220 protein-coding genes, 1 tRNA gene, 1 pseudogene and 3 riboswitches (2 of these 225 running past the window's edge) are annotated in these 225907 nt (G+C 68.6%); of the genes and pseudogenes, 126 read left to right on the top strand and 96 right to left on the bottom strand.

Features of this window, described 5'->3' with window-relative positions:
- From ACX80I_RS08305 to ACX80I_RS08290, 4 genes are all read right to left on the bottom strand, one after another.
- On the bottom strand, positions 1–188 hold the start of the coding sequence (locus ACX80I_RS08305) for an MFS transporter (RefSeq protein WP_459344642.1). The gene continues 1291 nt to the left of window position 1, outside the view; the window shows 188 of its 1479 coding nt (coding positions 1–188); the start codon lies at positions 186–188; its stop codon lies off the left edge, out of view.
- A 68-nt stretch (positions 189–256) separates the two neighbouring features.
- Positions 257–1108, bottom strand: a complete 852-nt coding sequence (locus ACX80I_RS08300) for an HNH endonuclease (protein ID WP_459344641.1) — start codon at positions 1106–1108, stop codon at positions 257–259.
- Between the two features lie 105 nt (positions 1109–1213).
- Positions 1214–2875, bottom strand: a complete 1662-nt coding sequence (locus ACX80I_RS08295) for an LGFP repeat-containing protein (RefSeq protein ID WP_459344640.1) — start codon at positions 2873–2875, stop codon at positions 1214–1216.
- A 431-nt stretch (positions 2876–3306) separates the two neighbouring features.
- Positions 3307–3660: a hypothetical protein gene (locus tag ACX80I_RS08290; RefSeq protein WP_459344639.1), complete on the bottom strand. Its 354-nt coding sequence runs from the start codon at positions 3658–3660 to the stop codon at positions 3307–3309.
- A 176-nt stretch (positions 3661–3836) separates the two neighbouring features.
- Between ACX80I_RS08290 and ACX80I_RS08285 the strand changes: the two genes are divergently transcribed.
- Together ACX80I_RS08285 and ACX80I_RS08280 are read left to right on the top strand one after the other, a co-directional pair.
- A complete protein-coding gene (locus tag ACX80I_RS08285; protein WP_459344638.1) occupies positions 3837–4976 on the top strand; it encodes an App1 family protein phosphatidate phosphatase in 1140 nt (379 codons plus the stop codon).
- A gap of 32 nt (positions 4977–5008) precedes the next feature.
- Complete coding sequence (locus tag ACX80I_RS08280) at positions 5009–5911, top strand: methylenetetrahydrofolate reductase (RefSeq protein ID WP_459344637.1); 903 nt, start codon at positions 5009–5011, stop codon at positions 5909–5911.
- Positions 5912–5968: 57 nt separating this feature from the next.
- Here ACX80I_RS08280 and ACX80I_RS08275 read toward each other — a convergent pair whose 3' ends face one another.
- Both ACX80I_RS08275 and ACX80I_RS08270 read right to left on the bottom strand, forming a co-directional pair.
- Positions 5969–7015 carry an SDR family oxidoreductase gene (locus ACX80I_RS08275; RefSeq protein WP_459344636.1) on the bottom strand — a complete coding sequence of 349 codons (1047 nt, stop codon included), beginning with the start codon at positions 7013–7015 and terminating at the stop codon, positions 5969–5971.
- 95 nt (positions 7016–7110) lie between these two features.
- Positions 7111–8064, bottom strand: coding sequence for a LysR family transcriptional regulator (locus ACX80I_RS08270; protein WP_459344635.1), 954 nt, complete (start codon positions 8062–8064; stop codon positions 7111–7113).
- A 408-nt stretch (positions 8065–8472) separates the two neighbouring features.
- Here ACX80I_RS08270 and nrdH point away from each other — a divergent pair, with 408 nt between their 5' ends.
- The 4 genes from nrdH to nrdF all read left to right on the top strand — a co-directional run bounded on the left by nrdH (position 8473) and on the right by nrdF (position 12458).
- Complete coding sequence (gene nrdH, locus ACX80I_RS08265) at positions 8473–8718, top strand: glutaredoxin-like protein NrdH (RefSeq protein ID WP_087073531.1); 246 nt, start codon at positions 8473–8475, stop codon at positions 8716–8718.
- Between the two features lie 38 nt (positions 8719–8756).
- The gene (nrdI, locus tag ACX80I_RS08260; protein WP_459344634.1) at positions 8757–9230 is read left to right on the top strand and encodes a class Ib ribonucleoside-diphosphate reductase assembly flavoprotein NrdI; all 474 of its coding nucleotides are present in this window, start codon (positions 8757–8759) and stop codon (positions 9228–9230) included.
- The gene (gene nrdE, locus ACX80I_RS08255; protein WP_459344633.1) at positions 9227–11386 is read left to right on the top strand and encodes a class 1b ribonucleoside-diphosphate reductase subunit alpha; all 2160 of its coding nucleotides are present in this window, start codon (positions 9227–9229) and stop codon (positions 11384–11386) included. Before nrdI ends, nrdE begins: the two co-directional genes overlap by 4 nt.
- Before the next feature lie 97 nt (positions 11387–11483).
- Entirely contained in the window at positions 11484–12458 is a 975-nt protein-coding gene (nrdF, locus tag ACX80I_RS08250) for a class 1b ribonucleoside-diphosphate reductase subunit beta (RefSeq protein WP_459344632.1), read from the top strand.
- A gap of 558 nt (positions 12459–13016) precedes the next feature.
- Here nrdF and ACX80I_RS08245 read toward each other — a convergent pair.
- The 4 genes from ACX80I_RS08245 to ACX80I_RS08230 form a co-directional block, all read right to left on the bottom strand.
- Positions 13017–13214, bottom strand: coding sequence for a helix-turn-helix domain-containing protein (locus tag ACX80I_RS08245; protein ID WP_459344631.1), 198 nt, complete (start codon positions 13212–13214; stop codon positions 13017–13019).
- 334 nt (positions 13215–13548) lie between these two features.
- Complete coding sequence (locus ACX80I_RS08240; RefSeq protein WP_459344630.1) at positions 13549–13791, bottom strand: YegP family protein; 243 nt, start codon at positions 13789–13791, stop codon at positions 13549–13551.
- A 472-nt stretch (positions 13792–14263) separates the two neighbouring features.
- The gene (locus ACX80I_RS08235) at positions 14264–15679 is read right to left on the bottom strand and encodes an HNH endonuclease (RefSeq protein WP_459344629.1); all 1416 of its coding nucleotides are present in this window, start codon (positions 15677–15679) and stop codon (positions 14264–14266) included.
- Positions 15680–16074: 395 nt separating this feature from the next.
- A complete protein-coding gene (locus ACX80I_RS08230) occupies positions 16075–16515 on the bottom strand; it encodes a hypothetical protein (RefSeq protein ID WP_459344628.1) in 441 nt (146 codons plus the stop codon).
- A gap of 186 nt (positions 16516–16701) precedes the next feature.
- On the opposite strand from ACX80I_RS08230, the gene ACX80I_RS08225 reads away from it, so the two are divergent.
- Complete coding sequence (locus ACX80I_RS08225; RefSeq protein ID WP_459344627.1) at positions 16702–16938, top strand: hypothetical protein; 237 nt, start codon at positions 16702–16704, stop codon at positions 16936–16938.
- Here ACX80I_RS08225 and ACX80I_RS08220 read toward each other — a convergent pair.
- The 9 genes from ACX80I_RS08220 to ACX80I_RS08180 all read right to left on the bottom strand — a co-directional run bounded on the left by ACX80I_RS08220 (position 16920) and on the right by ACX80I_RS08180 (position 27014).
- Positions 16920–17774: a sigma-70 family RNA polymerase sigma factor gene (locus ACX80I_RS08220; RefSeq protein WP_459344626.1), complete on the bottom strand. Its 855-nt coding sequence runs from the start codon at positions 17772–17774 to the stop codon at positions 16920–16922. The two genes, ACX80I_RS08225 and ACX80I_RS08220, sit on opposite strands and share 19 nt — an antisense overlap.
- A 171-nt stretch (positions 17775–17945) precedes the next feature.
- Positions 17946–19493 (bottom strand): amino acid permease, encoded by a 1548-nt coding sequence (locus tag ACX80I_RS08215; protein WP_459344625.1) that lies wholly within the window; start codon positions 19491–19493, stop codon positions 17946–17948.
- Between the two features lie 9 nt (positions 19494–19502).
- The gene (locus tag ACX80I_RS08210; RefSeq protein ID WP_459344624.1) at positions 19503–20918 is read right to left on the bottom strand and encodes an aspartate ammonia-lyase; all 1416 of its coding nucleotides are present in this window, start codon (positions 20916–20918) and stop codon (positions 19503–19505) included.
- Positions 20919–20926: 8 nt separating this feature from the next.
- Complete coding sequence (locus ACX80I_RS08205) at positions 20927–21985, bottom strand: asparaginase (RefSeq protein ID WP_459344623.1); 1059 nt, start codon at positions 21983–21985, stop codon at positions 20927–20929.
- A 60-nt stretch (positions 21986–22045) separates the two neighbouring features.
- Positions 22046–22774 carry a FadR/GntR family transcriptional regulator gene (locus tag ACX80I_RS08200; RefSeq protein ID WP_459344622.1) on the bottom strand — a complete coding sequence of 243 codons (729 nt, stop codon included), beginning with the start codon at positions 22772–22774 and terminating at the stop codon, positions 22046–22048.
- A gap of 145 nt (positions 22775–22919) precedes the next feature.
- Positions 22920–23774, bottom strand: coding sequence for an ABC transporter permease (locus ACX80I_RS08195; protein ID WP_459344621.1), 855 nt, complete (start codon positions 23772–23774; stop codon positions 22920–22922).
- 9 nt (positions 23775–23783) lie between these two features.
- On the bottom strand, positions 23784–24680 hold the full coding sequence (locus tag ACX80I_RS08190; protein WP_459344620.1) for an ABC transporter permease: 897 nt from the start codon (positions 24678–24680) through the stop codon (positions 23784–23786).
- A 34-nt stretch (positions 24681–24714) separates the two neighbouring features.
- Positions 24715–25911, bottom strand: coding sequence for an ABC transporter substrate-binding protein (locus ACX80I_RS08185; protein WP_459344619.1), 1197 nt, complete (start codon positions 25909–25911; stop codon positions 24715–24717).
- Positions 25912–25946: 35 nt separating this feature from the next.
- The gene (locus ACX80I_RS08180; protein ID WP_459344618.1) at positions 25947–27014 is read right to left on the bottom strand and encodes an ABC transporter ATP-binding protein; all 1068 of its coding nucleotides are present in this window, start codon (positions 27012–27014) and stop codon (positions 25947–25949) included.
- A 134-nt stretch (positions 27015–27148) separates the two neighbouring features.
- Between ACX80I_RS08180 and ACX80I_RS08175 the strand changes: the two genes are divergently transcribed.
- The 3 genes from ACX80I_RS08175 (at position 27149) to ACX80I_RS08165 (ending at position 29057) form a co-directional block, all read left to right on the top strand.
- A complete protein-coding gene (locus tag ACX80I_RS08175) occupies positions 27149–27901 on the top strand; it encodes a FadR/GntR family transcriptional regulator (RefSeq protein WP_459344617.1) in 753 nt (250 codons plus the stop codon).
- Between the two features lie 4 nt (positions 27902–27905).
- Positions 27906–28595 carry a cache domain-containing protein gene (locus ACX80I_RS08170; protein ID WP_459344616.1) on the top strand — a complete coding sequence of 230 codons (690 nt, stop codon included), beginning with the start codon at positions 27906–27908 and terminating at the stop codon, positions 28593–28595.
- 123 nt (positions 28596–28718) lie between these two features.
- Positions 28719–29057, top strand: a complete 339-nt coding sequence (locus tag ACX80I_RS08165; protein ID WP_459344615.1) for a DUF4440 domain-containing protein — start codon at positions 28719–28721, stop codon at positions 29055–29057.
- Here the strand turns inward: ACX80I_RS08165 and ACX80I_RS08160 are convergent.
- A complete protein-coding gene (locus tag ACX80I_RS08160; protein WP_459344614.1) occupies positions 29050–29433 on the bottom strand; it encodes a glutamate-cysteine ligase family protein in 384 nt (127 codons plus the stop codon). The two genes, ACX80I_RS08165 and ACX80I_RS08160, sit on opposite strands and share 8 nt — an antisense overlap.
- A gap of 35 nt (positions 29434–29468) precedes the next feature.
- On the opposite strand from ACX80I_RS08160, the gene ACX80I_RS08155 reads away from it, so the two are divergent.
- The 3 genes from ACX80I_RS08155 to ACX80I_RS08145 all read left to right on the top strand — a co-directional run bounded on the left by ACX80I_RS08155 (position 29469) and on the right by ACX80I_RS08145 (position 32136).
- Positions 29469–30095 (top strand): TetR/AcrR family transcriptional regulator, encoded by a 627-nt coding sequence (locus ACX80I_RS08155; protein ID WP_459344613.1) that lies wholly within the window; start codon positions 29469–29471, stop codon positions 30093–30095.
- Positions 30092–31708, top strand: coding sequence for an MDR family MFS transporter (locus ACX80I_RS08150; RefSeq protein WP_459344612.1), 1617 nt, complete (start codon positions 30092–30094; stop codon positions 31706–31708). Before ACX80I_RS08155 ends, ACX80I_RS08150 begins: the two co-directional genes overlap by 4 nt.
- A gap of 233 nt (positions 31709–31941) precedes the next feature.
- Positions 31942–32136 carry a YegP family protein gene (locus ACX80I_RS08145; protein WP_459344611.1) on the top strand — a complete coding sequence of 65 codons (195 nt, stop codon included), beginning with the start codon at positions 31942–31944 and terminating at the stop codon, positions 32134–32136.
- Between the two features lie 138 nt (positions 32137–32274).
- Here ACX80I_RS08145 and ACX80I_RS08140 read toward each other — a convergent pair whose 3' ends face one another.
- The 4 genes from ACX80I_RS08140 to ACX80I_RS08125 all read right to left on the bottom strand — a co-directional run bounded on the left by ACX80I_RS08140 (position 32275) and on the right by ACX80I_RS08125 (position 34929).
- Complete coding sequence (locus ACX80I_RS08140) at positions 32275–33057, bottom strand: SRPBCC family protein (protein ID WP_459344610.1); 783 nt, start codon at positions 33055–33057, stop codon at positions 32275–32277.
- 126 nt (positions 33058–33183) lie between these two features.
- Positions 33184–33999 (bottom strand): alpha/beta fold hydrolase, encoded by an 816-nt coding sequence (locus tag ACX80I_RS08135; protein WP_459344609.1) that lies wholly within the window; start codon positions 33997–33999, stop codon positions 33184–33186.
- A 46-nt stretch (positions 34000–34045) separates the two neighbouring features.
- A complete protein-coding gene (locus ACX80I_RS08130; RefSeq protein WP_459344608.1) occupies positions 34046–34447 on the bottom strand; it encodes a VOC family protein in 402 nt (133 codons plus the stop codon).
- A gap of 122 nt (positions 34448–34569) precedes the next feature.
- The gene (locus ACX80I_RS08125; protein ID WP_459344607.1) at positions 34570–34929 is read right to left on the bottom strand and encodes a hypothetical protein; all 360 of its coding nucleotides are present in this window, start codon (positions 34927–34929) and stop codon (positions 34570–34572) included.
- Between the two features lie 91 nt (positions 34930–35020).
- Between ACX80I_RS08125 and ACX80I_RS08120 the strand changes: the two genes are divergently transcribed.
- A complete protein-coding gene (locus ACX80I_RS08120; protein ID WP_459344606.1) occupies positions 35021–35611 on the top strand; it encodes a hypothetical protein in 591 nt (196 codons plus the stop codon).
- Between the two features lie 73 nt (positions 35612–35684).
- Here the strand turns inward: ACX80I_RS08120 and ACX80I_RS08115 are convergent, their stop codons facing one another.
- Positions 35685–36578, bottom strand: a complete 894-nt coding sequence (locus ACX80I_RS08115) for a ribonuclease Z (protein ID WP_459344605.1) — start codon at positions 36576–36578, stop codon at positions 35685–35687.
- Positions 36579–36848: 270 nt separating this feature from the next.
- Here ACX80I_RS08115 and ACX80I_RS08110 point away from each other — a divergent pair, with 270 nt between their 5' ends.
- Both ACX80I_RS08110 and ACX80I_RS08105 read left to right on the top strand, forming a co-directional pair.
- A complete protein-coding gene (locus ACX80I_RS08110; protein WP_459344749.1) occupies positions 36849–37619 on the top strand; it encodes a CPBP family glutamic-type intramembrane protease in 771 nt (256 codons plus the stop codon).
- 21 nt (positions 37620–37640) lie between these two features.
- Entirely contained in the window at positions 37641–38252 is a 612-nt protein-coding gene (locus ACX80I_RS08105; protein ID WP_459344604.1) for a DNA alkylation repair protein, read from the top strand.
- Positions 38253–38270: 18 nt separating this feature from the next.
- Here ACX80I_RS08105 and ACX80I_RS08100 read toward each other — a convergent pair whose 3' ends face one another.
- From ACX80I_RS08100 to ACX80I_RS08090, 3 genes are all read right to left on the bottom strand, one after another.
- Positions 38271–39032, bottom strand: coding sequence for a glycosyltransferase family 2 protein (locus tag ACX80I_RS08100; protein WP_459344603.1), 762 nt, complete (start codon positions 39030–39032; stop codon positions 38271–38273).
- Positions 39033–39075: 43 nt separating this feature from the next.
- Entirely contained in the window at positions 39076–39981 is a 906-nt protein-coding gene (ypfJ, locus tag ACX80I_RS08095) for a KPN_02809 family neutral zinc metallopeptidase (protein WP_459344602.1), read from the bottom strand.
- Positions 39982–40053: 72 nt separating this feature from the next.
- Positions 40054–40971 (bottom strand): SGNH/GDSL hydrolase family protein, encoded by a 918-nt coding sequence (locus tag ACX80I_RS08090; RefSeq protein WP_459344601.1) that lies wholly within the window; start codon positions 40969–40971, stop codon positions 40054–40056.
- Between the two features lie 311 nt (positions 40972–41282).
- On the opposite strand from ACX80I_RS08090, the gene ACX80I_RS08085 reads away from it, so the two are divergent.
- Positions 41283–42140 carry a Rieske (2Fe-2S) protein gene (locus ACX80I_RS08085; protein ID WP_459344600.1) on the top strand — a complete coding sequence of 286 codons (858 nt, stop codon included), beginning with the start codon at positions 41283–41285 and terminating at the stop codon, positions 42138–42140.
- Between the two features lie 95 nt (positions 42141–42235).
- Here ACX80I_RS08085 and ACX80I_RS08080 read toward each other — a convergent pair whose 3' ends face one another.
- The gene (locus tag ACX80I_RS08080; protein ID WP_459344599.1) at positions 42236–43789 is read right to left on the bottom strand and encodes an MDR family MFS transporter; all 1554 of its coding nucleotides are present in this window, start codon (positions 43787–43789) and stop codon (positions 42236–42238) included.
- Positions 43790–44038: 249 nt separating this feature from the next.
- Between ACX80I_RS08080 and ACX80I_RS08075 the strand changes: the two genes are divergently transcribed.
- From ACX80I_RS08075 to ACX80I_RS08045, 7 genes are all read left to right on the top strand, one after another.
- The gene (locus tag ACX80I_RS08075) at positions 44039–44815 is read left to right on the top strand and encodes a thioesterase family protein (protein WP_459344598.1); all 777 of its coding nucleotides are present in this window, start codon (positions 44039–44041) and stop codon (positions 44813–44815) included.
- A 122-nt stretch (positions 44816–44937) separates the two neighbouring features.
- Complete coding sequence (locus ACX80I_RS08070) at positions 44938–45222, top strand: DUF427 domain-containing protein (RefSeq protein ID WP_459344597.1); 285 nt, start codon at positions 44938–44940, stop codon at positions 45220–45222.
- Positions 45223–45344: 122 nt separating this feature from the next.
- Complete coding sequence (locus tag ACX80I_RS08065) at positions 45345–46373, top strand: aldo/keto reductase (RefSeq protein WP_459344596.1); 1029 nt, start codon at positions 45345–45347, stop codon at positions 46371–46373.
- A 104-nt stretch (positions 46374–46477) separates the two neighbouring features.
- Positions 46478–46576, top strand: a riboswitch (TPP riboswitch).
- Positions 46577–46614: 38 nt separating this feature from the next.
- On the top strand, positions 46615–47460 hold the full coding sequence (thiM, locus tag ACX80I_RS08060) for a hydroxyethylthiazole kinase (RefSeq protein WP_459344595.1): 846 nt from the start codon (positions 46615–46617) through the stop codon (positions 47458–47460).
- On the top strand, positions 47460–48119 hold the full coding sequence (gene thiE / locus ACX80I_RS08055; RefSeq protein ID WP_459344594.1) for a thiamine phosphate synthase: 660 nt from the start codon (positions 47460–47462) through the stop codon (positions 48117–48119). The genes thiM and thiE overlap by 1 nt, the downstream gene beginning before the upstream one ends.
- Positions 48120–48286: 167 nt before the next feature.
- The gene (locus ACX80I_RS08050; protein WP_459344593.1) at positions 48287–48640 is read left to right on the top strand and encodes a hypothetical protein; all 354 of its coding nucleotides are present in this window, start codon (positions 48287–48289) and stop codon (positions 48638–48640) included.
- On the top strand, positions 48579–49313 hold the full coding sequence (locus ACX80I_RS08045) for a lipoate--protein ligase family protein (RefSeq protein ID WP_459344592.1): 735 nt from the start codon (positions 48579–48581) through the stop codon (positions 49311–49313). Before ACX80I_RS08050 ends, ACX80I_RS08045 begins: the two co-directional genes overlap by 62 nt.
- A 30-nt stretch (positions 49314–49343) precedes the next feature.
- On the opposite strand, the gene ACX80I_RS08040 is transcribed toward ACX80I_RS08045, so the two are convergent.
- From ACX80I_RS08040 to ACX80I_RS08030, 3 genes are all read right to left on the bottom strand, one after another.
- Positions 49344–49973 (bottom strand): MBL fold metallo-hydrolase, encoded by a 630-nt coding sequence (locus tag ACX80I_RS08040; RefSeq protein WP_459344591.1) that lies wholly within the window; start codon positions 49971–49973, stop codon positions 49344–49346.
- Positions 49973–51058: an S-(hydroxymethyl)mycothiol dehydrogenase gene (locus ACX80I_RS08035; protein ID WP_459344590.1), complete on the bottom strand. Its 1086-nt coding sequence runs from the start codon at positions 51056–51058 to the stop codon at positions 49973–49975. Before ACX80I_RS08035 ends, ACX80I_RS08040 begins: the two co-directional genes overlap by 1 nt.
- A 93-nt stretch (positions 51059–51151) precedes the next feature.
- Positions 51152–51409 carry a mycoredoxin gene (locus tag ACX80I_RS08030; protein ID WP_301228099.1) on the bottom strand — a complete coding sequence of 86 codons (258 nt, stop codon included), beginning with the start codon at positions 51407–51409 and terminating at the stop codon, positions 51152–51154.
- 148 nt (positions 51410–51557) lie between these two features.
- Here ACX80I_RS08030 and ACX80I_RS08025 point away from each other — a divergent pair, with 148 nt between their 5' ends.
- The 4 genes from ACX80I_RS08025 (at position 51558) to pgsA (ending at position 55326) form a co-directional block, all read left to right on the top strand.
- Positions 51558–51860: a chorismate mutase gene (locus tag ACX80I_RS08025; protein ID WP_459344589.1), complete on the top strand. Its 303-nt coding sequence runs from the start codon at positions 51558–51560 to the stop codon at positions 51858–51860.
- A 240-nt stretch (positions 51861–52100) separates the two neighbouring features.
- The gene (gene thrS, locus ACX80I_RS08020; RefSeq protein WP_459344748.1) at positions 52101–54095 is read left to right on the top strand and encodes a threonine--tRNA ligase; all 1995 of its coding nucleotides are present in this window, start codon (positions 52101–52103) and stop codon (positions 54093–54095) included.
- The gene (locus tag ACX80I_RS08015; RefSeq protein ID WP_459344588.1) at positions 54095–54706 is read left to right on the top strand and encodes an HIT family protein; all 612 of its coding nucleotides are present in this window, start codon (positions 54095–54097) and stop codon (positions 54704–54706) included. Before thrS ends, ACX80I_RS08015 begins: the two co-directional genes overlap by 1 nt.
- Positions 54706–55326 carry a phosphatidylinositol phosphate synthase gene (pgsA, locus tag ACX80I_RS08010; RefSeq protein WP_459344587.1) on the top strand — a complete coding sequence of 207 codons (621 nt, stop codon included), beginning with the start codon at positions 54706–54708 and terminating at the stop codon, positions 55324–55326. Before ACX80I_RS08015 ends, pgsA begins: the two co-directional genes overlap by 1 nt.
- Positions 55327–55360: 34 nt before the next feature.
- Here the strand turns inward: pgsA and ACX80I_RS08005 are convergent, their stop codons facing one another.
- On the bottom strand, positions 55361–55816 hold the full coding sequence (locus ACX80I_RS08005; RefSeq protein WP_459344586.1) for a DUF7793 family protein: 456 nt from the start codon (positions 55814–55816) through the stop codon (positions 55361–55363).
- Between the two features lie 230 nt (positions 55817–56046).
- On the opposite strand from ACX80I_RS08005, the gene ACX80I_RS08000 reads away from it, so the two are divergent.
- Positions 56047–56265 carry a hypothetical protein gene (locus tag ACX80I_RS08000; protein ID WP_459344585.1) on the top strand — a complete coding sequence of 73 codons (219 nt, stop codon included), beginning with the start codon at positions 56047–56049 and terminating at the stop codon, positions 56263–56265.
- 48 nt (positions 56266–56313) lie between these two features.
- Here the strand turns inward: ACX80I_RS08000 and ACX80I_RS07995 are convergent, their stop codons facing one another.
- Positions 56314–57567 carry an acyl-CoA dehydrogenase family protein gene (locus tag ACX80I_RS07995; protein ID WP_459344584.1) on the bottom strand — a complete coding sequence of 418 codons (1254 nt, stop codon included), beginning with the start codon at positions 57565–57567 and terminating at the stop codon, positions 56314–56316.
- 72 nt (positions 57568–57639) lie between these two features.
- Positions 57640–58260 (bottom strand): AmiS/UreI family transporter, encoded by a 621-nt coding sequence (locus tag ACX80I_RS07990; protein ID WP_459344583.1) that lies wholly within the window; start codon positions 58258–58260, stop codon positions 57640–57642.
- 37 nt (positions 58261–58297) lie between these two features.
- Positions 58298–58410: riboswitch (SAM riboswitch) on the bottom strand.
- 293 nt (positions 58411–58703) lie between these two features.
- On the opposite strand from ACX80I_RS07990, the gene ACX80I_RS07985 reads away from it, so the two are divergent.
- From ACX80I_RS07985 to ACX80I_RS07970, 4 genes and pseudogenes are all read left to right on the top strand, one after another.
- Positions 58704–59207, top strand: a complete 504-nt coding sequence (locus ACX80I_RS07985) for a universal stress protein (protein ID WP_459344582.1) — start codon at positions 58704–58706, stop codon at positions 59205–59207.
- Positions 59204–59359: pseudogene (locus ACX80I_RS07980) on the top strand (universal stress protein); the annotation flags it as partial. The gene ACX80I_RS07985 and the pseudogene ACX80I_RS07980, both read left to right, overlap by 4 nt.
- 40 nt (positions 59360–59399) lie before the next feature.
- Positions 59400–59870, top strand: a complete 471-nt coding sequence (locus tag ACX80I_RS07975) for a universal stress protein (RefSeq protein ID WP_459344581.1) — start codon at positions 59400–59402, stop codon at positions 59868–59870.
- A gap of 280 nt (positions 59871–60150) precedes the next feature.
- Positions 60151–60858: a hypothetical protein gene (locus ACX80I_RS07970; RefSeq protein WP_459344580.1), complete on the top strand. Its 708-nt coding sequence runs from the start codon at positions 60151–60153 to the stop codon at positions 60856–60858.
- Between the two features lie 118 nt (positions 60859–60976).
- On the opposite strand, the gene ACX80I_RS07965 is transcribed toward ACX80I_RS07970, so the two are convergent.
- From ACX80I_RS07965 to ACX80I_RS07925, 9 genes are all read right to left on the bottom strand, one after another.
- Positions 60977–62479 carry a DHA2 family efflux MFS transporter permease subunit gene (locus tag ACX80I_RS07965; RefSeq protein WP_459344579.1) on the bottom strand — a complete coding sequence of 501 codons (1503 nt, stop codon included), beginning with the start codon at positions 62477–62479 and terminating at the stop codon, positions 60977–60979.
- Between the two features lie 27 nt (positions 62480–62506).
- The gene (locus ACX80I_RS07960) at positions 62507–63730 is read right to left on the bottom strand and encodes an MFS transporter (RefSeq protein WP_459344578.1); all 1224 of its coding nucleotides are present in this window, start codon (positions 63728–63730) and stop codon (positions 62507–62509) included.
- An 84-nt stretch (positions 63731–63814) separates the two neighbouring features.
- The gene (locus tag ACX80I_RS07955; RefSeq protein ID WP_459344577.1) at positions 63815–64633 is read right to left on the bottom strand and encodes an NADPH-dependent F420 reductase; all 819 of its coding nucleotides are present in this window, start codon (positions 64631–64633) and stop codon (positions 63815–63817) included.
- A 56-nt stretch (positions 64634–64689) separates the two neighbouring features.
- Positions 64690–65229, bottom strand: a complete 540-nt coding sequence (locus ACX80I_RS07950; RefSeq protein ID WP_459344576.1) for a flavin reductase family protein — start codon at positions 65227–65229, stop codon at positions 64690–64692.
- On the bottom strand, positions 65226–66569 hold the full coding sequence (locus ACX80I_RS07945; RefSeq protein WP_459344575.1) for an NtaA/DmoA family FMN-dependent monooxygenase: 1344 nt from the start codon (positions 66567–66569) through the stop codon (positions 65226–65228). The genes ACX80I_RS07950 and ACX80I_RS07945 overlap by 4 nt, the downstream gene beginning before the upstream one ends.
- A gap of 54 nt (positions 66570–66623) precedes the next feature.
- On the bottom strand, positions 66624–67019 hold the full coding sequence (locus tag ACX80I_RS07940; protein ID WP_459344574.1) for a MerR family transcriptional regulator: 396 nt from the start codon (positions 67017–67019) through the stop codon (positions 66624–66626).
- 407 nt (positions 67020–67426) lie between these two features.
- Positions 67427–67627 (bottom strand): hypothetical protein, encoded by a 201-nt coding sequence (locus ACX80I_RS07935; protein ID WP_459344573.1) that lies wholly within the window; start codon positions 67625–67627, stop codon positions 67427–67429.
- A gap of 69 nt (positions 67628–67696) precedes the next feature.
- Positions 67697–68152 carry a hypothetical protein gene (locus ACX80I_RS07930; protein WP_459344572.1) on the bottom strand — a complete coding sequence of 152 codons (456 nt, stop codon included), beginning with the start codon at positions 68150–68152 and terminating at the stop codon, positions 67697–67699.
- A 589-nt stretch (positions 68153–68741) separates the two neighbouring features.
- The gene (locus ACX80I_RS07925; RefSeq protein ID WP_459344571.1) at positions 68742–69095 is read right to left on the bottom strand and encodes a hypothetical protein; all 354 of its coding nucleotides are present in this window, start codon (positions 69093–69095) and stop codon (positions 68742–68744) included.
- Positions 69096–69379: 284 nt separating this feature from the next.
- Here ACX80I_RS07925 and ACX80I_RS07920 point away from each other — a divergent pair, with 284 nt between their 5' ends.
- Positions 69380–69613, top strand: coding sequence for a hypothetical protein (locus ACX80I_RS07920; protein ID WP_459344570.1), 234 nt, complete (start codon positions 69380–69382; stop codon positions 69611–69613).
- 142 nt (positions 69614–69755) lie between these two features.
- Here ACX80I_RS07920 and ACX80I_RS07915 read toward each other — a convergent pair whose 3' ends face one another.
- Entirely contained in the window at positions 69756–70658 is a 903-nt protein-coding gene (locus ACX80I_RS07915) for a LysR family transcriptional regulator (RefSeq protein WP_459344569.1), read from the bottom strand.
- Here ACX80I_RS07915 and ACX80I_RS07910 point away from each other — a divergent pair.
- Positions 70647–71729, top strand: coding sequence for a DMT family transporter (locus tag ACX80I_RS07910; RefSeq protein ID WP_459344568.1), 1083 nt, complete (start codon positions 70647–70649; stop codon positions 71727–71729). The genes ACX80I_RS07915 and ACX80I_RS07910 overlap by 12 nt on opposite strands.
- Before the next feature lie 45 nt (positions 71730–71774).
- On the opposite strand, the gene ACX80I_RS07905 is transcribed toward ACX80I_RS07910, so the two are convergent.
- On the bottom strand, positions 71775–72383 hold the full coding sequence (locus tag ACX80I_RS07905; RefSeq protein ID WP_459344567.1) for a DUF1349 domain-containing protein: 609 nt from the start codon (positions 72381–72383) through the stop codon (positions 71775–71777).
- A 152-nt stretch (positions 72384–72535) separates the two neighbouring features.
- Here ACX80I_RS07905 and ACX80I_RS07900 point away from each other — a divergent pair, with 152 nt between their 5' ends.
- Positions 72536–72958, top strand: coding sequence for a GNAT family N-acetyltransferase (locus ACX80I_RS07900; protein WP_459344566.1), 423 nt, complete (start codon positions 72536–72538; stop codon positions 72956–72958).
- Between the two features lie 125 nt (positions 72959–73083).
- Here ACX80I_RS07900 and ppk2 read toward each other — a convergent pair whose 3' ends face one another.
- Positions 73084–73938 (bottom strand): polyphosphate kinase 2, encoded by an 855-nt coding sequence (gene ppk2, locus ACX80I_RS07895; protein WP_459344565.1) that lies wholly within the window; start codon positions 73936–73938, stop codon positions 73084–73086.
- 238 nt (positions 73939–74176) lie between these two features.
- Between ppk2 and ACX80I_RS17280 the strand changes: the two genes are divergently transcribed.
- The 6 genes from ACX80I_RS17280 (at position 74177) to pdxS (ending at position 78750) form a co-directional block, all read left to right on the top strand.
- The gene (locus ACX80I_RS17280; protein ID WP_525929866.1) at positions 74177–74800 is read left to right on the top strand and encodes an immunity protein CdiI family protein; all 624 of its coding nucleotides are present in this window, start codon (positions 74177–74179) and stop codon (positions 74798–74800) included.
- A 286-nt stretch (positions 74801–75086) separates the two neighbouring features.
- Positions 75087–75257, top strand: coding sequence for a hypothetical protein (locus tag ACX80I_RS07890; RefSeq protein ID WP_459344564.1), 171 nt, complete (start codon positions 75087–75089; stop codon positions 75255–75257).
- A gap of 384 nt (positions 75258–75641) precedes the next feature.
- A complete protein-coding gene (locus ACX80I_RS07885) occupies positions 75642–75833 on the top strand; it encodes a hypothetical protein (RefSeq protein ID WP_459344563.1) in 192 nt (63 codons plus the stop codon).
- 386 nt (positions 75834–76219) lie between these two features.
- Positions 76220–76918 (top strand): DNA/RNA non-specific endonuclease, encoded by a 699-nt coding sequence (locus ACX80I_RS07880; RefSeq protein ID WP_459344562.1) that lies wholly within the window; start codon positions 76220–76222, stop codon positions 76916–76918.
- Positions 76915–77691, top strand: coding sequence for an SDR family oxidoreductase (locus tag ACX80I_RS07875; protein ID WP_459344561.1), 777 nt, complete (start codon positions 76915–76917; stop codon positions 77689–77691). The genes ACX80I_RS07880 and ACX80I_RS07875 overlap by 4 nt, the downstream gene beginning before the upstream one ends.
- Before the next feature lie 144 nt (positions 77692–77835).
- Complete coding sequence (pdxS, locus tag ACX80I_RS07870; RefSeq protein ID WP_087073377.1) at positions 77836–78750, top strand: pyridoxal 5'-phosphate synthase lyase subunit PdxS; 915 nt, start codon at positions 77836–77838, stop codon at positions 78748–78750.
- Positions 78751–78820: 70 nt separating this feature from the next.
- Here pdxS and ACX80I_RS07865 read toward each other — a convergent pair whose 3' ends face one another.
- The 3 genes from ACX80I_RS07865 to ACX80I_RS07855 form a co-directional block, all read right to left on the bottom strand.
- The gene (locus ACX80I_RS07865) at positions 78821–79630 is read right to left on the bottom strand and encodes a MerR family transcriptional regulator (RefSeq protein WP_459344560.1); all 810 of its coding nucleotides are present in this window, start codon (positions 79628–79630) and stop codon (positions 78821–78823) included.
- Between the two features lie 130 nt (positions 79631–79760).
- Positions 79761–80477, bottom strand: coding sequence for a GNAT family N-acetyltransferase (locus ACX80I_RS07860; protein WP_459344559.1), 717 nt, complete (start codon positions 80475–80477; stop codon positions 79761–79763).
- A 25-nt stretch (positions 80478–80502) separates the two neighbouring features.
- Entirely contained in the window at positions 80503–82512 is a 2010-nt protein-coding gene (locus tag ACX80I_RS07855) for a M3 family metallopeptidase (protein ID WP_459344558.1), read from the bottom strand.
- A 145-nt stretch (positions 82513–82657) separates the two neighbouring features.
- Between ACX80I_RS07855 and ACX80I_RS07850 the strand changes: the two genes are divergently transcribed.
- Positions 82658–83038 carry a VOC family protein gene (locus ACX80I_RS07850; RefSeq protein WP_459344557.1) on the top strand — a complete coding sequence of 127 codons (381 nt, stop codon included), beginning with the start codon at positions 82658–82660 and terminating at the stop codon, positions 83036–83038.
- Between the two features lie 253 nt (positions 83039–83291).
- On the opposite strand, the gene ACX80I_RS07845 is transcribed toward ACX80I_RS07850, so the two are convergent.
- The 3 genes from ACX80I_RS07845 to ACX80I_RS07835 all read right to left on the bottom strand — a co-directional run bounded on the left by ACX80I_RS07845 (position 83292) and on the right by ACX80I_RS07835 (position 85798).
- Positions 83292–83690 carry a RidA family protein gene (locus tag ACX80I_RS07845; protein ID WP_459344556.1) on the bottom strand — a complete coding sequence of 133 codons (399 nt, stop codon included), beginning with the start codon at positions 83688–83690 and terminating at the stop codon, positions 83292–83294.
- 66 nt (positions 83691–83756) lie between these two features.
- Positions 83757–84527, bottom strand: coding sequence for a type 1 glutamine amidotransferase (locus tag ACX80I_RS07840; protein ID WP_459344555.1), 771 nt, complete (start codon positions 84525–84527; stop codon positions 83757–83759).
- Entirely contained in the window at positions 84527–85798 is a 1272-nt protein-coding gene (locus tag ACX80I_RS07835; protein WP_459344554.1) for a Mur ligase family protein, read from the bottom strand. Before ACX80I_RS07835 ends, ACX80I_RS07840 begins: the two co-directional genes overlap by 1 nt.
- 112 nt (positions 85799–85910) lie before the next feature.
- On the opposite strand from ACX80I_RS07835, the gene pdxT reads away from it, so the two are divergent.
- The 9 genes from pdxT to ACX80I_RS07790 all read left to right on the top strand — a co-directional run bounded on the left by pdxT (position 85911) and on the right by ACX80I_RS07790 (position 96003).
- Positions 85911–86744, top strand: a complete 834-nt coding sequence (gene pdxT / locus ACX80I_RS07830; protein WP_459344553.1) for a pyridoxal 5'-phosphate synthase glutaminase subunit PdxT — start codon at positions 85911–85913, stop codon at positions 86742–86744.
- A gap of 2 nt (positions 86745–86746) precedes the next feature.
- Positions 86747–87505, top strand: a complete 759-nt coding sequence (locus tag ACX80I_RS07825) for a YebC/PmpR family DNA-binding transcriptional regulator (RefSeq protein ID WP_459344552.1) — start codon at positions 86747–86749, stop codon at positions 87503–87505.
- 36 nt (positions 87506–87541) lie between these two features.
- A complete protein-coding gene (gene ruvC / locus ACX80I_RS07820; RefSeq protein ID WP_459344551.1) occupies positions 87542–88111 on the top strand; it encodes a crossover junction endodeoxyribonuclease RuvC in 570 nt (189 codons plus the stop codon).
- A gap of 123 nt (positions 88112–88234) precedes the next feature.
- On the top strand, positions 88235–88864 hold the full coding sequence (ruvA, locus tag ACX80I_RS07815) for a Holliday junction branch migration protein RuvA (RefSeq protein ID WP_087073363.1): 630 nt from the start codon (positions 88235–88237) through the stop codon (positions 88862–88864).
- Positions 88861–89976: a Holliday junction branch migration DNA helicase RuvB gene (ruvB, locus tag ACX80I_RS07810; RefSeq protein WP_459344550.1), complete on the top strand. Its 1116-nt coding sequence runs from the start codon at positions 88861–88863 to the stop codon at positions 89974–89976. Before ruvA ends, ruvB begins: the two co-directional genes overlap by 4 nt.
- Positions 89977–90076: 100 nt before the next feature.
- A complete protein-coding gene (yajC, locus tag ACX80I_RS07805) occupies positions 90077–90637 on the top strand; it encodes a preprotein translocase subunit YajC (protein ID WP_459344549.1) in 561 nt (186 codons plus the stop codon).
- A gap of 84 nt (positions 90638–90721) precedes the next feature.
- Entirely contained in the window at positions 90722–92461 is a 1740-nt protein-coding gene (secD, locus tag ACX80I_RS07800) for a protein translocase subunit SecD (RefSeq protein ID WP_459344548.1), read from the top strand.
- On the top strand, positions 92458–93474 hold the full coding sequence (gene secF, locus ACX80I_RS07795) for a protein translocase subunit SecF (RefSeq protein WP_459344547.1): 1017 nt from the start codon (positions 92458–92460) through the stop codon (positions 93472–93474). The genes secD and secF overlap by 4 nt, the downstream gene beginning before the upstream one ends.
- A gap of 102 nt (positions 93475–93576) precedes the next feature.
- On the top strand, positions 93577–96003 hold the full coding sequence (locus ACX80I_RS07790) for a RelA/SpoT family protein (protein WP_459344546.1): 2427 nt from the start codon (positions 93577–93579) through the stop codon (positions 96001–96003).
- On the opposite strand, the gene ACX80I_RS07785 is transcribed toward ACX80I_RS07790, so the two are convergent.
- Positions 95970–96659, bottom strand: a complete 690-nt coding sequence (locus ACX80I_RS07785; protein WP_459344545.1) for a hypothetical protein — start codon at positions 96657–96659, stop codon at positions 95970–95972. The genes ACX80I_RS07790 and ACX80I_RS07785 overlap by 34 nt on opposite strands.
- Positions 96660–96755: 96 nt before the next feature.
- The gene (locus ACX80I_RS07780) at positions 96756–98399 is read right to left on the bottom strand and encodes a DUF349 domain-containing protein (protein ID WP_459344747.1); all 1644 of its coding nucleotides are present in this window, start codon (positions 98397–98399) and stop codon (positions 96756–96758) included.
- Between the two features lie 486 nt (positions 98400–98885).
- On the opposite strand from ACX80I_RS07780, the gene hisS reads away from it, so the two are divergent.
- On the top strand, positions 98886–100214 hold the full coding sequence (gene hisS, locus ACX80I_RS07775; RefSeq protein WP_459344544.1) for a histidine--tRNA ligase: 1329 nt from the start codon (positions 98886–98888) through the stop codon (positions 100212–100214).
- 18 nt (positions 100215–100232) lie between these two features.
- Here the strand turns inward: hisS and ACX80I_RS07770 are convergent, their stop codons facing one another.
- Complete coding sequence (locus tag ACX80I_RS07770) at positions 100233–101483, bottom strand: APC family permease (protein ID WP_459344543.1); 1251 nt, start codon at positions 101481–101483, stop codon at positions 100233–100235.
- Between the two features lie 211 nt (positions 101484–101694).
- Here ACX80I_RS07770 and aspS point away from each other — a divergent pair, with 211 nt between their 5' ends.
- The 9 genes from aspS to hisF all read left to right on the top strand — a co-directional run bounded on the left by aspS (position 101695) and on the right by hisF (position 109694).
- Positions 101695–103461: an aspartate--tRNA ligase gene (gene aspS / locus ACX80I_RS07765; protein ID WP_459344542.1), complete on the top strand. Its 1767-nt coding sequence runs from the start codon at positions 101695–101697 to the stop codon at positions 103459–103461.
- A 160-nt stretch (positions 103462–103621) separates the two neighbouring features.
- Positions 103622–103763: riboswitch (FMN riboswitch) on the top strand.
- A 110-nt stretch (positions 103764–103873) separates the two neighbouring features.
- Entirely contained in the window at positions 103874–104557 is a 684-nt protein-coding gene (gene pnuC / locus ACX80I_RS07760) for a nicotinamide riboside transporter PnuC (protein ID WP_459344541.1), read from the top strand.
- A complete protein-coding gene (gene ribD, locus ACX80I_RS07755) occupies positions 104554–105636 on the top strand; it encodes a bifunctional diaminohydroxyphosphoribosylaminopyrimidine deaminase/5-amino-6-(5-phosphoribosylamino)uracil reductase RibD (protein ID WP_459344540.1) in 1083 nt (360 codons plus the stop codon). The genes pnuC and ribD overlap by 4 nt, the downstream gene beginning before the upstream one ends.
- Positions 105637–105674: 38 nt before the next feature.
- Positions 105675–106328, top strand: a complete 654-nt coding sequence (locus tag ACX80I_RS07750) for a riboflavin synthase (protein ID WP_459344539.1) — start codon at positions 105675–105677, stop codon at positions 106326–106328.
- Between the two features lie 17 nt (positions 106329–106345).
- Positions 106346–107092 (top strand): 3,4-dihydroxy-2-butanone-4-phosphate synthase, encoded by a 747-nt coding sequence (gene ribB, locus ACX80I_RS07745; protein WP_459344538.1) that lies wholly within the window; start codon positions 106346–106348, stop codon positions 107090–107092.
- A gap of 98 nt (positions 107093–107190) precedes the next feature.
- Positions 107191–107673 (top strand): 6,7-dimethyl-8-ribityllumazine synthase, encoded by a 483-nt coding sequence (ribH, locus tag ACX80I_RS07740; protein WP_459344537.1) that lies wholly within the window; start codon positions 107191–107193, stop codon positions 107671–107673.
- A 71-nt stretch (positions 107674–107744) separates the two neighbouring features.
- A complete protein-coding gene (locus ACX80I_RS07735) occupies positions 107745–108008 on the top strand; it encodes a phosphoribosyl-ATP diphosphatase (RefSeq protein ID WP_459344536.1) in 264 nt (87 codons plus the stop codon).
- 57 nt (positions 108009–108065) lie between these two features.
- On the top strand, positions 108066–108911 hold the full coding sequence (gene hisG, locus ACX80I_RS07730) for an ATP phosphoribosyltransferase (protein ID WP_459344535.1): 846 nt from the start codon (positions 108066–108068) through the stop codon (positions 108909–108911).
- 12 nt (positions 108912–108923) lie between these two features.
- On the top strand, positions 108924–109694 hold the full coding sequence (hisF, locus tag ACX80I_RS07725; protein ID WP_087073328.1) for an imidazole glycerol phosphate synthase subunit HisF: 771 nt from the start codon (positions 108924–108926) through the stop codon (positions 109692–109694).
- 101 nt (positions 109695–109795) lie between these two features.
- Here the strand turns inward: hisF and ACX80I_RS07720 are convergent, their stop codons facing one another.
- Positions 109796–110437: a TIGR03085 family metal-binding protein gene (locus ACX80I_RS07720; RefSeq protein WP_459344534.1), complete on the bottom strand. Its 642-nt coding sequence runs from the start codon at positions 110435–110437 to the stop codon at positions 109796–109798.
- An 81-nt stretch (positions 110438–110518) separates the two neighbouring features.
- Here ACX80I_RS07720 and hisI point away from each other — a divergent pair, with 81 nt between their 5' ends.
- The 11 genes from hisI (at position 110519) to pyk (ending at position 126114) form a co-directional block, all read left to right on the top strand.
- Complete coding sequence (gene hisI / locus ACX80I_RS07715) at positions 110519–110959, top strand: phosphoribosyl-AMP cyclohydrolase (RefSeq protein ID WP_459344533.1); 441 nt, start codon at positions 110519–110521, stop codon at positions 110957–110959.
- Between the two features lie 4 nt (positions 110960–110963).
- The gene (locus ACX80I_RS07710; protein WP_459344532.1) at positions 110964–112517 is read left to right on the top strand and encodes an anthranilate synthase component I; all 1554 of its coding nucleotides are present in this window, start codon (positions 110964–110966) and stop codon (positions 112515–112517) included.
- Positions 112514–113335 carry a Trp biosynthesis-associated membrane protein gene (locus ACX80I_RS07705; RefSeq protein WP_459344531.1) on the top strand — a complete coding sequence of 274 codons (822 nt, stop codon included), beginning with the start codon at positions 112514–112516 and terminating at the stop codon, positions 113333–113335. The genes ACX80I_RS07710 and ACX80I_RS07705 overlap by 4 nt, the downstream gene beginning before the upstream one ends.
- Positions 113336–113450: 115 nt before the next feature.
- Positions 113451–113756, top strand: coding sequence for an HGxxPAAW family protein (locus ACX80I_RS07700; RefSeq protein WP_459344530.1), 306 nt, complete (start codon positions 113451–113453; stop codon positions 113754–113756).
- The gene (trpC, locus tag ACX80I_RS07695) at positions 113757–114584 is read left to right on the top strand and encodes an indole-3-glycerol phosphate synthase TrpC (protein WP_459344529.1); all 828 of its coding nucleotides are present in this window, start codon (positions 113757–113759) and stop codon (positions 114582–114584) included. It abuts the gene before it with no gap.
- Between the two features lie 128 nt (positions 114585–114712).
- Positions 114713–116077, top strand: a complete 1365-nt coding sequence (gene trpB, locus ACX80I_RS07690) for a tryptophan synthase subunit beta (RefSeq protein WP_459344528.1) — start codon at positions 114713–114715, stop codon at positions 116075–116077.
- 80 nt (positions 116078–116157) lie between these two features.
- The gene (gene trpA, locus ACX80I_RS07685) at positions 116158–116958 is read left to right on the top strand and encodes a tryptophan synthase subunit alpha (protein WP_459344746.1); all 801 of its coding nucleotides are present in this window, start codon (positions 116158–116160) and stop codon (positions 116956–116958) included.
- On the top strand, positions 116955–118178 hold the full coding sequence (gene lgt, locus ACX80I_RS07680) for a prolipoprotein diacylglyceryl transferase (RefSeq protein WP_459344527.1): 1224 nt from the start codon (positions 116955–116957) through the stop codon (positions 118176–118178). The genes trpA and lgt overlap by 4 nt, the downstream gene beginning before the upstream one ends.
- Before the next feature lie 324 nt (positions 118179–118502).
- Complete coding sequence (gene gltB / locus ACX80I_RS07675; protein WP_459344526.1) at positions 118503–123125, top strand: glutamate synthase large subunit; 4623 nt, start codon at positions 118503–118505, stop codon at positions 123123–123125.
- Positions 123118–124575, top strand: a complete 1458-nt coding sequence (gltD, locus tag ACX80I_RS07670; protein WP_459344525.1) for a glutamate synthase subunit beta — start codon at positions 123118–123120, stop codon at positions 124573–124575. The genes gltB and gltD overlap by 8 nt, the downstream gene beginning before the upstream one ends.
- A 48-nt stretch (positions 124576–124623) precedes the next feature.
- The gene (gene pyk / locus ACX80I_RS07665) at positions 124624–126114 is read left to right on the top strand and encodes a pyruvate kinase (RefSeq protein ID WP_459344524.1); all 1491 of its coding nucleotides are present in this window, start codon (positions 124624–124626) and stop codon (positions 126112–126114) included.
- 109 nt (positions 126115–126223) lie between these two features.
- Here pyk and ACX80I_RS07660 read toward each other — a convergent pair whose 3' ends face one another.
- Entirely contained in the window at positions 126224–126826 is a 603-nt protein-coding gene (locus ACX80I_RS07660; RefSeq protein WP_087073309.1) for an ANTAR domain-containing response regulator, read from the bottom strand.
- Positions 126827–126963: 137 nt separating this feature from the next.
- On the opposite strand from ACX80I_RS07660, the gene ACX80I_RS07655 reads away from it, so the two are divergent.
- Positions 126964–127045, top strand: a tRNA-Leu gene (locus ACX80I_RS07655).
- A 34-nt stretch (positions 127046–127079) separates the two neighbouring features.
- Here the strand turns inward: ACX80I_RS07655 and arfB are convergent.
- Positions 127080–127502, bottom strand: a complete 423-nt coding sequence (arfB, locus tag ACX80I_RS07650) for an alternative ribosome rescue aminoacyl-tRNA hydrolase ArfB (RefSeq protein WP_459344523.1) — start codon at positions 127500–127502, stop codon at positions 127080–127082.
- A 67-nt stretch (positions 127503–127569) separates the two neighbouring features.
- Between arfB and ligD the strand changes: the two genes are divergently transcribed.
- The 3 genes from ligD to ACX80I_RS07635 all read left to right on the top strand — a co-directional run bounded on the left by ligD (position 127570) and on the right by ACX80I_RS07635 (position 129812).
- The gene (ligD, locus tag ACX80I_RS07645) at positions 127570–128592 is read left to right on the top strand and encodes a non-homologous end-joining DNA ligase (protein WP_459344522.1); all 1023 of its coding nucleotides are present in this window, start codon (positions 127570–127572) and stop codon (positions 128590–128592) included.
- A 143-nt stretch (positions 128593–128735) separates the two neighbouring features.
- Complete coding sequence (locus tag ACX80I_RS07640) at positions 128736–129350, top strand: hypothetical protein (protein ID WP_459344521.1); 615 nt, start codon at positions 128736–128738, stop codon at positions 129348–129350.
- Between the two features lie 78 nt (positions 129351–129428).
- On the top strand, positions 129429–129812 hold the full coding sequence (locus ACX80I_RS07635) for a response regulator transcription factor (protein WP_459344520.1): 384 nt from the start codon (positions 129429–129431) through the stop codon (positions 129810–129812).
- A gap of 80 nt (positions 129813–129892) precedes the next feature.
- Here the strand turns inward: ACX80I_RS07635 and ACX80I_RS07630 are convergent, their stop codons facing one another.
- The 5 genes from ACX80I_RS07630 to ACX80I_RS07610 form a co-directional block, all read right to left on the bottom strand.
- A complete protein-coding gene (locus ACX80I_RS07630; RefSeq protein WP_459344519.1) occupies positions 129893–130384 on the bottom strand; it encodes a hypothetical protein in 492 nt (163 codons plus the stop codon).
- The gene (locus tag ACX80I_RS07625) at positions 130384–130587 is read right to left on the bottom strand and encodes a hypothetical protein (RefSeq protein WP_459344518.1); all 204 of its coding nucleotides are present in this window, start codon (positions 130585–130587) and stop codon (positions 130384–130386) included. Before ACX80I_RS07625 ends, ACX80I_RS07630 begins: the two co-directional genes overlap by 1 nt.
- A 104-nt stretch (positions 130588–130691) precedes the next feature.
- A complete protein-coding gene (locus ACX80I_RS07620) occupies positions 130692–131993 on the bottom strand; it encodes an alpha/beta hydrolase (protein ID WP_459344517.1) in 1302 nt (433 codons plus the stop codon).
- Complete coding sequence (locus tag ACX80I_RS07615; RefSeq protein WP_459344516.1) at positions 131990–134716, bottom strand: MprF family protein; 2727 nt, start codon at positions 134714–134716, stop codon at positions 131990–131992. Before ACX80I_RS07615 ends, ACX80I_RS07620 begins: the two co-directional genes overlap by 4 nt.
- Before the next feature lie 165 nt (positions 134717–134881).
- Positions 134882–135370, bottom strand: coding sequence for a hotdog fold thioesterase (locus ACX80I_RS07610; RefSeq protein ID WP_459344515.1), 489 nt, complete (start codon positions 135368–135370; stop codon positions 134882–134884).
- 172 nt (positions 135371–135542) lie between these two features.
- Between ACX80I_RS07610 and polA the strand changes: the two genes are divergently transcribed.
- From polA to rpsA, 3 genes are all read left to right on the top strand, one after another.
- The gene (gene polA / locus ACX80I_RS07605; protein WP_459344745.1) at positions 135543–138191 is read left to right on the top strand and encodes a DNA polymerase I; all 2649 of its coding nucleotides are present in this window, start codon (positions 135543–135545) and stop codon (positions 138189–138191) included.
- A 72-nt stretch (positions 138192–138263) separates the two neighbouring features.
- Entirely contained in the window at positions 138264–139565 is a 1302-nt protein-coding gene (locus ACX80I_RS07600) for a GNAT family N-acetyltransferase (RefSeq protein ID WP_459344514.1), read from the top strand.
- Positions 139566–139859: 294 nt separating this feature from the next.
- Entirely contained in the window at positions 139860–141332 is a 1473-nt protein-coding gene (rpsA, locus tag ACX80I_RS07595; protein ID WP_104117334.1) for a 30S ribosomal protein S1, read from the top strand.
- A 128-nt stretch (positions 141333–141460) separates the two neighbouring features.
- Here the strand turns inward: rpsA and ACX80I_RS07590 are convergent, their stop codons facing one another.
- From ACX80I_RS07590 to ACX80I_RS07580, 3 genes are read right to left on the bottom strand one after another with little or no spacing between them, the layout of a single operon-like run.
- Positions 141461–142600, bottom strand: coding sequence for a class I SAM-dependent methyltransferase (locus tag ACX80I_RS07590; protein ID WP_459344513.1), 1140 nt, complete (start codon positions 142598–142600; stop codon positions 141461–141463).
- 27 nt (positions 142601–142627) lie between these two features.
- Complete coding sequence (locus ACX80I_RS07585; protein WP_459344512.1) at positions 142628–143029, bottom strand: hypothetical protein; 402 nt, start codon at positions 143027–143029, stop codon at positions 142628–142630.
- 10 nt (positions 143030–143039) lie between these two features.
- On the bottom strand, positions 143040–143285 hold the full coding sequence (locus ACX80I_RS07580; RefSeq protein ID WP_459344511.1) for a hypothetical protein: 246 nt from the start codon (positions 143283–143285) through the stop codon (positions 143040–143042).
- Between the two features lie 202 nt (positions 143286–143487).
- Between ACX80I_RS07580 and ACX80I_RS07575 the strand changes: the two genes are divergently transcribed.
- The gene (locus ACX80I_RS07575) at positions 143488–143688 is read left to right on the top strand and encodes a DUF8129 domain-containing protein (protein ID WP_459344510.1); all 201 of its coding nucleotides are present in this window, start codon (positions 143488–143490) and stop codon (positions 143686–143688) included.
- A 114-nt stretch (positions 143689–143802) separates the two neighbouring features.
- Here the strand turns inward: ACX80I_RS07575 and ACX80I_RS07570 are convergent, their stop codons facing one another.
- A complete protein-coding gene (locus ACX80I_RS07570) occupies positions 143803–145470 on the bottom strand; it encodes a RecQ family ATP-dependent DNA helicase (RefSeq protein ID WP_459344509.1) in 1668 nt (555 codons plus the stop codon).
- Between the two features lie 119 nt (positions 145471–145589).
- Between ACX80I_RS07570 and coaE the strand changes: the two genes are divergently transcribed.
- From coaE to ACX80I_RS07555, 3 genes are all read left to right on the top strand, one after another.
- Complete coding sequence (gene coaE, locus ACX80I_RS07565; protein ID WP_459344508.1) at positions 145590–146624, top strand: dephospho-CoA kinase; 1035 nt, start codon at positions 145590–145592, stop codon at positions 146622–146624.
- Between the two features lie 82 nt (positions 146625–146706).
- Positions 146707–148782 carry an excinuclease ABC subunit UvrB gene (gene uvrB, locus ACX80I_RS07560; protein WP_459344507.1) on the top strand — a complete coding sequence of 692 codons (2076 nt, stop codon included), beginning with the start codon at positions 146707–146709 and terminating at the stop codon, positions 148780–148782.
- Positions 148783–149034: 252 nt separating this feature from the next.
- Positions 149035–150141, top strand: coding sequence for a TerC family protein (locus ACX80I_RS07555; RefSeq protein ID WP_459344506.1), 1107 nt, complete (start codon positions 149035–149037; stop codon positions 150139–150141).
- Positions 150142–150310: 169 nt separating this feature from the next.
- Here the strand turns inward: ACX80I_RS07555 and ACX80I_RS07550 are convergent, their stop codons facing one another.
- The 4 genes from ACX80I_RS07550 to ACX80I_RS07535 all read right to left on the bottom strand — a co-directional run bounded on the left by ACX80I_RS07550 (position 150311) and on the right by ACX80I_RS07535 (position 155387).
- Positions 150311–151627, bottom strand: a complete 1317-nt coding sequence (locus ACX80I_RS07550; protein ID WP_459344505.1) for an alpha/beta fold hydrolase — start codon at positions 151625–151627, stop codon at positions 150311–150313.
- Positions 151624–152100, bottom strand: coding sequence for a GNAT family N-acetyltransferase (locus ACX80I_RS07545; RefSeq protein WP_459344504.1), 477 nt, complete (start codon positions 152098–152100; stop codon positions 151624–151626). The genes ACX80I_RS07550 and ACX80I_RS07545 overlap by 4 nt, the downstream gene beginning before the upstream one ends.
- A 65-nt stretch (positions 152101–152165) precedes the next feature.
- Positions 152166–154709 carry a DEAD/DEAH box helicase gene (locus ACX80I_RS07540; RefSeq protein WP_459344503.1) on the bottom strand — a complete coding sequence of 848 codons (2544 nt, stop codon included), beginning with the start codon at positions 154707–154709 and terminating at the stop codon, positions 152166–152168.
- Between the two features lie 39 nt (positions 154710–154748).
- Positions 154749–155387, bottom strand: a complete 639-nt coding sequence (locus ACX80I_RS07535) for an MBL fold metallo-hydrolase (protein ID WP_459344502.1) — start codon at positions 155385–155387, stop codon at positions 154749–154751.
- Between the two features lie 27 nt (positions 155388–155414).
- Between ACX80I_RS07535 and ACX80I_RS07530 the strand changes: the two genes are divergently transcribed.
- From ACX80I_RS07530 to secG, 13 genes are all read left to right on the top strand, one after another.
- The gene (locus tag ACX80I_RS07530) at positions 155415–155879 is read left to right on the top strand and encodes a GntR family transcriptional regulator (protein ID WP_459344501.1); all 465 of its coding nucleotides are present in this window, start codon (positions 155415–155417) and stop codon (positions 155877–155879) included.
- Between the two features lie 85 nt (positions 155880–155964).
- Positions 155965–158874, top strand: a complete 2910-nt coding sequence (uvrA, locus tag ACX80I_RS07525) for an excinuclease ABC subunit UvrA (RefSeq protein WP_459344500.1) — start codon at positions 155965–155967, stop codon at positions 158872–158874.
- Between the two features lie 97 nt (positions 158875–158971).
- Positions 158972–159673 (top strand): HAD hydrolase-like protein, encoded by a 702-nt coding sequence (locus tag ACX80I_RS07520; RefSeq protein ID WP_459344499.1) that lies wholly within the window; start codon positions 158972–158974, stop codon positions 159671–159673.
- Complete coding sequence (locus ACX80I_RS07515) at positions 159660–160328, top strand: lysophospholipid acyltransferase family protein (protein WP_459344498.1); 669 nt, start codon at positions 159660–159662, stop codon at positions 160326–160328. The genes ACX80I_RS07520 and ACX80I_RS07515 overlap by 14 nt, the downstream gene beginning before the upstream one ends.
- Before the next feature lie 101 nt (positions 160329–160429).
- Positions 160430–162460: an excinuclease ABC subunit UvrC gene (uvrC, locus tag ACX80I_RS07510; RefSeq protein WP_459344497.1), complete on the top strand. Its 2031-nt coding sequence runs from the start codon at positions 160430–160432 to the stop codon at positions 162458–162460.
- A 100-nt stretch (positions 162461–162560) separates the two neighbouring features.
- The gene (gene rapZ / locus ACX80I_RS07505) at positions 162561–163460 is read left to right on the top strand and encodes an RNase adapter RapZ (protein WP_459344496.1); all 900 of its coding nucleotides are present in this window, start codon (positions 162561–162563) and stop codon (positions 163458–163460) included.
- A complete protein-coding gene (locus ACX80I_RS07500; RefSeq protein ID WP_459344495.1) occupies positions 163460–164482 on the top strand; it encodes a gluconeogenesis factor YvcK family protein in 1023 nt (340 codons plus the stop codon). The genes rapZ and ACX80I_RS07500 overlap by 1 nt, the downstream gene beginning before the upstream one ends.
- A gap of 10 nt (positions 164483–164492) precedes the next feature.
- On the top strand, positions 164493–165473 hold the full coding sequence (gene whiA, locus ACX80I_RS07495) for a DNA-binding protein WhiA (RefSeq protein WP_459310582.1): 981 nt from the start codon (positions 164493–164495) through the stop codon (positions 165471–165473).
- Positions 165474–165591: 118 nt separating this feature from the next.
- Positions 165592–166221 (top strand): superoxide dismutase, encoded by a 630-nt coding sequence (locus ACX80I_RS07490; protein ID WP_087073821.1) that lies wholly within the window; start codon positions 165592–165594, stop codon positions 166219–166221.
- A 280-nt stretch (positions 166222–166501) separates the two neighbouring features.
- Positions 166502–167512 (top strand): type I glyceraldehyde-3-phosphate dehydrogenase, encoded by a 1011-nt coding sequence (gap, locus tag ACX80I_RS07485; protein ID WP_459344494.1) that lies wholly within the window; start codon positions 166502–166504, stop codon positions 167510–167512.
- A 12-nt stretch (positions 167513–167524) separates the two neighbouring features.
- The gene (locus ACX80I_RS07480; RefSeq protein WP_459344493.1) at positions 167525–168775 is read left to right on the top strand and encodes a phosphoglycerate kinase; all 1251 of its coding nucleotides are present in this window, start codon (positions 167525–167527) and stop codon (positions 168773–168775) included.
- 133 nt (positions 168776–168908) lie between these two features.
- A complete protein-coding gene (gene tpiA, locus ACX80I_RS07475) occupies positions 168909–169724 on the top strand; it encodes a triose-phosphate isomerase (RefSeq protein ID WP_459344492.1) in 816 nt (271 codons plus the stop codon).
- 52 nt (positions 169725–169776) lie between these two features.
- Positions 169777–170028: a preprotein translocase subunit SecG gene (secG, locus tag ACX80I_RS07470; protein ID WP_459344491.1), complete on the top strand. Its 252-nt coding sequence runs from the start codon at positions 169777–169779 to the stop codon at positions 170026–170028.
- 71 nt (positions 170029–170099) lie between these two features.
- On the opposite strand, the gene pgl is transcribed toward secG, so the two are convergent.
- Genes pgl through tkt form a run of 6 tightly spaced genes read right to left on the bottom strand, consistent with a single transcriptional unit; the run spans position 170100 to position 178400 of the window.
- A complete protein-coding gene (gene pgl, locus ACX80I_RS07465) occupies positions 170100–170912 on the bottom strand; it encodes a 6-phosphogluconolactonase (protein WP_459344490.1) in 813 nt (270 codons plus the stop codon).
- Positions 170902–171846: a glucose-6-phosphate dehydrogenase assembly protein OpcA gene (locus ACX80I_RS07460; protein WP_459344489.1), complete on the bottom strand. Its 945-nt coding sequence runs from the start codon at positions 171844–171846 to the stop codon at positions 170902–170904. Before ACX80I_RS07460 ends, pgl begins: the two co-directional genes overlap by 11 nt.
- On the bottom strand, positions 171843–173387 hold the full coding sequence (zwf, locus tag ACX80I_RS07455; RefSeq protein WP_459344488.1) for a glucose-6-phosphate dehydrogenase: 1545 nt from the start codon (positions 173385–173387) through the stop codon (positions 171843–171845). Before zwf ends, ACX80I_RS07460 begins: the two co-directional genes overlap by 4 nt.
- A 2-nt stretch (positions 173388–173389) precedes the next feature.
- Positions 173390–175039, bottom strand: coding sequence for a phosphoglucose isomerase-related protein (locus ACX80I_RS07450; RefSeq protein ID WP_459344487.1), 1650 nt, complete (start codon positions 175037–175039; stop codon positions 173390–173392).
- A gap of 5 nt (positions 175040–175044) precedes the next feature.
- Complete coding sequence (gene tal, locus ACX80I_RS07445; protein WP_459344486.1) at positions 175045–176154, bottom strand: transaldolase; 1110 nt, start codon at positions 176152–176154, stop codon at positions 175045–175047.
- 59 nt (positions 176155–176213) lie between these two features.
- Positions 176214–178400 carry a transketolase gene (gene tkt, locus ACX80I_RS07440; protein WP_459344485.1) on the bottom strand — a complete coding sequence of 729 codons (2187 nt, stop codon included), beginning with the start codon at positions 178398–178400 and terminating at the stop codon, positions 176214–176216.
- A gap of 437 nt (positions 178401–178837) precedes the next feature.
- On the opposite strand from tkt, the gene ACX80I_RS07435 reads away from it, so the two are divergent.
- Together ACX80I_RS07435 and ACX80I_RS07430 are read left to right on the top strand one after the other, a co-directional pair.
- Positions 178838–179782: a heme o synthase gene (locus ACX80I_RS07435; protein ID WP_459344484.1), complete on the top strand. Its 945-nt coding sequence runs from the start codon at positions 178838–178840 to the stop codon at positions 179780–179782.
- A 66-nt stretch (positions 179783–179848) separates the two neighbouring features.
- Positions 179849–180751: a dihydrodipicolinate synthase family protein gene (locus ACX80I_RS07430; RefSeq protein WP_459344483.1), complete on the top strand. Its 903-nt coding sequence runs from the start codon at positions 179849–179851 to the stop codon at positions 180749–180751.
- Positions 180752–180802: 51 nt separating this feature from the next.
- On the opposite strand, the gene ACX80I_RS07425 is transcribed toward ACX80I_RS07430, so the two are convergent.
- Complete coding sequence (locus tag ACX80I_RS07425) at positions 180803–181489, bottom strand: LmeA family phospholipid-binding protein (protein WP_459344482.1); 687 nt, start codon at positions 181487–181489, stop codon at positions 180803–180805.
- A gap of 113 nt (positions 181490–181602) precedes the next feature.
- Positions 181603–182667 (bottom strand): hypothetical protein, encoded by a 1065-nt coding sequence (locus ACX80I_RS07420; RefSeq protein ID WP_459344481.1) that lies wholly within the window; start codon positions 182665–182667, stop codon positions 181603–181605.
- A 97-nt stretch (positions 182668–182764) separates the two neighbouring features.
- On the opposite strand from ACX80I_RS07420, the gene ACX80I_RS07415 reads away from it, so the two are divergent.
- Together ACX80I_RS07415 and ACX80I_RS07410 are read left to right on the top strand one after the other, a co-directional pair.
- Complete coding sequence (locus tag ACX80I_RS07415; RefSeq protein WP_459344480.1) at positions 182765–182941, top strand: hypothetical protein; 177 nt, start codon at positions 182765–182767, stop codon at positions 182939–182941.
- Positions 182942–183755: 814 nt separating this feature from the next.
- Entirely contained in the window at positions 183756–184601 is an 846-nt protein-coding gene (locus ACX80I_RS07410; RefSeq protein ID WP_459344479.1) for a metallophosphoesterase family protein, read from the top strand.
- Between the two features lie 37 nt (positions 184602–184638).
- Here ACX80I_RS07410 and ACX80I_RS07405 read toward each other — a convergent pair whose 3' ends face one another.
- Positions 184639–185079 carry a VOC family protein gene (locus ACX80I_RS07405; RefSeq protein WP_459344478.1) on the bottom strand — a complete coding sequence of 147 codons (441 nt, stop codon included), beginning with the start codon at positions 185077–185079 and terminating at the stop codon, positions 184639–184641.
- A gap of 84 nt (positions 185080–185163) precedes the next feature.
- Between ACX80I_RS07405 and ACX80I_RS07400 the strand changes: the two genes are divergently transcribed.
- Entirely contained in the window at positions 185164–185601 is a 438-nt protein-coding gene (locus ACX80I_RS07400) for a VOC family protein (protein WP_459344477.1), read from the top strand.
- A 109-nt stretch (positions 185602–185710) separates the two neighbouring features.
- Entirely contained in the window at positions 185711–186730 is a 1020-nt protein-coding gene (locus tag ACX80I_RS07395; protein ID WP_459344476.1) for a DUF808 domain-containing protein, read from the top strand.
- Between the two features lie 36 nt (positions 186731–186766).
- Here ACX80I_RS07395 and ACX80I_RS07390 read toward each other — a convergent pair whose 3' ends face one another.
- The 3 genes from ACX80I_RS07390 to ACX80I_RS07380 are packed head-to-tail and all read right to left on the bottom strand — an operon-like array spanning position 186767 to position 189487.
- On the bottom strand, positions 186767–187738 hold the full coding sequence (locus ACX80I_RS07390) for a COX15/CtaA family protein (protein WP_459344475.1): 972 nt from the start codon (positions 187736–187738) through the stop codon (positions 186767–186769).
- A gap of 4 nt (positions 187739–187742) precedes the next feature.
- Complete coding sequence (locus ACX80I_RS07385; RefSeq protein WP_459344474.1) at positions 187743–188540, bottom strand: ABC transporter permease; 798 nt, start codon at positions 188538–188540, stop codon at positions 187743–187745.
- Positions 188537–189487, bottom strand: coding sequence for an ABC transporter ATP-binding protein (locus ACX80I_RS07380; RefSeq protein ID WP_459344473.1), 951 nt, complete (start codon positions 189485–189487; stop codon positions 188537–188539). The genes ACX80I_RS07385 and ACX80I_RS07380 overlap by 4 nt, the downstream gene beginning before the upstream one ends.
- 207 nt (positions 189488–189694) lie before the next feature.
- Here ACX80I_RS07380 and ACX80I_RS07375 point away from each other — a divergent pair, with 207 nt between their 5' ends.
- The 6 genes from ACX80I_RS07375 to ACX80I_RS07350 all read left to right on the top strand — a co-directional run bounded on the left by ACX80I_RS07375 (position 189695) and on the right by ACX80I_RS07350 (position 194903).
- Positions 189695–190516 (top strand): helix-turn-helix transcriptional regulator, encoded by an 822-nt coding sequence (locus ACX80I_RS07375; protein WP_459344744.1) that lies wholly within the window; start codon positions 189695–189697, stop codon positions 190514–190516.
- On the top strand, positions 190516–191988 hold the full coding sequence (gene sufB, locus ACX80I_RS07370) for a Fe-S cluster assembly protein SufB (RefSeq protein ID WP_087073216.1): 1473 nt from the start codon (positions 190516–190518) through the stop codon (positions 191986–191988). Before ACX80I_RS07375 ends, sufB begins: the two co-directional genes overlap by 1 nt.
- 2 nt (positions 191989–191990) lie before the next feature.
- On the top strand, positions 191991–193325 hold the full coding sequence (gene sufD / locus ACX80I_RS07365; protein WP_459344472.1) for a Fe-S cluster assembly protein SufD: 1335 nt from the start codon (positions 191991–191993) through the stop codon (positions 193323–193325).
- The gene (locus ACX80I_RS07360) at positions 193325–193684 is read left to right on the top strand and encodes a non-heme iron oxygenase ferredoxin subunit (RefSeq protein ID WP_459344471.1); all 360 of its coding nucleotides are present in this window, start codon (positions 193325–193327) and stop codon (positions 193682–193684) included. The genes sufD and ACX80I_RS07360 overlap by 1 nt, the downstream gene beginning before the upstream one ends.
- A 54-nt stretch (positions 193685–193738) precedes the next feature.
- The gene (gene sufC / locus ACX80I_RS07355) at positions 193739–194506 is read left to right on the top strand and encodes a Fe-S cluster assembly ATPase SufC (RefSeq protein ID WP_459344470.1); all 768 of its coding nucleotides are present in this window, start codon (positions 193739–193741) and stop codon (positions 194504–194506) included.
- A gap of 67 nt (positions 194507–194573) precedes the next feature.
- On the top strand, positions 194574–194903 hold the full coding sequence (locus ACX80I_RS07350) for a metal-sulfur cluster assembly factor (RefSeq protein ID WP_087073208.1): 330 nt from the start codon (positions 194574–194576) through the stop codon (positions 194901–194903).
- 73 nt (positions 194904–194976) lie between these two features.
- Here ACX80I_RS07350 and ACX80I_RS07345 read toward each other — a convergent pair whose 3' ends face one another.
- The 3 genes from ACX80I_RS07345 to ACX80I_RS07335 are packed head-to-tail and all read right to left on the bottom strand — an operon-like array spanning position 194977 to position 196998.
- Complete coding sequence (locus ACX80I_RS07345) at positions 194977–195663, bottom strand: energy-coupling factor transporter transmembrane component T family protein (RefSeq protein WP_459344469.1); 687 nt, start codon at positions 195661–195663, stop codon at positions 194977–194979.
- A complete protein-coding gene (locus tag ACX80I_RS07340; RefSeq protein ID WP_459344468.1) occupies positions 195660–196364 on the bottom strand; it encodes an energy-coupling factor ABC transporter ATP-binding protein in 705 nt (234 codons plus the stop codon). The genes ACX80I_RS07345 and ACX80I_RS07340 overlap by 4 nt, the downstream gene beginning before the upstream one ends.
- Complete coding sequence (locus ACX80I_RS07335; RefSeq protein WP_459344467.1) at positions 196357–196998, bottom strand: biotin transporter BioY; 642 nt, start codon at positions 196996–196998, stop codon at positions 196357–196359. The genes ACX80I_RS07340 and ACX80I_RS07335 overlap by 8 nt, the downstream gene beginning before the upstream one ends.
- Before the next feature lie 168 nt (positions 196999–197166).
- Between ACX80I_RS07335 and ACX80I_RS07330 the strand changes: the two genes are divergently transcribed.
- Positions 197167–198765, top strand: a complete 1599-nt coding sequence (locus ACX80I_RS07330) for an ABC-F family ATP-binding cassette domain-containing protein (protein WP_459344466.1) — start codon at positions 197167–197169, stop codon at positions 198763–198765.
- A gap of 431 nt (positions 198766–199196) precedes the next feature.
- Positions 199197–199646 (top strand): DoxX family protein, encoded by a 450-nt coding sequence (locus ACX80I_RS07325; protein ID WP_459344465.1) that lies wholly within the window; start codon positions 199197–199199, stop codon positions 199644–199646.
- A 143-nt stretch (positions 199647–199789) separates the two neighbouring features.
- On the opposite strand, the gene ACX80I_RS07320 is transcribed toward ACX80I_RS07325, so the two are convergent.
- Positions 199790–201376 carry an amino acid adenylation domain-containing protein gene (locus ACX80I_RS07320; RefSeq protein WP_459344464.1) on the bottom strand — a complete coding sequence of 529 codons (1587 nt, stop codon included), beginning with the start codon at positions 201374–201376 and terminating at the stop codon, positions 199790–199792.
- Positions 201377–201744: 368 nt separating this feature from the next.
- Here ACX80I_RS07320 and ACX80I_RS07315 point away from each other — a divergent pair, with 368 nt between their 5' ends.
- Together ACX80I_RS07315 and ACX80I_RS07310 are read left to right on the top strand one after the other, a co-directional pair.
- The gene (locus ACX80I_RS07315; protein WP_459344463.1) at positions 201745–202107 is read left to right on the top strand and encodes a hypothetical protein; all 363 of its coding nucleotides are present in this window, start codon (positions 201745–201747) and stop codon (positions 202105–202107) included.
- Positions 202108–202358: 251 nt separating this feature from the next.
- Positions 202359–202931 carry a hypothetical protein gene (locus ACX80I_RS07310; protein ID WP_459344462.1) on the top strand — a complete coding sequence of 191 codons (573 nt, stop codon included), beginning with the start codon at positions 202359–202361 and terminating at the stop codon, positions 202929–202931.
- 72 nt (positions 202932–203003) lie between these two features.
- Here ACX80I_RS07310 and ACX80I_RS07305 read toward each other — a convergent pair whose 3' ends face one another.
- From ACX80I_RS07305 to ACX80I_RS07295, 3 genes are read right to left on the bottom strand one after another with little or no spacing between them, the layout of a single operon-like run.
- Complete coding sequence (locus ACX80I_RS07305) at positions 203004–203828, bottom strand: SURF1 family cytochrome oxidase biogenesis protein (protein ID WP_459344461.1); 825 nt, start codon at positions 203826–203828, stop codon at positions 203004–203006.
- A complete protein-coding gene (locus tag ACX80I_RS07300) occupies positions 203829–204122 on the bottom strand; it encodes a hypothetical protein (RefSeq protein WP_459344460.1) in 294 nt (97 codons plus the stop codon).
- Positions 204115–204537 (bottom strand): DUF3099 domain-containing protein, encoded by a 423-nt coding sequence (locus ACX80I_RS07295; protein WP_459344459.1) that lies wholly within the window; start codon positions 204535–204537, stop codon positions 204115–204117. Before ACX80I_RS07295 ends, ACX80I_RS07300 begins: the two co-directional genes overlap by 8 nt.
- A gap of 223 nt (positions 204538–204760) precedes the next feature.
- Here ACX80I_RS07295 and ACX80I_RS07290 point away from each other — a divergent pair, with 223 nt between their 5' ends.
- Both ACX80I_RS07290 and ACX80I_RS07285 read left to right on the top strand, forming a co-directional pair.
- On the top strand, positions 204761–205498 hold the full coding sequence (locus ACX80I_RS07290) for a beta-ketoacyl-ACP reductase (RefSeq protein WP_459344458.1): 738 nt from the start codon (positions 204761–204763) through the stop codon (positions 205496–205498).
- Positions 205499–205568: 70 nt separating this feature from the next.
- Positions 205569–206318: an SDR family oxidoreductase gene (locus ACX80I_RS07285; RefSeq protein ID WP_459344457.1), complete on the top strand. Its 750-nt coding sequence runs from the start codon at positions 205569–205571 to the stop codon at positions 206316–206318.
- Between the two features lie 93 nt (positions 206319–206411).
- Here ACX80I_RS07285 and serB read toward each other — a convergent pair whose 3' ends face one another.
- On the bottom strand, positions 206412–207308 hold the full coding sequence (gene serB / locus ACX80I_RS07280; RefSeq protein WP_459344743.1) for a phosphoserine phosphatase SerB: 897 nt from the start codon (positions 207306–207308) through the stop codon (positions 206412–206414).
- A 240-nt stretch (positions 207309–207548) separates the two neighbouring features.
- On the opposite strand from serB, the gene ACX80I_RS07275 reads away from it, so the two are divergent.
- From ACX80I_RS07275 to lplAB, 4 genes are all read left to right on the top strand, one after another.
- Positions 207549–208334, top strand: a complete 786-nt coding sequence (locus ACX80I_RS07275) for an ABC transporter ATP-binding protein (protein WP_301227793.1) — start codon at positions 207549–207551, stop codon at positions 208332–208334.
- A gap of 37 nt (positions 208335–208371) precedes the next feature.
- Positions 208372–209199 carry a TrmH family RNA methyltransferase gene (locus ACX80I_RS07270; protein WP_459344742.1) on the top strand — a complete coding sequence of 276 codons (828 nt, stop codon included), beginning with the start codon at positions 208372–208374 and terminating at the stop codon, positions 209197–209199.
- 101 nt (positions 209200–209300) lie between these two features.
- A complete protein-coding gene (locus ACX80I_RS07265; protein ID WP_087073176.1) occupies positions 209301–209558 on the top strand; it encodes a type B 50S ribosomal protein L31 in 258 nt (85 codons plus the stop codon).
- Between the two features lie 166 nt (positions 209559–209724).
- Positions 209725–210801 (top strand): lipoate-protein ligase LplAB, encoded by a 1077-nt coding sequence (gene lplAB / locus ACX80I_RS07260; protein ID WP_459344456.1) that lies wholly within the window; start codon positions 209725–209727, stop codon positions 210799–210801.
- Here lplAB and pepN read toward each other — a convergent pair.
- A complete protein-coding gene (pepN, locus tag ACX80I_RS07255; RefSeq protein ID WP_459344455.1) occupies positions 210786–213395 on the bottom strand; it encodes an aminopeptidase N in 2610 nt (869 codons plus the stop codon). The two genes, lplAB and pepN, sit on opposite strands and share 16 nt — an antisense overlap.
- A gap of 99 nt (positions 213396–213494) precedes the next feature.
- Between pepN and ACX80I_RS07250 the strand changes: the two genes are divergently transcribed.
- Genes ACX80I_RS07250 through ACX80I_RS07240 form a run of 3 tightly spaced genes read left to right on the top strand, consistent with a single transcriptional unit; the run spans position 213495 to position 216880 of the window.
- Positions 213495–215057: a circularly permuted type 2 ATP-grasp protein gene (locus ACX80I_RS07250; RefSeq protein ID WP_459344454.1), complete on the top strand. Its 1563-nt coding sequence runs from the start codon at positions 213495–213497 to the stop codon at positions 215055–215057.
- 48 nt (positions 215058–215105) lie between these two features.
- The gene (locus ACX80I_RS07245; RefSeq protein ID WP_459344453.1) at positions 215106–216032 is read left to right on the top strand and encodes an alpha-E domain-containing protein; all 927 of its coding nucleotides are present in this window, start codon (positions 215106–215108) and stop codon (positions 216030–216032) included.
- Positions 216029–216880 carry a transglutaminase family protein gene (locus tag ACX80I_RS07240; protein WP_459344452.1) on the top strand — a complete coding sequence of 284 codons (852 nt, stop codon included), beginning with the start codon at positions 216029–216031 and terminating at the stop codon, positions 216878–216880. The genes ACX80I_RS07245 and ACX80I_RS07240 overlap by 4 nt, the downstream gene beginning before the upstream one ends.
- A gap of 63 nt (positions 216881–216943) precedes the next feature.
- Here ACX80I_RS07240 and glgC read toward each other — a convergent pair whose 3' ends face one another.
- The gene (gene glgC, locus ACX80I_RS07235) at positions 216944–218203 is read right to left on the bottom strand and encodes a glucose-1-phosphate adenylyltransferase (protein WP_459344741.1); all 1260 of its coding nucleotides are present in this window, start codon (positions 218201–218203) and stop codon (positions 216944–216946) included.
- A 129-nt stretch (positions 218204–218332) separates the two neighbouring features.
- Here glgC and glgA point away from each other — a divergent pair, with 129 nt between their 5' ends.
- The gene (gene glgA, locus ACX80I_RS07230) at positions 218333–219526 is read left to right on the top strand and encodes a glycogen synthase (RefSeq protein WP_459344451.1); all 1194 of its coding nucleotides are present in this window, start codon (positions 218333–218335) and stop codon (positions 219524–219526) included.
- A gap of 136 nt (positions 219527–219662) precedes the next feature.
- On the opposite strand, the gene ACX80I_RS07225 is transcribed toward glgA, so the two are convergent.
- Both ACX80I_RS07225 and ACX80I_RS07220 read right to left on the bottom strand, forming a co-directional pair.
- Complete coding sequence (locus ACX80I_RS07225) at positions 219663–221783, bottom strand: acyl-CoA dehydrogenase family protein (protein WP_459344450.1); 2121 nt, start codon at positions 221781–221783, stop codon at positions 219663–219665.
- Positions 221780–222598, bottom strand: a complete 819-nt coding sequence (locus tag ACX80I_RS07220) for a TetR/AcrR family transcriptional regulator (protein ID WP_459344449.1) — start codon at positions 222596–222598, stop codon at positions 221780–221782. Before ACX80I_RS07220 ends, ACX80I_RS07225 begins: the two co-directional genes overlap by 4 nt.
- A 62-nt stretch (positions 222599–222660) precedes the next feature.
- Between ACX80I_RS07220 and ACX80I_RS07215 the strand changes: the two genes are divergently transcribed.
- The 3 genes in view from ACX80I_RS07215 to ACX80I_RS07205 are tightly spaced (at most 5 nt apart) and all read left to right on the top strand, a layout consistent with a single transcriptional unit that may run on beyond the window.
- Positions 222661–223977 (top strand): acetyl-CoA C-acetyltransferase, encoded by a 1317-nt coding sequence (locus ACX80I_RS07215; RefSeq protein WP_459344448.1) that lies wholly within the window; start codon positions 222661–222663, stop codon positions 223975–223977.
- Positions 223977–225353 (top strand): 3-oxoacyl-ACP reductase, encoded by a 1377-nt coding sequence (locus ACX80I_RS07210; protein ID WP_459344447.1) that lies wholly within the window; start codon positions 223977–223979, stop codon positions 225351–225353. Before ACX80I_RS07215 ends, ACX80I_RS07210 begins: the two co-directional genes overlap by 1 nt.
- A gap of 5 nt (positions 225354–225358) precedes the next feature.
- Positions 225359–225907, top strand: partial view of a MaoC/PaaZ C-terminal domain-containing protein gene (locus ACX80I_RS07205; RefSeq protein WP_459344446.1) — the 5' portion only. The gene runs 345 nt beyond the window's last position; 549 of the gene's 894 nt are visible here — the first part of the coding sequence; its start codon is at positions 225359–225361; its stop codon lies off the right edge, out of view.

The raw sequence follows: 225907 nt of genomic DNA, 5'->3' as shown, positions 1-225907 counted from the left end.
AGGATGCCCAGGAAGGCGCGGGACCGCTCCGCCGGACTCCGCAGGGACGTGTCGATGGCGCCAGCATCGTCCGGGTGCCGGACGGTATCGTCCGCGTCCTGCAAGAAGGGGACGGGCAGATCCTCGGGGAGGCCCGCGCCGCCTGGAACCGCAGCGGCCCTGGGCAGGGCCGGATCCTGCCCGGTCATGCGCCCCAGTGTACTGACAATCCGCGGGTACGGAAACGGCCGCGCCCGGCAGGATCAGGGGCCCAGGATCAGGGGCCCAGGATCCGGGTGGCGGACGCCTCTGCCTCGAGCTGCTCGTCGGTCAGCACGGATCCGCGCAGGAATCCGCTGGTCCGCAGCCGGGTCCTGATCTCCTCCACGGTGAGCGGTTCGGGCCAGCGGCTGTGGGCCACGACGTGGCAGTTCGGGCAGAGGGGGATCAGATCGACGAGCGGATCGACCTCGTACCTGGAGTCCACGAGCTCCAGCGGTGTGATGTGGTGGACCTGGATCAGATCCGCGGCCACGCCGTAACCCTGTTCGAAGTCCATGCCGCACGCATGGCATGCGGAGCCTCGGTGGGCCACCGCCACCCGGCGCAGCTCGGGGTCGCGCTCGAAGCGGTTGACCACCACACGCGTGACCGCCGTCGACGGCAACGCTCCTGGGACGGGATCGAGTGAGCCGGGCTCAGGGGAACCGGCGGCCGCCCAGAGCGAGCGCGCCGCCACCTCGGTCCCGCCGTCGACGGCGAGCACACCGAAGCCCCCGGTCAGGGCGGGGAGCCGCTCGACGAGCGTATCCAGCGGTACCTGGTCGCCGTGGGGGAGCAGGCCGTCGAAGTCGACCTCGATGCAGGATGCCGGCTCGTCGGGAACCGGTGCAGCCGCCGCGTCGGATGGAAGGCCCGCAAGGGTCCCATGCCCGATCAGCCCCCGCATGGCAGGACGCCGGCCGGTGACGGTCAGCCAGACATCCATGCCGGGGTCCAGCGGCGTCCCTGCCGGAACCATCCAGCGCTGCCGGACGACGCCGGTGCTCCGGACGGTACCGACGTCCGAGGCGTACGTGCCGCTCCATTCCGGCCGCTCGGGGTCCCACTCGATGATCAGTGCCGTCATGGCATCGAGTGTCCCACGGCCGGTGCGGGAGGCCGGGTGAAGGACAGCGAACAGCCCCGGCCGCAGCGGCCGGGGCTGTTCGGACCGGCGTTTGCCGGCGAGGGCTCAGTGCGCCCAGAGCCAGGGGGCGGGGTTCCCGTCGTCGAGCAGGACCCTCGGCGCGGTGACGATCCGGTTCGTGTTGGGACCTGTGTAGTTCGTCGGTGTCAGGACGAGTATTTTCTTGCCCTTCCCGATCGGACCGGACGTCGTCGTGTTGATCCATTCATCGTTGATCGCGCCGGTGACCGTCAACGTACCGTCTGCACGAGCGGACATGAAGTTGATGTGGCGGCGGGTCTTCGATCCCCACATGACGGGTTCGTGGTGCACGGTGCCGAAGCTCTCCTCATGGTTGATGCCGATGACGTTGCGGATGGACTGGAGGTTCCAGGTTTCTGCGTTGTTGGACTGCCAGAAGGTCGGCATGCCGTACAGGGAGTCATGCGTGAAGGCGTTCCACAGCTTGCCGCGGTCGTGGCTGTTGTAGCCGATGGGGGAGGACCCGACCTGCGCGCCCTTGACCCTCGACGCGTAGGTGTCGCCGCTCCACCGGAAGCCGTCCACTTCGACGTTCCGCGTGATCGAGTCGCTGCCACGCCACCAGTTCAACCCGAAGGTCTCGCCCGGAGGCGAACCGGCGTTACCGTCGATGCCCGTGATCAGCAGGTCTTCGACGATGGTGCCCGGCCTGGACATGCCGACCATGATGCCGTTGAACAGGTGCCCCTGTGGCGTCCCCTGGAGCCAGAAGTCGGAGAGGATCTGCGGCACCAGTCCCTCGTTCATGCGGAGGACATACAACTGGTTGGTCTGATGGGTCTCCTGCGCGGGGACCGTCGAACCGAAGGTGGAGGTATTCGGCCGGATGCGGAGGATCGTGTCCCGTCCTTCGCCGATGATGCCCTTGACCGTCTTGGGAACACGGATGGCGACGGAGGCGTCGCGGAAGTTCCTGACCTCGAACACTCCGGCAGGCAGCTTGAGGATCTTGCCCGCCAGTGCCGGCTTGGCGAGAACGGTATTGATGTCCTCACCCGGTCCGGCGACGGTGTTCCACAGTACCCAGTCCGCAGGGATGTTCGGTGCCGGTGGTGTCGGGGCGGGTGTCGGGACGGGTGTCGGCGTGGGTGCCGGTGCCGTCGGGACGGGTATCGGGGTGGGTGCCGGGGCGGGTGTCGGGGCGGGTGTCGGGACGGGTGTCGGCGGGGGTGCCGGAGGGGTTGGGACAGGCGTCGGGACGGGCGTGGGCGTGGGTGCCGGAGGGGTCGGGACGGGTGTCGGGGCTGGCGACCAGCTGAGCTGGCCTCTCTGGAAATTCTGCGTGCAGGTTCCGTCCGGAGTGCAGGTTTCATCGGTCGTCGGGTAGCCGAGGCTGCCCGTTTCCCAGCCGGACGCCCGCCAGGCGGCTCCGATGGCGCCGCTGGTGGGGTGGGCTCCGGTGGTGGGGGACCAGTGGATCTGGCCGCCCTGGAAGTTCTGGTAGCAGCCGCCGTTGACGAGCCCGCACGTGAGGTCGCCGACGGGGTAGCCGAGGAGACCTTTCTCCCATCCGGACCTGCCCCACGCGCTGTTGACGGCTCCCTGTGTGGCATGTGCGCCGGTGACCTTCATCCAGTGCACCTGGCCGTACTGGTAGTTCTGGTAGCAACCACCCTCGCTGATCCCACAGACCAGGGTCGAGACCGGGCTGCCGATCGCAGGCGTCCGCGCAGCAGCGGCCTGCATCAACGGCCTCGCGACGGAAGCCACTGTCAGATCGGTCGTCGGCCTGATGGTCGTCGAAGCGAGACCGATGGCACCAGCCCCTGGACTCTGTGCCGCCGGAGCCACCCCGGCCGCCATCGCCGGGAGGGTTCCGCACGCGAGTGCGAGGAGAAGGGCCACGGTGTGCACCAGAAGGGCCGCGGATGGGAGCCCTGCGATCGTCGTCCTCGTTCCGGACGGGCGGCATGGGGCGAGGCCCTGCGGTTCGGGTGCTTGGACGGACTCGGGCGCCCTGGAGAAGGGACTCGTGAGAAAAGGCATGGACGACCTCATGAACGGGATGTGCCCCCAGCGGGCACAGCCAGATCATGGCATTTACCAGGCCGAGGTTCACCAACCTGCGTCTAACCTGCAGGAACGCCACAGGCGAAACTGCGTTTGCGGACCTCTGCTCAGAGGGTCCAGGCCGGCTGGCCGTCCCACAGCCCGTATTCGTCGAAGGTGCCGATGATCTGCCGGATGCCGGGCGCCAGGACGGGGACGTTGTCCTCCACCGTGATCAGGGGGCCGTAGTGCCGCAACTCGGCCATCTCATTGGCGAAATGGAGCGCCCTGGCGTGGTCGGCGGTGAGCGTGGCTCCGCCGGCCGCCACCGCCTCGAGGGCCGATTGGGCCTTGCCGAAGCGGATGGCATGCGCCAGATCGGCCGCGGTGGTGCGGGGGTCGTGTTCCGCGCAGGTATCCCAGTCGTGCAGGACCCTTTCCTCGACGAGGCGCACACCCTTGTATTCCCACCCTAATGCCATGACATCCCCACTGATCGTTCGCCTGATAGAACGTCCAGCGTCCCAGCCGCTCCTGGCCGCTACAAGATCGTCCCCGGCTGAAGTCGGAGTTGTTAGACGCCTGTGACCTGTTCCCCCGTCCTGCGCGACCAGCGGGAGGGCTCGTCCCCGGGGTGCCGCCATGCCAGACTGGGGGCATGTGTCCACGATCTGCGAAGTCGCACACCCCGTCCGCCGGCCCCGGAAGCAGTAATCCCGCGAAGCCCGGGCTCGAAGACCGCCACCTCGCGGTGCGCCTCGACGACGCCTGGCTCAAGTTCCAGACGCGCCTGGCGGTGCGGCGCGGCAGGGTCGTCACCGTCATCCCGTACACCGGGTACGGCACGACGTCGTGGGTGCGGGTCCTGGCACGCGTCGTGCTCGGTGATCCGAGGGATGCGGGGCGGGCTGCACAGGCCGGCCCGCTCAAGCCCCTGAAAGAAGGCATGCGCGGCTGGCGCAACTTCACGAGCGCCCCCGTGGCCCACGCCGTCGTCCATGTCACCATCGGCGACACGGTGCACGACGTCGAGGCCGACCGCGGCGGTGTGGTCGATGCGCGCATCCCCGTGACGCTCGACGCCGGCTGGCACACCATCACCGTGCAGTCGGGCAATTCCCGCGTGGTGGAGGCCCCGGTGCGGATCGTCGCGGACACGACGGATTTCGGCGTCGTCTCCGACATCGACGACACGGTGATGGTGACGGCCCTGCCACGCCCCTTCCTCGCCGCATGGAACACCTTCGTGCTCGACGAGCACGCGCGGACACCGACCCCCGGAATGGCCGTGCTGTACGAACGTATCGTGCGGACGCTTCCGTCGGCGCCGGTGCTCTACCTGTCCACGGGCGCCTGGAATGTCGCGCCGACACTCTCCCGCTTCCTTTCCCGCAACCTGTATCCGGCAGGGCCCAAGCTGCTGACCGACTGGGGGCCGACGCGCGACCGGTGGTTCCGCAGCGGCCAGGAACACAAGCGGACGTCGCTCGAGCGGCTGGCCGAGGAGTTCCCCGGCGTCAAATGGCTTCTGGTGGGTGACGACGGCCAGCACGACGAGGCGATCTACTCCGAGTTCGCGCAGCGCCACCCGCAGAACGTCCGCGCCATCGCGATCCGCCAGCTGTCCGTCGGCGAAGCGGTGCTCGCGGGCGGACGCTCCAAGACCGGCGTCCAGCCCACACCGGGCATCCCGTGGATCTACGCGCCTGACGGCGCCGGGATGTCCGAGAAGCTCGAGGAGCTCGGCATCATCCACAGCAAGGTACGCTCGGCCGATGTACCGGAGGAAACGGACTGACCGATCCTGCGGCACCTACGAAGAGGACCCAGATGTCGCCACCCACCTATCCCGCCCTGTCCTACGAGTTGTACCCGCCCCGGAACGCCGAGGCAGAGGACTCTCTGTGGACGACCATCCGCCGCCTCGAGGGGACGCGCCCCGATTTCGTGTCGGTCACTTATGGTGCTGCCGGCAGCAACCAGGAGACCGCGATCGACCTCCTGCGGCGCCTGTTGACGGAGACGACGCTCAAGCCGCTGGCGCACCTGACGTGCGTCGGGACCAGCCGCGCCGACCTGATGGAGATCGTCGACCGTCTCATCGGCGGCGGGGTCCGCGGCATCCTCGCCCTGCGCGGTGACGCGCCCGAAGGACGGGAGAGCCGGCCAGGCGACGTCGAGCACGCGGACGAGCTCGTGCGGCTGATCCGTGAGGTCGAGGCGCAGCGGGTCGCCCAGCTGGCAGCCGGCAAGGTATCGGTCGGGGTGGCGGCCTACGCGACCCGGCACCCGGACTCGCCGAGCTTCGATCAGGACATCGAAGTGCTGCTCGCCAAGGAAGTGGCAGGGGCCGACTTCGCGATCACCCAGGTGTTCTTCCAGGCCTCCGACTATTCGCGGCTTGTCACGCGCGCACGGCGAGCCGGCGTCACCATCCCGATCATCCCCGGCGTCATGCCGATGACGAGTACCCGGCGCCTGAAGAAGCTGAGCGGGCTCGCGGGGATCGACGTCGACGAGGCCCTGTGGGGACGCCTGGAGGGCGCCCGCACCGACGAGGAACGCCGCCGGGTCGGCGTCGAGGCGACCGTGGACCTCGCACGGGCAGCGCTCGACGACGGCGCGCCGGGGCTCCACCTTTACACCTTCAACGAGCACTCCGCCGCGCTCGACGTCCTGGATGCCCTCGAGCTGGAGCGCCCACCGGAGGCCGGACTCGCAGCCTCGATGTAGCCACCGGATGTGGCCGACCAGCAGTCGACCAGCGCTCGCGGACCTGCGCTCGCGGGTCTAGGAACCCTTGCCCGCGGCCTTGACGGCCTGTCCCACCGTCCCCGCGGCCCCTGCGACCAAGGGGAGGGCGCCCTTGAGCTTGTCGCCGAATACGACTGCGCCCGCACCCACCAGGGCGGTGCCGAGGACCATCCGCTGCGCGGTGCGCCGTTTACCGCTCCAGCCACCCGTCACAGCGGCATTCGCCGGGTCCAGGGAGGGCCCGTACAGGTTGCCGGTCGAGTCCTCGGCCGGTTCCTTCTTGGACAGATGGCTGTTCTCCACCTGCACGGCCATCAGCTTCTCGAGCCGGGCCGGCATGAGGCGGTGCTGCCGGACCATGGAGCGGCCGATCCGGCCGACCGCCACCTCCCGGGTCGGTACCTCGACGACGTCGAGGATGGCCTTCGCGACGCGGTCCGCGCTGTAGACGGGCGGCATCGCCACCGCCCGGCGGCCGGTGTAGTTCGCGGCGTGGTTGAAGAACGGCGTGTCGATGGTGGGCGGGAGGACCGTGCACACGTGGATGTGCTTCTTCCGGTCCAGTTTCAGCTCGGACCGGAGGCTGACGCCGAGGGCGCGGACGGCCGCCTTCGACATGGAGTAGGCGGAAGTGTAGGGCTGGGGGATCTCCCCGACGATGGACGCGACATTGACGAGGACGCCGGAGCCCTGGTCCTGCATGCGCTCCAGTGCGGCACGGGCCCCGTAGACGTAGCCCATCACGTTGACGTCGATCACCCGCTCGAAGTCGCGTAGGGGCACCTCGAGGAACGGCGAGAAGAACGAGACGGCCGCGTTGTTCACCCAGACGTCGATGCGCCCGAACTCCTCGACGGCCCTGCTTGCGAGCTCCTGGACGGCCGCGTGCTCGGATGTGTCGGTGGGAACGGCGATGGCTCGCGAGCCCAGCGCAGCGCACTCGGCGACGAGTGTCTCGAGCGCTTCCACCCGCCTGCTGGCGAGGACGAGGTTCGCGTGGCGACGGGCGAACCGAAGGGCTGTGGCCCGGCCGATGCCGCTCGCCGCCCCGGTGATGACGACCACGCTGTTCTTGATCCGCATTGGGTTCCTCCTCGGAAGATCACGGGAAAACCAGCGGACCGGTGCCCGCTCCTGACCCGAAGGTACGGACAGCGCCGGACGGGCGCAACGGGAATTCAGGAGCCGGAGGGGCGTGCGTAGCCGGGAGCGGTGTGCTTGGGACCGATGCTCTGCCCCCGCAGGATATCTGCGAGCTGGTCCATGAAGAGCCGCACGCGTGCGTCGTCCGCGTCGCCCGTGCGCAGGGCGAAGATGCTGCGGGCCAGCCGGATCTCCGGGACGTCGAGCGCCACGATGCCCTCGGGCCGGTTGACCATGGCGAGTTCGGGCACCAGTGCTGCTCCGAGGCCCGCCGCGGTGAGCTCGAGGCTGGCATTGAAGTCGTCGCAGTAGGCCGCGATACGGGGATGGAGGTTGCAGCTCGCGAAGAGGCGTTCGATGACCGTCGCGTCCGCGGTGCCGGGGTGGTGCATGATCCACGGCATGTCCGCGAGCTGGTCGGCGGTGACGCGCGACCCGCTGCGGATGCCCCAGCTCGTGGGCAGGATGACCCGGAAGTCGTCGTCGCCGATCCACTGGCGGCTCAGGGTCGACGGCCAGGCGAGTCCGGCCTGCCCGACCTGGTACACGAGCGCGAGGTCGAGATCGCCCCCGGTGCGCAGCCCCTGGATCGTGTGCGCCGGTTCCCCGACGAAGACGCGCAAGGACACGCCGAGCCGCTGCCATTCCGGCATGCGCAGCAGCCGAGGGAGTGCGAACGTCGCGAGGCTGGGGAAGATGCCGAGCCGGAGCTCATGGGCGGGACCGGTGCCGGCACGGGCGGTCGAGGCGAGCAGCGCATCGATGTCGGTCAGGACCTTCGAGGCATGCCGGGACATCGCGAGGGCGGCGTCCGTAGGAATCGCACTGCGGGCGGCCCGCGTGAAGAGCGTGGCGCCCGTGTCCCGTTCCAGTGCCGACATCTGCTGGGATACCGCGGACGCCGTGTAGCCGAGGCTCGTGGCGGCGCCGCTGAAGGACCCGTGGCGGATGACCTCGAGCAGTGTCCGCAGGTGGACCGGGTTGACCACGTCGTACTCTCCTCGTCGGCTGATTCCTTCGCCCCAGTCTTCTACACGCGGCTGCCGCGACACGCCAGGGAAACGCGACACGGAAGTTTTTCAGCCTGTGCGGAAGTACTCCACAGCGTGTGGACCAGGTGCCTTTTCCGGCCTCGGATCGGCTCGTTTCCGTGCTTTCCGGAGCCCTGGATCTGTGGACATCGTGTGGACTACTCGCTCCCGTAATGACATACTTGTAATACATCATCTAGGGGTACGCACGAGTTGGTCGCACTAGATGTAGTATCGAGGGACAGAACAACCGCTGGACGGGCATGGGCCCGGAGGCGCGGAAATCCCCGGATTTCCTTCCCCTTTCCGGGGCCGCGCACCACCCATGACACAGCATGACAGCAGTAGAGAAAAGGGGACCAAGACATGACCGTCACGGTTTACACGAAGCCGGCGTGCGTACAGTGCAACGCCACCTACCGGGCTCTGGACAAGAAGGGCATCGCCTACCAGAGCGTCGACATCTCGCAGGATCCCGCGGCACTCGAGCGCGTCCGCTCGATGGGTTACATGCAGGCTCCGGTCGTCATCACGGACAACGACCACTGGTCCGGATTCCGTCCCGACAAGATCAACTCGCTCGCCGACTCCGTCGTGAGTTCGGTAGCCTGACCGGTTCCCCTCGGGGATCCGCTGGTGTGGCATCGGACATGGCCACGATCACCGTGGAGGACCGAGCCGACCACCCCGATCCGGCAGAAGCCGGAGGCGGGGAGGGTCCGGTCACCGATGCCCCGCTGATCTACTTCTCGTCGGTCTCCGACAATACCCACCGCTTCGTCGAGAAGCTGGGGGTCCGGGCTGCCCGCATGCCACTGCTCACCAGGGAGCCGACGCTGCGGGCGCTTCGGCCCTACGTGCTGGTCCTTCCCACCTACGGGGGGATCACCGGCAAGGGTGCCGTACCCCGCCAGGTGGTGAAATTCCTGAACAACGAGCAGAACCGCAGCCTCCTCCGGGGGGTCATCGGGGCCGGTAACACCAATTTCGGTGAGACCTACTGCCTTGCCGCCGACATCGTCGCCGCCAAATGCAACGTCCCCGTCCTATACAGATTTGAAGTCATGGGCACGTCCGAGGACGTAGACCGAGTTACCAGAGGATTGGAAGAGTTTTGGACATGAGTGTTGCAGAGACGGAGACGGGCACACCCGCAGCCGCGGTCAGCCGATTCAAGGACATGGGCTACCACGAGCTCAACGCAATGCTGAACCTGTACGGGCCGGACGGGGAGATCCAGTTCGACGCCGACCGCGAGGCCGCGCACCAGTACTTCCTGCAGCACGTCAACAACAACACGGTTTTCTTCCACGACCTCGAGGAGAAGCTCGACTACCTGGTGAAGAACGAGTACTACGAGCGCGAGACCCTCCACCAGTACTCCATGAACTTCATGCGCGACCTCTACAAGCGCGCGTACGCCAAGAAGTTCCGCTTCGAGACCTTCCTCGGCGCCTTCAAGTTCTACACCTCGTACACGCTGAAGACGTTCGACGGCAAGCGCTACCTCGAGCGCTACGAGGACCGCGTGTGCATGGTCGCGCTGCACCTGGCCCGCGGCAATGAGGAACTCGCCATCCAGATGGTCGACGAGATCATCGACGGCCGCTTCCAGCCCGCCACCCCGACCTTCCTCAACGCCGGCAAGCGCCAGCGCGGCGAGCTGGTCTCCTGCTTCCTGCTCCGCATCGAAGACAACATGGAGTCCATCGGCCGCTCCATCAACTCGGCCCTGCAGCTCTCCAAGCGCGGTGGCGGCGTCGCGTTCGCCCTGACGAACATCCGTGAGGTCGGCGCTCCGATCAAGCAGATCGAGAACCAGTCCTCCGGCGTCATCCCCGTGATGAAGCTCCTCGAGGACAGCTTCTCCTACGCCAACCAGCTCGGTGCCCGCCAGGGTGCCGGCGCCGTGTACCTGCACGCCCACCACCCGGACATCAACCGCTTCCTCGACACCAAGCGCGAGAACGCCGATGAGAAGATCCGCATCAAGACGCTGTCTCTCGGCGTCGTCGTGCCCGACATCACCTTCGAGCTCGCCAAGCGCGACGAGGACATGTACCTGTTCTCGCCCTACGACGTCGAGCGCGTGTACGGCATGCCGTTCTCCGACATCTCGGTCACCGAGAAGTACTACGAGATGGTGGACGACGCCCGCATCAAGAAGACCAAGATCAAGGCGCGCGAGTTCTTCCAGACCCTCGCGGAGATCCAGTTCGAGTCCGGCTACCCGTACATCATGTTCGAGGACACCGTGAACCGGGCCAACCCGATCGACGGCAAGATCATCATGTCCAACCTGTGCTCCGAGATCCTCCAGGTCTCCGAGCCCACGACGTATCACGAGGACCTGTCCTACGACCAGGTAGGCAAGGACATCTCCTGCAACCTCGGCTCGCTGAACATCGCGAAGACCATGGATTCGCCCGACTTCGGCCGGACCATCGAGACCGCGATCCGTACCCTCTCGGCAGTTTCGGACATGAGCCACATCAGCTCGGTGCCCTCGATCGCCAAGGGCAACGACGCCTCGCACGCCATCGGCCTGGGCCAGATGAACCTGCACGGCTACCTCGCCCGGGAGCGGGTCCACTACGGCTCCGAAGAGGGCCTGGACTTCACCAACATCTACTTCTACTCCGTGGTGTATCACTGCATCCGGGCGTCGAATCTGATGTCGATCGAGACCGGTCGCCGCTTCGCCGGCTTCGAGAAGTCCAAGTACGCCAGCGGCGAGTTCTTCGACAAGTACACCGATCAGGTATGGGAGCCGGCGACGCCGCGCGTGCGTGAGCTGTTCGCCGACGTGCACATCCCCACGCAGGAGGACTGGCGTGCCCTGAAGGCCTCGGTCATGGAGCACGGCATCTACAACCAGAACCTGCAGGCCGTCCCGCCGACCGGTTCCATCTCGTACATCAACAACTCGACGTCCTCCATTCACCCGGTGGCGTCGAAGATCGAGATCCGCAAGGAAGGCAAGCTGGGCCGCGTGTACTACCCGGCGCCGTACCTGACCAACGACAACCTGGAGTACTACCAGGACGCGTACGAGATCGGCTATGAGAAGATCATCGACACCTACGCGGCTGCGACCCAGCACGTGGACCAGGGCCTGTCCCTGACGCTGTTCTTCAAGGACACCGCCACCACACGTGAGATCAACAAGTCGCAGATCTACGCCTGGCGCAAGGGCATCAAGACCGTCTACTACATCCGCCTCCGCCAGCTCGCGCTGGAAGGGACCGAGGTCGAGGGCTGCGTCAGTTGCATGCTTTAGGCAAGTAACGTCGCCAGGCCGGGCAGTTCGCCCGGCCTGGCACTCCAAGCACCACCGGTATCGCCGGCATTACTTACACCCAGACAAGGAACACACCATGAGCGAGAAGCTGAAGCTCGTCGACCAGGTCCAGGCCATCAACTGGAACCGCATCCAGGACGACAAGGACGTCGACGTCTGGAACCGCCTGGTGAACAACTTCTGGCTGCCCGAGAAGGTGCCGCTGTCCAACGACATCCAGTCGTGGGCGACGCTCACGCCGGAGGAGCAGCAGCTCACCATGCGCGTCTTCACGGGCCTCACCCTGCTCGACACCGTGCAGGCCACCGTCGGAGCCGTCAGCCTCATCCCCGACGCCGTTACCCCGCACGAGGAGGCCGTCCTCACGAACATCGCGTTCATGGAGTCGGTACATGCCAAGAGCTACTCGTCGATCTTCTCTACGCTGGCCTCCACCAAGGAGATCGACGAGGCGTTCCGCTGGTCCACGGAGAACGTGAACCTGCAGAAGAAGGCGAACATCGTCACGGACTACTACCGCGGCGATGATCCTCTGAAGCGCAAGGTCGCCTCGACCCTTCTCGAGTCCTTCCTGTTCTACTCCGGCTTCTACCTGCCCATGTACTGGTCGTCGCGCGCCAAGCTGACGAACACGGCCGACCTGGTGCGCCTGATCATCCGGGATGAGGCCGTGCACGGGTACTACATCGGGTACAAGTTCCAGCGCGGTCTGGAGGGCGCCACGCCAGAGCGCCGCCAGGAGATCAAGGACTACACGTTCGAGCTGCTCTTCGAGCTGTACGAGAACGAGGTCCAGTACACGCACGACCTCTACGACTCCGTGGGCCTGGCCGAGGACGTCAAGAAGTTCCTGCACTACAACGCCAACAAGGCGCTGATGAACCTGGGCTACGAGGCGATGTTCCCGTCGTCGGTCACCGACGTGAACCCGGCGATCCTCTCCGCACTGTCCCCGAACGCCGACGAGAACCACGACTTCTTCTCCGGCTCGGGCTCCTCGTACGTAATCGGCAAGGCCGTGAACACCGAGGACGAGGACTGGGACTTCTGACAGTTCAGTGACAAGTCGGTTGGCTGGGCGCGCTGCGAGACGCGGGCTTAGTTGAAGGAAAGCGGAGAGCCGAGTTGGACGTCGTCCAGCTAGGCTCTCCGCTTTCTGCCCCACAAGGCATGCGCAATCGCTCCATCCGCTGTGTGGATGGACTACCATCTCGCCGTGGACAGCGAGGAGACCCGGAACGGCGGAGTCCGGGGTGCGGCCACGAGGGCCTCGGTTCAGGCCGCCGGCTGGAGGTTCAGAGCGCCGGCTGGACACTGCCGGAAGCCATGACAGGCCGGGGGTGAGCCCGACGAAAGCGGCGGTCGGGGACAAGCCGGTCTTCGCCTACATCGCCAGCCTGCCGCAACCTCAGCGCGGCATCGCCGAAGCGGTCGATTCCCTGGCGGCCAAGACGCTCCCGCACCTGCAGCGGTGCGTGAGGTGGGGCAGCGGCCCTCCGTCGAGGCGGACCCGTGAACGTCGTGTCCGGACACTCCACCCCCGCTACCGACGATGGCGACTCCCGATGCGCGGGTATCGCGCGCCCCGAGTTCGGCGACGAGCGGTGGATCAGTGCCCGGAGTTGACGTCCTCGAGGTACTGCTGCACGGCCGATTCGGTCACCCGATAGGAGCGGCCGAATCGGATTCCAGGCATTGCCCCGGACTGCACCAGACGGTACACCGTCATCTTCGAGACCCGCATCCGGGCCGCGATCTCCGCAACTGTCAGCAGGTTTTCCGTTGAATTGTTCTGCACCATCATCATGTCTGCTCCTTGCGCCTCGCTAAACACTTCCGTGTCTCTATCAACAGTGACCGCCGCCAGCGTGTCCTGCCTGAGTAGGTATTACTTGTTCCCTGGTCCACGCTGCAAGTAATTGCCAAAAGTGGTGAACGTGTACGTTCAGCCATTCTCGGCGGCCGCGCGTCTGGGCGGGACATTCCTCCCCGCAAAGAGGCAGAAATCAGATCTCGAAGCGGTTTGTCGTTCCGCAGCTCCGGCATATCTTGGCCGGGCGCTGCGAGCGCTTCAAGGATCAGACAATCTGGCCCCTATTGGGCATCGCCCTTCGCAGGCGGCCACACTTGGACTGAAGAATTTATGACGCGTCCGAGTACGCCGGTGAGGGGGCCCGCCTCGTTACTGCCTGACGGGACATCGGTGGGCAAAGGTCCGTGATCAGCCCCGTCCCGGCGCACTCACGGACCACGCGAATACCCTCGACCGCTGACGCTTTGTCCGGGAACTGCCCGGACACGGCTACGACCGTCCCATCGGACCCTTTCAGCCTGAATCTGAAGGAAACGCCTCCGTCCTGGAAAAGCTCGAACGTTCCAGCCATAACTACCCCCTAATCACCAGGCAGAGGAACTGCCCGGGTCGTTCATTGAATCCGGAACTCAACGCTGCGTTCCGGCTGGCCCGGAAACGGGATAGGGCTTGCCCTATGTGACCCCAGCCACACCCAATGCACACATAGTAGGGGCCTTATTTCGTACTGGCGAGTAATAGCGGTTGGGATTGATCGGCGCAAGCGCTTTCTCGGAGTTGATTACTAAGTAGCCTAGGGTTATTGCGCCGTTATTTGCTAAGCAGCCTAATCTTTCCAGTCGTTTTCGCTAAGCAACCTAGCATTTTGCTTTCTTGATTCTGTGCGTTTTCTCTACTTGCGTTCGACGGGTAGTGTCACGAGGAAGGAGGTATTCACTACTGTTGTTTGTATACTCTTCCGTTCCTTTACGGACGCAGGAGCAGTACTTGTCAGGAGGGGCTACCGGTACCACGGCCCGAGCAGTCGTATGCCGGCGCGTGCGTCAGGCGGCGAGCGTGTCCAGCCGATGGGCGCGGAGCGCCTTGATGTGTCGGCGCATCAGCCGTCGGTACCGCCGCAACGACACATCACCCGCTTTGCCGCTGCTCCCAGGCGGAGGAGGAGCTGTCGATCTGTACAGGTGGCCGGTGGGAGTGCGGACGTCGATCGCGTGCCGGACAGCGGGGACGGCCTTCACCATCCAGCCTCGGAGCTCCTTTGTGTGGTCACAGGCTTCGCAGAGGCCGGCGCCGTTGGAAAGACTCGTGGGTCCGCCGTCGTGCCAGGGGACGATGTGATCGTAGTGGCGGATAGGCGCGTCACAATAGGGCGTTCTGCAAGAGGAGTCCCGAGCCTCGATGAACCGGCGCTGGCCTGCCGAGAAGAGCCGGGCCCGGGAGTCGACGGCGAGGAGCTCGCCGCTTCCGGGGGCGGTGTACAGGCGCCGGAGCCAGGTTCGGAAGTCCTCCCTGGAATCGGACAGGTGCGGAGTCACCAGCGTCCGAGCCCAACCGCTTGGAACGACGCCGTACCCGGCGAGCCGAGCCGGTTCGCTGCCTCCCTGGAAGAGCGTGCGGTCAGTCATGACGAGCTGGATCTCCACCCCGGATATGCCGCCCGGCGTACCGGTGGTCCATTCGACCAGCGCATCCGCCATGACCTGACCTCGGCTACGGGCATCCCCGTCGGAACGTAGGGAATCTGCGTGCCGGGAGAGCTCCGCGTACACCGCCACGCCTTCGGTGACGGGCAGCAGTGCTGTCAGGTAGGCCATCGTGTCGGGCGCGGGGCGCAGACTGACGTGCCGCTCACCGGCTGCGCGGCGCGCACGGTCCGTCACCGAGCGAGGATCCCTACGGTACGACGCCGTCCGGGCCGCGGCGACAATTACCCGGTCGCCGGCACCGATGAAGGTTCCCGTATCGGCCGACAGCTCGTCATCCACCGCACAGCGATCCGAGGCGCTGAGGCACGCCGTCTCCCTGACCAGGAGCGTCGCGCGCCATTCGTTCAGCCGGCCTGTCTCCAGCGCGGCCAGGGTATGCGGCATCTCCGTGGCGAGCGCCTTGGCCAAACCCAGCAGGCGGCTCCCGCGGGACGGGGACTCCCGGCGGGCGAGGGCGATCTGCGCGCCGACGCCCTGGCCCTGCTCCGCTGCGGGAACGCCCGCCTCGGCCTGGGTACGGCGCTCAGCCACATCGAACGCGACGGCGAGCCTGGCCTGGAGTGCGGCGACGGCAGACTTGAGGTCCTCGAGATCACGCACCTGGTCGATCAGCTCCGCGCTTCCGCTGCCGGGCCGAATGGACGCTACCGCGTCGATGACATCCCGCACGCCGAGCTGACGAACAGCGGAGCCTGATCCAGCGCCACAGCGAAGTGTGGCTGCCTGCCTCAATGGTTCCTCGCTGCCGTCCATGTCCTATTTTCCCGCGTGCCACTGACATTTTGAGGTCCTCAGAGCAGCTGGCCGGCCGGGTCGGGTGCCGCGGGGGAGCCCGTCGTCGGACTGATGCCGACGAGCAGAGCGACATGGACTTCGATGAGGGCCGATGAAGCCGCCGGTCAATACAGTGATCCCATGCAGCGAGTCGTCGCCCTGGCCTTCGTGATCGACTGCACGGGCTGCTCCATTGTCCGACTCCTGTTTAGGGCCCGACCTCCGGGCCACAGGAGTAACACTGGCTGGTCGCGGCCCCGCAGAAGAGTAGTAAAAACGCCCACCACCGATAGAATCCGGCCACAGGAGCTCCCGCCGGCTCCCCAGAGAGGTGCGGCACCTGTCGTCGTGCCCTGCGTGTCCCTGCTGACGGTCTATCGGAGAAGGGAATCCACGGTGTCCTGGGAGTAGGGGAGGACTCCGTCGAAGGGCGTCAGGGTGAACCACTCGCCCTCGTGCCGGTTCGCGAAGATCAGCACGTCGGACGCCGTGTCGAGCGGATCGCCCTCGGGATACTGGCTGCCCGCGGTGCAGGTCACCGGCATCGACGAGATCCGTACTGTCCCACTCGGCAGATCGCCTTTCAGCACCTCGGCCACGTCCACCCGGTAGGAGTGCGCCTCGGCATCGTAGATCGACTCGGTCCCATCCCGTTCCGTTCCGACCCCGACGATCACCAGCTCCGCCTGGTCGAACCTCTCCTGCAGCGTCTCGAAGCGGACCCAATCGACGCAGGTCGTGCCCGAAGGGTAACCACAGCCGGCGAGGCCGGGGAGGAACAGAGCGATGCCGAGACTTATCGCGATAGCTCGCATGTGCAGAGGATATAGAGGGATGTGTCCCCGGAGCGGCGAGCCCTGAAATCGTGATGGAACAGTGCCGCACCGACACCGCTGCTGGCTGTCCGCGATCGGTCACATTTCCCCCTCGCCACTCGTCATACAAGTGCAGGGCATCGGAGCCCTGCCGGGGAAGCCCGCCTCAACCGAAGGATGATCACCATGAAGACGATGACCTGCAGCCAGCTCGGCGGCCCGTGCGACCACGCCCTCCGGGGTGACGACGCCGACGCGGTGATCAAGGCCCAGGACCGCCATCTCCGCGATGCCGTCCGGGCCGGCGACACCAGCCATGCGCCGGCACATGAGGAGATGAAGAGCCGGTGGCGTAGGCCGCTCGCCGCGATGGGCTGGTACCGCGACACGAAGAAGGCCTTCGCTCAGCTGTCGGAGGACTGAGCCGGTCCGTCCGCATGGCGGCGCTGCACCGCGGCCAGTGCTTCGGGGGCGGCCCGGAAGGTGATTCCGCTGACCCGGCCGCCGGCGACGGTGAAGTCGAAGACCACTTTGACCTCGCCGCGGTGGATCCACGCCGCACCTGGGCGCGAACCGAGGAACACCGCGAACGCCGTCTTGGCGGCGCCGTTGAAGAAGGAAGCCACTTGCTGGCGCCCCGCCATCCTCTGCGGGGTGCCCAGCGCGACAGCGGCGTCGTCGCCCGTGACGATCACGTCGGGAGCCAGCAGTTCGAGCAGGCGGCCGAAGTCACCTCCGCGCGCGGCAGCGAGGAAGGCATCGACGACCTGCCAGTCCGGCATTCTGGCGGGGGAGGGGCGGGCGACCTTGGCACGAGCCCGCGAGGCGAGCTTCCGGGCCGAGTCGGGGCTGGCGTCGAGGATGGTGGCGATGGTCGCGAAGTCGACGTCGAAGCTCTCGTGAAGGACGAACGCCACCCGCTCTCGAGGCGTCAGGCGTTCGAGCACCACCTGCAGGGCGAGGCCGACAGTGTCAGCCAGGGCCACCTCGTCGGCCGGATCCGGCGAGGTTTCGGCGGAATCGTAATCCTCGAGTTCGTCCTGAGGCACGGGCGTCTTCGCCCTCAGCCTGTCGAGGCACAGCCGGGTGGTGACGGTGGTTAACCAGGCCGGGACATGGTCGATGTGCTCAACGGACGACAGGCGCAGCCACGCCTGCTGGACGATGTCCTCCGCTTCGGCGTGGTCGGAGAGAATCCGCTCGGCCAGGCGGAGGAGCCGCGGGCGCTCGCCCTCGAACATCGCCGTCTGCTCGTGCATATCGACACGCTTTCTCCTCGTCCTTCGACATCCTAGGGAGAAAAGGGCGCCGTGGCACGAGCTGCAGCAGCAGGAAGGGCGACGTCGCCACCGGGGGGAAGCACGAACGGACGCAGAGTCCCCCGCGGTGCGCGGGTTCCTCTGCGTCCGTTCGCTCCAGCGATGCCGGATCTAGTCGCGGGCCTTCGCGCCAGGACCGGGACGGTTCGCCACCAGAGGGTAGGGGCCGGTGTGGCCGTCACGGACTGCCGCGAGTTCCAGCACGCGGTCACGGCACAGCCGCCAGCCGAGCATCAGCAGGGGGATGATGACCACCAGGGAGCCGATGGTCCACGTGCCCACCGGCGAGTCGAAGGCCATCAGGACCAGCACCGCCAGGAGGAAGGCGAGGGTGATCCACCCGGTGACGGGAGCGCCGGGCATGCGGAAGGCGGGGCGCAGCAGCTCGCCGCGCTTGGCCAGCCGTGCCAGCTGCATCTGGCACAGGACGATGACGCCCCAGGTGCTGATGATGCCGAGGGATGCGACGTTCAGCACGATCTCGAACGCCTGGGCGGGAACCACCGCGTTGAGGACGACGCCGAGAAGGGCGACGGCCGCGGTCAGGGCGATGCCGCCGTACGGAACGCCTGCCTTGTTCATCCGTGACGCGAACTTCGGGGCGGAACCTGCGACCGACATGGAGCGCATGATGCGGCCCGTGGAGTACAGGCCGGCATTGAGGGAGGACAACGCCGCAGTGAGGACCACCAGGTTCATGATGGCGTCCACGCCGTTCACCCCGATGGAGCCGAAGAACGTCACGAACGGGCTCTCGCCGGCCTTGTAGGAGGTGTAGGGCAGCAGCAGCGAGAGCAGGATGAGCGACCCGACGTAGAACACCGCGATGCGCACGATCACCGTGTTGATGGCCCTGGGCATGATCTTCTCGGGGTTCTCGGTCTCGCCCGCCGCGGTGCCGATCAGCTCGATCGAGGCATAAGCGAACACGACACCCTGCATCACCACGACGGCGGGCAGCAGGCCGTTGGGGAACATGCCACCGTTGTCCGCGATGAGGCTGAAACCGACCTCCTGGCCGTCCACGGGAGTCCCGAAGATCACGAAGTAGATGCCCACGACGAGGAAGGACACCAGGGCGACCACCTTGATCAGCGCGAACCAGAACTCGAGTTCCCCGAACACCTTGACGCTGATGAGGTTCAGGCCCAGCACCAGGATCAGGGCGGCCAGGGCCCAGGCCCACTGCGGCACGTCCGCGATCGGCGCCCAGTACTTCCGGAAGAAGTTCATGTAGAGCGCGACGGCCGTGATGTCGACGATGGCGGTCATGGCCCAGTTGAGCCAGTACAGCCAGCCCGCGACGAAGGCGGCCTTCTCGCCGAAGAACTCGCGGGCGTAGGAGACGAACGAACCGGAGGAGGGCCGGTGCATGACCAGTTCGCCGAGGGCCCGGAGGATCATGAAGGCGAAGAAACCGCAGACCGCGTAGCTGAGGATGAGCGCGGGCCCTGCCGCGGCGAGGCGGCCGCCGGCACCCATGAAGAGGCCGGTGCCGATGGCGCCACCGATAGCGATCATTTGGACTTGCCGGGGCTTCAGGCCCTTGTGGTAGCCCTCGTCCTCGCGGTGGAGGGTCGCCTCGGAGGCGTGGGCGTGTACGGGGATCGTGTGGTCGGAGATGGCCGGTTGCTGCGTGGCCGGTTGTTGCTGTGTCATGACGGTCCTTTACTTGCTCAGGTTGGCGAGGCGCCGCGGGCTGAGGAGTTCGGCGAGCTGCTCGCCGGTGAGCAGCCCGTGTTCGAGTACGAGTTCTGCAACGCCCTTGCCGGTGGCGAGGGCTTCCTGGGCGATGGCTGTTGCGGTGGCGTAGCCCAGTTGCGGGTTGAGGGCCGTGACCAGGCCGATGGATTGTTCCACGGTGAGGCGGAGGTGCTCGGTGTTGGCCGTAATGCCCCGGACACAGCGGGCCGCGAGGGTGCGGCAGGCTGCTTCCAGGTGGGAGATGCTCTTGTGGAGGCTGTGGACGATGATCGGTTCGAAGGCGTTGAGCTGCAGCTGGCCTGCTTCCGCAGCCATGGTGATGGTGACGTCGTTGCCGATGACCTCGTAGGCGACCTGGCTGACCACCTCCGGGATGACCGGGTTGATCTTCCCGGGCATGATCGAGGAACCGGACTGCACCGCGGGGAGGTTGATCTCACCGAAGCCGGCACGCGGGCCGGAGGAGAGCAGCCGCAGGTCATTGCAGATCTTGGACAGTTTCACGGCGACGCGCTTGAGCACGCCGGAGAGGTGCACGAAGGCGCCGACGTCCTGCGTCGCCTCGATCAGGTCCACGGCCGTGACGAGCGGCAGGCCGGTGATCTCCGCAAGATGCCGGCAGGCGGCCTCGGCGTACCCGGCGGGGGCGTTCAGGCCCGTGCCGATCGCCGTCGCGCCGAGGTTGATCTCATGGATCAGCAGGTCGGCTTCCGCCAGGCGGAGCCGATCCTCGCCGATCGTCACGGCGTAGGTGCCGAATTCCTGGCCGAGAGTCATGGGGACTGCATCCTGGAGCTGCGTGCGGCCCATCTTCACGACCGTGCGGAACTCGAGGGCCTTGGCAGCGAAGGCGTCTTCGAGCTCGGTGAGCGCTTCGAGCAGCTCGCGGGCGGCGAAGATCGTGCCCAGCTTGACCGCCGTGGGATACACGTCGTTCGTGGACTGGCTGAGGTTGACGTGGTCATTGGGGTGCAGCCGCGCGTAGTCGCCCTTCGGGTGCCCGAGGATCTCCAGGGCCCTGTTGGCGATCACCTCGTTGGCGTTCATGTTCGAGGACGTCCCGGCACCGCCCTGGATGACGTCCACCACGAACTGCTCGCTGAGCCGGCCCGCCATGATGTCGGCACATGCTTCCGCGATGGCCCGGGCGCGCTCGCCGTCGAGCAGGCCGAGCTCGTGGTTGGTGCGGGCGGCGGCGAGCTTCACGGCAGCCAGGCCCCGGACCAGATGCATGTTGGAGGACAGGGGCTGGCCGGTGATGGGGAAGTTCTCCACCGCGCGCAGCGTGTGGACCCCCCAGTACGCCTGGGCGGGGACGTCCCTGTCGCCCAGGAGGTCGTGCTCGGAGCGGAACGGGGCAGTGGAGTAGGAGTCGGTCATCGTGGTCCTTAGGGGGCTTCGTCGGCGGGCGTGGACAGGAAGTCGAGGGCCTGGAGGGTGCCGACGGTCCGGCCTCCGCCGAGCACCGCGGTCCGGGCGATCGGGGCCAGCGGTCCCGTGTCGACGCCGAGCGCTTCCAGTGCGGCGACGGCGACGGGCATGCGGGCGCTGTCCCCGCCGTCGGAGATCTTGACCGCCACGGCCCGGCCGTCCGGCAGACCGATCAGCTGGACGCCCTGGAAGCCGTCCTTCGCCACGGCACCGGGGACGAGCCGCATGAGCTCCGTGACGTCACGGTGCTCGCCGGCCACCATGTCGGGGTGCCGTTGCATGGCCAGTCCGACGGCGGCTTCCGCAGTCGGCGTGCCCACCGCTCCCTCCGCTTCCGCGGCAGCGCGGGCAAGAACGCCGAACGCGCGGGCCATGCCGCGGAGGGTCAGGGCGAACAGCGGGGTTCCACAGCCGTCGGTGGACAGTTCCGAGGGCTGTTCATCCGTCAGGTCGGCGACGGACTCGGCCACCAGCCGTTGCAGGGGGTGGTCGGGATCGAGATAGCCCGTAACCGGCCAGCCGTTGATCACGCAGGTGGCAGCCATGGAGGCGTGCTTGCCCGAGCAGTTCTGGGTCAGCTGCGTCGCCGTCCCGCCCGCGCGGAGCCACTCGTCCCGCTCGGCGGTTCCGTACGGGAGGTCGGAGCTGCTGTCCAGCACGTCCGGGGCCAGTCCGTGCATCGCCAGGATCCGTCGGACACCGTCGACGTGCTGTGGAGCGCCGGAGTGGCTGGCCGCGGTGAGGGCGAGCAAATCGGCGGGAAGATCGAGCCCGGCACGCACCAGGGCGACGGCCTGGAGCGGCTTGAGCGCGGAGCGCGGGTAGAAGGGAGCCAGCGGATCGCCCGCTGTGAGGAGGGTCCGGGTGCCCGTGCCTTCCTCGGCGGTGGCGATCAGCGAGCCGTAGTGGATGCTCTCCACGAGCCCGTCGCGGGTCTGCGCGGCGAGGGGCACGTGCTGCGGAAGGTGATGCAACGCCGGTTCCGGGGCGGGGTCGGCTAGGGCAGGGAAGGGCATGGAGTCCTCGGGGGTGACGTTTTGGCGGTCGACTACAGGGTGACGGGCACGCTGGGAGACTTACGGACTGAGAATGGAGTCGAGGGCGGCGCCCACCGCGTGGAGGTGGCGGCTCATGGCGGCGCAGGCCTCCTCGGCGTCGCCCGCCTCCACGGCGGCAAGGATCTGCTGGTGTTCGCGGTCGGACGCGTGCTGACGGTCGGTCACCATGTTGAGGGTCTCCGACTGGTGCGCCAGCGCATCGCGGATGTTGGAGACGACGTCCTCGAAGACCTGGTTGTGGCTGGCCCGGGCGATCGCGACGTGGAAGCCGGAGTCGAGGGCGACCCAGGCTTCGGGATCGTCCTCGGCGGCCATGGCGGCCACGATGTCCCGTAGGGCTTCGAGCTCGTCAGGGGTGCGCCGTTCCGCGGCGAGCCCTGCCGCGGGTACTTCGATGTGGGGACGGGCCTCGGTGAGGTCCAGGGCGGAGTACTGGCCGAGCACCAGGTCCTTGGCCACGTGGTTCGCCAGCACGAACGTGCCGCGTCCCGTCCTGGTCACGGTCAGTCCGAGGGCGTTGCAGGAGCGCAGGGCCTCCCGGACCACCGACCGGCTCACGCCGTAGCGCTGTGCGAGGGCGGCTTCCGAACTGAGCTTCGCACCCACCTCCAGCGCTCCGCTCTCGATGTCGCTGCGGAGAGCATTGAAGACGGCCTCGGCGGCACTGACGCGGGCCAGCGGATAGCTCGTGGCGGCCGGCGGATCGGCGGGCTGCTGTCCGGCTGTCCGGCTGTCTGACAGGTTCACACGAGAAATATGGCACACATCACACGCCCACGTCAATGCGGCCCGGGCGTACCGGCCTGCGAGGTCACCGCGCATGACGGAAACGGAGGTGCTTGCGCTCAACCCGCCTCCGAGGCCGCCGCCCGGGAGCCGAAGGGTACCTTCGTCAGCGTGCCGTCGAGGACGCTTTCGTGATGCCGGGCGACGCCTTCTTGCGGCTCCGGGTCGTCCCGATGGCATCACCGGACAGGCGCTGTGCGAGCCAGACCGGGACGACGGACGCGATGATCAGGACGACGGCGACGACGTTGACCACGGGTGCCTGGTTGGGACGGAAGAGATTGTTGAGGATCCACACGGGGAGCGTCTGCTGGCCGGCTCCGATGGTGAAGGTGGTGACGATGATCTCGTCGAAACTCAGCGCGAAGGCGAGGAGGCCACCGGCGACCAGGGCCGAGCGGAGCTGGGGGAGCGTCACGAGCCGGAAGGAGGTAAAGATGCCGGCCCCGAGGTCCGAGGATGCTTCCTCGAGGCTGCTGTTCGTCCTGCGGAGCCTGGCGATCGCGTTGTTGAACACGGTGACCATGCAGAAGGTGGCGTGGGCGATGATCACGGTCCAGAGGCTGAGGGAGACCCCGAGCACCGTGGTGAACAGGTTGTTGAGGGCGATGCCGGTGACGATGCCCGGGAGGGCGATCGGCAGGATGACGAGGAGGTTGATGACGTCCTTGCCGAAGAAGTCGTGCCGCTGCAGCGCCAGGGCCAGGAGGGTCCCGAGGACCAGTGAGATGGCCGTGGAGATGAGGGCCACCCACAGGGAGGTGGCGAGGGCTTCCCGGACGCCCTCGGACTGGAAGGCCCGCGACCACCATTCCAGGGTGAAGCTGCGCGGCGGCCACCCGAAGCTCCGGTCGCTGTTGAAGGAGTTGACGACCACCAGGAGCAGCGGCACGTAGATGAAGAGCAGGACCACCGCCGTGAGGGTACCGAGGGTGATGCGGGCACTTCGGGACAGTTTCACTCCGGGCTCCTAGAGATTGTTCAGGGCGCCGGTGCGCCGCACGATGAGGAGGTAGGCCATGATGACGGCGATGGGGATCAGTGCGACAGCAGAGGCCAGCGGCAGGTTGTTGGCGGCGCCGACGTTGGCGTAGACGACGGTCCCGAGCATCTGTGTCGTCCCGCCGACGATCTGCGCGGTGATGTAGTCGCCCAGGGTGAGGGCGAAGGTGAAGATGGTGCCGGCGATGATGGAGGGCACGAGGATCGGGAGGATGACCAGCCGGAGCGTGGCGAGAGGCTTTGCGCCGAGGTCGCTCGAGGCTTCGAGCAGGGAGTCCGGCACCCGTCCGAAGCCCGCATGGATCGGCAGGATCATGTAGGGGAGCCAGATGTAGGACAGCGCGATGATGACGGCCGCCTCACTGTAGCCCGGACTGTTGATGCCCAGCCATTCGAGCAGACCGCCCTCGGCCAGGACGTTGCGCCAGGCGTAGGCCTTCACGAGGTAGCTGGCCCACAGCGGCATCAGGATGGCGACGACGAGGACACCCCGCCAGCGCGGCGAGGCGACCTTCGCGATGAAGAAGGCGATGGGGAGCGCGAGCACCATGTCGACGACGGTCACGAGGACAGCGATCCGCAGCGTCCGGAGGGCGATCGTCTGGTAGACGGGATCGGTGGTGACCTGGATGAGGTTGTCCAGGGTCCACGTGGTGGACACCTTCCCGGTGAAGGTGTCCACCGTCCACAGCGCGGTGATGAGCAGTGCGCTCAGCGCCGCGATGTAGACCAGGATGAGCCAGGCTGCAGGGGCGGTCAGGAGACCGGCGAGGCGCAGGCGCCCCCGCCGATACAGCAGTGCGGACAGTGCCTGCCGTGCGAGTCTCCCCGGGGCGGCGTCAGCTGGGCGTGTGTCGACGGACATGTCCCGACTCTTCCTTTCCTGTCGTCGTTCGGGGTCAGCCCTTGATTTCGGTCCAGGCCTTGGTCCACTCGGAGTAGTCGGTGCACTCGACATCCGTGCGGCCGTCGATGCAGTCGGCCACGGGCGTGGTCCAGTACCAGATCTGGCTCGCGTAGTCCTCATCGCCGGAGTGGTAGGTCTCGCAGTGCGACGTGTCCTTGGTCAGCTCGCAGGCGGCGGGGGTAGCCGGTGATTCTCCGAAGTACTCGGCCACCTGCGCGTTGATCTCGGGGCTGGCGATGTGGTCGAGCCACTTGTAGGCGCAGTTCTTGTGCTCGGACTCGGCGCCGATCATCCAGGTGTCGGACCAGCCGGTGGCACCCTCTTCCGGCAGCACCGTCTTCACATCGGCGCCGTCGGCCTGCGCGATGTTCGCGCCCACCTGCCAGGTGGTGCCGATGACACTGCTGCCGCTGGCGAAGGACTGCACTTCCTTGACGACGTCGGACCAGTATTCGCCGACGTGCTCGCGCTGGGCCTTGAGGAGGTCGACGGCAGCGGCCAGCTGATCGGCGTCGAGCGCGTAGGGGTTGGTGATGCCGAGGTCGGGATTGTGGGCCATCAGGTAGACGGCCGCGTCCGCGATGTAGATGGGGGAGTCGTAGGCGGTGACTTTCCCGGAGTTCTGTTCGGCGTCGTCGAAGACGCTCCGCCAGGAGGTGGGGGCAGGTGTCACCTGGTCCGCCCGGTACATCAGCACGTTCGCTCCCCAGCCGTGGGGAACGCCGTAGTTGACGCCGTCGACGGTGTTCCAGAGCTGGTCCTTCAGGAAGGGGTAGATCCCCTCGTAGCTTTCGACCAGGTCCACGTTCACGGGTTCCACATCGCCGCCGGCGATGAGCCGCAGCGACGCGTCGCCCGACGCGGAGACGACGTCGTACTGTCCGCTCCGCATCAGCGTCACGGCCTCGTCCGAGGTGCCGAAGGGCTTGAAATCGACCATGCAGCCCGTCTCCTCCTCGAACGAGGACACCCAGTCGACGGCCGGATCATTGGTGCCGTCCTCGACGTAGCCGGGCCACGCAAGGATCGAGAGGCTGCCTTCGCCCTCGCCGACCTCGGACTGCGCCGTGAGTTCGGGGGCGGATCCCTGGCCCTCGGTGGAGCCGTTGCTGGTGCCGCAGGCGGTGAGGGCGAGCAGGGTCGCCGTCGTGAGGCAGAGAAGGGGCAGGGATGACTGGGTGCGTGCCATGAAGGTGCCTTTCGGGTTGGGGAGGAGGGGGTGGGTCAGGATGCCGGCGGGAGCCAGACGACGTCCTGCTGGTTCCAGGACAGGACTGCCGGCTGGCCGACGGCGAAGTCTCCGCCTCTGCCGGCGGTCACGGGGATGAGTGCGACGGCGGTCGTCCCGTCGTCGAGGGTGCCCCGGACCTGCGTGGCGTGGCCCAGGTAGACCAGGGCGGTGACCGTCATTGCGATCCCCGTCCCGGGCCCCTCCGGGGGGAGGGTGCGTAACTGGATGCGCTCGGGCCGCACGGAGAACCGGTCGTCCCGGCCGTAGAGGGACCGGGCCAGGGTGCCGGGGAAGATGTTGGACGTCCCGACGAAGTTGGCCACGAATGTTCCGTTGGGCCGTTCGTAGATCTCCTCGGGAGTACCGACCTGCTCGATCCGGCCCTTGTTGAACACCCCGATGCGGTCGCTCATCGTGAGCGCTTCCTCCTGGTCGTGGGTGACGAAGATGAAGGTGATGCCGAGCTCCTGCTGCAGCTCCTTCAGCTCGACCTGCATCTGCTGGCGCAGCTTGAGGTCGAGTGCACCCAGGGGTTCATCCAGCAGGAGCACTTTCGGCCGTACGACCAGCGCCCGGGCCAGGGCGACCCGCTGCCGCTGGCCACCCGACAACTGGGACGGGCGCCGGTCGAGGAAACTCCCGAGCTGGACCTGCTCCAGTGCTTCCGCCGCCCGCTGCCTGCGGACCGCCTTGTTCACGCCCCGGACCCTCAGTCCATACGCCACGTTCTCCAGCAGGCTCATGTGCGGGAAGAGGGCATAGTCCTGGAAGACGGTGTTCACATCCCGCTCGAAAGGGGCCCGCGCGGACACGTCCTTGCCCTCGAGTTCGATGACTCCTGCGGTCGGCAGTTCGAAGCCGGCGATCAGCCGGAGGACTGTCGTCTTTCCCGATCCCGAGGGGCCGAGCATGGAGAAGAACTCCCCGGACCGAATCTCGAGGTCCACGGAGTCCACGGCGGTCGTCTCGCCGAACCGCTTGGAAAGGCCTACGAGCCGGATGGCCGGCCCTGCAGGCGCAGTCTTCCTGCGCGAGGTCTGAGGCATGGCTGCCGAGGTCATCCGAGGCCCTTTCTCTGCTGCCGAGGCGGCTGCTTCCGTGTGAAGCCCGTCACAAGCAAGGCGTCCGAGAAAGACTATAACTTCATATCTATTATGTATATACGAGTGTGTTAACTTCTCGTTACAGTGAAGCCATGGACCATCATCGGGCGTCGTCGAGGGGCTTATCGGCCGTCTTCGCACCGATCAGGACCGGAGGCCTCGCGGAAGAGGTCACCCGGCGGATCGAGCAGGCGCTCGAGACGGGCCTTCTGAGGGGCGGCCAGCGGCTGCCGCGGGAAGTCGAGCTCGCAGCGGCCCTCGGAGTCTCTCCCGTCACCGCGCGGGAGGCGCTGTCCATCCTCCGCGAGCGCGGGCTGATCACGACGGTCCGCGGCCGCAACGGGGGCAGCTTCATCATCGACGGCTACCTGCCCTCCACGGACCTGGCGCTCCAGAACCTGCAGGCGACGACGCGACTGCAGATCAACGACCTCGGGTTGCACTACGAGGCCATCGCCTCGGCCTGCGCGGGCATCGCTGCGCGTCGCGCCGATGCCGCCGACCTGCACCGCCTGCACCAATACCTGCGCCCGCACGAGGACACGCTGCTGTCCTGGCGCCTGGTCGATTCGGAATTCATGCTGGAGGTCGGTGCCATTGCCCGTTCGGCCCGCCTCGGCAGGGAGTTGGTCCGCATGCAGGCGGACCTCGGGACGCTCACGGTACTGCCCTACACCGACGACGTCTTCCGTGAGTCCTCGGTGGAGCACAGGAACGAGGTGGCAGGGGCCATCGGTGAGGGAGATGTCCTCGCCGCCCAGAACGCGACCAGGGACCTCATCCATTCGATGGTTTCCTGGCTACTCAGGCGGAGGGCACGTGAGCTTCCGATGACGAAAGGGTGAGGACGTGACGACGGAGCTGCTGCCCGCGGTGACGCGGATCCGCGCACGGATCGATGGCGTGCAGTCCGGTCTGGCCGCCTGGGCCGTCGAGTTGGGGCACCACCTGGCCGACGTCCGGGGCAAGGTCCACGGATCTGCCATCGATGCCCTCGCCCTCCCTGCCGTCGAGGCGATGCTGGGCGACGCCGACCGCTACATCACCGGGGCGGGATTCATCGCGGGGTCCGGCCTGGTCGCAGCCGACCGAAGCTACATCGCCTGGTGGCAGGGCCCGGACCTCGAACGGGTCGACGCCCTCGCCAACTTCAGCACGAGCTCCATGGACCGTTACCTCAGGGCGGAGTGGTTCCGTGTTCCCTTCGAGACCGGGGAACCGCATGCCACGGGCCCCTACATCGATTTCCTGTGCACGGACGAGTACGTCATGACCTTCACGCACCCCGTCGTCCTCCAGGCAGGCGGACCCGTTGCGGGAATCGTCGGGGCGGACATCTCGGTGCAGTCACTCGAAAGGATGCTGCTGGGATCGCTGACCGCCCTCGGACCCACGGCGACGCTCGTCAACAAGGGCGGACGCGTGATCGTGTCGGCCGCGGACGAGGTGGAACCCGGCGACCTCGTCGCCGAGGGCGATCTCACCACCTCGCTCGATGTCGGTGACCACCTCGTCCTGCTGCTGGACCCCGTCACCTGACAGGCGCCGCGGCCGTCCAGCCGCGCCTGGGACGACGACGCCGGCACCGGGACCCCGAGTGGACTCCGGTTGTCCGGGGGCGCTGGTCTGGACAGCCGCCGGTGGCATGGTCAGGATCAGTACATGGTGCTTCCACGCCGTGAGGCGGTTCTCCGATTCATGCGCGCGTTCCATCAGCAGGAGCGGGACGTCGCCGAGTCGATGATGGCCGACGACTTCGTCTTCACCAGTCCCCAGGACGACCACATCGACAGGAGTGCCTGGCTGGAGCGGTGCTTCCCGTCGGCGGGCCATTTCGACGGGCCGGCCCGGATCCTGCAGATCATCGACGTCGACGGCATCGTCCTGCACCGGTACGAGTACGACGTCGCCGGCCGCACCTACCGCAACATGGAGGCGATCCGGGTACGGGACGGCATGATGTGCGAGGTCGAGGTGTACTTCGGGGGAGCCGTCACGTAATCGGGCCCCGCAGGCAGGGGAGCCGAGGCCGTCGAGGGGGGACGCCGGAGCCCAGGATCTCCCGCACCTGTGCGTGGTACGCCTTCGCGGACCCGAAGACCTCGCACGGCCCCGCGGTCGGCCATCTGTTCCAGGCCTGGAAACGATAGCTGGCGAACCCCGAGTCGGCGGCGTTCCAGTACGGCGAATTGGCGGTGATGGCCAGGAGGGGCGGGAGCCACACCCGGATGCGGTCAGGGACGGCCACGCCTTCCTCCTCCGACTCGATCTCCACGTGCACGTGGCAGCCGCAGGTCAGCTGCTCCACTGCGGTGAGCCCGAACCGCTGCACCGTCTGCTCGGAGACGATCCGGTGGAGCACCAGCGTCCGGTGCATTTGTGCACCATTTGCAGTTGCGCAAGAATAAGGGCATGACCGATAGCTCCGCCCCGTCGCTGCGGGAGCGCCAGAAAGCAGAAACATGGCTGGCCCTCCATCATGCAGCCGTCGCATCGGTCCTGGAGCGGGGTCTGGAAAGCTCCACCATCGAGTCCATCACCGAGCGGGCCGGCGTGTCACAGCGCACCTTCTTCAATTACTTCCCGTCCAAGGAGGATGCTGTGCTAGGCCTGCGGGCCCCCGTGCTGGATCCGGTGCTGCTGGAGGGTTTTTCCTTCGCGGGGGACGTGCTGGGCCAGGTCTCGCGCCTCCTCCTGGCGGTCGCGGGCAGTTCACACGAGGGGGTGGACCAGGTCCGGCGCCGTGAGCTGACCCGGCAGTACCCCCACCTGATCCACCGCCTGATCGAGCGCATGAACGAGGCCGAGACCCTGGTGCGCGGCGCTCTGGCCGGCCTGCTGGCCGACAATCCGGAGTGGGTCGCGGGGATGGAGGAGAGTGGCGTGGACGACGTCGCCCGCATCACCGTCATGACCGCCGCCATTCCCTTGCGCTTCACCGTCGCTTCCGGCGCCTACAGCCCCGCAGCCGGCCTGGCGCCCGAGGATCTCGGGCCCGCTCTCGCACTTTTCCATTCCGTACAAAGGAAACTTCTATGACACCTCCAGCCGTCCCCGCCGCGGCACCGGCCGAAGGAAAACAGCACATGGTGCTGCTCTTCATCGGCCTGATGCTCTCGATGCTCCTGGCCGCGCTCAACCAGACCGTGCTGAGCACGGCGCTGCCCACGATCGTGGGCGAACTCCACGGTGTCGACGAGATGCTGTGGGTCATCACCGCGTTCATCCTCGCCTCGACGGTGACCATGCCCATCTACGGCAAGCTCGGGGACCTGATGGGACGCAGGGCCCTGCTGATGGCCGCCATCGTGCTGTTCATGATCGGTTCGGTCGTGGGCGCCCTGGCGAACGACATGGCCGTGCTCATCACGGCCCGCGTCATCCAGGGCCTCGGCGGCGGCGGTCTGATGATCCTGTCGCAGGCGGTCATCGCCGACGTCGTTCCGCCTCGGGAACGCGGCAAGTACATGGGAATGATGGGCGGCGTCTTCGCCATCGCCTCGGTCGCCGGCCCCTTGCTGGGCGGCTGGTTCACCGAGGGGCCCGGCTGGCGGTGGGTGTTCTGGATCAACATCCCCCTGGGGCTGCTGGCACTGGCTGGTGCCGTGTTCTTCCTCAAGCTGCCTCGGCACTCCGGCAGGCCCCGCCTCGACCTGGGCGGCATGGTGCTGCTGGCGATCACGACGACCTGCCTGGTGCTCTTCGCCACCTGGGGCGGCAGCAAGTACGCGTGGAGCGACCCGATCATCCTCGGGCTCATCGCCGGCACGGTCCTCGGCGCCGTCGCGTTCGTGCTCGTGGAGCGACGGACCGCCGAGCCGATCATTCCGCTGCACCTGTTCAGGGACCTCAACTTCAACCTCGCCACGATTGCCGGTCTCTTCATCGGGGTGGCCATGTTCGGGGCGATCGGCTACCTGCCGACGTACCTCCAGATGGCTTTCAGCGTCAACGCGACCAAGTCCGGCCTGCTCATGATCCCGATGATGGGCGCACTCCTGGTGGCATCGGTGGTCTCGGGCCAGCTGGTCAGCCGCACCGGCCGCTACAAGTGGATGCCCATCGCCGGCGGCGTGCTGGTCGCCGTCGCCCTGGTGCTGCTCTCCACCCTGAAGCCCGGGTCGCCGCTCTGGGAGATCTGCGCCTATCTGGCCGTCATGGGCCTCGGGCTGGGCCTGAGCATGCAGATCATGGTGCTGATCGTGCAGAACTCGTTCCCGCTCCGCGAGGTGGGTACCGCTACCGCGTCGAACAACTTCTTCCGCCAGATCGGCGCGACGCTGGGCTCGGCAGTCGTCGGAAGCCTCTTCGCCCACCGGCTGGCCGACCTGCTGGTCGAAAGGCTGCCCGCCGCGGCCGCCGGGGGCGGGGCTCCGGGAGGATCGAACTCACTCACCCCGGCCCTGGTCGGCCAGCTGCCGGCGCCGATCAGGGAGGCCGTCATCTCCTCCTACAACGACGCCCTGACCCCGATCTTCGTCTGGATGGTCCCGCTGGCGCTGATCGCCGCCGTGCTGATGTGCTTCGTCCACGAAAAGCCGCTCGCTACCGCCGTCGAACACGACGTACTGTCCGAATCGATCTCCGAGGGCAGCATCCTGATCACGGCGGACGACGACGCGCCCGTCCCGGCCACCCGGTCGGCGCGCTAGCCGGGCGGAGCACTGGCCGGACTGGGCGAGGCGTCCAGCGGCGGCCGCGGCCCGTCCGGATCTGCCCCGCTGGAAGGGGGGATCAGGCCGTGCGTCACAAGGGCGGGAACGGACGGGTTTGCTGTTGCCTAAACGAACGGCAGCAGGTGTTAAAGGGGTGGCGCGCATTCCGCGGGGGCCCTCGGTCACCTGTTCCGGCAGGCTGGCCGTGCTTCAGGACAGAGGAGGCACACGTGGCAGGACGATTCGAGATCTATCACGAGGACGGGGAGAAATTCCGGTTCCGGCTCACGGGGGACGACGGGGCCACCCTGGTGACGAGTGAACCCTATGACGACAAGGACACCGCGGTGGCGGGGATCAACGGGATTCGGGACTGTGCCGCTTCGGCACTGATCGCCGACCTGACACTGGGACAGCCGTCCTGAGTCCCACGGGGCTCGTGCCCGGGGGACTCAGGACGGCGCCGGGGGTGGGTAGCTCGGGCGGGCGACCACCGGACTGCCGGGCTCCTGCAGAAGGAGCCCGGCAGCAACCGGTGCGTGCTCGCCGCGGGTGACCTGGGGTTAGAGCGCCCCGCCTGTCGTGCGGTTCCTGTCGGTCACGGACGCGTCGGTCTCGTCCACAGGGCGGAGCGTCTCCGTGGTGCCCGGTGAGAGACTCTCGTCCGGGCCGGTGTAGACCTCGGGGGTGCCACCATCGACGGGGGTGATGGTGACGTCTGCTGAGACGTCCTCGGTCTTCTCGGAGTTCTTCTTGCTCGCGGCGACACCGGCGACTGCTGCTGCAGCTGCGAGACCGACGCCCGCGGCGACCTTGCCGGACACTCCGGCCTTACCGCTGTCCCCACGTGAGGCCGCAGCAGCGTCAACGCCGGGCTGACCGACGGTGGAGCCGGCTCCTATGGACCCACGCCAGGCGCCTGTCGCATAGCCCTCGTCCTCGATGAACGCCTTGAAGCGTTCCAGGTCAGCCTCGGCCTGGTTCTCCACGACATTGAGCTTGTCGCCGATCTTCTCGACCAGGCCCTCCGGCTCGTACTCGAGCACGAGGTTGATCTGCGTCTGCCCGCCGCCGAGGTCCTCGAAGGACACAGAGCCAGCGTTCGTCGCACCCTCCGTCGCAGCCCACGACACCCGCGTGTCCGGCACCTGCTTCAGGATCCGGGCCTCCCACTGGCGACGCACGCCGCCGATCTCGGCAACCCAGGTCTGGCGCTCGTCATCGAGCTGCGTGATCGATTTGACCCCGCCCATGAAGTGGGGGAACTCCTCGAACTGGGTCCACTGGTTGTAGGCCACACTCACCGGTACGTTGACGAGGATTCTCTTTTCAACCTTCGTGCTCATAGCGACTCCTTCGGTTGTTGCATGAAACGGAGAACAGGAATGAGACATCATCCCAATTCATCAGCATGCTTAGCATAACGTCCGGAATCGATTGTTGGCGAGGCCCGGCGTAAAGGACCGCCGTCGTCAGTCTGTGAAGAACTCGATGAGGTGCGGTGCCACCGCCTTCTCGGAGACCTGGTGGGTCTGGCCGTCGAGGACACGGTGCTGGGCCCCCGGAATCGTCTCCGCGACCGTCCGCTGGGCTGCGGCCATGGCGGGAGCTGCCTTTCCGCCGACCATGACCAGCGTGGGCACCGATATCGTGGCCAGCCGCTCGAGCGGGGCATCGAAGTTGTTGGTGACCCTCGTCTCGTACGGCAGCGTGTTGGCAGCTGCGGTCTGGGATTTGCAGACTCCGGGAATGACGTGCAGCATCAGCGGAACGAAGGCCGGGAGGCCGATCATCCTGACCAGGAAGTAGGACACCATCGCTCCGCGCCTGTTGTCGGCGAGCATCTGCTCGAGGCGGGCCGCGTGGTCCACGGGAACCCCGTCGGCTCTTCCGATGCCGGTGTAGGGTGCTTCGAAAATCGCCAGTTTACGGATCGGGATACCTGAGGCCGCCGTTTCGAGCGCCAGCGCGGCGCCGGAGGAGATGGCGTACACGTAGGGATTTCCTCCGGCCGCGGTCATGACGGCAGCGAGGTCCTCGATCTCCCGCTGCACGGCATAGGGTTTCGTGTCGCCGCTCCCGCCGCGGCCGCGACGGTCGTAGAAGAACACGGTGAACGACGAGGCCAGTTCCCCGGCGAGCTTGCGCGCGGGTCCGAAGGAGCGACCGCAGAACGCTCCGTCCACCAGGACCACGCTCGGTCCGGTTCCGGTCCTCTCGTACGAGATCGGCGTTCCGTCCGCCGACCGAACCTCTGCAACGGTCGTGCTGTCCGTGTTCTGCTTCATGACGAGGGCCTTTCGATGAGAAGTCCCGGTGCGTGCAGGGCTTGTGCTAACTGAGCCAGTCGCTGCGGTTCCGGATCTCCTGCACGGCCCAGCCGTTGCCGTCGGGATCCGAGAAGTAGATGAAAGCGGACGCGTCGCCGTCTCCCATCCTCGTGACGGGAGCGACGTCGATTCCCCGCTCCAGCAACTCCGAGCGGGCTGCTTCGACATCCCGCACCACGAGCTGGAGACCGGAGACGGGCGGGCTTCCATCGGAACCCATTCCCTCCATGACCACCACGGAGCAGGATGATCCCCTAGGTGTGAGTTGGACGATCCGGACCCCCGGCGCGGGGGACACGTCATGGTCCAGGACGAAACCGACCTGGTCCCGGTAGAACGTCAACGAGCGGTCGATGTCGCTGCTGGGCAGGACGATCACTTCGAGTTTCCATTCCAGGGCGGTCATACCGGAACCCTACAGCCACTCTCACCGTCTGAACCGGGGATCGGGGCGAATATCGCCCTCCCGGACCGCCGACCGGAATTCTTCGAATGCAGCGCACACAAGGGCGAATGGCCGGGTCGGCGTCACTGGCCGGCCGTGCCGGCGTCGGACCAGCGGACCTGGCTGGTCGCATGGTGGGCCCGCACCAGCGTCCGATGCAGCTCGGCGGCCTGGCATGCGGCGGTCTGCAGCTCGAAGGCCGCCTCGAGCACGCCGTCCACGCTCTGCCTGTCGTCGGCATACTGCGAGCCCGCCTGCAGCTGCTGATGCCACCTCCCCAACCGGTCCAGCACATGCGCGATCCTCTCCTGCACGTGCACCAGTTCCCCCAGGGCGTCCGGTCCTTCGGAGGGGACGGCGAAGGCGGTGCCGGACGAAGCAAGCTCGCGGGCAGCGACGTGGAGCGCCAGTGCGCGTTCATATGTGCCGGGCTTCCTGTCCATCAGAACCCTCCCTGAAAGTGCTGGCCTAATCCTGGCTATGACCTTACTGTCGACCTCAAGGGGCGCCGTCCGCGCCCGTAGGCGGTAGGACATGCTGGTCTTCAAGGTCCATGTTGAAGCGGCTGAGGATGGGTTCGTCGTGACCTGTCCGGATGTCCCTGCGCTTCATCACCGGATCGCCTCGCTCTGGGACGCGTGCGACGTGCGGACCGTCCTCGCCGGGCTCAACGGGGTTCCCGATGATCTCGTGTGGTTGCAGATCAGGGCGCAGATCGGTGCAGTCACCGTCGTCTCCGACGTCCATCCACTGCACTGGGTCGCCTTCCACTCCGTTGCACGGCCGGCGCATCCCTCCTTCGATCGCGGGACCCTCGTCTTCGACCATGCCCTGACCGCCCTGCAGCACGAGGCCGATCAGGCCGATCGGGAAGGGCGTGCCCATGCCAGGGTCAAGGTGATCGTGTCGTTCCTGGACGGCACGAAGGTCCAGGTGCCCCGGGCAGGGGGCTACCCCCTCTCCGATGTCATGGACGGCACCCGTACGACGCGGGACTTCAGCGGATGGCTCAGGTCCCAGCTGACCGGCCAGGTACACGCGGCGTCGAACTGGCATGCTCCTGTCGTCGGCCTGCAGGTGGGTGTCTTCGCTCCTGAAGCCGCCGATGCCCGGCGCTACCGCTGAACCGGGAGCACCGGGGGAGGCCCGTTCTCTCGTGGGGCCCCGCTGCCACCGCGTTCCCCGTGCACGGGCCCGCTCAGGCGACGGCAGCGCGGCGCGGAGGAAACGCGATACGGTCCAGGTCCGAGGCCGCGATGACGTCCGCGGCGCCTGCTGCTGCCCTCGCCTGATCCGCCAGCACGGCGACGTCGTCGTACCGGGACGAGAAGTGCGTGAGCACGAGTGTGCCCGCCCCGCCGGAGCCTGCTAGAGCACCCGCCTGGCCCGCGGTGAGGTGGAGGTACTGGTCGGCGAGTGCGGCGTCGTCGTTGCTGAAAGTGCTCTCCATGACCAGGAGGTCCGTGCCGTCGGCGAGCGCGGCAGCGCCGTCGCACACCGCCGTGTCCATGACGAAGGCGAAACGGCGCCCCGGGCGATGAATGCTCACGTCCTCCAGCCGCACGCCGACCAGGCTGCCCTCGCGCTGCAGGCGTCCTACATCCGGACCGGCGATGCCGGAGGCCGCGAGGCGCTCGGGCAGGAACGTCCGTCCGTCGGGCTCGGTCACCCGGTAGCCGTAGGCTTCGATGCGGTGGCGCAGCGGCTGCACGTCGATCCCGGGAGCGATCGGTCCCGCCGCACTGTGGGGGCGGAGCCGCAGATCGAGCCCCGGCGTCGCGAGGGAGACCAGCGCGCGCACCACGTCCTCGCCGGACGCGGGGTAGTGGAGGTCGACGGGGGAGCCGACGCCGTCGAGCACCATCCGGGACAGCACACCGGGCAGGCCGAAGCAGTGGTCGCCGTGGACGTGGGTCAGGCAGATCCTGGTGATGCGGCTCGCCGCGACGCCGGCCAGGGTCATCTGGCGCTGGGTGCCCTCGCCGGGATCGAACAGGATGCCCTCGCGCTCCCACCGCAGGAAGTAGCCGTTGTGGTTGCGGGTCCGGGTGGGCACCTGGGACGCCGTGCCGAGGATGACGAGCTCACGCATCACCCCAGTCTTGCACCGCGGGCCCTGCGTCGCCGTCCTGCGGTGCGGCCTTGCACGCGCTGGAATCCGGGCGCGGTGGGAAACACCGTACGGACGGGGCGGTCAGTGGACCGGGGGACGACCGGGCGAAAGAATAGGCGGACGACGACGAAGGGGCATGGTCACGTGGAGCAGCGCGGGCATCCGGCGGCGCCAGACCTGCCGGCCGGGCGCTCTCCGCGAACGGGCCGGGACTGGCAGCAGGGCGCATGGAACACGCCGTCGCTCGGGCTGGTGCCGGCCGCACTGGTGTCCCTCGCGGGCTTCACCCTGTTCGCGCTCCATCAGCCGCTGATCGGATATCCGCTGCTGCTGGTGGCCCTCGTGCTGGCCGTCCTCGTCTCCAGGGTGCTGTTCCGGGACCTCCTGCTGGTGGCATTCGGCGTGGCGGTCATGAGCCTGGTCCCGATCACTACCGACATCAGTCCCGTGCACATGGTCGTCATGGGCACGGCCATGATCCTCGCCGTCGGCGTCCCCTACGCCGTCTCCCGCTTCGCCTACCGGGACCGTGCCATCACCTTCCCGGTCCGGACCGGCCAGCGGTGGAGCCGCGCCGAGAGGTGGTACCTGCCCGCCGTCGTCGTCATGGGGTACGCGCTGCTCCCCGTCTACATGCTCTCCACCGGCGTGTACCGCAACTGGCCGGCGGCGTCGGAACCGGACGACGTCGTCCGCTTGTTCGTCGGCACCAACGGGCTCGGCATCTGGGACGAGCTCTTCTTCGTCTGCACCGTGTTCGCGCTCCTGCGTCGACACCTGCCCATGGCGCAGGCCAACGTGCTGCAGGCCGTGCTCTTCACCTCCTTCCTCTGGGAGCTCGGCTTCCACGCCTGGGCGCCGGTGTTCATCTTCCCGTTCGCCCTGCTGCAGGCCTTCACCTTCACGAGGACGCGCTCCCTCTCCTACATCGTCTGCGTCCACCTGCTGTTCGACCTCGTCCTGTTCCTCGTCCTCCTCCACGCCCACAACCGTGCGTGGATCGACATCTTCGTCTACTGACAGCCTGAGGACAGGAGCACCATGAGCGACCCCGCCGACTTCATCGACGAGTCCCTCCGGTACGAGGGCTCGGAGGAGCGTGCGGAGGACTACGAGCAGCGCCTCGGGACCGGTTTCGAGTACTACGGTGCGTCGGTGGGCGCCGTGCGCGGCACCATCCGCAACGCGGGACGCCGGTACCCGGACCTCGGGCACGACGACATCACCGCCCTCGCCTCCGAGCTGTGGTCCAGTCCGGTCTTCGAGCGCCGCCTCGCAGCCGTGGTTCTGCTGCAGTCATCGGTGCGCCTCCTGCGCCACTCCGACCTGACCCGCATCGAAGGCTTCCTCCGGTCCGCGCACCTCGAGGACCTCGTGGACCCGCTGGCCGTCGACGTCGTCGGGCCCCTGCTGCTCCGTCTTCCGGGACAGGACGGCGTCCGGGCCCGCGTGGTCCTGGAGCGGTGGGCGACGGCGGACGACGTGGAGCTGCGCCGCGCCGCCGTCCTGGCGCACCTGCCCGCCTTCCGGGCCGGGGCGGGGGACGACGCGTCCTTCCGGCGCACCGTCCGGCTGGTCTCGGGGGCACAGCGGGGCCGGGTGACGGCCGTCGAGGACGCGGTGGCCCGCGTGCGGGCGAGCGGTGCAGGCTAGCGACTCCTGCAGGACGCGCTAGCGCACGTCGATGGTGCGGATGAGCTTTCCGCGCAGGGCCGGCACGAGGTGGTGCACGCCCATCATGCTGATCCCGTACCGTCGTACGCGCCGCATCGACGTGGCCACCTTCAGCTGCGGGTCGATCCGCACCGCGGCGTACCCGAGGCGGTGGGAGACCCGGACGGAGAAGTCGATGTCCTCGTCGCGCCGATCGATCGACGTCCGCTCGAACCCGCCCGTGGCGACGTAGGCGGACGCGCGGACCGCCATGTTGTGGCCGGCGACGAACCGCAGGTAGGCGGGGTCCAGGTGGGTGACGGCCATCAGGATCCTCAGGAACCGGAGGGCCCCGGACATCAGCAGGTCATCGCTCCACCGGTAGTACCGGTCGCGCAGGGGGAGGCTGGTGCCGCCCAGGAGTTGCACGGCGGCGTCCCGGGAGAACGTGGTACGGATCCGGGCGGCCCAGTCCTCCGCCGGCTCGCTGTCCCCGTCCGTCCGGGCCACCACGGTGAAGCCGTCGGCGATCGCGGCCCGGAACCCCGTGTCGCAGGCAGCCCCGGTGCCTTTCTGGGGCTCCGAGAGGATCCTGACGGCCAGGTCCGGATGGTCCGCGGCGAAGCGTTCCACCCGCTGGACGGTGTCATCGCTGGAGCCGTTGTCCACGACGTAGACGGAGAGGTGGGCGCTGTCCCGCTGTCGGCGCAGCGCCTCGAGGGCACGGGCCACGTCGGGTTCGTTGAAGACGGGGACGACGACGGCGAGCCGGTCACTCACGGGACTTCCTTCCCGTCCTCGAGCAGTGCCGCGGGAACGTGGGTCAGGGGTTGTCGAGGTCGGCTGCGGCGAGGGTGTCGCACGATCTCAGGTCGCCGGTCTCGTAGCCCTGCGAGAACCAGGCCTGCCGCTGCGCGCTGGAGCCGTGCGTCCAGCCCTCGGGGTTCACTCGTCCCGTGGCCGCTTCCTGGATGCGGTCGTCGCCCACGGACGATGCGGCGGACAGGGCGTCCTGGAGGTCCGTGGTCGAGAAGGGGATGAGGAACGGCTCACCGGACTCGGGGTCCGGCACGGACGTGGCGTGCGCGGCCCACATGCCGGCGAGGCAGTCCGCCTGCAGTTCCACCCGGACGGCGCCGGACTCGGCTCCCTGCGGGTCCTGCTGGGCGGCCCCGAGAGTGCCGATCAGGTTCTGGATGTGGTGCCCGAACTCGTGCGCCACCACGTACTCCTGGGCGAGCGGACCGCTGGAGGACCCGAAGCGCGTGACGAGGTCGTCGAAGAACGCCGTGTCGTAGTAGGTCTGCTGGTCCGTGGGGCAGTAGAACGGTCCGACGGCGCTGGTCGCGGTGCCGCAGCCGGTATCGGTGCTGCCCGTGAACAGCACCACGCTCGGCTGGGTGTAGGTGACGCCGAACTGGTCGAGGTAGGGCTGCCAGAAACTGTCGAGGCTCTCCGCCGTGCCGAGGATGCGGCAGTCCAGCTGCTCGTTCGCATCGGCGCCGGTCTGGCATGCGTTGATGGCGTCGACGGAACCTCCGTCCTGTTGCTGCGTGGTCCCCGCGCCTTCCTCGAGACCGAGCTGGTTCACGACATCGGGCCCGAAGATCAGCGACAGGATGAGGAGGAGGCCACCACCGAGACCGCCCCCGACGGCGGCGCCGCGTCCCCGTCCCCGCCGGTCGCTGACGCGGGAGGGATCGAAGCGGGCGTTGTCATTGAAACTCATGGCTCAACAATAAGCGGACTTAGCGTTGTCGTGGGCCACGACCCGGCGGGGTTGTGCTTCTCGAGCGGCCCGCTACTCGAGGGGCCGGCGTTCCCGGGGCCAGTGGAGCAGCGGGTCGACGGAGGTGTGCGCGACCCCCAGCTTCAGTGCCCTCAATTCCTGCTCGAGCACGTCCGCCGCCCTCTGGTGACCTGCGGGACCGAGATGCACGTCGTCGGCGAGGAATGCCTCCAGCTGGTGGGTGGTCAGCCAGTCCCCGGCCGACACGAAGGGGATGCCGCGCTTGTCGGCCAGGTCGGCGAGCAGGGCGTCGACCTCGTACCGGCGCGCGCCGCCGTCCTGGGCGCTCCGGCTCAGGGTGCCGATCATCACCAGGCGTGAGGACGGATACGTGCGTCCGAGTTCCAACACCAGGGCATTGGCGCCGGCGAGGATGTCACCGTCCGATGCTCCTAGGGAGGCGTCGTTCCCTCCGCCCTGCACGACCACGAGTGCGGGATCCCCGTGCGGCAGCACCCAGTTCCCGCGGGTGAGTGAGTCGTAGTAGTTCGCGTCGCCGGCGTCGTTCGCGGCAATGAATCCGGTGCCGCCGGCGCCGGCGAACCGCACGGTGTACCCGAGTTCGCGCAGGGCCAGCTGGGGCCAGTTGTCCGTCCCGGCCGACTGTGAGTCCCCGATGAGGACGGCGGTGCGGCGGATGTCGGGCACCACGACTTCGCGGCGGTCCGTTACGGGATTCCTGGCGAGACTGCCGGCGGGCTGCTGTGCGGGCAGCTGTGCGGGCTGCTGTGCCGGCTGCGTCCGGGCCCGCATCCTCGCCCTAGTCGGCTCCGTGGGGTTCCTCCCCGGGGCCTCCTCGCTCGCAGCATGCGCGGCGATGCCCGGAGGAGCGCCGGCGGGGGAGGCCAGGGCGTGACGGGTCTGCGCCGAGGTGGGCGACACGCACCCCGCGAGGAGAGTGAGGGACACCCCGAGGGTCAGGAGAACCACGCGCGGTGAACCCCTCGGACGTGCCGGCGGAGGCCCGAGAACCCCGGTCGTCGTGCTGCAGTGCATTGCCATCCCCGTGCCCCCTCGGACTCCCCTCCAAGTCCTGCGCCAAGTTTACAAGCGCGGGGGACGCCACGCCGGGATGCGGGCCGGGCGGGATTCTCGCACCGAAGTGCGCGCAGGCCAAGACAAACCTCGCCGCGCCGCGCCGGGTTGTCAGGTGTAGGAGCTGCTGGAACGGTGGGGACCGGGCGGCGTCGCGGTCAAATCCCGTCGGCTGGCCTGCCGTCCCGGACCAGAAGGAGCAAAGGATGAACATCCTGCACGTAATGCTGGACGGACTCGAGCACGCGAAGTCGCTCGACAAGGTCGCCGACCCGATCGCGGCAGCAGTCAGCAAAGCCGTCAAGCCTCGCATGATCCGGAACGTCCTCAGCGGTACGGCCATCGGCCACCACCTCCATCCCATGCTGGTCGTCGTGCCGTCGGGTGCCTGGAGCATGGCCTCGTTCCTCGACCTCGCCGGAGGCAGGAGCTCCCGCAAGGCGGCCGACCTCCTCGTCGGCGTCGGCATCCTCTCCGCCGTACCGACCGCCATCGCGGGCCTGCACGACTGGTCCGACACCCAGGAGAAGGAACGCCGCGTGGGGATCGTCCACGCTGCCGGCAACTCCCTGGCCCTGACGCTGTACACCGCCTCGACGGTCGCGAGGGCCAGGGACAGCCGCACCCTCGGCGTCCTGCTCGGACTCGGCGGCCTCGGGTCGATGCTGTTCAGCGCCTACCTCGGCGGGCACCTGAGCTACGCGAACGCCGTCAATGTGAACCGGACCGCCGGGCACGAGGGACCGAAGGACTGGACGCGGGTGGCCAGCGACGCCGACATCGTCGAGGGCGGGCGGCAGCTCGTCGAGGCGAACGGCGTGCCGATCCTGCTGCTGCGCCACGCCGGCAGGCTGACGGCCATGGACAGCGTCTGCAACCACCTCGGCGGCCCCCTGCAGGACGGCCCCATCGAGGACGGCTGCATCACGTGCCCGTGGCACCAGAGCATGTTCCGGCTCGACGACGGCAAGAACTACCGCGGACCCGCTGCCGTCCCGCAGCCCGTCTACGAGACGCGAGTCACCAGCGACGGCTCCATCGAGCTGCGCCAGCCCGCGTCCTGACGCTCCGATTGACGCCCCGCCGCAGCGACTATCGCACCGACGACGAAGCCCCACCGGGATGACCCGGTGGGGCTTCGTCGTGGAGCAGCGGGCTCCTAGTGCACGGGCGCGGGAGCTTCCCCGGTCACCGAGGGCGTGCGCACGAAGAACGAGGCGACGACGGCGAGCAGGAAGATGACCGCCCCGTACAGGAACGCCGCCCGGATACCGCCGGCCATCGCCGGAAGCTGCGCGGCGCCGTCGGCCGCCAGTGCCGTCGACTGAAGGGTCATCACCGAGATGAAGAGCGCGGTGCCCGCAGCGCCTGCCAGTTGCTGCGCCGTTCCGAAGACCGCACTGCCGTGCGAGTACAGGTGCGGCCTGACGGACCCGAGGGCCGAGGTCATCAGCGGGGTGAACATGAGGGCAAGCCCGACGCTGAGCAGGACGTGAGCCACGAGGACGAGGTGCGCGGGCGTCGTCTCGGTGACCCGGGTCATCGACCAGAACACCGCGCTGACCAGGAGCGCACCCGGGACCAGGAGCACCCGGGGCCCGCGGCGGTCGTAGATCCGGCCGACGACGGGGCCGAGCAGGCCCATGGCGAGGCCGCCGGGGAGGAGCAGCAGCCCGGACACCAGCGGATCCAGGCCGAGGACACTCTGGACGTAGATCGGGATCAGGATGATGGTGCCGAAGAGTGCCATCATGCTCACCGCGATGGCGACGATCGAGATGGTGAAGTTGCCGGACGTGAACACCCGCAGGTCGAGCAGGGCCGCGTCCCGCCGCTGCAGCACGAGCTGGCGGGAGATGAAGGCGGCGAGTCCGACGATGCCGGCGACCAGGGGGATCCACGCAGGGAAGGCACTGCCGGCCGCGGCCTCGCCGAGCTGGCTGAGGCCGTAGATGATGCCGCCGAAGGCCACGGCGGAGAGGATGACCGACGGCACGTCGATCGACGATCGCCGCGGCTCGGTGACGTTCTGCATCCTGGCCGATCCGATGACCAGGGCGGCGAGGGCGATCGGCAGGACCAGCCAGAACATCCAGCGCCAGTCGAGCACGCTGAGGATGGCTCCGGAGATGGTGGGGCCCAGCGCGGGCGCCACGGAGATCACGATCGAGATGTTGCCCATGATCTTGCCGCGCGATGCGGGAGGCACGAGCGTCATGACCGTCGTCATCAGCAGCGGCATCATGATCGCCGTGCCGCTCGCCTGGACGACGCGGCCGACCACGAGGACGGCGAACCCCGGGGCCAGGGCGGCGATGAGGGTGCCGAGGCTGAACAGGCCCATGGCGGCCATGAAGACCGGGCGCGTAGTGAAGCGCTGGAGGAGGTAGCCGGTCACCGGGATGACCACGGCCATGGTCAGCATGAAGGCCGTGCTCAACCACTGGCCGGCACCGACGGTGATGCCGAGGTCCTCGACCAGGCGCGGGATGGCCACGCCCATGATCGTCTCGTTGAGGATCACCACGAACGCGGAGATGAGCAGGATGGTGATGACCAGCCTGTCGCGTGCCGGGAGGGCGCCCTCACCGGTGGCACCCGAGGAGGCAGTGCCGGAGGAGGCCGTGCCTGGCGAGACCGCAGGGCGGGAGGGCGCAGCGCCTGCTCGGCTCGGAGTCGCGTCTGAGACGCGGGACGGGGGACTGGAGGTCATGGGAATCCGCTCGGTTCGAAATGCTGTACGGCGCCGCCGGATGTCCTCCGCGCGGGCCGCGTCCGGGACCGGGCCCTGAAACGTTGACCCGGTCAATCATTGAACCCCCGGCGTCCGGATCCTATTCCGGGACGCCCTTCCCGGTTCCACTAGCATGGGGCGGGTGCGTGCCCGGGACCGATGTCCAGGGCCTTTCCTCCGCTCACCGCGCAGGACGCGATCCCGGCCCGTCCGACGAAGGAGACTTCCGTGCCCGATTCTTTCTACCGTGATCTCGGCGGCGGGAGGTTCGAATCGACGATCCACGCCCAGGGCGCCTGGAACCCGGAAGAGCAGCACATGGCACCGATCTCGGGCCTCCTGACCCAGTGCCTGCTGGACTGCCAGCCACGGGACGGCATGCAGCTCGGCCGCCTGAGTTTCGACATCCTCGGGATGATTCCGGGCGGTGAATTCGAGGTCCACACGGCCGTCGTCCGGCCCGGACGGACCATCGAACTGCTCGAGGCACGCATGGAAGCCGGCGGCAGGACCGCGATCGTGGCGAAGGCATGGCGCCTCGCCACCCAGGACACGGCAGCCGTCGCCGCCGTCGAGGACCCGATGATGCCGGGACCCGAGGCCGCGGGTCCGCACGAGGGCATGACGGCGTGGCCCGGAGGGTTCATCCGGTCCCTGGAGGTCCGGGTGGTGCCGGGCCACCGGCCCGGGCGGGGGCAGGTCTGGATCCGGAACCCCTACCCGATGGTGGAGGGCAGGACGAGCGCCGACGTCGTGCGCCTCGTGGGCATGATGGACGCGGCCAACGGCATCGCCTCGCGCGTGGCACCCGGTGGCGACAGCTGGATGTTCCCGAACGTCGACCTGCAGATCCACCTCCACCGCCTGCCCGCCGGCGAGTGGCTCGGCCTCGATACGCGCGTCACGTTCGGCGCGAACGGCGTGGGACTCACCTCCAGCGTGACGCACGACCTCGACGGTCCCTTCGGGCGGATCGAGCAGATCCTCACGGTCCGCAAGCTCTGACTGCCGTACCCGGAATGCCCCGGCGCTCGCCGGGGTTGCACAGGGTACGGACGCCCTTGCCGCCGTCGGCAGGGAGTGGACAGCCTGCCCGCGCGACCGCACGTCCCCGAGGAAGAGGAACCATGCCGAAAGCAATCTGGAAAGACAGGGTCGTCGCGGAGTCGGCGGACACCGTGATGGTCGAGGGGAACCACTACTTCCCGCCGGGTTCCATCTCCCAGGAGTTCTTCGTCCCTACGGAGACGCACACCGTGTGCCATTGGAAGGGCACGGCGAGCTACTACACCCTGGTGGTGGACGGCGAGCAGAACAGGGACGCCGCCTGGAGCTACCCGGAACCGAAAGAAGCGGCGGAGAACATCCGCGGTTACTACGCTTTCTGGAAGGGCGTCACCGTCAGCGAGTGAGCATCGGAGGAGGGGCGCCGTCCCACGATGGCGCCCCTTGCCATGCTGGTCGCAGGACAGCTGCGCCCGGCCCAGGATCCAAGGACACGGCGCCGCACGGCGCACAGCAAAGGAGCAACCCCATGGAGTACCGGAAACTCGGTAACAGCGGCACCTCGGTGTCCCACCTCGCCCTCGGCACGATGACCTTCGGGGCGGAGTCGGACGAGGCGACGTCGCACGCCATCCTGTCCGACTACGCCGCGGCAGGCGGCAACCTGATCGATACGGCGGACGTGTACTCCGCCGGCACCTCCGAGGAGATCATCGGCCGCTGGCTCGCGAAGAACCCGGTGGAACGGGACCGGATGGTGCTCGCCTCCAAGGGCCGCTTCCCGATGGGCACCGGCCCCAACGACCTCGGCCTGTCGAGGCGCCACCTCCGGCGAGCGCTCGACGCCTCGCTGGCCCGGCTCGGGGTCGACCACATCGACCTGTACCAGGTGCATGCGTGGGATCCGCTGACCCCGCTCGAGGAGACCCTCGGCTTCCTCAACGAGGCGGTCGTCCAGGGCAAGATCGGCTACTACGGGTTCTCGAACTACACCGGCTGGCAGCTCACGAAGGCCGTGATGACCGCCCGCCAGCGTGGCTACTCACTGCCGGTGACGCTGCAGCCCCAGTACTCGCTGCTCGTGCGTGACATCGAGGCAGAGATCGTCCCCGCCGTGCTCGACGCGGAGATGGGGATGCTTCCGTGGTCCCCGCTCGGCGGCGGCTGGCTGACCGGGAAGTACTCCCGCGACGCCGAGCCGACGGGCGCCACCCGGCTCGGGGAGAACCCCAAGCGCGGCATGGAGGCCTGGGAGAAGCGCAACGCGGACCGGACGTGGGACATCGTCGACACCGTGACCGGCATCGCGGCTGAGCGTGGCATCAACGCCTCCCACGTCGCACTCGCCTGGGTCGCTGCGAAGCCCGCCGTGACCTCCGTGATCCTCGGCGCACGCACGCAGGACCAGCTGGCCGACAACCTCGCGTCGTCCGGCGTCGTGCTGACGCCCGAAGAGCTCGACCGACTCGACGAGGTCAGCGCCCCCACCTTCGGGGACTACCCCTACGGGGCTCCTGGGCAGGAGCAGCGCAGCCGCAAGATCGAGGGCGGCCGCTAACCAGGCGCAGCTGCTCGTCCCGGTGCCGGTCCCTCCGGTCACCGCCCCGGCACGCCGGGGCGGTGACCGGGCTTGGATGCATCCGCGCGACGCGTTACCGTTCGAGCAGCGACACGGGGTGTCCCTCCACCGGAGGGGCTGAGATAAGACCCGTCGAACCTGATCCAGCTCATACTGGCGAAGGGATGTCCTGCCGGGCCCTGGTGTCCGTCCGTCCTCTCGCCCCAGCGAAAGGCAGCACATGACGGAATTCCCATCGGCAACCGCGGACCCCGCCCGCACGATCAGCGCCGAGGCCTGCGCGGGGCTGCTCGCGGACCTGCGCAGTGCCTCCCCGTTGGTCCAGTGCATCACCAACGCGGTCGTCACCAACTTCACCGCGAACGTGCTGCTCGCCCTGGGTGCAGCCCCCGCCATGGTCGACATCCCCGGGGAAGCGGCGCAGTTCGCGCCCGTGGCCTCCGGGGTGCTCGTCAACCTCGGCACACCCACCGAGGCGCAGCGCGCGGCCATGCTCGAGGCCGCGGAGGCGGCGGCCGCGTCGGACACGCCCTGGGTGCTCGATCCCGTCGCCGTGGGGTTCCTGACCGTTCGCACCCGGACGGCCCAGCAGCTCGTCGCCCAGCGCCCCACCATCATCCGCGGCAATGCATCGGAGATCATCGCCCTCGCCGGCTCCGGCGGCGGGGGACGCGGCGTGGACTCCGTGGACGAGCCCGCCGCGGCGCTCGACGCAGCACGCCTGCTGGCATCGCGGTACGGTTCCGTCGTCGCCGTCTCGGGCGCCGTCGACGCCGTCGTCCCGGCCGACGGCGCCGTCGTCCGGGTGGCCAACGGCACGCCGCTGCTGACCCGGGTCACCGGCGGCGGCTGCGCGCTCGGTGCGGTGATGGCGGCTTTCGCTTCGCTCACACCGGATCCACTGCTCGCGGCCACTGCGGCCACCGGCGTGTACACGCTCGCCGCGGAGAAGGCCGCGATCCTTGCGGAGGGCCCGGGAACCTTCGCCCCGCGCTTCCTCGATGCGCTCGCGGCCATCACCCCGGCCGATGTCCGCCAGGGCCTGGTCCTGCCGGAGGACTCCTGATGCCGCGGCCCGATCCGGCGTCGTACCTGCCGCTCTACCTCGTGACCGACACGGAGCTGTGCGCGCCCCGGGCGGTCGCGGACGTCGTCGCCGCCGCCGTGGCAGGGGGTGCGACCTGCGTGCAGGTGCGGGACAAGCACGCGGGAGGGCGGGACCTGCTCGCGCTCCTCGCCGCGGTCGCCGGCGCCGTCGCGGGCCGGGTACCGGTGCTGGTCGATGACCGGGTGGACGTGTACCTCGCGGCGCGGGAGCAGGGCGCACAGGTGCACGGCGTCCACGTGGGCCAGTCCGACCTGCCGCCCGATCTGGTGCGGCGCATCGTCGGCCCGGACGCCGTCGTGGGCTTGAGCGCGGCGACCGCAGACCAGTTCGCCGTCGCGCACGCCCTTCCCGCCGGCACGGTGGACTACCTCGGCGTCGGCGCGGTGCATGCCACCGCCACGAAACCGGACCACCCGACACCGCTCGGCGTCGACGGCTTCGCTGCGCTGGCGGGCACGGCGCGCCTGCCCTGCGTGGCGATCGGCGGGGTCACCGCGGCGGACGCCTCCCCGCTCCGCCAGGGGGGAGCGGCAGGAATGGCAGTCGTGTCCGCGATCTGCGCGGCGCCCGACCCCGCACGTGCCGCGGGGCTGCTGCTGGAGGCCTGGGAGTCCTGAGGAGCGCGGGTGCGCACCGCTGCAACACCGGGTGCGCACCCGGTGCGCACCGGGTGCGCACCGGTGCGACAGCGTGCGGCCCGGCATGGTCCGGCACGGTCCGGTAACCGAAAGAGGCTCGGACGGCAACCGGGAGAGGGGGTGCCTGCCGCCCCTAGAATCGCCGTGTGGCAACGAGGAGGGACATCCTTGCCGGCATGGTGATCGTGCCGCTCCTCGTGGCGGAGACTGCGTGTAACGGAGGTTCCATGGACAGCGGACAGCCCACAGGTACCGCGGCGGGGGATCCCGCCGTCCTGACAGCGCGACCGGGCACGGCGGAACCGGGTACCGGGACGAGGCCGGGGGTGCACGCCCTCGGCGTGGCGACGAGGCGGGACCCGATCGTCTTCGTCCCCGAGTCGGTGGACACCGACGAGCCGGTGCTCAGCTTCTCCCGGCTCTGCCTACGATGGATGGATGAGCACTCCATGGCATGGCGCTGCCGAGCTGGCGCTCGTTCTCGACCCGGCCTCGGATGACGCGGCCGCAGAGCTGGAACGCGGCATCGCGCTGCTGCGCGACGTCGCCGTCGGAAGCAGGCCCCCGACGCTGCGCCTGTACCGCCCGAGTCCCACGGTCGCCTTCGGACAGCGGGACGCACGGCTGCCGGGTTTCGGTGAGGCGTGCGCCGTATCGACGAAGCACGGCTTCGTCCCGCTGGTGCGGCGCGCAGGCGGGCGCGCCGCGGCCTACCACCGGGGCTGCCTCGTGGTCGACCACCTCGAACCCGCCGCGGACCCCGTCGCCGGCACGCGGGCCCGCTTCGCCGCGTTCGGGGAGTTCTTCGCCGGGATACTGAGCGGCGTCGGACTCGACGCGCACGTGGGCGAGGTCCCGGGCGAGTACTGCCCCGGTGAATTCACGGTCCACGGGCGGGCCGACGGCGTCCCGGCCGTCAAGCTCGTCGGCACGGCGCAGCGCGTCGTCGCGGGTGCGTGGCTCTTCTCGTCGGTCCTCGTCGTGGAGGACTCGGCGCCCCTCCGCGCCGTGCTCACCGACGCCTACGCCGCGCTGGGGCTCGAGTGGCGGCCGGCCACCGCCGGAGCGGCGCAGGACCTCGCCGGCGGCGTGACGGTCGACGCCGTGGAGGACGCCCTGCTGGCGGCCTACGCCGCGACCGTGCGCCTTGCCCCCGCGTCCCGCCGCTCCTGACGGCGGGACGCGGGAACGGAGCCTACGGCATCAGTGTCCGCGCCGGATCCATTCCTCCAGATGCGGAGCCTCGTCGCCGATGGTGGTGCTCTCCCCGTGGCCGGTCCGCGCGATGGTCTCCAATGGCAGTGTCAGGAGCCGGGTGCGGATGGACTCGATGATGGTGGGGAAGTCGCTGTAGGAGCGGCCCGTGGCGCCCGGCCCGCCCTGGAAGAGCGTGTCGCCCGTGAAGACCGTTCCCGCCTCCGGCAGCAGGTAGCAGACCGAGCCGGGGGAGTGGCCCGGGGTGTGCAGCGCGGTGAGCGTGACACCGGCGACGTCGATCGTGTCGCCGTCGCGGATCCACTGGTCGGGGCTCAGTTCGGGGAACACCCTGTCCCAGAGTTCGCGGTCGCCCTCGTGCAGGTGGATCGGCGCGCCGACGGCGTCGAACAGGTCACCGACGGCGCGGATGTGGTCGTCGTGGGCGTGCGTCAGCAGGATCGCCCGGACCGTCCGCCCGTTCACCTGGTCGAGGATCGCCGCCGCGTCGTGGGGTGCGTCGATGACGACGCACTCCTCGTCGTCGCCCACGATCCAGACGTTGTTGTCCACGTCCCACGTCCCGCCGTCGAGCGAGAACGTCCCGGACGTGACGAGGTGCTCCACGCGTGCCGCCATCAGAGCTCCACCACCGATCGGAGCACGGCACCGCCGTGCATCTTCCCGAAGGCCTCCTCGACCTGGTCGAGGCGGATGCGCTCGGTGACGAAGGCGTCGAGGTCGAGGTTGCCCTGCAGGTAGTGGCTGACGAGCATGGGGAAGTCCCGGCTGGGCAGGCAGTCGCCGTACCAGGAGGACTTCAGCGCTCCGCCCCGGCCGAAGACGTCGAGCAGGGGGAGCTCGATGGTCATCTCGGGGGTGGGGACGCCGACGAGGACCACGGTCCCGGCGAGGTCGCGGGCATAGAACGCCTGCTTGTAGGTCTCGGGCCGTCCGACGGCATCGATCACGACGTCGGCCCCGTTGCCGCCGGTCAGCGCCCGGATGGCTTCCACGGGGTCCTCGTCCTTCGAGTTCAGGACGTGCGTGGCGCCCAGGCCCCGTGCCAGTTCGAGTTTCCGGTCGTCGATGTCGACGGCGATGATCGTGGTGGCCCCGGCGAGCCGGGACCCCGCGACGGCGGCTATCCCCACGCCGCCGCATCCGATGACGGCGACCGAGTCGCCCCGGGAGACGTTGCCCGTGTTGATCGCTGCTCCGATACCCGCCATCACGCCGCAGCCGAGCAGGCCCACGGCCGCCGCGTCCGCCGCCGGATCGACCTTGGTGCACTGGCCCGCCGCCACCAGGGTCTTCTCGGCGAAAGCGCCGATGCCGAGGGCCGGGGACAGCACGGTGCCGTCCTCGAGCGTCATCTTCTGGGTGGCGTTGGCGGTGTTGAAGCAGTACTGCGGCTCACCCCGGCGGCACGCCCGGCACTCGCCGCAGACGGCCCGCCAGTTCAGGATGACGCGGTCGCCCGGCGCGACGGTGGTGACGTCGTCGCCCACCGCGCTCACGACGCCGGTGGCCTCATGGCCCAGCAGGAACGGGAACCCGTCGTTGATACCGCCCTGCTTGTAGTGCAGGTCGGTGTGGCAGACGCCGCACGTCAGGATATCGACCAGTGCCTCGCCCGGTCCGGGATCGGGTACGAGGATGGTCTCGATGGCGGCGGGGGCATCCTTCGCCCGCACCACGACGCCCTGAACTCTATGCACCATGTCTTCGCTGTCCTTCCGCTGGGAACGGCGGCCGGGGAACGGGCCACCGGTCCCAGCATATGGCGGGAAGGACCGGCGCGGAGGGTGTCCGGGCTAGACGGCGACCCTGGTCCGCACCTCGGCGGCGGACGGGTTGGTGGCCGTGCTGCCGTCCGGGAAGATCACGGTCGGGACGGTCTGGTTGCCTCCGTTGAGGGATGCCACCAGCTCGGCGGTGCCTTCGACCTCCTCGATGTTGATCTCGGTGTAGCCGATGCCCTGGGCATCCAGCTGAGACTTCAGGCGCCGGCAGTACCCGCACCAGGACGTCGAGAACATGGTGATGGATCCGGCTTCTGGCGTGTAGTCCACGGTGCTCCTCAAATCTGCGTGCGCACGTGCCGCACGCGTCGATACGCGGGCGGCTGATCCGCCCGCATGGTACTCAACACCGCAGGAGGCGGTGCCATTCCTCCCCGCGGCAGGCGGTGACCGCCGGTGACAGCGGTAGGCTTCCGCCATGGCTGAAGCAGACGACGAGCGGAACGTGAAGCAGTTGGCGGCGGTCCGTGTCGCCATCAACGAGGTGGACGAGCAGATCGTGTCGCTCATCTCCCGCAGGGAGCGCCTCGTCCGCCGGGCGGGTGCGCTCAAGCGCGACGACGCCTCCGTCCGCGCCCCCGCCCGGGTGGAGCAGGTCATCACCAATGTGCGCGGCTACGCGTCGCAGCAGGGCGTGGACCCGACGGTCGTCGAGGAGACGTACCGGGCGATGATCGCCGCGTTCATCGAGTTCGAGATGAGGGTGCGCCGGGAAGGGTGACGCGCAGTGCCCGGTGGTCTGCGTCCATCGAACTGTCGATGTGCGCGTCGGTGCGACCGTCGGTCCGCCCGTGGATCTGCCCGTCCACCGGCCCCGTCGATCGGCGGGGTGTTGGTCGGCCCTGCGCCCACCCGATACGATCAGCAAGGCGGTCCCGGCCCTTGCCGGGTCCCGTCACGCCCGTTCGGGCGACCATTTTTCCCAGCACCGAGGAGACCGCCCGTGTCAGCGCCCCAGCCCATGAAACTCGTCGTCGACGGCGAAGAGAAGCAGGCGACGACGGGCACCACCGGCACCGAGCTGTTCAGTGAACGGCGCGACGTCGTCGTGATGCGCGTGGACGGGGAGCTCAGGGACCTCGACCAGGAACTTCCCGAGGGTGCCTCCGTCGAGGGCGTCACGCTGGAGGACCCGGCCGGCCTCGAGGTGCTGCGCCACTCCGCAGCCCACGTCATGGCCCAGGCCGTGCAGCAGCTGCGTCCGGGTGCGAAACTCGGCATCGGGCCGTACATCACCGACGGCTTCTACTTCGACTTCGACGTGGAGGAACCCTTCACGCCCGAAGAGCTCAAGCAGCTCGAGAAGATGATGCTGAAGATCGTCAACACCAACCAGCGTTTCGTGCGACGGGTCGTGTCCGAGGACGAGGCCCGCGAGGCCATGAAGGACGAGCCGTACAAGCTCGAGCTCATCGGCCTCAAGGGCGGGGCCACCGAGGAGGACGGCGCATCGGTGGAGGTCGGCGCCGGAGAGCTGACGATCTACGACAACGTGGACCGCAAGTCCGGCGACGTCGTCTGGCAGGACCTCTGCCGCGGCCCGCACCTGCCGAACACCAAACTCATCTCCAACGCCTACGCGCTGACGCGTTCGGCTGCTGCCTACTGGCGCGGCAGCGAGAAGAACAAGCAGCTCCAGCGCATCTACGGCACGGCGTGGCCCACCAAGGACGCGCTGAAGGCCTACCAGGAGCGCCTGGCGGAAGCAGAGCGCCGCGATCACCGGCGCCTCGGCACGGAGCTGGACCTCTTCTCCTTCCCCGACGAGCTGGGCTCCGGACTGCCGGTGTTCCACCCCAAGGGCGGCATCATCCGCAAGGCCATGGAGGACTACTCGCGCCAGCGCCACACCGATGCCGGCTACGAGTTCGTGTACACGCCGCACATCACCAAGGGCCACCTCTACGAGGTCTCCGGGCACCTCGACTGGTACCGGGACGGCATGTTCCCCGCCATGCACGTGGACGAGGAGCTCAACGAGGACGGCACGGTGCGCAAGCCCGGGCAGGACTACTACCTCAAGCCCATGAACTGCCCCATGCACAACCTGATCTTCCGGTCGCGCGGGCGGTCCTACCGCGAACTGCCGCTGCGCCTGTTCGAATTCGGCTCCGTGTACCGGTACGAGAAGTCCGGCGTCATCCACGGCCTCACCCGGGTACGCGGCATGACCCAGGACGACGCCCACATCTACTGCACGCGTGAGCAGATGAAGGACGAGCTCACCGGGACGCTCAACTTCGTGCTCGGCCTCCTCAAGGACTACGGCCTCGAGGACTTCTACCTGGAGCTCTCCACCCGCAACCCCGAGAAGTCCGTCGGTTCGGACGAGATCTGGGACGAAGCCACGCGCACCCTGGCCGAGGTCGCCGAGTCCTCCGGACTGGAGCTCGTGCCCGACCCCGGGGGAGCCGCGTTCTACGGCCCGAAGATCTCCGTCCAGGCACGTGACGCGATCGGACGCACCTGGCAGATGTCGACCATCCAGCTCGACTTCAACCTGCCCGAGCGATTCGAACTCGAGTACCAGGCCGCCGACGGGTCGCGCCAGCGCCCGGTCATGATCCACCGCGCGCTGTTCGGATCGATCGAGCGCTTCATGGGCGTGCTCACGGAGCACTACGCCGGAGCCTTCCCCGCCTGGCTGGCACCCGTGCAGGTGCTCGCCATCCCCGTCGCCGAGGCGTTCAACGACTACCTGTTCGACGTCGTCGACAAGCTGAAGGCCGAGGGTATCCGCGCGCAGGTCGACGCCGGGTCCGACCGCTTCCCGAAGAAGATCCGCACGGCGAGCAAGGAGAAGGTGCCGTTCGTGCTCATCGCGGGCGGCGAGGACCAGGAAGCCAACGCCGTCTCGTTCCGGTTCCGCGACGGCAGCCAGGACAACCAGGTGCCGGTCGACGAGGCGGTCCGGCGGATCGTGGAGGCGGTACGCAGCCGGGAGGCCACGGTCTGATGGAGGACGCGGACAATCCGGGCGGGACCGGCCCCTACGCGGGCGACGCCGCGGTGACGGACGATCTCGAACTGGCGGGTGTGCCCGACGCCTTCCAGCGACTGTGGACACCGCACCGCCTCGCCTACATCAAGGGAGGGCAGGAGCAGGTCACGTCGGAGAAGACGTGTCCGTTCTGCCGTGCTCCTCAGCAGAGCGACGAGGAAGCTCTCATCGTCCACCGCGGTACCCATGCCTTCGTGCTGCTCAACCTCTTCCCCTACAACGCCGGCCATCTCCTGGTCTGCCCGTACCGGCATGTGCCCGACTACACGGACATCGACGAAGCGGAGACCGCGGAGATCGCCGCCCTCACGCAGACGGCCATGCGCGTACTGCGGAAGGTGTCGAATCCCTCGGGCTTCAACCTGGGCATGAATCAGGGGGCCACGGGAGGCGCGGGCATCGCGGCCCACCTGCACCAGCATGTGGTGCCCCGATGGGGCGGGGACGGGAACTTCCTGCCGATCATCGCGCAGACCAAGGCGATCACGCAGACGCTCGGTGAGGTCCGCGAGCAGGTCGCGGCGGCCTGGCCGTCCTCGGGGACAGCTGCGGGATCGGCGTCCTGATGCTCAACAGGTACGCGCGCGGTTTCGTCACGGCCCTCTTCACGCCGCTGGCCCGCCTGTTGCTCAAGTGGGGCGTGACGCCCGACGCCGTGACCATCACCGGAACCATCGGTGTGTCCGCCGGAGCGCTGGTCTTCTACCCGCTCGGCCAGCTGTTCTGGGGCACGGTCTTCATCACGCTCTTCGTGTTCTCCGACGTCGTCGACGGGATCATGGCGCGGATGAAGGGCCACGGCGGACTGTGGGGGAACTTCCTCGATTCGACGCTCGACCGCATCGCGGACGGGGCGCTGTTCACCGGCGTCGCCATCTGGTTCTTCACGGGCGGGGAGAACCCGGCCATCGCGATTGCAGCACTCGCCTGCCTCGTGCTCGGCATGATCGTCTCCTATGCCCGGGCGAAGGCCGAGTCGCTCGGCTTCACGGCCAACGTCGGGCTGGCGGAGCGCGCCGAGCGCCTCGTCTCCGTCCTGGTCGTCACGGGCCTGACGGGCCTCGGGCTGCCCGAGGGAGTCCTGCTGGCCGTCCTCGTGGTCCTGGCGGCGGCGAGCCTCGTCACGGTCTACCAGAGGGTGAGGGCCGTCCGCCGGCAGTCGCTGGCGGCGAAGCCCGCGTCCTGACGGGCTCTGCTGCGCCGCGGCTGCCCGGCAGCCGTCAGGAAGCCCGGCGGCGGGCGAAGGGGTCCCGGTCCACCGTGAGGCTCATCGCGTGTTCCACCGGGTCGGCACACAGGACGTCGTGCATGAGCGCCAGCCACTCGAGGGCGGCGCTCCGCTCCGTGAAGTACTCCGAGGGGTAGTCGGCCTGCTCGTAGGGCACGGACAGCATACGGTCCATCGGCCCCGCACCGACCATGGCGCACGCGAGGACATCGCGGGCCGCGGTGAGGACGCGGCGGGCGCCGGACGAGATGCAGGACACCCTGTCGAGTTCGAAGTACAGGACGTACTGTCGCCGGCCCGTGAGGTCGAAGCTCTGTTCGAGGATCGCGATCGCGTCCGACTCCGATATCACGGAGTCCTGCCCGAACCTCAGGCGCACGGCACACCGTGCAAGCCTGGTGAGGCGGAAAGGGCGGGGAAGGTCGGTGCTGGTCTCGGTGCTCGTCATGGGGACTTTCCGCGGTCTCGTCGGGTCGATCCCCCCGAACCGACTCCCGTACACCGTGTGAGACCAGACGGATCGCCGGGGGAGCACCATTCTAGCCGCCGCTGGAGTCATCGCCCGAATCGGTGCCGACGATGGAACGCGCACCCGCCGTACCCACCAGCGATGATTCGGGCGCGTCGCCCCCGTCTAAGGGAGGAAGCACGCACACCGATCTCCGGACAGGACACGCCATGACCTACCTGACAGGGTTCCTCCCCGACCTGCACATCGTCTCCGACCTGGACCTGCTGCTGCTCCAGCGCGGGACAGCAGGCTCTCCCGCTCCGCCGACCGGGTCCCCTTCCGCGCCGTGGCCCTCCGCTGCGCTCGACTCCGTCCTCGACGAACTCGACCGCAGGGATGCCTGCCCGGTCGAGCGCAGGACGGGGGCCCGGCGGACGCCGCGGTGACGGCGTCCGGGGGTCCGTCCTGCTGCGCGCCCGCGGACGCGCACGTCCTCAGGCTTTCGCGGGCGCGGCGACCGGCGCGGCCCCGATGGACCAGACGCGCGGCGGGACGGCACCGTTGACCGAGTGGTCGCCGATGATCCTCGCCTTGAAGACCCACGGGTTGTGGTTGGCGGCCGTGCGCGCATTGCGCCAGTGCCGGTCGAAGTTCTTCGCGGTGCTCACGCCGGAGGCGGCGAGCGCGTTGAAGACATCGGATGTCGCGTGGGTGGCGAGCGCTGACAGGATGACCTGGGCCTTCGCGGTCTCGAGTTCTGCGACGTCGTTGCGGCGCTCGTCCTCGACCTCGTCGCCGAGGAATGCGCCCTCATAAGCGAGCTGCAGCGATCGGGCCGCCCGTTCGACGGTCGCGTCCGCCGCGTACGCCGCCGCGGAGACCTCGCCGATGACCTGCAGGATCTGCGGGTCCGCCGCGAACGACGACGCATTGCCGTGGCTGAAGATCCTCGTGCGGTTCCGGACCTCACGGGCCACGTCCCGTTCGGCGGCCGTGATGCTGCCGGCGAGGACGGCGAGGAGCACGGCCTGGTAGAACGCGGTCTGGTACTTGAACCGGGTGTCGAAGTCGATGACGTTGACGGCGTCGACCCTGGCCTGGTCGAAGGTCGACGTGCCGGAGCCCGTGGTCTGCTGGCCGAAGCCGTCCCAGTCGTCGCTGTGGGTCACCCCCGGCTGGTGCGTGCTGATCACCGCGATGACCTTGACCCCGTTGTCGGTGCGCTGCGCGAAGGTGTCGATCCAGTCCGCGAAGATGCTGCCGGTCGAGTAGTACTTGGTTCCACTGACGCGGAAGGCGCCGGCGTCGTCCGGGTCCGGGCTGACCTTGGTGATGACGTCTCCGATGGTGACGGTGCCGACCTCCGTCCACGAGTTGCCGACGATCTCGCCGTCGACGAAGCGCTTGAACCACACCTCGCGCTGGGCTCCGGTGGACACCAGGCGGTCCTCCACGAAGGCGAAGTGGGCGCGCAGGGCCTGCGGGATGTTCGAGTCGGCGGCCGCGAGCTCCGTGAGGAGGCGGAACAGCTGGGGCAGTGAGGCACCGGAACCGCCCGCGGACACCGGAACCCGCAGTGCTCCGAAGCCGGCATCGATGAGTGCACGGATCTCCTCGCGGGGGAGCTCATGCTCCTGCTCGCGGCGGGCTGCGCCCTCGGCGATGCGGGCGAACAGCGGGCGGAAGCGGGCGGCGAGGAGCTCGTACTCCGCGTCGGTGGCCGGCGGGGTATGGGTCAGCGTGGTCATGGTGGGCCTTTCGGTGGAAGCGGGATGTGAGATGGAAGAGGGATGTCGGGACGGGTGCGGCCGGGGTCGACGTCAGGCGGGGACGGTGACCTGCGTAGGTGCCGGTGTTTTCACCGGGCGGGCGCTGACGGCGCCGGCGACGACGAACAGCACCGCGATGGCCCCGGCAACGGCGAGGGCGGGGCTCCAGCCGGCCGGCCAGGCGCCGTTCAGCCCGAGTACGGCCGGAGGAATGGTGCTGGCCGTGCCCACCAGGATCGCGCTCCATCCGGTGATCCGGGCCAGGTGCGCCGCATCGAAGGCCAGGAGCAGGAAGAAGAGCCCCCACAGCACCGCCCACGCGAGCCACAGCACCGCGCTGACCGGATCGTCGTCCAGGGAGGTGCCGGCGAAGACGACGGCGAGTACGGCGACGAGACCGCAGAACCATCCCACTCCCGAGGCGCCCAGCCCGACGACCGATCCCAGTCCCACGTAGAGGTAGGTGAGCCCGAAGAGGAAGATGCCGCTCGCCGAGCCGATCGCGGCGGGATCGCCTGCACCCGCAGACGCGATCAGCGTCGCGATCACCAGCTGGAGCGTTCCGATGACCAGGTTGAAGTACCCGGAGTCGCGGGAGGTGACCCGGCCGAGGAGGCCGAGACCGTTGATCAGGAGGGCCGCTCCGGACAGGAGGAGGCAGATGTACGACATGGGGGTCCCGTCGACGGGACGCGGAGCCCCGAGGCCCGCGCCGTGCTTGCCCCGGCGCTGATGCGCGGGACCGGATCTTCACCTGGGGCACCCCGCCACGGAGGGGGTTGCCGTCCAACGAGCCAGGGCTTCGCGTTGGAACTCTTGATCTGTAGGTACGAGACTAGGCGCTGGACCGGAGCGGCTGCCAGCACCGGTGCATGACATGACCCTGCATGACGCCGCATGACGGCGCGCTCGGTGATGAACGACGTCGGGGGCCCGCTCGATGACGCCGGCGCCTGCTGGAGCCAAGCATCAGCATGACTTCTTCCGGCCCTACCTGGCAGGGCCCTATGTCCCCTACCACTGTGGAGTGAGGAGGGGACGTAAGGCCCTAGCTGCTCCTCCCGCGACCGGCGACGATCGGAAGAAGCAGTGTTCCGCCCAGCAAAGGAATTATCATGGACGCATCCGCCACGTCCCGTGCGCGAGTCGTCGTCGTCGGGGTCGATGGTTCTCCGTCGTCGATCGCTGCGCTGCAGCTCGCCGTCAGTCTCATGCCCCTCGCCGGCGACACCCTCCGCGCCATCACGGCATGGCAGCACCCTCTCGCCTTCGGCCTGTACGCGCCTCCCGTGGAATACGACTACGAGGGATTCGCGCGCAAGGCCCTGGACCAGGCCCTGACAAAGGCGTTCCCCGAGGGGACTCCTTCCCAGGTCGGGGAGGTCGAGCGCGGGGTGGTGCGCGGCCTCGCGGTGGAGGTCCTCATCGACGAGAGCATGCATGCCGCGATGGTCGTCCTCGGCTCCCGCGGCCACGGCGGGTTCGCCGGACTGCTCCTGGGATCCGTGAGCTCCGCACTCGCAGAGCGGGCGCAGTGCCCGGTCCTCATCTCCCACGGCGCCCTCCACCTCGCCGAGGGTGAGACCACACCCCTGCCACCTGTCCGGACGCTGGCATGAACCCGGCCGGCGTTCCGGTGAAACCAGTGATCGTCGGTTACGACGGGTCGGACGACGCGCGGCACGCAGTGCTCTGGGCGGCCCGTCATGCGGTAGCAGCGCAGCACGAGCTCGTGGTGGTGCATTGCTGGTTCTGGCCGTTCTTCACCCATGACCTCGGCCCCGTGACGGGTATCAAGGACAGCGGGTTGCGTGGGGCGGCAAAAAGAACCGCCGCCGAAGGCAGCCGCAGCATCCTGCCCCCTCATGGTGGTGCGCGAGGACCAACCCGAACCAGGAGATGTTCTGGTCGCCGTCGACGGGTCGCCGGAAAGCGACCGCGCTGTCATCGCCGCGGCGGATCTGGCGAGAACACTGCACGCATCGTTGCGTGTGCTTCACGTCAGACCCTACGCTCGCCACGCCCTGACGCACCTGCCCGATCCGGAGCATGATCCCGTCGTCCAGCAGGCCTTGAACATACTGCCCGACGACACGGACCTCACCGTCATCGAGGATTCCTTCGCGGAACCCTCCGTACCCGGAGTCATCGTGCAGCACGCCCGCAGGGCCGCGTGCGTCGTCCTCGGCGCGAAGGGACGTAACACTCTCGGCGCGCGGCTCGGATCCACCGTCCATGCCGTGCTGCATCACGCCCGCGGCAACGTCCTCGTCGTCCGCTAGGGCCTGCCTGTCGTCACCCAGCAACTCCGACTGGTCCATTGGAAGGGCCTCAGAGTTTCCACTCGATGTAAGCGAGGGTGCTGTGGAGGCGAGTGCCGTCACGTCGGCTGCAGGACTCGCACAAACGCCTTCCAATGCATCAACCGGTGCGGTGGTTTACGGCCACGGTCAGCCCTTTTCGCCGGTCGGGGCACTGACTGCCTCCGCAGCCTCGTACTTCATCCCGGACGTTCTCGGGGGTCCGCCCGTCGCGCAGGGCAACCTCCGCGGAACAGCACTGGTGATCATGGTCCTCGCCCTTCCAGCGCTCGTCACCGCGATGTTCTTCACCCGACGCGACTCGGCGCGGGCACTTGTGGTGTGGCTGGGAGCTCTGGCGTACATCGTCTATCAGAGCGTCCTGTTTCTTTTTGCCACGCCCTTCAACAGTCTCTTCCTGATCTACGTAGCGATGCTGTCCGCGGCGTTCTGGTCAATCGTCGTGATCGTTCAGACGGTGGACCTCGTAGCATTCCGCGCGCGGTTCGACGGCATGCTTCCCGTCCGCAGCATCGCCATCTACGTCGCCGTGCTTGCGGTTCTCAATGCAGCGGTGTGGTTGCGGGCCATCATTCCTGCTGTCCGCAGTGAACAGCCGGCCACTTTCCTCGAAGGCTCCGGCGTGACCACGAATCCGGTCTTCATACAGGACCTTGCGATCTGGCTTCCGTTACTCATCTGCGGGGCCTGGTGGCTCTGGAACCGACAGCCGCTCGGCGAACTGGTAGTCGGTCCCATGCTCGTCACTCTGGTGCTCGAGGCCGTCGGGGTGGCCACCGATCAGTGGTTCGGGGCAAGCGCTGATCCGACTACTCCCTTTGCCTCGATGGCCGTCGTCCCCATGTTCCTGCTGCTCGCAGTGGTGGGAGCGGTCCCGTTGTACTTCTACCTGAAACACCTGAAGACCGCTGACCGTCCGACAGACGTGGCCCTGGCGACGACGGCGTGAGGTCAAGGGGCCCGATGCGAGGGAAGATAACGGTTCACCGTCGCGCAGCCAGGGCGGTTGCCCTCGAGCTGTGGCCGATAGCCGGCAGGCGGCGTTCTGCTGGCCGACGAGCGCTCGTTCAGTGCTCATTCATGGTGCGCGCGTGTCGCGGGAGGAATGCCGTTGCTACGAGGGCGACGACTGCCAGGACAGTGCCGACGGTGAAGGCGGCGCGGGCACCATCGGCGACGGAAGCGGCGTCCGTGCCGCCGGCGTTCGAGCTGAGGACCGCGATGAGTACTGCCAGTCCGGCTGCGCCGCCGAGCTGCTGGATGGTGTTCAGCGCGGCGCTGCCGTGCGGGGTGAGGGCGCTGGGGAGGGATCCCAGCGACATGGTGAACAGAGCGACCCAGGCGAAAGCTTGTCCGGCGCAGACGAACACGTAGGTGGCCAGGACCACCCACATCGAGGTGTCTTCCGTGAAGGTCGTCATGAACCACCAGCCGGCACCGACGACGAGCGCTCCCGGAAGGGCGAGTCCGCGGGCTCCGATGCGGTCGTAGTAGCGGCCGATGAGGAGGGACACGATCCCGATCGTCGCTCCGCCGGGCACCATCAGGAGCCCTGTCTCCAGCGAACCGAGTCCGAGGGATTCCTGCATGACCAGGGGCAGCAGGGTGGCGAGAGCGAAGGCGCCCATGACCAGGAACGTGAAGACGATGACGGGTCGCGCGAACCCGGCGTAGGTGAAGATCCGCAGGTCCAGGACGGCCGCGCCGCGGCGCTGCAGGCGGAGCTGCCGCGCCACGAACGCCGCGATACCCGCCACCCCGAGCGGGATCGCGATCCAGAACGACGCTGAGAAATGCCCGTCACTGGATTCGCCGGCACTGGCCAGGCCGAACACCAGTGCGCCGAAACCGATCGCGGAGAGCACCAGCGACAGCGCGTCGAATCCGATGCGCCGCGGCGTGGTCAGGTTCGGCATCTTGATCGCCCCGATGAGCAGGCCGAGCACCGACAGCGGCAGGATGATGATGAACAGCCACCGCCAGGAAAGCTGCGACATCACCAGGCCGGAGAAGGCGGGACCGAGGGCGGGCGCGACGGCGGAGACCGCGGTGACCAATGCCATCATCTGTCCCTGGCGGGAGGGTGCGACGAGGCCGATCGACGTCGTCATCAGCAGCGGGACCAGCACAGCCGTACCGAGTGCTTGCACGATCCGGCCGGTGAGCAGCAGCGCGAAGCCGGGTGCGACAGCCGCGATGAGGGTGCCGAGGGTGAACAGTCCGACGCTGGCGATGAAGATCGTCCGGAGCTGGAAGCGCTGCATGATGTACCCGGTGGTCGGGATGATGACCGCCAGGGTGAGGGCGTAGCCGGTGGTGAGCCATTGCCCGGTCGTCGCCGTGATGTTCAGGTCGTCCATGATCTGCGGCAGCGCCACCCCGACGACCATCTCGGACAGGAACGCCACGAATGCCGAGAAGACCAGGACGGAGATCGTCAGAACCTCGCCGGGCGACAATCGCTTGATTGGTGTGGGACTGGCCACGATAGGGTCGGTGATCGCTCCTTGAGGGTCGGTGATCATGCCGATGGACCCTGTTGCGGGGGCGAGGTGCGTGTCATTACTCACAAGATGCTGGTTCCAGTGGTCGTGTCGTTATGTGAGTTTCGGAGGCTTGACTGCCCCCAGGATGAGGGCGCCGAGGACGGAGGCGAGACCACCGACGACAAGGGCTGTCTGCACACCTGCGCCGTCGACGAGGAGTCCGCCGAGGAACGCGCCGAGGGCGACCGCGACCTGGAACACTCCTGTCTGGAGTCCGCCGATGCTTTCCAGGCGGGCCGGTTCGGCCCGTGCGAGCCAGGTCGAGATGACCGTCGGCAGGGCGCCGAAACCTGCTCCCCAGAGCGCGGCTGCGGTGAAGAGCAGCACCGGGCTGCTGCCCATGTAGACGAAGGCGATCATCGCCAGGCCGAGGACGAGCGGGAAGATCAGTGCCGCGACGCGCAGCGTCCTGTCGGCGAGAGGTCCGGCGATCAGGTTGCCGCCCACGATCCCGAGCCCGTACACCAGGAGCAGGACAGCGAGCTGCTCGGGATCGAGTCCGCCGACCTCGGTCGCTGCCGGACGGATGTAGGTGAAGCCGGCGAAATGCCCTGCACCCATCAGGGCCATGGTGAACAGGCAGAGCAGGACGATGCGGGAGCGCAGTGTCCGGATCAGGGGCCGGAATCCGCGCGAGGGGCCGGTGAGCATCGAGGGCAGGGCGAAGAACTGGATGACCATGGCGATGATGCCGACGCCCGCGGCCAGCGCGAACACGGCACGCCAGCCCCAGATCTCACCGAGCAGCGTGCCGAGCGGGACAGCGGCGACGGTAGCCAGGGTCACGCCGACGTTGACGATCGTCAGACCCAGACCGAGTTTGGCTGCTGGAACCAAGCGCGCCGTGATGGAGATCGCCAGCGCCCAGAACCCGCCGATCGCGATTCCGAGCAGGACCCGTGCGGCCAGAAGGATCGGGTAGGTCGGCGCGATCGCGACCAGCACATCGGAGACGACGGCCAGCGTCGAGAGGATGATCATCAGGTGCCGGCGGTCCATGCGCGAGAGCACGACAGGGATGGTGATACCGGCAACGGCCGCAACGATGGCGGTGATGGCGACGGACTGACCGGCCACACCCTCTGTCACTCCCAGATCCGCGGCAACCCGGGAAAGGAGGCTCGCCGGCAGGAACTCTGCCATCACGAGGGCGAAGACGCCCACGCTCAGCGAGGCCACGCCCGCCCACGAGGGTTTCTGTGTCGCGCCCGCACTGTCGGACCGTGATCCGTGACCGCCGGTGTCGTGTGGTGCTGTTGCTTGGTGAGAAGTCATTCGGTCTTCATCCTGGCTTGCGTATGAGGACGCACGGGTAGGTGCGCATTGGTATGTGGAGGGGGAAGTTGCGGGGCCGCAGCGTCAGCTGTAGCAGGCGCGGTTGATGGCGACGAGGAACTTGCCGTCCGGCCTGCCGCCCGCGTCGATGTACCAGCCGATGGCCTCCATGGCCAGATCCCGGCGCTGCGGGACCCGCTCTTTCTCGGCGGCTGCCAGGAAGGCGGGCATCTCCTCACCCGTCCGATCCGTGCAGTAGACGGGGGCGCCGGGCTGCTGCCGCCACGACTCGGCGAGAACGCCGGCGTCGACAGCGTCGAAGCCGGTCTGCTCCACCAGGGACATCGCCACCTTCCGGTGGTCGTCGTGATCGGAGGCCACCGGGATGGCAACACGGCCTGCCGTACCGGCGTCAGTGGCCTTGGCGTCGAAGGACTGGGACGTGATGGCGTTCCAGGCCTTCGTGACGGGGCGGCCGAAGAGCTCGGACAACCAGGCGCTCTCGGGTTGCCCCTCAGCTAAGGCGGGGATGATGCCGTCGCGTGCCGGGTAGTAGTTGGACGTGTCGATGACGACGGCGGCCTCGGGAGCGCGCCGGACATGGGCGGCGATGTTCTCATTGCGGTTCAGGGGGACCGAGACGACGAGGACGTCGACGTCGATGGCCGCTTCGGACGCCGGAACGGCTCGCGCGCCGGTACTCAAGGCTCTGGCGTCGATGGTCTCCGGGCCGCGGGAGTTCGCGATCACTACGTCGTGTCCATGGCGGCTGAGCCGCCGGGCGATGGTCGAGCCGATCGAGCCCGCGCCGATGATTCCGATCTTCATGTGTCTCCCTCGTGCGATATCTGTCCTTCCATCATCAACATTGCCACTAGTGTGAAGGTCAAATGGGGGTGTCATACCCGAGTGCTGACGAATGTGGGGCCACTGATCAGTGGAAACGGTGCACGCACGCATCAGGCAGGGTCGAGCTCCTGGAGGGTCCGGTGTCGGCCTTGGAAGTACAGCAGGGGGCCGGGATGGCCGTCAGGGGATGTTCCTAGTTGAATGACGCGTCCGAGCACGATGAAGTGGTCGCCGGCGTCGTGTTCGGCCCAGATCATGCAGTCGAACCAGGCCAGGCTTCCTTCAACGATCGGGTTGCCCTGTGCTGTCGGACTCCATGGGATACCTGCCCATTTGTCCGTGCCTCGTCGAGCGAACTGGTTCGACAGTGCTTCCTGGTCGCGGGCGAGGACGTTAGCCGTGAAGGAGCCTGTGTCGCGGATCCTCGGGTAGGTGGTGGAGGTCTTCATGACGCTGAAGGACACCAGCGGCGGGTCGACGGAGACACTGTAGAACGATTGGCAGGTGAATCCGATCGGTCCCTGGTCATCGAGGCCGGTGATGATCGTGATACCTGAGGCGTAACGGCCGACAGTACTGCGGAAAAGACTGGCATCAACGCCGGGGCTCTGGTTGTGAACGTGGCTGTGACGGCTGGGGGTCGTCGTCATTCGGCGTCATCCGTGAGTCGGCTGTCCACACCGTACTGGGCGGGGGCGCCGAGGTGGTCGCGCAGGGTGGTTCCTTCGTAGTCGTCGTGGAAGAGACCGCGCTCCTGCAGCAGGGGGACGACTTCGTCGACGAAGGTGTCGATCCCGTCCTCGTAGACATCGATGGACACCCAGAAGCCGTCGCAGGCGCCGGCGTCGAACCATTCCTGCAGGTGGTCCGCGGTGACGGACGCCGGGCCTACGGGAGCGGGATGGTAGTCGATGACCCCGTGGGCGAGGATGTCGCGGAGGGTCCATCCTTCGCGGGCGACCTCCAGCGCCTTGGGGGAGCGGGGGTCGAAGGGACTGGGCCGGGCTGCTGTCAGCTGGGCGGGCCTGAGTGGTTCGTCGATCTGGCTCGCATCGAGCGTGAGTCCCAGCATGGAGCCGAGATAGGGGATGAGGGCCGGGGCGGCTCGGTCGCCGAGGGCTACGCGGCGATCCAGGGCCGCCCGCTTGGTGGCGGCGATGGCCGGCATGACCCCGGCGATGAACTTCACCTCGTCAGGATTGCGACCCGCCTTGCGTGCCGCGTCGCGGACGGCTTCGCGCTGGGTGCACGCGTCCTCGATGGTGAACACGGCGCCGATGACGGCGTTGGCATACCGACCGGCAATCTCGAGTCCATTCGCGCCTCCGCCGGCCGAGAAGACCACAGGTTGGCCCTGCTCCGAAGGTGGGATGGGCAGTGGCCCGCGCGAGGCGACATATTCTCCCTTCAGGTTGATGGCCTGGATCTTCTCCGGGTCGACGAACCGGGCGTTCTTCGCGTCCCTGATCCAGGCGTCCTGCTGCCAGCTGCCCCAGAGAGCCTGCGTGATCTGGATGGTTTCGTGCGCCCGCTGGTAGCGCTGGGGTCGAGGCGCAATTTCCTCCCCGAAGTTCGCAGCGGAACCAGGGTCGCTGGTGGTCACGGCGTTCCAGCCGGCCCGGCCGTGACTCATCACATCCAGGGCCTTGAATTGGCGGGCGAGGTTGTAGGGCTCGTTGAAGGTTGTAGAGCCGGTCGCTACGAGGCCGATGCGCTCTGTCGCGCGGGCTATGGCCGCCAGGGTGAGCATGGGTTCCAGGGTGAGCATGGGCGCTTCCTGTACGCCGTCTGCTTTGTAGGCCAGGAAATCGGGCAGGAACAGGAACGCGAACTTGCCCCGTTCGGCAGCTTGGGCGTAGCGCACCTGGGCGTCGAAGTCGGTGTAATTGGCCGTATCCACGCCTGCGGCGCGCCAGGCCGATCCGTGGGCGCCGTATCCGTTGCCCAGCTGCAGGCCGAGGATCATTTTCGAAGATGAGGAGGAAGTCACCTACCCATGGTGCAACCTTCACACTAATGGCAAGGTCAAATCGTGGGCGTGCTGCTACGCCGGCTGTCGCTTGCGGGTGCCGCTCTTGCTGCCGGCGGCCTCCAGTGCCTGGACGTAGCGGGTGATGGCGTCCCTGTTCTGCGAAAGGACGTCGATCTTGTGGGTCATCCGGTCCCGCTCTTCTCGCAGAATGTCCAGGAGTTCCGGGTCCGCGTCGTCCACGACGACGGTCTGCGGCTGATTCAGGCACGGCAGGATGTTGCCGATGATCCTGGTCGGGATACCCGAATCGATGAGTCCGCGGATCTTCGCCACTCGGTCCACAAGGTATTCGTCATACTCCCGGTAACCGTTGTCGAGACGGCGCGGTGTCACCAGGCCCTGCTCCTCGTAGTATCTGAGCATTCGCGCCGGCACGCCGGACCTTTGCTCCAATTCGCCTATGCGCACAATGCCACCTCTGAATCATGACCAACTCCAGGTCAACCTTCTCATCAGTGGAAGGGTAGCATGACGATCCCGGGCTGATCCTTCAGCGGGTCAGTAGCTACGCTTCTCAATGACCCGCTTCTCCTGCAGGAGGGATCTCTCGATGGCTCAGCCCGAGCTGCAGCATCGGCGCGAGAGCGACATGAACGTAGAGCTCGATGGACATCTCCTTCCCTTCCCAGAGCGCCGACCGGTTTCCCTCCATCTGGTCCGTTTCGTCGCTCGAACAACGGTCCGCTACCGAACCCAGCCGTCCAAGCGCGGGAACAGCAGGTGGTCCGGCCAGCTGCCTGCGATCTTCAGGTACCCGGATGCAAGTCCGTATTGATCAAAGCCTGTCCTGGCTAGGACGCTTCGAGAAGCAGCACTCATGACCGCGCATCCACGTGCGATCCGTAGGTTCTCCTGTAGTTGATGATCAAAAGCGTCGCCACCATGCAACAAATGATTCCGGTGGTCATGTCGCCCCATTCCGACCGCTCGGGGAGGGAAAAGAAGAAGAAGCTGAGGGTGCCCGCAGCGTTGATTGAAAGAAGAGCGATGGCCGCTAACCAGGTATTTTTCGGCATATCGACCACCGTAGTACTGCGGCGAGGCACAGCCCGGACGCGATCTTCGAACGGACGGCTGTCTCGTCCTCAGCTCACTTCGGTGAATCGGGTGCCGAGGGGGTCGGACAGCACTGAGAGGTCCAGGGGTTCAGGATCTGTGGTGCCGACCCCGACCTCGGAGTAGTCGACGACGAACCAGTTTTTACCCTCGGCGAAATACACGGAGCCGTCAGATTCCGCAGCATCAGCCATCACTGTGAACGCGTCGTCTCGCGCGTCTGGTGATTCGAAGTAGAAGATTTCGACGGTCTGCGTGCACTTCACCGACTCGGTGGGTATCTGTCCATCAGTGCCCATTACTGCGGTGGGTGAGGGCGGGTCTTCCAGGCAGTCGAGTTGCCCGGATACCGCCTGCCGGACTTCTTCCAGCGAGTTGTAGGACGGCAGACCATCAGCGGATGGCCTTTCCGCAGTGCAAGCCGTGCATGCTCCAACGAGCAGCGTGAAAAGACCAGCGGTCAATGCAATTCGGTAGTTGAGCATTATTGCATCCCCCATGAAGTTGTGTCGACCATCGTGGCACAGTCGGCAACGACGGGGAAGGGACGCAAGAGACAGCCCGTTCTCTCGTTTCGTGAGCCGATCCTTGGCCGGGCAGGCTGAGCGTGACGAGCTCAGATGTCGGGGGATGTTGTTGTGGGCCTTGGTGGCGCGTGTTGGGCCAGTCATCGACGACGTCGAGATGGGTACTGGTGGGGCGTCCGATAAGGGGGTCGTGGCGCCCGAGGGCGTTGTCCAATAGGCATCGAGGTGGGCGAACTCGGCGCTGATCGCCTCGATCGCCGCCTTCTTGTCGTCAGAGGGGCGGTCGACCAGGTCCAGGCGGCACGAGGATCATCGGGGGTGACCGGACGCGTCCCACTGCCCAACCGAGAGCCCGAGACCGTGTCGGGTCGTACCGATAATGCTGACGTGGACGAGGTCGAAGAAGGGAGTCAGCTCTCCCTCGGGAGAGACATCGAGGGCGGTCGCTCCGCTGTGAACTAGCTGACGTACATCCTGTGACCCCGCCACTCTCGCGGAGAGTCACACGTGAGTGGCCAGTCGAAGCCCACGGACGAGGCCGGAGTGCTCAGAGGCGGCCGGGGGAGACGACCGCCGTCACGGCGAAGACTGATCCGACGACCACCGCCATGATGCCGAAGAGGCGCGCGTAAAGGGGCGTCGAGAGGAAGGACCGCGAGTAGTCGGCGCCCATGGGCCGGTACTCCTTGATGGCAGATGCCATCCCGTCGGCGGTGCCGTTGATGTTCAGGCTCGCGCAGAGACCCAGCAGGAAGAACAGGGTGCCCACTCCCGCGAAAGCGAATCTCCGTGCTTCCGCGAGATCCATGACGAAGGTGACGAACAGCAGCACGAAGGCGAGGAAGATCAGGACGTACAGCGTCTTCGCGGGCTGCGGGAGCCTGCCGATGAAGGAGAACATGCGGCCAGCCTACGACGCCGGGTGAGAGGTGGAGCTCGGGTGCAGGCTGGGCCGAGGTAGGGCACAAGACGATCGGCCCACAAACTCGAACCGCTAGTAGGAGCGCTTCACTAGCGGATGACGCAGGACAGGGCGGTGACGCACAACGACGTCTAGCACCTCCGCCCTGCGCTTGACGGTAGCCTGCGGAGACGAAAGCAAGTCCAGGGGGATGAGAAGGTGCATGCGGCTGCGCGGTCGGTCGTCAGGTCATTAAAACTCCCACATAGGAAATGGAGGTTCTAATGGAGCGTACTGACGCTTCCTACAAGTCGCCGGTTGTTCTGGGCGTACTGCTGATCGCGCTCCCGCTGCTCATGGGAGGGGCCTTCGCTGGAGCAACTTTCCTCCTCGACCTAACGCCACTCGGCGCTTCCGTCGGCGTTGCCCGCTCGGGCGTGTCCGGGCTCCTCGCCGGCTTGGTCATAGGCGCGGCAAGCTTGCTCAATATTCGTCGCCACTCCGGGAAGAATCAGTAAGTGCAGCGTGATTCCAGGCCGACAGGGCGAGAAGGATCCGTGACTGTGACACTGCGGCGTTTTGCAGCGAGGGTGAGCAGTTCGACGTTTCACCGCTCGGCGAGTGCCTAGACGAACACCTACCCTCACGTTCAGGAAACCCTCAGCGATCTTCGGTGGTTGTGTGGTTCTGGAGTGTGGTGACGACTTTGCGAACGGCGGTGCGGTGGAGGGCTTCGGGTCGGCAGAGGATGTCGACGTGCCTTGCCAGTGGTAGGTCGTGGAGTGATTTCAGGACGATCCCACTGCTGGATGGTGGGGGTGCAGTGTGGCGGGGCATCAGCGCGATCGCAGAACCGGCCGAGACGATCGCGGCCGCTAAAAGGAATTCATTGATGCGGTGTGTGACCTTGCAGGGTTTGCCGGCGTGAACGGCGATGGCTTGCAGGGCGGATTCGAGCGGGTATCCGTCCTGGACGGATACCCATTCCTCCTCGAGGAGGTCTGCGACGCCGACGCTCGGGGCGCCGGCGAGCCGGTGCCGGTCCGACATGGCGATGTCCAGGGGCTCACACACCAGCGGCAGGGCAGTGATCGTATCCGGCCACGGGTTGCTGTGCTCGAGGCGGTGCGCAATGACCAGGTCGTAGTCGGCGGTCAGGGCGGGAAAAGCATCCTGTCCCACGTCACGGTCATGGAGGACCAGCCGCGGCGTCCCTTTGCCTGAGAGGGCTTGGAGCAGCGGGCCGAACCAGGTCAAACCGGCACTGGTGAACGCCGAGACACTCACCGTCGCGGTAGGGTCCTGCACGTACCGGCTGACAGCCTGCTCCGCGGAGCTCATTGCGACACTGATATCCACCGCAGCTGACGCCAGGGCTTGACCAGCACCAGTCAAAACGAGGTTCCGTCCCCGACGCTCGGTCAGAGGAACCTCGACCCCGCGTTGCAACGCCGTGAGCTGCTGCGACACCGCGGACGCCGAAACGTGATGGGATCGAGCCACGGCGGCGAGGCTGCCCCGTTCACCCAACTCGCGGAGCAACCGTAACTGGTGAAGATCCATAAGCAAACACTAAACCAGTGGTTCACCAAGTTCCCTCTCGTCTTACTGATGCATCACCAGCAGACTGAGGAAGTGCCTTCATCTCTACTGACCCGGACACCGGGAACCTCACTCGCTGGTTATCGAAATACTCTTGGTGGGTTTCTTACTGCACGCAGGGTGGACCTGCTCCTGCTTCTGGTCGCTTTCGTGTGGGGCAGTAGCTACCTGGCGGCGAAGGCCCTCACGGATACCGTCGGGGCGACGGTGATTCTTTCCCTACGCTTCCTCATCACCACCGTGGCACTGGTGGTGATCTGGCTGTTCTGGAACCGGCGTCGAGCCACACGCCACGAAACGATCGTTGGCGCGGTCTTAGGTTTCACCCAGGCCGCCGTGCTCATCCTGGAAACCCATGGGATCGCCGGCACCAGCGCCACGAACGCGGGACTGATCATCAGTCTCGTCATCGTGTTCACCCCCGTCACCGAGAGCATCGCTTTCCGCGTACCACTGCCGCGCCCGCTGGTCATCGCCGGGATCGTCGCGGTCGTGGGTGTGTGCCTGCTCGTCTCCGGGAACGGGTTTGTGGCACCGACTCCCGGGGACATGCTCGTCCTCGGCGCGGCACTGGTGCGCGCTGTACATGTCACCGCGGTCTCTGCCCTCACTCGAGGACGCGGGTTCAGCGCGCTCACGCTGACCCTGATCCAGAGCGCGGTTTGCGCCCTCATTTACACCGTCGCCGACTACCACGACGTATTCCACGCGGTGCGGAGCTTCAACACCGGGGAATGGATCGGCGTCCTCTACCTCGGAGTCGCCTGCAGCGTGTTCGCTTTCCTCGTACAGACTTGGGCCATTCAGCAGACCTCTGCATCCAGGGCCAGTCTCCTCATGGGAACCGAACCCATCTGGGCGGTCCTCATCGGACTCAGCATCGGCCAGGAAACACTCCACCTCCTAGGCATCGTCGGAGCCGGCCTCATCATCACCGGCACCTACCTCGGACTACGAGCCGAAACCCATCACCGAACAACACCCGCACCAAACAAACCAGTAACCCCACACCCACTACCGACCCACTCATAGATCCATTGCCGTCTCGAGTACGCCCCGCGGATGGGGGTAGTGGCTCTAGTCGTGTCCGAGGTGCAGCGTTGCATCTGCATTGGTTCCGACCCATCGGGTGAAGGTGGTCGTGAGGTTCGCCCGAGTGGGAGAGGCGCAAAATGGGCCGGCTTCGGCACTCGCGGTTTCGCCAAGAGGGGCGACGCGAATGAGCCGGAAAGGCTCATCTCCGGCGCGGGCTCTGATGGTGACGGCGTTACCGGCCCTGCTTAGGCGGACTGTGATTTCCCGATCAATCCACTCAGGAACAGGTGCTACTGACCAGTCAGAGACCCCGTGTGTGACGACGGCCCCAACCTGTGGGATTCCGTCGGACACCTCTACACCGGCTTTGATCCATACGGATTCCGATACGTGAAGATAGATCCCTGCCTGGTCGAACTGCTCGGTGTAATCCAAAAGAAATGAGACCTCCATCGCCCCTTCTACGGGCAGCGGTGCCAACAAGGCATGCGCGCTGTCATGGACGAAGCCATATGAGGTGTGCCTCCAGGCATCACTGTTCTCCGCTGCGGTTACCTGCAGAGTCCGACCATCAACGACCACACCTACGGGCGGGTTGCGCCACCTTCCCCGGCTCCAGCCATCGTGGGCTTCTCCGGTCGCTGGTGTCACGTCACATCCCCTAGTTCGATCATTCAATTCGTATGCTCTATTCAAGCAGTGTCACATCCGACACAACGGCGAGGGTCCACTGACCGATCCTCCAGCGCGCACATGCGAGACCTCGAGTACAGACGGGAGTTTGCTCTGTATTTCGATGGATCATGACCACGATCGAGGTAGTGAAGGCTCAGGATCTAGCGCTGAGCGACGTTCTCTCGCTCTACAACGCGGTTGAATGGCTTGCCTACACCAAGGATCCAGACACTCTTCAAGAAGCACTCGAAGGATCGTCGACACTCGTGGCTGCCCGCGACAGCCAGATGCTTGTTGGACTGGCACGCGTGATCTCCGACAGTGCTTCGATCTGCTACCTCCAAGACATCCTCGTCCGGCCATCACACCACAGGAGGGGTTTAGGACGTGCTCTTGCGGAGCGAGCCCTCAAACAGTACCCGCACGTACGGCAGAAGGTCCTCATCACTGATGACGAGCCAGAGCAAAAAGCATTCTACAAACCTCCTGGCTACACGCAGACAGTCAAATTCGCTGGAGGATCCATACGAGCTTTCGTGAGGTTTGACTGAAAGCTAAGTGCGACCGGGGATTCGCATACGTGCACCAATCGGCAGCTAGTGCAGGCGGATCTGGAATCCAACGACGAGACCCTTGTCGCAGCAATCGACGATTGCTCCCCTCAGCGGAATTTAGGCTAGGCAGATTCGTTTTCGCCCTTCGGCCCTTTTTCCGATGTCCCGATCTCGTAGCGCTGAGGCACGAACCGCTGGCGGTCCAACGGCGGCCGCTCATAGGCCCGGTTCTGGCGCTCGGGCAACTCGATGTCCGGCAACTCCGGCTGCTCATACGGGAACAGCGACAACAGATGAGCTATCAGGTTGAGCCGTGCCTCCTTCTTGTTGTCGGCGTCCACCACCCACCATGGGCTGCGCTCAGTGTCACTGAACTCGAACATCTTGTCCTTCGCCTCGGCGTAGTCAACCCACCGGGCCTGTGCCTCAAGATCCATAGGGCTCAACTTCCATCGCTTGGCCGGGTTATCGATACGGGACTGGAATCGACGGCGTTGCTCGGAGTCGGAAAGGCTCAACCAGTACTTCACCAGAACGATTCCGTCGGAAACTAACGCCTCCTCGAGCATGGGCACAGTATCGACGAAGTCGGCATACTGTTTTTCAGTGCAGAACCCCATCACCCGCTCCACACCGGCCCGGTTGTACCAAGACCGGTCAAACAGCACCATTTCCCCTGCCGCTGGGAAGTGGGAAATATAGCGCTGAAAGTACCACTGCGAACGTTCACGTTCAGTCGGAGCTGGAAGTGCAACAACCCTGCACGAGCGCGGGTTCAACGCACCGCTGATGCGTTGGATCGTTCCGCCCTTACCGGCTGTGTCGCGTCCTTCGAAAAGAACAACCAGCCGCGTCCCGGTCTTGCGCACCCACTCCTGCAAGGCGACAAGTTCCTCCTGCAACCGCAGCAGCTCCTTCGCGTACTCCTTCTTGGACAGGACCTGGGGGCTCGCCTCATCAGACGTTCTCTTGACCACACTTCATATCCTGCCCCAGACCAAACCAATTCAGTGAGGTTCTTCCCGCTGAAAGATCGGCCTACGGGCAGTCAAGTCAGGCGCTGGCCGCTTTGGGGTCGCTTTCGTGAGCACATGGCCGAATTGAAGTACGTGCGAGACGTAAAGCGACTCCTTGAGCCCATCTTCGAGTCGATGCTCAGCCCCACAGAGTTAGGATCGTTGACGTTTCGGCTGGAGAGGGTCGCCGACGGTGCGAATGGCAGAGACCTTCCCGCCGATACCGTCATCAAGACGAACGACACTTGGGTCCGGTGGCAGGTGCTGGGCGAAGAGGGCGGATCTGGCAGTCTCCGCCTTGACGATGGCGTGGACGCGCTCGTTCGTTCTGTGCGAGGCGAGCTTCAGGACTTCATTGCCGAAAGTCATTTCGGGTGGGGAGAGCTTCGTATCCCCCAAAACCTGCCCCAGCCAGCTACGTTCGGGCCGCAAGTTGATCCTCCGGCGAGACGCGGCGGCTGAACCCCCTGCACGATTTTCGAGGAGATTGTGCCGGCAGCTTTACTATTCGGCTATGGCACAGGAATCCACCCGCCGCACCATCCGCCTGTTTCCTGACTACGGCCATCGTTGGCCGCTGTGGGAGAACAGCACGCCTGAGCGTCCCACCAAGTACACAATGGAACCTGCAGACTTCGGACTGTCAGAGCACCTGACGCAGAGGCTTCGCGCCTGGTATGACACGTGGGAGGCCCAGAGCTTACATCTACACGCTTGGAGTCCGCCTGAGCACGAAGCCGCATGGAGAACTGACGGTGCGAAGATAGCTGAGGAACTCCGAGCAGAAGTGAGAGCCTTCGCTGACGCGGAATACAACGAGTAGAACCCAACTCGCCACGACGTTGTCAGCGCACGCTGGGGGATCGCCTTGCGTACGGTCGGTGTTGCGCAGCGTGTACCTCAATGCAACGTGCGAGAGAATGACTGCATTGTCCCGTGACTGCGAACTGCGAATCGCAGGGCTATGTGGCCGTCCTTTCGCACCGCTACTTGGCGTGTCGAACGAGCCTGGTTGCGCCGAGCCCGCCCTGTGCGCAGCAGAGGATGCGTGGCTCGGCGGCAGCTAAATCGGTATACGCTGTGGATGTTGCCGACCGAAGGAATCCCCCGTGCCTCCCCACAACGAGCACTTCTCTCAGGAGCACATTCCCGGCCCGGATGAGCCGACCGTCCCAGAGCTCGAGGTTAACGAGACCATCGCGCCGCGTCCGGAGGAAGAGATCGCCGACGTCCTGCGGGCGAAACCAGACGTCGAAGACCACAGGCAGCATCCCGAGTGACGACACTCGGCATCGGGTGCGAAAGTGACCCGTGTTGAGGGGTCGCGTCCCTTCAGTGATGTTCCGACCTGGCACGGGCGCTCCCAGCGGCACGGACTTAGCCTCGATCCACCCTTGACGGGTTGGGTCTGCGCCGAGTCACCCATACGTCGTCGGCAACGGATCGGGAGGAGGCCACCGCCCTGCGGATCCATGCCGTCGTCTCCGCGATGCGGACTACGCCCACTGCCCGTAAGACGGTCCTTCTGCGGCTTCTTCAACGCTAACGTGCGAGGGTCTAGACCTGATGCAACGCGGGTCTGCTACGCAAGCTCGCACAAGATGTCTTAGCGCAAGAGGCTTGCGCCCACGTCGAATCTCTAGGGTGGTGAGTAAGATCGGCGAATGACTAGCGCCGAGAACGTGCCGCTGACCTACCCGGAATTCACTGATGAGGGCGATCGGAATCCGGTCCGTCTTCCACTGACTGAAGCTTCCGAGCAGTGGGAGGTCGACACGGTTCAAGCTGTGGAGTCCATGGAGCCGGAGGAGCCATGGAGCCTGGGCAAGCCCACGTCTGAGCTGGACGAAAAGTAGCCGCTGCTCTCCCGTTGTCCATCGATAAGGGTGCCGACGACACGTCTACACGTACTTGGCATACATCCTGCCCGTCAGGCGCGTTACTAATGCGCCTGTCCTAAGGGAGGCCCGTGTGGGTGCCGGCTCTGTCATGATGCTCTTAGCCCTAGCTGCCTCATCGTGGACGGCACGTCATGGGGCGTTCCCAAGCAAATGTGCTGCTGGAGGCCATTACCATCGGTGAGGACCGGCAGCGCGGGCTCGCTACCGGACTGGCCCCGGTTAAGGCCGGTGTGGTGGTCCTCCTGTTGACTGGTGGTTTCGTGATTTTCGCGGCCGGTCTCATGTCGCTCTAGGCTCAGGCCGTTCATTCACATGTCACCTGCCGCTGGTAGCTTCACCGGATGGACTCCACCCTGCCCACACCTCAGACCGCGAACACTGCCACGGCTGGAAGCCTCGCCGATCGCGAGGAATTCGATGAGCAGTTTCTCGGTGTTCCGGTGCCCATCCCGACCCTTGCCGGCGTCGAGACGGTTCTGCTCCCGTACACGCACTTCTCGGTCCTGATGCGCTTGGACAAGTGCCTAGCCGCCATCACAGCGCTCGAGATCGAGGGTGCCAAGCTCATAGACATCAGCCGCTCAGGCATCCAATGGCGGCTGGATCCGCGGCTCGACGAGGACCTGCGGACGGGGGAGCGGGTCTATGCGCGTAATGACATCGACCGCGGGCACCTCGTCCGCCGAGCGTCAGCGGTATGGGGCGACACCCGGGCCGAGGCAGCGACTGCGAACAAGGACACCTTCCATTACACGAACGCCGCTCCGCAGGCCGCGAAGTTCAACCAGGGCCTCGATCTCTGGCTGGGCCTTGAGTCGTACCTGCTGGAGAACGCCGCCGACAACGGCCGGCGCTTGATCGTGTTCACCGCGGATGAGAGCAGCCGGCTGGCGATCGCCACCAGTCGTGGCCGGGCGTTCTCGAAGCGCCGAGCGAGAATTTCCGGATCGGTCATGTCACATCCTCGTGGTGGAAATCGTCACCCTACCGGCGAGACACACAGCCTCGCCGGACTTATTGACCAGGGAGTCGGACCATGAATACACCCATCCTCGTGACCGGAGGCACCGGCACCATCGGCAGTCGGGTTGTCCCGATCCTGCGGACCGCCGGCCTGAACGTGCGCATCCTCAGCCGCCACCCGCGCCCCGGCGGGCTCGGCATCGAACACGTCGGAGGCGACGCGATCGCCGGTGTCGGCCTCCGACCGGCGCTGGAAGGAGTGCACACGGTGCTGCATCTCGCCGGCGGCGCCAAGGGTGACGACGTGGCGGCGCGCCATCTGGCGGATGCGGCACGGTCGGCCGGGACACGTCACCTCATCCTGATCTCGGTCGTGGGCGCGGACAGGATGCCGATCGGGTACTTCCGTGCGAAGGCGTCGTCCGAGCGGACCATCGCGGAGTCCGGCATTCCGTGGACGGTGGTGCGCGTCGCACAACTGCACGGTTTCGTCCTCCCCGTGGTGAAGGGTCTCGCCCGCATGCCGCTCACCCCGGCACCGGGTGGCCTGCGCTTCGAGCCGGTGCACGTCGACGAGGTTGCCGCCCGCCTGGCCGAGCTCGCCCTCGCGGAACCAGCCGGCCGTGTGGCCGATATCGTCGGACCGGACGTACTCGACATCGTCCAACTGCTCGCCGCTTACTCGGACTTCTTCGGCGACCGTCACCCGAAGCTGCCCATCCGCATACCCGGAGCGATCGGCCGCGCCTACCGGACCGGCGCGAATCTCGCCGGCCCGGGGGCGCAGCGCGGAGTGCGCAGCTGGGTAGAATTCCTCGCCGAACAGGGTGCGGCAGCGCGACCAGCGTGATCGGGGAGAACCGGCGCAGAAGATTCCGGAAACAGCGCGCCTTCGGGGTGCCGCTGCCGCGGGCAGGACGACGGCGCCGCCTGAGCGTCCGCTCCAGCGGCGTATCATGAAGGGTCAGCTTTTTTCTACCTTTAGGGGCAAGTCGTGTCCACCGTTGAAGACAATTCGGCAACCACAGCACAGACCGGTGGCAACCGGGTCAAGCGTGGAATGGCCGAGATGCTCAAGGGCGGCGTCATCATGGATGTCGTCACCGCCGAGCAGGCCCGCATCGCCGAGGACGCCGGTGCGGTAGCAGTCATGGCGCTCGAGCGGGTTCCCGCGGACATCCGCGCCCAGGGCGGCGTATCCCGCATGAGCGATCCCGACATGATCGACAGCATCATCGAGGCCGTGTCCATCCCGGTGATGGCGAAGGCGCGCATCGGGCACTTCGTGGAGGCCCAGGTCCTGCAGTCCCTCGGTGTCGACTACATCGACGAGTCCGAGGTCCTCACGCCCGCGGACTTCACCAACCACATCGACAAGTGGAAGTTCACGGTTCCCTTCGTCTGCGGTGCGACCAACCTGGGGGAGGCGCTGCGCCGCATCAACGAGGGCGCCGCGATGATCCGCTCCAAGGGCGAGGCCGGCACCGGGGACGTCTCGAACGCCACGATGCACATGCGCAAGATCCGCTCCGAGCTCAACCGCCTGTCCTCCATGGCCGAGGACGAGCTGTACGTGGCGGCGAAGGAACTGCAGGCACCCTACGAGCTCGTCAAGGAGGTCGCCTCCGCGGGCCGCCTTCCCGTGGTCCTGTTCACCGCCGGCGGTATCGCGACCCCCGCGGACGCGGCCATGATGATGCAGCTCGGCGCGGACGGCGTGTTCGTCGGCTCGGGCATCTTCAAGTCCGGCAACCCGGCCGAGCGCGCCCACGCGATCGTCCAGGCGACCACGTTCCACGACGATCCCGACATGATCGCCAAGGTCTCCCGCGGCCTGGGCGAGGCCATGGTCGGCATCAACGTGGACGAGATCCCGCAGCCGCACCGCCTCGCAGAGCGCGGCTGGTAACAGCCACGCGAGCGTCGGAAGGACCGCAGCCACCCGGCTGCGGTCCTTCCTTTTTGCCGCTCCCCGGGTGCTATCTGGTGAAGGGGACGGCGACGTCGCACACCTCCGCCTCGGGGTGCGCGGCGTCGAACGGGGCGAAGTAGATCTCCCGCGGGGGGAGCGACGGCGTCAGCCCCTCGCGCGCCAACCACGCGTACACCGCGTCGTAGGCCTGCAGGATCTGCGGATACCGCACCTGCGCCTGGGTGATGCGGGTGAAGGCCTCCTCGCCGGCGGGCTCGACGAGGAGCTCGGCGGTTCGGCCGACGTCGTCCGGCGTGACGTCCTCCCGGACCGGGATCCCGTTCTCCACGACCCCGTCCGTCTCGTCGTTGACGGGGCTCCGGTAGATGGTCGTCAGGGGTCCTGCCCACCCGCCGAGCCGCTCGGCCACCGGCATGAGTCGGGCGCACGACGACTGGATGAAGTCCGGGATCTCATCCGGACTCACCCGTCGCTTCTCCGTCACATAGGTCCTGGCATCGCAGGCCCGCGTCTTCACATTCATGAGCTGATCCTTCCCCTGGGCGAGTTGCGACATCACGTAGGACGCGAGGTGCCGCTGTGCGAGCACGGTCGCTTCGACGCCGGCCCAGTACGCGGCGACGAGGTCCGCGCGTTCGCCGTCGTCCGCCGCCAGGACACGGGCAACCGTGTCGAGGGGCATGTCGAGTCCGCGGAGCAGGATGATCAGGCGCGCATCGGCGACCTGTTCGTCGGCGTAGTACCTGTAGCCGTTCCGCGCGTCGACGTGCGCGGGCGAAAGCAACCCGCTCTCGGCATACAGGCGCAGGGCCTTACTGCTCAGGCGCGTCCTGCGACTGAAGGTTCCACTGCTCATTCGCGGCACTGCTACCTCCTGGATGCCTGCGTGGCGGTGGTGCCACGTTCCGACCTTCCGCCCGGCCCCAGGGGCAGGGTCAAGGGATCCGATCCTGGTGCCCGGTCGCACCGTCCCCGACGTGGCCCGATCAGAGCTGCAGGGAGTAGGTCCTGCCGCGCCCCAGCAGCGTGAACCCGCGGCGGGCGAAGAACGGGTACCCCTCGGGCGTGGCATGGACGCAGAGGTCCACGACCCCCGCGTCGCCCGCCGCACGCGCCGTCGCGCTCAGCAGTGCCGTGCCCAGCCCGCGCCGCTGGTGGTCGGGGAGGACCTCGAGGTGGTGGATCCCGCCGAGCTGCCGGAGGCCGGCCACCCCGTGAGGGTAGAAGGAGTACGCGGCACCCGTGACGGCGCCTCCCCGCTCGTCCCTCGTCACCGCATGCCAGGCCTGCGTCGGCTGGGAGCGGGCGACGCGCAGTTCCTGCTCCAGTGGCCCCGAGTAGTCGGACACCTCGGTGGTGAGGACGGCGGCGTCGTCGGCCGACCGCACCACGGCCGCGACGGGCGCCGCCATCCACCAGGGCTGCCAGCTCGGGCTGAACCCGAGGGGGCCGAGCTCTGCGGCGTCGACTGCGCCGTTCAGCCAGACGCGGACGGTCGAGGCGCGCAGCCGCACGCCCTCGGCCAGCGCGGGTTTCACGGCCTGCGCGCGGACGGCGTCGGGGAACATCATCATCAGCTCGCGTCGCGCGGGCAGCCAGATCCACGTGGTGCCGTGCGTCGAGAAGGTCTTCCCGCCCGTCGCCGAGGCCAGCGCGGTGAACCAGGCCGCGTGCAGCCGCTGGCTCTGGGCGATGGTCACCATGCGGGTGCGCCACCCGCGACGCCGCTCATGCCAGGCCGCGGCGGACGAGCAGGGGATGCAGGTCCGCGTCCCGTCCGCGGAACGTGCGGAAAGCCTGCAGCGGGTCGATGCTGTTGCCCCTCGACAGTAGTTCACGACGGAAGTGGTCGCCGTTCCCGCGCGTCAGGCCGCCGGAGGACTTGAACCATTCGACGGTGTCCGCATCAAGCATCTCGCTCCAGATGTACGCGTAGTAGGAGGCCGCGTACCCGCCGGCGAAGATGTGCTTGAAGTAGGACGTGCGGTACCTCGGAGGCACGGGGGCGAAATCGACCCCGGCGTCGGCGAGCGCCGCGGCCTCGAAGGCGAGGGGGTCCTCGACAACGGTGCCGGAGGGGATCGAGTGCCAGGCTAGGTCCAGCAGCGTCGCCCCGAGGTAGGCGGTGGTCTCGAAGCCCTCGCCCCACGTTCCTGCCGCGTGGATGCGGTCGATCACGTCCTGGGGGAGAGCCTCGCCGGTCTCGTGGTGCCGTGCGTAGTTGGCGACGATCTCCGGCCAGAGGATCCACATCTCGTTGACCTGCGACGGGTACTCGACGAAGTCTCGGGGGACGGACGTCCCCGCGAATAGCGGATACGTGACATCGGAGAAGAGCCCGTGCAGGGCATGCCCGAACTCGTGGAACGCGGTCACCACCTCGTCGTACGAGAGCAGCGTCGGCTCGCCGGCTCCGGGCCTCGAGATATTGAGGTTGTTGATGACGACGGCGCGCGTCCCGTCGAGACGCGACTGGTCCACGAAGGAGTTCATCCACGCTCCGCCGCTCTTCGTGTCGCGGGTGTAGTAGTCGCCGAGGAACAGGCCGAGTCCCGAGCCGTCCTCGTTGAAGACCTCCCACACGCGCACGTCGGGGTGGTAGCCCACCAGGTCCGGACGCTCGGTGAAGGTCAGCCCGTACAGCCGGTTGGCGGCGTAGAACACGCCGTCGTTGATCACGCGTTCGAGCTCGAAGTAGGGGCGCAGCGCGTCCAGGTCGACGTCGAACCTCGCCTTCCGGACCTTCCCCGCGTAGTAGGCCCAGTCCCAGGGTTCGATCGGGTGGCCTGCCTCGGCCTCCAGCTCGGCGGCTTCGGCCCGCGCATTGCGCACGGCCGGAGCAGCGAGCTCCCGCATCCGGTCCAGGATCGCCTCCAGCGACGGCGCCGTCTGGTTGTCCGTGGCGGCCGCGGCGTGCGTGTCGAAACCGAGGAGGGCGGCGCGCTCCGCGCGGAGGGTGGCCATGCGCGTGGCGATGGCGAGGGTGCCGGCGTCGTTGCCGCGCGCGCCGCGCTGGACGGACGCCTCGTGGAGCCGGCGCCGGACATCGCGCCTGGTGAGCGACTCCAGGGCCGGCTGCGCGGTCGGCAGGATGAGCGTCAGGAGGTACTTGCCGTCGTGGCCGGCCTCCGCGGCTGCCGACGCGGCGGCGGAGATGGCATCGGCGGACAGGCCGTCGAGCTCGTCGGCGGAGTCGAGCAGGAGCGCCGAATCGTTCGTGTCCTTCAGCAGCTTTTGCGAGAACTCGGTGCTGAGCGCCGACAGCTGGGAGTTGAGTCCGCGGAGCGTGGCCTGGGCGGCGTCGTCGAGCTCGGCTCCTGCCCGCACGAAGCTGCGGACGTACTCCTCGACCAGGCGCGCGGACTCCTCGTCGAGCCCGTCGACCGGCAACTTCCGGAGGCGCTCGAACAGCGCGCGGTTGAGCTTGATGTTGTCCTCGTGCTCGGCGATGCGCGGGGCGACCTGCTGCTCGAGTTCCTGGATCGCCTTCGTCGCGTGGCTGGAGGAGTTGCTGAAGAACACACGCGAGACCCTGTCGAGGGTCCTGCCGGCACGTTCGAGCGCGACGAGCGTGTTCTCGAACGTGGGGGCCTCGTCGGAGTCCGTGATCCGGTCGATCTCGGCCAGGTGCTCGGCGAAACCGGCATCGAAAGCCGGCAGGTAGTGCTCGTCCCGGATGGCGGAGAAGGGTGGCAGCTGGTAGTCCAGGGTGCTGGGCTCGAGGAAAGGGTTGCTCATGGGAACCAACTTTTGCACGATGTCCTCCCTTGATGCACTACCCCGTCGGGTTCGGGCGGCCGGGCGCGTCCGACGACGGTGCCACGACGGCTCCGCGAGGGCGCGGATCCTTGACAGCGTCCGGCTCCACCGGAAGCCTTGCCGGATGGCACTCACAGCGGTCAAAGTGGTCTCCGTCCCCGTCTCGGACCAGGATCGGGCGCGCGATTTCTATGTGCGGTCGCTGGGATTCGTCGTGCTGTCCGACACGCTCATGGGGCCCGAGATGCGGTGGGTGATGGTGGCCCCCGCCGGATCGCAGACGGCGCTGACCCTGGTCACCTGGTTCCCCTCGATGCCGGCAGGATCGCTGAAGGGGCTCGTCCTCGAGACCGACGACCTGGACGGCGATTCCTCGCGCCTGGCGGCTGCGGGTGTGGCGGTCTCCGCCCTGCAGGAGGCGCCCTGGGGGCGCTTCGTGCAGTTCGACGACCCGGACGGCAACGGCATCGTGCTGCAGGAATCGGCGCCCATGGACGGCCGCTGACGGCACTTCCGCCCATCAAGGAGGGCCGGCAGGACACGGGCACCGGGTGACCCGGGGCGTGCAGCAGGCGATCTGGCGACGACCCGGGGCGGTCCGGAGGCTATCTGCCGGCGTGCAGCAGGCAATCCGGCAGTTGATCCGGGCCGGTCCGGAAGCTATCTGCGGGCGTGCAGCAGGCGATCCGGCAGGCGATCCGGCAGGCGATCCGGCAGTTGAATTGGCAGTTGATCCGGCAGCGAGAGGGCGGGCCCCGTCAGGGCATGACGGCGGCGACGGCACTGATTTCGACGAGGGCGCCCGGAACGCCCAGCCCGGCGACCAGGGCTGCTGTCACGAGTGCCGGTTCATCCGATGCGAGGTCCGACGCGATCGCTCTGTACCCGGCCGCAAGGTCGGCTCCGTCGACGAACAGCACCGTCCACTGCACGACGTCGCCGAGGGTCGCACCAGCGGCGGCGAGCGCGGTTGTCACGTTCTCCAGCGCGTGCACGGCCTGGACCGCAACGTCCCCTTCACCCTGGAGTGAGCCGTCAGCGGCGACGGAGTTCTGGCCGCCCACGTAGATCGTGGTCGCGCCGGCCGGCACGATCGCGACGTGGCTGAAAGCCGGACTGCGGACGAGTCCCTCAGGGCGCAGGCGTCGAACGGACATGGTCCACGATGACACAGACCGTTGCCGCACACCATGGAGCAGGCGACGCGCAACGCGGTGTCCCGCCTACCGAGGCCTTGCGGCCGCGTGCTCCCGGGCCAGGTACGCGAGGGAGTCGTCCACGCCGTCGTCCTCGAACGCGCCGAACTTCCGTTCCGCCGCGGTGCGCAGCAGGAAATCGGCGATGGCAGGGTTCTTGGGCAGCAGGGAGCCGTGGAGGTAGCTCCCCACGATGTTCCTGTAGCGGGCGCCCTCGTGGTGCTCCTCCGCGTTGTTCCCCGCGCCCTTGAGGACGGTCGCGAGGGGCCTGAGCCCGTCGCCGAGGAAGGTCTGGCCGCTGTGGTTCTCGTAGCCGTGGATGTCACCGAACTCGTCGCTCCGGGCGACGACGTTCCCGATCAGCCTCTCGGCGCCACCCCGCGTCTCCAGGTCGAGGACCCCGATGCCGGGGATGACCGTGCCGTCCTGGGTACGGAAGAAGTTGCCGAAGAGCTGGTAGAGCCCGCAGATGAGGAGCATGGGGGTGCCGTCCTCGGCGAGCCTACGCAGGGTGGGGGCGATGGCCTGGAGGTCGTCCTGGATCACCACCTGCCCGCTGTCCTGGCCGCCGCCGCCGACGATCAGGTCGACGTCGTCCGGGAATGCGTCCCCCGCGTTGTGCTCGAGGATCTCGGCGCCGTAACCGCGCCACGCGAGGCGCTGCTTGAGGACCAGGACGTTCCCGTAGTCGCCGTAGATGTTCATCTCCCGCGGATACAGCTGCAGGATGCGCAGGGACCCCTTGGACGGGTCGGCGGGTGCCTTCGTCAGGGCTCCGGCGGATGGGGCGTCGCTCATCAGGAAACCACCTCGACCTTCGTGATCTTGGAGAGCTCGCGGCGCACCGCGAGCATGGCAGTGTAGGTGCAGAAGATCCGCTTGGGCCGTCCGTCGGATCCGCGGATGAACTGCCGGAGCGCCTCGGCGATGTCGGGTTCGACGGCGCCCACGCGGACGTCGTCGTACTTCAGCCTCAGTGCCATGTCGTAGGCGCGGACGCCGCTGACCACGTCCACACCGCCGAGGCCGAGGGAATCGAAGTCGACGTCCCACAGCCAGGACATGTCGCGTCCGTCCGCATAGTTGTCGTTGATGGCGATCATCGTCGCGCAGCCCGCAGGGTCGAAGGACTTCAGGCCCAGCCGGAATCCGCTCGGATTCTTCACGAGGACCAGTTCGAGGGCCTGGCCGTCGACGACGAGGCTCTCGCCGCGGCCGAACGCCGGTTCCACAGCGGCCAGCGAGGAGAACAGCCTGCCGTTGTCCGCGGTCCCGCCGAGGACGGCGCGGGCGGCCGCCAGGGCCGCCGCCGCGTTGAAGATGTTGTAGACGCCGCGCAGGCGGAGATCGGTGCGCGTGGTCGTGCCCTCCACCTCGAACTCCGCCGAGTTGCCGTCGACCGATCGCAGGACGACGTCGGCCGGCAGGGCGGAGGCAGGAGCGGTGCCCGCGGCGCCGCGCAGTTCGTCGTCGTTCGGGAACGTGCTGCGGAGGGACGCATCGAGGCCGAAGTAGACGACGTCGGCCGCCGTGACGGACGACGCCAGGCCCGCGACGCGGGGGTCCTCGCGGTTGAGGACCACCGTGCCCGTGGTGGCCAGCGCGATCCGCTCGAGCAGGCGGGTCGTGGCATCGATCTCGCCGAACCGGTCGAGCTGGTCGCGCAGGACGTTCAGGAGGAGCGAGTACCGCGGTGGCACGAGCTTCACGAAGTGCACGGCGTGCGCCTCGTCGAGTTCGAGCACGGCGACGTCGGCCTTCAGGCGTCCGCGCCAGTCGACCTCGCCCAGCAGTGCAGCGGCGACGCCGCGCGTGAAATTACTGCCCGTGCGGTTCGTGAAGACGCTCAGGCCCTGACCCTCGAGCAGTTCCACGACCATCTTGGTGGTCGTCGTCTTGCCGTTCGTCCCGCTCACGACGACGACGCCGTAGGGGAGGTTCGAGAGCGCGCGTCCCATGAAGCCGGGGTCGAGGCGCTCGACCACCAGACCGGGGAACGCGGAGCCGCCGCCGCGCAGGCGGGAGGCGATGCGCACGGCCTTGCCGACGAGGACTGGAAGGGGATTCATGCCTACAAATTATCGCAGGCACGCCGGTCTTTCCGGGACGCGGACGGGAGGCGCTGCTCACGCCCGCCCGCACGGCGCCGGGAACCCGGGCAGGGCGACCTAGAATTGAGGGATGACTTCCCCGTCCTTCTCGGCCCCTCTACCCACGTCCGCGTCCGGTGCCGCCTCCTCCTCCGACGGTGAGGCCGGCGGGGCTACCAGAGCCCCTGGAGCCGCCGGTGCGTCGACATCGCAGCGCCGTGACGTCGTCGTCGGCGTGCTCGCCGTGCAGGGCGACGTACGCGAACACGTCGCCACCGTCGAGTCCCTCGGCGGGCGGGCCGTTCCCGTCCGCCGCCCATCGGAACTCGCGGCGATCGACGGCTTGATCATCCCCGGCGGCGAGTCGACCACGATCGACAAGCTGACCCGTACCTTCGGCCTGGCAGAGCCGCTGCGCGAACTCATCGCGGGCGGGCTGCCGGTGTACGGCTCCTGCGCCGGCATGATCCTGCTCTCCGACGTCATCGCGGATCCGTCCACGGACAGGCTCGGCAATCCGCAGCAGACGCTCGGCGGCCTCGACATGGTGGTGCGGCGCAACGCCTTCGGACGCCAGCGTGAGTCCTTCGAGGCGGACCTGGACTTCCGGGGACTTGCCGCCACCGGCAGCGTCGCGGGCGAGGACCCTGTGCGGGCCGTCTTCATCCGTGCGCCATGGGTGGAGAAGGTGGGCGACGGCGTGCAGGTGCTGGCACAGGTGCCTGCCGTGGAGACACCGCAGGCGGGCCCTCCGGTGGCTGGAGAAGCGGCTGGAGAGCACGGAGCGGAGGCCGACTTGGCGCCGGTCGCTAGAATTGTGGCAGTGCGTTCAGGGAACCTGCTGGCCACGAGTTTCCACCCGGAAGTGACGGGTGAGCGGCGGGTCCACGAATTGTTTATTCGGATGATCAGAGGAGAAGCGTAAGCATGTCGGGGCACTCTAAGTGGGCAACAACCAAGCACAAGAAGGCCGCGATCGACGCCAAGCGGGCGAAGTCCTTCGCGAAGCTGATCAAGAACATCGAGGTCGCAGCGCGCGCCGGAGGTGCCGACATCGCCGGTAACCCCGGGCTGGAACTGGCCGTCTCGAAGGCGAAGAAGACCTCCGTCCCCATCGACAACATCAACCGCGCCGTGAAGCGCGGGGCGGGCCTGCTCGGCGAGGCCGTCGACTACCAGACGATCATGTACGAGGCACGAGGCCCCCAGGGTTCGGCCCTGCTGATCGAGTGCCTGACGGACAACAAGAACCGTGCCGCGTCCGAGGTGCGCGTCGGCATCACGCGCAACGGCGGAAGCATCGCCGATCCCGGGTCGGTGTCGTACCTGTTCGCCCGCAAGGGCGTCGTCACCCTGGCCAAGAACGGCCTCACCGAGGACGAGCTGCTCATGGCCGTGCTCGACGCGGGCGCGGACGAGGTCAAGGAGTCCGACGACAGCTTCGAGATCATCTCGGAGCCGCAGGACGTCCGCGCCGTCGTCGGCGCGCTCGAGGAGGCCGGGATCGAGTACGAGACCGACGAGATCGAGTTCGTGCCGTCCATGCAGGTGGACCTGGACGCCGACGGCGGCCGGAAGTTCCTCAAGCTGGTGGACGCGCTGGAGGAGCTCGACGACGTCCAGAACGTCTACTCCAACGCCAACCTCTCGGACGACGTGCTGGCCGAGCTCGAGAACGACGACTGACATCGCACCGCTCGGCAGCGCAGGGAGGGTAGCGCCGTGACCTACCGGGTCATGGGCGTGGACCCCGGCCTGACACGCTGCGGACTCGCGGTCGTCGACATCGAGCCGAACCGGCGCTCGACGCTCGTCGCGGTGGGCGTGATCGGCACGGAGGCCGGCAGGAGCCTCGACGAGCGGCTCCTGGTCATCTCGGACGCCGTCGACCTGTGGCTGGACCTGCACGAACCGCAGGCCCTCGCCGTCGAGCGCGTGTTCAGCGGAACCAACATCAGTACCGTGATGGGGACCGCGCAGGCGTCCGGCGTCGTCATCGTCGCCGCGGCCCGGCGCGGCATCCCGGTGGCCCTCCACACACCCACCGAGGTGAAGGCCGCCGTCACGGGCAACGGCCAGGCGGACAAGGTGGCGGTCACGAAGATGGTGACGAAGATCCTCCGGCTCGAGACCGCGCCTCGGCCCGCCGACGCCGCCGATGCCCTGGCGCTCGCGATCACCCATGCCTGGCGCAGGGGAGTAGGGCTTCAGGGCGCTGCTGCAGCCGGAGGCAGCGTGACTCCCGCACAGCGCATCTGGGCCGAGGCGGAGGCGCGGGCGCGACGACGCTAGCGCCCTTCCCGGTGTGGCTCCTCGCGTCCTGGCCGGGACGCCGGTACCGTTATCCATTAGAACGTATGTTCGACGCGGGCCCCGGCCCGCCGTCCCCGTCCCGCAAGTGCCTTGGAGCTCTTCATGATCAGTTCCCTGCGCGGAACAGTGACCCACGTGGGCCTGCACTCCGCCGTCATCGACGTCAACGGCTTCGGCATGCAGGTGCAGGCCACGCCGCAGACCCTCGCCGGGCTGCGCGTGGGCGAGCAGTCCACCATCGCCACCGCGATGATCGTCCGCGAGGACTCGATGACGCTCTTCGGTTTCGAGGACGCGGACCAGCGTGAGGTCTTCGAGACCCTCCTGGCCGTCAGCGGTGTCGGACCCCGTCTCGCCCTTGCCGTGCTGGCGGTCCACGCGCCGGACGCCATCCGGGTCGCCGCCTCCTCCGGCGACGACAAGGCCTTCAGCAAGGTGCCCGGCATCGGACCCAAGGGTGCACGCCGCATCGTGCTCGAACTCGCCGGGAAGCTGGTTCCCCTCGAGTCGGCACCGGGCGTACCGAAGCAGACCTGGCAGGGCCAGGTGCTCACCGCCATGATGGGCCTCGGCTGGTCCGAGAGGGATGCCGGGGCGGCCATCGACGCAGCCGTCGCCGACGCGCCCGAGGTCGCCGCGACGGGTGATGTGGGCCAGATCCTGAAGCTCACGCTGCGCCGCCTCGGGCAGGACGGCGCGCGAAGCTCTGCGCGGGCGAAGGTCGGGTCATGACGGACCCGCATCCCCAGGACGCGCCGCTCGTCGCGCCGGCCGCCGATCCCGAGGACCGGGCCATCGAGGCCGCACTGCGGCCGAAGAACCTCGACGACTTCGTGGGGCAGAAGCGCGTGCGTCGGCAGCTGTCGCTCGTCCTCGAAGCCTCGCGACTGCGCGGACGCAGCGCCGACCACGTCCTCCTGTCGGGACCTCCCGGCCTCGGTAAGACGACGCTCGCCATGATCATCGCCGCGGAGATGAACGCACCGCTGCGCATCTCCTCCGGTCCCGCGATCCAGCACGCCGGCGACCTCGCCGCGATCCTCTCGTCCCTGACCGACGGTGAGGTGCTCTTCCTCGACGAGATCCACCGCATGTCGCGGCCGGCCGAGGAGATGCTCTACATGGCGATGGAGGATTTCCGGGTGGACATCATCGTCGGCAAGGGGCCCGGTGCCACGGCCATCCCGCTGGAACTGCCGCCCTTCACACTCGTGGGCGCCACCACGCGCGCGGGACTGCTGCCCGGCCCGCTCCGGGACCGCTTCGGCTTCACCGGCCACCTCGAGTTCTACTCGACCGAGGAACTCGAGCTCGTGCTCCGGCGGTCGGCGATGCTCATGGACATGAAGGTGAATTCGGCGGCCTTCGCCGAGATCGCCGGCCGCTCGAGGGGCACCCCCCGTATCGCCAACCGCCTGCTGCGGCGGGTCCGGGACTGGGCGCTCGTGCACGGCATCGACCTGATCGATGCGCGGTCCGCAAGCGCGGCGCTCGACATGTACGAAGTGGATGCGCGGGGACTCGACCGGCTGGACCGCTCCGTCCTCACCGCCCTCATCACCAAGTTCAACGGGGGTCCCGTGGGTCTCTCGACGCTGGCGATCGCCGTGGGGGAGGAGCCCGAGACGGTCGAGACCGTCGCCGAGCCCTACCTGGTGCGGGAGGGCATGCTCGGGCGGACGCCGCGCGGGAGGATCGCTACGGCGGCCGCGTGGAGACACCTGGGCCTCGAGATGCCCCAGAACGTCGCCGCAGCCATGCCGGAGGACCTGTTCTCGGTGGCGCCCGAGGACCTGCTCGGCAGCGAATCGGCCCTTGACAGCTGGGCACGGCCGGACTCCTGACGGGGGATCGCCCAGCTTTCCCCTTTACACTGGTGTCTTCGAATGTGTGCCGGGGCACAGTCCTGCCGCCCACTCCCAGTCCCAGGAACGGAAATTCCCAGTGTTCGCACATGTAGTTGCCCAGACCGCCTCCGGAGATGCTCCTCCCTTCGACATCTTCTCCCTCCTCCTGCCGCTGGCGCTGGCCTTCCTGATTTTCACCATGTTCCGGCGCCAGCGGAAGGCGCAGAAGCAGGTGAAGGAGATGCGGACGAGCATGGAACCGGGCACGGAGGTCATGACGCAGTTCGGGCTCTTCGGCACGATCGTGTCGATCGACCAGGAGAACAACAAGGCGGTCCTCGAACTGTCGCCCGGCAACTTCGCCACCGTGCACACCCAGGCCCTGTCCAAGGTCGTCGAGCAGGAGCGCGTGGATGACACCCGCGTCGACGACACCCGCGACGACGCCCTTCCGGGGACGCCGGTCGCGGGGGACACGTCTTCGATCGACGCCGTCGACCGCACCCCCTCCGCCGGGTCCACCGCCGCCGGAACCGCGGGTACCACCTCGGGCGTCGAGACGCCGGAGGAGACCCTCGAGCGGCTGAACAGGCAGTCCGCGCAGGAAAGCCGCGACGCGCGGGATCCCCGCGACCCCAAAGCGACCCCGGACCACTAGCATTCCCAAGGCGTCGGTCCTCGCACCGCGCCTGTCAGAATCACCGCGGCCACGCGCCGCGCCACGAAATAAGGACACCCCACCATGCCTCGTACCGGTCCCGGGACGGCAGCCAAGCGGACACTAGTCTGGCTGGGCGCATTGACAGCACTGCTCGCAATCCTGCTGGGAGCGGGTTCCTACTGGAGCACCGCGAGCTGGAGCCCCCGGCTGGCCCTCGACCTCGAGGGTGGGACGCAGATGATCCTCGCCCCCCGCGTCCAGGGCGGCAGCGAGATCACTCCCGAACAGCTCGACCAGGCGGTGGAGATCATCCGCCAGCGCGTGGACGGCTCCGGCGTCGCCGAAGCCGAGATCAACACGCAGTCCGGGCAGAACGTCATCGTGTCCCTCCCCGGGACACCGGACCCCGAGACCCGTGACCTGATCCAGGCATCGGCGCAGATGGAGTTCCGGCCCGTGCTCGCGGGTGGCCCTGGACAGGCGGCACCGGCGGAGACTCCGACGCCCGACGACCAGCTCCCCAAGCCGGCTGCGGAGCCGAAGGACGCCAGTGACCCGAACTGGATCACGCCCGAGCTCTACAAGCAGTTCGAGGCCCTGGACTGCCTCGACCCGGCGGCCCTCGAGCCTGCCGAGGAGCCGGCCCCGGCCGACCAGCCCATGGTCGCGTGCGAACCCGACACGCAGGGCAAGTACATCCTCGGGCCCGTCGAGGTCCCGGGCACGGACATCTCCACCGCGAGCTACGGGCTGCAGCGCAGCCCGCAGGGCCAGGCGCTCAACACCTGGGCCGTCAATATCGACTTCAACGACGAGGGCACCAAGACCTTCCGCGAGGTGACCGAGCGCCTCTACGCGATCGGTACCGGTGATCCGCGGAACCAGTTCGCCATCGTGCTGGACGGCCGGATCGTCTCGGCGCCGACCACCAACGCGGTCATCGCGGACGGCAACCCCCAGATCAGCGGAAACTTCACGGAGGAATCCGCCGCGGCCCTGTCCGAGCAGCTCAAGTACGGCGCCCTGCCCATCAGCTTCGAGATCCAGAGCGAACAGCAGATCTCCGCGACCCTGGGAGCGGACCAGCTCCGGCTCGGCCTCGTCGCCGGGCTCATCGGGCTCCTGCTGGTCGCGTTGTACTCGATGTTCCAGTACCGCCTGCTCGGCCTCGTGACCATCGCCTCGCTCGTCGTCGCGGGTGTCCTGACCTACCTCGCGATCTGCATCCTCGGCTGGACCGAGAACTACCGGCTGTCGCTGGCCGGCGTGGCGGGCCTCATCGTCGCCATCGGCCAGACGGCGGACTCGTTCATCGTCTACTTCGAACGCATCCGTGACGAGCTGCGTGACGGCCGCGGCCTCATCTCCGCCGTCGAGAACGGCTGGCGCCGTGCCAAACGCACCGTGCTCGCATCGAAGGCAGTGAACCTGCTGGCGGCGCTCGTGCTCTACTTCGTCGCCGTCGGCAACGTCCGCGGCTTCGCCTTCACGCTCGGCCTCACGGCGATCGCCGACCTCGTGGTCGTCTTCCTCTTCACCCACCCGGTCCTCCGGCTGCTAGCGAGGACGAAGTTCTTCGGCGAAGGCCACCCGTGGTCCGGCCTCGATCCGAGCCGCCTGGGTGGCATCCCGCTCTACCGCGGCGCCGGCCGCCTGCGCGAGCCCAGCGCCGAGAAGCCCGTCGTCATCGCCCGGGCCAAGAACAAGGGTGCCTCGGCGGAAGCCGAACGGCGCATGACCATCGCCGAGCGCCGCCGCGCGGAGCAGCAGAAGGCCCTCGCGGGCCGCACCGGTTCTTCCCAGAAAGAGAACAACGAATGAGCCGCACGAGCTTCGCCACCTTCGGCAACGAGCTGTACTCGGGGAAGCGCTCCTACCCCTTCGTCGCCAAGCGGAACCTCTGGTTCCTCATCGCCGGCCTCGCCATCCTCGTCTCGATCATCATCCCGGTGCTCAAGGGCGGCTTCAACCTCGGGATCGACTTCCGGGGCGGGTCCGAGTTCACCGTCTCCGCGACGGACAACACGGACACCGCCATCGGCGAAGCGGTCGTGACCGACGTCGTCCCCGACGCCGTCCCGCGGGTCACCAACATCGCGGCGGACACCATGCGCGTCCAGACCGAGCGCCTGACGGACGACGAGACGCTCAGCGTCCGCGACAACCTCATCAGCGGCTACGGCGTGGGCGAGGACCAGGTGACCTCGAGCTTCGTCGGCCCGACGTGGGGCGAGGACGTCAGCCGCCAGGCCCTGATCGGCTTCGGTGTGTTCGTCCTGCTCGCCGCGATCCTGATGGCCATCTACTTCCGCACCTGGAAGATGGCCCTCGCCGCGATGGCCGCGCTCGTGGTGGTGATGGTCGTGACCGCCGGGCTGTACTCGCTCAGCAACTTCGAGGTGACGCCCTCGGCGATCATCGGCTTCCTGACGATCCTCAGCTACGCCCTGTACGACACGGTCGTGGTGTTCGACAAGATCCGGGAGAACACGGCGGACGGGGCCACCTCGACGCGGCGCACGTTCGCCGAGCAGGTCAACCTCGCGGTGAACCAGACACTCGTGCGGTCGATCAACACCTCGGTAGTGGCGATCCTGCCCGTGGCCTCCATCCTGTTCATCGGCTCGTTCCTGCTGGGCGCGGGCACGCTGCAGGACCTCTCCCTGGCCCTGTTCATCGGCATCATCCTCGGCACGCTGGGCACGATCTTCATCGCGGCGCCGCTGTACGCGGCCCTGCGGCTCAACGAGCCGGACCTGAAGAAGCAGGAGAAGAAGGTCCTGGACCGCCGTGCGCTCGAGGCAGTGTCTCCGGGGGCGCACCCGGCGCGGTAGCACAGCGTGCACCGGATCAGCCCCGGCTAGACTTGGAGAGGTCGCGTTACCTGTGGCATCTTGAATCCTTCCGGGATTCTGGATCGAGATTGAGGGACTTGAATGGCTGAAGCGGTGAATCCCGCAGTGCGGCCCGATGACGGGGGTACTGCGGCGCCAGGATCGCCTGGTCCGATCGCCACGGAGGGCCCGCGTCCGGGTCCGTCCCGTGGGCTCGTCCAGCCGGACCCGCCGGCGGTAGCGCCGGGATCGGCCCCGTCCGCGGCAAGTGCCGATCAGGTGGCGCCCGGACGGCGCGGGCGCACGCGGGCGCGCATCGCCCGGCTGACCGGGCGGGGCTCCTCCGGCTATTCGCCGGTCCTGGAACCGCTCCTGCGGACGGTGCGCGCGAACAACCCGAAGGAAGACCTCGACCTCATTCAGCGCGCGTACCTCGTCGCCGAACGCAGCCACGAGGGCCAGACGCGCAAGAGCGGCGACCCGTACATCACCCACCCGGTGGCCGTGGCCACGATCCTCGCCGAACTGGGCATGACCGGCACCACGCTCGCCGCGGCACTCCTGCACGACACCGTCGAGGACACGTCCTACACGCTCGAGGAGCTCAAGCGCGACTTCGGCCCCGAGGTCGCCATGCTGGTCGACGGCGTCACCAAGCTCGACAAGGTGTCCTTCGGCGACGCCGCCCAGGCCGAGACCGTCCGCAAGATGGTCGTCGCCATGGCCAAGGACATCCGCGTCCTCGTCATCAAGCTGGCCGACCGCCTGCACAACGCCCGCACCTGGCGCTTCGTCTCGCCTGCCTCCTCGGCCAAGAAAGCGCGGGAGACTCTCGAGATCTTCGCCCCGCTCGCGCACCGCCTGGGCATGAACACCATCAAGTGGGAGCTGGAGGACCTGTCCTTCGCGGCACTCCACCCGAAGGTGTACGAGGAGATCGTCCGGATGGTGGGGGACCGGACGCCGGAGCGCGAGAAGCACCTCAGCCTCGTACGCAACCAGATCGAGGAAGACCTGCGCGCCGTGAAGATCAAGGCGACGATCACGGGCCGGCCGAAGCACTACTACTCCATCTACCAGAAGATGATCGTGCGGGGTAAGGACTTCGACGACATCCATGACCTCATGGGAGTCCGCGTCCTGGTGGACAGCGTGCGCGACTGCTACGCCACCCTCGGCTCGCTGCATTCGCGGTGGAACCCCCTGCCCGGGCGGTTCAAGGACTACATCGCCATGCCGAAATTCAACATGTACCAGTCGCTGCACACCACGGTGATCGGCCCGGGCGGCAAGCCCGTAGAGATCCAGATCCGGACGCACGACATGCACCGCCGCGCCGAGTACGGCGTCGCGGCCCACTGGAAGTACAAGAACGGCAGCAGGCAGCTCGAGGCCTCCGACAACGGGGACATGGGCTGGCTGCGGAGCCTCGTGGACTGGCAGCAGGAGACCTCGGACCCGGACGAATTCCTCGACTCGCTGCGGTTCGAGATCAATGCGCGCGAGGTCTTCGTCTTCACGCCCAAGGGCGAGGTGATGGCGCTGCCTGCCGGGTCGACGCCGGTCGACTTCGCGTACGCCGTGCACACCGAGGTCGGCCACAGGACCATCGGCGCCAGGGTCAACGGCAAGCTCGTGCCGCTCAACAGCGAGCTCAACCACGGCGACTGGGTGGAGATCTTCACCTCGAAGGCCGAGGGCGCGGGTCCGAGCCAGGACTGGCAGGGCTTCGTCAAGAGCCCGCGGGCCAGGAACAAGATCCGCCAGTGGTTCACGAAGGAGCGCCGAGAGGAGGCGATCGACAAGGGCAAGGAGCTGCTGACGCGCGCGATGCGCAAGCAGAACCTCCCGCTGCAGCGCATGATGACGCACAGCGCCCTGTTGACCGTGGCCCAGGAACTCCGCCACCAGGACATCTCCGCCCTCTATGCTGCCGTCGGCGACGGCCATACGTCGGCGCAGAACGTCATCGAGCACCTCGTGGCGCTGATGGGCGGCCACGAGGGCGCCGAGGAGAACATCGCCGAGACGGCGGTGGCCACGCAGCCGCGCCGGCCCAAGTTCTCGGACTCCGGCGTCACGGTCCGCGGCGTCGGCGACGTCTGGGTGAAGCTCGCCCGCTGCTGCACCCCGGTGCCGCCGGACCCGATCATCGGTTTCGTCACGAGGGGTTCCGGCGTCTCGGTGCACCGCAGCGACTGCCGCAACGTGCAGGAACTGCGCGACCAGCCGGACCGCATCGTTCCCGTTGACTGGGCGCCGACGCAGTCGAGTGTGTTCCTCGTGGAGATCCAGGTGGAGGCTTTGGACCGCAAGAGCCTCCTCTCGGACGTCACGAGCGTGCTCGCCGAGAACCACGTGAACATCCTGGCCGCCAACGTGAACACGTCGTCGGACCGGGTCGCGATGTCACGGTTCGCGTTCGAGATGGGTGACCCGAAGTACCTCAACCACATCCTGAGCGCCGTACGCCGCATCGACGGCGTCTTCGACGTCTACCGGACCACGGGCTCCCAGCGCCGACCCTGACGCGCGCCCGGTTCCGTCCTGCCGACCCCCGGATGCTGGGCGGCACGCAGCCTCGCCAGGGCACGCGTCTTGCCCGGCACCCGTGGCGTCGCGAGCAGTGCCGCCTCCACGAGCCGCAACGGGCAGTCGAGGTCCCGCGCCCTGCCGATGGCGCTGAGGATCCGGACGGCATCGCAGTCCTCCCCGTGGACGGCGATGTCCACCGCCGTACGCAGCGGGGTCGTCACGGACACACCTCCGACCCTGTTGACGTCGAAGGGGCCGAGCGCCACCTGGTGCAGGACCGCGGGCGTGAAGGGCGGCAGGGCCGTGGTGCGGCGGCGGTGGTCCGACACGAGGCTGATCAGCGCCGGCGGGGGTGCGCACCCGTAGATCCAGGCGGCGCACGTTCGTCCCAGCGCCACCCGCGGGCGGAGGGAGCGAGGTATGCAGCGCGCTGCTGCCTGGGACCGCGTGGCCGGGTCCTCACGGAAGTCGCTGCGGAGGTAGGAGTCTCCGATGACGAGGCGCACGAGTCCTTCCAGCCTCATGGCCTGCAACTCGGCCGAGGTGAAGATGTCACCGGCGTGGAAGAGGGCACCTCCCGTGGAGGTTACGGGATTGCCGTCCGCGCCCCGGAGACGTTCGGGCGGTGCAGCGCTGTCCAGGGGAGGCATTGCTCCAGCATCCCACCGCGTCGCGCACGCAAAAGCCCTCCGGCACCGATGTGGACAACGGTGACGGAGGGCCTTGGAACCGGCGCGGGCCGGGTGCTAGGAGAAGTCCTGGGCCGACTTCTGCAGCATCTCGAGCCACTGCTCGCGTGCCGCCAGCGCCTCCCGGGCGGATGCGATCTTCTTCGCGTTCCCTGCCCGTTCGGCGTCTGTGAGGTCTTCCTTGAGCTGGGCGATCGTCGCCTCGAGCTGGCTCAGCGCGCTGTTGGTGCGGGCCTTCGTCTCGGGGTTCGTCTTCTTCCAGTGGTCGTCGTCGGCGGCCTTCACGGCATCCTCGACCTGCCGGAGGCCGGCGTCGATGCGTCCCATGTCGGCGCGCGGCACCTTGCCCGCCTCGTCCCAGCGGTCGCGGATGGACTGCAGGGCCTTCTTCGCAGCAGCGAGGTCGCGGATCGGCAGGATCTGCTGGGCCTCCCTGAGCAGGGCTTCCTTCACCGTGAGGTTGCCGGCGTATTCCTCGTCGACAGCTTCATTGGCGGACTTGCGGGCCTCGAAGAAGCGGTCCTGGGCTGCCCGGAAGCGGGCCCAGAGGGCGTCGTCGTCCTTGCGGCTGGCGCGCTTCGACGCCTTCCACTCGTCCATGAGGTGCCGGTACTCGGCTGCCGTCTGCCCCCAGTCGGTGGAGCTGGAGAGCTGCTCCGCCCGCTTGATGAGCGCTTCCTTGGCCTGCTTCGCCTCGGCGTTGTCGCTGTCCAGCTGCGAGAAGTAGGCGCGCCGGTGCCGGTCGAAGACGGTGCGTGCGGACCGGAAACGCTTCCACAGCGCGTCCTCGGTGCCGCGGCCGAGCCTCGGTCCGTTCTTCTGCGCCGCCTTCCACAGCTCGAACAGTTCGTTCATGCGGGTGCTGCTGGCCTTCCACTGCACGGTGGACGGATCCCGGCCCGCCAGTTCCTCGGCCTCGGCGACGATCGCCTCACGGGCCGCGAGTTCCTTGGCCTTCAGCTCGTCCTGTACTGCGCGTTCCGCCTTCTCGAGGCCGCTGATGTCGCCGAGCAGGGCATCGATCCGCGCCTCGAGGGCGACGACGTCGCCGACCATCTTCCGTTCGCCGACCTGGGCACGCAGGTGCTTGGCCGTCTTCGCCATGTCCGACGATGGCGCCTTGGCCTGCACGCGCTGCTCGAGCAGGGCCACCTGGCTGACGACGTCGTCGTACTTGCGCACGAAGTAGGCGAGGGCCTCCTCGCGGCTCGCATCCGGGTACTGTCCCACCGGGTGCTCGGCGCCGTCGACCAGCAGGAAGACGTGCCCGTCGTCCTCGACGCGGGCGAACCGGGCGGCCTCCTCGAGGGAGGTGCTGTGCGCCAGGGGTGCGGCGACCGGCTGGGCGGCCTTCTTCAGCGGTCGGGGCACCATCGCCGTGGGCAGCGGCGGGCGGGGAGCGGCGAGACGGGGCGACGGCGTGGTCAGTGGTGCGGGCTCGGGGGCCAGGGGGACCGACGCCTCGGGGGCATCCCCTGGTGCGTCTGCACCGGTTGCTGCGTCTGCATCGGGCACTTCGCCTGCGCCGGCCGGGGCAACCGGCTGTTCCGCCGGCTCGGCCGGAGCTTCCGGAGCAGGGGAGTGCGCGCTGGCACCGACGCCGGAGGCGCCGACATCGGTCGGCGCCGAGGCCTCGGCCTCGGCCGTACCGGCTGCGTCTGCCGCGGCAGCGTCGGCTTCCTCCGAGGGGCCGGACGTCACCGGCTCCGTCCCGTCCTGCGGGGAAGCGGCTGCGGTCACGTCGCCCGTGTCGGCGCTCGTGTCGGCACCTGTGCCCGTGCCTGCGGACGCGTCTGCGGACGTGGGGTCGCCGGCGCCGTCGCCTGCCACCGTGTCCTGCTGTGCGTCCTGGCCGATGGTCGTTTCGTCGGATTGCTGACTATGTGTCACCGCTAGAAGTCTTTCGCTCGTCGGATGGCCGTGAGCAACGCCGGGGCCATTTCATGCAGGGTCTGGGAGTCTGCCCTGAGGTTACTTTACCCACTGGGTCGGAATCCGGGTTCCGGGGCGGAGGCGCCCTTCCTGCTGGACGTGCAGGGAACAGCCGCGCCTCCGCTGCTCCCGGCCGCCCGCGCTGACCGTTTTCCCGGGAACCCGACACGACACCTAGGATTGAGGCCGCAGAACGGACCGCTTCGCTGCAGGGAAGCGGGAACCGGCAACCCCGCGCAGGAGGAGAACCACCCCATGGCCCGCAAGGCATCACTGTCCGGCTTTCCCGAATGGCTTCCGGAGGAGCGCCTGATCGAGCTCCACGTGCTCGAGGTGCTGCAGCGGACGTTCGAGCTGCACGGCTTCTCCAGCATCGAGACACGGGCAGTCGAGACGGTGGATCACCTGCTGCGGAAGGGTGAGATCGACAAGGAGGTGTACGCGGTGTCACGCCTCCAGGCCGACGAGGCGTCCGCCTCCGAGAGCGGCCTCGCCCTCCACTACGACCTGACCGTGCCATTCGCCCGCTACGTCGTCGAGAACGCCGGCCACCTCGCCTTCCCCTTCCGCCGGTTCCAGATCCAGAAGTGCTGGCGCGGGGAGCGACCCCAGGAGGGCCGCGCCCGCGAATTCACCCAGGCGGACATCGACGTCGTCGGCGACGGCGTGCTCCCGTTCCGGTACGACGTCGAACTCGCCCTCGCCGTGGTCGAGGCCCTCGGCGCCCTCCCCATCCCGGACTTCACGCTGCGCGTCAACAACCGGAAGCTCGCCGAGGGGTTCTACCGCGGCATCGGGCTCGAGGACACGGCCGCCGTCCTGCGGAGCATCGACAAGCTCGAGAAGATCGGCGCGGACAAGGTGGGCACGCTGCTGCGGGACGAGGTCGGCGCGGACGACGACCAGGTGCGCCTCGCACTCGAGCTCGCCGGCATCCGCACGTCCGACACCTCGTTCGTCGAACGCGTCCGCGCCCTCGGCGTGACGAACGACCTCCTCGACGAAGGCCTCGAGGAACTCCAGCAGGTCGTGGGCGAGGCATCCCGACGGGCACCGGGCCGGGTGGTGGCGGACCTCAGCATCGCCCGCGGGCTCGACTACTACACGGGCACCGTCTACGAGACGGTGCTCAACGGGCACGAGGGCCTCGGATCGATCTGCTCCGGCGGCCGCTACGACTCCCTGGCCCGCAAGGGCAACCGAACGTTCCCCGGGGTAGGACTGTCGATCGGCGTCACGCGGATCGTCTCCCGGATCCTGAGCCAGGGGTTCGCCACGGTCTCGCGGTCCGTCCCCACCGCCGTCCTCGTGACACTCGCCGACGACGATTCCTGGTCGCAGGCACAGGACGTCGCGGCCGCGCTGCGGAGCCGCGGGATCTCCGCCGAGGTGGCAGCGGGCGCGGAGAAGTTCGGCAAGCAGATCAAGTTCGCGGACCGCCGCGGCATCCCCTTCGTCTGGTTCACGTCGCCCGACGGCTCGCACGAGGTGAAGGACATCCGGTCCGGGGACCAGGTGGCGGCGGACCCTGCAGCCTGGACGCCTCCCGCCGAGGACCTCCGCCCGGTGGTCGCGACCGCCTGACGTCGCGATCGCGGAACGTCACCCGCGCCGGGCTCCGACGACTGCGCGGGCGGCGAGCCCGACCGCGAGCACCCCGAGCATGGTGAGCACCGACGTCGCCGGCAGGGTGAAGGCCAGGACGAGGCAACCGGCTGCGCCGACGGCGTTCAGCCAGCGCGGCGAATACCACTGCCTCTCGGTGAGGGTGAAGGCCGCGATGTTCGCGATCGCGTAGTACAGCAGCACGCCGAAGCTCGAGAAGCCGACCACGGTCAGCACGTCCGTGGCCAGCAGGAGGACCACGACGACGACGGCCGTCGCGATATCGGCGACCCAGGGCACGGCGTGCCGGGCGGAGATCCGCGACAGCACCCGTGGCAGGTCTCCGCCCCGGGCCATCGCAAGGCTCGTCCTGCCGACTCCGGCGATGAGGGCGAGCAGGGCGCCCAGGCTCGCGAGGGCAGCCGCGAGGGTGATGACCGCTCCGCCCACACCGGCGGCTCCGCTCGATGTGGCTGCGTCGAAGACCTCCCGCAGCGGAGCCGTGGTTCCGGCGAGCCGGGTCGGCCCGAAGGCGTGCAGCAGGGACAGCGCCAGCAGCAGGTACAGCAGCAGCGTGAAGCCGAGGGCACCGAAGATCGCCGCCGGGATGTTCCTGCGCGGTTCACGGACCTCCTCACCCATCGTCGCGATGCGCGCATACCCGGCGAAGGCGAAGAACAGCAGGCCCGCCGCCTGCAGGATCCCGGCCGCCCCTGCGGAACCGGCGGCGGCCGGGCCCGAGGCCGCGGGGGAGGCGAACGCGACGACGATCACGAAGGCGAGGACCGGCACCACGAGCGAGACGATGACGCGCGTGGCGAGCGCGGTGCGGGTGACCCCCAGGAGGTTGACGAGCGTCAGCCCGACGACGGCGGCGACCCCTGCGGCCTTCGCGGCACCCGGCGCCGCATACAGGCCGAACGTGAGGGCCATGGCCGCGCAGGAAGCCAGCTTGCCGGTGACGAACGACCACCCGGCGAGGAACCCGGGCCAGGGACCGAGCTGCTCGCGCCCGTAGACGTAGGTCCCACCGCTCGTGGGATAACGCACGGCCAGGGAGGCGGTCGCCGAGGCGTTGCAGTAGGCGATGAAGCCCGCGATCACGACGGCCAGGGGCAGGAGCGCCCCGGCGGATGCACTGGCCGGGGCGAACACCACGAACGCGCCGGCGCCGATCATCGCGCCGATCCCTACGGTCGTGGCATCGAAGCCGCCCATGGCGCGGCGGAGTCCCGGTTCCTGGGACATGGATCTCCTCTCGATCGGGAGCAGCCCCGCCGGACAGGCGGGCGGGCGACGGGACGACAACGGGGACGGGACAGGGCGGATGAGGCCGGCGGCCTGTCGGTCTGTCCGGGCGGCCAGACCGGGACCGGTAAAGTTGGACGGGCTTGAACCAACTCTAGGCAGGTGCAGTTCCGCCTGCGACTCATCGAACTCTTCTGTGGGAAGGAATGCTGTGCTCCGCACGCATGAACTGGGCTCCCTTCGGCCCGAGCACGTAGGACAAACGGTCACCCTGGCGGGCTGGGTGGCCCGCCGCCGGGACCACGGCGGGGTGGCGTTCCTCGACCTCCGTGACGCTTCCGGCGTCGCCCAGGTCGTCGTGCGTGAGGAGGACGTCTTCTCGAGCCTGCGCAACGAGTACGTCCTCCAGATCGTCGGCAGCGTGCAGCAGCGGCCGGAGGGTAACGAGAATCCGGCACTGCCCACAGGTGCAATCGAGGTCATCGCGGACACCGTGACCATCCTCAACACGTCCGACCCCCTGCCGTTCCAGATCGACGAGCACGTCGAGGTGGGCGAGGAGGCGCGCCTGCGCCACCGCTACCTCGACCTCCGCCGGCCCGGCCCCCAGGCCAACCTCCGGCTGCGCTCCGAGGCGAGCCGGGTGGCACGCGAGCTCCTGCACCGGGACGGCTTCGTGGAGATCGAGACGCCGACCCTGACGCGATCCACGCCCGAGGGTGCCCGCGACTTCCTGGTGCCGGCACGGCTCGCGCCGGGCTCCTGGTATGCCCTGCCGCAGTCGCCCCAGCTGTTCAAGCAGCTCCTGCAGGTCGGCGGGTTCGAGAAGTACTACCAGCTCGCCCGCTGCTACCGGGACGAGGATTTCCGGGCCGACCGCCAGCCCGAGTTCACGCAGCTCGACATCGAGGCGAGCTTCGTGGAGCAGGACGACATCATCGCCCTCGGCGAGCAGCTGGTCTCCGCGCTGTGGAAGCTCATCGACGTCGAGGTGCCGCTGCCCATCCGCCGCATGACCTACGCCGACGCCATGGCGAAGTACGGCTCGGACAAGCCGGACCTCCGCTTCGGCCTCGAGCTGACCGAACTGACCGAATTCTTCAAGGACACGGAATTCGGCGTCTTCAAGGCTCCCTATGTCGGGGCCGTCGTCATGCCCGGGGGAGCCTCCCAGCCCCGCCGGCAGCTCGATGCCTGGCAGGAATGGGCCAAGCAGCGCGGCGCCAAGGGCCTCGCCTACGTGCTGATCGACGACGACGGCAGCCTCCGCGGTCCCGTCGCCAAGAACCTGACCGAGAAGGAAAGGGAGGGCCTCGCGGCCGCCGTCGGCGCCAATCCCGGTGACTGCATCTTCTTCGCGGCGGGAGACACGCCCTCCTCGCGCGCCATTCTCGGTGCGGCCCGCGTCGAGATCGGTCGACGCACGGGACTGATCAAGGAGGGCGACTGGGCCTTCGTGTGGGTCGTCGACGCGCCCATGTTCGAGCCCGCCTCCGCCGCCGTCGCGGCCGGCGACGTCGCTGTCGGTGCCGGCGCGTGGACGGCCGTGCACCACGCGTTCACGTCGCCGAAGCCCGAATTCCTCGACACGTTCGATACCGATCCCGAGAACGCCCTGGCCTTCGCGTACGACATCGTCTGCAACGGCAACGAGCTCGGCGGCGGGTCCATCCGTATCCACCGGCGCGACGTGCAGGAGCGCGTGTTCGCGGTCATGGGCCTGAGCGCCGAGGAAGCCCAGGAGAAGTTCGGCTTCCTGCTCGAGGGCTTCAAGTACGGCGCGCCGCCCCACGGCGGCATCGCGCTCGGCTGGGACCGCGTCGTGTCGCTGCTCGCCGGTGCGGATTCGATCCGCGACGTCATCGCCTTCCCGAAGTCGGGCGGCGGGTACGACCCGCTGACGGCCGCTCCCGCGCCGATCACCGCGCAGCAGCGCAAGGAAGCCGGCGTCGACGCCAAGCCGAAGACCGAGGGCTGACCTCCCGCTCGACGCACCGATCCGAGGGACAGGGCACTCCGCACGGGGTGCCCTGTCCCGTATCCGGCCCGCGTGCCGATCCGGTCGGGATGATCGCTTCCGGACGAAATATGACGGAACGGCCGGTGCCGCGGGTCTCCTGTGAAATAATCAGGACCAGTACGTGCTCCGGGGTCGGTGTAAGTCCGAACCGGCGGTGATAGTCCGCGACCCGTCCGTCCTTCCGCACCCGCGGGAGGCGGACGGTTGAGCCGGTGGAATTCCGGGACCGACAGTCAAAGTCTGGATGGGAGAAGCACGAACAGCAGGGGTCTGCGGCTGCCCGATCACCGGGCGCCCATCCCGTCGCGCCACCGCCGTGGCGTCCTCCTGCTGCCATCGCCCGGAGCCGTCGTAACGGCGAAGGATCGGCATGGATTTTCTGCAGTGGCTCTTCGAAGCCCGCATCCCCGTAGGCGGCGGCTCGCTCCTGCTGCGCGAAGTGGTGGGCAACGTCTTCGGCCTCCTCAGCGCTCTCGGGGGCATGCGCCGCCGCGTCTGGGCGTGGCCCGTCGGCATCGTGGGTAACCTCCTGCTCCTGACGGTGTTCCTCGGATCACTCTTCGGCGCCGCGAGCGCCGCGAATCTGCTCGGCCAGGCCGGCCGTCAGGTCATGTTCATCGCCGTCTCGGTCTACGGCTGGCGGCAGTGGCAGGCCAGTCGGCACAGCGGGGGACAGGCGGTCACGCCCCGGTGGGCGGGCACCAGCACCCGATTCGGTATGGTCGCCTTCCTGATCGTCGGGACCTTCCTGCTGACCCCCCTCTTCCGCATGCTCGGGTCCTACGAGCCCGTGTGGGCGGATGCGTGGACCTTCGTGGGGTCCCTGCTCGCCACCTACGGCATGGCCAAGGGCTGGGTCGAGTTCTGGCTCGTCTGGGTCGCCGTGGACATCGTCGGGGTGCCCCTGCTCTTCAGCGCCGGCTACTACGCGAGCGCCTTCATGTACCTGTTCTACGGTGCCTTCACCCTGGTCGGTTTCTTCGTGTGGGCACGCGCCCAGGGCGCTGCGAAGCCCAGCATCGAGACCCTACTGCCGGACCCGACGCTGCGATGAGCACTCCGTCGGGACCCGCAGCGGAGTCGGAGGCTATGCTGCGCGCCCTCCGCCTCGCTGGCCAGGGCGTGCGCGGCGCCAATCCCCTCGTGGGCGCCGTCGTCCTCGGTGCGGACGGTGCGGTCCTCGGAGAGGGCTACCACCGTGGCGCGGGCACACCCCACGCCGAACCGGCGGCCCTCGCCGACGCCCGCGGTCGCAGCAACGACCCGCGCGGGGCCACCGTGGTGGTCACCCTCGAGCCGTGCAACCACACCGGCCGGACCGGCCCCTGCAGCGAGGCCCTCATCGGGGCGGGCGTCGCCCGCGTGGTCTACGCCGCCGACGACGTCAACGGCGCCGCGGCGGGAGGAGCCCACCGGCTGCGCAGTGCGGGCATCGACTGCGTCGGGGGCCTCGAGGCGGCGCGATCCCGCGACCTCAACGACCGCTGGACCGCAGCCCTCGCCGACGCACGCCCCTTCGTCACCCTGAAGTCGGCGCAGTCCCTCGACGGCCGGGTGGCCGCCCGGGACGGATCCAGCCAGTGGATCACCGGCCCGGAGGCGCGCGGCGACGGGCACAGGATCCGGGCCTTGGCCGACGCCGTCCTCGTGGGGACCGGGACCGTCCTCGCCGACAACCCCAGCCTCACCGCGCGGACGGACGGCGCGGAGGACAGCCGGGATGCCCAGGGCCGTCCACGCCTGCGGGTGGTCCTCGGGCAGGGGACGGTGCCGGATGGCGCCTCCATCAGGGGGCCGGGCTTCCTCCACCTGGCCACCCGCGACGTCCGTCTCGCCCTCGACGACCTGTACGGAAGGGGGGTCCGCCACCTGATGGTCGAGGGAGGCCCGCGTGTCGCCTCCGCCTTTCTGCGGGCCGGCGTCGTCGACGAGCTGTTCAGCTACGTCGCCCCGCTGATCCTCGGCGACGGCGCACCCGCCTTCCCGGAGCTCGGCGTCACCACGCTCGGCGAGGCGGAGCGCTGGCGCCTCGACGACGCCGGGGGCCCCGCCGTGCAGCAGCTCGGTGCCGACGTCCGGGTCCACCTGCGGCCTCCTCACCGAGCCCGGCCTGACCCTGCCCCACCCGCCTGACCCCACCCGCAATCCATCCACTCCCGAAGGAAGTACCAGTGTTCACAGGAATCGTGTCCGAGCAGGGCAGCGTGGTCTCACTCGAGCTCGCAGCCGACGGTGAAAGCGGCCTCCTCGTCTTCGAAGCGCCCGAGACCGGCCGGGACCTCACGCCCGGGGCCTCCATCGCCGTCAACGGCGTGTGCCTCACGGCCGTCACCCTCGACGGCGGACGCGTCGGCGTCGACGTCATGGGGGAGACCCTCCGCCGGACCACCACGGGCGAGTTGCAACCGGGCGCGCCGGTCAACCTCGAGCGGTGTGTTCCCGCCGGGGGACGCCTCGACGGGCATGTGGTCCAGGGGCACGTGGACGGTATCGGTGTGCTGCTCGAGCGCGAGGACCTCGGCGCATGGCACCGGCTCCGCTTCGGGCTGCCGTCGAAGCTGGGGCGCTACGCCGCGGAGAAGGGCTCCGTGGCGATCGACGGCGTCTCGCTGACGGTCACCGCCGTCAGTGCACCGGACGAGACCGGGCAGTGGTTCGAGGTCGGACTGATCCCCACCACACTCAAGGAGACCGGCCTCGGTGCGAAGTCGATCGGGGATACGGTCAACCTGGAGATGGACGTGCTCGCAAAGTATGCCGAACGCCTGCTCGGCTTCGCCGCCGCGGACGCGCGGCAGCAGCCCGGCGCCGGGACAGGGCAGTAGTGGCCCAGGTGAATGCGGTGACGACAGGCAGTGCAGGGATGGAGGACGGCGCAGTGGCGGAGGACAGAGCAGTGACCGAGGACGGAGCGGCGACCGACGACCAGGCAGTGATCCGCCTGGATCCCATCCGGGACGCCGTCGCGGCCATCGCCGCGGGACGAGCCGTCGTCGTCGTCGACGACGAGGACCGCGAGAACGAGGGCGACATCGTCTTCGCCGCAGAGGACGCCACCCCTGAGCTGGTGGGCTGGACCGTCCGCTGGACCTCCGGCGTCCTGTGCGTGCCGCTGCCGGGTGCCGACGCGGACCGCCTCCTCCTCCCGCCGATGACCGCCGTGAACGAGGACTCGAAGGGCACGGCCTACACGGTATCGTGCGATGCCGCGATCGGGGTCAGCACGGGCATCAGTGCCGCGGACCGCGCGCGCACCATGCAGGTGCTCGCGGATCCCGCCAGCGTCCCCTCCGACCTCACCCGGCCGGGCCACGTCTTCCCGCTGCGCGCAGCAGCCGGCGGGGTCCGCCAGCGGCCCGGACACACCGAGGCCTCCGTCGAGCTGAGCATGCTCGCCGGCAAGCGCCCCGTGGCAGTCATCGCCGAACTGGTGCACGACGAGGGCGACATGTTGCGCCTTCCTGCCCTGCGCCGTTTCGCCGACGACCACGGGATCCCGCTCGTCTCCATCGAGGACCTCGTCGCGTACCTGCGCGAGCGCGACACCTCCGACCCCGCCGACGGGCAGGCGGACACGGCCGGCGCCTGAACCAGCAGGGCGGAACGGGCGGCCGGCAGGCGCGCGGTCCGACCAGCACCAGCACCATTCAGCAGTACCACCCACCGAACACCACCCGAAGGAGAGCCATGAGCGGCCACGGAGCACCCAGCATCGACATCAGCGGACTGACCGCGGAGGGCGCCCCCCTTCGCCTCGCCATCATCGCGGCGAGCTGGCACACACAGATCATGGACGGACTGCTCGACGGCGCACGCCGCGCCGCAGCGGAGGCGGGAGCCGAGGTCACCGAGGTGCGCGTCCCCGGGAGCTTCGAGCTGCCCGTCGCCGCAGCCCGCCTCGCCCCGCACTTCGACGCCGTCGCGGCCCTCGGCGTCGTCATCCGTGGCGGCACGCCCCACTTCGAGTACGTCTGCCAGGCCGCGACGTCGGGCCTCACCGACGTGAGCGTCAGCACGGGCGTGCCGGTCGGTTTCGGCGTCCTCACCTGCGACACGGAGCAGCAGGGACTCGACCGCGCCGGCCTGCCGGGCTCCTCCGAGGACAAGGGGCACGAGGCGGTCTCGGCGGCGCTGGCGACGGCCGCCGTCCTGCGGTCGTGGACGCGGTGATCCCGGAGGTGTCCGTCACACCAGGGACCCGGAGCAACGGGTCGGCTCCGCGAGCCGATAGCCTAGGGGACGTGAAAACCTTTGATTCCCTGTTCGAGGAACTCAGCGCGAAGGCCGTGGAACGGCCGGCCGGTTCGCGGACCGTCGCGGAGCTCGACTCCGGCGTACACGGCATCGGCAAGAAGGTCGTCGAAGAGGCCGCCGAGGTGTGGATGGCCGCCGAGTACGAGTCCACCGAGAACGCCGCCGAGGAGATCTCGCAGCTGCTCTACCACCTGCAGGTGCTCATGATCGCGAAGGGCCTCACCCTGGAGGACGTCTACAAGCATCTGTAGCCGCGCATCCCGCCCGCGGCCCCCGCTTGCACCTCCTCCCTCCAGCGAAAGATCCCCATGCTCCGTGTAGCAGTTCCCAACAAGGGCGCCCTCTCCGAGGCCGCCTCGTCCATGCTCGCCGAGGCCGGCTACCGCCAGCGCCGCGACACCCGTGAACTCGTCCTCGTCGATCCCGAGAACGAGATCGAGTTCTTCTTCCTCCGTCCGCGCGACATCGCCGTGTACGTGGGCTCGGGAACCCTCGACGTCGGCATCACCGGCCGCGACCTCTTCCTCGACGCGCAGGTGAAGGCCGAGGAGCTCCTGCAGCTCGGCTTCGGAGCCTCGACCTTCCGGTTCGCAGGCCCCGTGGCGGACTTCTCGTCGGTCGAACAGCTCGAGGGCAAGCGCGTCGCGACGAGCTACGAGGGACTCCTGAAGGACTACCTCGCCGAACGCGGCATCACAGCCGCCGTCGTCCGGCTCGACGGCGCCGTCGAATCCTCGGTGCGCCTCGGCGTGGCCGACGCCATCGCCGACGTGGTGGAGACGGGCAACACGCTCCGTGCCGCCGGCATGGAGATCTTCGGCGAGCCGATCCTCAAGAGCGAGGCCGTGCTGATCGGGCGGGCCGGCGTGGAGCCCCCCGCCGGACTGGACGTGCTGCTGCGGCGCCTGCAGGGCGTCCTCGTCGCACGCCAGTACGTGATGATGGACTACGACATCCGCAAGGACCTCGTGGACGAGGCCGCCGCCCTGACACCCGGTCTCGAATCCCCGACCGTGTCACCGCTGCGCGACTCCGACTGGGTGGCCGTGCGCTCGATGGTCCGGCGGAACCAGACCAACCGCGTCATGGACGAGCTGTACGAGCTCGGCGCCCGCGCCATCCTCGTCAGCACCATCCACGCCTGCCGGATCTAGGAGAGGGCAGCCATGACCGTCGCAGTCCGTGTCATCCCGTGCCTCGACGTCGACGCCGGCCGCGTGGTCAAGGGCGTCAACTTCGAGGACCTGCGCGACGCCGGTGACCCCGTGGAACTCGCCCACCGCTACGACCGCGCGGGTGCCGACGAACTGACCTTCCTCGACGTCACGGCCTCCTCCGGGAACCGGGAGACGACGTTCGACGTCGTCGCCCGGACCGCCGAGGAGGTCTTCATCCCCCTGACCGTGGGCGGCGGAGTGAGGGAGATCTCCGACGTCGACCGCCTGCTGCGCTACGGCGCGGACAAGGCCTCGATCAACACGGCCGCGGTCGCACGCCCCGCCGTCATCAACGAGATCACCGGGCACTTCGGGGCCCAGGTCCTGGTGCTGTCCCTCGATGCACGCCGCACGCGCGACGCCAGCACGCCCTCCGGCTTCGAGGTCACCACGTACGGCGGGCGCAAGGGCACCGGTATCGACGCCGTGGCGTGGGCCCGCGAGGCAGCGGACCGGGGCGTGGGGGAGATCCTGCTCAACTCGATCGACGCCGACGGCACCAAGGAGGGCTTCGACCTGGAGCTCATCCGTGCCGTCCGGGCCGCCGTCGGCGTTCCGCTGATCGCCTCCGGCGGAGCGGGCAAGCCGGAGCACTTCCCGCCGGCGGTCCAGGCCGGAGCCGACGCCGTGCTCGCTGCGTCCGTCTTCCACTTCGGGCCCGTGGACGCCATCGCGCAGGTCAAGGCCGCCATCCGGGAGGCCGGGTTCCCCGTCCGCTGACGGACGGGACGGTCCGGCGTCCCGACCGGGCACCCTGCCGCGTCCCGACGGGCTGCGGAAGCCCCGAGGGGTCCCCGAAGGTCTCACGGTTGTCAGGGGTGTCAGGGTCCGACGTCGGCGGTCTCGAGCAGTGCGACGGCGTCGGGCTGGCCTTCGAAGGTGACCAGCGCCTGCTGCCGCCGGCCGTGGGCGTGCAGCAGCAGTTCCCCCGGGTCACCGATGATCGCCACGGAGACCGGCGCGCGTTTCGCGACGTGCCGCGGACCGCCCGGACGCACCAGGACGATGCCGAGGTCCGCGCCCCGGTACAGGAGCGCCGCCCGCTTGATCAGTTCCTCCCAGAGGGCGTCCGCGTAGTCCTCGTCCAGCGCCCGCGGAGCCCACCGGGTGGTGGCACGGCGCACGTCCTCGGTGTGCACGAAGTACTCGATGAGGTTGGCGCTCCTGTCGATCGTGCTGACGCGCATCGGCGAGAGCGCGGGGGGTCCTGCCCGGAAGCGGTCCACGAGCGCCTCATAGCCCGCCGGCGAGGCCGCACGCCCCGCCGTCTCCCGGACGAGCCGCTCCGTGAAACCGGCCAGCTTCGGGATGAGCCCGAGTCCCATGGCCGGGTTGTGCTCGCGCAGGTAGAGGTGCGCTGCCAGGTCGCGCGTCAGCCAGCCCTCACAGAGCGTGGGGGCCTCGTGGCCGGCTGCCAGAAGCGTTTCGGCCAGGACCTCGCGGGACGGGGCTACGTAGTGCATAGCTGCTGAAACTAGCATGTCGCGCCGGGGACGGGGTGGGCGCGCCGCGCGGCGCCGGGGACCGCACTAGAATCACAGGTGATGCCTTCCTCCACCTTCTCCCCGAACGACTCCTCCACTCCCTCGCCCCAGGGCCCTGCAGGGGAGCCGCCGCTCCTCGATCCGGCCATCGCCGACGCCCTCAAGAAGGACGACGCCGGACTGGTCGCCGCCGTCGTGCAGCAGTACGACACGCTCGAGGTGCTGATGCTCGGCTGGATGGACGAGGAGGCACTCCGGCGGACGCTGACCAGCGGCCGGGTGACGTTCTACTCGCGGTCCCGCTCCGAGTACTGGCGGAAGGGCGACACGTCCGGCCACCGGCAGTGGGTGAAGGGCGTGGCCCTCGACTGCGACGGCGACGCCCTGCTCGTCACGGTCGACCAGGAGGGCGCGGCCTGCCACACCGGCACACGCACATGCTTCGACGGCCGGGCCCTGCCTGCCGTGTCCGCGAGCCGAACCGACGCAGAAGGACTCTGACTCCATGCAGCAGCTGGGCACCATCCGCCCCACCCTCGAGGAATTCCGCGACCTGGCCCGGGCCCGGCGCGTCGTTCCGGTGCACCTCAAGGTCCTCGCCGATGCGCACACGCCGATCGGCATCTACCGCAAGCTCGCCGCCGGGCAGCCCGGGACGTTCCTCATGGAATCCGCCGCCGTCGGAGGTGTGTGGTCGCGTTACTCCTTCATCGGCTCCCGTTCGCGCGCCACACTGACCACCCGGAACGGGGAGGCGCACTGGCTGGGCGAGCCGCCGGCGGGTGTCCCCGTGGGCGGGAACCCCGTCGAGGCGCTCCGCCTGACGGTCGAGGCCCTGCGGACCGAGCGCTTCGACGAGCTTCCCCCGTTCACTTCCGGCATGGTGGGCTTCGTCGGCTGGGAAGCGGTCCGGCGGTGGGAACGGCTGACCAGCCCGCCCGAGGACGACCTCCTCCTGCCCGAGCTCGCGATGAACCTCGTCTCGGACCTGGCCATCCATGACAACTCCGAGGGCTCGCTCACCCTCGTCGCGAACGCCATCAACTTCGACGGCACCGACGCGCGCGTGGACGAGGCGTGGCACGACGCCGTCGCACGGATCCGCGCGATGCTCGCGAGACTCGCCGAACCTGCCGAACCCGCCATCTCGGTGATGGCCGAGGACGCGCCGAGCGCCGAGGCGTCCATGGGCCGCGTCCGCGAGTCCTGGTTCGAGCCCGACTACCTGCGGGCGATCGAGCGTGGCAAACGCGCCATCGTGGACGGCGAGGTCTTCCAGGTGGTCATCAGCCGCCGTTTCGAGATCGAGTGCGACGCCTCCGCCCTCGATGTGTACCGCATCCTGCGCACCACGAACCCGAGCCCCTACATGTACCTGTTCAGCCTCGAGGACGCGGACGGGCGGGCATACTCGATCGTGGGGAGTTCCCCGGAGGCCCTCGTCACCGTGACGGGCGACGAGGTCATCACGCACCCCATCGCGGGATCGCGGCCGCGCGGCAGGACCACCGAGGAGGACCGCGACCTCGCCGTGGAGCTCCGGGCCGACACGAAGGAGAAGGCGGAGCACCTCATGCTCGTCGACCTGGCCCGCAACGACCTGTCCAAGGTCTGCGAGCCCGGCAGCGTCGACGTCACGCAGTTCATGGAGGTGGAGAAGTTCAGCCACATCATGCACCTCGTCTCCACCGTGGTCGGCCGGCTCTCGCCCGCGAAGAGCGCCTACGACGTCCTGGCGGCGACCTTCCCCGCGGGAACGCTCTCCGGCGCGCCGAAACCCCGGGCCCTCCGCCTCATCGACGAGGTCGAGCCGCACCGCAGGGGCATCTACGGGGGAGTGGTGGGATACCTGGACTTCGCCGGGGACATGGACATGGCGATCGCCATCCGGTCGGCCCTCCTGCGCGAGGGCAAGGCCTACGTGCAGTCCGGCGGCGGGATCGTCGCGGACTCGGTCCTCGAGACCGAAGCACTCGAAACGGTCAACAAGGCCGCCGCGCCCCTCCGGGCGGCGCTGACCGCTGCGGGCCTGCGACCGGCGACCGCGGAGGCCCCGTGAGCACCTCCGAGCCTCCCGTTCCGCGCCGCTTCATGCGCCGCGGCGTCGTGGTGATGGGGATCGTCCTCCTCGCACTGGTCGCCTTCGGCTCGACCACCCAGACCTGGCTCACGGTGCGCCTTCCGCAGGACGCCGTCCAGACGCCCGACCTCACCATCCCGGGCAGCGACGCGTCGACCCCCGTCACGGCCTTCGCGCTCGTCGCGCTCGCCGCTGCCCTCGCCGTCTCGATCGCGGGTCGCGTGGCCCGCTGGATCATCGCCGTCATCCTCGTGCTCTCCGGCTTCGGGATCGTGCTGTCCAGCGCCTCCGTGGCCCTCGATCCCGAGGCCGCTGCCGAACCCGCCATCGGCACGGCCATCGGCGTCAGCGGACTCGCGGGAGCCGAGGCCACCGCGAGCGCCCTGCCCTGGCTCGCCGTGGGCGCCGGCGTCCTGCTGGTCCTCGCCGCCGCGTGGGTGGTGCTCGCCGGCCGGACCTGGGGTGTGAACAGGCGCTACGACGCGGGTGCGTCCCGGGCTTCGCAGGGGCCCGCAGGAGACGTCCGGCCCGACCCGTCGACCGGCGACGTGCCCCCCGGCGTCGTACCCGACGGTGCACCGGACTCCGACCGCTCCGACCGCTCGGGCGTTCCATCGGACGACCAGGCCGGGACAAGCGGACGGTCCGGCGCGACGGCGTCGCAGCCCGACCCGGCGGGTGACGCGCCCGGAGCGCCCTCCGGCACCGGGCGTCCGTCCACCGGCCGCGTGAGCGCCCACGCCGACGAGATCGACAGCTGGGACGAACTCTCGCGCGGCAAGGACCCCACGGGCTAGCCGCCCGACGACAGGCTCCGCCGGTCTCCGCCACCTCTCCGGCGCCGGTCATCGTTCCGCCGGGCCGCCGCATCGATGGCAGAATGGGACGAGACCCGTTCGAAGGAGATTTCCCATGGCATCCGACACCCGTAGCGCCGCTACCCGCAACACCCCCGCGAACCACGCCCAGATGGGCGATGAGACGATCGGTCACGGCAACAGCCCCGCTGCGTGGACGTGCGTGCTGATCATGCTCGCCGGTGCCGCGCTCTCCTCCTTCGCGTACGTCTTCGCCAGCACCGAGGGGAACCACGACTTCGGGACGCTGCTCTTCTGGGTGGGCATCGGCATCATGGTCGTCGGCCTCATCGTCGGCTTCATGCTGCGCAAGATCGGCTACGGCGTGGGCGGCTCGAAGCTCAAGAACAACGGCCACTAGATGACGGTCCTCGACGACATCATCGACGGCGTCCGGGAGGACCTCGCGGAGCGCCGTCGGGCCCTGCCCCTCGAGGACGTGAGGGCCACGGCCCTCGCGGCTCCCGCTCCGCTCGACGCCTTCCGGAGCCTCGGTGCGGGTGAGGGCGGCCCGCTGGCCGTCATCGCCGAAGTCAAGCGCAGCAGCCCGTCCAAGGGCGCGTTGGCCGACATCGCCGACCCTGCCGCCCTCGCCGCCTCCTACGAACAGGGCGGCGCAGCCGTCATCTCGGTGCTGACCGAGGAGCGGCGCTTCGGCGGGTCCCTCGCCGACCTCGATGCCGTGCGCGCCGCCGTCGGGCTCCCCGTGCTCCGCAAGGACTTCACGATCGACGAGTACCAGATCTGGGAGGCACGCGCCCACGGCGCCGACGTCGTCCTCCTGATCGTCGCGGCACTTCCCGACGACGACCTCAGGTCCTTCCTCGCGCTCACCCACCAGCTGGGCATGAATGCGATCGTGGAGACCCACACGGCGGACGAGGTCCGGCGCGCGGTCGCGGCGGGAGCCCCCATCATCGGCGTCAACGTCCGCAACCTGAAGACCCTCGACATCGACCGCGGCGTCTTCGCCGAACTCGCGCACCTCATCCCGCCCGGCACGGTGGTCATCGCCGAATCGGGCGTGCGGGACGCGGCCGACGTCGCCGGCTACGCAGCCAGCGGCGCCCACGCCGTCCTGGTCGGGGAAGCACTCGTCCGGCATCAGGACCCCTCGGCGACCATCGACGAATTCCGCCGGGCGGGCAGCAGCGCCTGGAGCAGCAGAGGCGCAGCAGCGCGCGGCTGACACCGTTCGAACCTGCTGCGGCGCGGGGCGCGGCCCAGGACAGCAGGCAACGAACCGGCCATCACCGGTTCACCACCCGGAGGAACCACCGCCCGGGTCAGCACCAACAGGACAGGAACGCTGAAGTCATGACCGATACGCACCAGGGCACGGGCCACGACGGCGCCGAGGCCGGAGCAGCGGACACCATCGACGCCGGAACGGCCGAGGCTTTCCTCAGCCACGACCAGAGCCTGCGCCACGCCCCCGGTCCCTACTTCGGCTCCTACGGCGGACGATGGATGCCGGAGTCGCTGATCGCCGCGCTCGACGAACTGCAGGACACGTTCGACAAGGCCAAGGCGGACCCCGACTTCACGGCGCAGGTCGCCGACCTGAACAGGAACTACGCCGGCCGGCCGTCGCTCCTGACGGAGGCCCAGCGTTTCGCCGAGCACTGCGGCGGCGTGCGTGTCTTCCTCAAGCGTGAGGACCTCAACCACACCGGCTCCCACAAGATCAACAACGTGCTCGGCCAGGCCCTGCTGGCCAAGCGCATGGGCAAGACACGGGTCATCGCCGAGACGGGTGCCGGACAGCACGGCGTCGCGAGCGCCACGGCGGCCGCGCTGCTCGGCCTCGAGTGCGTGGTCTACATGGGCGCCGAGGACACGCGCCGGCAGGCCCTCAACGTCGCACGCATGCAGCTGCTCGGTGCGACGGTCATCCCCGTCACCAACGGCTCGCAGACGCTCAAGGACGCCATCAACGACGCCCTGCGCGACTGGGTGGCCAACGTCGAGACCACGCACTACCTCCTCGGAACGGCTGCCGGGGCGCACCCCTTCCCAGCCATGGTGCGGTACTTCCACGAGGTCATCGGCGAGGAGGCGCGCTCACAGATCATCGAGCAGACCGGGAAGCTCCCCGACGCCGTGTGCGCCTGCGTCGGTGGCGGCTCGAACGCCATCGGGATCTTCCACGGCTTCCTCGACGACCGCGACGTGGCACTGTACGGCTTCGAGGCCGGGGGCGACGGCGTCGAGACCGGGCGGCATGCGGCCACCATCACGCTCGGCCGCCCCGGCGTGCTGCACGGAGCCCGCTCCTACCTCATGCAGGACGAGGACGGGCAGACGATGGAGTCGCACTCGATCTCCGCCGGCCTGGACTACCCGGGCGTCGGGCCCGAGCACGCCTACCTCGCCGACATCGGACGGGCGAACTACGAGCCCATCACCGACGCGGAGGCCATGGAGGCGTTCAAGCTCCTCAGCCGCACCGAGGGCATCATCCCCGCCATCGAGACAGCGCATGCCCTCGCCGGGGCCATGAAGGTCGGCCGGCGCCTCGCCTCCGATCTCGGGCCGGGGGAGCAGGCTTCGGACAGGGTCCTCATCGTGAACCTCTCCGGCCGCGGCGACAAGGACGTGGCAACCGCCGCGGGCTACTTCGATCTGCTCCCGGACGACAGTGCCGAGCAGGAAATCGCCCAGGAGGGTGAACAGCTGTGACCAGGCATTCCACGGACCGCCCGACCGCCCGCACGAGCGACCACGCGACCGACGCTCCCGTCGGCCGTCACGCCGGAACCATTGCGGACGGGTCGAAGGCCGCCGCCGCGATCGAGAGGGCACGGAGCGAGGGTCGCGCCGCGCTGATCGGCTACCTGCCGGCGGGCTTCCCCGACGTCCAGGCCACCATCGACGCCGGCATCGCCATGGCGGAGAACGGGATGGACCTCATCGAGATCGGCATCCCCTACTCCGACCCCGTCATGGACGGCTCCGTCATCCAGGAGGCGACGGTCGAGGCGCTGGCCAACGGCTTCACCGTCCCGCAGATCTTCGACGTCGTCGAGGGAATCACCCGCAGCACCGATGCGGCCGTCCTCGTCATGACCTACTGGAACCCGGTCATGCGGATGGGCGTGCGCAACTTCGCCGAGCGCCTCAAGGCGGCGGGCGGGGCCGGGCTGATCACGCCCGACCTGATCCCCGACGAGGCCGCCGAGTGGCTCGAGGCCTCCGAGGAGCTGGGCCTCGACCGTGTCTTCCTCGTGGCGCCCTCCACGTCGCCCCAGCGCATGCAGAACACCGTCGACGCCAGCAGGGGGTTCGTCTATGCCGTGTCCGTCATGGGCGTGACCGGCGCGCGGTCCTCGGTCGGCACCGCGGCCCGCGCGGTGGTCGATGCCGCCCACGGAGCCGGTGCCGAACGCGTGTGCGTGGGCCTCGGCGTCTCCTCGTCGGCCCAGGTCCGCGAGATCGGCGCCTACGCCGACGGCGTCATCGTGGGCACGGCCCTCGTGGCCGCCCTGCGCGACGGCGGAGTGGCAGCCGTCGCAGACCTCACGCGCGAGCTGAGCACCGGGACGCCCAAGGCATCCTCGTGATCGGCCTCGCTGCGTCGATCCCGAGCCCGCCCGCCGAGTGGGCGAGCTTCGGCCTCGGCCCGGTCACCATCCACGCCTACGCGCTGTGCATCCTGGCCGGCATCATCCTCGCGCTCATCCTCACGCAGAAGCGTTTCGTCTCCTTCGGGGGCTCCGCCGACGCCGTGTGGGACATCGCGATCTGGGCCATCCCGTTCGGCATCATCGGTGGCCGGCTCTACCACGTCTTCTCCTCGCCCGACGCCTACTTCGGACCCGAGGGTGACCTCGCCCGGATCCCGCAGATCTGGCAGGGCGGACTCGGTATCTGGGGCGCCATCGCACTCGGCGCCGTCGGAGCGTGGATCGGTGCACGACGCGCCGGGGTGAAGCTCTCGGCCTTCGCCGATGCCGGGGCACCGGGCGTGCTGCTCGCACAGGCCGTCGGCCGCCTGGGCAACTGGTTCAACCAGGAACTGTTCGGCGCGCCGACCACCCTGCCCTGGGGCCTGGAGATCGATGCCGACAACGCCAACTTCCCGATCGACCAGGAACCGGGCACGCTGTTCCACCCGACCTTCCTCTACGAACTCCTCTGGAACCTCGCAGGAGTAGCGCTCCTGCTGCTGCTGGCGCGGAAGTTCCGTCTCCGCGGCGGGCGCATGTTCTGGCTCTATGCCGCGTACTACACGCTGGGACGCGTCTGGATCGAGACGCTCCGCATCGACGACGCCGAGATGGTCACGCTCTTCGGCGTGACGCAGCGGCTCAACGTCTGGACGAGCATCGCGGTCTTCGTGGTCTCCCTGGCCATCCTCGTGTTCCTCGCCGTCAAGCGCCGTCCTGTCGAGGCGCCGTCCGTCTACCTCCCGGGCCGGGAGCCGCAGGCCGACGCCTCGGCCGAGGCACTGGCGGGCGCGGCATCGGGCGCCGCATCGGGCGCCTCATCGGACGCATCGGTGGGCGCATCGGACGACGGGACTGCCGGCGAGGCCGGGAACGCTGTCTCCGGTACGGCCTCCGCGGGAACCGGTCCGACGGCGGGATCCGGCGCCGGGGACACGCCCGGTTCCGCCGGGACCGATACCTCCCGGAACGGCGGTGTCCGGTCGACGGAAGCTGCCGAAGCAGGTTCGCCGCGCGGGTCCCGTAACGCTTCAGCCACAGGTGCCCACCCAGCGGACAAAGGGCCGAGTGCGCGGAATGATCGTGGTAATCTTTCCGAGACAAACGGCTCCTGAGTGACGATCCGCGTTCCGGGACCCCGCGAAAGCGGAGCCGCGGGACTCGGCCCCCGACCGCAGTCCCCGGGCCACCGCCCCTCAAGGACGCGACACCACACTGTTGTGGACCCTGGTGCGACGGCCGGATAACCTTCCTGTCCGCACCGACACCGCCCCCGACCGGCGCAGGACGACTACCCCATTGCCCGCCAATAGCGCCGGGCAGCGCCGGCCAGGCGATGGGCACACGATACAAGAACGGCAACCGCTCCCAGACAGCGGTGCCTGCGGGGCCAAGGCTGTCCCCTCCCGACGCTCCATCATGGGGGAAGGATCCTTTCGATGACTGCTTTGACGCCAGGAAAGTCGACCGGGACACAACCGGATACGACATCCTCCGAGGACCCGGCCGTGGAGTCGCCCTTCACACGGTTCGCCTCCATCCCGGAGGCCACCGGCCTGTACAACCCGGAGAACGAGAAGGACGCGTGCGGCCTCGCCGTCATCGCGACCCTTCGCGGCGAGCCGGGCCACGACATCGTGGACGCCGCGCTGACGGCCCTGCGCAACCTCGAGCACCGCGGCGCCGTCGGCGCCGACGAGGGTACGGGCGACGGCGCCGGCCTGCTGACCCAGATCCCCGACGAGTTCTTCAGAGCCGTCGTCGACTTCCCGCTCCCTCCCGCCGGCTCCTATGTGGTCGGGACGGCGTTCCTCCCGGCCGAGGCGAAGGAGGAGGAGACGGTGCGCGCCGGCCTCGAGTTCCTCGCCGAGTCCGAGGGCCTGACGGTGCTCGGCTGGCGGGCGGTCCCCGTGGTCGCCGACCTCGTGGGTGCAATGGCCCGCGCCTGCATGCCGCACTTCGTCCAGCTCTTCCTGGCGCCCACGGACGGTGACCCGGCCGACCTCGACGCGAAGGCCTTCCGGGTCCGGAAGCGCGCGCAGAACAAGTACGGCGTGTACTTCCCCTCCCTGTCCTCGAAGACGATCGTCTACAAGGGCATGCTGACCACGGCGCAGCTCGAGCCGTTCTACCCCGACCTGTCGGACGAGCGCTTCAAGACGCGCCTCGGCATCGTCCACTCGCGGTTCTCCACGAACACCTTCCCGTCGTGGCCCCTCGCCCAGCCGTTCCGGACCATCGCGCACAACGGCGAGATCAACACCGTCAAGGGCAACCGCAACTGGATGCGTGCGCGGCAGTCGCAGCTGGCGAACCCCCTGCTCGGGGACTCGCCGGAGGAGCTGTACCCCATCTGCACGCCGGGTGCGTCGGACTCCGCGTCCTTCGACGAGGTCGCCGAACTGCTCACCCTGTCCGGGCGCCCGATCACGCACTCGATCATGATGATGATCCCGGAGGCGTGGGAGAACCACGCCACCATGGATCCCGCCCGGCGCGCCTTCTACCAGTACCACTCCATGCTCATGGAGCCCTGGGACGGCCCTGCCGCCGTCTCCTTCACGGACGGTCGCCTCGTCGGCGCCGTCCTCGACCGCAACGGCCTGCGCCCGGCGCGGTACTGGGTCACCGAGGACGGTCTCGTCATCCTCGCGTCCGAGGTGGGCGTGCTCGACGTTGAGCCGTCCCGCGTGGTCCGCAAGGGCCGTGTCTCGCCCGGCAAGATGTTCCTCGTCGACACCGAGGAAGGCCGCCTCATCGAGGACCAGGAGATCAAGGCCGAGGTCGCTGCCGCCAACCCGTGGGGGGAGTGGGTCAAGGAGAACCTGATCCAGCTCGAGGACCTCCCGGATCGCGAGCACGTCATCCACACCAAGGCGTCGATCAACCGCCGCCAGCGCACCTTCGGCTACACGCAGGAGGAACTGCGGATCCTGCTCGGCCCCATGGCGAAGAGCGGTGCCGAGCCGCTCGGTGCGATGGGCTCCGACACCCCGATCGCCGTGCTGTCGAAGCGCCCGCGGCTGCTGTTCGACTACTTCGTGCAGTCCTTCGCCCAGGTGACCAACCCGCCGCTGGACTCCATCCGCGAGGAGCTCGTCACCTCGATGGGCGTCACCATCGGGCCGGACGGCAACCTGCTGTCCACCGGTCAGGTGCGCTCGAAGCAGATCGCCCTGAAGTTCCCCGTCATCAACAACGACGAACTCGCGAAGATCGCCAACCTGGAGACGGACGACGGCGACCGGCTGACCGTCCGTGTGCGCGGCCTGTACCGGCACGACGGCGGTGAGGCCGCCCTGCGGGCGCGCCTCGCGGAGATCTGCGAGCAGGTGTCCAGTGCACTGAACCGCGGTGTCCAGTACGTGGTGCTGTCCGACCGCGACTCGAACGCGCAGTGGGCCCCCATCCCGTCCCTGCTGCTGACCAGCGCCGTGCACCACCACCTGCTCAAGAGCGCCAACCGCACCAAGACCTCCCTCGTCGTCGAAGCCGGCGACGTGCGCGAGGTCCACCACGTCGCGGTCCTGATCGGCTACGGCGCCTCCGCCGTGAACCCCTACCTCGCGATGGAGAGCTGCGAGGAACTCGTCCGCAACGGCGACATCACCGGCGTCACGGCCGAAGCCGCCGTCGCGCACCTCCTGAAGGGCCTCGGCAAGGGCGTCCTGAAGATCATGTCCAAGATGGGCATCTCCACGGTCAGCTCCTACTGCGGCGCCCAGACCTTCGAGGCCCTCGGCCTGTCGCAGGAGCTCGTGGACGAGTACTTCCACGGCACGCAGACGCAGCTCGGCGGCGTCGGACTCGACGTCGTCGCGGCGGAGACCGCGGCCCGCCACGAGAGCGCCTACCCGCAGGACGGCATCGAGGATCCGCACCGCGGCCTCGACAACGGAGGAGAGTACCAGTGGCGCCGCGAGGGCCCGCCGCACCTCTTCAACCCGGAGACCGTCTTCCGCCTGCAGCACGCGACGCGTGAACGCCGCTACGACATCTTCAAGGCGTACACGCAGGGCGTGGACGACCAGTCGAGGGACCTCATGACGCTCCGCGGGCTGCTCAAGCTCCGCGGCGATGCCCGTGAGCCCATCAGCATCGACGGGGTCGAACCCGTCTCGTCCATCGTCAAGCGTTTCTCCACGGGTGCGATGAGCTACGGCTCCATCTCGAAGGAAGCGCACGAGACACTCGCCATCGCGATGAACCGCCTCGGCGCGAAGTCGAACACGGGCGAGGGGGGCGAGGACGTCGAGCGCCTGCTGGATCCGGAGCGCCGCTCCGCCATCAAGCAGGTCGCCTCGGGCCGGTTCGGCGTCACGAGCCTGTACCTGACCAACGCGGACGACATCCAGATCAAGATGGCGCAGGGAGCCAAGCCCGGTGAGGGCGGACAGCTCATGAGCCAGAAGGTGTACCCGTGGATCGCCCGGACGCGGCACTCCACGCCCGGCGTCGCCCTGATCTCGCCGCCGCCGCACCACGACATCTACTCCATCGAGGACCTCGCCCAGCTCATCTACGACCTCAAGCGGTCCAACCCGAGCGCACGCGTCCACGTCAAGCTCGTCTCCGAGGTAGGCATCGGCACGGTCGCCGCGGGCGTCACGAAGGCCAAGGCCGACGTCGTCCTGGTGTCCGGGCACGACGGCGGCACCGGCGCGAGCCCGCTGAACTCGCTCAAGCACGCCGGCATCCCCTGGGAGCTCGGACTCGCGGAGACGCAGCAGACGCTCATGCTCAACGGGTTGCGCGACCGCGTCGTCGTGCAGGTGGACGGCCAGCTCAAGACCGGGCGCGACGTCGTCATCGCCGCCCTGCTGGGAGGCGAGGAGTTCGGCTTCGCCACGGCGCCCCTCGTGGTCTCCGGCTGCATCATGATGCGCGTCTGCCACCTGGACACGTGCCCGGTGGGCGTCGCGACGCAGAACCCCGAACTGCGCAGCCGGTTCAACGGCAAGCCCGAGTTCGTCGTCAACTTCTTCGAGTTCATCGCCGAGGAGGTGCGCGAGATCCTCGCCGAGCTCGGTTTCCGGACGCTCGAGGAGGCCATCGGCCACAGCGAGCTGCTCGACGCCCGCGAGGCGATCGAGCACTGGAAGGCCGACGGCCTGGACCTCGACCCGATCCTGCGCGGCAACGAGTCCGATTCCGGTGAGCCGATGCGGAACATGCTCCCGCAGAACCACGAGCTGGACCAGCACTTCGACAACAAGCTCATCGAGATGAGCGCCGACGCGCTGCAGCACCGCTCGCCGGTGCGCATCTCGGTCGACGTGGTCAACACGGACCGCTCGGTGGGCACCATGCTCGGCCACCAGGTGACGAAGACCTTCGGGCTCGACACGCTGGCGACCAACACCATCGACGTCACCCTGACGGGCCAGGCCGGGCAGTCGCTCGGCGCGTTCCTGCCGGCCGGCATCACGCTGCGCCTGCTCGGGGACTCGAACGACTACGTAGGCAAGGGTCTGTCCGGCGGACGCATCATCGTGCGCCCGGACCGCTCCAACGTGTTCCGCGCGGACCACAACGTCATCGCCGGCAACGTCATCGGCTACGGCGCCACGAGCGGCGAGATGTTCCTGCGCGGCCAGGTGGGGGAGCGGTTCCTCGTCCGCAACTCGGGTGCGACGGCGGTGGCCGAGGGCATCGGCGACCACGGCTGCGAGTACATGACCGGCGGCCAGGCCCTGATCCTCGGACGCACCGGCCGCAACTTCGGCGCGGGCATGTCCGGAGGCACGGCCTTCGTGCTCGACCTCGACCGCGCCCGTGTCAACAAGCAGAGCCTCGAGAACGGTGAGCTCCTGCTCGTCGACCTCGACGCCGAGGACATCGAGATCGTCCGGCGGCTGCTGATCCAGCACGTCGAGGAGACGGAGTCGAACCTCGCGGAAAGCCTGCTGGAGTCCTTCGAGGACACCGTTTCCCGATTCACGAAGGTCCTGCCGCGCGATTACGCCGCGGTACTGGACGCCCGCGCCACCGCCGTCGAACAGGGCCTCGACCCCGACGGCGAAGAGGCGTGGACCAAGATCCTGGAGGTAACCGGTGGCTGACCCACGCGGATTCATGAAGGTGCGCGAGCGCCAGACCCAGCCCCGACGCCCCGTCCCGGTGCGCATCATGGACTGGAAAGAGGTGTACGAGGCGCAGGAGAAGGGCGTGCTGAAGGCCCAGGCGGGCCGCTGCATGGACTGCGGCATCCCGTTCTGCCACCAGGGCTGCCCGCTGGGCAACCTCATCCCGGAGTGGAACGACCTCATGTTCCGGGACAAGGGACGCGAGGCGATCGAGCGCCTGCACGCCACGAACAACTTCCCGGAGTTCACCGGCCGGCTCTGCCCCGCGCCGTGCGAGTCCTCCTGCGTGCTCGGCATCAACCAGCCGCCCGTGACGATCAAGCAGGTCGAGGTGTCCATCGCGGACCTGGCGTTCGGTGAGGGCTGGGTGGAACCGCACCCGCCGGAGCGCCTGACCGACCGCACGATCGCCGTCGTCGGATCCGGACCGGCCGGGCTCGCAGCGGCACAGCAGCTGACCCGTGCCGGCCATACCGTCGCCGTCTACGAGCGTGACGACCGCATCGGCGGCCTGCTGCGCTACGGCATCCCGGACTTCAAGATGGAGAAGGTCCACCTCGAGCGCCGCCTCGCCCAGATGGAGGCCGAAGGCACGCGTTTCCGCACCGGGGTCGACGTGGGCAAGGACATCAGCTGGGGCCAGCTCAGGCGCCGGTACGACGCCGTCGTCATCGCGACGGGTGCCACCCTGCCGCGCGACCTCCCCATCCCCGGACGCGACCTCGAGGGCGTCCACTTCGCGATGGACTACCTCGTGCAGGCCAACCGGGTCGTGGCGGGAGAGTCCGTCGAGGACCAGATCCATGCCGAGGGCAAGCACGTGGTCATCCTCGGCGGCGGCGACACCGGCGCGGACTGCCTCGGTACCGCCCACCGGCAGAAGGCCGCGTCCGTCACGACGCTCGCCATCGGGCAGCAGCCGCCCACCGAGCGGCGTCCGGACCAGCCCTGGCCGACGTTCCCCACGCTGTTCGACATCGCGAGCGCCCACGAGGAAGGCGGCGAGCGACGCTACCTGGCCTCCACCGTCGAGTTCGTCGGCGACAACGGCGTGTTGCGCGGCATCAAGGTGGCGGAGACCGAATTCGTCAACGGACGCCGCGTCCCCAAGGCGGGCACCGAGCGGGAGATCCCCGCCGACCTGGTCTTCCTCTCGCTCGGTTTCACAGGCGCCGAGCCGGCCGGTATCACCGAGCAGGTCCAGGCCGAGTTCGACGACCGCGGGAACGTGGCGCGCGACGGGTACTACATGACCAACACGCCCGGCGTCTTCTCCGCAGGTGACGCCGGCCGTGGCCAGTCGCTGATCGTCTGGGCCATCGCCGAGGGGCGCGCCTGCGCTGCCGCCGTGGACCAGTGGCTCATGGGTTCCACCAAGCTCCCCGCACCCGTGGCGCCGACCGACCGCTCCATCGCCGTGCTCTGACCGGCCCGCACACCTTACCCCCCACCCCAACACGACTAGGCTAGGTTCATGAGACGCGCAAAAATCGTTGCAACATTCGGCCCCGCAATCGCCAGCTATGAGAACACCCTCGCCGTGCTCGAGGCGGGCGTCGACGTAGCCCGGATGAACATGAGCCATGGCGACTACGCCGTGCACAGCACCACCTACGAGAACGTCCGCCGTGCGTCAGCGGAGCTGAGCAAGCCCGTCGGCATCTTCGCCGACCTGCAGGGTCCCAAGATCCGCCTCGGCCGCTTCGCCGACGGCCCCCACGCACTGTCACCGGGCGACGTCTTCACCATCACCGTCGAGGACATCCAGGGCACCCAGGACATCTCCTCCACCACCTTCAAGGGACTGCCGCAGGACGTCAACGTCGGCGACATGCTCCTCATCGACGACGGCAAGGTCGCGCTCCGTGCCACCGCTGTCGACGACGTGTCGGTCACCACCGAGGTGGTCGTCGGCGGCATGGTGTCGAACAACAAGGGCATCAACCTGCCCGGCGTCGCCGTCAACGTCCCCGCCCTCAGTGACAAGGACGAGGAGGACCTGCGCTGGGCCCTCCAGATCGGCGTCGACATGGTCGCGCTGTCCTTCGTGCGTGACGCCGGAGACGTGAAGCGCGTCCACGAGATCATGGACGAGGAGGGACGCCGGGTCCCGGTCATCGCGAAGATCGAGAAGCCGCAGGCCGTGGACGCCCTCGAGGAGATCATCGACGCCTTCGACGCCATCATGGTGGCGCGAGGCGACCTCGGCGTCGAACTGCCGCTGCAGGACGTGCCCATCGTCCAGAAGCGGGCCGTCGAACTGGCGCGCCGCTGGGCGAAGCCGGTCATCGTCGCCACGCAGGTGCTCGAGTCCATGATCGACAACCCGCGCCCCACGCGCGCCGAGGCCTCCGACTGCGCCAATGCCGTCCTCGACGGCGCGGACGCGGTCATGCTGTCCGGTGAGACGAGCGTCGGCAAGTACCCGATCGAGACGGTCCGCACCATGGCCGACATCATCGAATCCACCGAGCGCCACGGCCTCGAGCGCGTCCCGCCGCTGGGGAGCAAGCCGAGGACCCGCGGTGGCGCCATCACCCGCGCTGCCGTCGAGATCTCCGACCAGCTCGACGCCAAGTACATCTGCACGTTCACGCAGTCGGGGGATTCCGCCCGCCGCCTCTCGCGCCTCCGCCCGAAGAAGCCGGTCTTCGCCTTCACGCCCGTGCAGTCGACGCTGAACACCATGTCCCTCATCTGGGGCATCCAGCCGAAGCTCGTCGAGTTCGTGGAACACACGGACCAGATGACGGCCCAGGTGGACCGGGTCCTCTTCGAGCAGGGCCTCGTCGAGGTCGACGACCTCGTGGTCATCGCCGCCGGGTCCCCTCCCGGACAGGCCGGCTCCACCAACTCCATCAAGGTCCACCGTGTCGGAGACATCACGGATGCCGGACAGCTGCCCGACGGCCACACCTCCTTCATCAAGGAAGGCGTGGGCCCCTGGCCCGCCAAGAAGAAGTAGCCGAACCGCTTCCAGGTAACAGAAGACCCCCACCCGATCGGGTGGGGGTCTTCTGGTGTGCCGGTCTTCTGTTGTGCCAGCAGGCCCGTCGCCTGGCTACCGCGCGGCGTCAGTTGACCTGGTTGATGATCGTCTCGGCGACCTCACGCATGCTGAGGCGACGGTCCATGGACGTCTTCTGGATCCAGCGGAAGGCCTCCGGTTCGGTGAGGCCCATCTTCGTGGTCAGCAGGCTTTTGGCACGCTCGACCAGCTTGCGGGTGGCGAACTGCTCCTGCAGGTCGGACACCTCGGCCTCGAGCGCCTTGATCTCCTCGTAGCGCGACATGGCGATCTCGATGGCGGGGATGAGGTCGGCCGGGGTGAAGGGCTTGACCACGTAGGCCATGGCCCCGGCGTCACGTGCACGGTCGATGAGTTCCTTCTGGCTGAAGGCGGTGAGCAGGACGACCGGCGCGATACGGGCCTTGACGATCTGTTCCGCCGCCGTGATGCCGTCCATGACGGGCATCTTCACGTCCATGAGCACGAGGTCGGGCTTGTGCTCCTGGGCGAGGGCCACGGCCTTCTCGCCGTTGTCGGCTTCCGCCACGACCTCGTAGCCTTCCCCACGCAGGATCTCGATGATGTCGAGCCGGATGAGCGTCTCGTCCTCGGCCACGATGACCCGGCGTGCGGGTCCGGCGGGCGTGGATTCGGTGGGTTCAGACACTGTTGCTCCTTGATGACGATTGCGTTCCGATGGGCCCCCGGAGGCATGCTCCCGTTCCCGGAAACAGCCTATCGGCATGTAGAGTGGATTCGCGCACCGGGCCCCGAGGAAGTCAGCCCAGGGCCGGTGCGGCGACGGCCCGAATGGCGGAATTGGCAGACGCGCTGCACTCAAAATGCAGTATCGAGAGGTGTGTGGGTTCGAGTCCCACTTCGGGCACCGGTCTTCAGCAGGGTCCGGCCGAGGGACCCCACTACTCCGCTGCGGGCCGCTGTCGCTGACGTTTCGTGGCTGACCGTTGGTCCTTCGCAGCCAGGCGCCGTCGGACCGAGCCCCGCGTGGGCCGGGTCGCCCGGCGGGCGGCCGGGTCGGGCGCGAGGGCCTCTGCCACCCGCTCGGTGAGCCTGGCCAGGGCGATCTCGCGGTTGCGCAGCTGTGAGCGTCGCTCCGAGGCCGCCACGGTGATCACCCCGGACACGAGACGGGGTCCGAGACGCGTGAGCAGCCTCGAGCGCTGGCCGTCCGAGAGTGCCGCCGAGCGCGCGACATCCCACGAGAGTTCCGCGCGGCTGTCCGAGGTGTTGACGTGCTGGCCGCCCGGGCCGGACGACCGCGAGAACCGCCAGTCCAGTTCCGACGCGGGAATCGTCAGTGCGGGTGTCACCTCGAGATCCATGTACCCAGCGTCGCACGATCAGCAGCGGGGAGGGTGCCCTCGGAGGTGCCGGGGGTAGATTGGGCCCATGGCCAGCGAAGCGATGATCCTCGATGTCGACGGTCCGGACGGCGTCCGTCCGGTCCGCCTGTCCAGCCCGTCCCGGGTGCTCTGGCCGCAGGCCGGGCTGACGAAGCTGGACCTCGCACGGTACCTCGTCGAGGTCGCGCCGGCCTTCCTGCGGGCGAACGGCGGGCGTCCCGTCTCCCTGCAGCGGTTCGGCGGCGACGTGGACGGCGAGTACTTCTTCAGCAAGAATCCGCCCAAGGGCGCGCCCGACTACGTGCGGAGCGTCACCGTCGTCTATCCCAGCGGCCGCTCGCACCCCCAGCTGGTCCTGGACGAACCCGCGTCGGCCGTCTGGGCGGCCCAGATGAACACGGTCGTCTTCCACCCGTGGGCGTCGCGTGCGGACAGCCCCGACCTGCCGGACGAGCTGCGGATCGACCTCGACCCGCAGCCGGGGACCACCTTCCCCGACGTCGTGGCGGCGGCCCACGAACTCCGTGCCGTCCTCCGTGAGGCGGGCCTGACCTGCTTCGTGAAGACGTCCGGCAACCGCGGCCTCCATGTCTTCGCGCCGATCGAACCGGTGCACGAGTTCCTCGAGGTCCGCCGGGCCGTGATCGCGGCCGCGCGTGAACTGGAACGGCGGATGCCGGACCGCGTGACGACGGCGTGGTGGAAGGAGGAGCGCGGCGCCCGCATCTTCGTGGACTACAACCAGGCGAACCGGGACCGCACGATGGCCGGGGCCTACAGCCCGCGGGCGCTCCCGCACGCCTCCGTGTCCTGCCCCCTGACGTGGGACGAGCTGACCGGCGTCGACCCGGCCTCCTTCACCATCACCACCGTGCCGGAGCGCCTCCGGACGATCGGCGACCCGTGGGAGGACCTCCACGCCGAGCCGGGAAGCATCGACGTCCTCCGCGGCTGGTGGGATCGTGACGTCGAGGCCGGGCTGGGCGAGCTTCCTTTCCCGCCCGACTTCCCGAAGATGCCGGGCGAGCCTCTGCGTGTGCAGCCGAGCCGGGCACGTAACCGCGACTGATCCGCCCTGTCAATGGGCGTTCCGCGCCCTCCCGCCCGGGCGCGCCCGGGACTGCGCTGGTAGAACAGGAAGGAAAAGTTGCCGTGCCCCGGCGTCGAGCCGGGCCCGAGCCGTGCCGGCCCCCGCCCGGCCCTGGGAGACCCATGAAGAAGATCGTGCTGTCATCGACCCTCCTGCTGATCCTCCTGACCGGATGCGGTGGCAACCCTGCCACCGACGAGGAGCCTGCCGGTCCCACACCCAATCCTGCCGAGACGAGCGCGCCGGCGTCGGCCCCCTCGGGTGCTCCGTCGGTCGAGGGCCTGGCCGATGCCGCCAGCGGCACGTTCTCCTTCCGGATCGACCAGGCACAGGGCGACGTCGTCCTTCCCGCCGAGGCGCCGGAGGACGTCGAGGGGCTGCGCGGGCAACTGGGCCAGGACCCGGTGAGCTACGTGCTGGTGACCGTCCAGAATCCTGACGGGGGAGCAACGATCGACCTCGACTCCGTGACGGTGTCCACGCCGGAAGGCCAGGACCTGCAGTTCCGCCCCGCATCGACAGTGATCGGGGAGTGGGGAGCAGCAGCGAACAGCGGGGAATCCTCGCCGGACGTCGCCGACCTCGTGGGGCAGTACAGCGGGGGAGCGATCCCCGGGGAGACGACCGACCTGCTGATGATCGGATCGTTCCCCGAGGTGCCCGACACCGTGCGGACGGTGCTGGTCCAGCCGGCCGGGGGCGAGCCCGTGGAAGCCACCGCCAACCCGGAGTCGTAGGCTACTGCCTCGTGGGCTCCGACCCCACAACTCGGCGTCGCCTCCGCTGCGGCGATGCCGCAGAGTAAACTTCGAGCTATGCCGATCAAGGAGCCTTCCCGCACAGCGGTGGTCATCGAGGATGACGATGACGTGCGCGATCTGCTGCACACCGTGCTGACCGGATCGGGCTTCCTCGTCCATACCGCCCCTGCGGGACTCGCGGGCGTGGAGATGGTGCGCCGGCTGATGCCGGACGTCGTCACGCTCGACGTCGGGCTGCCGGATATCGACGGGTTCGAGGTCGCGGAGCGGATCCGCAGGTTCTCGACCACCTTCATCGTGATGCTGACGGCCCGGGCTGCACCGGCCGACGAGAAGCGCGGGTTCGAGGCCGGCGCGAACCGCTACCTGCGCAAGCCCTTCCGGCCGGCCGAGCTGCGTCGGCACATCCAGGAAGGGATGGCGGCGGCGGGCGTCTGACGTCCCCGTCCAGTCCTCCGCGTTCCCGCCACGACGGCTTCTTCCGACCGGCTTCCGCGCGGTTCAGTGACTCCTGGTGTTCAGTGGCTCCTTGCCCCGGCCCTGCTGACCAGCTCGGGCTGGTTCACGGCGTCGGACGCGATACCCGTCACCACGGCGAAGACCCCCTTGTGCAGGTAGTCGATGACCTTCTCACCCGTCGGCCACAGGGACGGCGCCGCCCCGGCGCCGGTCGCATTCTCCAGCGTCTGGTCGAAGGCGAGGCGGACGACGGTGTGGGCAGCGGTGGCTGAGGGTCCCCGGATACCCGTCACGGACCAGATCCCCCGGAGGGCACCGAGGGTGGCGCCGGTGAACCAGTGCATCGTTTGGTTCCACACCGGGTAGTGGACCGCGTTGCTGGTGGGCCGGCCGCAGAGGATCCGCAGGGTCCGCGCGGGAATGTGCGAATCCGGACGGTGCGTGATGCGCTGCTCGACGAGTTCACCGACGGTCATGGCGGCCGTCCCCAGCAGGCCCGCCCCCATCCCGCGGAGGGCCGCCCGCGCGAGGACGGAGCCGCGTTCCCCCACTAGTTGTCCTTCCCGCGGGCGTCGTCGTCGAGGTCGGTGTCGATGCCGTTGTTGTCGTCGTAATTGCCGGTATCGGTGCCGGTGTTGTCGCTGTCCTTGTTGCCGAGGTCGCAACCGCCGACGAAGAGGGCGCTGGCGGCGAGAACGGCGGCGAGAGTCTTCATCTTCTTGTCGGCCATGAGGGTTCCGTTCTGTCGTGCCATGGGTCGGGCGGCGTGCTCGCCGCCGACACTTCACGGTAGGCAGGCCGACGAGTGCGGGGCAACCGCCGGCGGCGGACGGAAGGGGCTTGCAATCGGTGCCCGGGTTACCCGGGCAGGACGCCGTAGCGCTGCATGAGCCAGTCCAGGTTGTCCTGCAGCCCCGCCCTCCACGCCTCCCAGGTGTGGCCGCCGGGTACGGTCTGCAGCCGTACGTCGACCTTCGCTTGCTTCATCGCTGCGGCGACCTTCTCGCCCTGGGGCCGGTAGAAGGCGTCATCGGCTCCCACGGTGATGACACCTGCCGTGCCGGCCAGGCTGCGGGCCGTGATCACATCGAGGGGATTCTGCGCGGCGAAGGCGGCGGCGTCGCCCGAGAAGTAGCGGGCGATCAGCGCGTCCTGGCCCGCCCCGATGGTCGGCTTGTCCTCCCCCGAGATGTCCAGGAACGTCGGGTAGGCATCAGGATGCCCCGTCGCGAGGGTCAGCGAGCAGGTGCCTCCGTAGGAGAACCCGCCGACGGCCCAGTCCGTCGCCGCGTCCGTGCCCGCCTTCAGCGTGTCCTTCACCCAGTTCGGAACGTCCGTCGAGAGGTAGGTGCCTGCCCGGCCGTAGTTGCTGTCCAGGCACAGGGACGGCGTCGGTCCGGTGCTCGCCGTCGCGTCGGGCAGCACGACGATCGGCGCGAGCCCCTTGTGGGCGGCGGCATAGGAATCCATGACCGCCGGCAGCTGCCCTCCCGTGATCCAGTCCTCCGGTCCTCCCGGGTCGCCGTGGATCAGCACCAGCACGGGCACGGAGGCCGGAGTGGCGGCCAGGTAGGCCGGCGGCAAATAGACGTACGCGGGCCCGGCTTCCACACCCGACACGGTGCCGGGGATCGTCGTCCGGTACACCTTCCCTGTGGCGGGCATGCCGGCCGGAGGGGTCCAGTCGGCGAGGGTACTCAGGGGGCCGGCCGCTGCGTCCGCGGGGGTCCGAACGCCCCCGAGTTCCGGGATGGCGCTCCCGCCGGTCACTGCCCCCAGCGTCGGATACGAGCCGTAGTACGCGTTGACGCCCGCCGCCACTGCGGCAAGGACCACGATCGGTGCGACGACGGCAAGGCATCGCTGCCACCAGCGCGGGGAGGCCCGGGCCTTCGCGACGGCGAGGACGACGCCCGCGATGCCCAGCCCGCCGAGCAGGTAGAACCACGCCGGCTGTGGCGCGCCCCAGCTGTTCAGGACCTTCTCACTGACGAACCACACGACCGATCCGCCGACAGCTCCGACGGCGAGCGCCGGAAGGACCGCCCGGACGAGGAACCGACGGCGTCCAGCCGCGAGCCACAGCAGGGCAAGGCTGCCCGCGACCGCGAACAGTGCCGGGGCCGGCCCGTCGATCAGGTCCCAGTCGAGGGGATTCATCGGGGTGCGGAAGTTGTAGAGCGTGTCGACGCGGGGGTCCCGTCGGGGGACGCAGCCGGCTCGGGCGGCACCGGGTTCGGGCCGGGGGTAGGGCGGGAAGTCCCGTCGGGGGACGCAGCCGCCCGGAATGCGCGGGCCGGTGGGGCCGCTGCCGGGAACGTGGTCCGTCGGGGTGCTGCCGTGAGGAGCCGCCAGACATCGACCGCGCTGACGTCGGGGGCGTAGGCCCTGCCGACGGCCTGTCCGATCGACGGCAGGGTGGCCGGATCCTCATAGCACAGGTACAGCGGCACGTACCGGGGCCCGAACTTCGACTTGAACGCGACGAGGGATCGGAACCCGTACACCGGTTCGAGCGTGCGCCCGACCAGGGCGAGGACGCGGTCGAGGGCGTCGTCGGACACGTCCGTACCGGTCCGAATGCCTGATCGGGCCAGGGGAGCGCCGGACAGGCTCAGTTGCGCATATCCCTCAGCCTGCAGGTCCAACGCCGCCTGCGCGATGAGCACCTCGATGCTGTGCTTGAAACCGGAGCCGCGGCGGCGCATGAAGTCGAGGGTCCATCCCGTCACCCGGCCGTCCTCGTGGATGGGCAGCCAGGATGCGACCGCGTGGACGGTGCGGTCGTCATCGAGGATGACCGAGCAGCGGACCGCCGGATCGCGCAGTTCGTCGATGCCGCCGAGCGTGAAGCCCATCTCCGGCAGGGCTTTGTCCGCCACCCACTCCTCCGAGATGCTGCGGATCTGGTCCAGGATCACGAGCGGTGTCCTTCCGCTGTCCACCCATTCGTTGTGCACGCCGATTCTCCGCGCCTGGTTGAGGGCGGTACGGATGTCCTGGAACTTCCTGCCCGTGAAGGCGAGGCTGCCGAGGTCGAGCACCGTCTCCTCGGCCACCTGAAGGCGTCGAAAGCCCACTACCTCGAGTGCCTCCGCGACCTCACCGGTCACCGAGTAGAAGCAGGGCGTCCAGCCCTGCGCATGGCAGTACCCGCAGAACCCCCGCAACGCACGGTCCCTGTCGGCGCGGGGGCCCACGGGCCCGGCGAGGCTGAGCGCCACACCGGATATCACCCTGTACGGCACGTAGGAGGTGCCGTCGAACCAGTAGGAGTTGCCCGGCCACAGGCCCATCCACGTCATGGACCCCCTGCCGTGCATCCTTGCGATCGCACGTGCGCGCTCGCGGTCGGCGTCGTCCGCCGTGCGCTGGACGGATCGGAACGAGCGCAGGAGCAGCACGGCGACCACGGCCCAGAAGGCGATGCCGATCCATTCGTAGAGGATGACGGCTGCGCTGTCCTCGGGCAGGAAGGCGGGGTAGATGCGCAGCGTGGCAGCGACGGGCAGGAGACGCTGGGGGAAGTCGGCGAGGAGGACGGGCAGTTTTGCCACGGGGCTGAACTGGTCGGCGACCGCGAGTCCGGCGCCGACGTAGAGTGCGTCAGCCAGGACCAGTGCGAGGACGACGCGGGCGCCGATCGTCCGGTATGTGCCGGGGGCTGCCCGCAGCGTGAAGAGCCTCCGGCCGACGACGAGGAGCAGAACGATTGCAACGGGCTGCAGGGCGGGCACCACCAGGTCCGCGATGATCCGCTCCGGCGGCGCGCCCTGAAGGAACGGTGCGAGTTCGCCGTCCGCCCCGTGGTGCAGGAAGGTCAGGAACATGTGGACGGACAGGAGTGCCAGCCCGGCCTGCACCAGGATCGTCCCCGTCCAGGCGAAGCGGCGGCCCCGCCGCAGGCCGTTCGCGAGGACGAGCAGGAGCACCGTCGGCAGGCACGACATCGTGATCCCGCCGAGGCCCGCACGGGCCTGCAGCTGCGCTTCGGCGCAGCGGTGCACGGCGCTTCCGGGCTCACAGGCCGCCCTCACGGCGTCGGGGGTCGCGCCCTCGACGGAGGTGAAGAGTACTCCGAGGACGGCGAAGGGCCCCGTCGCGTGGGGGGACAGGGCGGCCAGTGCAGGGCCGGCGGCAGCGGCGGCACACACCAATGCCACGAGGACGCGGGACTCCCGGATGGAGGGCGCGGCACGGCGGCGCGGCCGATGGCGGAGGAGGAACGGTCCCGCGGCGAGCCCGGCCAGGGCGGCGAGGAGCAGCGCGACGGACAGGAGTGCGCCGTCGTAGAGGACGAGGGTCAGGGGGAGGAGCACCCCGAGGATCCGAAGACGACGGCGCCAGAGGGGACCCATGCCGGCGGTCGCGGCCAGGGTCGCTCCGAGCACTCCGAATGCGGGCCCGCCCAGGGAGGTGCCGCCGAAGTCGTCGGCCCATCGCGGGAAGAGGGGCGCCACGGCAGCACCGAGGACGGTGGCCCCCGCAAGTGCTGCGAGATGGGTCGCCACGACGGCGGCAGCGAAGCGGCGGGATCCCAGCCTGCCCTCAGCCAGGACGCCGGGGCCGAGGAGGGCCGCCGTCGTCCCCAGATAGGCCAGCGGGCTTGGCGCCCAGGCCAGGGACAGGACGAGTGCGAGCGGGTTCTGCGCGACTGTGCCGGGGTCGAACAGCACCAGCGGTGCGAGTCCGGCCGGCGGACCATCCGGCAGCGACCCCGTCCCCAGCGCAAGGAGCCACAGGGCTGCGACGCCGGCCAACGCTCCGGGCGCCCGGCGCGCCAACGAGGCGGGGAACGACCGGAGGGCCGTTGCCCGGGTGGTCCGGGTGGCCTGCGTCCCGCGGACTGCCGCCGCTCCGCCGTCGTGCCGGTCCTGGCTCATGGTTCCCCTCGTGCGGACGCCGTTGCACCCGTGGGGTCGCGTCGGATCCCGCCGGGTGCGCGCCGTGGTGCAGCGCCGCCGTCAGTATCCGGGGAACCGCTGGACGCACGCTGGACGGGAAATGGGAACGGGCTGCAAGCGGAGGAGATGCACGGGGAGAACCCGTCAGTCGCGGGCGTCCCGGATCATGTTCGTGATGCGGGCGGTGGAGAGCCGCCGCCCCTGCTCGTCCGTCATGATCACCTCGTGGGTGGTCAGGGTCCGGCCGAGGTGGATCGCCGTCGCGGTGCCGGTGACGAGGCCCGAGGACGCGCTGCGGTGATGCGTCGCGCCCACCTCTATCCCGACCGCCTGCCGTCCCGGACCCGCATGGAGTCCTGCCGCGAAGGATCCGAGCGTCTCCGCCAGGACCACGTGCGCTCCGCCGTGCAGGATGCCGGCGACCTGCTGGTTGCCCTCGACGGGCATGGTCGCGACCATGCGCTCGGCGCTCATCTCGGAGAAGACGATGCCCATCTTGACGGTCAGCGCCCCCACCCCGTAGCGGCCCAGCCAACCGTGCATCTCAGCGGGGATTCCGGCGGCGGCGAGCTCGGCCAGCCGCTCCTCGGACGGTGCCTGGACGGCGTCGGGCTGGGTGCGGTTGTCTGTCATGGCAACTAGGCTGGCACCTGTGAGTGAAACAACCAAACCTGCTGCCACCCTGACCATGACCCCGCCCGCCGACAGTTCCCCGGAAGGGTCCGAGGCCCGGGCCGGCGCGCAGGAGCCGGCCCGGCGCAGCGACGGCTCACGCAACAGGCTCCTGGTCATCGACGGACACTCGATGGCGTTCCGTGCGTTCTATGCGCTTCCGCCCGAGAACTTCTCCACCGACACCGGCCAGCACACCAACGCGGTCTACGGGTTCACCGCGATGCTCATCAACCTCATCAAGGACCAGAAGCCGAGCCATGTGGCGGTCGCCTTCGACCTGGACACGCCCACCTTCCGCTCGGAGGAATACACGGAGTACAAGGGCGGGCGCTCCAAGACTCCCGAGGAGTTCCATGGCCAGGTCGACCTGATCATCAAGGTCATGGAGGCGATGCGCATCCCGACGATCTCCCTGGACGGCTACGAGGCCGACGACATCCTGGCCACGCTCGCCTACCAGGCGGCCGCAGCCGACTGGGACGTGCAGGTAGTCAGCGGAGACCGGGACGCCTTCCAGCTCGTCAATGACCGCGTGACCGTGCTCTATCCGAAGCAGGGCGTGACCAACATCCCGCAGATGGACGCGCAGGCCATCGAGGAGAAGTACTTCGTCCCGCCGCACCAGTACTCGGACCTCGCAGCGCTGGTGGGGGAGAGCGCCGACAACCTGCCGGGGGTACCCGGCGTCGGCCCGAAGACCGCGGCGAAGTGGATCAAGCAGTACGGGGGCCTCGAGGGGATCCTCGAGAACCTGGACAAGATCGGCGGCAAGGTCGGGGACTCTCTACGCGCCAACATCGACGACGTCAAGCGGAACCGGCGCCTGAACCGGCTGCTCACCGATCTGGACCTCCCCGTGGACCTCGACGCCATGGTCTCCCAGCACCCGGACCGCTCCGCCGTCGAGGACCTGTTCGACTCCCTGCAGTTCAACACGCTGCGCAAGCGGTTGTTCGACCTCTTCGGGGAGGAGGAGACCGAGGACGAGAATGATGAGCAGAATGCCCCCGCGCACGTGCTGCTCGACGACGCCGCCGGGCTGAGGAAGTGGTTCAACACCACGAACCAGGCGCAGGCCTCCGTGGCCCTGGCGACCGAGACGACAGCGGGGGCGACCGACGTCGTCGGGATCGCCGTCGTCACCAGCCTGCACGCGGCCTTCATACCGCTCGAGCAGCTCGACGCCGAGGCCGAGAAGGTGCTGGGGGAGTGGCTGTCCGACACGGACGCGCCGAAGATCGTCCACGACTTCAAGGCCGTCTTCAAGCTGCTGTCCGCCCGGGGCCTGATGCTGGCGGGGGAGGTCGACGATACCGCCCTCTCCGGCTACCTCATCCAGCCCGACCGGCGCAGCTACGATCTCGCCGACCTCGCCCAGTACCACCTGCGCCTGTCCATCACGGCGTCGGCCAACGACTCGTCGGGCCAGCAGGCTCTCGACCTCGGCGGCAACGATGTCGCATCGCCGGCCGTGGTCACCGCCTACGCCGCGCTGCGCCTCAGTGAGCACTTCGCCGGCCAGCTCGTCGAGCGCGGAGCCAACCAGCTGCTCGGTGGGCTGGAGCTCCCGCTCGCCGAAGTGCTCGCCCGCATGGAACTCACCGGCGTGGCCGTCGACGTCGACGGCCTCGACCGGCTCTTCGACGACTTCTCCAAGACCATCAGCGCTGCCGGCGCCGAGGCGTACCGGATCATCGGGAAGGAGATCAATCTCGGCTCGCCCAAGCAGCTGCAGACCGTCCTCTTCGACGAGCTCGAGCTCCCCAAGACCAAGAAGATCAAGACCGGCTATTCCACCGACGCCGATGCCCTGACCGACCTGATCGCCAAGACGGGCCACCCTTTCCTCGAGCAGCTTCTCGCCTACCGGGATGCCCTGAAGCTTCGCCAGACGGTCGAGGGACTCCGCAAGGCAGTGGACGACGACGGCCGCATCCACACCACGTACCTGCAAACCATCGCGGCGACCGGTCGGCTCTCCTCGACGAATCCGAACCTGCAGAACATCCCCGTCCGGTCCGACGAGGGCCGCCGGATCCGCGAGGTGTTCGTCGTCGGGCAGGGTAGGAACGGCGAGAAGTTCGAGAGCCTGATGACGGCCGACTACTCGCAGATCGAGATGCGCATCATGGCGCACCTGTCCGGCGACGAGGGACTCATCTCGGCGTTCCAGGAGGGCGAGGACCTCCACCGTTTCGTCGGCTCCCACATCTTCGGCGTCGCACCCGAAGAAGTCACCAGTGCCATGCGCTCCAAGGTCAAGGCGATGTCCTACGGCCTGGTCTACGGGCTGAGCTCGTTCGGACTCTCGAAGCAGCTCAACATCTCGGTGGACGAGGCGCGGACGCTGATGCGTGACTACTTCGAGCGCTTCGGCGCCGTACGCGACTACCTCCGCGGCATCGTGGAGCAGGCCCGCAAGGACGGCTTCACCTCCACCATCGAGGGGAGACGCCGTTACCTGCCGGACCTGTCCAGCGACAACCGGCAGCTCCGCGAGATGGCCGAACGTGCAGCCCTCAACGCTCCCATCCAGGGGTCGGCGGCGGACATCATCAAGAAGGCGATGCTCGGCGTCGACGACGCCCTGACGCGGCGCGGACTTGCCTCGCGGATGCTCCTTCAGGTGCACGACGAACTCGTCCTCGAAATCGCGGAGGGCGAGTCCGAGGAGGTCGAGGCACTGGTCCGCGAGCAGATGGGTGCCGCAGCCGAGCTCTCGGTGCCGCTCGATGTCTCGGTGGGTACAGGAGCCAGCTGGCACGACGCCGCTCACTAGGAAGCAGGGCCCGACTGCCCCGCGGACATGGCTCTGGTCCGCGGGGAAGGCTCCCGGCTAGGGTGGTGAGGTGTGAGCGACGACACGAAACCTGACCTGCACACCGAGATCTTCACCCCCGGCGCCGACGAGGCTGACACGGCGGACGGCCGCTTTGCCAAGTGGCTCAACGCCGAGGGGATCGGGTTCCATGACGGGACCTTCGACCCCGAGGACATCCCGCGGTTCCTGACTGCATACCGGGAGGACCAGCGGGTGCTGTGGGGCGTCCATGACCCGGCCCAGCCCGCCGAAGCGCTCGGTGCCGACCATCCGGTAGCCACCTACGGCACCATGGTGCACCCGCTGAACGTCGGTGCCGGCCAGATCGATGCCCACCAGATCACGGCCGTCACGGTGCGGTCCAGCCACCGGCGCAACGGCATCCTGCGCACCATGATGACGAGGGACCTGCGTGAGGCGAAGGAGCAGGGCCTTGCACTCGCCATCCTGACCGCATCGGAGGCCACCATCTACGGCCGGTTCGGCTTCGGCTGTGCCACCTTCACCCAGAGCGTCGAGGTCGACGTCCGGGAACGCTTCGAGGTGGTGGCGCCGAGGACGGGCACGACGACGCTCGTCGCGCGGGAGCACTCGGTGCGCCTCGCCGAACAGATCTTCGCGCGTTTCCACGATGCGACCTTCGGATCCGTCGCGCGCCAGTACGCCTACCCGCGCCGCGCGTCCGGCGAGTGGGGCAGGGAGCGGCCGGTCGAGGACCGGGCCGTCCGGATGGCGGTGCACTACGACGCTGCGGGAACGCCCACGGGGTACGTGTCCTACCGCTTCGCCGGCTGGGAGACGACGCCCTACACGATGAAGATCGTGGACCTCGTCGCGGCCACTCCCTCCGCGTACCTCGAGCTGTGGCGGTACCTGGGATCGCTCGACCTCGTGCAGCTCATCACCTGGGACGGAGCGCGGCGGGACGACCCGCTGCCCTGGGCGCTGCGGGACCGGCGCTGCTATGACTTGAAGGGAACCGAGGACGTCCTCTGGGTCCGCCTGCTCGACGTGCCGGCCGCGCTCGGGCGCCGGTCCTACCGTGGCAGCGGCACGATCGTCCTGGAGGTCGTGGACACGCTCGGGCTCGCAGGCGGCTCCTACGTCCTGACCGTCGTCGACGGCGTGGCGCAGGTGGAGCACGTCGAGGCTGCGGCGGCACCCGACGCCACCCTCACCATCAACGCGCTCGGTTCGCTGTACCTCGGGGGAGTGTCAGCCTCCGCCGTCGCAGCGGCCGGCGCCCTCGACGCCTCCGCCGACGACGCCGTCGAGCTCCTCGACACGCTGTTCGGCCGGTCCGAGGAGCCCTACTGCATCACGCATTTCTAGGACGCTCGACGGCGGCACGTAGGGGTTGTCCGTTCACCGAAGCCGCGCCGCGGGTGCTCGCTGCGCGGCTTTGACGGTGTTGGACCCCGAGGCTAGACTAGAAAGGCGCGTAGTGCGTTCTGGTAGATTCCGGTGCAAGCCGGCGGCCCCAGAGCGCGGTACCACTCCTGAATCTTCCGAGGTTCTTTCCATTTCGTCCACATCCGGACATAGGAACCCGCTCCCGGCCCAGCTGGAATCGCGGTGTCCGTCATGACCGGAGCAAGTAATCTTCCACAACGGAGCCCCAACTACATGACCATCACCACCACCGAGAAGCAAGGTGCCCCCGTAGTCGCGATCAACGACATCGGCACCGCTGAGGACTTCCTCGCAGCGATCGACGCCACCATCAAGTACTTCAACGACGGAGATCTCGTCGAGGGTACGGTCGTCAAGGTCGACCGCGACGAGGTCCTGCTCGACATCGGTTACAAGACCGAGGGTGTCATTCCTTCCCGCGAGCTTTCCATCAAGCACGACGTCGATCCCGGAGACGTCGTCTCCGTGGGCGATCAGGTCGAGGCTCTGGTTCTCACCAAGGAAGACAAAGAAGGCCGTCTGATCCTCTCCAAGAAGCGTGCTCAGTACGAGCGTGCCTGGGGCGACATCGAGAAGGTCAAGGAAGAAGACGGCGTCGTCACCGGTACCGTCATCGAGGTCGTCAAGGGTGGCCTCATCCTGGACATCGGTCTGCGCGGCTTCCTGCCCGCGTCCCTCGTCGAGATGCGTCGCGTCCGCGACCTGGCTCCGTACATCGGCCAGCAGATCGAAGCGAAGATCATCGAGCTCGACAAGAACCGCAACAACGTCGTCCTGTCGCGTCGTGCATGGCTCGAGCAGACCCAGTCCGAGGTCCGTTCCACGTTCCTCAACAAGCTCGAGAAGGGCCAGGTCCGTCCGGGCGTCGTCTCCTCGATCGTCAACTTCGGTGCGTTCGTGGACCTCGGCGGCGTCGACGGCCTCGTCCACGTCTCCGAGCTGTCCTGGAAGCACATCGACCACCCCTCCGAGGTCGTCGAGGTCGGTCAGGAAGTCACCGTCGAGGTCCTCGAGGTCGATCTGGACCGCGAGCGTGTCTCCCTGTCGCTGAAGGCCACGCAGGAAGATCCCTGGCAGACCTTCGCCCGTACGCACGCCCTCGGCCAGGTTGTTCCCGGCAAGGTCACGAAGCTCGTTCCCTTCGGCGCGTTCGTCCGCGTCGAGGACGGCATCGAAGGCCTCGTGCACATCTCGGAGCTCGCTGTCCGCCACGTCGAACTGGCCGAGCAGGTTGTCTCCGTGGGTGACGAGCTCTTCGTCAAGGTCATCGACATCGATCTCGAGCGCCGCCGCATCTCCCTCAGCCTCAAGCAGGCCAACGAGGGCGTCGACGCCGACAGCACCGAATTCGATCCCGCGCTCTACGGCATGGCCGCCGAGTACGACGAAGAGGGCAACTACAAGTACCCCGAGGGCTTCGACCCCGAGTCGAACGAATGGCTCGAGGGCTACGAGACGCAGCGCGCCGCCTGGGAGGCTCAGTACGCTGAGGCCCAGTCGCGCTGGGAGTCCCACAAGAAGCAGGTCGTTCAGCACGCGTCCGACGACGCCGCTGCAGCGAACGAGCCTGTCGAGTCGAACGCGACGAGCTACTCCTCGGAGCCCGTCGCCGCTGACACCGGATCCGGCACGCTTGCGTCGGACGAGGCACTCGCAGCACTGCGCGAGAAGCTGACCGGAGCGTAAGCTTCCCGTCCGGCTGACTGACGCCACAGAAGGCCCCCGTCCACCAGGACGGGGGCCTTCTGCCGTTAACCGCCCTTGCCGAACCGATATCGACTGGTCCGAGTCGCGGGGGACTCCGGGCGGGCCGCCTACCGGCGGGTCGAACGGGTGACCGTGAACCGGGGCGAACGGGCGAGCTGGACCGTGGGCCCGATCGTCCGCTCGAGGACGGGCCGGTAGCGCAGGTGGCTGTTCCAGACCGTCCACAGCTCACCGCCCGGCGCGAGGACCCGCGCGCAGGCGTCGAAGAGCCGATGGGCGATGCCGGCATGCACGGTGCTGCCGATGTGGAACGGCGGGTTGAGGACGATCGCGCCCGCCGATGCGTCGGGGAGCGCGGACAGCGCGTCGTCCCGGCTCACCCTGATCCGATCTGCCACCCCGTTGGCTGCCGCCGTCGCCGCGGTGGAAGCGGTCGCGGACGCCGACTGGTCGGTCGCGTGGACCCGGAGGTGCGGATGGGCCAGCGCGAGGTAGGCGGAGATGGCGCCGTTCCCGCATCCGAGATCGATCACCTCACCGCTCCCCGGGGACACCAGTCCGCGGAGGTGGGGGAGCAGCAGCTGGGTGCCGGGGTCGAGCGCGGCACCGCCGAACGTCGCGCCGTAGGCCCGGAGTTCGAGCGGCCGGCCGAGGCCGACGTCGTACCGTGCGCTCCGCGGGAACGCGGACGCGACGGCGGGGCGCACGCCCGCCGCGACGAGCACGCGTGACTTCTGGCGCGCCAGGCCGGCAGTCACATCGTCGAAGTACCGACCGAGCACGGCGTTCATGGAGAGCGACATGTGCTTGAGCCTGCCCCCTGCGAGGACCTGCACGTCGGGCTGCCCGTAGGCCGCGATGGTCCACGCTATCTCGTCGAGCTCGTCCAGCGACCGGGGCAGCCGCAGCAGTACGGTGGAGACGCCGTCCAGCAGGGTCGCATTCAGGGGACAGGATCGGTAGGAGCCGCCCATGCCCTGGTCGGCGGCATTCAGGGCGAGGGCCCGCTCATTGACGATGCCGTCCTGGAACGCCCGGATCCCGGTTCCGCGGGTCAGGTCTGCGGCCCCCAGCGTCAGGGCCCCGTAGGAGTCGTTGATGGTGGCGATGCCACCGGCGGGATCGCGACGGTCTGCTGCCATGTCGAGGAGCAGACGGTCGGCCGCATCCACGGCGACCAGTTCGGGCGCCTCCACGTCGGGCCGACGGCGCAGGTGGTCGAGGTTGAACGGGCTCACTTCCACCATCCTAGATGCACGGGTCACCCGCTCCGGTCAGGGGGCGGATGGACCGCCGCCGTTGGTGTCCGGCTCCAGTCCGCCCGGCGGGTTGTCGAAGAGCCAGTCGAGGGCCCGACCGTCCGAACCGCTCCCTCCCGCCGCGTGGGGGACCACGCTGCCGCGCTGTCCGGCCTCGCTCGCGGGATCCGTGCTGTACGGAGCGCGGGGTGGCGGCGGCAGCCTGTCGATCAGTTCATTTGCAGTATGGGCGAGGAGGTCCCGCTGCAGCGGAGGAAGGGTGAACGAGCCGTGGAGGTACGCTTCCACCTCGTACTCGCCGGCATCACCGCCCAGGCCGAAGTAGTGCAGCCACAGCTCACTGGCTTCGATCTGGGCATGGCGCAACGCCCGAAGGAGGCGTATTCGCTGATACTCGTGATCCGGCTGGTTCTCCACGGGCCACGCCTCAGTGCGAGCTACCGGCGGTGCCGCCGACCACGGACAGGGCCACCGTCCGTAGGTCCGCCCCGCTGCTCGCAGCCTCCGACACCATCCGCCGCATCGCGGTGACCCCGGCTCCGAGGGACCCGGGGATCGACTTCTTGACGGCTTCGGCGAGGTCTTCGACCGCCCGCCCGGCCTTCCCCTCCGTGAGCAGGAGGCCCTTGAGTCTGGCGAAGACGAAAGTCAGTTCTTCCTTCTGAGAAGTCACGGTCCCAGCCTCGGCAACAGGTTCGGTTTGAGTACAAAGTATCAGGATACCGACGGATTCCCGGGCCAAAGCTGTTCCACCATGCCTCCGGAAGATGTAGGAACAGCGATCCGGTCGCTTCCGCCACTGTCCGAACCACCCAGGAGTTCCTTGCCCGCCGGCATCTCCCGTGCCTAGGCTGGAATTACTAAGCACGCTTCCCATGAGCCCAGGAGTTGACGCGACCGGATCATCAGGCCAGAACGCGCTGCCCCTGCCAGACTACGACCACATCCCGCTCGGAACCCTGCCGACCCGCATCACGGGACTCGACGAGCGCGGTCTGCGGGCCCTGATCGACTACGAGGAGGCGCACGGGAATCGACTCCCCATCAAGCTCGTCCACGCCCGAGGTGACCAGTAGCGCGGGTGGTTCCCCGGTCAGCCCGGCGACCTCCGGACCGCCGATCAACCCGCCGTCGCAGGGCGACCCCACTAACCCCGCCCAGCCCCGATAGTCCCCCGTTGCCGTGCCGCCTCACCGTCCGGGCGACACGGCGGCCAGCAGGTCCTTCTCCAGCACGAGCTCGACCGACAGGGTCTTGTACCCGGCCGAGTCGAACAGGACGGTGATGATTCCCTCCTCATAGCCCATGACGGTCCCGCGACCCCACTCGGGGTGCTCGACCGTCGCGCCGACCTCGAACGGCACAACGTGCTCCCCGGCGGGGGTCGCCTCTGCCGGCTCCGGACCCGCAGCTGCTCTCTCCCGCGTGCAGTTGTCGCAGTTCCCGCAGGGCTCGGGCAGTTCCTCCCCGAAGTAGGACAGCAGGAACTGCCGGCGGCACCCTCTCGTCTCGGCGTAGCGGCGGGCCATCTCGACGCGTGACTGGTCGATCCGCTCCCGGTTCTCCGCCTGCTCCACCGCCCTGGCCGCCGCCTCGTCCGCGGGCAGCTTCCGGGCCCGGTAGCCCTTCACCCCGTCACCGATGCTCTCGGAGGCCGCGAGCAGGTTGAGGAGCCCGGTCAGTGTCCGCGGGGACAGGCCCGACAGCTCCTTCAGTTTCTTCATCTTCACCGGCTTGTCCTGAGCGGCGATGAGCATGAACAGGTTCCGGACCTGCGTCCGGTTGACGGACTTCGCAGCGAAGAACCGTCGTAGGGACAGGTCCTCCGGGCGGTAGTGCAGGACGGCCTGTGCGTCGAGCCCGTCACGACCGCCGCGCCCGATCTCCTGGTAGTAGCTGTCCAGGGAATCCGAGATGTCGGCATGGATGACGAAACGCACGTCGGGCTTGTCGATGCCCATGCCGAAGGCCGTCGTCGCGACGACGACGTCGATCGTGCCGTCGAGGAAGCCCTCGTGGACCGCCTCGCGCTCCTTCTTCCGGCGGCCGGCGTGATAGGCGTCGGCGCTCCTTCCGTGCTCCTGCAGTTCCGATGCCAGCGTGTTGGCCGCCTTCTTCGTCGCGACGTACACGAGCCCGGGCCCGGCGAGCGCCAGGACCTGGTCGCGGACCGCTCGCTGCTTCTCGTCCTCCTCGACATGCTGCACGACGTCGAGGGAGATGTTCGGGCGGTCGAAGCCCTCGGCCATGACCAGCGGGTCCTTCAGGTGGAGCCTCTCGACGATCTCCTTCTGCACGGGGCGGGAGGCTGTCGCCGTGAGGGCGATCACGGGCACGCGGAGCTCGCGCACGAGGTGGCCGAGCTGCAGGTAGTCCGGCCGGAAGTCGTGTCCCCACGAGGACACACAGTGCGCCTCGTCGACGACGACCAATGAGACATCGAGTGAGCGCAGGCGTGCGGTGACGTCGTCCCGGGCGATCTGCTCCGGGGCGAGGAAGAGGAACTTCGCCCGCGTCGATTCGTCGCCGTCCGCCGCGGCCTTCCAGGCGGCGTCGAGCTCGCTCTTCCTGATGCCCGAATTGATGACGTGCGCCCGGACATGACCGGCACGCTCGTTGATCGCGTCCGCCTGGTCGTGCTGCAGTGCGATCAGGGGGGAGATCACGACGGCGACGCCGGGAAGCGCCATCGCCGGCACCTGATAGATGGCCGACTTGCCGGATCCGGTCGGCATGACGCAGAGGACGCTGTGCCCTTCGAGCACGGCCTCCATGGCCCGCTCCTGGCCGGGTCGCAGGTCGTCCCAGCCGAAGGTGGACGCGGCGGTGTCCTGAAGGTCCTGAAGGGTGATGGTCACGGTACTCCTCGAAAGATAAGTCCCCTTAGCGTATTGAAGGGCTCCGACATACCCGTTCGCCCTCCGCGCAGGGGGCGGCGCTTGACAGCGGGCGGGGGAGATCCGGCTAGTCTGGCCTCATGCTGCGCATAGGACTGACAGGGGGCATTGCCGCGGGCAAGTCCGTGGTGGCCCGTTCCTTCGCCGGCCTCGGCGCCGTCGTCGTGGACGCCGACCTCCTGGCACGCGAGGCGGTGGAGCCGGGGTCGATGGGCCTCGACGATGTCGTGGCCGCGTTCGGGCCGCAGGTCCTGGCGCCGGGGGGCGGGCTGGACCGGCCCGCCCTGGGCCGTCTGGTCTTCGGCGACGACACGGCCCGCGCGCGGCTCAATGCCATCATCCATCCGCGGGTACGCGCACGGGCGGCGGAACTGATCGGCGCGGCGCCCGCCGGCGCCGTCGTTCTGGAGGACATCCCGCTCCTGGTCGAGACCGGCCAGGCCGCGCGCTTCCATCTCGTCGTCGTCGTGGACGCGCGGGACGACCTCCGGGTCCAGCGGATGGTCGGGGAGCGCGGCATGGAGCGCAGGGACGCCGAGCAGCGCATCGCCGCCCAGGCATCCCGGAGCGAGCGGCTGCGCGAAGCGGATGCAGTCCTCGTGAACGAGAGCGCGCTGAAGGATCTCCTGGCGGCGACGGAAGCGCTGTGGCACGAACGCATCCTGCCGTTCCGCGACAACCTCGCGGCGGGCAGGGCCGCGGCAGGGAGCCCATCGACGGTGGCGGGGCTCGCAGGGACGAGTGGGCTGGCGCGCCGCCTCCGGGCGAAGATCGCTGCGGCGCTTCCTCCGGATTCCGGGGCCTCCGTCGAGGCCGGCACCGCACCCGCCCGTTCTGCCGCACCCGCAGGTTCTCCCGGTCCTCCCGGTCCTGCCGAACACGACGACGTCGCCTCCGCCTCGGTGCGCGTGACGGTCCAACGGGCGGAGCAGCTGGTCGCCGCATCCGACGCTGTGGCAGCAGCGGGATTCCCGCGCGCCGCAGCGGCTGTCGGACGGGATCCGGCAGTGCATCGCGGAGCCGACCCGGCGACCGACGCCACGGTGATCGTGAGCGCCTCCGGCCCGGCGACCGACGTCACGGTGACCCTGAGCGCCTCCGGCCCGGCGGCCTGAACCGCGCGACCGGGCCGACGGCGCCGTTCAGCCGCCAGCAAATCCGGGGAGAAGTGTCAGAGGCAGGGACTACCGTTAACCCATGAGTCTTGCGCAGGATATCAAGCGTGTCGTGGCACCTTTCGAAGTCATCAGCGAGTACCAGCCGGCAGGTGACCAGCCCACGGCGATCAAGGAGCTGGCCGGGCGCATCAACGCGGGGGAGAAGGACGTCGTCCTCCTCGGGGCCACCGGTACCGGCAAGAGCGCGACGACAGCTTGGCTCATCGAGCAGGTGCAGCGCCCCACCCTGGTCATGGTGCAGAACAAGACCCTCGCGGCGCAGCTCGCGAACGAGTTCCGCGAGCTCCTGCCCAACAACGCGGTCGAGTACTTCGTCTCCTACTACGACTACTACCAGCCCGAGGCCTACGTCCCGCAGACGGACACCTTCATCGAGAAGGACTCGTCGATCAACGAGGAGGTCGAGCGACTCCGGCACTCGGCCACGAACGCGTTGCTGACCCGCCGGGATGTCATCGTGGTCGCGACCGTCTCCTGCATCTACGGCCTCGGGACGCCCGAGGAATACATCAACAAGATGGTCACGCTGCGCCGGGGCGACCAGATGAACAGGGACGAGTTGCTGCGGCAGTTCGTCGGCATGCAGTACACCCGCAACGACATGGACTTCCACCGGGGCACCTTCCGCGTGCGCGGCGACACGGTCGAGATCATCCCGATGTACGAGGAGCACGCGTTGCGGATCGAGTTCTTCGGCGACGAGGTCGAGAACATTTACACGCTCGATCCCCTGACGGGCAACGTGATCCGCGAGGAGGAGGAGATGTACGTCTTCCCCGCCTCGCACTACGTCGCCGGGCCCGACCGCATGACGAGGGCCATCAAGGACATCGAGGACGAGCTGCAGCAGCGGCTCGCGGAACTCGAGTCCCAGAACAAGCTCGTCGAGGCGCAGCGGCTCCGCATGCGGGTCACGTACGACCTCGAGATGATGGAGCAGATGGGTTTCTGCAACGGCATCGAGAACTATTCGCGCCACATCGACGGCCGGGACCCCGCGTCCGCACCCCACTGCCTGCTCGACTACTTCCCGGACGACTTCCTCCTGGTCGTCGACGAGTCGCACGTGACCATCCCGCAGATCGGCGCCATGTACGAGGGCGACTCCTCCCGTAAGCGGACCCTCGTCGATCACGGGTTCCGGCTGCCCTCGGCCATGGACAACCGCCCGCTGAAGTGGGACGAGTTCCTGGAGCGCATCGGCCAGACGGTCTACCTGTCCGCCACCCCGGGCAAGTACGAGCTCGGCAAGGCCGACGGCTACGTCCAGCAGATCATCCGTCCCACCGGGCTCGTCGATCCCGAAGTGGTCGTCAAGCCGACCAAGGGCCAGATCGACGACCTGCTCGGCGAGATCCGCAAGCGCGTGGAGGTCAACGAGCGCGTGCTCGTCACCACCCTCACGAAGCGCATGGCCGAGGACCTCACCGGGTACCTCCTCGAACACGGCGTCAAGGTCGAGTACCTCCATTCCGACGTCGATACCCTGCGGCGTGTGGAGCTCCTGCGGGAACTGCGCATGGGCACGTTCGATGTCCTGGTCGGCATCAACCTCCTCCGTGAGGGCCTGGACCTTCCGGAGGTGTCGCTCGTGAGCATCCTCGACGCCGACAAGGAGGGCTTCCTGAGGAGCACCACCTCCCTGATCCAGACCATCGGGCGAGCCGCCCGTAACGTGTCGGGGGAGGTGCACATGTACGCGGACCGCATCACGGACTCCATGGAACGCGCCATCGACGAGACGAACCGGCGCAGGGCCATCCAGGTCGCGCACAACCTCGAGCACGGGATCGATCCCACGCCGCTGCGGAAGCGGATCGCGGACATCACCGACACGATCAACCGCGAGGACGCCGACACGCGCGCCCTCCTCGAGGAGGCGGGCAAGAACCGGAAGCCGAAGAAGGGTGCGGGCCGCCACGAGGGGCTGGCCTCCGTTCCCGCGGAGGACCTCGCGGACCTGATCCAGCAGCTCACCGACCAGATGCATGCTGCTGCGGCCGAACTGCAGTTCGAACTCGCCGGGCGCCTGCGCGACGAGGTCGGCGATCTGAAGAAGGAACTGCGGCAGATGCAGTCGGCCGGGCACGCCTGAGCGGAGGACGGTGAGCCGCGGGAGACGCCGCGGGAGTTCCGTCAAGGAAGGCGGCGAAGGCGCACCGTGGCATGCGTATTCGCCGCGCTCCCACCTGCCCGGGTACCATTGGCGGTACGTAGGGGAGTATCCCAAGCGCTATGGACGTCAACACGTAAGGCATCGTTGCCCTGCCGGACGTAGCGGTCGGTCGGCATCACGCCGCGGCGGAGAGACTTACGGCAATCGACCGCACCCTCCGGAAGGTACTCCATGCCCGCATTGCCCCTGGCGTTCGAGATCGGCACGTTCGTCGTGCTCGGGATCATCCTGCTGTTCGATCTACTGCTCGTGGTCAAGCGTCCGCACGAGCCCTCCATGAAGGAAGCCGGCCTGTGGGTCGCCTTCTACGTGGGCCTCGCCCTCGTGTTCGCCGCACTCATGTTCGTCTTCACGGGGCCCGAGTACGGAGGCCAGTTCGTGGCCGGCTGGATCACCGAGTACAGCCTGAGCATCGACAACCTGTTCGTCTTCATCATCATCATGGCGCGCTTCTCGGTCCCCAGGAAGTACCAGCAGGAAGTGCTCATGGTGGGCATCATCATCGCCCTGGTCCTGCGAGGCATCTTCATCGCCCTGGGCGCCGCCGTGATCGAGAACTTCAGCTGGATCTTCTACATCTTCGGCGCATTCCTCCTGTACACCGCCTACAAGCAGGCCACCGACTCCGGCGAGGACGAGGAACACGCCGGGGACAACAAGCTCATCGCGAAGCTCAAGTCGGTGCTCCCGATGTCCGAGTCCTACGACGGCAACAAGATCCGCACCGTCGTCGACGGCAAGAAGCTCTTCACCCCCATGCTCATCGTCTTCGTGACGATCGGCCTGACCGACCTGCTGTTCGCCGTGGACTCCATCCCCGCCATCTTCGGCCTCACCCAGAGTGCGTTCATCGTCTTCACGGCGAACATCTTCGCGCTCATGGGCCTCCGACAGCTGTACTTCCTGCTCGGTGGGCTGATGACACGCCTCATCTACCTGAAGCACGCGCTCTCCGTGATCCTCGCCTTCATCGGCGTGAAGCTGGTCCTCCACGCCATGCACGTCAACGAGCTGCCGTTCATCAACGGCGGCGAGCACATCGAGTGGGCTCCCGAGATCCCGACCTTCGTGTCCCTGGCCGTGATCGTCGCGACCATCGTCATCGCCGTGATCGCCAGCCTTCTCCGCTCACGGGCCGAGGACAGGGCCGCGGCACGCTCGGGTAATGTCGACGCCAGCTCCACCCCGGCAGTCGACGACCGGTTCGCCGGCCGCCTCGACGACCGCCTCGACGACCGCGCGACGGACCAGGCCGGCAACAAGGACAACCGCCGCTAGCAACGCCCCGGGGACGCCGCGTCCCCGCGTTCCGGATCGACAGGCCAGCACCGACAGGCCAGCACCGACAGAGGACCCCGCGCATTGTGCGGGGTCCTCTGTCGGTGCGGGGTCCTTCGTCCGTCCGAGCAGCCCGACGGGGCCGGCTCCGGAAGGACCGGCGGTGCCGCTACCGGCGTGTCATCGACAGGAGCCGCTCGAAGATCGCCTCGCCGTCGTCCGCGATCCCGTCGTGGTGGAACTCGTCCGTCTCCCACACCTGGAGGTTCCTCACGGCCGCTGCGGTCGCCAGGGAGAGGTTCCGGTCGACATAGATGTCGTGGCGGTAGACGGCGGCCGCGGCGGGAATGGTATTGGTCGCCAGGACGTCCGCGTCGTACAGCGCGCCCCAGTCGTCCTTCTCGGCGAGGAGGTCGGCGACCGCCCACAACGGACGGAGCGCCGGGTCCTCCTCGAAGTACCAGGGGTAGATCATCTCCCCGGTCAGCAGGGGCTCCGCGGCATCATCGCGGAACTGGGGGTACTCCTCGAGCACCCGCTGCGCGGCCCATGCCGAGGCGGAGCCCTGGCAGTAGATCGACTCGTGCAGGAGGGCGTAGAGCGGCTGCGATGCCCGGCTGACGATGCCGTGGACCTGTTCGAGGAACGCCGCGGACAGGCGGGGTCCGCCCGGGGTCCGCGTGAAGGCGTCCTCGAGCAGGTAGTGGAGGCCGTGGACCCTTGTGTTCCCGCCGAGGAACGAGCCGACCATCTGGAAGCGGCGTGCCGTGAGACGTTCGCCGCTGGGCAGGTACTCCTCCACGTCCTCGACGTGACGGGCGATCCGGGTGACGAGGTCCCGGTCCTCCGGGTACCAGGCGAAGTACTCGCGGTTGCGCTCCTCGACCCGGGCGAACGTCGCCCGGTACACCTCGTCCGGCCTGCCCGACAGGGGAGCCAGTCCTCCGGTGATGAGGGCGCGCTCGATCCCGGCGGGGGCCGCCGACAGGTAGGTGAGGGTGCAGAAGCCCCCATAGCTCTGCCCGAACACGGTCCACGGAGGGCTCCCGAGACGGCGGCGGATCAGCTCGGCGTCCGCCACGATCGAGTCGGCCCGGAAATGCGCCAGGTAGTCCGCCTGGGCCTGCGGCGTGGGCAGCGAGGCGAGCGTGGCGGCGTCGGCCGGCGTGGACAGTCCCGTGCCCCGCTGGTCCAGCATGAGGATCCGGAAGCTTTTGGCCGCGGCCTTCATCCAGCCGGAGAGCTGCGTGGTGCGCACGCCCCGTCCGCCGGGCCCGCCCTGCAGGAACAGCAGCCAGGGAAGCCGGGCGGCCTCGTCGTCGGTGTGCTCCAGCGAGGAGTACTCGCGGGCGAAGACCTCGATGTCCGCCGAGGTGGGATCCGCATGGTCCAGCGGCACGCGGAAGACGTGGCCGGTGGCGCGCAGGCCGCGCAGGACGAGCGTCCGGCCGACGGTGTGGTCCGCGGGCCCCGCCCCCTGGTTCACAGGGCGGCGACTTTCGCGAGGGCATCGCCCGTCAGCCGGAAGGTGCTCCACTCCGACTGGGGGCGGGCGCCGAGGCTCTCGTAGAAGCGGATGGACGGCTCGTTCCAGTTCAGCACCGACCATTCGACGCGCGCATAGCCGCGGTCGGCGGCGATCTTCGCCAGATGGGCGAGGAGGGCCTTGCCGTAGCCGGCGCCCCGCGCCTCGGGACGCACGTACAGGTCCTCGAGGTAGATGCCGTTGACTCCCTCCCAGGTCGAGTAGTTGAGGAACCACAGGGCGAAGCCCTGGATCTCACCCCGCGCCTCGACGACATGGGCGTAGATGGTGGGCCGGTCCCCGAACAGGGCCTCCTGGAGGGACTCGGTGGTGTTCTTCACCGCGTCCGGCTCGCGCTCGTAGATGGCGAGGTCGTGGATGAGCTGGAGGATAACCGGGACGTCGGCCGGCAGGGCTTCGCGAATGGCATTCATCCCCCCAGCCTAGCCAGCCCTGGCCCTGTCCCGCCCTCCGCTGACACGAGGGCCGACCGCCGCTCTCAGGCAGCGACCGGTGCTCCGACGCCGAGGATCCGGACGACCGGACTCCCCGCCTCGTCGGACGCGGCGAGGTCGATCTCCGCGTTGATGCCCCAGTCCCCGTTGCCCTCCGGGTCCTTGAGGATCTGCCGCACCTTCCACGCGCCGGGGACCTTCGTGATGAGGAGCAGGTTGGGGCCGCGCGCGTCGGGGCCGTCGTCGATGTCCTCGTAGTCCCCGAAGTACCCGTCCATCGCGTCGGCCCACCGCTCGGCGGTCCAGCCCGAGTCGGCGTCGAGCGCACCGAGTGACTCGTCCTGCTCGTCGGCGAACAGCTTCACCCGCTGGAACATCTCATTGCGCACCATGACGCGGAAGGCCCGCTCGTTGGACGTCACCGACGGCGGCTCCTCGGGCAGGTCGACGGCGCCGACCGCGGCGCTGGGGGCGATCCCGGCGGCGAGCTGGGTCCATTCGTCGAGGAGGCTGCTGTCGACCTGGCGGACGAGTTCGCCGAGCCATTCCAGGATGTCGCTGAGGTCCTCGCGGAGGGCCTCGACCGGCACGGTGTGGCGCAGGGCCTTGTAGCAGTCGGCGAGGTAGCGCAGGAGGATGCCCTCCGACCGCGTGAGGGCGTAGAAGGCCACGTACTCGCCGAAACTCATCGCCCGCTCGTACATGTCACGGACCACGGATTTCGGCGCGAGTTCGAAGTCTCCGAGCCACGGAGCCGACGAGCGGTACACGTCGAAGGCCTGCTGCAGCAGGTCCTCCAGCGGCTTCGGGTAGCTGACCTCCTCCAGGCGCGCCATGCGGGCGTCGTAGTCGATCCCCTCGGCCTTCATGGCCGCGACGGCTTCCCCGCGGGCCTTCTTCTCCTGGGCGTTCAGGACCTGGCGGGGCTTCTCGAGCGTCGCCTCGATGACGGACACCACGTCCAGCGCGTAGCCCGGCGCCTCGGGATCGAGGAGTTCCAGGCTCGCGAGGGCGAAGGGCGACAGGGGCTGGTTGAGGGCGAAGTTCGCCTGCAGGTGCACCTTGAGCCGCACCCGGCGGCCGTCCGGCTCCGGTTCCGGCAGCTTCTCCACGATGCCGGCCGTGACGAGCTCGCGGTAGATGCCGATCGCCCGGCGCATGAGGCGCAGCTGCGAGGCGCGCGTCTCGTGGTTCTCGGTCAGCAGCCGCTTGGTGGCCTTGAAGGGATCGCCCGGGCGCTCGAGCAGGTTCAGCAGCATCGAATGGCTGACCGAGAAGGAGGACGTCAGGGGATCGGGGATGCTCTCCACCAGCCGGTCGTAGGTGGGCTTGCCCCATGAGACGAAGCCCTGCGGGGGTTTCTTCCGCACCACCTGCCGCAGCTTCTTCTGGTCGTCCCCGAATTTGGACACGGCCTTCGCCATGGCCTTGGTGTTCTCGACGACGTGCTCGGGCGCCTGGACCACGACGGTGCCCGCGGTGTCGTAGCCCGCCCGGCCGGCACGGCCGGAGATCTGGTGGAACTCGCGCGCGTTGAGCAGCCGCGTCCGCACGCCGTCGTACTTGCTCAGCGCCGTGAGCAGGACCGTCCGGATCGGCACGTTGATGCCGACGCCCAGGGTGTCCGTGCCGCAGATGACCTTCAGGAGGCCGGCCTGCGCGAGCTGCTCGACGAGGCGCCGGTACTTCGGCAGCATCCCGGCGTGGTGCACACCGATGCCGTGGCGGACCAGCCGGTTGAGGGTCTTCCCGAAGCCGGAGGAGAACCGGAACGCCGCGATGAGTTCGGCGATGCGGTCCTTCTCCTCGCGCGTGCAGATATTGACGCTCATCAGGTTCTGCGCCCGCTCGATCGCCTCGGCCTGGCTGAAGTGCACCACATACACCGGCGCCTGCCGCGTGGAGAGCAGCTCCTCGAGGGATTCCTGTACGGGCGTCTCGACGTAGTAGTAGTGCAGCGGGATGGGGCGCTCGACGGATGTCACGGTCGCGGTGGGACGGCCGGTGCGTTCGGTGAGGTCCTTCTCGAAGCGCGTGACGTCGCCCAGCGTCGCGGACATCAGCAGGAACTGCGCCTGCGGCAGCTCGAGCAGCGGTACCTGCCACGCCCAGCCGCGCTGCGGATCGGAGTAGAAGTGGAACTCGTCCATCACCACGGTGTCGACATCGGCGTCGGCTCCTTCCCGCAGGGCGAGGTTCGCGAGGATCTCCGCTGTGCAGCAGATGATCGGTGCGTCCTGGTTGACCCCGGAATCGCCCGTGATCATGCCGACGTTCTCGGGACCGAAGATGTCGCAGAGCGCGAAGAACTTCTCGGACACGAGCGCCTTGATGGGGGCGGTGTAGTAGCTGGTGCGGCCTTCGGCGAACGACTTCAGGTGCGCCGCGATGGCCACGAGCGACTTGCCCGACCCCGTCGGCGTCGCGAGGATGACATTGTTGCCCGAGACGAGCTCCATCGCCGCCTCGTCCTGCGCGGGATAGAGAGCAAGTCCCCGCGCCGTCGCCCAGCCGGTGAAGGCCTCGTAGACAGCATCCGCTGGAAGGTGGCCGTCGTCGTGCCGGGGCAGGTGCTCTTGGATCCTCATGGTCCGTTCAGCCTACCCGTGGCGCCGGTGCCGTCGTCGCTACCAGCCGCGCTGCTTCCAGTCCGCGAGGGAGCCGCGCTCCGCGCCGAGCGTCGTTCCCTTCCCGTGCCCCGGGTGCACGACCGTGTCATCCGGGAGGTAGTCGAAGATGCGGGTGGAGACGTCCTCGAAGAGCGAGGCGAACCGCTCCGGGTCGCCCTGCGTGTTGCCGACGCCACCGGGGAACAGCGAGTCCCCCGTGAACAAGTGCGCCGGACCGGAGGGATCGCGGTAGAGGAGTGCCACGGAGCCCGGCGTGTGGCCCCGCAGGTGGATCGCCTCGAGGTCGAATCCCTCGAAGGACCCGATGTCGCCGTGCCGCAGCGGGACGTCCGTCGGTACGGCGATGTCCGCGACGTCATCCGCACCGGCCGCGGTACGGGCTCCCGTCGCCTCCTTCACCTCGGCCAGCGCCCTCACGTGGTCCCAGTGCGCGTGCGTCGTGACGATGAGGGCAACCCGGGCCTCGGCGTCCGTGTCCTCCTGCGCGTCGGCGAGCAGTTCGAGGATGGCGTGGGCGTCGTCGGCGGCGTCGATGAGCACCTGGGCACCGCTCGACTTCGAGGTCAGCAGGTACACGTTGTTGTCCATCTCGGAGACCGAGATGCTGCGGATGGTCACATCGGCGAGGTTCTGCATGTGCCCAGTGTAGGCAGGCACCCCCGAGTGGAAGCGGCAGGCAGCGGCTCCGACGGCGGTAGGGTGCAGGGAGAGACGGCCGCCGGGCCCGTCGCCGAGCACGGAAGGACGGGCGTGGAGCAGGACATCCCCCGCTGGCTGAAGGTGGACCCCACGAATACGGTGCCGCCCTTCGAGCAGATCAAGCAGGCCATCCTGGCTGCCGCCAACTCGGGCAGGGCATCCGTCGGGACACGGTTGCCGCCGGTGCGCGCGCTCGCAGCACACCTCGGCATCGCCGCCAACACCGTGGCGCGCGCCTACCGGGAACTGGAGCAGGCCGGCGTCGTGGAGACCCGGGGGCGGGCAGGGACCGTGATCACGGCAGGGGGCGACGACGCCCGACGCCGGGTGGCGGACGCCGCGGACGTGTTCGCCGGAGTGGTGCGTTCCGCGGGGCTGTCGGAGAGCGACGCGGTGGCCATTGTGAGGGCGGCATTGCGCCGAGCGTGAACGGCCGCGCCGGAGGCGCCAGAACGGCGCGGGAGGAAGGTTGTTCGAACATGTCTTCGAACTCTTTTTCACCTACAGTTATCTGGTGTCTATTGCAAAGTCTCTTGAGCAGCACGCCCGCAATCCGGAGCCCGCTCCCCAGGACCTGTCCCGGCTGATCGTCAAGGGCGCCCGCGAACACAACCTGCGGAACGTCGACCTCGACCTCCCGCGCGACGCCATGATCGTCTTCACGGGCCTGTCCGGCTCGGGCAAGTCGTCCCTCGCCTTCGACACCATCTTCGCCGAGGGGCAGCGGCGGTACGTGGAGTCGCTCTCCGCCTACGCGCGCCAGTTCCTCGGCCAGGTGGACAAGCCGGACGTCGACTTCATCGAAGGCCTCTCGCCCGCGGTCTCGATCGACCAGAAGTCCACGAGCAAGAACCCCCGTTCCACCGTCGGGACCATCACCGAGATCTACGACTACATGCGGCTCCTGTGGGCCCGTGTCGGACGCCCCCACTGCCCCGTCTGCGGCGAGCTCGTGGCCAAGCAGACGCCGCAGCAGATCGTCGACCAGCTGCTCGAGCTCGACGAGGGCACCCGCTTCCAGGTCCTCGCCCCCGTCGTCCGGGCGCGCAAGGGCGAGTTCGTCGACCTCTTCCAGGAGCTGACCGCGAAGGGCTATTCCCGCGCGCGGGTGGACGGCAAGCTCATCCAGCTCAGCGACCCGCCGAAGCTGGGCAAGCAGTACAAGCACACGATCGAGGTCATCATCGACCGCCTCGTCGTCAAGGGCGGCATCCAGCAGCGCCTCACGGACTCCGTGGAGACGGCGCTCAAGCTCGCCGACGGCCGCGTGCTGGCCGAGTTCGTGGACCTGCCCGAGGACGACGAGAAGCGCCTCCACGCCTTCTCCGAGCACCTGGCGTGCCCCAACGAGCACCCGCTCGCGATCGACGAGATCGAGCCGCGCTCGTTCTCCTTCAACAATCCCTTCGGCGCGTGTCCCGCCTGCACGGGTATCGGCAGCAAGCTCGAGGTGGACGAGGAGCTGGTGGTCCCCAACCCGGACCTGAGCCTCGCCGAGGGCGCTATCGCGCCGTGGTCGCTCGGAACGGCGACCCTCGAATACTGGACCCGCCTGCTCGAGGGACTCGCCTCCGAACTCAACTTCGACCTCGCCACGCCCTGGCGCAAGCTGCCCGACCGTGCCCGCGAGGCCGCCCTGTACGGCAAGGACCACAAGGTCGTGGTGCAGTACAAGAACCGGTTCGGCCGCGAGCGGAAGTACAGCACCGGCTTCGAGGGTGCCATCCAGTACATCCAGCGCAAGCACGCGGAGACCGAGTCCGACAACGCGCGCGACCGGTACGAGGAGTACATGCGCGAGATCCCGTGCCCCACGTGCGGTGGCGCGCGGCTCAACCCGGCGTCGCTGTCGGTGCTCATCAACGGCCGATCCATCGCCGAGGTGTCCGCCATGCCCATGCGCGACTGCGCGGAGTTCCTCGACAACCTCGTGCTCACGGGTCGCGAGGCGCAGATCGCCAACCAGGTCCTCAAGGAGATCCAGGCACGCCTGACCTTCCTCCTCGACGTCGGGCTCGAGTACCTCAACCTGGAACGGGCGTCGGGCACGCTGTCCGGTGGCGAGGCCCAGCGCATCCGGCTCGCCACGCAGATCGGATCGGGACTCGTGGGCGTGCTGTACGTCCTGGACGAGCCGTCGATCGGCCTGCACCAGCGCGACAACCGCCGGCTGATCGAGACCCTCACACGGCTGCGGAACCTCGGCAACACCCTCATCGTCGTCGAACACGACGAGGACACCATCGCCGAGGCCGACTGGATCGTCGACATCGGACCGGGAGCGGGGGAGCACGGCGGTGAGGTGGTCCACTCGGGCCTGCTCGAGGACCTCCTCACCAACGAGAGGTCCCTCACCGGCGACTACCTCTCGGGACGCCGCAAGATCGAGATCCCCGCGAGGCGCCGCAAGATCGACCGTTCCCGCCAGCTGAAGGTCGTCGGCGCACGCGAGCACAACCTCACGAACGTCGACGCGACCATCCCGCTCGGCGTGCTGACCGCCGTGACCGGCGTGAGCGGGTCCGGCAAGTCGACCCTGGTGAACGACATCCTCTACAAGGTGCTCGCGAACAAGCTGAACGGCGCCAAGCAGGTCGCCGGGCGGCACAAGCGGATCGACGGCCTGGAGCACCTCGACAAGGTCATCCACGTGGACCAGAGCCCCATCGGCCGCACCCCCCGGTCCAACCCCGCGACCTACACCGGCGTCTTCGACAACATCCGCAAGCTCTTCGCGGAGACCACCGAGGCCAAGGTCCACGGGTACCTCCCGGGCAGGTTCTCCTTCAACGTGAAGGGCGGCCGCTGCGAGGCGTGCTCCGGCGACGGCACCCTGAAGATCGAGATGAACTTCCTGCCCGACGTCTACGTCCCGTGCGAGGTCTGCCACGGGGCGCGCTACAACCGCGAGACGCTGGAGGTGCACTACAAGGGCAAGACCATCGCCGACGTGCTCGACATGCCGATCGAGGAGGGCGCCGAGTTCTTCGCCGCCTTCAGCCCCATCGCCCGGCACCTGAACACCCTCGTGGAGGTGGGTCTCGGCTACGTACGGCTCGGCCAGCCCGCCACGACGCTCTCGGGCGGCGAGGCGCAGCGCGTCAAGCTCGCGAGCGAGCTGCAAAAGCGCTCGAACGGGCGGAGCATCTACGTCCTCGACGAGCCGACCACCGGCCTGCACTTCGAGGACATCCGGAAGCTCCTGCTGGTCCTGCAGGGACTCGTGGACAAGGGCAACACCGTCATCACGATCGAGCACAACCTCGACGTCATCAAGAGCGCCGACTGGGTCATCGACCTCGGTCCGGACGGCGGCTCGGGCGGCGGCCAGATCATCGCGACCGGAACCCCGGAGCAGGTCGCCCAGAACGAGCGCAGCTACACCGGCACCTTCCTCAAGGAGATCTTCGACAAGGTCGGGTAGCTCCCCGCGGCGTGAATAGGCGTCGTGGATATACCGGGGAGGGCATGCGGAATGCGTGCCCTCCCCGGTGCTATGGCAAGCTTGCCCGGTGGTGAATATGCATGCACTGATACTCTTCGACCTCGACGGGACGCTCGTCGACCCTGCGGGAGCCATCACTGGAGGCATCAGTTCGGCGCTGCGGAGCCACGGCCTGCCCGTGCCCGACGACGACACCCTGCAGGCCATGGTCGGACCTCCCCTGGTGCACTCCCTCACCGCTCTGGGCGGCGTGCCGGCAGCGCGCGTGCACGAGGTGATGGCCACCTACCGGGCGGGGTACGTCTCGACCGGCATGGCGCAGAGCCGCCCCTATCCGGGCGTCGCCCGGTGCGTGGCAGCACTCGCCGCAGAGGGAGCGGTGGTCGCCGTCGCCACCCAGAAGCCGGAATGGCTCGCCGAGGACCTCCTCGAGGCGCAGGGCCTGCGGCACCTCTTCGCCTCGGTCCACGGCTCCCCGCGCGACGAAGCCGCGACGGTCGGCGGCAAGGAACCCATCATCCGGGCCGCGCTGGAACACCACGGGCAGTATGCGGAGCAGGCGGCTCCTGGTCGATCGGTCCCTGGTCGGTCGGTGACGGGTCGGGCGGTGATGGTCGGTGACCGCCGGCACGACGTCGAGGGCGCCCGCGCCAACGGTCTGGCCTGCGTCGGCGTCGCGTGGGGGTTCGCCGCTCCCGGCGAGCTGGAGGACGCGGGGGCGGCCGCCGTCGTGCGATCCGCCGACGAGCTGCTGGAGGTGCTCCGTGGGGGTCTATGACCTGACGCGCAGCACGACGCGCGGACTCATCGCCGGTCTCTGCCGGCCCACGGTCGAAGGACTGGGCAACGTACCGAAGGACGGCCCCTTCATCGTCGCGGCGAACCATCTCTCCTTCCTCGACAGCGTGCTGGTGCAGGCGCTCATGCCGCGGCCGGTCGCGTTCTTCGCGAAGGCCGAGTACTTCACGGGGAGGGGAGTGAGAGGCGCGCTCATGAAGGCGTTCTTCGAGGGCGTCGGGTCCATCCCGGTGGAGCGCGGACAGCAGGCCGCCAGCGTCCAGGCGCTCAGGACGCTCCTGGACCTGCTGGAACAGGGGGACGGCGTCGGGATCTACCCCGAGGGGACCCGCTCGCGCGACGGCCGGCTCTACCGGGGGAGGACCGGCGTCGGCTGGCTCGCGCTCACCACCGGGGCGCCCGTGGTGCCCGTCGGCCTGCTCGGCACCGAGGCCCTGCAGCCCGCGGGGAAGAAGGGAGTCCGTCCGCAGCACTTCACCATGCGCATCGGGGAGCCGCTCGTCTTCGCGAAGACCGGGCCCGGCCACCCGCTGCCGGCCCGGCGCAGCGCGACGGACTCCATCATGGACAGCATCGCCGCGCTGACCGGCCAGGAACGGGTGCCGCACTACAACCAGAGCCCTCCGACCGAGTAGTGCTCAACGCTGCGGCGGCGCGGCCGGACCCGCGTCAGCGGTCAGCGGAAAGCGGTGCCCGCGGTCTGCGGCCGTTGCCGCGCCGTCCTAGGATGAAAGGCGTGGCGAACCCAGTAACCTACCGGCCGAAGACAGGCGAGATCCCGCTCGATCCGGGCGTCTACCGCTTCCGGGACGAGCACGGCAGGGTGATCTATGTCGGCAAGGCCAAGAACCTGCGCTCACGCCTGAACTCCTACTTCGCGAACCCCCAGGGCCTGCTGGCCAAGACGCGGAGCATGGTGTTCACCGCCGCGAGCGTCGAGTGGACCGTCGTCGGGAGTGAACTCGAGGCGCTCCAGCTCGAATACACGTGGATCAAGGAATTCAATCCACGGTTCAACGTCATGTTCCGTGACGACAAGTCCTACCCTTACCTCGCCGTCACCATGGGGGAGAAGTACCCGCGCGTGCAGGTGATGCGCGGCGACAAGAAGAAGGACACGCGCTACTTCGGTCCGTTCTACCCCGCGAAGGCCATCCGCGAGACCGTCGACACCATGCTCCGCGTCTTCCCGGTCCGGACCTGCAGCAGCGGGGTGTTCAAGCGCGCGGAACGCACCGGCCGGCCCTGCCTCCTGGGCTACATCGACAAGTGCTCCGCGCCCTGCGTCGGACGCATCAGCCCCGAGGACCACAAGGCCCTCGCCGGGGAGTTCTGCGACTTCATGTCCGGGGAGGCGAAGAAGTTCATCTCCGGGCTCGAGAAGAAGATGGCGGCTGCCGTCGCCGAGCTCGACTACGAGTCGGCCGCCCGCCTGCGCGACGACATCGCAGCACTCCGCCGCGTGTTCGAACGCAATACCGTCGTGCTCAGCGAGGACACCGACGCGGACATCTTCGCCCTCAAGGAGGACGAGCTCGAGGCCGCGGCGCAGGTCTTCCACGTCCGGGGCGGCAGGATCCGGGGACAGCGCGGCTGGGTGGTGGAGAAGGTCGAGGACATGGACACGCCCGACCTCGTGGAGCACCTGCTCCAGCAGGTCTACGGCGAGGGCAGCAGCAGCAACGAGCAGATCCCGCGCGAGGTCCTCGTCCCGGTGCTGCCCAGCAACTCCGACCAGATGCTCGAATGGCTCCGGGGCCTCCGGGGAGCTCGCGTCGACGTGCGGGTGCCCCAGCGCGGTGACAAGGCCACGCTGCTGGGCACCGTGGAGCAGAACGCCGCGGACGCCCTGCGCCTGCACAAGAGCCGCAGGGCCGGCGACATCACCACGCGGTCGGCCGCCCTGCAGGAGCTGCAGGAGGCCCTCGACCTGCCGCAGCCGCTGATGCGCATCGAGTGCTTCGACATCTCGCACGTGCAGGGCACCAACGTGGTGGCCTCGATGGTCGTCGTCGAGGACGGCCTGCCCCGGAAGTCCGAGTACCGGAAGTTCTCCATCACCGGCGACGCCGCACGGGACGACACCGCCTCCATGTACGACGTGATCCACCGGCGGTTCCGCAACTACCTCGCCGGGAAGGGGGAGCAGCGCGCGGCCGGTCCGGATCCCGACGTCGACCCGGTGGACGACGAGGCATCGGTCCTGGAGCACCCCGACGTCGATGCGCAGGGCGAACCCGTCCGGGACACCACGACGGCGATCTCCCGCAACCGTTTCGCCTATCCGCCCAGCCTCGTCGTCGTCGACGGCGGACCGCCGCAGGTCGCCGCTGCCTCGCGCGCGCTGGCGGACCTCGGGATCGACGACGTCTTCGTGATCGGCCTCGCGAAGCGCCTCGAGGAGGTGTGGATCCAGGACAGCGAGTTCCCGGTCATCCTTCCCCGGGCGTCCGAGGGCCTGTTCCTGCTGCAGCGGATTCGCGACGAGGCCCACCGCTTCGCCATCACGTTCCACCGTCAGAAGCGCGGCAAGTCCATGACGGCGTCGGCCCTCGACGAGGTCGCCGGGCTCGGCCCGGCGAAACGCAAGGCCCTGCTCAAGCACTTCGGCTCGGTCAAGAAGATTCGGGCGGCCACGCTCGAGGAGCTCGTGCAGGTACCGGGTGTGGGGCCCGCACTCGCCGAGACCATCCGCACGGCCCTCGCCACCGACGACGCCCCCGCCCCGGCCGTGAACATGACCACGGGCGAGATCATCGAAGATTAGCTAGGCTGAAGGCGCGGCCGCAGGAGCGCCGCTGAGACCGCACACCAGGGCAGGCCGGGAAACCGGGTGCCCCGTCGAGCCGGAACGGACGCACCACGATATGACTGAGGCCACGAGCCTGACTCCGGTCAAACCCACCGAGTCCGAGCTGCTGGTGGTGACCGGCATGTCGGGCGCCGGGCGCAGTACGGCCGCGAACGCGCTGGAGGACCACGGCTGGTACGTGGTGGAGAACCTCCCGCCGCAGATGCTTACGACGCTGACCGAACTCGTTGCGCGGACGCCGCAGTCCATCCCGAAGCTCGCCGTCGTCATCGACGTGCGCGGCAAGGAACTCTTTCTCGACATCAAGGCGGCCCTCGACGGCCTGCGGTCGGCAGGGGTCAACTACCGGGTGCTCTTCCTCGACGCGGACGACGCCGTGCTGGTGCGGCGCTTCGAACAGGGCCGCCGCCCGCACCCGTTGCAGGGCGACGGCCGCATCCTGGACGGCATCGCCGCGGAACGCGACGTGCTGAAGGACATCCGGTACTCCTCGGACATCGTGATCGACACGAGCGAGCTGAACGTGCACGCCCTCGCCACGAGCGTCACGGAGCTGTTCTCGGAATCCGGCCCCATCGTCCTGCGGCTGAACGTGATGAGCTTCGGTTTCAAGTACGGCCTGCCGGTGGATGCCAACTACGTAGCGGATGTCCGCTTCATCCCCAATCCCCACTGGGTGCCCGTCCTGCGCCCCCAGACCGGACTGGACGAGCCGGTCCGCGACTACGTCCTCGGCGCGCAGGGCGCGGGCGACTTCATCGACCGGTACGTGCATGCACTCGTCCCCGTGCTGGACGGCTACCGCCGGGAGAACAAGCACTACGCGACCATCGCCGTCGGGTGCACCGGCGGGAAGCACCGGTCGGTCGCCGTGACGGAGGAGATCGCCCAGCGACTGGCCCAGCTGCCGGGCGTGCAGGTCACCGCACACCACCGCGACCTCGGGCGTGAGTAGTGGCGCTGTTCTCGGGCCCCCTTCCCCTCGTCCCGCCGGCGGCGCGCAGGAAGGGTGAGGGCGGCGCAGGCCCGACCGTCGTCGCCCTCGGCGGCGGACACGGACTGTCCGCGTCGCTGTCCGCCCTGCGGCTCCTGACGCAGGAGCTGACCGCCGTGGTGACGGTGGCCGACGACGGCGGGTCGTCCGGGAAGCTCCGGAGGGAACTCGGGGTGCTGCCCCCGGGGGATCTCCGCATGGCACTGTCCGCCCTGTGCGACGACACCGACTGGGGCCGTACCTGGCGGGACGTCATGCAGCACCGCTTCGCATCGCGGGACGGGGTCGAGGGGTCGCTCGACGGTCACGCCATGGGCAACCTCCTCATCGTCACGCTCTGGGAACTGCTGGGAGACCCGGTGGCGGGCCTGCAGTGGGCCGGCGCACTCCTCGGGGCGCGCGGCAGGGTCCTCCCGATGGCGAGCGTGCCGCTCACGATCGAGGGCGACGTGCTCAGCGAGGTGCACGGCTCCCTCCGCGTCCGCACGGTCAGCGGACAGGCGCAGCTCGCGGTCGCCGCGGAGTCGGGGAACGTGAGCAACGTCCGGCTCCTCCCGCCGGAGGCTCCTGCCTGCAATGACGCGCTGGAGGCGATCGAACTGGCCGACTGGGTGATCCTCGGGCCCGGTTCCTGGTACACCTCGGTGCTGCCCCACCTGCTGCTCCCCGAGCTCCGCAGCGCGCTGTGCCGCACCTCCGCGCGGCGGTGCCTCACGATGAACCTGAGCAACGACACCAAGGAGACGCAGGGCATGAGCGCCATCGACCACCTGAACGTGATCCGCCGGTATGCCCCGGATTTCACGGTGGACGTGGTACTCGCCGATCCCGCGGTGATAGGGGACCGGTCCGCATTCGAGCGGGCCGTGGCAGGGATGGGAGGACGCGCCGTCTTCGGTACAGTGGGGGTCTCGACCGGTAAGCCCGTGCACGACCCGCTGAGGCTGGCGACGTCCTACAACGACATGTTTGGGGAGAACTAGGAGTGTATCTGTGGCCCTGACCGCCGACGTCAAAGAGGAACTGTCCCACCTCGACGTCAAGAAGTCCTCGGTCCGCAAGGCCGAAGTGTCCGCGCTGCTGAGATTCGCGGGGGGCCTCCATATCATCTCCGGCAGGATCGTCATCGAGGCCGAAGTGGACCTCGCCTCGACCGCGCGCCGACTCCGTGCCGCCATCGCCGAGGTCTACGGACACACCAGCGAGATCATCGTCGTCACGGGTGGAGCCCTGAAGCGGGGGAACCGCTACGTGGTCCGGGTGGTGCGCGACGGCGAGTCCCTCGCCCGCCAGACCGGGCTGCTGGACAGCCGCGGCCGTCCGGTGCGCGGGCTGCCGTCCGCCGTCGTCAACGGCTCGACGGCGGACGCCGAGGCCGTCTGGCGCGGGGCGTTCCTCGCGCACGGCTCCCTGACCGAGCCTGGGCGCTCATCGTCGCTCGAGGTGACCTGTCCGGGTCCCGAGTCGGCACTCGCCCTCGTCGGTGCGGCCCGGCGGCTGGACATCGCCGCCAAGGCGCGGGAGGTGCGCGGCGTGGACCGCGTCGTCATCCGCGACGGTGACACGATCGCCGCCCTCCTGACGCGCATGGGCGCCCACGACGCGCTGATGGTGTGGGAGGAGCGCCGGATGCGCAAGGAGGTCCGCGCCACCGCGAACCGTCTCGCCAACTTCGACGACGCCAATCTGCGCCGCTCCGCGCAGGCTGCCGTCGCCGCCGGCGCCCGCGTGGAGCGTGCCCTCGAGATCCTCGGCGAGACCGTGCCGGAGCACCTGCGCTACGCGGGGGAGCTGAGGGTGGCCCACAAGCAGGCGAGCCTCGACGAACTCGGCCGCCTCGCCGACCCGCCGATGACCAAGGACGCCATCGCCGGCCGCATCCGGCGCCTCCTGGCGATGGCGGACAAGCGGGCCTCCGACATCGGGATCCCGGGGACCGACGCGAATGTGACCCCTGACATGCTCGACGAGTGAATGAGTGCATAGGATGGAACGACAAGCCCGCTTCTGATCAAGCGGACCGCGTGCCGTCCGGATGCCCGGCGGCGCTGCGGACCGCGCGGGCGCCCCGGAACACTACATGGAGGACTACGTGAGCGCATACGTACTGCCGGATCTCGACTACGACTACGCGGCCCTCGAGCCGCACATCTCGGGCCGGATCATGGAGCTGCACCACTCCAAGCACCAGGCCACCTACGTCAAGGGCGCCAACGACGCCCTCGCGCAGCTCGCCGAGGCCCGCGAGAAGGGCGAGTTCGGCACCATCCCGAAGCTCTCCAAGGACCTCGCGTTCCACGTCGGCGGTGTCATCAACCACAGCATCTTCTGGAAGAACATGTCCCCCGAGGGCGGCGACAAGCCCGTAGGTGAACTCGCAGCGGCCCTCGATGACGCCTTCGGGTCCTTCGACGCGTTCCGCGCCCACTTCAGCGCCGCGGCGACGTCCCTGCAGGGCTCGGGCTGGGCCGTGCTGGCCTACGAGCCGCTGGGCAAGAACATCGTGATCGAGCAGCTCTACGACCAGCAGGGCAACGTGCCGGTGGGCACCGTCCCCCTGCTGATGCTGGACATGTGGGAGCACGCGTTCTACCTGGACTACGTCAACGTCAAGCCCGACTACGTCAAGGCCTGGTGGAACCTTGTGAACTGGGCCGACGTCCAGACCCGCTTCGAGGCGGCCCGGATCGGCGCGTCCGTCCTCATCACCCCCGGCCTCTAGGCGGGGAGCCCCAGGGCGGCTCCGGACGGGCTCGCCATGCCCGCCCGTCCGGGGCCCTCTGCGCGTCATCAGTGCGCGCGCAGCGCCGCGCTGAGTAAGGTGGGAGCCGTGCAGGGACATCTCCCGCACGGCTCCGGGGGCGCCACCCATGCTCCGCAGGGAGCCAGCAGGACCCGATTCACTTCGGCACGAAGGTGTGCCCGGTACCAGATTTATTCGTCGCCGGCGTCGCCCCAGAAGGCCCGTCCGGCGGCACCACCTATGAAGGAGATGGAAACCAGTGACTACTCGTGTTGGAATCAATGGCTTCGGCCGCATCGGCCGCAACTACTTCCGCGCGGCCCTCGAGCAGGGCGCAGACCTCGAGATCGTTGCCGTCAACGACCTGACGAGCCCCGAGGCCCTCGCACACCTGCTGAAGTACGACTCCGTCACAGGACGCCTGAAGGCCTCCGTGGAGGTCGACGGCGGTGACCTCGTGGTCGGTGGCAAGCGCGTCAAGGTGCTCGCCGAGCGCGACCCCGCGAACCTTCCCTGGGCAGACCTCGGCGTCGACATCGTCATCGAGTCCACCGGCTTCTTCACCAAGGCAGCCGACGCACAGAAGCACATCGACGCCGGTGCCAAGAAGGTCCTGATCTCTGCTCCCGCCTCCGACGAGGACATCACCGTGGTGCTCGGCGTCAACGACGGCGAGTACGACCCCGAGAACCACCACATCATCTCGAACGCGTCCTGCACCACGAACTGCCTGGGCCCCCTGGCCAAGGTGCTGAACGACTCGTTCGGCATCGAGCGCGGGCTCATGACGACGATCCACGCCTACACCGCCGACCAGAACCTGCAGGACGGCCCCCACAAGGACCTCCGCCGCGCACGCGCAGCAGCGATCAACATGGTCCCCACCTCCACCGGTGCGGCCAAGGCGATCGGCCTCGTCCTCCCGGAGCTCAAGGGCAAGCTCGACGGCTACGCCATCCGCGTCCCCGTTCCCACGGGCTCCGCCACCGACCTCACCGTCACCCTGGGCCGCGAGGTCACGGTCGAGGAGGTCAACGCCGCGTACAAGGCTGCCGCTGCCGACGGTCCCCTCAAGGGCTACCTCTCCTACACCGAGGACCCGATCGTGTCCTCCGACATCGTCACGGACCCGCACTCGTCGATCTTCGACTCGGGCCTGACCAAGGTCATCGGCAACCAGGTCAAGGTCGTCTCCTGGTACGACAACGAGTGGGGCTACTCGAACCGCCTGGTCGACCTGACCGAAATCGTCGCTGCCAAGCTCTCCTAGGCGGTCCCGTCCGTGGCTTACGCATCACTCGACGATCTCCTCGCTGAAGGAGTCCGGGGACGTCGCGTCCTCGTGCGCTCCGATCTCAATGTGCCCCTCGAGGGCGAGGTGCCTTCGCTGAAGGTCACCGACGACGGCCGCGTCCGCGCGTCCCTGCCCGTTCTGCGCAAGCTGAGCGAGGCAGGGGCCGCCGTCATCGTCCTGGCGCACCTCGGGCGTCCCAAGGGCGCCCCGGAGGAGAAGTACTCGCTTCGGCCGGCCGTCGACGCCCTTCGGGAGCTCGCGGATTTCCCGGTCACCCTTGCTCCGGACACCACGGGGGAGGGCGCCCGCAGCGCCGCCGCCGCCCTGCCCGACGGCGAGGTGCTCGTGCTCGAGAACGTGCGTTTCGACGCACGGGAGACGAGCAAGGACGATGCGGAGCGCTCCGCGTTCGCCCGCGAACTCGCGGACCTGGTCGGCCCTGACGGCGCCTATGTCGACGACGCCTTCGGGGCGGTCCACCGCAGGCACGCGAGCGTGTACGACATCGCTGCGCTGCTGCCCGCCTACCAGGGTGACCTGGTCCGGACGGAGCTCGTCGTGCTCGAGAGGCTGACAAAGGATCCGCAGCGGCCCTTCATCGTCGTCCTCGGCGGTTCGAAGGTGTCCGACAAGCTCGCCGTGATCGAGAACCTGATCGGGACGGCGGATCGCATCCTCGTGGGTGGCGGCATGGTGTTCACCTTCCTCGCCGCCCAGGGCTTCAGCGTGGGCGCCAGCCTGCTGGAGAAGGACCAGATCGAGACCGTCCGCGGCTACCTCGAGCGGGGGGCGCGCGACGGCACGCAGTTCGTCCTGCCGACGGACATCGTGGTGGCGGAGAAGTTCTCGGCGGACGCGGGCTCGAGCGTGGTCGCGGCCGACGCGATCGAGGCGGGCACGTACGGAGCCTCCGGGATCGGCCTCGACATCGGCCCCGTCACGGGCCGGGACTTCGCCGCGAACATCGCGGAGGCAAAGACCGTCTTCTGGAACGGGCCCATGGGGGTCTTCGAGTTCGAAGCCTTCGCCGGCGGTACGCGGGCGGTCGCGCAGGCCCTCGTGGATGCGCAGGAGAACGGCGCCCTCACGGTGGTCGGCGGCGGTGACTCCGCCGCTGCTGTCCGTGGCCTCGGCTTCGCCGACGACCAGTTCGGGCACATCTCCACCGGTGGTGGAGCGAGCCTCGAATACCTCGAGGGCAAGGAACTGCCCGGCCTGACCGCACTCGCCCGCGACTAGCGGGACGACGGCCACCAGGCAGGCGCAGGACCGGCACGATCAGCCGCCCGACGACCGGGCGCACAGGAATGGCGGGATCCGCAGGGCGCATGCCCTGCGGATCCCGCCGTCAACGAACAGGGAGAGTACGACGATGACCACCTCGACCAACGGCGCCTTCGACCGCCGGCCGCTCATCGCGGGCAACTGGAAGATGAACCTGGACCACATGCAGGGCATCACCTTCCTGCAGAAGCTGGCCTGGACCCTCGATGACGCGGGCCATGACTTCTCGCGCGTCGAGGTGTCCGTCTTCCCGCCCTTCACCGATCTCCGCGGCGTCCAGACCCTCGTGAAGGGCGACAACCTCGAGGTCGTCTTCGGCGGGCAGGACCTCTCGCCGGAGGACTCCGGTGCCTACACCGGCGACATCTCCGGGCAGTTCCTCGGCAAGCTCGACTGCACCTACGTCCTCGTGGGCCACTCGGAGCGCCGCACGCTCCACTCCGAGTCGGACGAACTGCTCAACCGCAAGGTGCACGCGGCCTACCGCCACGGTCTGGTCCCCGTCCTCTGCGTCGGCGAGGGCCTCGAGATCCGCCAGGCCGGGACCCACGTCCCGCACACGCTCGACCAGCTCCGCCAGGGCGTCGCGGGGCTCACGCCCGAGCAGGCCTCATCGCTGGTGGTCGCGTACGAGCCCGTCTGGGCCATCGGTACGGGCGAGGTCGCGGGACCGGAGGACGCACAGGAGATGTGCGCTGCCATCCGCGCCGAGCTGGGGTCCCTCTTCGACGCGGAGACGGCCTCGAAGACCCGACTGCTGTACGGCGGCTCGGTGAAGGCGGCCAACGCCGCGAGCATCCTCAAGGAGCGCGACGTCGACGGCGTGCTCGTCGGCGGTGCGAGCCTCGACGTAGCCGAGTTTGCTAGTATTGTCAGGTTCGAACAGCATCTGGTGACAGACTAGTTCCGTGCGCCGGCCGCTCCGCAGAGCGGCTACCGAGCCTTGAAAGGGCCCCGTGGAAATCCTTCGTATCATCCTGCTTGTCCTGCTCGGGATCACCAGCCTCCTGCTGACCCTGCTGATCCTGCTCCACAAGGGACGTGGCGGCGGTATGTCGGACATGTTCGGTGGCGGCATGACCTCGAGCATGGGATCCTCCGGCGTGGCCGAACGGAACCTGAACCGCTTCACCGTGACCCTCGGGCTCGCCTGGGGTGTCGTCATCGTAGCCCTGGGCCTCATCCAGCGCTTCGCCGGTGACTTATAGGGCGCACCCTTCCGATGCACGGAAAAGCCCCCGCTTCCGGATGGAAGCGGGGGCTTTTTTCGCGGTCCGGGTCAGCCGGTCTCCTCGTCGTCATGATCGATCAGACGGCCGGGCAGTTTCTGCGCGGCGTCCTGGTCGATCAGCCACAGGGTCTTCCGCACCCCACGGGCACCGGCGGCCGGGACCTGCACGTGACCCGCTCCGGCGAGGGCGAGCCCCACGGCGCCCGCCTTGTCACTGCCACTGACCGACAGCCAGACCTCCTGCGCGGTGTTGATGGCCTCGAGGGTCAGGGAGACGCGCTGCGGGGGAGGTTTCGGTGCGTCGGCGACCCCTACGGTCGTCTCGCCCTTCGTGCGGATTCCTGCCAGCTCCGGGAAGAGCGAGGCGATGTGCGCGTCCGGCCCGACGCCGAGCAGGAGGACGTCGAAGCGCGGCAGGCGCGGATCCAGCTGTCCCACACCGTCCGCATCGGCTTCGGCCCGTGCAGCGTCCGCCAGTTGCCGGGCGTAGTCCGCGGCGGCCGCATCCTCGTCGGGGAACTCGTCCTTCGAGCCGAACTCGTGGATCTTCACCGGGTCGACGGCGATGCGGTCGAGGAGCGCGGACCGCGCCTGGACGGCGTTGCGGTCCGGGTCCTCGGCACGCAGGAAGCGTTCGTCACCCCACCAGAAATGCACGTTCGCCCAGTCGACAGCCGTGTGCGCCGGTGATTCCACCACGGCCTGCAGGGCCGCCGTGCCGATCGAACCGCCCGTGAGGACGACGGTCGCCGTGCCACGGTCGCTCTGCACATCGACCAGGCGGGTGATCAATCGTGCCGCAACGGCCGCCGCGAGGGAGGTCGGGGAGGGATGGATGCTGACTTTCGGTTCAGCGCTCACTCGTTCGCACACTCCTCAGGTTGGTTCGGGCAAGCCCCTCGGTGATGACTTCTCCGAAGACCTCGTCCGGGTCCAGCCGCCTCAGCTCTTCCGCAAGGCAGTCCCGCAGGCTCCTGCGGGGGAGGGAGATGCGCTGGACCGGCTGGTGTGGTTGGTGGAGTTCCGCGACGTCGTGGCCCGGACGGTGCAGCTCCACATCGCCGCCGCTCCTGGCCAGGCGCACGCGCTTGAGGCCCGTACCGGCAGGTCCGGACACGATGGTGACGGGGGCATCCAGCGCCTTGGCCAGCCAGGCGGCGAGCAACACGGTGCTGGGGGAGTCGGAGGCACCCTCGACGGTGACCGCCGTGACGGGCTCGTCGCCCTCCAGCTGGTCCATCACGGCCGCGAGCTGGATGCGCCAGTTGGTCAGGCGCGTCCAGGCGAGGTCCGTGTCACCGGCGGCGTAGGTGGTGCTGATGTTGAACAGCGCGTCCGTCGGGTCCGCCTCGTTCGCTGAATCGGTGATCCGGCGGTGGGCGATGCTGCCGATCGACGTCCGGCATGCTGCCTCCGGCACCCCGTGCGGCCACCAGGCCACGATCGGCGCGTCCGGCAGCAGGAGCGCGGACACGAGGGACTCGTTCTCCTGGGCGAGCTCGCCGTACCCCCGGAGGACGACCACCTCCGATGCTCCGGCGTCGCCGCCGACACGGATCTGGCCGTCGAGCCGGGTGGGCTCGTCCGGCGATTCCTCGGCGAGGACGATGATGCGGCACGGGTGTTCGCGGCTCGCCTCGTTCGCCGCGTCGATCGCCTGCTCCTCGTAGCCGGACTTCGTGATGACCACGAGGGTCAGCACGCGGCCGAGCGCGACGACGCCGCCGCGTTCGCGCATCGCCATCAGTTCCTTCGACACCTTCGAGGTGGTGGTGTCGGGCAGGTCTACGATCATGGCCTTCTCCAGGTACGTCCGTCGGCTGCCAGCAGCTCGTCGGCGGACGCCGGACCCCAGCTGCCGGGTACATAGGGCTCGGGCTGGCCGTCGAGGGACGCCCAGTACTGCTCGAACGGGTCGAGGATCTTCCAGGACAGCTCCACTTCCTCCTGGCGGGGGAAGAGCGGGGGTTCGCCGAGCAGGACGTCGAGGATGAGGCGCTCGTAGGCTTCGGGACTGGACTCCGTGAAGGAATGGCCGTAGCCGAAGTCCATGGTCACGTCGCGAACCTCGGTCTGCGTTCCGGGTACCTTCGAGCCGAACCGGATCGTCACGCCCTCGTCGGGCTGTACCCGGATGACGACGGCGTTCTGTCCGAAGTCCTCCTCGTTGTGGTCGCGGAACAGGAGGTTGGGAGCCCGCTTGAAAACGACGGCGATCTCCGTGACCCTGCGCCCGAGGCGCTTGCCCGCGCGCAGGTAGAACGGCACCCCGGCCCAGCGGCGCGTGTTGATGTCGAGCCGCAGCGCGGCGAAGCTCTCCGTCGTGGAGTGTGCGGGGATGCCCTCCTCCTCGAGGAAGCCGTTCACGCGTTCCCCGCCCTGCCACCCGGCCTCGTACTGGCCGCGCGCGGACCGTCCGGACAGGTCCTTCGGCAGTGCGACGGCCGCGAGGACCTTCTCCTTCTCCGCGCGGAGGTGATCCGCGTCGAACGAGATCGGTTCCTCCATCGCCGTCAGGGCGAGCAGCTGGAGCAGGTGGTTCTGGATGACGTCGCGGGCCGCACCCACGCCGTCGTAATAGCCTGCCCTGCTGCCGATCCCGATGTCCTCGGCCATGGTGATCTGCACGTGGTCGACGTAGTTCGCGTTCCAGAGCGGCTCGAAGAGCTGGTTCGCGAAACGCAGCGCGAGGATGTTCTGGACGGTCTCCTTACCCAGGTAGTGGTCGATGCGGAACACCGCATCCGGAGGGAAGACCTCCTCGACGATGCTGTTCAGTTCGCGGGCGGACTCGAGGTCGTGCCCGAAGGGCTTCTCGATGACCACGCGGCGCCACTGGCCCTCGTCCGGGCGTGCAAGACCATGCTCGGAGAGCTTCTGGCACACCGCTTCGAACGCGTTCGGCGGGATCGAGAGGTAGAACGCGTGGTTGCCCCGGGTTCCCCTGCTCTGGTCCAGCTCGTCGATGCACTCCTTGAGGTTCTTGAACGCCTCGTCGTCGTCGAACTCGCCCCGGACGAAGCGAATGCCCGCGGAGAGCTGCTCCCACACCGTCTCCTTGAAGGGCGTCCGCGCGTACTGGGTCACGGACTCCTTGACCTTCTCCACGAACTCCTCGTTGCTCCAGTCACGGCGGCCGAAGCCGACGAGGCCGAAGCTCGGGGGCAGGAGCCCCCGGTTCGCGAGATCGTAGATGGCCGGCATGAGCTTCTTCCGGGCGAGGTCGCCCGTCACGCCAAACAGGACGAGCGAGGAGGGCCCGGCGATCCGGCTCAGCCGCCTGTCGCGCGAATCCCGCAGGGGATTGGCGGCTTTCGCCGCCGTGCTGAAAGGCATGCTCACCCGTTCCCGTGGGGTCCCCGGCCGGACACGGCAAGGGAGGAGATGACGTTGCGCAGCTGCTCGACACCCGCTGCGCGGTCCGTGAGGTGCAGGCGGAGGACAGGGCGTCCATGGTCGGCCAGGACCTGGGCGTCCCCTGCAGCCTGCGCGGAGATGAGCTCCCCGAAGGTGAAGGGCCGGTCCGGGATGGCCAGGTCGGCGCTGGTCGCCCCGGTCAGCTGCAGGTACGAGCCTATGGGCGAGCCGCCCTTGTGGTACTGGCCGGTGGAGTGGAGGAAGCGCGGACCCCAGCCGAACGTGACCGGACGGCCCGTCGCAGCGGCCAGCGGCGAACGGATCTCCTCAAGGGCCGCCTGACGGTGGCGGTCGAGGTAGGCCTGCACAGAGAGGTAGCCGTTCGCGGGCAGGGTGGCGAGGAGGGCTTCGAGGGCCTCGGCAACCGTGCTCGAGGAACCGAGGAGCTGCGCGTCTCCGCGCACCTCCACGGCACCGTCGACGAAGGCGGCGGGAACCGGCTCCGGCTGCGCGTCCAGCAGGCCGCGGGCCGCCTTCTTGGCGGCCTCGACGTCGGGCTGGTCGAACGGGTTGATGCCGAGCAGGCGTCCCGCGACGGCGACCGCGTATTCCCAGACGAACAGCTGGCTGCCCAGGCTTCCGCTGACCGTCACGCGCGTGCCCTCGGTCAGCTCGTCGCTCGGCGCCTCGTCGAACGGGGCGAGGAGCACGGGCAGGACGTCGTCGGCCACGTCGGCGAGCTCGGGAGCGCCCGTCGAGGCGACGACCGGCAGCAGGCCGGTACCGAGCTTGCCCGTGGACTCCGCGATGAGCTGTTCCGCCCAGTCGGCGAAGCCGGGGAGGCCGGAACCGGCGTCGGCGAAGACGATCTTGTCGCGGAGCGGGGTGGTCCCGCCGAGGACGGCGCCGAGCTGGAGGCCGACGTTGCCGGAGTCGTCGTCGCCGAGGAATTCGGCGCTGTCCTCGGCATCATCGAGGAGCGTCCCGATGTCCGCACCGGCGAGGCCCGATGGGACGAGCCCGAACGCCGTCAGCGCCGAGTACCGGCCACCGACCTCGGGGTTGGCGTTGAAGACCTTGCGGTACCCGGCCTTCCTCGATGCCTCGTCAAGCGGGGAGCCCGGATCGGTCACGATGATGATGCGCGAAGCGGCATCGATGCCGGCGTCCGTGAACGCCTGCTCGAACAGGCGGCGCTGCGAGTCCGTCTCCACGGTGGAGCCGGACTTCGACGACACGACGATGGCCGTGCGCTGCAGGTCCTCCTCGAGGGCCGCGCGCACCTGGTCGGGATCGGTGGCATCCAGGACGACGAGCGGCACGCCCGCTTCCTTCGTGATCACTTCCGGCGCGAGCGACGAACCGCCCATGCCGCAGAGCACGATCCGGTCGACGCCTTCCGCGTGGAGGTCCGCCCGGAGCCCGGCGATCTCCGGCAGGAGGGCGCGCGAGCCTTCGAACAGGTCGATCCAGCCGAGGCGGATCGAGGCCTCCGCCTCGGCGTCGGCGCCCCACAGCGTGGCGTCCTTCGCCAGCAGGCGGGAGGCGAAGCGGTCCTTCACGAGTGCGGGAACCGCCGACTCGACGGCGGCAAGGGCCGCGCCGGATGCGGTGAGAGCGAATGCGCCCATGGGTGTCAGCCCTTCGCTGCGTCGAGTGCGGTCTGGACGGTCTCGAGCAGTTCGGACCAGCTGGTGACGAACTTGTCGAGGCCCTCGGTCTCGAGCTTCTCGACGACCTCGTCGTAGGAGACGCCGATCGCGTCGAGCCTGTTGAGGATCTCGTTGGACTCGTCGTAGGTGCCCGTCACGGTGTCACCCTCGATGACGCCGTGGTCGGCCGTGGCCTCGAGGGTCTTCTCGGGCATGGTGTTCACGACGTTCGGCGCGACGAGGCCGGTGACGTACAGGGTGTCGGGCAGGTTCGGGTCCTTGACACCGGTCGACGCCCACAGGGGGCGCTGCTTGTTCGCGCCCGCGGCCTCGAGGACCTGCCAGCGCTCCGTGGAGAACTGCTCCTCGAAGATCTGGTAGGCGAGCCGGGCGTTGGCCAGGCCGGCCTTGCCCTTGAGCGCCGTGGCCTCGTCCGTTCCGATGGTGTCCAGTCGTGCGTCGATCTCGGCGTCGACGCGGGAGACGAAGAACGAGGCGACCGAGGTGATCTTGGACAGGTCGTGGCCCTTCTCCCTGGCCTGCTCGAGGCCCGTGAGGTAGGCATTAATGACGGCACGGTAGCGCTCGAGCGAGAAGATCAGCGTGACGTTGACGCTGATGCCCTCGGCCAGTGTCGAGGAGATGGCCTCCAGGCCTTCGACGGTCGCCGGGATCTTGATCAGGACGTTGGTGCGCTGGACCTTCGCGTGCAGGCGCTTGGCCTCGGCGACCGTGCCCTGCGTGTCGCGGGACAGGCGCGGGTCGACCTCGATGGAGACGCGGCCGTCGGCACCGTTGGTGCGCTTGGCCTCCTCGGCGAAGATGTCGCAGGCCTGCGCGACGTCGTGGGTGGTGATGTCGAAGACGGCCTGGTCGACGTCGGCGCCGGCTTCTGCCAGTGCGCCGACCTGCGAGGCGTAGGACTCGCCCTTCTTCAGCGCCGCGGCGAAGATGCTGGGGTTGGTCGTGACGCCCACGACGTTGAGGTCCTCGATGAGGTGCTTGAAGGCACCGGAGTTGATGCGCTCCCTCGAGAGGTCGTCGAGCCAGATCGATACGCCGGCGGCCGAGAGGTCAGCTGTGGGTGTTGACATGATGTACTCCTTGTCCGCTTCCGCGGAATGTGTGCTGGATTCTGACGGAGGGTACGGAACTACTGGTGGTCGCCGGTCTCGGTGGCGCGGTGACCGGAGGGCATCGCCGCTGTGCCGTTGGACGCCAGGGGATCGGACGCGACGGCCTGGAGGGAGTCCTTCGCAGCGGCGACTACGGCATCGGTCGTGATGCCGAATTCGCGGTAGAGGGTCTTGTAGTCGGCGGACGCACCGAAGTGCTCCAGGGACACGCTGCGGCCGGCGTCGCCGACGATCCCGTGCCAGCTCTGCGATACGCCTGCCTCGACCGACACGCGGGCGCGGACGGTGCGCGGCAGGACGCTGTCGCGGTAGGACGCGTCCTGGGCGTTGAACCACTCCAGGCACGGCATCGACACGACGCGCGCCGCGATGCCCTCGGCCTCGAGGGCCTCGCGGGCTTCCACCGCGAGCTGGACCTCGGACCCGGTGCCGATCAGGATGACGTCGGGCGTGCCGTTCTTCGCCTCGGCGAGGACGTAGCCGCCCTTCGCGACGCCCTCGACCGAACCGAAGGTGTCGCCCTCGGCCGCACCCTCGCCCCGCTCGTACGTCGGGATGTTCTGGCGCGTCAGCACGATGCCGGCGGGGTTCTCGGTGTTCTCGAGGATCGTGCGCCAGGCGACGGCGACCTCGTTCGCGTCGCCCGGGCGGACGACGTCGAGTCCGGGGATGGCCCGCAGCGAGGAGAGCTGCTCGACCGGCTGGTGCGTGGGACCGTCCTCGCCGAGGCCGATCGAGTCGTGCGTCCAGACGTAGATCGCGGGAACGCCCATGAGGGCGCCGAGGCGCACGGCCGGGCGCTGGTAGTCGCTGAAGATCAGGAACGTGCCCGAGAACGCGCGGGTGCTGCTGTGCATCACGATGCCGTTGACGATGGCCGCGGCAGCGTGCTCGCGGATACCGAAGTGCAGGACGCGCCCGTACTCGTTGCCCGACCACGCCTTGGTCTGGCGGCTCGGCGGGATGAACGACGGCGATCCCTCGATGGTCGTGTTGTTCGACTCCGCGAGGTCGGCGCTGCCGCCCCACAGTTCGGGGAGCACGGGGCCGATGGCCGTGAGGACCTTGCCGGACGCGGCGCGTGTGGACATGTCCTTGCCCGCCTCGAACACCGGCAGGGCCGATTCCCAGCCCTCGGGCAGCGTGCGCGCCTGGATGCGCTCCAGCAGGGCGGCCTCCTCGGCGTGTCCGGCCTTCCAGGCGTCGAAGCCCTCCTGCCAGGTGCTGTGGGCTTCTGCGCCGCGCTGCACGATGCCGCGTGCGTGCTCCAGGACCTCCGGGTCGACCTCGAAGTGCTTCTCCGGGTCGAAGCCCAGGGCTTCCTTCAGGCCGGCGACCTCGTCCTTGCCCAGGGCCGAGCCGTGGATCTTGCCGGTGTTCTGCTTGTTCGGCGCCGGGTAGCCGATGATCGTGCGCAGCGAGACGATCGAGGGCTTCGAGGTCTCGTTCTTCGCGGCGACGAGGGCCGAGTAGAGCTCCTCGACGTCCTCGACGTACTCGCCGGTCTTGGTCCAGTCCACGCGCTGGGTGTGCCAGCCGTAGGCCTCGTAGCGCTTGAGGACGTCCTCCGTGAAGGAGATGTCCGTGTCGTCCTCGATGGAGATGTGGTTCTCGTCGTAGATCACCACGAGGTTGCCGAGCTCCTGGTGTCCGGCCAGGGACGAGGCCTCGGCCGTCACGCCTTCCTGGAGGTCACCGTCGGAGGCGATGACCCAGATGGTGTGGTCGAAGGGGCTGGTCCCGGCGGGAGCGTCGGCGTCGAACATGCCGCGCTGGCGGCGCTGGCCGTACGCGAAGCCGACCGACGACGCCAGGCCCTGGCCCAGCGGGCCCGTGGTGATCTCGACGCCCTTGGTGTGCCGGTACTCGGGGTGGCCCGGGGTGAGCGAACCCCAGGTGCGCAGCGCCTGCAGGTCATCGAGCTCCAGGCCATAGCCGGCCAGGTAGAGCTGGATGTAGAGGGTGAGCGAGGTGTGCCCGGGGGAGAGGACGAAACGGTCCCGGCCCGTCCACTCCGGATCCGACGGATCGTGCCGCATCAGCTTCTGGAACAGCAGGTACGCCGCCGGCGCCAGACTCATCGCCGTTCCAGGGTGGCCGTTGCCCACCTTCTCCACCGCGTCCGCGGCCAGGATGCGGACCGTGTCGACCGCCTTCTGGTCGAGTTCGGTCCAGGTCAATTCCTGCTGTTGCGTCTGTGGCACGTTTCCGGGCCCCTCTCTGTGCGGAACGGCGGCTGACGGGTGCGTGCGTCGAGGCATGCGGTCAGGCCGGCCGTTCACCATTGAATCCTGCAAAGTTCGGCGCCGAGCGAGACAGCAATCAGCCCGGACACTTCGTTCCGGGCATGCTTCCGCAGCGGGCTTTCAAAGCCACACTATCCCTTCCGGCTTCTGTTCGGCCGTGGGAGTCGAAGAATGTCGTAACTCACATTTCCGTGTTGCGCGCGGCCGATCAGGACCGGCCCGTGGCGTACGCCGACGGGCCCCCGGCCCCGGCGGCTCCGCCGGGCGCCGCCGTCGTGCCGGGGAGGAACGGCGGAGCGGGGATCCTGCAGCAGATTCCTCTCCGATTTCTACACGGTGTAAAAGGGTATGATGGGCATTGTCTTTTCCTCCGGAAGAATCGAAAGTGTTGCCTTGTGAAGACCCAGCAGGTTCCTGCTCCGGCACGTTCCCCGCAGGCCCGTCAGGGCGTCGGCCGCAAAGCGAAGGCCTACCTCGCTCTGACGAAGCCTCGCGTGATCGAACTTCTCCTGGTGACCACCCTTCCCACGATGATCTTCGCGCAGGGCGGGTTCCCGCCCCTCGGGCTGATCCTGGCGACCATGGTCGGGGGAGCACTGGCCGCCGGTAGCGCGGGTGCCTTCAACTGCTACATAGACCGCGACATCGACAAGCTGATGCACCGGACGGAGAACCGTCCACTCGTCACGGGTGAGGTGACTCCGCGGGAGGCCCTCGTCTTCTCCTGGATCCTCGGCATCGTCGCCATCGCCGTCCTGTGGTTCGGGGCGAATCCGTTGACGGGGATGCTCGGCGTCGCGGCGATCTTCCTCTACGTCGTGGTCTACACCCTCGTGCTGAAGCGCCGTACGTCGCAGAACATCGTGTGGGGAGGCGCCGCGGGCTGCATGCCCGTCCTCATCGCCTGGGCCGCTGTCACGAACTCGGTCGAGTGGCCCGCCGTCGTCCTGTTCCTGATCATCTTCCTGTGGACGCCCCCGCACTACTGGCCGCTGTCCATGAAGTACAGCGACGACTACAACGCCGCCAGCGTTCCCATGCTCGGCGCGATCGCCGGCGCCCGCGTGGTGTCCATCCAGGTCGTCCTCTACGCCTGGGCGATGGTGGCCTGCTCCCTCCTGCTGGTCCCGGCCGGTGCGGGTTGGGTGTACACGGTGGCAGCGCTCCTCGGCGGCGCCTGGTTCCTCCGCGAGTCGCATCGGCTGTACTCGCTGGCCCAGCAGGGCGAGCTGAACAACAGGGCCGCGATGAAGGTCTTCCACGGCTCCATCAGCTACCTGACCGTGCTCTTCCTCGCCCTCGCGATCGATCCTTTCGTGGGATCGGCCATCCTGCCCTGATCGCGTTCTGACCGCACCCTGGTCCTCGGCCACGGGTCGCGTCCGGGAACGCCTAGGCTGGCTGTCATGGATTTCACCGGTCTCATCGCCTATCCCGTCACACCGTTCGACGCCGAGGGCAGGGTCAGCCACGAGGACCTGCGGGGATTCGTCGCCACTCTTGCGTCCTCGGGCGTGGATGCGATCACCGTGCTGGGCTCATCGGGCAGCTTCGCGTACCTCGACCGGGCGGAGCGCTCCAGCGTCGCGCGGACCGCCATCGAGGCGGTGGACGGGCGGCTCCCGGTCGCCGTGGGCATCAGCTCGGTGGGTACGCGCGAAGTGCTCGACGCCGCGGTGGACGCACAGGCGGCCGGCGCGGCCGGGCTCGTCCTCTCTCCGGTGTCCTACGTTCCCCTTACCGATGACGAGGTCCTGGCCCAGGTCCGGGCGGTGTGCGCGGCCACGGATCTCCCCGTCTGCCTCTACAACAACCCGGGCACCACGCAGTTCGACTACTCGCTGCGGGTCGTCGCCGAACTGTCCGCGCTGCCGGAGGTGGTGGCGTTCAAGGACACGGCCCCCGATGCCGCCACCTTCAATGCGCGCCATGCCGAACTGGCGGCCCTCGTTGCGGGGAGTGCCTTCAGCCACGGGGTGAGCGGGGACGTCCTGATGATGTCGGGGGAGATCGCGGCGGATGCGTGGCACAGCGGCCCCGCGGCACTGCTGCCAGCCTATTACGGCCGGCTGAGGGCCGCCGTGGTGGCCGGCGACCGGGCCGAGATCGACCGCGTCCGGCACGTCCTCGCCCCCCTCGTGGATCACGTCGCAGGGCTCCGGAAGATCAGCGGGCTGCATCTGCTGGCCCGCGCCTGCGGCATCGCGGCCGGGGATCCGCGCCCGCCGCTGTTGCCGAGTCCCGGGTCCGAACTGCGCGAACTGGGACGGCTGCTCGACGTCCTCGAGGCGGAGTTCGGCGACCGCTGACGGTCCGCCGGGCCGGCCCTGGCCGGGCTCGGGCGGACAGGTCCGGGAGCGCTACGGGACGAGCGTGACGTCCTCACCGAGGAGCGTGGCACGGAACCCGTCGCTCTGGACGGTGACGTCCTGGAGCACGAGCCCCTCGGGCAGGCCCTCGACGTCGTGCGCGATGGTCACGACCCTGTGCACGGCCGCAGCGGCGGCATCCGAGAGGAAGTCCGGTCCGCCGACATCGATCGACCGGGGCTCGACCACGATCCTGCCGGCCCGGACCTCGACCGTGCCGGTGGCGACCACGCGCAGTTCGCGACCCAGGGCCTCCACGGTGCGGACCACCGTGGCCTGGCCATTGTCGGCGGCACGGACCACGGTACCCTCACCGAGATCGTCGGCAACGACCGCGAACGGCACGGTCGCGTCCACAGCCAGCCGTGCAGCAACCAGTCCGTCAGGCCCAGTGACCACGTCCTGCCCGACGGCCCGGACGTCCCGGAGCGTCGAGTCTCCGGTGACCACCGTCCCGGCATCCAGTGCAAGGTCGGTGAGCCACACCTCGTCCTCGCGCAGGTCGGTGGGAGGTCCGCTGCCCGGCGGGGGGTCCGTCGTCGGCGACGCCTCGGGCGCTGCCTGGCCTTCGCCGACGGGGTCGCTCGCCTCCCACCAGAGGATTCCGAGCGCGGTCACCAGGACGAGGACCATCCCGAGAGCACCTATCAGCCAGTCCTTCGCGCGCGTCCACTCCATGAGGACAGTCTGACGGCTCGCCGCTCATGACGCGGAACGCGAGCCCGTCACGCTCGACGGACCGGTACCGCTCGAGCCTCTGGCCTCCGACAGACCTGGTACGCCACCCGGCGTCACCGCCACGCCGGTTGCGCCGGCGCGGGCGCCGTCGGATCCGTCGTGTCGCCACCGCTGCTCGGGTCGAAGTAATTCCAGTACCGGCTGGTGGCGTTCACATCGGCGAGCATCAGCAGACCACTTCCGGCAGTGCCCTGCGCCGCGCTGTTGAGGTTCTGCTTCGTCGACGTGACGTTGTGGACGTACTGGTCGGCGTCGATGATGCGAGGCACTCTCGTGGCGGTGCTGAAATCGATATCGTCCAGCGGTGTGGATTTCTCGTAGATCGCACCCCCCGTGGTGGAGCAGACGCCGGCGTTCGCCGTGCCGCTGGGCTTCGGGTAGGTCGCGAAGGTCCGCAGCATCTGGGTGCTCTCGTCGATCATGACGACCATCCGGTTCGGGCACTCCGCCACGGTCGCGATCGTGTGCGCGGACCAGGTGGTACCGTTCAGTGCCAGCAGCTGGATCTGCGGCTGGGACCCGGACGTGTACGACGTCTTGATGGCGGCGAAGACCCTGCCGCCCGAGGAGCCCAGCCGCTTCAGGTTGATGTGGTCATCACCGCTGTTCTGCCCCAGCACCGCCGCCACGGGATCGGTCCAGTCGGTGTCCGGCGCACCATCGACGTGGTAGCTCCAGTACCTGCCGTCGGTGGCATCGCCGACCTGCCGGCTCCACATCACACCCATCTTGTCCCCGTCGAAGGCGATCACGGCCGACGTGTCGTCCACGGACACCTTGCTCAAGGACGCGGGGAGCGCGAACGGCGTCCCCCAATACCTGCCATCCGTGCCGGTGACGTTCAGGTAGATCCGGCTGCCCTGCTGCCACGTGGCCCACACCCGACCGGTGGAGTCCTTGTCGATGGTCAGCGCCTCGACGCGCTCGTTGTTGATCCGGGTGGAACTGAGCAGCGTGTACGTCTTCGTGCTCCAGTTGTAGCTGTAGCGGCGCATCGTCGTCGGGAAGCCCGGTTCGGCTGGCAGGCCGTCGTTGACGAACCGGTAGCTGGCCACGTTCAGCGTGGTCCCGTCCCACAGGACGTCATGGTGTGTGCTGGCCCGCGGGTCAGTCGCCACACCGGTATCGACCCATGAGCTCGTCGCGGTGTCGAACCGGAAGATATGAAAATCGGAATTGGCGGTGTCCCACAGGTTCCCCCACCAGGACCCGTCGTTGAACCACAACGCACTCGTGGCCCGTTTTGTACCGATCGGTGACGGCGTCCCGGCATGCGACGCGCTCTCGACTCCGGCATCGCCCGGCTCCGGCGCGCTCGTCGCCCGTGGCGAGGCCGAGCCGGCCGATGGAGTCGAGGGTCGGGTGCTGATGTCGGTGATGCCGTCGGTGTGATCCGGGTGTCGAAGCCGGTGCTGGCGTTGTCCAGGGTCGAACAACCCGTGAGGAGCAAGACAGCGACCGCCACAGACACCAGGCGTCTGCGGCGGTCGCTGAATGAGCTGATCATGAGGTCTTCTCGTGGTCCGATCAGTATGTGCTGTCAGGTTCTCCCAGAACGAGGCCGCTCCGAGAGCGAGGATGCCGGTGGTGGAGCGGTGTCATCGGGTGCCATCATCGGTTCTGCTCCTGGCCTGAGCGAACGAATCATCGTCGATCCCCTTCCCGGCCAGACACTACGGGCCAACCGACACCACCAGCATGAGTGACACCTACCCGACTTCACTGTGATGCTACGCGGTCCACTACCTAGTCCGCCTGGTTGAACACTTACTGGTGGTATCCGCGCTGGAAGGGGAAGCGACGTCCTGACACCGGTATCCGGTACCTGCGACAACCACCCGTTCGTTCCTCCTCTGCTACTCGAACCGCCCAGAATCGCTCCCATGGTGTTGCCGCATCCTGGTCAGCGACCCTACGGTTGAGGATCATCGCAGCGGATGCACGGAGCACCGGGGGACCTGCTTCACCGATCCTTCGGCCGTGGCCCATCAGCGCAACCGCCGCTGAGCCGGTTCCGCACCACCAGAGGTCACCGCCCCTTCACAGCGAGAGGTGACCCTGTCTCCAGGGGGTATGGATGCAGCCAGCACGTCCTCGTCCCGGATCCTTCCGGACAGCGGCCGCAACCGTCGCGGCGCTCCTGGCGATCTCCGTCAGCGGTTGCGTCCTCCCTCCGGGCGATGTTCGGATTGCTGCTGTCGGTGACATGAATGGCGCCAGGACCGATGATCCTGACAGCCCGTCGGGCCGCAACGGTGCGGCGATCACCCGGCTCGTGGAGAACGACGAGATCGACGCATTCCTGGGGCTCGGGGACTTCCAGTACGACACGGCGTACTGCGCCGACTACGTGGACTACTGGAAGCGGCTGTGGGGCGGCACGATGCCCAAGTTGTACTGGGTGTCCGCCCCCAACCACGACTGGCAGCCCGGCCGCAACGAGGACCTCGACAACTTCATGAACGGCCAATGCCCGGGGTCCACGGCGAAGGCCGCCATCAACGAGCAGCGTGGGTTCATCGGCAACGGGAAACCGTACTCGAAGGACTTCGGGAACTGGCACTTCGCGTTCCTGTCGTCCGCGCACTGGGAGTACGATCCTTCGAAAGCCCGGGAGTCGACCGAGTGGCTGGACAACGACCTCGCTGCTGCTCGGGCGGCGGGAAAGCACCTGGCAGTCGTCTACCACGAACCGTACTTCACCTCGAACACCGACCAGCACGAGCGGGCCGCTGACCACAAGCCGTGGATCGACGTGATGTGGAAGCACAGGGTCCGCCTGACCCTGTCAGGGTCGCAGCACAACTACGAACGCTCATGTCCGGTGGACAATGCCGACCGGTGCGTCAGTGACGGGATGACAGCCTTCCAGGTCTCCACGGGAGGTATCGGCCTCCGCTCCTTCACCAGCCGTCCGTCGTACATCGAGGAACGGTTCAGCGACACCCACGGGTACCTTCGACTGACGCTTCGGGGCGACGGGTCCTTCGACTGGGAGTTCGTCCCGACATCGGGGTCGAGCACGGACTCAGGGACGCGCTCGGCCCCGTGACGGAAGCCAGGACCGGCATTCCGGGGCAGGTGGCTGGTCAGGCCGCCGCCCGGCGGCTGTCGGAGGGCTCATGATCCGGCTGGTCCGGCTCGTATCCGATGAGCCAGTGCAGGCCGTGGCGATCGATCACCTGGCCATCGGATGCACCCCACGGCTTCGGGGCCAGAGGGTCGACCACGGTTCCCTGGGCGGCCAGCCTGTCGAACCACTGGTGCAGCACCGACGGTTCGGCAGTACCGAGCAGTGAGAGCATCAGTCCCTCACACCGGACCGTCTCCTCTCCCGGTGGTGCGTCTGCTCCGGCGAGGGCGACGGCGCCGTCGAGCACGCCATGGGCCACCGCCCCCGGGGGTCCGTCCGTCCTGGCGAAGTCCTGGTAGGTGAACAGGGACACCTCCCCGCCGAAGACTTCCGCGTAGAACTCCAGCGCTTCACGCGCTGTCCCTGGGAAGCTGATGTAGATCTGTGGTGACGCCATCCTGCACCGCTCCTCCTGCCACGTGGTGGCCTCGCCCCGACCCTGCGATCGCCTGCTGTGCCGCTCCTTGGTAGCGTGTGCCGCATGCCCATCACACTCGAGAATATAGGCATCGCCGTCCGCGACCTCGAAGCGGCGATCGCCTTCTTCACCGACCTCGGGCTCACCGTCCTCGGTCGCGACACCGTCAGCGGAGAATGGGCGGACACCGCCGTCGGCCTCGATGGCAACCATGCCCGCATAGCCCTGCTCCAGACACCGGACGGCAAGGGTCGACTCGAGCTCTTCGAGTACCTCCACCCCGCAGCGATCGAGACGGAACCCACCCGGCCCAACGAGATCGGCATGCACCGCGTCGCCTTCTCCGTCGATGATATCGACGAGGCCCTCGTGATCGCGGCGAGACACGGCTGTCACCCGCTGCGCGGCGTGGCGACCTACGGGGACGTCTACAAGCTCACCTATGTCCGCGGTCCGAGCGGCATCATCGTCATGCTCGCCGAGGAGCTGACCAGGACCTGACCGCACCGTGGACGGGCTCCCTGCCCCCGTATAATCCGAACATGCCGATCATGCTCCCTCACCGCGGTCCCCGTCCCCAGCAGTGCGCCCTCGGGCAGGGGTGCGGACTGTGAGCGGCGGTCTCGTCGCCCTGCTCGACGACGTCGCGGCCCTGGCCCGCATAGCGGCCGCCTCCATGGACGACGTCGCTGCCGGGGCCGCGAAAGCGGGGACCAAGGCCGCCGGCGTGGTGATCGACGACGCCGCTGTGACACCGCAGTACGTGTCCGGTGCGGACCCGTCCCGCGAACTGCCGATGATCAAGCGCATCTTCTGGGGATCGCTCCGGAACAAGCTGATCTTCATCCTGCCGGCGCTGCTGCTCATCAGCGCTTTCATCCCGGGGGTCATCCCGTTCATCCTCATGCTGGGCGGGACGTACCTCTGCTACGAGGGGGCGGAGAAGGTCTGGCACAAGCTCCGCGGTCACTCGGAGGCCGAGAAGGCGCCGGCAGTCGAGCGGGGCCCGGAGGCGGAGGCCAAGGTCACCAAGGGCGCCATCACCACCGACTTCATCCTGTCCTGCGAGATCATGGTCATCTCGATGACCGAGGTTGCCGACGAGTCCCTGTGGGCCCGAGCGCTCATCCTGATCGTCGTGGCGTTCGCGATCACGGTGATCGTCTACGGCGCCGTGGCACTCATCGTCAAGATGGACGACATCGGCCTGCACCTGACCACCAAGGACTCCGCGGGCTCCAAGCGACTCGGCGGGCTGCTCGTGAAGGGGATGCCCGCCGTGCTGACGGTGATCACTCTCGTCGGGACCGTCGCCATGCTGTGGGTCGGTGGTCACATCATGCTGCAGGGGGCCTACGACCTGGGGTGGCACGCGCCCTATGACCTGGTCCATGTCCTGGAGCACCCCTTCGCGGGAATCCCCGTGGCGGGTGGCTTCCTGGCCTGGCTCGTCAACACCCTGTGCTCGGCCGTCCTCGGACTCGCCTGGGGCCTTCTCGTCCTGGCCGTCGTGCACCCGCTGATGACAGCGCTGCCGTTCGGGAAGAAGGGCGGGCATGAGGAGGGCGACCTCCGTGCCGCAGCTGCCGGTCACCATGCATCGGGACGCGAGGACGGCCCCGCCGCCTGACCGGCCCGCCCGCCGGCGGTTACGCAGCGCCGGATCCTAGGAGACGGCCTGCGGCACCCTAGATCCCGTCGTCGTGCCCGGCAGCGGCTTCCGCGTGGTCCCGGTGTAGAGGGCGTGGATCGCGGCAGCCATCAGCAGGGACGCCCCGAGCATGTGCAGCGCCACGAGGGCGACGGGCAGGTGCAGGAAGTGCTGCGTGTACCCGATGGCGCCCTGCGCCAGAACGACGGCGGCGAGGATGACGAGCGCCCGGCGCAGCTTCTCGTGGACCTGCGAACGGTACGCGAGGAGGACGGCGAGAGCCACCGTGGCGACGAGCAGGTACACCGGCAGGGCGTGCAGGCGCGTCACGATGTAGGAATCGAGCCCGTTCCGGGCAGCCCCGTGATCGCCGGCGTGGGGACCGGAACCGGTGACGACGACGCCCAGCACGACGGCGATCGAGGTCAGCACCGTCGCCGTGACGAGCAGCTGGCGCAGGAGGGGCGGTGCTGCCGGATCCCTCCGGCCGCGGTACTGGTCCAAGGTGAGGCGCGCGCGATTGACCAGCACGCTCGCCAGGGCGACGAGGACCATGGACACGAGGAAGTGGAGGCCGACGACCCACGGGTTCAGGCCGGTCCAGACGGTGATGCCGCCGATGACGGCCTGCGCCGGGATGCCGAGGAAGAGCCCGATGGAGAGCCGGAACAGGTCCCTGCGCTCCCGCCGCATCCCGAGCACGGAGACGATCATGGCGACGGCGATGAGAACCAGCACGAAGGTCAGGAGTCTGTTCCCGAACTCGATCACGCCGTGGAGACCCATTTCCGGCGTGGTGACGATCGAGTCCGGCGTGCAGCGCGGCCACTCCGGGCAGCCGAGGCCCGACGCGGTGAGGCGGACCGCGCCTCCGGTCACGACGATGGCGATCTGCGAGACGAGCGAGGCGATCGCCAGGCGCCGTACGAGGGGCGTCGTGGTCCGCGGAAGGGCGTCCGTGAGGCGGGAGATCGAGGGGAGGGTCATGGCGTCAGCTCCATTTGAACCAGCGGATGGCCGCCAGGCTAGCGAGCGCGGCCCAGGCGAGGAGGACGAGGCACGCGACGGGGTCGAGGGTGCCGTCCACCAGGGCGCTGCGCAGTCCGTCGCCGAGGGCGGCGGACGGCAGCACGGAGACGAACGGCTCGGCGGCAACGGGCAGGCTCGTTGCCGGGATGATCACGCCGCCGGCAGCGGCCAGCAGGATCCACACAAGGTTGGTGACGGCCAGGGTGGCTTCCGGACGGAGCGTGCCCGCCACGAGGAGCCCCAGGGCCGTGAAGGCAGCCGAGCCGACCAGCAGGAGGACGGCGGCGGGAAGGATGCCCTCGGCCCTCGGGGACCAGCCCAGGAGCGCGGCGGCACCGCCGATCACGACGAGCTGGACAGCGAGCACGACGGCGACCGCGACCGCCTTGCCGAGGATCAGCCCGGAACGGCCGAGCGGCGTGGTCGAGAGGAAGCGGAGCACCCCGTACCGGCGGTCGAAGCCGGTGGCGATGCCCTGTCCCGTGAAGGCGGTGGACATGGTGCAGAGGGCGAGGACCCCCGGCGCGGCGATGTCGATGCGGCTGGAACCGTAGGCATCGAGCAGCGGAGTGATCACGAGGGCCGTGAGTGCCAGCAGGGGCAGGACGATCGCCAGGACGAGCTGCTCTCCGTTGCGGAGCATCGCCAGGGCCTCGTACCCGCCATGGCGCAGGACGCGGGCCGGCAGGGAGGCGGCTGTGCCCCGGGCCGAGGCGGTGCCCGGCAGGCCCTGCGGCGGAGTTGCTGTGCCCGGTGTCATCGGATGCTCCGTCCGGAGATGTCGAGGAAGACGTCCTCCAGCGAGCGGGGGGCCATCGTGATCGCGGTGGGCATCACGCCGGAGGCGTGCCACCACTCGGCCAGGCGCGCGACGTCGCCCGCCGTCAGCGGCCCGCGGAGGACATAGTGCCCCGGGTCGGGCTCGCGCTGGTGCAGGTGGGGGAGGAGGTCGGACGGAAGCGTCAGGCCCGGAACGGTCTCGAAGTGCAGCTCGCGCATCCCTTCGGCGTCCTTGTCGGCCGTGAGGTCCGCGACGGTGCCTTCGGCGACGGTGCTGCCGCCCTCGATGATGTACACGTAGTCGGCGAGCTTCTGCGCGTCGTCGAGCAGGTGGGTGGTGAGGATGACCGCGAGGCCGTCCGCGCGGAGTTCCCGGATGAGGTCGAACACGATCGAGCGGGATTGCGGGTCCAGGCCCGCGCTCGGCTCGTCGAGGAAGACGACCTCGGGCCGTCCGACCAGCGCGCAGGCCAGCGCCAGGCGCTGCTTCTGGCCTCCCGACAGCCGGCGGATGGAGACGGCACCGAACTCGTCGAGGCCGAGGCGCTCGGCCAGCGCGTCCACGGGCAGGGGAGCACTGTACATGGAGGCGACATGGCGCAGCAGCGCCAGCGGCCGGACCGACGGCGGGAGCCCGCCGTCCTGCAGCATCACGCCGACCCGGGCACGCAGCTGAGGTGTGGCCCGGTAGGGGTCCTGGCCGAGGAGGCGGACCACACCGCCATTGGCGCGCTGCAGCCCCTGGGCGCACTCGAGCGTCGTCGTCTTGCCTGCTCCATTGGCGCCGAGCAGCACGGTCACCGCGCCGTGGGCTGCACTCAGGCTGACGCCGTCGAGCACGCGCACCATCCGGCCGTCGAGGGAGCCGACAGGACCGAAATCCTTGATCAGGCCCTCGATCTCGAGGGCGGGGGAAGTTGTCGGCACCCCAATATTCTACGTCAGGTAGTAGGAGGCCGGAGGGCCGCAGGTGGGTAGCCTCGCCTAAGTGGTGGTGCGGAATACATTAGGTCATGCTTGTGTTGTGTATTTTGTCGCCGACGGGAGGAATGGACTGTGACCGCATCGCCCCGCGCCGCCGTTCCGGCGGACGACAGCCTCGCCCCCGATGTCCCTGCCGGCCGTGCCGACCGGATGGCCCAGATCGTCTCCCCGGACTCTGATGAGCGCACCCGCGACCGGGTGCTGTCGGCCGTGCTCGAGCGCGGACCGGTGAGCGCCGCGGAACTCGGGAACAGTCTCGGCTTCACGCCTGCCGCCATGCGCCGGCATCTCGACGCCCTCTCCTCCGACGGCCTCATCGAGGTCAAGCGCGTCCGCAGTTCCGCCACGGGTGCCGGCCGCCCCGCCCGCCGCTACGTCCTGAGCCGGCGCGGCCAGAGCAAGATGGGCAACGATTACCTCGACATTGCCACCGCCGCACTGACGCAGCTCGGTGAGGCCGCGGGTCCCCAGGCCATCGAGGACTTCGCACGCACCCGCTTCTCCGGCATGGAAGAGCGCTACCGCCCCATCGTCGAGGCCGCCGGCCCCGACCTCGAGGCGCGTGCCCAGGCCCTGGCGGGTGCCCTGACGGCTGACGGATTCGTCGGATCGACCAAGACCGTCGGGATGCCGCAGGCACGCGGCGTCCGTACCTCCTCGACCCCGTCGAACCGCCCGGCGATGCTCAGCGTCCAGCTCTGCCAGGGGCACTGCCCCATCCAGGGCCTGGCCTCGGCCTTCCCGGCGTTCTGCGACCAGGAGACCGGCGTCTTCGCCCGCCTGCTCGGCGTCGACGTGCGCCGGCTCTCGACACTGGCCGGCGGCGGCCACGTCTGCACCACCCACATACCCCTGGGAAGGGCGACGGCGGCTCCGGCAGCGTCCGGAGCCACCGCCGTCCCCGCGGCCGCGGAATCCGCGTCCCCCAGCAATCCAGCAACGTTATCCATCCATCAGCAAGGAAGGCCATGATGACGGATCAAGTAGACCGCAAGCCAGCTGCGTCGGCAGTCCCGGAGTCGGTGATCAGCGACATCCTGGAGAAGAACCCGGAACTCGAGGGCATCGGCACCTACCAGTACGGCTGGGCCGACAAGAACGAGGCGAGCGACAACGCGCGCCGCGGCCTGAGCGAGGAAGTCGTCCGCGACATCTCCGCGAAGAAGAACGAGCCCGAGTGGATGCTCGATCTCCGCCTGAAGGGCCTCAAGTACTTCGACCGCAAGCCTATGCCCGCCTGGGGTGCAGACCTCTCCGGCATCGACTTCGACAACATCAAGTACTTCGTGCGCTCCACGGAGAAGCAGGCGAACACGTGGGAGGACCTCCCCGAGGACATCCGCAACACGTACGAGAAGCTCGGCATCCCGGAGGCGGAGCGTGCGCGCCTCGTGTCCGGCGTCGCCGCCCAGTACGAGTCCGAGGTGGTCTACCACCAGCTCCGCGAGGACCTCGAGCGCCAGGGCGTCATCTTCCTCGACACGGACACCGCCCTGCGTGAGCACCCGGAGATCTTCAAGGAGTACTTCGGCACGATCATCCCCGTCGGCGACAACAAGTTCGCGTCGCTCAACACGGCCGTCTGGTCGGGCGGATCGTTCGTCTACGTGCCCAAGGGCGTCCACGTCGAGATCCCCCTGCAGGCCTACTTCCGCATCAACACGGAGAACATGGGCCAGTTCGAGCGCACGCTGATCATCGCGGACGAGGACTCCTACGTGCACTACATCGAGGGCTGCACCGCCCCGATCTACACGTCGGACTCCCTGCACTCCGCCGTCGTCGAGATCGTGGTGAAGAAGGGCGCGCGCGTCCGCTACACCACCATCCAGAACTGGTCGAACAACGTGTACAACCTCGTCACCAAGCGCGCCATCGCGCATGAGGGCGCCACCATGGAGTGGATCGACGGCAACATCGGCTCCAAGGTCACCATGAAGTACCCGGCCGTCTACCTGGTCGGCGAACACGCCAAGGGCGAGACGCTCTCCATCGCCTTCGCGGGCGAGGGCCAGCACCAGGACACCGGCTCGAAGATGGTGCACATCGCGCCGAACACGAAGTCCTCGATCATCTCCAAGTCCGTGGCGCGCGGCGGCGGGCGTGCGGCCTACCGCGGGCTCGTCCAGGTCCGTGAGGGGGCGAAGCACTCGGCGAACACCGTGCGCTGCGACGCGCTGCTGGTCGACACCATCTCGCGCTCGGACACGTATCCGTACGTCGACATCCGCGAGGACGACGTCACCATGGGCCACGAGGCCACCGTGTCGCGCGTCAGCGAGGAGCAGCTCTTCTACCTGATGTCCCGCGGGCTCCCCGAGGACGAGGCCATGGCCATGATCGTGCGCGGCTTCATCGAGCCGATCGCCCGTGAGCTGCCCATGGAGTACGCGCTCGAGCTGAACCGGCTGATCGAACTGCAGATGGAAGGGGCCGTAGGCTAGCAATGGCTGAGACCACCCACACGGAAATTTCGCCCAACACCGCGCCCGAGGGAGAGGTCACCGACCTCGGCGACCTCGACGAGAAGGCCCGCCTGGGCGCCCCCTCGGGCGCCTCGGCCGCCATCGACGGTTTCACGGAGGAGGGCGAGCGGCTTTCGGCGCGCAACGCGGGCACCGAGCAGCTCGGGCTCAAGAAGCACAGCCACGGCAACGCCCCCGTCGTCCCCGAGGCGTCCCGCGGGGAGCGCCGGAGGTCCTTCGACGTCGCCGACTTCCCGGCCCTGACGGGCCTCGAGGAGGACTGGCGCTTCACGCCGCTCAAGCGCCTGCGCGGACTGCACACCGACGCACCGACGGGCGCGGCTCCGGCCGTCGAGGTGACCGGTGCCGGCAACGTCACCGTCGAGACGGTCGGGCGCGGCGACGCGCGCCTGGGCACCGCGGCGACGCCGGAGGACCGTGTGTCCGCGGCAGCCTGGAACGCCTTCACCGAAGCGACCGTCATCACCATCCCGAAGGAGACGGTGGCCGACGGCGAGGTCATGGTCAGCGTCACCGGCTCGGCGTCCGCGGCAGCCGCTCAGCACCTCCTGATCCGCGCGGAGGCCTTCTCGAAGGCCGTCGTCGTGCTGGACCACTCCGGCTCCGTCACGCTCGCCCAGAACGTCGAGATCGTCGTCGGTGACGGCGCGGAACTCACGGTCGTCAGCGTCCAGGAATGGGACGACGACGCCGTGCACGTCTCCTCGCAGCAGGCGAAGGTGGGACGCGACGCGCGCTACAAGCACGTCGTCGTCAGCCTCGGCGGCGACCTCGTGCGCCTCACGCCGTCCTCGATCTTCACCGCCCCCGGCGCAGAGGTCGAGATGTACGGCCTGTACTTCGCCGACGCCGGCCAGCACCTCGAGCAGCGACTGCTGGTCGACCACGCCGTGCCCAACTGCAAGTCCCGCGTCACCTACAAGGGTGCCCTGCAGGGCAAGGACGCGCACACCGTGTGGGTCGGTGACGTGCTGATCCGCAAGGCGGCCGAGGGGACGGACACCTACGAGACCAACCGCAACCTCATCCTCACGGACGGCGCGCGGTCCGACTCGGTCCCCAACCTCGAGATTGAGACGGGCCTCATCGAGGGCGCGGGCCACGCCAGCGCCACCGGCCGGTTCGACGACGAGCACCTCTTCTACCTGATGGCCCGCGGGATCCCCGAGAAGGATGCGCGCCGCCTCGTGGTCCGCGGCTTCCTCACCGAGGTCATCCAGCAGATCAAGGTACCCGCGCTCGAGGAGCGGCTCTCCGAGTCGGTCGAGCGTGAACTCGCGGCAGGCAACCTCTGATGGCCGATGGCCCCAGCGGCGAGCTGATCTGCAGCGTCGACGACATCCAGGTGAAGCAGGCGCTGCGCGTGCTCATCGATGACTATCCCGTCGTCATCGTCCGTGACTCGGACGGTGAGATCCACGCCCTCGGCGACACCTGCTCCCACGCGGACGTCTCTCTGTCCGAGGGCGATGTCGAGGGCTGCACCATCGAGTGCTGGGGCCACGGCTCCCAGTTCGACCTGCGCAGCGGTGCCCCGCTGCAGCTCCCCGCCTACGAACCGGTCCCGGTGTTCGCACTCGAGATCCACGACGGCGACGTCTATGTCGATATCACGACGGTCACCAACGGAGCCCCCGCCCCGCAGTTCGGCTAGCGCGGCCGTCCACGCACACACTTCCTGCACAGCAGGCGAAGGAGAAAGAACACGATGTCCACACTTGAAATCAAGGACCTGCACGTCAGCATCGACACCGAGCAGGGCAACATCCCCATCCTCAAGGGCGTCACGCTGACGATCAACACCGGCGAGACCCACGCGATCATGGGCCCCAACGGTTCCGGCAAGTCGACCCTGGCGTCGACGATCGCCGGGCACCCCCGCTACAGGGTCGACAGCGGCTCCATCACGCTCGACGGCGAGGACGTCCTGTCCATGAGCGTCGACGAGCGTGCCCGCGCCGGCCTCTTCCTGGCCATGCAGTACCCCGTCGAGGTACCCGGCGTCACGATGACCAACTTCCTGCGCACGGCCAAGACCGCCCTCGACGGCGAAGCCCCGAGCCTGCGGCACTGGACCAAGGACGTCAAGGCTGCCATGTCGCAGCTGCGCATCGACGCGGACTTCGCCCAGCGCAACGTCAACGAGGGCTTCTCCGGCGGCGAGAAGAAGCGCGTCGAGATCCTCCAGCTCGAGCTCTTCCGCCCGAAGTTCGCGATCCTCGACGAGACCGACTCCGGACTCGACGTCGACGCCCTGAAGGTCGTCTCCGAGGGAGTCAACCGCGAGCACTCGAAGGGCGAGATGGGCACGCTGCTCATCACCCACTACACGCGGATCCTGCGCTACATCAAGCCGGACTTCGTGCACGTGTTCGTGGCCGGCCGCATCGCCGAAGAGGGCGGTCCGGAACTCGCCGACCGCCTCGAGGAAGAGGGCTACGATCGATTCACGGCCCAGTCCGCGGTCGAGGCCTAGGACCACCAGGATCCCCGGCACGTCCGCGTGCCGGACCACCTGACTACTGTTCGGAAGGAAGAGTGCGATGAGTGATGTGCAGCAGGCGCAGACCGCGCTGGATGACATCGAGGAAGCGCTGCGGGACGTCATCGACCCGGAGCTCGGCGTGAACGTCGTCGACCTCGGGCTCCTCTACGGCCTGAAGTACGCCGAGGACGGCGCCCTCCTGATCGACATGACGCTCACCACGGCCGCGTGCCCGCTGACCGATGTGCTCGAGGAGCAGGTCGGCCAGGCGCTGGACGGCGTCGTCGATGAGTGGCGGTTGAACTGGGTGTGGATGCCGCCGTGGGGTCCCGAGAAGATCACCGAGGACGGCCGCGACCAGATGCGGGCTCTCGGCTTCAACATCTGAGTTTCCCCGGCGATCAGCCGGAGGGCGGCACCAGCATGCGCTGGGGCCGCCCTCTTCGTCGTTCCGGGGGAACTCAGCCGTCCGTCGGGTTCCGACGACGGCCGGCTGCCCCGGGGTCTCCGTCCTCGTCGTCCCCGTCCTCGTGGTCGCCGAGGCCCCTCGCTGCAAGCGCCTCGCCCGTCCGGTGGGCATACGCCACCGCGCCGACGACCAGCGGCGTCACGGCGACGCGCGGGCTCCGGTCCAGTCCCCGCGCACGGGCTGCCTCGCGGACGTCGACGAACAGGCCCGCGAGGTATGGGATGCTCCGCAGCATGATCGAGAGGGCGAGGGCGAAGCGTTCCGGATCGGCGCCGAGCCGGCGGAAGGGCCGCACCAGCCGCACCACCCCGTCGAGGAGCTCCTGCGTCGGCGTCGTGAGGGTCACCGCCCGCGCCGCCTGCAGGCAGGCCACGATGCCGCCCACGACCACGAACGCGCGCAGCCACCCCTGGGCCACGCCCTGGTAGAGCGCGAGGATTCCGAGGACGGGCGCCGCCGGCAGGAGCATGCGCAGCACGCGCGCGGGGGAGAGTCGTGCTCCGGCCAGGAGCGCACCGGCCGTCACGGCCAGTGCTGCGGCCGTGGTCACCGGCGATCGCCATGCCACGACGGCGACGGCGCATACGAGGGAGGCCGCCGCCTTGAGCGGGAGCGGCAGCCGGTACAGGAAGCCCCGGCCGTGCTCGTACAGGCCGAGGGTACTGCCGAAGCCCCTCACGGCCGGCCGTCCGGCACCGCTGCCGCCAGCCCGCGGTAGAGCGCCACGGCGTCCGCAGGCGCACCGTCGAAGACGACCCTGCCGTCGTCGACCACGAGTGTCCGGTCGCTCTCGAGGGCGAAGTCGAGGTTGTGGGTGGTGAAGACGACCTGCTGGTCGAGGCCCGCGATGAGCGCGCGGACCCGGGCGTCGTTGCGGAGGTCGAGCAGCGTGGTCGGCTCGTCCGCCACGAGGATTCGAGGCTCCACCGCGAGGACGACGGCGAGGGCGAGGATCTGGCGCTCACCGCCGGACAGGTCGTAGATGCTGCGGTCCGCGAGGTGCGCCACGCCGAACCGCCGCAGGACGTCCTCACCCCGCCGGCGGCGCTCTGCGGCAGGAAGCTTCTGGGCCCGGAGAGACAGCTCGACGTCCTCGCGCCCCGTCGGCATGACGAGCTGCGACAGGGGATCGGTGAAGACGAACCCGACGGCGCGGCGCACGGCCCGCCCCGCGGTCCGGGTGTCCTGTCCGAAGACCGCCACCGATCCCTCGGACGGGGCCAGCAGGCCGTTGATCAGGCGCAGCAGGGTCGACTTCCCGGAGCCGTTGGCCCCGATCACCGACACCCGCCGTTCCGCCAGGGTGAGCGTGAGGGGGTGGATGAGCGTTCGGGCCTCGCCGTCGTCCGTCCGGACGGCGGCGCCCCTGAACTCAATCACGGGGTGCGCGCCTCCGGGTGGAGAGCAGTCGGGGGAAGGCGCGGTGGACCGACACGGCGATGAGGGCGGCCAGGACGTTCTTGACCACGTCGCCGGGGAGGTACGCGGCGTCGATGAGGACCGCCTCGCGCAGGGGGAGGCCGGCGTTCACCATGAGTCCCGCCACGCCCAGCGGGTGGATGGTCAGGAGACTGGCCGCCAGGCAGGCGAGGAAGAGGAGGCCCGCGCGGAACCGGCGCGCCCTGCGCAGCACGACGACGGCCAGCAGGCCCGCGACGAGTGCTGCGAGGGGGAACGCGAGGAGGTATCCGGCCGACGGTCCGCCGAGGACGCCGAAGCCGCCGTTGAAGCCGCTGAAGACCGGCAGGCCGATCAGCCCGGCGACCAGGTAGAGCAGGACGGCGGCCGCTCCGCGTCCCGGTCCGAGCACGATGCCGGCGAGCATGACACCGAGGGTCTGCAGCGTGATGGGCACGCCGAGCGGGCCGACCGGTATACCGGGTAAGATTGCAAGGGCGGCGATGAGGGCGGCAAAGACCGCAACCAGCGAGAGATCGGTGGTATCCCACCGCTTCCGGGACGACCGCCGGCTCCCGCCGGCCGGTCCGGTGACGGTTTGCTCCGCTGGCTGCATGGCGCACGCTCCTTCAGCAGGCCGGAGTCGCACCGGCTCTTCCGGTGATTTGTCGAATTCCTCCAGCCGTAACTGCTTCTGTACCGAGACTAGCGCCGGTCATTCGGGGATCCCTTGTGGGATTCCTACAAGAAAACGCCGTCTCCGGCACCATCGAAAGGCCTCACCGTGATCAACGTATCGAACTTGGAGCTCCGGGCTGGTGCCCGCCTGCTCATGGACGAGGTGTCCTTCCGTGTGGACAAGGGCGACAAGATCGGGCTCGTCGGGCGCAACGGCGCCGGCAAGACCACCCTCACCAAGGTGCTCGCCGGGGAATCCCTCCCCGCAGGTGGCACGGTGACCCGTTCCGGTGAGATCGGCTACCTGCCGCAGGACCCCCGCACGCCGAACATGGAGCAGCTGGCCCGTGACCGGATCCTCTCGGCGCGCAACCTCGATGCCGTCGTCGGCGAACTCCGCCAGGCCCATGAGGACATGGCCAGCGAGAAGACGTCGGTGCGCAACAAGGCGATGGCCCGCTACGACCGCATCGAAGCCGCATTCCTCGCCGGTGGCGGGTACGCCGCTGAGGCCGAAGCGGCGTCCATCTCCTCGAACCTCGCCCTGCCCGAGCGCATCCTCAACCAGCCGCTGAAGACCCTGTCCGGCGGCCAGCGCCGGCGCGTCGAGCTCGCCCGCATCCTGTTCTCGAGTGCGGAGACGATGCTCCTCGACGAGCCCACGAACCACCTCGACGCCGACTCCATCGCCTGGCTGCGTGACTTCCTGAAGAACCACCAGGGCGGGCTCATCGTGATCAGCCACGACGTCGAGCTCCTCGAGGCGACCGTCAACAAGGTGTTCCAGCTGGACGCCAACCGCGCGACCATCGACGTCTACAACATGGGCTGGAAGCGTTACCAGCTCCAGCGCGAGACGGACGAGCGGGCCCGGAAGCGCGAGCGCGCCAACGCCGAGAAGAAGGCCCAGGTCCTCATGGACCAGGCGAACAAGATGCGGGCGAAGGCCTCGAAGGCCGTGGCCGCGCAGAACATGGCCAAGCGCGCCGAACGCCTCCTCGGTGGCCTCGACGCGGTGCGGGCCTCGGACCGCGTCGCGGCCCTCCGCTTCCCCGAGCCGTCCCCCTGTGGCAAGACGCCCATGACGGCCGAGGGGCTCAGCAAGTCCTACGGTTCGCTCGAGATCTTCACCGACGTGGACCTCGCGATCGACCGCGGGTCGAAGGTGGTCATCCTCGGACTCAACGGTGCCGGGAAGACCACCCTGCTGCGCATGCTCGCGGGTGTGGACAAGCCCGATACGGGGCAGGTCATCGCGGGCCACGGGCTCAAGGTCGGGTACTACGCCCAGGAGCACGAGACGCTGGACACCCAGCGGACGGTCCTCGAGAACATGAAGTCCTCGGCCCCGGACATGCAGGACGCGGAAGTGCGCGGCATCCTCGGTTCGTTCCTCTTCTCGGGCGACGACGTCGACAAGCCCGCCGGGGTGCTCTCCGGCGGCGAGAAGACACGCCTCGCTCTGGCGACCATCGTCGCGTCCTCGGCGAACGTGCTGCTCCTCGACGAGCCGACGAACAACCTGGACCCGGCGAGCCGCGCAGAGATCCTGGGGGCCCTCAAGAACTACAGCGGGGCCGTGGTCATGGTCAGCCACGACGAGGGTGCAGTCGATGCACTCGATCCCGAGCGGGTCGTCCTGCTGCCGGACGGCGTCGAGGACCTGTGGAACTCCGACTACCTGGAGCTCGTCACCCTCGCCTAGGTCCGCCTCACGGACACAATAGGGAAAGCCCCTCGCGAGGGGCTTTCGGGGGATTGGACAGTCGATGATCGGTAGTGGTCAGCGGTGACGTGCTCCTCCTCCCAGCGCCGGTGGCGCTCCTCGACGGCTTGATGGCAACGAGGCTAGTTGCTGCCCGGAGGACGATGCAACACTAATAAGTGGTTGCATTCCGGCCTGGAATCGTCTTGAATACCCCCTCCCGCGGCCCGCCCTCGGCCCAGGGGAGTAGCAGAAGGTCCTGGTGAGGCGGCTACTGGCAGGCGACCGGCGCGGTCCCGGGCAGGGGATCTCGATCACCAAAGCTTGATTCTTCAAGTGATCGTCCGTAGTCTTTAGTTGAAGCTACAACTAATTCGTGCGGCGCCCTCCTCGCGCCCTCGCCCACTCCGTTGAGCGAAAGGCACGATCGAATGTCCTCCCAGACCTCCGACTCCACGAAGTCCACCCTTGCCCGCACGGTCCTGCGCGTCGCCCTGGGCGTCATCTTCCTTGCCCACGGCTGGCAGAAGATCTTCGACTACACCATCCCCGGTACACAGGCAGCCTTCGCCCAGATGGGGGTTCCGGCAGCCGAGTTGATCGGACCGGCCGTCGGCTTCCTCGAACTCGTCGGCGGGGCTGCCCTCATCCTCGGCGTACTGGTCCGACCAGTCGCCGCCCTCCTGGCCCTGGACATGCTCGGTGCCCTCTTCCTGGTCCACGCCCCCGCCGGCATCTTCGCCGACAAGGGCGGATACGAACTCGTGCTCGTCCTCGCGGCCGGTGCAGCCGCTCTCGCCCTGGTCGGCGCCGGTCGCTTCTCCGTCGACGCCCTGACCTTCGGGCGCAGCCAGAACCGCGCGATCGCAGCCCTGGCCTGAGGGCGTCTGTCCTGCTGGCCGTCCGCCAGGACGCTCAGCACGGGCGTGGCGGCAGGCGCCGCTTGGATCCTGCCGGCTTCCTCCGGCTACTCGGCGGCCCGCCGAGTGGCCCACGGGAGTAGCAGAGGGTCCTGGTGAGGCGACTACTGGTAGGTGACCAGCCAGGGCTTCGGATCGACGAGTGTGTAGGTCTGCTCCGGTGTCAGCATCGGCTGGTCCTCGTCGTAGAAGTTCTTCCAGGAGGGCCAGATCCCCTGGGGAGGGACGGACTGCAGAGCGAACCAGGTATCCAGTTTCTGGGCAGGAGTCCCATGACCGTCTGCGTGCAGGGTCACCGCCAGCTCCGTCCTCGACACGTCCAGGCCCTCGCGATCGGTGATCATGTCGATGCGGAACTGGTGGATCATCAGGAGTTTCTGCGGCAGGGCGCGGTCCCGGGTCAGATCGGCGAGCCAGGTGGTGGCCGCGTTGATTTCGGCGGTGTCCACGGTGCCGATCTGCTGAAGCGGCTGTTGGCCCGGGAGAAGCCTCCACTCCGGGTCCAGGGCGAGGCCGACGGACGGCCGGGCAAGAAGCTCTTCGTAGAGCTTGGCCTGGGACAGGAAGTCGGAGCGCCCCGACTGCAGGTCCAGCACCACGTACACACCCTGTTCCTCGGCGGCGTCGATCCAGGGTGTGAGCTCTTCGATCGAGGTTTCGCTGGAGTAATCGCCGTCGGTACCGGGGTCGGCGCTGGCGACGGTGGCGATCAGATCGAGAGCTGGGACGACGGGCTCGTCGCTGAACGGCTGGTACTGGGCGGCGAGATCCTTCACCCGAGCGAGTGTCGCCTCGATGCCCTGTTCGCCCAGCGCTCCCAGGAAGGGGCCGCTGGGGTGCCCGTAGAGGGCCACCATGCGGCGGCCGGGAAAGACGGTCTGGCCGCCGCCGGGCAGCTGTGCAGCCGTCGTCGCGACCTGGACCCGCTCGGCGAAGATCTCCTGGGATCCGAACGCGTCACCCACGGCGAGGATCGCCCGATCGGCGGAGGACCGTACGACATCCACCGTTCGACTGGTGGCTCGCGGGTCCGGCTCCGTCACCAGTTCGACCTCGGCTCCGGCGGCCCGTGCTGTCGCCAGAGGTGCCAGCGCGGAGGAGCGCGTGGCCAGCACCAGTGCCCGGATGGGCTGGGCCGCCGCCGTGAAGTCCGGTACCTTCCCTGCAGTAGCGAGGGCTGCGAGCCCCTCACCCGTGGAGTGGGCTCCGGTTGCCGAGGCACCAGGCGATGGCTCAGGTGCCGGCGGTGTCGCGGCCGGTACCAGCGTGAGCAGGCGGGGGTCGGGTCCGCCCAGTTCGCGGACCGAGGCGACGACGTCGTCCTCCACGGGGACGGGAGTAACAGCCAGCCCCAGAACGTTTTCGAACTCTGCCGCCGACGTAGGACCAGCCACGAGGGCGCGCTGCGCGGCGAGGGCTTCCCAGTCGGCCGCCGGGTCTCCGTACCCGATGACGGTCTCGACCTCCAGCCGTTCGAGCTCGGCCGTGACTTCCGCCGCAGCGGATCCACCCGGGCTCACCACCAGGAGGGGGACATGGAGGCCCGCCGCAGCACTCGATGCTGCGGTGAGATCGGCGTCGACGGGGGCCGATCCCCCCTCGATCCGGCGGGCGACGACCACCGCCGCCGGGCTGCGGTCGAACACCATGCTGCTCATGTGGATCGACGTCTGGGTATCGGTGCCTGCCACCACCTGGCGCTTCTCGGCACCGGGATGTGCGAGAACGACGGACGCCGCAGGCGCCGCAGACTCAGCGGCATCCGGCGGCTCGCTCGAGACGCAACCGGTCACCAGAAGTAGTGCGGTGAGGGTGAGAAGGGCGCGGGAACGGGGGGCACGACGGGAAGTGATAGGGGTCAACTTTCGGTGAAGGGGCTCTGACGACTCTATGCCCGGGACTGCTCCGGAGTCGACGGGCAGCCACATCGCGACCGGTCCATGCCACCCACCCGAGGCGGGCATCGGGCGCGGGGGCACCCGAATTCCGAGGGGCGGAGCCCGGGGATGTAAGGGCCGAGCGGAGTAGAATAGTACTCCCAGCATGAAACAGGTGTGTGATGAGAATTCACCGGAACCCGAAAAAGCAGCATCAGCACCTCTTCGATCGGCGCCTCTTCGGTCGTCCCACCTCCGAACCCGCAGGGGTCGGGGATACGCCGCACCCCGCCGAGCAGCCCACAGCACCACTGGTCGTGACGAAGAGGAAGACCCATCCGTCGTTCTTCCAAGGGCTCGATACGGCCGCCGCCGTGTTCCTCGGGCCGGCAGATCGCACCGATGGCGACACTCCCGTGGTCCACGCCCATGATGCGGCGGAGGACACCTCGGATGAGACACTCCGTTCCGTCGACATCTACACGGACTCATTCGGGCACCACTACGCGCAGCGCAAGCCGCGAGTGGAACGACGGGCCCCGTAAGGGCCACCGGGAGTACGCAGCTACGACCCCAGGTGAGGTCGCGAGCGCCCGGAGGTCAACGGGCGCCCCGTATCCGAGGTGATCAGCCTCGAACAAGGCAGGAATAAGGTATCCGACCCACAGGAGTAGTCATGAAACGCTTACTGAGTGGACTCGCTGTTGCGGGATTAGTGGGGCTAGGGGCTGCACCGGCGGGAGCCGCTCCCAGCATCTACCATACGATCCGGTCGACCCATGCCGACGCGGACGTGGTGACCACTGTCGGCTGCGAGCAGACTGAAATATTCGTCTCCTCGAGCGTCGCCATGTATGCGAATCAGCCCGGCCCCGTCAACAAGCAGGGCCTCACCGCCGTGTTCGTACGCGTCACCGACACCTGTGCCGCGGCGTCCGGCCCGGTCAGCGCTGCCGCGGGAGGGGGCGGGGGCGGGGGCGCAGTACTGTTCCAGGCGGAGGGCCGGAACATGGCGCCCCTGGTGGTTGATCCCCGGCTGACCACCGCCTCCATCGACACCCAGCTGGCGGGCTCCGACGGCAACGGAGACCCCATTACCATCGCACTCTCGGCGTCCTGGACGGCCACCGGCCCCCTTCAGCACGACACGGCCCATAACCACGAACACTTCCCCGGCGAGGGCAACGTGAACGCGACGGACAATAATCTGATGCGCGCAGCCACCGCGGAAGTGTCCGTGACGGTCGGAGACTTCACGGCTACGGGCGCGGACACCACTGCGGTCCTGGAACAGGCGAAGTCACGCTGCATCGAAATTGCCCGACCCGGTGTGGAGGAGTTCTACCCCTGCTTCGGATTCCCCGGGTGACAGGCCGACGGTAGCGCGACCCTTGCGGCCCGGCCCCTTCCGGGGACTGCGGCCAGCGGGTGGCCGGCTGACCTAGCGGATGCCCTGCGCGTCGAGGATGGCGTCCTCCTCCTCTTCGGAGGAAGGGCGACGCCGGCGTGCCGGGCTCTCGGGAGCCGTCCCGTCCTGCTCCTCGTCGCTGCGGCGCTGCTGGCGTGCGGCGTAGCCGAGGCCCACGAAGGCCAGGACTCCGAAGGCGAACCACTGCATCGAGTACGACAGGTGCGGGCCTTCGTCGATGGACGGCTTCGGTGCGGCAACCGGCGTCTGCGCCGCGGCCGGCCGTTCGACGGCCAGGAGGCCGTACGCCGCCTCCTGCAGCGGATAGTCGAGCCTGTCCGCGAGCGCGGAGAGGTCGATCGATGCGACCTGGCCTTCGGGGGCCCCACGGTTGACCGCCGGCTCTCCGGGCTTCGTCCTGGCCGTGACCTCGACCTCGCCGGCAGGGGGAGCGGGGATCTCGTCGGGACGCCCCGCCTCGACGTTGCCGATGGGCAGCCACCCGCGATCGATGATGACGGCCGTTCCGTCGTCGAGCTTCAGGGGCGTGAGCACCTCGTAGCCCGGTTGTCCGTTCAGCGGCCGGTTGCGGACGACGACCTGGTTCGCGACGTCGTAGATCCCGGTGAACGTGACGGGAGCCCACTCGCGGTCCGGGTCGTAGCTGTCGAAGCCGTTCTCGCCCGGCAGGTAGCGCTCAGGGGCGGCGTCGTAGTTCGCCTCGATGCGCTGGATGTTCTCCACGACCGCTTCACGACGGTCGAGTTGCCAGCGTCCGAGGCCCACGCATCCGGCGGCCAGCACCGTGACCATGGCGAGCCAGCCGAGCCAGCGGGCGGAGAAGAGGAAGCGGTACACCTAGCGGGTCTCCATCGGTTGATCGGCTGTCAGGGGGAGCGTCTCCTTCCAGAGTCCGCGATCCCGGAGGTATTCCTCGAACCACTCGACGTGGCCCGGGCAGGATGCCCACGCCTTGCGGCGATCGGGCGTATGGATGCGCGGGTTGTTCCAGAGCAGCTGCCACTCGGCGGCATTCCTGCAGCCCTTGCGCGAGCAGACGGGTCCGCCGCTGTCCGCGGCCCGCGGTGCCCCGAACAGGCCAAGGCCTGCGGTCGAGGCAACCGCGGGTCGGCCCGCAGGGATCTCAGGCATCTGCACCGGTGGTGCCGTTGCGCGCGGCAGAGGAGCCATGCGCGCGCTGGTGCGTGTCATCGATGATCTCGCCGCTGAGGACCTCGTCCTCGTCCGCCGGACCCGCGTCGACCACCCGAGCCTCGATCTCACGGACCGGGGCGCGATCGATCAGCGCATCGCTGTGCCGGATGTTGCTGGTATCGCTTCCGCCGTTCGCGATGATCACTGCGAAGTACGGCAGGAAGACGGCACCGGCGATCATCACCCACTGCAGCCACACATAGGGGACGACGAAGACCAGGACGAAGCAGATGAGGCGGAGCCCCATCGACACCGAGTACCTGATCATTCGTGACCGCATCTCGTCGCTGTGTGATTCACGGGCATCGGAGATGGTGTGGACGTCTGGGTTGTGCTTCGTTTGTTTACTCATCACACTCCAAGGAGAATCCCTCAATTATCTCACTCCGGGTCCCGTTCCCGAAGTCGAGGGATGCCCCGCTAGGATCGTCGGGATAGTTTGGCCGCACGGCAGGCCTGAAAGGGTCGGCACGCTGCGGCGGGTCCCTGACGGGACCGTCGGCAGCGAACAACACGGCGAACAACACAGCGAACAACGTGGACCCCTTCCGGCCCGCAGATAGAGGAGTTTCCCCTTGGCATCTGATGCAGACAGCAAGACGACGGCCTCCGGACGCAGCGTCCTCATCACCGGAGGAAACCGGGGGATCGGCCTTGCCATCGCCAAGGTATTCGTAGCCAACGGCGACAAGGTTGCCATCACCTACCGAAGTGGCGAGGTGCCCGAGGGTATGCTCGGCGTCAAGGCCGACGTCACGAGCGAGGAGCAGATCGATGCGGCCTTCACGCAGGTGGAGGCCGAGCACGGTCCGGTCGAGGTGCTCGTCGCCAATGCGGGCATCACCCGGGACACGCTGCTCCTGCGCATGACCGAGAGCGATTTCACCGACGTCATCGACACGAACCTCACGGGAGCGTTCCGGGTCGTCAAGCGCGCGTCGCGCGGCATGATCCGGCTGCGGCGCGGACGCGTCATCCTGATCTCCAGCGTCACAGGTCTCTACGGGGCGCCCGGCCAGATCAACTACTCGGCGTCGAAGGCAGGACTCATCGGCATCGCGCGCTCGCTGACGAGGGAGCTGGGGTCCCGCGGGATCACGGCGAACGTCGTCGCACCCGGGTTCATCGACACCGACATGACGGCGGAGCTCCCCGAGGACACCCGCAAGAGCTACCTGGCCACCATCCCGGCCGGGCGCTTCGCATCCCCCGACGAGGTGGCCGGCGTCGTGTCCTGGCTCGCCGGCGACGCGGCCGGTTACATCTCCGGCGCCGTCATCCCCGTCGACGGCGGCCTCGGCATGGGCCACTGACCCCCACTGATTCCCGCGGAGCCTCCGCTCCGTGCCCGCACCATCCCCGGATTCCAGCAGAAGGAGCACCATGGCCACCCTCGAGGGCACCACAGCAATCGTCACCGGATCGTCCCGCGGCATCGGAGCCGACGTCGCGCAGCAACTCGCCGCGCAGGGCGCGGCCGTCGTCGTCAACTACCGCCAGAAGGCGCCGCGCGCCAACAAGGTCGTCGCGGGGATCGAGGCGGCGGGCGGCAAGGCCGTCGCCGTCGGAGCGGACCTGACCACGCCGGAGGGACCGGCCGCGCTGGTCGATGCCGCAGTGTCGACCTTCGGCGGGCTCAACCTGCTCGTGCTCAACGCCTCCGGCGGCATGGAGACGGGCATGGGGGAGGACTACGCGCTCAAGCTCAACCGCGATGCGCAGGTCAACATGCTCACCGCGGCCGCCGAGGTGATGCCCGCGGGATCGCGCGTGGTCTTCATCACGAGCCACCAGGCGCACTTCATCGAGAAGGTGGAGACGATGGACGCCTACGAGCCCGTCGCCCGCAGCAAGCGGGCCGGCGAGGACGCACTGCGCGCACTCATCCCGCAGCTGGACGAGAAGGGCATCTCCCTCGTGGTCGTGTCCGGTGACATGATCGAGGGCACGGTCACTGCGACCCTCCTCGACCGGGCGACGCCGGGCGCCATCGAGGCACGGCGCCAGGAGGCAGGCCGCCTGTATTCGGTGTCGGAGTTCGCCACCGAGATCGTCCGGATGGTCACGGCCGACGTGCCCACCGGCCACACGGAATACGTGGGCGGCGCCGAGGACTTCCTCGCCAAGAGCTGACCCCGGCAGGTCGGCCGGGGCGCGCCGCGTTCCGGCCGCACAGCCGCCCCGCAGGGACGAGGCGCTGCCCGGGAGAACCTGAAGGGCTGGAGCCTAGAGGCCGGCCAGGTGGCGGACGACGTCGAGGTCGGGCAGGTCCAGGGCCGCGTCGGCTGCCGCGCGGACCGCGGGTTTGGCATTGAACGCGATGCCGAGGCCCGCAGCCGCCAGCATGTCGAGGTCGTTCGCACCGTCGCCCACGGCCACGGTCGCCGCCAGGGGGACTCCGGCACGGGCCGCCTCGGTGCGCAGCATGCGCGCCTTCTCCCGGCGGTCGACGACGGCGCCGCGAACGTGCCCTGTCAGCACACCGCCGGCGATGTCGAGGTCGTTCGCCTTGGCGAAGGAGAGGCCGAGGCGCTCGGCGAGGGGTGCCAGGACCTGCGAGAAGCCTCCCGAGACGACACCGACGCGGTGGCCGGCCCCGAGATACGCAGCCACGAGCTCCTCGGCGCCATCGCTCAGTTCGATCCTGCCGGCCACCTCGTCGATCACGGACGCGGGCAGGCCTTCCAGCGCGCGCACGCGGTGGTGGAGGGACTGTTCGAAGTCGAGCTCTCCGCGCATCGCCGCCTCGGTCACGGCGGCCACCTCCGCCTCACGTCCGGCGTGCGCGGCGAGCAGTTCGATGACCTCCTGCTTGATCAGCGTCGAGTCGACGTCCATGATCAGCAGCTTCGGGCCGGGTGCGTAGACCGGCGCCGGGACGAGGGCCGCTCCGATGCCGGTCCTGCCGGTCCACTCCGACAGTCCGGTGCGGAGTGCGCTGAGCCGCGCGGACCGGTCCGCAGGCAGGACGACGTCGACCGTCAGGACGGCGTACGTCGCGGCCCCGGCCACGGATACTTCCGTGACCCGGGCGCCGAGGTCACGCAGGACGGATACCAGGTCCTCGTGCTGCCTGTCCTCGAGCCGGCGTGCATAAGCGACGACCCTCGCGCTGTCCGCCATGCTCTCAGCCGTGCTGTCCGGGATACTGACCGGGATGTTCTCCGGCATGCTGTCCGCTCCTGTCCGTGCCGCTGGCGGCGTCGTCGTGTACGTCCCGTCCTGCCCGGGGACGCCGGGCAGGACGGGGTCCCTACCCGGCACCGCCGGGAGGACCCCGACGGCGTCTGCCGGAAGGTGCATGATCCTCGGGAGGCTCCCGGTTTCGCCACGGAGCCGCTCCTTAGCCTAGTGTCTAGGACCATGAGCGACGTTCTGGAACTGGCGGGAGTGAGCCTCGTCAGGGGCGGCAAGACCCTTCTCGATGACATCGACTGGCAGGTCAGCGAGGGTGAGCGCTGGGTGGTCATGGGCCCCAACGGAGCGGGCAAGACCACGCTGCTGCAGCTCGCGGGGGCACGCCTGCATCCGACGCGCGGCGTGGTGGGCATCCTCGACGAGGTGATGGGCGCGGTCGACGTGTTCGAGCTCCGACCGCGCATCGGACTGGCGTCCGCGGCCCTCGCCTCACAGGTCCCGGACGACGAGACGGTCCTGAACGTCGTCGTGACGGCCTCCTACGGTGTCACCGGCCGGTGGCGGGAGCAGTACGAGCGCCTCGACGAACGGCGCGCCTTCCGCCTCCTCGACACGTGGGGCATGTCCCGCTTCATGAACCGTCGCTTCGGCTCCCTCAGCGAGGGCGAGCGGAAGCGCGTGCAGATCGCCCGGGCCCTCATGGCCGATCCGGAGCTGCTCCTCCTCGACGAACCCGCTGCGGGTCTCGACCTCGCCGGCCGCGAGGACCTCGTGCAGCGCCTGACGGAGCTTGCGCGGGACGAGGAAGCGCCCGCCATGGTGCTGGTGACGCACCACCTCGAGGAAGTCCCGCCGGGCTTCACCCACGCGCTGCTGCTCCGCGACGGGAGGGTCGTCGCCGCCGGCCCGCTCTCCGGCGTCCTGACCGAGGAGAACCTGAGCGAAGCGTTCGACGTCGCCCTCAAGGTCACCGAGGAGAACGGCCGCTACAGTGCGGTCGCCCGGGCGTGACGGCGCCGGCCGCTCCGGTGACGGGTACGGGAACCTGATGGCGCTCGTCGAGCTCCACGACGTCGACGATCCGCGCCTCTCGGACTACCGGAACCTCACCGACGTCCAGCTCCGCCTCGCGAAGGAACCGGCAGAGGGTCTCTACATCGCGGAGAGCTCCAAGGTGCTGCGGCGAGCGATCGACGCGGGCCATGTGCCCCGATCCTTCCTGTTGGCCTCCAAGTGGCTGCCCGACCTGGCGGACGTGCTCTCGCGGTTCCCGTCCGTCCCCGCCTTCGTGGCACCGGAAGCCACGCTGGAGGCGATCACGGGCTTCCATCTCCACCGCGGCGCCCTGGCCGCCATGCACCGTCCCGAGCCACTCCCGCTCGCGGATGTCCTCGCGTCCGCGCACCGCGTCGCCATCATCGAGGACATGGTGGACCACACGAACCTCGGCGCCGTGTTCCGCTCCGCGGCGGCCCTCGGCATCGATGCCGTCCTGGTGAGCCCCCGCAGCGCCGATCCGCTCTACCGGCGGGCGGTACGCGTGAGCATGGGCAGCGTCTTCCAGGTGCCCTGGGTCCGGCTCGAGGTGTGGCCGGATGCCCTGGCCGCCGTCCGGCGTGCAGGCTTCACGGTCGCAGCCCTCGCCCTGGTGCCCGGGGCCGTGCCGCTCGGGGAGTTCGCCGCCGGGACGCACGAGCGCCTCGCACTCCTGCTGGGTACCGAGGGCGACGGACTGAGCGACGGTGCACTCGCCGAGGCCGACGTCGCCCTGACCATCCCGATGCACGGGGGAGTGGATTCGCTCAACGTGGCCGCGGCGGCCGCCGTCGCCTTCTGGGAATGCCGGTACGACGCCCTCGGTGCGCACGCGCTTTAGCGTCGGGGCGACTCCTGCGCTAGTATGAGTAGCTGGCCCTGTTGCCAACCTTTCATTTTCCCGTGCCTGGCAAAATCCAGGCAACCAGAGAAGGTAGTCCCGTGAAGTCTGAAATCCACCCCCAGTACCAGTCGGTCGTCTTCCGCGACCTGGCCTCCGACAAGGCGTTCCTGACCAAGTCCACGGTCGGTTCGTCCAAGACCATCGAGTGGGAAGACGGCAACACCTACCCCCTCATCGAGGTCGAGATCTCCTCGGAGTCGCACCCGTTCTACACGGGCAAGCAGCGCATCATGGACTCCGCCGGTCGTGTCGAGCGCTTCAACGCCCGCTTCAAGGGCTTCGGCGGCAAGAAGTAGCCTTCCGCAGCACCCCGGACCGAGGCCACGCGCCTACGTCCACGAGGAAAAGCCATGCCGCTACGGCGTGGCTTTTCCCGCTTAACGCCGCGTTCACCGAGCACAGTCATCCATTCCGCAGCACCAGCACCGCGCCCGCAGCGGGCCGGCACCCAGGAGGTCCACCATGGCACCAGCATCGGACGACGACCGCCTGCACGGCGAGTACAAGACGCCGGGCGGCAAGCTCACCGCCGTGGACCTCTCAGTCCGGGACGGGCACCTCACCGGCGTCTCCGTCAACGGTGACTTCTTCCTCGAGCCGGACGAGGCCCTCCTCGACATCAACGCCGCGCTCGAGGGCCTCCCTGCGGACACGTCGCCCGGGGAACTCGCGAGCGCCGTCACGGCACGCCTCGATCCTTCCGCCGTCCTGTTCGGGTTCTCGCCCTCCGCCATCGCCACGGCCGTCCGGCGCGCCCTCGGCCGGGCCACCGGCTTCGCCGACCACCAGTGGGAGATCATCCCGCCCACCCCGCTGTCCACGGCGATGCACGTCGCCATGGACGAGGTCCTGACGCACGATGTCGGTTCCGGCGCCCGCAACCCGACCCTGCGCTTCTGGGAGTGGCAGTCGCCGTCCGTGGTGATCGGCAGTTTCCAGTCCATGCGCAACGAGGTGGACCCCGAGGGCGCCGCCCGGCACGGTGTGAGCGTCGTGCGCAGGATCAGCGGCGGCGGCGCCATGTTCATGGAGCACGGCAACGCGATCACGTACTCCCTCTACGTGCCGCAGTCGCTCGTGGACGGCCTGAGCTTCGCGGACTCGTACCCCTTCCTCGACGCGTGGGTCATGGAGGCCCTCGAGAAGCTCGGCATCCGGGCCTGGTACCAGCCCCTCAACGACATCGCCACGGAGATCGGCAAGATCGGCGGTGCGGCGCAGAAACGGCTCGCCAACGGCGGCATGCTGCACCACGTGACCATGAGCTACGACATCGACGCCGACAAGATGCTCGAGGTGCTCCGCATCGGCAAGGAGAAGATGTCCGACAAGGGCACGAAGAGCGCCAAGAAGCGGGTGGATCCGCTGCGCCGCCAGACGGGCGTGACCCGCGAGGAGATCATCGACGTGATGATCTCCACCTTCCGGCAGCGCTACGGCGCCGTGGACGCGACGCTGTCCGAGGACGAGCTGCAGCGCGCCGGAGAGCTCGTGGAGCGCAAGTTCGGCACCGAGGAGTGGCTCTACCGCGTGCCCTGAGCCTGCGCCCCGAGGGAGCGCAGCAGGTGGTCCCGCTCCTCGAGGACGATGCGGCGCAGTGCCGCCGGAGCGTCGGCATTGCCGTACAGCCAGGCATCCGTCCGGATGACCACGGGGTGCTCCTCCGGCGCCCCGTCGAGGTCCTGACGGCCCGGGTACAGGCCACGCACGATCCTGCTCGCCATCTCGATGCCACGCGAGGCCCAGACCTCGCGGAGCGCCCCGAAGTAGGGTTCCTCGTAGCGGCCGAGCAGTTCGCGCGGGCCCAGCACGAACCCCTCGATCGCCGCGCTGAGCAGCTCGTTGGACAAGCGGTCTCCGTGCACGGCCTCCTCCCACGTCGCCTTCTTGATCCCCGCGTCCGGGATCGCGGCGGAGGCCAGGGTGAACCCGACCCTTCCCGACGCTGTCTCATCCGAAGCCCGCTCGGCCTCCAGCTCGCCCGGGAGCACGCGCTGCTGTGCCGCCAGTCCCTGCAGGAAGAGCCAGCGCAGCTCGGGGTCGAGGGGCAGCCCTGCGATCCTCTCGTCGCCGTCGAGCACGGCGCGGACGACGTCGGCCGCCCGGGTAGTGGTCCTGGCGGCGGAGGCCAGTGCCCGCGCCCAGGCGAGCTGCAGGTCGGATCCCGGGGCGGCCGTCCGCAGCCCCTCCTCCAGGAAGCCGCTCACGCGGTCGCGGAGGCCGGCACGCCGGTCTGCCGGAGCAAAACGCTCGACCGCGGTTCCGGTATTGGCCAGCAGGACCTGCAGCACGCCCACGCCGGTCTCGGCCGGCGCGGCGAGCAGAACGGCGTCGAGGTAGGAGTCCACCGGCAGGCGGGCGTCCCTCGTGCTGGACCAGAGGGCCGTCAGGCACGTGGCCCGGGCCAGTGGGTCGCGCAGGCGGTGGATCGAGGACAGCAGGGTCGAGAGCGAATGCCCGTCGAAGGAGAGCTTGGCGTAGGTCAGGTCGTCGTCATTGACCAGCAGGAGGTCGGGCTGCGCGGTCCCGGCGAGCGCAGGGACCGGCGTCCGGCCGCCCTCGACGGTCACCGCCTCGGCGCCCGTCCGCACGAGCCAGCCCTCGGCGTCGAAGGAGTACAGGCCCACCCGAATCCGGTGGGGACGGGGCTCCTCCACGCCCGTGACCGGGTCCACCGCGTCCTGCACGATCGTGACCTGTCGGAGCACGCCGCCGTCGGCGGCGACCTCCGCTCCGAGGGACGGCACGCCGGACGTCTGCAGCCAGGACCGCGACCAGGCGCCGAGGTCCCGTCCCGTGGCGGTGGCGAGCACGTCGAGGAGATCGGCGAGCGTCGTGTTCCCGTACTCGTGTTTCCGGAAGTACCGGCGCGCAGCATCGGTGAAGGCCTCCCGCCCGACGAAGGCCACGAGCTGCTTCAGCACCGAGGCGCCCTTGGCGTAGGTGATGCCGTCGAAGTTCTGCTTCGCGGCCTCGAGGTCGGGGATGTCGGCGACGATCGGGTGCGTCGTCGGGAGCTGGTCCTGCACGTAGGCCCACGACTTGCGGCGGTTCGCGAAACTCACCCAGGACGTGGTCCACCGCGTGGCCTCCGCCACCGCCAGCGCTCCCATGTAGTCGGCGAAGGACTCCTTGAGCCACAGGTCGTCCCACCAGGACATGGTCACGAGATCCCCGAACCACATGTGCGCCATCTCGTGCAGGATCGTGTTGGCCCGCGCCTCGCGCTGCGCCTCGGTGGCCGCCGACCGGAACACGTAGTTCTCCGTGAAGGTCACCAGCCCGGGATTCTCCATGGCACCGAGGTTGTACTCGGGCACGAACGCCTGGTCGTACTTGCCGAAGGGGTACGGGTAGTCGAACAGGTCGTGGAAGAAGTCGAGACCGCGCCGGGTGGTATCGAAGATCTCCGGTGCGTCGAAGGACGGCGCGAGGGAGCGGCGGCAGAACAGTGCAAGCGGCACCTCGAGGCCTTCCCCGGCCGTCCCGGGGGCACCGGTCCACGAGTCGGTCTCGCAGTGGTACGGGCCGGCAAGGATGGTGGTGATGTAGGTCGAGATCCGCCGGGTCGGCTCGAAGGTCCACCGCACGGCCGAGCCGGCTACGTCGTCGAGCGGTTCGACCGCCGCCTCCGCACCGTTCGAGGCCACGGTCCAGCCGGCGGGTGCGATCACGCGGAAGGAGAAGGAGGCCTTGAGGTCCGGCTGCTCGAAGTTCGCGAAGACGCGGCGCGCGTCGGCCGGCTCGTACTGGGTGTAGAGGTAGGTCTCCCCGTCGGCGGGATCCACGAACCGGTGGAGTCCCTCGCCGCTCGCGCTGTAGGCCGCGCGTCCTTCCACCGTCACCGTGTTCGAGGCCGCGAGGTCGTCGAGGAGGACCCTGGCGCCATCGCTCACGGCCGTCGGGTCCAGCACCCGTCCGTTCAGTTCCACGGCGGTGACCTCGCCGATGAAGTCGATGAACGTCGAGCTGCCGGGCTCGCGGCACGAGAACACCGCGGTGGTGGTGCTCCGGTACGTCCCCTCCCCGGTATTCCGGGCGTCCGAGAGATCGAGCTCGACGGCGTAGCTCCCGGTCTCCAGCAGGGCCGACCGCGCGGCCGCCTCGTCGCGGCGCAGGTTCTCGTTCTCCATCCGGCCATTCAATCACGCAGCCTCTCCGCTTCGTTTCGGGCATGTTAACGGCGCGTGTGGCGGTGCGTATCGGCGCTTCATCCATGGCACTGTTGGGTTATGTCCGAGCTCTTTGCTGACTATCCAGCCGCCGCCCGCAAGACGACCGCCTTCGATGAGATGTTCGATGCCGGGTACCGTCCGCGCACCGAATACGGCCAGGTCGCGGCCGCCCTGGACGCTCTCAACCTCGCCGATGTCACAGCCCGCGCCGACTCGATGGCGCGCACCTTCCTCGACCGCGGCGTCACCTTCGACTTCGCGGGTGAGGAGCGTCCCTTCCCGCTCGATATCGTGCCGCGCGTGATCGCGGGCAGCGACTGGGAGGTCCTCGAACGCGGCGTCGCGCAGCGCGTGAAGGCGCTCGAGGCGTTCCTCAGCGACGTCTACGACAAGATGACGGTGGTATCCGACGGGGTGATACCGCGGCGGCTGATCACCTCCAGCGCCCATTTCCACCGGGAGGTCGCCGGGTTCGCTCCGGCGGGCGGCGTGCGCGTCCACATCTCGGGGATCGACGTCGTGCGGGACCAGCAGGGCACCTTCCGTGTCCTCGAGGACAACGTCCGCGTGCCCAGCGGTGTCAGCTACGTGCTGGAGAACCGGCGGGCCATGGCCAAAGGGCTCCCGGAGGCCTTCGGGCAGCAGCACATCCGGCCGGTCGAGGAATACCCGCGCCGCCTCCTCGCCGCCCTGCGCAAGACGGCGCCTCCCGGCGTCGAGGAACCGACCGTCGTGGTGCTGACGCCCGGCGTCTTCAACTCCGCTTATTTCGAGCACACCCTGCTCGCCGGGCTCATGGGCGTCGAGCTCGTGGAGGGACGCGACCTGATCTGTCGTGGCAACCGCGTGTACATGCGGACGACGGCGGGGGAGCAGCGCGTGGATGTCATCTACAAGCGCATCGACGACGAGTTCCTCGACCCCCTGCAGTTCCGCGCGGACTCGGTGCTCGGGTGTCCCGGCATCGTCAATGCTGCCCGCGCCGGCATGGTGACCATCGCGAACGCCGTCGGCAACGGCGTGGCCGACGACAAGCTCGTGTACACCTATGTCCCCGACCTCATCCGGTACTACCTGGGCGAGGAGCCCATCATCGCCAACGTGGACACGTACCGGCTCGAGGATGCCCCGGCACGTGAGGAAGTGCTCGACCGGCTCGATGAACTCGTCGTGAAGCCCGTGGACGGCTCCGGCGGCAAGGGACTCGTCATCGGCCCGGACGCCACGAAGGCCGAACTCGACACCCTCCGCGCCAAGGTCCTCGAGGACCCGCGCGGCTGGATCGCCCAGCCGGTCCTCCAGCTCTCCACCGTGCCGACCATGTCAGGGGGCCAGTTCAGCCCCCGCCACGTGGACCTGCGGCCCTTCGCCGTCAACGACGGCGAGGAGGTCTGGGTGCTTCCCGGCGGACTGACGCGTGTGGCCATGAAGGAGGGTTCCCTGATCGTGAACTCGAGCCAGGGCGGAGGCTCCAAGGACACCTGGGTGGTGGACGGCGGGGTGCGCAGTCCGGCGGACGTGCCGCAGGAACGCCCGGCGGTGACCGTCCGCGAACGCACCAGCGTCTGGCCGATTGAAACCAACTGGCAGGACAAGCAATCGGAGCAGCAGCAGCAATGATCGTCGCGACTTCCCCGACTTCCCCGACTTCCATGGAAGGCAGGCCCCATGCTCAGCCGCATCGCTGAATCCCTCTTCTGGATCGGCCGCTACGTCGAACGCGCCGACGGGACGGCGCGCATCCTCGACGTCCACCTCGAACGGCTCAACCAGATGCCGCTCGCCCAGCAGCGGGAGACCTCCCGGCACCTGCTCGGCGTCATGGGCAGCCGCCCCGAGAAGGACGACATCGACCTCTCGGACCTGCTCCAGGCCCTCGCCTACAACCGGACGAGCGCGACCTCCATCGCCGGCGCCCTGGGAGCCGCACGTGAGAATGCGCGGCGGGCCCGCGAGACCGTCTCGAGCAGCGTCTGGGAGAGCCTGAACACCACCTGGTACGGCCTGACCCAGCACCGCAAGGACGTCGTCGGGACCTACCGCTTCTGCCACTGGGTGGTGGAGCGGACGGCGATGATACGGGGACTGTCGGACACCACCATGAGCCACGACGAGTCCTGGCAGTTCCTGGTCCTCGGGCGCAGCCTCGAACGCGCCGACATGACGGCCCGGATGCTCTCCACGCACGACGTCCACGCTGCGGGTCTGTCCTGGGTCAACATGCTGCGGTGCGCAGGCGCGTACGAATCCTTCCTCCGGACCCGGCGGGCCTCCTTCGGCGACCAGCAGGCCGCCGAGTTCCTGCTCCTGGACCGCCTGTTCCCGCGGTCCATCGTGTACGCGCTGAGCGACGCCGAGAAGTGCCTCACCCAGCTGAATCCCGCGTACCAGCGCGTCGGATTCATCAACGACGCCACCCGGATCGTCGGGCAGGCCAGGACCTTCCTCGAGTTCCACCAGACACGGGACCTCATGTCCGAACTGCCCGAGCACATGGACCGTATCCAGAAGGCCTGCGCGCGGGCCTCCGACGCCGTGTCCCGCACGTACTTTTCCCAGGCGGACGAGCTGTCCTGGGTTGGAGAGGTCTCATGACACGCCTGCTGATCGAGCACCGCACCGGCTACGACTACCGCGGCCGGGTCTCGCTGTCCTACAACGAGGCCCGCATGACCCCCCTCACCGACCCGCAGCAGGTGGTCCTCGAATCCACCCTGAAGGTCAGTCCGTCGAGCGCCGCCGTGTCCACCTACCGGGACTACTGGGGCACCCGCGTGACGTCGTTCGACGTCCATGTGCCGCACGAGCACCTCGAGGTCACAGCCCTCTCCACCGTCGAGGTCAGCCGCGTCGAGCGGGTGCCCGGCGAGGCGGAGATCCTGTCCTGGGAGGACCTCGCCGCCCCGTTCCTCACCGACGAGTTCGCCGACTGGCTGGCCCAGACGAATCTCAGCGAGCCGGGTGAGGAGGTGCGCGCGCTGGTCGCCCCCCTCGCACACGACCGCAACCCCCATGAGACGGCCCGGGCCGTCTTCGACTGGCTGCGGCAGCAGATGGACTACGTCCAGGGCGCCACCGGCGTGCAGACCAGCGCCCGCGATGCCTGGGCGGAACGCGCGGGCGTCTGCCAGGACCTCGCGCACGTCGCGATCGGAGCCCTGCGCGGCCTCGGCATCCCCGCGCGGTACATCTCCGGCTACCTGCACCCCCGCCGCAGCGCGGGTATCGGCGAGACGGTCGCCGGACAGTCGCACGCCTGGGTGGAGTGGTACGACGGCGAGTGGCGCGGCTGGGATCCGACCAACAGCGGCCCGGTGAGCGACTTCCACGTCTCCGTGGCCCGCGGCCGCGACTACCGGGACGTCTCCCCGCTCAAGGGGATCCTGTCCGGCGGTGGGGGATCGACGCTCAACGTGACGGTCGCCATCACCAGGGTCGCCTGACCCCGCCCGGACCCGAACGCACAGAGGCCCCCGGCGCGTGCCGGGGGCCTCTGTGCGTTCGGCTCAGACCACCGGGTAGGCCGGCTCGACGACCTGGTTCTTGCTGACGATCGTCAGTCCCGAGTCCGTGACGGCGAAGCCGCGGCTTCGGTCCAGTTCGAAGTCGACGCCGATCTGTGCACCAGGGGGGATGCGGACGTTCTTGTCGATGATGGCCCGCCGGACCACCGCACCCGCACCGACGGTGACCTTGTCCAGGAGGACGCAGCCCGTCACTTCGGCGGCCTCGTCGATGAACACGTCGGTCGCCAGGATGGAGGTGTTCACGGCACCACCGGAGACGACGACGCCGGCCGAGACGATCGAGTCGTGCGCCTCGCCGGACCGGCCCGATGCGCTCCGGACGAACTTCGCCGGTGGCGAGACGCTCTGCCGCGTGTAGATCGGCCACTGCAGGTTGTAGAGGTTGAAGAGCGGCAGGGGCGAGATGAGGTCCATATTGGCCTCGTAGTACGAGTCCATGGTGCCGACATCGCGCCAGTACTGGCGGTCCCGGTCGGTGGCGCCCGGGATGTCGTTGGTGGTGAAGTCGTACACCGCGGCGTCGTTGCGCTCCACGAAGTAGGGGATGATGTCCCCGCCCATGTCGTGCTTGGTGTCGAGCCGTGCGGCGTCGTCCTCGAGGGCCTTGACGAGCGCATCGGTGGTGAAGACGTAGTTGCCCATGGAGGCGAGGAAGCTGTTGGGGTCGTCCGGCAGGCCCGGCGTCGTCTTCGGCTTCTCGACGAACGCCGCGATGCGCCCGGGGTCGTTCTGGTCGACCTCGATGACGCCGAACTGGTCGACGAGGTTCATCGGCTGCCGGACGGCCGCGACGCTCACGGAGGCACCGCTCTTGACATGGGCGTCGACCATCTGCTGGAAGTCCATGCGGTACACATGGTCTGCGCCGATGACGACGACGATGTCGGGCTGAGCGTCGTGGATGAGGTTCAGGGACTGGTAGATGGCATTCGCGCTGCCGAGGAACCAGCTCTTGCCGCGGCGCTGCTGCGCCGGGACGGATGCGATGTAGTTCTGCAGCTGCGTGGACATCCGCCAGGTCTCGGAGATGTGCCGGTCCAGGCTGTGGGACTTGTACTGCGTGAGCACCACGATCTGGAGGTATCCCGAATTGACGAGGTTCGACAGGGCGAAGTCGATGAGCCGGTAACTGCCCGCGAACGGCACGGCCGGCTTGGCCCTGTCCGCGGTCAGCGGCATCAGCCGCTTGCCTTCTCCGCCTGCCAACACCACGGCAAGTACTTTCTTCGGTGCCACTATCGACCCCCCGCTCTTCCTTGAGTGTTCTGCGTTCTCGACCGGTGGCCGATGAGGCGTAGGTCACACACCCGGAACCCTTCCGGTCACTTCACACTAGAGGACTCCGGCGCACTGCACTACGTTGGGGGAGTGCGAGTAGACATTGTGACCAAGGAATTCCCCCCCGAGATCTATGGTGGCGCGGGGGTGCACGTCGCCGAACTGAGCAGGGTCCTTGCGCCACAGGTCGACCTCCGGGTCCACGCGTTCGGTGCAGCCCGGCCGGAGGACTACCACGGCGCCTCGGTGCGTTCGTACGGCGTCCCGGAGGGGCTCGCCGGAGCGAACGCCGCCGTGCAGACCCTCGGTACCGACCTCCAGATGCTGGACGCCATCAAAGGCGCCGACCTCGTGCACTCGCACACCTGGTATGCCAATATGGCCGGCCACCTCGCGTCCCTGCTGCATGGCATCCCGCACGTCCTGAGCGCGCACAGCCTCGAGCCTCTGCGCCCCTGGAAGGCCGAGCAGCTCGGTGGCGGCTACGCCCTCTCGTCCTGGGTGGAGAAGACCTCCTACGAGGCGGCCGCGGCCGTCATCGCCGTCTCCGCCGGCATGCGGGCCGACATCCTCCGCAGCTACCCCGACGTCGACCCCGGCAAGGTGCACGTGGTCCACAACGGCATCGACGTGGCGCAGTGGTCGCGCGACGAGGACGACGACGCCCTCCGCGCCCACGGCATCGACCCGGACCGCCCGAGCGTGGTCTTCGTGGGCCGCAACACGCGGCAGAAGGGCGTGCCGTACCTCCTCCGAGCCGCCGCCCACCTGCCCGCCGACGTGCAGCTCGTCCTCTGCCTCGGCGCCGCCGACACACCGGAGCTGGCGGCCGAGACCGAGGTGCTCATCTCGGACCTGCGCGAGCGGCGCGGCTCCGTGGTGCTGATCGAGAAGATGCTGCCGCGGCGCGAGGTCATCCAGATCCTCAGCCACGCCACCGTGTTCGCCTGCCCGTCCATCTACGAACCCCTCGGCATCGTCAACCTCGAAGCGATGGCCTGCGGCGCCGCCGTGGTCGCCTCGGCCACGGGAGGCATCCCGGAGGTGATCGACGACGGCGTGACCGGCACCCTGGTGCCCCTCGAACAGGTCCAGGACGGCACGGGGACGCCCCTGGACCCGGAGAAGTTCGTGGCAGACTTCGCCGCGGCGCTCAACGCTCTCGTCGAGGACCCCGCGAAAGCCACCGCCATGGGCGCGGCGGGGCGCGAGCGGGCGGAGCGGCACTTCGACTGGGGCTCGATCGCCGAGACGACGCTCGGGGTGTACCGCAGCGTCCTCTGACGCCGGAAGCTTCGACGACCGCTCCGGGCGCCCGTGTCCGGGCGGCACCGACGGCGCCCGCTCCCGACAGGAGCTCCGCACGGAGAAAGGCCCGGGAACGGATTCCCGGGCCTTTCGCGTGTGCTTCGTCCCGGCGTCAGCGCCTCGCGCGTGCCCGTCCGGCCTTGCGGACCTTCTTCTCCCTGGCTTCACGGGCCAGGAGTGTCTTCTCGTCGATCGGGGCGTCCCCGCTCGCGCGGCGGCGGCGAGCGTACTCGGCGGCTTCCTCCTGGCGCTGCTGCTCTGCGCCGCCGGCGATGGCGGAGCGCACGTGCTCCGGCCCGTATCCGAAGGCTTCGACGAGGTCGAGGGCATGCGGACGGATCTTCGCCAGCAGGCGGTTGATGTAGCCGTCGAGTGTCCGCGCGCGCTGGGAGGACAGCCGTCCGTTCATGAGGAACCAGGCCAGGTCCTTCTCGATCAGGCACAGGCCGAACAGGTCGCGCAGGCGCGTGAGGATCTCCCGCGTGCCCGGGTCCTTGATCTGCTGGAGGCCCCGCGTGAACGCCTCCCACTGCAGCAGCTCGGCGTGGGCGTGGGCCACCTCGATGAGCTCGTTCTGGTGCTCGTTGAACAGGGCCGCCGACTCCTCCTGCGATCTGCCCTTCGCGCCGCGCAGTTCGGCGGCGAGTTCCGCCACGCGGGACTGCACCCGGTCCGTCAGGAGTTCGTGCTGCGTGTCCTCGTCCCGCAGTGCGATGGCCGACTTCTTCCCGGACCCGGAATCCGCGACGGTCTGCGCGACGCGGCGGAGGCCCGAGCGGTGGAGGGTCCTGCCTGCTGCCTGGGACACCGCGTACCGGGCCAGGACGCCGAAGTCGACGCCCTTGAACTCCTTCGCGTAGTCGGTCAGCAGGCGCTTGGCCACGAGCTGCAGCAGGACGTTGTTGTCGCCCTCGAACGTGACGTAGACGTCCAGGTCCGCGCGCAGTGACGCGAACCGGTTCTCGATGAGGAAGCCCTGGCCGCCCGTCGCCTCGCGGCACTCCTGCAGCGTGTCGAGCGCCAGCCAGGTGCTGAGCGGCTTGAAGGCGGCGGCCAGCGTCTCGAGGTCCTGGCGGTCCTCGTCGGTGTCGTGGTCGCCGGAGAACACGTCGTCGAGCTTCTCGAGGAGTTCCTCGTGGGCGAAGGCCGCCGCGTAGGTCGCCGCGAGGCGCGGCAGGAGCCGGCGCTGGTGCCGCTGGTAGTCCATCAGCACCTCTTCCCTGAGGTCCGATGACGCGTTGAACTGGCGGCGCTGGGTGGAGTAGGTGATGGCCGCGGTCAGCGCGATCTTGCTCGCGGCGACGGCGGCGCCGTCGAGCGAGACGCGGCCCTGCACGAGGGTGCCGAGCATGGTGAAGAAGCGGCGGCCCGGGGACGCGATGGGCGAGGAGTAGGAGCCGTCCGCTGCGACGTCGCCGTAGCGGTTCAGCAGATTGGTGCGCGGCACCCGGACGTCCGTGAAGTGCAGCCGGCCGTTGTCGATGCCGTTAAGGCCGCCCTTGATCCCGTCGTCCTCGCCGCCCACTCCGGGCTTGAAGGTGCCGTCCTCGTTGCGCAGTTCCACGTAGAGGCCGTGCACGCCGTGGTTGACGCCGTTGGTGATGAGCTGTGCGAAGACGACGGCGGCGCGACCGTCGATGGCCCCGTTGCCGATGTAGTCCTTCCAGGCAGCCCGGAAGGGCGTGTCGATCACGAACTCGTCGGTCGCCGGGTCGAAGGTGGCCGTGGTCGCGATGCTCGCGACGTCGCTGCCATGGCCCGTCTCGGTCATCGCGAAGCAGCCCGGGATCTCCATGCTCATGATGCCGGGCAGCCAGGCCTCGTGGTGCTTCTCGGTGCCGAGGTGCATGACGGCCGAGCCGAAGAGCCCCCACTGCACGCCCGCCTTGATCTGGAGCGAGGGGTCGGCGACGACGAGTTCCTCGAACCCTGCGACGTTGCCGCCGTGGTCGCCGTCACCGCCGAAGGCTGCCGGGAACGCGCGGTGGACCGCCTTCTGCTCGACCAGGTAGTGGAGCTGGTCGAGGCACCGCCGCCGGTGGTCGTGATGGGTGAGGCCCTCGATCTTGTGCAGCTCGGGGCGGCCGGCGAGTTCCCGCGCAACCCGCCGCACGTGCGCCCACCTGCCGAGGAGCAGTTCGCCGAGCTCCGCCGTGTCCACGGTGGCCTGTTCGTCGTCCCTCATGTCGACCGTGGCGGGAATCTGCTGGGGGCCTGAGATGGTCTGGGTCATGGCGTGTCCTTCGCGGATCGGAGGGTTTCAGGGGACGACGGGGAACGTCGGGGAGCCGGGGGCACGAGGGCTTCGTACCGGCTGATGCCGTCGAAGAGCCAGCCGGTGATGTGGCGCGCCATCTGCTCCACGGTGGGCTTGTCCGGCCCGTCGGGCGAGCAGAGCCAGTGCTCGCCGGCCGCCCGGACCATCCCGATCGCCGCTGCCGGCCAGTACTGGGGGACGGCGTCATCGGGTCCAACGGACCGGTCGGGGCGCAGCACGGCGCGCATCGGCCGCGAGAGCATCTCGGTGACCGCCGCGAGGAAGTGGGCGAGGGTGTCCTGGGCGCCGTCGTCGGCAGCCGTGGACTCGGCGATCCCCACCCGGGTGACGAAGGCGTAGACGTTGGGGGAAGTCCGGGCCATCTGGAGGTACGCCAGCACCATCGAGTACAGGCCTTCCCGCGGCGTCGGCGCGGCCTTCGCGGCGTCGAGCACCTTCTGCTGCATCTGGGCGATGACCACCTCGGCCATCGCCCGCTGCAGTCCGGTCTTGTCACCGAAGTAGCGGTAGTAGACCGACTTGGACGTGTCGGCGGCGGCGGCGATGTCCTCCATGGACGCCCCGGGTCCGAGGGTGCTGATCGCCCGCCTCGCCGTCTTGATGAGCTGCCGCCGCCTCTCGGCGCGGTGCTCCTCCCAGCGGCTGGAGCGGCCGTCCGTCACCGTCCGCGTGCTGTTCGCCGTGTGATTGGTGAAGGCCTCGGGTGCCCCCTCCGGAACGGCGGAGGGACTCTCCTTGGAGGTGCCCAGCAGGGTCGGCGCAAACTTCATGATACCCAGCGTATCAGGTACGCTAGGTATCGGTAATCACCCTTCGTACCAGGAGCACTCCCATGGCAGATCAGGCCGGCGCGCAGAACACCGCCCCGTCACCCCGCACGGCAGTCGTCATCGGCGGCAACCGCATCCCGTTCGCCCGCTCCGGCGGCGCCTACGCCTACTCGTCCAACAAGGACATGCTCATCGCCGCGCTGGACGGCCTGGTGGCCCGCTTCGGCCTGCAGGGCGAGCGCATCGGCGAAGTGGCCGCCGGCGCGGTCCTCAAGCACTCCCGCGACTTCAACCTCACCCGCGAAGCGGTCCTCGGCTCCGCCCTCTCGCCCGAGACCCCCGCCTACGACCTCCAGCAGGCCTGCGCCACCGGCCTGGAGACCGTGGTGGGTCTGTCCAACAAGATCAAGCTCGGCCAGATCGAGTCCGGCATCGCCGGCGGGGTCGATTCCGCCTCGGATGCTCCGATCGTGGTGAGCGAAGGACTGCGACGGGTGCTGCTCGATCTCTCCCGCGCCCGGACGACGCAGCAGAAGCTCAAGGCGCTCAGTGCTCTCCGCCCGAAGGACCTCTCACCGAACGCGCCCACCACGAGCGAACCGCGCACCGGCCTGTCCATGGGTGAGCACCAGGCCCTCACCACGGCTGCCTGGGGCATCACACGGGAGGCTCAGGACGAGCTCGCCTACCGCAGCCATCAGAACCTCGCGGCGGCCTACGAGCGCGGCTTCTTCACCGACCTCATGACGCCCTACCGCGGCCTGACCCGGGATGCGAATCTCCGCGCCGACACCTCCCTGGAGAAGCTCGCCGGCCTCAAGCCCGTCTTCGGCAAGGGACTCGATACCCCGGCGACGATGACTGCCGGCAACTCGACGCCCCTGACCGACGGTGCGGCCCTCGTCCTGCTCGGCAGCGAGGACTACGCTCTGGCCAACAACCTGCCGATGCTCGCGAACATCGTCGACGCCGAAGCGGCGGCGGTCGACTTCGTCCACGGTGAGGAGGGACTGCTCATGGGAGGCGTCCACGCCGTGCCCCGCCTGCTGGAGCGCAACGGGCTCACCTTCGAGGACTTCGACTTCTTCGAGATCCACGAGGCCTTCGCGGCGACCGTGCTCAGTGCCCTGGCCGCCTGGGAGGACCCGGACTACTGCAAGCGCGTCCTCCGGCTCGACGGAGCGCTCGGCAGCATCGACCGCTCGAAGCTCAACGTCAACGGCTCCTCGCTCGCGGCCGGGCACCCCTTCGCCGCCACCGGCGGGAGGATCGTGGCGTCGCTCGCCAAGACGCTGTCCGAGAAGGGCGGACGAGGACTCATCTCCATCTGCGCCGCAGGCGGGCAGGGTGTCGTCGCGATCCTCGAGGCGAGGAACTGATGGCGGACACCTACCTGGACCTCGTCAACACGCCGCTGCCCGGCAGGATCGCCAAGGCCCTCGGGTTGCCGCGGCCCTCGGTCCTCAGGCGCTACACCCCGGGTGAGTCCCTGGCTCCGCTGCCGGTGCTCGTCACCGGGTCGGGCGCCGGCGCGGATGCGCTCGCCGGCCAGCTGCTCGGCTGGGACATCGAGGTGCGCCGCCACGTCCTGCCGGGCGAGAAGCTCAGTGCCGCCGTCGTGGTCCTCGATGAGGCCGCGTCACCGGAGGACCTCGCCGCCCCGATGCTCGAACTCGGGCAGGCGGTGAAGCTCCTGGTCCCCGGTGGGCGCGTGGTCGGCATCTTCCGGTCCCCGGCCGAGACGGCCGACCCCGCCGAGGCCGCGGCACGGCAGGGCGTCGACGGCGCCCTGCGATCCGTGGCCCACGAACTGCGCGGCGGAGCCACCGCCAACGGCATCATCCTGCGCGGCGCCGCAACGACCACGGACCCGACCACCCTCGGGGCACTCCGATTCTTCCTGTCCGGGAGGAGCGCCTACGTGGACGGGCAGTTCCTCGACGTGGCGACCGCCCCGGCGGAGAGTGCTCACGAGCTCGCTGCAGCCACCACGGCGGAGGGCGAAGGTGTCCCCGACCGGCCGCTGGCAGGCAGGACGGCCGTGGTCACCGGTGCGGCGCGCGGTATCGGCGCGAAGATCGCCGAGGTCCTCGCCCGCGACGGCGCCCGCGTGGTCGCCGTCGACGTACCGGCTGCAGGGGAGCAGCTCGCCCAGGTCGCCAACCGGGTCGGCGGCACCGCCCTGCAGGTCGACATCACCGACCCCGGGGCCGCGGCCCGCATCCTGGAGCATGTGGGGCAGCGCTACGGGGACCTGGACATCGTCGTGCACAACGCCGGCATCACCCGGGACAAGCTGCTGGCCAACATGGACGCGGCACGGTGGGATTCCGTGATCGCGGTGAACATCGCTTCCCAGTTGCGGATGAACGAGCAGATCCTCGCCTCACCCGTCTTCTCCGCGACCGGGCGCATCATCAGCCTCGCCTCGACGAGTGGCATCGCCGGCAACCGCGGGCAGAGCAACTACGCGGCGTCGAAGGCCGGAGTGATCGGCATGGTCCGTGCACAGGGTGCCGCCGTCGACGGAAGTGGCCGCACCATCAATGCGGTGGCGCCGGGATTCATCGAGACGGACATGACCGCGAAGATCCCGCCGCTCCGGCGGCAGGTCGCCCGCCGGCTGAGCAGCCTGCAGCAGGGCGGCCTTCCCGTGGACGTCGCCGAGACCATCGCCTTCCTGGCCTCCGACGCGGCAGCCGGCATCAACGGGCAGGTGGTCCGCGTCTGCGGGCAGAACCTGGTAGGCGCGTGAGCGGGATGCCGGGTGACACGGTCCTGCCCGCGCTGCCGGGGCTTCCCGCCCTCTACCGGCGTGCCGTCACGCTGGCCGCGCAGCGCTCGCTGGGGCGCGCCGCCGCGCCGCCCGTGCTCCCTGCCGTCCGGCACCGCGTCGACGGTGTCCGGACCGATCTCGCGGCGCTCACCCGGTTCCAGCGGCTGATCGGGTCGGCGGGCCGGGACCAGCTTCCGTCGGCCTACCTCCACACCCTCGCCTTCCCGGTGGCCATGAGCGTCCTCGCACGCTCCGACTTCCCCCTGCCCCTGCTGGGCATGGTGCACCTCAGCAACGAAGTGCACCAGGACCGGCAGGTCAGCGCTTTCGAGCCGCTCGGCGTCGTGGCCTACGCCGAGAACCTGCGCCCCCATGCCGCCGGCACCCAGCTGGACGTCGTCACGGAGGTCGCAGCAGGGGACGAATGCGTCTGGACGGGCCGCTCCGTCTACCTTGCCCGCGGAGTCCGACTGGCTGACGCGGCTCCGGAGCAGCGGCGCGAGGACCGCCCGCCCTTCGCAGCGCCTGCCCCC

The organism is Arthrobacter rhamnosi, from assembly GCF_054510855.1.
The sequence above is the reverse complement of the archived record's forward strand: the minus strand, read 5'-3'. Positions and strand labels throughout refer to the sequence as shown.

Bases quoted from the DNA above. Each gene is read 5' to 3' on its own strand.
- ypfJ (WP_459344602.1), bottom strand. From the start codon at position 39,981: ATGAGTTTCAATGACAACGCCCGCTTCGATCCCTCCCGCGTCAGCGAC.
- nrdH (WP_087073531.1), top strand. From the start codon at position 8,473: ATGACCGTCACGGTTTACACGAAGCCGGCGTGCGTACAGTGCAACGCC.
- ACX80I_RS07860 (WP_459344559.1), bottom strand. From the start codon at position 80,477: ATGGTGACCATCGCCCAGAGCCAGCGGCTGCACGCGGCCTGGTTCACC.
- ACX80I_RS07770 (WP_459344543.1), bottom strand. From the start codon at position 101,483: ATGTCCCAGGAACCGGGACTCCGCCGCGCCATGGGCGGCTTCGATGCC.
- nrdF (WP_459344632.1), top strand. From the start codon at position 11,484: ATGAGCGAGAAGCTGAAGCTCGTCGACCAGGTCCAGGCCATCAACTGG.
- ACX80I_RS07270 (WP_459344742.1), top strand. From the start codon at position 208,372: ATGGCGCTCGTCGAGCTCCACGACGTCGACGATCCGCGCCTCTCGGAC.
- polA (WP_459344745.1), top strand. From the start codon at position 135,543: ATGGCGTTCCGTGCGTTCTATGCGCTTCCGCCCGAGAACTTCTCCACC.
- ACX80I_RS07400 (WP_459344477.1), top strand. From the start codon at position 185,164: ATGCCCATCACACTCGAGAATATAGGCATCGCCGTCCGCGACCTCGAA.
- ACX80I_RS07640 (WP_459344521.1), top strand. From the start codon at position 128,736: ATGAAGAAGATCGTGCTGTCATCGACCCTCCTGCTGATCCTCCTGACC.
- ACX80I_RS07285 (WP_459344457.1), top strand. From the start codon at position 205,569: ATGGCCACCCTCGAGGGCACCACAGCAATCGTCACCGGATCGTCCCGC.
- ACX80I_RS08210 (WP_459344624.1), bottom strand. From the start codon at position 20,918: ATGACCGACTCCTACTCCACTGCCCCGTTCCGCTCCGAGCACGACCTC.
- ACX80I_RS07855 (WP_459344558.1), bottom strand. From the start codon at position 82,512: ATGAGCAACCCTTTCCTCGAGCCCAGCACCCTGGACTACCAGCTGCCA.
- ribD (WP_459344540.1), top strand. From the start codon at position 104,554: ATGAGCACTCCGTCGGGACCCGCAGCGGAGTCGGAGGCTATGCTGCGC.
- ACX80I_RS07450 (WP_459344487.1), bottom strand. From the start codon at position 175,039: ATGGGCGCATTCGCTCTCACCGCATCCGGCGCGGCCCTTGCCGCCGTC.
- nrdI (WP_459344634.1), top strand. From the start codon at position 8,757: ATGGCCACGATCACCGTGGAGGACCGAGCCGACCACCCCGATCCGGCA.
- uvrB (WP_459344507.1), top strand. From the start codon at position 146,707: ATGAGTCTTGCGCAGGATATCAAGCGTGTCGTGGCACCTTTCGAAGTC.
- ACX80I_RS08085 (WP_459344600.1), top strand. From the start codon at position 41,283: ATGAACATCCTGCACGTAATGCTGGACGGACTCGAGCACGCGAAGTCG.
- ACX80I_RS07300 (WP_459344460.1), bottom strand. From the start codon at position 204,122: ATGCCTGAGATCCCTGCGGGCCGACCCGCGGTTGCCTCGACCGCAGGC.
- ACX80I_RS07915 (WP_459344569.1), bottom strand. From the start codon at position 70,658: ATGGATCTTCACCAGTTACGGTTGCTCCGCGAGTTGGGTGAACGGGGC.
- ACX80I_RS07835 (WP_459344554.1), bottom strand. From the start codon at position 85,798: ATGAATCCCCTTCCAGTCCTCGTCGGCAAGGCCGTGCGCATCGCCTCC.
- ACX80I_RS08245 (WP_459344631.1), bottom strand. From the start codon at position 13,214: ATGATGATGGTGCAGAACAATTCAACGGAAAACCTGCTGACAGTTGCG.
- ACX80I_RS08300 (WP_459344641.1), bottom strand. From the start codon at position 1,108: ATGACGGCACTGATCATCGAGTGGGACCCCGAGCGGCCGGAATGGAGC.
- ACX80I_RS07405 (WP_459344478.1), bottom strand. From the start codon at position 185,079: ATGGCGTCACCACAGATCTACATCAGCTTCCCAGGGACAGCGCGTGAA.
- thrS (WP_459344748.1), top strand. From the start codon at position 52,101: ATGAAACTCGTCGTCGACGGCGAAGAGAAGCAGGCGACGACGGGCACC.
- ribH (WP_459344537.1), top strand. From the start codon at position 107,191: ATGAGCGGCCACGGAGCACCCAGCATCGACATCAGCGGACTGACCGCG.
- tpiA (WP_459344492.1), top strand. From the start codon at position 168,909: ATGACCACCTCGACCAACGGCGCCTTCGACCGCCGGCCGCTCATCGCG.
- secD (WP_459344548.1), top strand. From the start codon at position 90,722: ATGCCTCGTACCGGTCCCGGGACGGCAGCCAAGCGGACACTAGTCTGG.
- ACX80I_RS08220 (WP_459344626.1), bottom strand. From the start codon at position 17,774: ATGCACGAGCAGACGGCGATGTTCGAGGGCGAGCGCCCGCGGCTCCTC.
- ACX80I_RS07960 (WP_459344578.1), bottom strand. From the start codon at position 63,730: ATGACTTCTCACCAAGCAACAGCACCACACGACACCGGCGGTCACGGA.
- ACX80I_RS07220 (WP_459344449.1), bottom strand. From the start codon at position 222,598: ATGAAGTTTGCGCCGACCCTGCTGGGCACCTCCAAGGAGAGTCCCTCC.
- nrdE (WP_459344633.1), top strand. From the start codon at position 9,227: ATGAGTGTTGCAGAGACGGAGACGGGCACACCCGCAGCCGCGGTCAGC.
- ACX80I_RS08165 (WP_459344615.1), top strand. From the start codon at position 28,719: ATGGTGCTTCCACGCCGTGAGGCGGTTCTCCGATTCATGCGCGCGTTC.
- ACX80I_RS08080 (WP_459344599.1), bottom strand. From the start codon at position 43,789: ATGACCTCCAGTCCCCCGTCCCGCGTCTCAGACGCGACTCCGAGCCGA.
- ACX80I_RS08015 (WP_459344588.1), top strand. From the start codon at position 54,095: ATGGAGGACGCGGACAATCCGGGCGGGACCGGCCCCTACGCGGGCGAC.
- ACX80I_RS07520 (WP_459344499.1), top strand. From the start codon at position 158,972: ATGCATGCACTGATACTCTTCGACCTCGACGGGACGCTCGTCGACCCT.
- trpB (WP_459344528.1), top strand. From the start codon at position 114,713: ATGACCGATACGCACCAGGGCACGGGCCACGACGGCGCCGAGGCCGGA.
- ACX80I_RS07865 (WP_459344560.1), bottom strand. From the start codon at position 79,630: ATGAGCAGTGGAACCTTCAGTCGCAGGACGCGCCTGAGCAGTAAGGCC.
- ACX80I_RS08035 (WP_459344590.1), bottom strand. From the start codon at position 51,058: ATGGTGCATAGAGTTCAGGGCGTCGTGGTGCGGGCGAAGGATGCCCCC.
- ACX80I_RS08295 (WP_459344640.1), bottom strand. From the start codon at position 2,875: ATGCAGGCCGCTGCTGCGCGGACGCCTGCGATCGGCAGCCCGGTCTCG.
- ACX80I_RS07995 (WP_459344584.1), bottom strand. From the start codon at position 57,567: ATGACCACGCTGACCCATACCCCGCCGGCCACCGACGCGGAGTACGAG.
- lplAB (WP_459344456.1), top strand. From the start codon at position 209,725: ATGGCACCAGCATCGGACGACGACCGCCTGCACGGCGAGTACAAGACG.
- pgsA (WP_459344587.1), top strand. From the start codon at position 54,706: ATGCTCAACAGGTACGCGCGCGGTTTCGTCACGGCCCTCTTCACGCCG.
- ACX80I_RS08205 (WP_459344623.1), bottom strand. From the start codon at position 21,985: ATGCCCTTCCCTGCCCTAGCCGACCCCGCCCCGGAACCGGCGTTGCAT.
- ACX80I_RS08105 (WP_459344604.1), top strand. From the start codon at position 37,641: ATGAGCGACCCCGCCGACTTCATCGACGAGTCCCTCCGGTACGAGGGC.
- ACX80I_RS07880 (WP_459344562.1), top strand. From the start codon at position 76,220: ATGGACTCCACCCTGCCCACACCTCAGACCGCGAACACTGCCACGGCT.
- ACX80I_RS07840 (WP_459344555.1), bottom strand. From the start codon at position 84,527: ATGAGCGACGCCCCATCCGCCGGAGCCCTGACGAAGGCACCCGCCGAC.
- ACX80I_RS07710 (WP_459344532.1), top strand. From the start codon at position 110,964: ATGCAGCAGCTGGGCACCATCCGCCCCACCCTCGAGGAATTCCGCGAC.
- hisI (WP_459344533.1), top strand. From the start codon at position 110,519: ATGCCTTCCTCCACCTTCTCCCCGAACGACTCCTCCACTCCCTCGCCC.
- ACX80I_RS08040 (WP_459344591.1), bottom strand. From the start codon at position 49,973: ATGGCGGCACGCGTGGAGCACCTCGTCACGTCCGGGACGTTCTCGCTC.
- ACX80I_RS07955 (WP_459344577.1), bottom strand. From the start codon at position 64,633: ATGACACCCCCATTTGACCTTCACACTAGTGGCAATGTTGATGATGGA.
- ACX80I_RS08070 (WP_459344597.1), top strand. From the start codon at position 44,938: ATGCCGAAAGCAATCTGGAAAGACAGGGTCGTCGCGGAGTCGGCGGAC.
- tal (WP_459344486.1), bottom strand. From the start codon at position 176,154: ATGTCAACACCCACAGCTGACCTCTCGGCCGCCGGCGTATCGATCTGG.
- ACX80I_RS08025 (WP_459344589.1), top strand. From the start codon at position 51,558: ATGGCTGAAGCAGACGACGAGCGGAACGTGAAGCAGTTGGCGGCGGTC.
- gltB (WP_459344526.1), top strand. From the start codon at position 118,503: ATGACTGCTTTGACGCCAGGAAAGTCGACCGGGACACAACCGGATACG.
- ACX80I_RS07720 (WP_459344534.1), bottom strand. From the start codon at position 110,437: ATGCACTACGTAGCCCCGTCCCGCGAGGTCCTGGCCGAAACGCTTCTG.
- ACX80I_RS07850 (WP_459344557.1), top strand. From the start codon at position 82,658: ATGGCACTCACAGCGGTCAAAGTGGTCTCCGTCCCCGTCTCGGACCAG.
- ACX80I_RS07555 (WP_459344506.1), top strand. From the start codon at position 149,035: ATGCCCGCATTGCCCCTGGCGTTCGAGATCGGCACGTTCGTCGTGCTC.
- ACX80I_RS07460 (WP_459344489.1), bottom strand. From the start codon at position 171,846: ATGATCGTAGACCTGCCCGACACCACCACCTCGAAGGTGTCGAAGGAA.
- secF (WP_459344547.1), top strand. From the start codon at position 92,458: ATGAGCCGCACGAGCTTCGCCACCTTCGGCAACGAGCTGTACTCGGGG.
- ACX80I_RS08280 (WP_459344637.1), top strand. From the start codon at position 5,009: ATGTCGCCACCCACCTATCCCGCCCTGTCCTACGAGTTGTACCCGCCC.
- sufD (WP_459344472.1), top strand. From the start codon at position 191,991: ATGGCTGAGACCACCCACACGGAAATTTCGCCCAACACCGCGCCCGAG.
- ACX80I_RS07315 (WP_459344463.1), top strand. From the start codon at position 201,745: ATGAGAATTCACCGGAACCCGAAAAAGCAGCATCAGCACCTCTTCGAT.
- pdxT (WP_459344553.1), top strand. From the start codon at position 85,911: ATGACTTCCCCGTCCTTCTCGGCCCCTCTACCCACGTCCGCGTCCGGT.
- ruvB (WP_459344550.1), top strand. From the start codon at position 88,861: ATGACGGACCCGCATCCCCAGGACGCGCCGCTCGTCGCGCCGGCCGCC.
- pepN (WP_459344455.1), bottom strand. From the start codon at position 213,395: ATGGAGAACGAGAACCTGCGCCGCGACGAGGCGGCCGCGCGGTCGGCC.
- ACX80I_RS07785 (WP_459344545.1), bottom strand. From the start codon at position 96,659: ATGCCTCCCCTGGACAGCGCTGCACCGCCCGAACGTCTCCGGGGCGCG.
- ACX80I_RS08275 (WP_459344636.1), bottom strand. From the start codon at position 7,015: ATGCGGATCAAGAACAGCGTGGTCGTCATCACCGGGGCGGCGAGCGGC.
- zwf (WP_459344488.1), bottom strand. From the start codon at position 173,387: ATGCCTTTCAGCACGGCGGCGAAAGCCGCCAATCCCCTGCGGGATTCG.
- ACX80I_RS07210 (WP_459344447.1), top strand. From the start codon at position 223,977: ATGGCGGACACCTACCTGGACCTCGTCAACACGCCGCTGCCCGGCAGG.
- ACX80I_RS08135 (WP_459344609.1), bottom strand. From the start codon at position 33,999: ATGAAGCAGAACACGGACAGCACGACCGTTGCAGAGGTTCGGTCGGCG.
- ACX80I_RS07845 (WP_459344556.1), bottom strand. From the start codon at position 83,690: ATGTCCGTTCGACGCCTGCGCCCTGAGGGACTCGTCCGCAGTCCGGCT.
- sufC (WP_459344470.1), top strand. From the start codon at position 193,739: ATGTCCACACTTGAAATCAAGGACCTGCACGTCAGCATCGACACCGAG.
- ACX80I_RS07410 (WP_459344479.1), top strand. From the start codon at position 183,756: ATGAATGGCGCCAGGACCGATGATCCTGACAGCCCGTCGGGCCGCAAC.
- hisS (WP_459344544.1), top strand. From the start codon at position 98,886: ATGGCCCGCAAGGCATCACTGTCCGGCTTTCCCGAATGGCTTCCGGAG.
- ACX80I_RS07990 (WP_459344583.1), bottom strand. From the start codon at position 58,260: ATGTCGTACATCTGCCTCCTCCTGTCCGGAGCGGCCCTCCTGATCAAC.
- ACX80I_RS08115 (WP_459344605.1), bottom strand. From the start codon at position 36,578: ATGCGTGAGCTCGTCATCCTCGGCACGGCGTCCCAGGTGCCCACCCGG.
- ACX80I_RS07545 (WP_459344504.1), bottom strand. From the start codon at position 152,100: ATGAATGCCATTCGCGAAGCCCTGCCGGCCGACGTCCCGGTTATCCTC.
- ACX80I_RS07225 (WP_459344450.1), bottom strand. From the start codon at position 221,783: ATGACCCAGACCATCTCAGGCCCCCAGCAGATTCCCGCCACGGTCGAC.
- ACX80I_RS08150 (WP_459344612.1), top strand. From the start codon at position 30,092: ATGACACCTCCAGCCGTCCCCGCCGCGGCACCGGCCGAAGGAAAACAG.
- ACX80I_RS07430 (WP_459344483.1), top strand. From the start codon at position 179,849: ATGGATTTCACCGGTCTCATCGCCTATCCCGTCACACCGTTCGACGCC.
- sufB (WP_087073216.1), top strand. From the start codon at position 190,516: ATGACGGATCAAGTAGACCGCAAGCCAGCTGCGTCGGCAGTCCCGGAG.
- ACX80I_RS07375 (WP_459344744.1), top strand. From the start codon at position 189,695: ATGGCCCAGATCGTCTCCCCGGACTCTGATGAGCGCACCCGCGACCGG.
- ACX80I_RS08285 (WP_459344638.1), top strand. From the start codon at position 3,837: ATGTGTCCACGATCTGCGAAGTCGCACACCCCGTCCGCCGGCCCCGGA.
- ACX80I_RS07610 (WP_459344515.1), bottom strand. From the start codon at position 135,370: ATGACAGACAACCGCACCCAGCCCGACGCCGTCCAGGCACCGTCCGAG.
- ACX80I_RS08130 (WP_459344608.1), bottom strand. From the start codon at position 34,447: ATGACCGCCCTGGAATGGAAACTCGAAGTGATCGTCCTGCCCAGCAGC.
- rapZ (WP_459344496.1), top strand. From the start codon at position 162,561: ATGACTGAGGCCACGAGCCTGACTCCGGTCAAACCCACCGAGTCCGAG.
- ACX80I_RS07925 (WP_459344571.1), bottom strand. From the start codon at position 69,095: ATGTTCTCCTTCATCGGCAGGCTCCCGCAGCCCGCGAAGACGCTGTAC.
- hisF (WP_087073328.1), top strand. From the start codon at position 108,924: ATGACCGTCGCAGTCCGTGTCATCCCGTGCCTCGACGTCGACGCCGGC.
- ACX80I_RS08180 (WP_459344618.1), bottom strand. From the start codon at position 27,014: ATGACCTCGGCAGCCATGCCTCAGACCTCGCGCAGGAAGACTGCGCCT.
- ACX80I_RS07350 (WP_087073208.1), top strand. From the start codon at position 194,574: ATGAGTGATGTGCAGCAGGCGCAGACCGCGCTGGATGACATCGAGGAA.
- rpsA (WP_104117334.1), top strand. From the start codon at position 139,860: ATGACCATCACCACCACCGAGAAGCAAGGTGCCCCCGTAGTCGCGATC.
- ACX80I_RS07790 (WP_459344546.1), top strand. From the start codon at position 93,577: ATGGCTGAAGCGGTGAATCCCGCAGTGCGGCCCGATGACGGGGGTACT.
- ACX80I_RS07985 (WP_459344582.1), top strand. From the start codon at position 58,704: ATGGACGCATCCGCCACGTCCCGTGCGCGAGTCGTCGTCGTCGGGGTC.
- trpC (WP_459344529.1), top strand. From the start codon at position 113,757: ATGACGGTCCTCGACGACATCATCGACGGCGTCCGGGAGGACCTCGCG.
- ACX80I_RS07275 (WP_301227793.1), top strand. From the start codon at position 207,549: ATGAGCGACGTTCTGGAACTGGCGGGAGTGAGCCTCGTCAGGGGCGGC.
- ACX80I_RS07930 (WP_459344572.1), bottom strand. From the start codon at position 68,152: ATGCTCAACTACCGAATTGCATTGACCGCTGGTCTTTTCACGCTGCTC.
- ACX80I_RS08235 (WP_459344629.1), bottom strand. From the start codon at position 15,679: ATGGACGGCAGCGAGGAACCATTGAGGCAGGCAGCCACACTTCGCTGT.
- ACX80I_RS08175 (WP_459344617.1), top strand. From the start codon at position 27,149: ATGGACCATCATCGGGCGTCGTCGAGGGGCTTATCGGCCGTCTTCGCA.
- ACX80I_RS07215 (WP_459344448.1), top strand. From the start codon at position 222,661: ATGGCAGATCAGGCCGGCGCGCAGAACACCGCCCCGTCACCCCGCACG.
- ACX80I_RS08000 (WP_459344585.1), top strand. From the start codon at position 56,047: ATGACCTACCTGACAGGGTTCCTCCCCGACCTGCACATCGTCTCCGAC.
- ACX80I_RS07935 (WP_459344573.1), bottom strand. From the start codon at position 67,627: ATGCCGAAAAATACCTGGTTAGCGGCCATCGCTCTTCTTTCAATCAAC.
- ruvA (WP_087073363.1), top strand. From the start codon at position 88,235: ATGATCAGTTCCCTGCGCGGAACAGTGACCCACGTGGGCCTGCACTCC.
- ACX80I_RS07425 (WP_459344482.1), bottom strand. From the start codon at position 181,489: ATGGAGTGGACGCGCGCGAAGGACTGGCTGATAGGTGCTCTCGGGATG.
- ACX80I_RS07700 (WP_459344530.1), top strand. From the start codon at position 113,451: ATGGCATCCGACACCCGTAGCGCCGCTACCCGCAACACCCCCGCGAAC.
- ACX80I_RS07250 (WP_459344454.1), top strand. From the start codon at position 213,495: ATGTCCGAGCTCTTTGCTGACTATCCAGCCGCCGCCCGCAAGACGACC.
- ACX80I_RS07625 (WP_459344518.1), bottom strand. From the start codon at position 130,587: ATGGCACGACAGAACGGAACCCTCATGGCCGACAAGAAGATGAAGACT.
- pyk (WP_459344524.1), top strand. From the start codon at position 124,624: ATGAGACGCGCAAAAATCGTTGCAACATTCGGCCCCGCAATCGCCAGC.
- ACX80I_RS08125 (WP_459344607.1), bottom strand. From the start codon at position 34,929: ATGGACAGGAAGCCCGGCACATATGAACGCGCACTGGCGCTCCACGTC.
- ACX80I_RS08225 (WP_459344627.1), top strand. From the start codon at position 16,702: ATGAAGACGATGACCTGCAGCCAGCTCGGCGGCCCGTGCGACCACGCC.
- ACX80I_RS08190 (WP_459344620.1), bottom strand. From the start codon at position 24,680: ATGTCCGTCGACACACGCCCAGCTGACGCCGCCCCGGGGAGACTCGCA.
- ACX80I_RS08185 (WP_459344619.1), bottom strand. From the start codon at position 25,911: ATGGCACGCACCCAGTCATCCCTGCCCCTTCTCTGCCTCACGACGGCG.
- ACX80I_RS07615 (WP_459344516.1), bottom strand. From the start codon at position 134,716: ATGAGCCAGGACCGGCACGACGGCGGAGCGGCGGCAGTCCGCGGGACG.
- coaE (WP_459344508.1), top strand. From the start codon at position 145,590: ATGCTGCGCATAGGACTGACAGGGGGCATTGCCGCGGGCAAGTCCGTG.
- thiM (WP_459344595.1), top strand. From the start codon at position 46,615: ATGACGGAATTCCCATCGGCAACCGCGGACCCCGCCCGCACGATCAGC.
- ACX80I_RS08045 (WP_459344592.1), top strand. From the start codon at position 48,579: ATGAGCACTCCATGGCATGGCGCTGCCGAGCTGGCGCTCGTTCTCGAC.
- ACX80I_RS07540 (WP_459344503.1), bottom strand. From the start codon at position 154,709: ATGAGGATCCAAGAGCACCTGCCCCGGCACGACGACGGCCACCTTCCA.
- ACX80I_RS07240 (WP_459344452.1), top strand. From the start codon at position 216,029: ATGACACGCCTGCTGATCGAGCACCGCACCGGCTACGACTACCGCGGC.
- ACX80I_RS17280 (WP_525929866.1), top strand. From the start codon at position 74,177: ATGGCAGAGACCTTCCCGCCGATACCGTCATCAAGACGAACGACACTT.
- ACX80I_RS07620 (WP_459344517.1), bottom strand. From the start codon at position 131,993: ATGAATCCCCTCGACTGGGACCTGATCGACGGGCCGGCCCCGGCACTG.
- ACX80I_RS07885 (WP_459344563.1), top strand. From the start codon at position 75,642: ATGACTAGCGCCGAGAACGTGCCGCTGACCTACCCGGAATTCACTGAT.
- ACX80I_RS07360 (WP_459344471.1), top strand. From the start codon at position 193,325: ATGGCCGATGGCCCCAGCGGCGAGCTGATCTGCAGCGTCGACGACATC.
- ACX80I_RS07920 (WP_459344570.1), top strand. From the start codon at position 69,380: ATGGAGCGTACTGACGCTTCCTACAAGTCGCCGGTTGTTCTGGGCGTA.
- ACX80I_RS07635 (WP_459344520.1), top strand. From the start codon at position 129,429: ATGCCGATCAAGGAGCCTTCCCGCACAGCGGTGGTCATCGAGGATGAC.
- ACX80I_RS07590 (WP_459344513.1), bottom strand. From the start codon at position 142,600: ATGGTGGAAGTGAGCCCGTTCAACCTCGACCACCTGCGCCGTCGGCCC.
- ACX80I_RS08290 (WP_459344639.1), bottom strand. From the start codon at position 3,660: ATGGCATTAGGGTGGGAATACAAGGGTGTGCGCCTCGTCGAGGAAAGG.
- arfB (WP_459344523.1), bottom strand. From the start codon at position 127,502: ATGGATCTCGAGGTGACACCCGCACTGACGATTCCCGCGTCGGAACTG.
- pnuC (WP_459344541.1), top strand. From the start codon at position 103,874: ATGGATTTTCTGCAGTGGCTCTTCGAAGCCCGCATCCCCGTAGGCGGC.
- ACX80I_RS08120 (WP_459344606.1), top strand. From the start codon at position 35,021: ATGCTGGTCTTCAAGGTCCATGTTGAAGCGGCTGAGGATGGGTTCGTC.
- ACX80I_RS08005 (WP_459344586.1), bottom strand. From the start codon at position 55,816: ATGACGAGCACCGAGACCAGCACCGACCTTCCCCGCCCTTTCCGCCTC.
- ACX80I_RS08160 (WP_459344614.1), bottom strand. From the start codon at position 29,433: ATGCACCGGACGCTGGTGCTCCACCGGATCGTCTCCGAGCAGACGGTG.
- ACX80I_RS07245 (WP_459344453.1), top strand. From the start codon at position 215,106: ATGCTCAGCCGCATCGCTGAATCCCTCTTCTGGATCGGCCGCTACGTC.
- serB (WP_459344743.1), bottom strand. From the start codon at position 207,308: ATGGCGGACAGCGCGAGGGTCGTCGCTTATGCACGCCGGCTCGAGGAC.
- ligD (WP_459344522.1), top strand. From the start codon at position 127,570: ATGGCCAGCGAAGCGATGATCCTCGATGTCGACGGTCCGGACGGCGTC.
- ACX80I_RS07335 (WP_459344467.1), bottom strand. From the start codon at position 196,998: ATGCAGCCAGCGGAGCAAACCGTCACCGGACCGGCCGGCGGGAGCCGG.
- thiE (WP_459344594.1), top strand. From the start codon at position 47,460: ATGCCGCGGCCCGATCCGGCGTCGTACCTGCCGCTCTACCTCGTGACC.
- ACX80I_RS07385 (WP_459344474.1), bottom strand. From the start codon at position 188,540: ATGACACCGGGCACAGCAACTCCGCCGCAGGGCCTGCCGGGCACCGCC.
- ACX80I_RS07950 (WP_459344576.1), bottom strand. From the start codon at position 65,229: ATGACGACGACCCCCAGCCGTCACAGCCACGTTCACAACCAGAGCCCC.
- ACX80I_RS07825 (WP_459344552.1), top strand. From the start codon at position 86,747: ATGTCGGGGCACTCTAAGTGGGCAACAACCAAGCACAAGAAGGCCGCG.
- ACX80I_RS08230 (WP_459344628.1), bottom strand. From the start codon at position 16,515: ATGCGAGCTATCGCGATAAGTCTCGGCATCGCTCTGTTCCTCCCCGGC.
- ACX80I_RS08140 (WP_459344610.1), bottom strand. From the start codon at position 33,057: ATGAGCACGAAGGTTGAAAAGAGAATCCTCGTCAACGTACCGGTGAGT.
- ACX80I_RS07325 (WP_459344465.1), top strand. From the start codon at position 199,197: ATGTCCTCCCAGACCTCCGACTCCACGAAGTCCACCCTTGCCCGCACG.
- ACX80I_RS08155 (WP_459344613.1), top strand. From the start codon at position 29,469: ATGACCGATAGCTCCGCCCCGTCGCTGCGGGAGCGCCAGAAAGCAGAA.
- ACX80I_RS07390 (WP_459344475.1), bottom strand. From the start codon at position 187,738: ATGACCCTCCCCTCGATCTCCCGCCTCACGGACGCCCTTCCGCGGACC.
- ACX80I_RS08240 (WP_459344630.1), bottom strand. From the start codon at position 13,791: ATGGCTGGAACGTTCGAGCTTTTCCAGGACGGAGGCGTTTCCTTCAGA.
- hisG (WP_459344535.1), top strand. From the start codon at position 108,066: ATGCTCCGTGTAGCAGTTCCCAACAAGGGCGCCCTCTCCGAGGCCGCC.
- ACX80I_RS07900 (WP_459344566.1), top strand. From the start codon at position 72,536: ATGACCACGATCGAGGTAGTGAAGGCTCAGGATCTAGCGCTGAGCGAC.
- ACX80I_RS07875 (WP_459344561.1), top strand. From the start codon at position 76,915: ATGAATACACCCATCCTCGTGACCGGAGGCACCGGCACCATCGGCAGT.
- ACX80I_RS08215 (WP_459344625.1), bottom strand. From the start codon at position 19,493: ATGACACAGCAACAACCGGCCACGCAGCAACCGGCCATCTCCGACCAC.
- ACX80I_RS07295 (WP_459344459.1), bottom strand. From the start codon at position 204,537: ATGAGTAAACAAACGAAGCACAACCCAGACGTCCACACCATCTCCGAT.
- ACX80I_RS07575 (WP_459344510.1), top strand. From the start codon at position 143,488: ATGAGCCCAGGAGTTGACGCGACCGGATCATCAGGCCAGAACGCGCTG.
- ACX80I_RS07535 (WP_459344502.1), bottom strand. From the start codon at position 155,387: ATGCAGAACCTCGCCGATGTGACCATCCGCAGCATCTCGGTCTCCGAG.
- ACX80I_RS08065 (WP_459344596.1), top strand. From the start codon at position 45,345: ATGGAGTACCGGAAACTCGGTAACAGCGGCACCTCGGTGTCCCACCTC.